This is a genomic window from Rhizobium sp. BK313, assembly GCF_014193655.1.
Lineage (GTDB): Bacteria > Pseudomonadota > Alphaproteobacteria > Rhizobiales > Rhizobiaceae > Rhizobium.
In genome coordinates, this window is the sequence record NZ_JACHZQ010000001.1 from 1,196,433 (window position 1) to 1,423,355 (window position 226,923).

The following is a 226,923-nucleotide window of genomic DNA, read 5'->3' on the forward strand; positions in this document are numbered from 1 at the left end:
GTCGCCGTCAGCGAGCGCGGCGCCAGCGAAGAGCGACATCGCGGCGAGCGACGCGGCAGCAAAAAGACGAGTAGAGATGCGCATTTTGATCCTCTCTGTTGGCGGCCGGCAGCTCTTTTTCTTCATTGGCGGCCGGCCAGAATGGAGCGGGTGAGTAGCCCGCCTCCGTCAGATAATCGTACTTTTTTCCCGTAAATTGCAACTGGAATTACGAAGCCGTTTTGCCTTGCACACAGGGCCCAAAGCGCTTGCACCATCCCGCAAAGCTGAATGGCAGCCTTCCAGCGCGTTCAGGTGGGGTTAATTCAGTGTGTCTAATTCTATTGGAGGATATCACCAATTGCCGCGATTCAGCCCCAAGGGCACCGAAAATCGGCCGGGATCATGCGGCATCAGCTCCACGGGCTGAGATCCGTAACTTGGCGGATAACGATAAGAAAAGGAGATCCCACATATGGGAAAGCGATCCAGACTATTTGCCAGCGCTGCATTTCCGCTGCTGTCCTTATCACTGGCATTTGAGCCCGCGGCCGCCACAGCGCTGCGCGAGCAGGCCATCGCACCGTTGAGCAGCGATGCCGCCAGATCGGTCGCCACCGACGGCAATGCGAGTTTCGAAGTTGCCCAGGAACAGGCTCCGGACGGGCAGTCCGAAGAGGAGTTGCGAAAGCGCAAGAAGCAGGGCGGCGCAGAGCAGGGCGAGCCGCAAGGCCAGAAGCACGAGGCCGCTCCCGCACAGCAGGGCGGAGCCGAACCGCAGCACAAGATGAAGGAAGCCCAGCCCCAAGGGCAGCCTGCGGCAGAGCCCGAACAGCAGAAGCCTCACCAGCAGCAACAGGAAGCCCAGCAGCCCAAGGCCGTCGAGCCACAGGCGACGCCGGAAACGCAACAGCAGGGTCAGCCCGAACAGAAGAAGCACAAGCAGAATGCTGAGCAACAGCCAGCGGCGCAGCCGGAGATAACACCGCAGACGAAGGCCGTTCAGCAACAGCTTGCCCCTGAAACGCAACAGCAGGGCCAACCCGAGCAGAAGAAGCACCAGAAGCCGCAAGGTCAATCGGCCGAACCGGCGCAGCAGCCGGCGGAACAGCAGGCCGCGCCAGCTCAACAACCGGCGCCCGCCGCGCAGCAGTCTCAGAGCCAGCAGGCTCAGCCGGAGACTCAAACCCAACCCGAGCAGAAGAAGCATCAGAAGAAGCAGGGGCAATCGGCAGCACCGGCCGAACAGCAGGCAGCCCCAGCTCAACAACCGGCGCCTACTACCCAGCAGGCCCAGCCGGAGATCCAGGTTCAGCCTGGAAATCAGGTCGAGCCCGGCAAACAGCAAGGACAGAAACCGGGTCATGGCAAGCTGCCGCAGAATGAGCAGCAGACCGGGCAACAGCCTGCGGCCAATCCCGAACAGCAGCCGGTTCAGAAGAGCCAGGGACAGCAGGCTCAGCCACAGAACCAGGCTGCTCCGCAGACCGGCAAACAACAACAGCCGAATGTCGAAACCGGTGCTCCCGCGCAGGGCAACGCCGTGCCGGCGCCTGCCAATGGTGCCGTGCAGCAGGGTGCCCAGACGGCCGCCCCCGCCAGTGGCGGGCAGGTCTCGCCACAAGAATTGGAGCGCCGAAAGAAGATCGCCGAAAATCCCGCGGCCAGCAACGAGACCGTCATTCTGCCGGTACAGAACGGCGCTGCAGTGCTGGACAGCGACAAGGATGCAGCTCGACGCGGCCATCGTCAGGGTGGCCAAGGGGCCGGCGGTCAGGGCGGCCAGACCGGGCAGGGGCAGAACGTTCAGGTGCAACAGCAGCCGGTCTATAGCAAGCCACCGACATCCGATGCCGATGCGCAGCGCGCAGCCGGCGGCCAGCAGCAACAGCCTGTGAGGATCGAAGCCATAACCAGCGAGCAGGGGCGACGGCTTGACCGCCGGCCGGATTTCGTGTCGCCGGAAGGCATCACGGTCCAGCCGAACGGCAACCAAGGCAATCGCGTCATCCTGAATGTCGACAACAACTTCGTCGTCCGTCATGACGATAGCGAGCGTTTCGTCCGCGACGGCGAGCGTCCAGTCTACGAGCAGCTTCCCCGCGACCGTTACCGTGAAACGATCGACCGGCCTGATGGCGATCGCATTATCACCGTGCGCAACCGCTACGGCGACGTCATCCAGCGCTCGCGCATCGATGCGCGCGGCCGTGAATATGTGCTGTTCTATTCGCCGGAATTGGAGGATCAGCCGGATCACGACGACTATTTCCGCGATCCCGGCGACGAGTTGCCGCCGATGCGCCTGCGCATTCCGCTGAACCAGTACATCATCGATACCGGCACGGATCGTCAGGCGGACTATTACGACTTCCTGCGCGAACCGCCGGTCGAGCCGGTGGAGCGGGTCTATTCGCTGAACGAGGTGCGTTATTCCGCCCGCATCCGCGACAAGGTGCGGCGTATCGATCTCGATACGATCACCTTTGCGACGGGTAGCGCGGAAATCCCGATGTCGCAGGCGAGCACGCTGCGCGGCGTTGCCGATGCCATGAGCCAGATCGTCAAAAAGGATCCGACCGAGACTTTCCTGATCGAAGGCCATACAGACGCGGTCGGCTCTCCGGAAAGCAACCTGGTCCTTTCCGATCAGCGAGCCGAATCCGTCGCCAACGTCCTCAGCGATGTCTATGGTATTCCGCCGGAAAACGTAGTGACCCAGGGCTACGGCGAGCAATATCTCAAGGTGAATACGCAGGGGCCCGAGCAGGAAAACCGTCGCGTTACCATCCGCCGTGTCACGGCATTGGTGCGCCCGGTCGCTTCGACACAGTAAGCTTTTCCTGTCTCAAACGCGTGAGGCCGTCGGGAAACCGGCGGCCTTTGTCATTTGGTTGGTTTGCCAAGTCCAACCGTTGTGGCGATGAAATCGGCGATCGCCAAGGTGTCATCGAGATCGAAGACAGTCAGCGCGCCGGAATCCTCCACCGGATGGTCCGTGGCAATGGCGACGATATGCGGGTCCTGCGGCGCCAAGGGCGCACGGTTGGCGGCCTCCAGGCGACGGGCTTCGATCTTGGGGATCGGCTCGCGCTTGTAGCCTTCGATCAGGATGAGATCACACGGGGCGAGCCGCGCCAGGATTTCCTCGAAGCTCGGTTCCGGCTCGCCGCGCAGCTCGTGCATGATGGCGTAGCGCGTGCCGGAGACGATGGTGACTTCATGCGCTCCGGCTTCGCGATGGCGAAAGCTGTCGGCGCCGACCTTGTCGATGTCGAAATCATGGTGAGCATGCTTGATGGTCGAAATCTTGTAGCCGCGGCGGGTGAATTCGGTGACGAGCCGCACCGCAAGCCCGGTCTTGCCGGAATTCTTCCAACCGGCGATGCCGAAGATTTTGGGTCGGTTCGTTGTCATTGTGGCTGCTCCAATGCCGCGAGCCATGTCTCTGCAGCGATCAGGTCGTCTGGCGTATTGATGTTGAAGAAGGGATCGAGGGGGCCGATCGGGGTTTGGATCATCGCAAAATCGACCGTTCGGACAGTATGGCGTGCGAGAAAATCCCTGACGCGCCGCTTATCATCCCTGAGAATCCAGGTCTCGAGATCGTCGGCGATGGAGACGGGCCAGAGGCCGAATACCGGATGATCGCGGCCCAGCGATGAGGCAATCGCCATTTCGTCTCGGCTTACGATCGCTTGAGCCAGCAGAGCCACGAGATTGCTGGGGAAAAATGGGCTATCGATCGGCACGGTAGCGATATGGGATGCATGCGGGTGCTTCACCAGCGCATCGTGCATGGCGGCGAGCACGCCGGCAAGCGGGCCGAGCTTGCCGGGGATGATGTCGGGAACCAGTGGCAACCCCGCCGTATCCGGCCAGTCGGCATCTGCATTCAGCGCGACCGGCATTCTCTGCTGCTGTCCGATGCGAGCTGCAATACGCGTCAGAAGTCTTTCGCCGCCGAGAAGGGCAAAGGCTTTGTTCGCGCCCATGCGGCTGGAACGGCCGCCGGCGAGCAGATAGGGCGGGACATCGTCGGGATCGGTGATGAAGCCGGGCATGCTGGCGACCTCAGGCGGGCACACGCGGCTCTGATTCCTGGGCGACACGCTCGGCCGCTTGCCGTTTGCTCTCCCGATAGAATGTATAGAGACCGGAGGCGATGACAATGGCGGAGCCGATCATGGTCCAGGCATCCGGCGTCTCCCCGAAGAACAGCAGGCCGAGCAAAGCGGACCAGATGAGGCTTAGATAGCGAAACGGTGCAACGAAGGAGATTTCGCCCGTGCGCATCGCCTGGATTACCGATTGATAGCCGACCAGCACCAGGATCGATGCGAGCAGGATGTGTGAGAACGAGGTGAAACTGATCGGCTGCCAGCCGCCGAGCGGGGCGATCGACAGGGCGCCAAAGATGGAAATCGAGATCGCGGTACATACCGTCACCATCAATGACGGCACATCCTTGCTGACGCAGCGCGTCGCCAGATCGCGGGCGGCGGTGGCGAACATGCTGGCGACGACGAGCAGGGCGGCTGTGGTGAAACCATCGGGACCAGGGCGGATGATGATGAGTACGCCGACGAAGCCGACGATGATCGCCGTCCAGCGCCGCCAGCCGACCGGCTCCTTCAAAAACAGGGCCGCCCCGAGCGTAACGGCAAGCGGCAATGCCTGAAGAATGGCAGAGGCGTTGGCGATCGGCATCATGCCGAGCGCGGTGATGTAAGTCGCTGCCGCGATCGCTTCGCAGATGACCCGCAGCGCGATCATCGGCTGCAGAATGACTTTCCAAGAGCGCAAGGCGCCCATGTTCCAGGCGAGCAGATAGACGAAGATGCTGGTAAAGAGCCCGCGGAGAAACATGATCTCGCCGGCGTTCATGGCGACGATTACCGATTTGGATAGTGCGTCGCTGCAGGAGAAACCGGCCATTGCTGCGGCCATGTAGAGCGCACCCTGCGTATTCTTCGTCCGCGGCATGAAGCGATTCCCTAGATATATCAGCTCGATCTACTGCGGTTTTCCACAAATTGGAATCGTTCGCGGTGTAATGGCGGTCAAATTCGATTGTGCGTTGCAACGAAAGTGTGAGCTGACGACGCGAATAATCGCGCTGAAATCGCAAAATGGGACTGGATTGCAGGTTTTTCGTCGATGGTACAACCTTTTACATCCACGATTAATCCTTATTCAATCTTATTTCCCGAGGCTCGCCTCAGTTTTGCATGAGGCAGAAGCATTTACCGCAGCGCAGCAGGAATGACGGTCCCGCCTTCGCCGGATACCAACCAATTTGATTGGGGCGTGGCATGTTCTTCATTGATCGTCTTCTGCAAAGTCGCCGGATCGTGACCAAGGTTCTTATCTTCGTCATACCGCTGGTGGTGCTGATCGCCGGTGTCGGTCTGGTCGGTTATCATACGGCGAATATCCTCAACGGCCATATGACGGTGACGCGGGCGACGATCGAAAACATCAGTGATTTCGAGAATTTGCAGGCTGCTTTGCAGGAGTTCACCACGTCGCCGTCCGATGACACGCGCAAAGCGCTGGCGGACAAGATCGATGCGCAGGCAGCCGGCGTCCAGCGGCTGAGCGGTCTGCTCAGTGACGATCAGCGCGCCAAGATCGCCGCCGTCAGCGATCTAGCCGGCAAGATGCGTGGCCAGACGACCACCCTCTGGAATATCAAGCAGAAGCAAGACAGCGATGTCGACGCGATCCAGAAGGCGGTATTGGGCATCGAAGCCGGCGGGAAGGCTGCGGGCAAGCAGATCGACATCATCCGCAAGGATTTCAGCGACAAGGAAACCTTCGCCAAGGAACTGCTCTACGACGCCGCCGCGTATAAGGGCCTGTCGGAGAAGATGAGCAACCTGCGCATCCAGGTGCAGATGGCCGCCGATTCCGATGAGGAAATCTCCGATGCGCGGACCTACACCGATGCCATTCTGAAGCAGGTCGCCACGTCGCAAGCCCTGGTCTCCAAGCGGGGCGCCGGGCTGGTCAACAGCGCGGCGGAGGCGGCCAACAAGCTCGACGCAGTCCTGAAGGGCAGCGGCACCTCCGACCAGAAGGTCGAGGCCATGGGGCCGATCCTGCAGAGCTTCGTGAAGATCGAAGGAGACATGACCCTGCAATCGGCCAAGAACAGCGATACTGCTGCCGACCGCTTCGTCAGCCTCGACAAGATCATCGACGGCCAGAAGGAGCTGCTGGATCACGTCGATGAAGCGCTTGGCATCATCGATCGCCTGACGCTGCATGCGGCACGTATGGAGAATGTCCGTGACGCCGCCTCGCGCGATGCCGTCATCACGGATTTGAAGGACCTGCAGGACGTCAGCGCAAAGATTTCGGCGCTCGGCAAGACCAATGCCACCATGCGCGACTTTGCCGCCCACACTCAGCCTCTGGTCGATGGCCTGACCAAGGGTTCGGCGGATCTGCTGCAGACTGCGGCCGATTGGAAAAAGACACGTGTCGATTCCAACGGCCTGCTGGCGGACGCCATGACGTCGCTGCGCAGCTTCGTTGCCCAGGCGCAGGAGATCGGCAAGGAAGACAGTGAGCGTTCCGCCAATGTCTCCGTCATTGCCATGATCCTCGGCACGCTGCTTGCCATCGTCGGCGGCCTGATGTTGGTGGAGACGCTGCGTGGCCCGCTGAAGCGGGTTACCGAGATCATGACGCGGCTTGCAAGCGGTGATCTGGAAGTGGCGATCGACGGCCGCAATCGCGGCGACGAGATCGGCGACATGGTGCGCTCCGTCACCGTCTTCCGTGATGCTGCTCTGGAGAACGTCCGGCTGGAGCGGGAGGCCGAGAGTGCGCGCGCACTGTCGGCCGAAGAGGCCGCGCGGCGTGCCGCCGACCGCGCCCGTATCGAAGCCGAGCAGAAACAGGCGCTGAATGCACTCGCCGACGTTCTCGCCAAGCTTGCCGACGGCAATCTGGAAGAGGGCATGCGCGAAGACCTTTCCGCGGATTTCGTCGAGATGGCATTCACCTACAATCACGCTGTCGAAGCCTTGCGCGAGACCCTGACGGATGTCCGCCACACGGCCGAGGAGATCAAGGGCGGTACCGGCAATCTCGCCACTTCTGCCGACGATCTCGCGCGCCGTACCGAACAGCAAGCCGCAGCTCTCGAGGAGAGCTCACGGGCTCTGCATCGCCTTAGCGATGTCGTGCGTTCCACCGCCGATCGCGCCAAGCAGACCGCCGCCTCGGTCAACGAGACCCAGTCCTATGCGACCCAATCCGGCGAAGTCGTGGCCAAGGCCGTCGGCGCCATGAGCGAGATCAACCGCTCGTCGGAAAAGATCGCCACCATCATCGGCGTGATCGACGAAATCGCCTTCCAGACCAACTTGCTGGCGTTGAATGCCGGCGTCGAAGCGGCCCGCGCCGGCGAGGCCGGTCGTGGTTTTGCCGTCGTTGCACAGGAGGTGCGCGAACTGGCGCAGCGCTGCGCCAATGCAGCGAAGGAGATCAAGGGTCTGATTTCGGCAAGTTCCGCGCAGGTACAGAACGGGGTCTATCTGGTCGAGCAGACAGGTGCTGCGCTGACCGAAATCATCGGGCACGTGACTGGCGTCCAGAAGCTTGTGGCCGATATCTCCGCCGCAACGGCCGAGCAATCGACCGGCATCGAAGAGGTGACGCGTGCGGTCGGCGAAGTCGAACTGATCACGCAAAGGAACGCTGCGATGGTCGAAGAAAACAATGCCGAGATTCATGGCCTACGCCAACGCGTCGACACGCTCTCCGACAAGATCGACCGTTTCCGCACGGGTGATGGTGATGAGACATACCAAGGCTACGACAACGGCATGGACCGATATCGCGCCGCCTAAAGTAATATTTTAAGTAAATGTTTTAAACGTTTAAAAATGCCGGACTTATTGTCCGGCATTTCTATTTTTTGACACCTCAAGTCAGCCGCTCCATATGGAGGGCGACTATGCGTCAGCCAGTCGGTTAGCGGTTATTTTATCGATTGTGGTCTGAAGCGGACCGTCGTCTTCGGTCGCCCGAAGTGGCAAATCTTCTCGCCTGTCGAGTTCAGATCAGTCTATCGATCAAAATAGAGCGTTTCCCCATCGGCGGGATCAGCAACCGGGAAGGATCGAGCCCCTCGGCTTCGGCGGCTTCCCGAAGGCCGTGCCTGCCAACAGTCGCGTGATCCAGCGCTTCCATGTGGGTTGCGACGATGACGGATTGCGGCGCGAGGCGGCTAACTGCAATCGTCTGCTCCGCATCCATAACGATAAGGTCGCCATCCCAACGGGCGCCGCAGGAATGCGTGACAATGATTTCGGGTGAGGTCTGTTGAATGGTCTTGGCAACCGGAGGATAGAGCACCGTATCGCCGGCCCAATACACGCGCGGTTCGCCGGCTGCCTCCAGCGTGAGGCCGATAACCGGGCCCATCTTCTCAACAACCGGCCCGACGCCGTGGCTACCCTGTCGCGGCGTTATGGTTATACCTTGCCAGACGGTCGTTGCGAGCAACGGCGCTACATTCGTGAAGCCGGCCTCGCGGATATTCTGTTCGTCGCCGGGTTGGCAGAGGATCGGCAGGGATTTCGGCAATTGCTGCTTGGCTACCGAATCGAAATGATCCGTATGCAGATGCGATACGATCACCAGTTCGACGCCTTCGATAATATCGTCGACGGAGCCGGGTAGTTCCACCATCGGGTTGAGCGAACGTCCGGTAAAGGACGGCAGGCTGTGGCGTGGCGCGAAATAGGGATCGATCAGCAATACGTGACCGCCATAGTTGATCTTCAGCGTCGCGTTGCGAATGAGCTTGATGTGCATCTGGATTTTTCCGACGTTATCAGCCGCCCGTCACGCTCATATGGCGGGCGACGGCCGGTCTGTTATGGGTGCGGTCGATAATGAAATCGTGACCCTTCGGCTTGCGGGTGATGGCCTCATCGATGGCGGCGTAGACAAGGGCGTCGTCTTCGGTCGCGCGCAGGGCCGTGCGAAGGTCGGCGGCGTCGTTTTGGCCGAGGCACATATAGAGCGTGCCGGTGCAGGTCAGACGCACGCGGTTACAGCTCTCGCAGAAATTATGGGTCAACGGCGTGATGAAGCCGAGACGGCCGCCGGTTTCGGCGACTTCGACGTAACGGGCCGGGCCGCCGGTCTTGTAAGGAATATCGGTCAGCGTGAATTGCCGTTCGAGATCGGCGCGCAATTTGGAGAGCGGCAGGTATCGATCGGTGCGGTCTTCCTCGATCTCGCCCATCGGCATCGTCTCGATGACGGTCAGGTCCATACCGCGGCCGTGGGCGAAGCGCAGCAGCTCGGGCATCTCCGTCTCGTTGAAGTCCTTGAGCGCCACGGCATTGAGCTTAATTTTCAGGCCGGCCTTCTGCGCAGCGTCGATACCCTCCATCACCTTGGCGAAATCGCCCCAGCGGGTGATGGCGTGGAATTTATCGGGATCGAGGGTGTCGAGCGAAACGTTGATGCGGCGCACGCCGCAATCATAGAGTTCTTCGGCATAGCGCGAGAGCTGCGAGCCATTGGTGGTCAGCGTGAGCTCGTCGAGGTCGCCGTTTTGAACCTGCCTGCCGAGCTCGCGCACCAGAAACATGATGTTCTTGCGCACCAGCGGCTCGCCGCCGGTCAGCCGAATCTTGCGGACGCCCTTGGCAATGAAGGCGGAACAGAGCCGGTTCAGCTCTTCCAGAGTCAGCAGATCCTTCTTCGGCAGGAAGGTCATGTGTTCCGCCATACAATAGGTGCAGCGGAAATCGCAGCGATCGGTCACCGAAACGCGCAGATAAGTGACCGCCCGCCCGAAAGGGTCGATCATGGGTGACGCATCTGCCACCAGCGGCGATCCGTTGCCTATCGTACCGACAATGCTGTTCACGAAAACCTCCGTTGTCATGTTAATGTGTGCATAGGCGATTGTTGCGTCAAGGGAAATGCATTTCGAATGCACTTGCACGTGAACGAGTGGCGGCCTACTTCTCCGGATACGCATTGAAACGCATGGGAAAACCGATGAGCGACGTCTGGCCAACCGAATTGAGAGTGTCGAAGGACCGCCATCATCTGGTGGTGAGCTTCAATGACGGGGCGAGCTTCGATTTGTCGGCGGAAATGTTGCGCGTGCTGTCGCCATCAGCCGAGGTACAGGGGCATGGACCGGGGCAGAAGATCACGGTGCCGGGCAAACGCAATGTCGGGATAATGTCGATGACGCCGACCGGCAACTACGCCGTGCGCATCGGTTTTGACGACATGCACGATACCGGCATTTTCACCTGGGCCTATCTGCGTGAACTCGGCGAGAAAGGTCCAGAACTTTTCGCGGCCTATGAGGCCGAACTGAAGGAAAAGGGCTTGAGCCGCGAGGTGGCAGGCAAGCCGCACTAGCGCTATTGCAGCAAGGGGGGCAGGCATGACAGGCGGAGATACTGGAAGCTGGCTGCGTGCCAAAGGCAGCAAAAACGAAAGCAAGGTCTCTTTCGTCGAACTGTTTTTCGATCTGGTCTTCGTCTTCTCGATCTCACAGCTTTCGCATGCGCTCGGCGATCATTTCACGCCCCTCGGTGCCATTGAAGCCGGCATGCTGATTTTTGCGGTATGGTGGGTATGGGTATTTACCGCCTGGGTAACGAACTGGCTCGATCCCGACCGGATGCCGGTGCGCATCATGCTCTTCGTGCTGATGCTTGCCGGATTGGTTCTTTCGGCATCCATTCCGGATGCGTTTGCTGAGAAAGGCATTTTCTTCGCCGGCGCCTATGTGTTCATGCAAGTTGGGCGATCGCTGTTCACGGTCTATGCCCTCAGGGATGTCAGCCCCGCCAATCATCGCAATTTCGTCCGCATCACCTGCTGGCTGATGTTGTCTGGCGCCTTTTGGATTGCCGGCGCCGTGATGGAAGGTGAGACGCGGGTGGCGCTTTGGCTTGCGGCGCTGGCAATCGAATATGCCGCACCCGCTTTCGGCTTTGCCGTGCCTGGCCTGGGCAAGTCGACCGCGGCTGATTGGGATGTTTCCGGTGCTCATCTTGCCGAGCGTTGCGCACTCTTCATCATCATCTGCCTCGGCGAAGCAATCCTGCAGGCAGGCAAGACATTTGCCGAACAGCCGCTTTCACCGCTGATCGTCACGGTGTTCATTACCGTCTTCGTCAGCACCGTCGCTATGTGGTGGATCTATTTCCAGTTCGGCCACGAACGCGCCGCCCATCGCATCGAGCAGGACGAAACGCCCGGCAGCCTGGCGCGGCAGGCTTTCACTTATGCGCATATCCCGATTCTCGCCGGCATCATTCTCAGCGTCGTCGGCAATGAGTTCCTATTCTCTCATCCGCACGACCAAGCCGATATGCATGCGGGAGCGGCGATTCTCGGCGGCCCTGCGGTGTTCCTTATCGGCAATCTCTGGTTCAAAGGGACGACAACCGGCCGGCCGCCGCTGTCGCATCTCGTCGGCCTTGCGGGGCTCGCACTGCTGCTTCTTGCGCTCGCCGAGGTCGATGTCTACCAGCTCGGCATTCTCGCCACTGCCGTACTTGTCGTCGTGGCGATCTGGGAGTTTGCCTCACTGACACGCGCCGTGCCGTTGGCCCGACCGCCGAGCAATCACTAATCGTCGACTGCTTCCAGAGGCTCACGCTCTTCTTGCAGCAACAGGCTGACGATACGCTCCATGTGCGCCGTCATGATGTCGCATTCATCGAGCGGTGCGTCCGAAAGCATACGGTCGATAAGGTCGGTCTGGATGGCCATAGCCTCCTCGGTCACTCGCCGACCTTCTCCGGTCAGATAAAGCCGCAACACGCGCTTATCGTGCTTGTCGCCGCGGCGTTCGATCAGGCCGCGCTTTTCCATTTGCGGCAACAGCATGCTCATGTTGGAACGGCCGACCAGCAGCTTGCGGGCCAACTCCTGCTGCGAAATGCCCTCGAAGCGGAAGAGATTGACGAGAATGTCGAGATGCGGCGGCTTGATGTCGAGATGGGCGAGTGCCCGGCCGAGCGATTGTTGCATTAGCTGGCAGGCGCGGGCGACAGCGATCCAGCTACGAAAACGCGGATGGTCCCAAGGTAGGGATTGATTTTTGTTCATCGTTGTACTTTATTGTTCATGATTGAACATTATTGGATTCTCACTATGTCATCCTTTGCGCTTAAGGTCACCCGGCTGGGTTTGTCCAGCCTTAGCAGGATTTCGCCGCGACTTGCCGGCAAGGCCGCCTTCAAGCTTTTCTGTCTGACACCTTCGCGCCGGCCTCGGGGCGCCAAGGCGGAGGCCGCGTATGCGGAGGGTAGGGCGCGTCTGAGCTCCGCCGAGGAGATCATGCTGCCCTTTCAAGGCGGACGGGCGATGGCCTATCGCTTCAACGGCGGCGCCAACGGCCGGCGTAAGCGCTTTCTTGTCGTCCATGGCTGGGGCTCCAGCAGTGAATATATGTCGGAACTAGCCGCGTTTCTTGCGAGCAGCGGTGCCGAGGTGATCTCACTCGATCTGCCCGGCCACGGCCGCTCACGGGGGCGCTTCCTCAATGTGCGCCTCGCCGTTTCGGCCATCGCTGCGGCGGCGGAGCGTTTTGGTGCGTTCGATGCGACCATCGGCCATTCTTTCGGTGGTGCTTCCATAGCGATTGCCGCGGCTGGTTTTCTGCCGGGTATCGAGCCGGTTCTGCCGGATCGCCTGGTGCTGATCGGCGCGCCGAGTGCGATGGGTTGGTTGTTCACGGATTTCGGCAGGATGGTGCGGCTTGGTCCTGTGACGCAGGCAGCACTTGAGGCGGAGGTCGGCCATGTCACCGGCAGGACGCTCGACGAATACGACGCCGGACGTGGCGTTCGCGACCTCGGTAGGTCGGTGCTGGTTATCCATGCCGAGGACGACAAGGAAGTCAGCGCCGAGCATGCTCGCGCCTATGCCACCGCGGGTGACCATGTTCGCCTCCTCTGGGCGAACGGCTTCGGCCATCGCCGCATCGTCAGCGCCGCTCCCGTGCTGGAGGCGATCGGTGAATTCCTAGGGGAAGCGCAGGCACCCGCCTGGCAAGAAAATGCACTCGAAACTGATGGTAAAACGGTTATATCGTTTGTTCGGACGCCAGTGCGGCGCGTGTCATAGCAACGTCACGCCTTGCGTCTAACCCGCCGGTATCTGGATCAAAAAGACGTGAGGCAACATGCGGATCATCACTTCCGTTGACGAATTGAATGAGCTTTATGGCGGCACCAGCGAGGCGTCGGTCGCCAAGGTGACGAATGCACTGACGCCGCTTTATCGCCAAATGATCGAGGCATCGCCCTTCATGGCGCTGGCGACGGTTGGCCCGGAGGGGTTGGATTGTTCGCCGCGCGGCGATTTGGGTGGTGTCGTGCGCGTGCAGGACGACAAGACGCTGCTGCTTCCCGACTGGCGCGGCAACAATCGCGTTGATTCGCTTGCCAACATCGTCAGGGATCCCCGCATTGCGCTGATGTTCCTGATCCCCGGCTCGAACACCACGATGCGCCTCAATGGCCGTGCGGTCGTCTCCATCGAGGAGAGCCTGCTGGCGAGCTTCGAGATGGAGGGCAAGCATCCGCGCAGCGTCGTAGTGATCACCATCGACGAGGTTTATTTTCAATGCGCGCGGGCGGTGATGCGTGCCGAACTCTGGAAGGCGGAGACGTTTGCCGATCCGGCAAGCCTGCCGACACCCGGCATGCTGCTGAAGGCGGCGAAGGGCGATTTCGATCAGGAGACCTATGATCGTGAATGGCCGGCGCGAGCCGCCAAGAGCATGTGGTAACAAAAACCCGCCGGCGCACCTAAGGAACTGGCGCCGACGGGTTGGTTTTTACGTCTCGTTTTTAGCTCTTGTAGATAAGCCAGCTCTTGGTGAAATCTTTCTGCATACCGTCCTGATAGGCATAGCTGCAGTTGCGGCCGGCATTCTTGGCGCAATATAGCGCGATGTCGGTCTTGCTATAGAGTTCACCGGGGTCTGTGGCTTCCGAGGCCATGCAGATGCCGAGAGAGATGGTGATCGGCCCATAATTGATCTTGGTGCGGGAATTCTTGAACGGCGTTGCTTCCAGCGCACGGCGGATGCGCTCGCAGATCGCCATGACCTCTTCCTGCGTATTGCCCTCAAGAATCAGTGCGAATTCCTCGCCGCCGGTGCGGGCGACGAAGGCCTCCCGCCGAACATTGGCGCGGATGATGGAGGCAACGGTGGCAAGGATCTTGTCGCCGACCGGGTGGCCGTAGCTGTCGTTGATCTTCTTGAAATGATCGATATCGGCCAGCACCAGCGCCGTCACAGGCCGCGCCATCTGGTTATCGAAGATCGCGGCCAGGCGATCATCGAAGGCACGGCGATTGGAGAGCCGCGTCAGCGCATCGGTATTGGCTATGCGCTTGTACTCGTCCAGTTCCTTGCGCACCTGGTCCATTTCCTGGCTGCGCTGGGCGACGTTCTCGACGGTCTTTTCGCCGTGCGCCATGGTGTCGCCGGTCGCTTCCGCCAGGATATCGATGGCGCCGCGCAGCAGGTCGACACTATTGTTGTTCTTGGACGTAATGCGTTCGCAGGTTTCGCCGAGCAGCCGGTTATAGCTTTCCAGCGAGGTCTGTTCTTGCCGCAGCGTGCGCAACACGCCGTCGAGTTCAGTGATCAGGCGGGCATGTGCGTCATCGAAGACGCGACCGGCATGGTGGGCGAAATGCTGGGCGCCGAGTGCGTCCAGTTCCTCTTGTGTAGCGCTGCTGCCGAGTGCAGCAAGCTCGCGGGTAAGGGCAGGGTTGGAACCAATATAGGCTTCGTAGAATAGTTCATAATTGCGCGGGATCGGGGCGACCCCCATGGATCGCATGGCGTAGGTAATCTGTCCTGCCACGTCGGGAACTTGCGCCTTGGGCGCAACCACCGTACTCATCGGCGAACTCCATAATATGATTTATTGAAAGCACTATTTTTACATAGCCTAAGATTCTTTGAAAAAGATTAAGGCAATTAATATAAAATATTATATGTAAGTTCGGATTGAGAATTAATTCTATTCTAAAATAGAAATATTTATACGAAAGGCGCCGAACCGGCGCCTTTCTTTTGTCTGTACGGCTGACGAAAGTCAGCCGAGATTTAGTTCCTGGAAGAAGTCGTTGCCCTTATCATCGATAACGATGAAAGCCGGAAAATCCTCAACTTCGATTTTCCAGACCGCTTCCATGCCGAGTTCCGGATATTCCAATACCTCGACCTTCTTGATGCAGTCCTGAGCGAGGCGGGCGGCCGGCCCGCCTATAGAGCCAAGATAGAAGCCGCCATGCGCCTTGCATGCCTCGCGCACGGCGCGCGAGCGATTGCCCTTGGCGAGCATCACCATCGAGCCGCCGAACGACTGGAACTGGTCGACATAGCTGTCCATGCGGCCGGCCGTCGTCGGGCCGAACGAACCGGAGGCGTAGCCGGCTGGCGTCTTGGCCGGGCCGGCGTAGTAGACGGGGTGGTTCTTCAGGTAGTCCGGCATCCCCTGACCTTTCTCCAGGCGCTCGCGAATTTTCGCATGCGCAAGATCGCGGGCGACGATGATCGTGCCCGTCAGCGACAGCCGGGTCTTGACCGGATGGCGAGACAGTTCCGCCAGGATATCGGCCATTGGCCGGTCGAGGTCGATGCGAACCATCGATTCGGAGAGCTTCGCCTCGTTGATTTCGGGCATGTATTTCGACGGATCGGTTTCGAGCTGCTCTATGAAAATGCCGTCGCGAGTAATCTTGCCCTTGGCTTGACGATCGGCGGAACAGGAAACGCCGAGGCCGATCGGCAGGGAAGCGCCGTGGCGGGGCAGGCGGATGACGCGAACGTCATGACAGAAATATTTGCCGCCGAACTGCGCGCCGACGCCAAGGCTCTGCGTCAGCTTATGAATTTCCTTTTCCATTTCGACATCCCGGAAGGCATGCCCGCTTTCGGAGCCCTCCGTGGGAAGACAGTCGAGATAGCGCGTCGAGGCAAGTTTGACGGTCTTGAGGTTCATCTCGGCCGAGGTGCCGCCGATGACGATCGCCAGATGGTAGGGAGGACAGGCTGCCGTGCCGAGGGTCAGGATCTTTTCCTTGAGGAAATCCAGCATGCGGTCGTGGGTGAGCAGCGATGGCGTGCCCTGATAGAGAAAGGTCTTGTTGGCCGAACCGCCGCCTTTGGCGACGAAGAGGAATTCGTAGGCGTCGATACCTTCCTCATAGATGTCGATCTGGGCTGGAAGGTTGTTCTTGGTGTTCTTTTCCTCGAACATCTTGATAGGCGCGAGTTGCGAATAACGCAGGTTCTTCCTTTCGTAGGCGTCGAGCACGCCTTTCGCCAGAGCCGCGCTGTCGCCGCCTTCGGTCCAGACGCGACGGCCTTTCTTGCCCATGATGATCGCGGTGCCGGTGTCCTGGCACATGGGCAGCACGCCGCCCGCGGCGATATTGGCGTTCTTCAGCAGATCATAGGCGACGAAGCGGTCGTTATCGGTCGCTTCCGGGTCTTCGAGGATGGAAGCGAGCTGCTGCAGGTGGCCGGGGCGCAGCAGGTGGTTGATGTCGGCAAAGGCCGCTTCGGCGAGCAGCCGGATGCCCTCGGGATCGACGGTCAGGATGTCCTGGCCCTTGAACGTATCGACGGAGACATAGTCGCCGGAAATCTTGCGATAGGGGGTGGCGTCGTCGCCGAGGGGGAAGAGATCGTCAGCCATGGGGGACCTTTCAATGCCTTGATGTGGCGGAAGAGACGTTTGCGAACGGTCTAAATCCGGCAAGGTCCAAATGCAATTGGCTGGATGCTGCGACTAAATTTCAAGAGGTGTGGTTGTCAATGCCGCGTAGACAATGGGTGCTCAAATCGCGCTCTTGAGAGAACGACCAGCAAGGAGCACATCTTACATCAACAGGCAGGGCGAGGTGCCCAAAGAGGTCTGGGACAAGGGTTGAGATCATGGATATCTCCCACAATCATCATCACCATATTTCTCCGCTGGCGGTTGCTGCCGTGGTCGTCGGCGTAAGCATGCTGGCGCTCGGTCATGACGGCTATTTGCAGCGCGCCTTTCACAAGGAGATCCTGGCGTCGATCAATCCGGCCGATGTTTTGACCGCCGCGGATATGATCCCGGAACAGTCGGGAAACAGCGCTCCGGTGCACTACAGGGCGATCACCGCGTCGGTACATTAATTACCGCAGAGGGCGAGCTTCCGGCAGATACCGGAAGCTCCATTTCACTTCGCAGAATTCACTTCGGCGCTATCATAGCCTCCGGCCGGACGATCGCATCGTAATCTTCTGCCGAAACCAGCCCGCTCGCCAAAGCCTCTTCCTTCAACGTCGTACCGTTCTTATGTGCGGCCTTGGCGATCTTAGCGGCATTGTCGTAGCCGATCTTCGGGGCCAGCGCCGTCACCAGCATCAAGGAGCGCTCCAGGCCGGCCTTGATATTGTCCTCGCGCGCTTCGATGCCGACGACGCAATTGTCGGTGAAGGAGACGGCTGCGTCGCCAAGCAAGTGGACCGACTGCAGGAAGTTATACGCCATCATCGGATTGTAGACGTTCAGTTCGAAATGACCCTGGCTGTCGGCGAATGTCAGCGCGGCATTGTTGCCGAAGATGTGGACGCAAACCTGCGTCAGGGCTTCGCATTGCGTGGGATTGACTTTTCCCGGCATGATCGAAGAACCCGGTTCGTTTTCCGGCAGCGCCAACTCGCCAAGGCCGGAGCGGGGCCCAGAGCCGAGCAGGCGGATATCATTGGCAATCTTGAAGAGAGCGGCGGCGGCCGCATTGATGGCGCCATGGCTGAAGACCATCGAGTCATGGGCGGCCAGCGCCTCGAACTTGTTCGGTGCAGTGACGAAGGGCAGGTCAGTGATCCCAGCGATTTCGTTCGCCACCATTTCCGCAAAGCCGATCGGTGCATTGAGGCCGGTTCCGACGGCCGTACCGCCCTGCGCGAGTTCATAAAGACCCGGCAGCGTCAATTCGATGCGCTTGATGGCCGAGGCGACCTGGGCGGCGTAGCCGGAAAACTCCTGGCCGAGGGTCAACGGGGTGGCATCCTGCGTGTGGGTGCGGCCGATCTTGATTATATGAGCGAAGGCGGCGACCTTCTTTTCCAGTGCCGTATGCAGATGTCTGAGGCTTGGCAGCAGGTGGTGAACGATCTGCTCGGCGCAGGCGATGTGCATCGCTGTCGGATAAGTGTCGTTCGATGATTGGCTCATATTGACGTGGTCGTTCGGGTGCACCGGCTTCTTTGAGCCCATGACGCCGCCCAGCATTTCGATCGCGCGGTTCGAGATCACTTCATTGGCATTCATATTCGACTGCGTGCCGGAGCCAGTCTGCCAGACGAGCAGCGGGAAATGCTCATTGAGCTTGCCGTCGATGACTTCCTGGGCCGCCTCGACGATCACTTTGCCGAGAGCAGGATCCAATTGACCCAGCTCCATATTGGCACGTGCGGCGGCCTGTTTGACAATACCCAGGGCGCGTACGATCGGCAGCGGCTGCTTTTCCCAGCCGATCTTGAAATTGCCGAGCGAGCGCTGAGCCTGTGCGCCCCAATAGCGGTCGCTTGGCACTTCGATCGGGCCAAAAGTGTCGGTTTCGGTGCGGGTGGCGGTCATTATCTCTGGTCCTGCTTTTCCGTTGAAAAAGGATAGCTGTCATATAGGTCCGAACAACGCTTAAGAAAACAGCGAAGGAGGGGCTTCATGACTGTCCATGTCATGTTTTGTGAGCGATAAGGAAGGCCGTGTTCTTTTTAACACGCTCGATAGATATTCTTCACGGCGCTCTTATTGCCACTCAAAAACCGCGCGAAAACTCAATAAAAAATTAACTAATAATTTCATAATTTTGTGTGAACTAAACCGCGAAGGACGCTTCCGCTTTCTCACACAAAGTTGAGGCATTGAACGAAAGGCGGGGTCTGGTCGTTTTCATTCTAATGGTTAAACGATGTTTGGAACATCGCGGCCGAGTTGATTTGAAAACAGCACCGTCTGTCTCGAAGCTACCGCATGATACGGGGACTGATTAGAGAATGAAACTTGTCACCAAAGCCGCAGTATCCGTCCTGGCTCTTTCCTGCTGCATGTCTGCCGCGGGCGCGACATCCGCAAACGCCATGACCCTCATGGACTTCATTCGCGGCGGGCAGGGGCGCCAGCAGAGCACACAGGTCTCCGCTCCGCTCACCGCTAATCCGGGTCAGGCGGGCCTTGGCGTCAACGCGCCAGCGCAGACAAAAGAACCGCTTCCCACGGTCAGCGCGCCTCAATATTATACCTACAAGCCCGAGGCCATGCGTCTTGTGGCATCCAACCGTTTTGCCGATCCGGTGGTGACCGGAGCTGTTGCGGATGCGTCGGCGACGCCGGTTGCCGTCGATACCAGCGCTTCGCAGCGTCGTTATCTGACCGAAGCTCGCGTGATGGCGACGAATGACGTCGCCAAGGCGCTCGAGGCCTATTACGCCGACCAGAGCAAGCCGCTCGTCTGGGTTGCCGACAATGTTATCAATGACAAGGCGAAGGCCGCTATGGCTGTTCTGGCCGATGCTGGCTCCGTCGGCCTCGATCCGGCCGACTATGCCGTTCAAGCGCCGAGCTTCGATCCGGCGAGTGTCGATCCGACGATGCGTGACCGCGCCTTGATGCAATTTGAGCTTGCACTTTCCGGCAAGGTGCTGATGTTCGTTCAGGATACGATCCGCGGCCGCCTCGACCCGAATAAGATCTCCGGTTATCACGATTTCAAACGTAAGGACGTCAATCTGACGCCGGTTCTCGGCCTGTTGCATGCAAGCCCGGATGTTACCGCCTATCTCAACAGCCGGAGTCCTTCGAACCAGGAGTTCATTGAGCTGAAGGCTGAGCTTGCGAAACTTCGCGGCGAAAGCAGCAGCGACAGCGCTCATATCACCATTTCGCTGAACGGCATCCTGAAGCCGGGCGGTAGTTCGCCCGAGATGGCCAACATCGTCAACGCCATCCAGCATCGTGGCTCGGATGCGCTGAAGGTCAAGAACGCCGTAACGCTTGCAGCCTATAAAGGCACGCCGGACTATACGCCGGAACTCGTCTCGCTGGTCGAAGACTTCCAGAAGGAAAAAGGCCTGACATCAGACGGCGTCATCGGCCAGTCTTCGGTTCGCGCCATGGTCGGCGAAAACAACGACACGAAGATCCAGAAGCTGGTCATCGCTATGGAGCAGTTGCGCTGGCTGCCGGACGAACTCGGTCCGCGCTACGTCTTCATCAACCAGCCGGCCTTCATGGTCTACTATCACAACAATAACCAGGAACAACTGTCGATGCGCGTCGTCGTCGGCGGTAAACAGCATCAGACGTTCTTCTTCGAGAACCAGATCCAGACCGTTGAGTTCAACCCGTTCTGGGGCGTTCCGCAGTCGATCATCATCAACGAAATGCTGCCGAAACTGCGTGCCGATCCGAATTATCTCGACCGCATGGGTTATCAGGTCGAAGTCGGCGGTCATGCTGTCGCTTCGTCCAGTGTCGACTGGTACGGCTCCACCAAGAATGTCTCAGTCCGCCAGCCGCCGAGCAGCGACAATGCGCTGGGCGAGCTGAAGATCCTCTTCCCGAATTCGCATGCGATCTACATGCACGATACGCCGGAAAAGAGTTTCTTCAAGAAGGACATGCGTGCGCTCAGCCACGGCTGCGTCCGTCTTGCCGATCCGCGCGCTATGGCCGCTGCCGTGTTGAACACGACGGTCGACGATGTCGCAAAGCAGATCGCCACCGGCCAGAACAAGGCCGTGGCCGTGCCGCAGAAGTTCCCGATCTACATCGCCTACTTCACCGCCTGGCCGAACAAGGATGGCGTCGTGCAGTATTTCAACGATGTCTACGATCGCGATTTAGCGACGCAGAAGGCGCTCGACGCAACGACCAAGGCGCGCACGGCTCAGATCTGAGCAACGACCGGCGTTTGAAAGTGACAAAGGCGGTCCCTGGGGCCGCCTTTTCCTTGTGTGATGGATGAATGCCAATGGCATTGGGGATAATTTGAGTGCGGCTTTCCGTCCCAGGCCATTCTCAATGGGTCACGAAAATTCAACGATAGCAACGGTTTGGTTGAGCCAAACCAGCTTCGTGATATAGCAACATGACATTAAAAGTGACCGCGTTTGCTAGGCAGCCAGCAATGTGCGCACGAGTTCGGGCGTCAGCTCATCATAATGGGCGATCACGCGGCTGGGCCCCAGCGTTTCGACGCCGACGTCGGAGTAACCGAAGGGAACGGCGATCGAGGGGATTCCGGCATTTTGCGCAACCAGAATGTCGTTAGCGCTATCGCCGACCATGACGGCGCAAGTGACCATTCCACCAGCGCGCTCGATCGTGCCGATCAGATGCTGCGCATCCGGCTTGCGCACCGCAAAAGTATCGCCGCCGGTGACGACATCGAAATAATGCGTCAGGTTCAACCGCTCGATCAGTGTCACGGCAAGCTTTTCCAGCTTATTGGTGCAAACTGCCAGGCCGAAGCCCGCCGCCTTCAAAGTATCCATGGCATTGACGATGCCGGGGAACGGCTTGCTGTCGCCAGGCATGGTCTCGGTATAGTGGGCAATAAAGCGCTGAAGAAGCGGCGGCAGGTCGCCAGACCCGAGCGCGTGGCCGCGCAGGCGGCAGGCCCGTTCGATCATCGCTTGCGCGCCATGCCCGACGAGATGTGTCAGGTTATCATAACCGACGGGAGCGAGATCGAGCGCGGCGATGGTGTGGTTCAGGCTCGAGATGAGATCTGGTGCGGTGTCGACCAATGTGCCGTCGAGATCGAATACGACAAGGGGAGATTTCACGAGGAATCGACCTTTAGGTAAGAAAAAGAAGCAGGTCCTCCCGAGTTAGAAGATCGGGCAGACAATTGCAACGGAAGGCTCCGCAAGCTTCTTCGAATATGGTCGCGGTTTTCTATTCTGTGCCGTTATTTTGGCTTTCGTTTGCCAGGAGAGCCGTGTAAACACCACTCCAACGTAACAATCGGGAGCAGGTGGCGTATGGACGCCCGCCAAATGAAGATCGAGGCTGCGAGGGCGGCTCTGGCCTATGTCGAGAGCGGCATGCGGCTTGGGATCGGCACGGGCAGCACGGCGGAAGAGTTCGTTCGGTTGCTCGCCGAGAAAGTGGCAGCAGGTCTTGTGATTGAGGGCGTTCCGACCTCCGAGCGCACGGCCAGGCTCTGTGTCGAACTCAGCGTGCCGCTGAAATCGCTCGATGAACTTCCCGAGCTTGATCTCACTATCGACGGTGCGGACGAGGTCGACGGCGCTCTGCGGCTGATCAAAGGCGGTGGCGGTGCATTGCTGCACGAAAAGATTGTCGCGGCTTCGTCGGCGCGGATGATCGTCATCGCCGACGAAAGCAAGATCGTCGAAACGCTTGGCGCGTTCCCACTGCCGATCGAGGTCAATCCGTTTGGTCTCGTTTCCACACGTATCCTGATCGAGAAGGCAGCATCTCGCCTTGGTCTTTCGGGCGCACTCAACCTGCGCCAGTCGGGTGATGGCAACTTCATGACCGACGGTGGGCATTTCATTATCGACGCATCTTTTGGCCGCATTCCTGATGCAGAGGCGCTGTCGATTGAGCTGCATTCGATTCCCGGTGTTGTCGAACACGGGCTCTTCATCAACATGGCGACACTTGCGATCATTGCCGGTCCCACCGGCGCACGCACGTTGCAGGCGAACAATACATAGGAGCACTGAACTCATGATCAAAATAGCGGGTCTTGGCCGTTTTGCCGCTGCAACCATCGTTCTTTCAGGCATCGCGCTCGGTTCCGCCAGCGCTCAGGAAGTCACGGAAGATCAGATCAAGGCTGCACGGGCTGCCATCAACGCACTCGGCATCACGAACCAGTTCGACAACATCCTGCCGAATCTCGCCGAACAGTTGAAGAGCACGATGATCCAGGCGAACCCGAACTTCGGTGACGCCATCAATTCGACCGTCGATGCCACGGCTCTCGCTCTCGCACCGCGCCGTGCCGATCTCGAACGGGAAGCCGCTGTAACCTATGCGAAGGCTTTCACCGCCGACGAGCTAAAGGCGATTGCCGACTTCTATAACTCGCCGACCGGCAAGAAGCTTCTCAAGGACGGCCCGATTGCAACGCGTGCGCTCTACAAGGCCGCCGATATATGGGGTCAGGGTATCTCCCGCGATCTCGCCAACCAGAGCAATGATGCGTTGCAGAAGGTTGTGAAGGTGCCTGTCAATCCTCCGGCGACCGACGGCGCCAACAACGCTCAGCCGGCACCGGCACCGGCAAAGAAATAAGCGCGATCCCTTGCCGTGATCCTATCCGCAAACGTGGCGTCCGTTTCGGGATCATGGATTGGACCCTAGAATTTCAAAGCCCGGGTATCGCTCCGGGCTTTTCTTTTTGCTGCTTGAAATCCTATATCAGTGCCGACCCTTATCTTTATTTTTGCAGGAGTATCCGATGCCTTCGTTTGATTTCGATCTTTTCGTCATTGGCGGCGGTTCGGGGGGGGTGCGAGGTGCGCGCGTTGCCGCGTCGCTCGGCAAGAAGGTCGGCATCGCGGAGGAGTACCGTTATGGCGGCACCTGCGTCATCCGCGGCTGCGTGCCGAAGAAGCTCTTCGTCTACGCCTCGCAATATAGCGAGCATTTTGAGGACGCGGCCGGCTTCGGATGGACGGTCGGCGAAAGCACATTCGACTGGAAGAAGCTGATCGAGGCGAAGGATAAAGAAATCGCCCGCCTGGAGGGACTCTACCGGAAAGGTCTCGACAACGCCAAGGCCGAGATCTTCGATACACGCGCCGAATTGGTCGATGCCCATACGATCCGCCTGCTCAAGACCGGCAGAACCGTCACCGCTGAAACGATCGTCGTCGCCACCGGCGGCACGCCGAACCTGCATCCGGCGCTGCCCGGCCACGAGTTCTGCATCTCTTCCAACGAGGCTTTCCACCTGGAAGAACTGCCGAAATCGATCTTGATTGCCGGCGGCGGCTACATTGCTGTGGAATTCGCCAACATCTTCCACGGGCTCGGCGTCGAGACGACATTGATCTATCGCGGCGCTGAGATCCTGTCGCGTTTCGACCAGGACCTGCGCAAGGGCCTGCATGAGGCAATGGAGGGCAAAGGCATACATGTCCTCTGCCATGACATCATCGAAAGCGTGACGAAGACGGAAGACGGCCTGAGCGTTCGGACAAAGAACGACAAGGTGCTGAAGGTAGACACCGTGATGCTGGCGCTCGGCCGCACGCCGAATACCAAGAATATCGGGCTCGAAGCTGCCGGTGTGGCGGTCAACGAGCTCGGCGCTATCGTCGTCGATGAGTATTCGCGTACCTCGGTTCCGAACATCTATGCGCTTGGCGATGTCACCGACCGGGTACAGTTGACGCCAGTGGCGATCCATGAGGCCATGTGTTTCATTGAAACCGTCTACAAGAACAATCCGACCCGTCCCGATCACGAACTGATCCCGACCGCCGTCTTCTCCCAGCCGGAGATCGGCACGGTGGGCCTGACCGAAGAGGACGCCGCCAAGCGTTATGCGGAACTCGAAGTCTATCGCGCCCAGTTCCGGCCGATGAAGGCGACACTGTCGGGCCGTAGCGAGAAGATGATGATGAAGTTGATCGTCAATGCTGCCGATCGCAAGGTGGTCGGCGCACACATTCTCGGCCATGACGCCGGCGAGATGGCGCAATTGCTTGGCATCCCTGTGAAGGCCGGCTGCACCAAGGAAGATTTCGACCGCACCATGGCCGTTCACCCGACAGCCTCCGAAGAGCTGGTGACGATGTATACGCCGAGCTATCGCATCCGCAACGGCGAGCGCGTATAAGGAATAGCGCAGTAATTCCACCGCGCATAAAAGACGATCTCCAATAGATGGTCCGCCTTTGCAAGCTGCGGGCAAAGGTTTATAAGCGCGCGTTATTTACGACGGCGGGGCACTTGGCGAAGACCGGGTGCGGAAACAGGTGAGTGAGATGGCAGAGAATTGGACACCGAGCAGTTGGCGGCAAAAACCGATCCAGCAGGTGCCGGAATATCCGGATCAGGCGGCGCTGGCAGCCACGGAAGCACAGCTTGCAAGCTATCCGCCGCTCGTTTTTGCCGGTGAAGCTCGTCGTCTGAAGGCGCATCTTGCCAATGTTGCCGAAGGCAACGGTTTCCTGCTGCAGGGTGGCGACTGTGCCGAAAGCTTCGCCGAGCATGGCGCGGATACGATCCGCGACTTCTTCCGCGCCTTCCTGCAGATGGCCGTCGTTTTGACCTTTGGTGCGCAACTGCCTGTCGTAAAGGTCGGTCGTATTGCCGGTCAGTTCGCCAAGCCGCGCTCTTCGGGCATCGAGACCCAGAATGGTGTGTCGCTGCCGAGCTACCGCGGCGACATCATCAACGGCATTGAATTCACCGAAGAAGCGCGTATCCCCAATCCGGAACGGCAACTGATGGCCTACCGCCAGTCGGCCGCGACGCTAAACCTGCTGCGCGCCTTTGCCATGGGTGGCTATGCCAATCTGGAGAATGTTCAGAAGTGGATGCTCGGCTTCGTCAAGGATAGCCCGCAGGGCGAGCGCTACCGCAAGCTTGCCGATCGTATCGGCGAGACCATGGATTTCATGAGAGCGATCGGCATCACCGCCGAGAGCAATGCAAGCCTGCGCGAGACCGATTTCTTCACCAGCCATGAGGCCCTGCTGCTCGGCTATGAGGAAGCGTTCACGCGCGTCGACTCCACTTCGGGCGACTGGTACGCCACCTCCGGCCACATGATCTGGATCGGCGACCGCACGCGTCAGGCCGACCATGCGCATGTCGAATATTTCCGCGGCATCAAGAATCCGCTTGGCCTGAAATGCGGTCCTTCACTGCAAGCTGACGATTTGCTCAACCTGATCGATATTCTGAACCCGGCCAACGAAGCCGGGCGCCTGACGCTGATCTGCCGCTTCGGCCATGACAAGGTCGCCGACAACCTGCCGCGCCTCATTCGAGCCGTGGAGCGCGAAGGCCGCAAGGTCGTCTGGTCTTGCGATCCGATGCATGGCAACACGATCACGCTCAACAACTACAAGACCCGGCCGTTCGAGCGCATCCTGTCGGAAGTCGAAAGCTTCTTCCAGATTCACCGCGCCGAAGGCACGCATCCGGGCGGCATCCACATCGAGATGACCGGCAAGGACGTGACCGAATGCACGGGCGGCGCCCGCGCCGTCACGGCCGACGATCTGCAGGATCGCTACCATACCCATTGCGACCCGCGCCTCAATGCCGATCAGGCCCTGGAACTTGCCTTCCTGCTCGCTGAACGCATGAAGGGCGGTCGCGACGAAAAGCGCCTGCGCGCGCACGGCTGATAGCGAGCCATCGAGACATCATTTGCAAACGGGCCGGCTCATACCGGCCCGTTTGCTTTTGTGCTTTCGCAATCAATCTCGCTGAAGCCTGCTTCATTTCTTTGCATTTGACGCAAGCGGCATTGTCGTCAAGGTTGTAAAGAAAAGAGAGGGTTCAGCATGAATGACGAACACACCGGCGCTTGCCTTTGCGGCAGCGTACGTTTCAAGACACATGGCGCGTTGCGAGAGGTTGTCGCTTGTCATTGTTCGCAGTGCCGCAAGCAGACCGGATTTTATTACGCTGCGACCAATGTTCCACTCGACAACATCACGATCGAAGGTGAAGACGCGATCACCTGGTACCGCGCCAGCTCCTTTGCCCGCCGCGGCTTCTGCCGAACCTGCGGTTCGGCGCTTTTCTGGGTGGCTGATGGCGCCGGGGAAATCTCGATCATGGCCGGGCTTTTCGATCAACCCAGCGACCTGAAACTGGCCTACCACATCTATTGCGCCGATAAGGGCGATTTTTACGAAATCGACGACGGGCTGCCACAATACAAGCAGGGGCGGCCGGGATTGCTGACGGCGGGGCCTTCCGACTAGGTTATTCCTGAAGTGCGGCGTGTGCGGCAAGAGCCCCACACGTGCAGCTAGGTCAGCAGCATCACTACTGCTCGGTGCTTCGACGGTTTAGACGATCGAGCTGCCGCTACTCTTGTCTTCGATCCTCCTGTTCAGCCGTGCGAATTCCTCGCGCAGCGCCGATAGCTCCGTCAGGACCTGCATGTCGATCTTCTGATGCAGCGAAAGCACCTCGAGTTCAGCCTTGAGGTTGACTTCATAATCCTTCGCCGCCTCGAAGCGGTCACGTTCGGTCTGGCGGTTCTGCGACATCATAATGATCGGGGCCTGGATCGCGGCGATCATGGAGAGGACGAGATTGAGGAAGATGAAGGGGTAGGGATCGAAGGCGCGAGTGAGAAGAACGATGGTGTTGACGACGCACCAGAATACCAGGAACAGCAGGAAGCAGACAATGAACGACCAGGAGCCGCCGACACGAGCAATGCTGTCCGCGAGGCGTTCGCCAAAAGAGGCTCTGGCGGAGAAGGCCGCATTGATATCGGTCGAAACGATTTTCCGCTCATGCGCCTTTTTCAATACGCGCTTTTCGATCTCGCCCAGCTCCTCGGCTGTCTTGTCGAAATGCTGGTGAACGAAATTGGGTAGATTATACATGGGAACACTCCGAAAACTTGATCGCTTTTGGCGCAAGTATTCGATTGCCCGATGGAAATGCAATGCGAAAAGGGTCGCAGCCTAACTGCCTTGGCTGACAAGCCAGGCATGCGATGGGAAGAAGCGATCGAGCCCGTATTCCCGTCCGAACATCGCGTCATGCTGTAGATAGCGATAATCGCGCATCAGCGGATCTAGGTTCTGCTCTTTGCGAGCCCAATCCGGAAAAGCCTGATTGTCGCGCGTCGCCAATTGGTAACGATCGATGATGGTGTATTTCTTCTGCACGCGGCCGAGAAAGCCGGTGTAGAAGGGGTGCTCATAGCCGGCGGTCTTGAGAATATGGTAGGGCAGTTGCGACGGGCTGATCGTGCCGACATCCCTGCGCACGCCCTTCTTGCTCGACCAGATGACCAGCGGCGTTTCATGCTCCAGCTTCATCACATCGAGCGGCGCTTTTCGGGCCGCCACTTGTTCGGGCATGTAGCCGGTATCAGGATAGACAGTGCCAAGCGGCGGCAGATGATCGCCCCAGAGAACAATGATGGTCTCGCGGTCGCGCTTTGAAGCCCAATCCATCAGCATTTTCAAGCTTTGGTCAGCTTCTCGAACGCCCTGCGTATAAGTTGCCAGCGTGTCGCGATCGGCGTCGCTCAGATCGCCTTTGATGTCGACCGTATTTTCGGCGTAGCGATGCGGTTCATAGGGGCCGTGGCCCTGCAGGGTGACGGCGAAGAAGAAGTACGGCCGGTCCATCGCGTCGCCTTCGCGCATGATCTCCTTCATCAGCGAGTCGTCAGAGGCAAAAAGGCCGCGCTTCTCCATTGGCGGCATGGTGTCCTCGGTGCGGAATTCCTCAAAACCGAAAGCCTTGTAGACTTCGTTGCGGTTCCAGAACCAGCCGCTGAACGGATGAATGGAACGGGCGGCATAGCCTTCGCCGCGGAAGAAGGTGGCAAGTGATGGTATCGGCCGGCGGACATATTGCTGGTAGGGAATGCTGCCGTACGGCAGGAAGGCGTTGGAGAAGCCGGTCAGCGCCTCGAATTCGACATTGGCGGTCATGCCGCCGAATTCGGGAGAGAAGACATAGCCCGACTGTGCGGCACGGATGTTCGGCATGGGATCGGGCGTGAAGGTCAGTTTGGAAAATTTGGTCGGGTCCCAGAAGGACTCGCTCATCAGCATGATGACGTCGGGCTTTTCGCGTGGGCCGGAAAGATAAGCGTAGTTGCGGGCGGGTATCGCGTCGATCGCATTTTGTCCATAGCCCACTGGCGCTTTGACATCGGCCATCGGCAGGTTCAGCGAGAAGGCGATGATGAATCCGTTGTAACCGTAGTTTTCCTTCTGGTCCCAAACGATCGGGATGATGCGCAGCTTTTCCCGGATGAACGAATTTTGCGTTGGATCCATCTGCGAGACGAACACAGCCATGAGGGGCAGGCAGATGGACAGCCGCGTGATCCTCGCATTGCGCGAAAGCGTTGCTGCATGTCGCCACGCATAGCGCCAGAGAAAGGCGAGGGCAGCGATCGAGGCGATAATGCCGATAGCAACGGCAACCGCGGTCCATGGCCGCTCGCGCACGATTACCGGCATGAGTTCCATGGTCTGACGGGCAAAAAGGAAATCCGACGGGTAGAGCGGATCAGAAAGATAATACTGCTTCTGATTGGAAATGAAGGCCGGAACCAGGACCACAGGCGCAACCACCAATATCGATTGATGCGCACGGCCGAAGCTGGCGTCGAGCAGCAGCATCAACAGTATGACGATGCCGACAGTGGTGAAGCCGGGATGGATGGGCGAAATGAAATAACCTGCAATATCCGACAGTTCGCCACGTGCAACCCATTCGACTGATATGACGGTCAGGAGCGCAAGCAGGAAAGTCAGGATAAGGCTGAGAAGCTGACGTAGAACCGTCGATTGTCGTCTCGCCGTGCCAAGCTTTTGCAGAATGGCGAGCCTGCCTGCCGACGCAGAACTGGGTACCAGGGCGACCACCGGTCTCTCCGAATGTTACAGAGCGTTCATATAATTGTCACACCTTTGTCATGAATGCCGGATGAACCGCAAGGCTTGCTTAGTATTTTTCGGTGGGAAAATACTGCCTATGCGAGCACCGCTGTCTTTGGCGAACGAAGATAGCGGGAGGCTGTTGCGGAACAGGGTTGCGCTCGCTAAATATATGGCATGACAGAACAAAGCCCCATCACCCAGACCATCCGCATCGCCGTCGCCCAGCTGAACCCGACGGTCGGCGATGTCGCCGGCAACCTAGCCAAGGCGCGGGAAGCGCGGGCCGAGGCAGCGCGCGAAGGCGCGCACCTCCTGTTGTTGACGGAGCTGTTCATTTCTGGCTATCCGCCGGAAGATCTGGTGCTGAAGCCGGCTTTTATCCGCGCCTGCTGGAAGGCTGTGGAAAGCCTGGCGGCAGATACCGCCGACGGTGGGCCGGGCGTTGTCGTCGGCGTTCCGCGCCAGGACGCCACCGGCCGCTATAATTCCGTGGCCGTGCTCGACGGTGGCAAAGTGATCTTCATCAGGGACAAGGTCGATTTGCCGAACTACGGCGAGTTCGACGAAAAGCGGGTCTTCGACGAAGGCACTATTGCGGGGCCGGTCAACTTTCGGGGTGTTCGGATCGGTATCCCCATTTGCGAGGAGATCTGGAACGATCTCGGCATCTGCGAAACGCTGGCCGAAAGCGGGGCGGAAATTCTTCTGGTTCCGAACGGCTCGCCTTACTATCGCGGCAAGGTCGATGTCCGTCATCAGGTTGCACTCCGCCAGGTGATCGAGTCTGGTTTGCCGCTCATCTTTGCCGCCCAGGTTGGCGGGCAGGACGAGCTCGTTTTCGATGGCGCAAGCTTCGGGTTCAACGCGGACAAGTCGCTGGCTTTCCAGATGAGTCAGTTCGAAACCGCGTTGGCTGTGACGACCTGGAAGAAGAACGGCAGCGGCTGGCACTGCACCGAAGGTCCGATGGCTCATATCCCGGAAGGCGAGGAGGCCGATTACCGTGCCTGCCTGCTGGGTTTCCGCGACTATGTGAATAAGAACGGCTTCAAATCGGTCGTGCTCGGCCTTTCCGGCGGCATCGACTCTGCCATTTGTGCGGCGATCGCGGTCGATGCCCTTGGCGAAGAGCGGGTGCGCACGGTCATGCTGCCGTACCGTTATACTTCCGAGGATTCCCTGAAAGATGCCGCCGATTGCGCCAAGGCGCTTGGCTGCCGCTACGACATCGTGCCCATCGAGGAACCGGTGACCGGCTTCACCTCAGCGCTTTCGGACCTGTTCGAAGGCACCGACAGCGGCATCACCGAGGAAAACTTGCAGAGCCGTGCCCGCGGCACCATCCTGATGGCGATCTCCAACAAGTTCGGCTCGATGGTGGTGACGACCGGTAACAAGTCGGAGATGTCGGTCGGCTATGCCACGCTCTATGGCGACATGAACGGCGGCTTCAATCCGATCAAGGACCTCTACAAGATGCAGGTCTATGCGCTGTCGCGTTGGCGCAACCTGCATGTGCCACCAGGCGCGCTTGGACCGTCAGGCGAGGTGATCCCGTACAACATCATCGACAAGGCGCCTTCGGCTGAGCTGCGGCCGAACCAGACGGACCAGGATTCGCTGCCGCCCTATCCGGTGCTTGACGATATCCTGGAGTGCCTGGTGGAAAAGGAGATGGCCGTCGAAGAGATCGTTGCGCGCGGCCACGATGTCGCGACCGTCCATCGCGTCGAACATCTGCTTTATCTCGCCGAATACAAGCGCCGCCAGTCTGCGCCGGGCGTGAAGATCACCAAGAAGAATTTTGGTCGCGATCGGCGCTATCCGATCACCAACCGGTTCCGCGATCGTTGATCGTAACGCCATCCGACGAGTGGAGAAGCAATGCGCAGTTCGGTCGAGATCTACAATATCCGCACCGGTGAAAACCGCGTCGTCTGGCGGACCGATCGGCTGGTCGAGGCGCCGAATTTTTCACCGGACGGGCGCTATCTGCTGCTGAATGGCGATGGATTGCTTTATCGGCTCCCGCTTGACGGGAAGGCCGAGGCGGTTCAGGTCGATACCGGCTTTGCGACGCGATGCAACAACGACCACGGCATATCGCCCGACGGTTCGCTGATTGCCATTTCCGACAAGACGGAACACGGCAAGTCCTGCATTTATGTTTTGCCGTCCGAGGGCGGAACGCCGCGGCAGGTTACGCGTAACCTGCCGTCCTATTGGCATGGCTGGTCGCCCGATGGGCGTCGGTTTTCCTATTGCGGTATCCGCGATAATATCTTCGACATCTACACGATTTCGATCGATGGCGGCGAAGAGACACGGCTGACGCATGGCGAGGGCCGCAATGACGGGCCTGACTATTCCGCCGACGGGCAATGGATCTATTTCAACTCCAGTCGCACCGGCCTGATGCAGATCTGGCGCATCCATCCCGACGGTACTGGTCTCCAGCAAGTGACAAGCGACAACTACGGCAACTGGTTCGCCCATCCGTCGCCGAAGAACGACAAGGTCGTGTTGATTTCCTACGACCCCGATGTCTTCGACCATCCGCGCGATCTCCATGTGCGGCTGCGGCTGATGGACATGGATGGTGGCAACCTCACGACGCTGTTCGAGCTATTCGGCGGACAAGGCACCATCAATGTGCCGAACTGGGCGCCTAATGGTGATGAATTCGCCTATGTCCGTTATGAGCCGGCCTGACGGCTCTGGACAGGTCAGATGCTCCGCTATAAATTCCGCATCGTTCGCAGGGCGCATCCGATCCGCGGGAAGGGCTAGGCCCACCTGATGCATAGAACGTAAGACTGCCACACCTCTTTTCAGTCTGTGGGCGCGGATACCGGACGTAAATGAAAGGAGGTCTTTCGTGACCACGCGCTCTTTGGCGGGCAACGCCACCATCGATTCCCTGAAAAAGCAGGCCAAGGCTTTTCTGAAAGCCATCCACTCCGGTGATGAGGCGGCACGTAGCCGTGTCGCGCCGTATTTTGCTAACGTCACGGATGTCGGGCTTCAGGACATCCAGCTCGTTCTTGCCCGTGAATATGGCTTCTCGAGCTGGACGAAACTCAAGGCACATCTGGTAAGCGCCAATCGCGGGGAAACCCCACGAGACCAGCTTGCCAATCAATTCCTGTCGCTGGTGACGGTTTCCTACTTTTCCCATATTCCGGCTGATCCGGAACGCTTCGATGAGGCGCTGCAATTGCAGGAGGCTAATCCTGACATTGCCGGGGAGAGTATCTACATTGCCGCGGCGCTTGGCGACGGCGCCGGCGTAACGCGCTGGCTCGATCGCCAGCCGCAGCTTCTTGATCGGAAAGGCGGGCCTTACGATTGGCCGCCCCTGCTTTACACCGCCTATGCCCGTTTGCCCGGCCGTTCCAGCCTGCCTGCGGCAAGGGTTTTGATCGAGCGCGGGGCCGATCCCAACGCCTTCTTCCTCGATGGTGGCCAATATCGCTTCACGGCGTTGACCGGTGTTTTCGGAGAGGGGGAAGCCGGCAAGGTCCGGCAGCCGCCGCATCCGGAGTGCGAGGCCTTCGCACGTTTGCTGCTCGACGCCGGAGCGGCAGCGAACGACAGCCAGGCACTCTATAACCGGATGTTCGAGCCTGATAATTCCTGCCTGGAACTGCTGCTGGAATACGGGCTTTCTGCTGCCGACAAAAATAATTGGCTGGTGCGCGAAGACGGCGGACTGGTGGCGAATTCGCAGACGGTCTTCGATTATCAACTGGCCTGGGCATGCGAGAAGCGCATGAGAGAACGGGTCAGGTTGCTGGTCGAGCACGGCGCGGACGTCAACAAAGCGGTCAATGGCCGAACGCCTTTCGAATGGGCGCAGATCGGTGGTGACAACGAGCTGGCGCTATACCTCGTGGGGAAGGGTGCCGCCGCCGTCCGTCTCAAGCAAGAAGATTGGCTCTACCTTCAGATCATGACCGGCGAAATACCGGTGGATCAAATAGGACGAATGGTGACTGACCTCGACATTCCCGAGGCGATGCGGCGCGCCCACCCCGCCATGCTGCACGAAGCTGCGGGTGAAAATGCTGTCGAGCCTGCCCGTCGCATGCTCGCCCTCGGCCTCGACGTCAACGCCATGACCAGTCGCACGCCGTTGCATGAGGCCGCGCTGCATGGCCATATCGATATGGTGAAGCTGCTGATCGAGTACGGCGCCGACACCACCATCCGCGATCCCTACCACTATTCATCGCCGATCGGCTGGGCGGAGTATAACGGCAAGCCGGAGATGGTTGAATTCCTCAAGACGCAACCGCTCGATATCTTTGCTGCCGCGGCCTTTGGCCAGATCGAGCAATTGGCTTCGCTTCTGGATAAATACCCCGAGCAGACAGACACCCGCTTCGGTGATTTCCGCCCGCGCGGGCAGGCGAGCCCGGAACGCGACTGGTTGACGCCACTAGGCTTTGCGATCCTCAATGGTCGCGTCGATGCGGTGCGTCTCCTGCTGGAGCGCGGCGCCGACCGTTCGGTGAGGGATGCATCCGGCCGCTCATACCGTGATCTGGCGCGGGAAACCGGCGACGAGTCTGTCGTCTCGCTGCTGAGAGCGCCTATTGTGCCGGCTGCGGTCCAGCGGCCTTCGGATGTTTGAGATCGAGGTTGCCCTGGTCGGTCGCGAGGAATTGCGGTCCGACCTGGCGCACCTTGTTTGCCGAGGGATCGTAGGGCCGGTCCTGTGGTACCTGTTTGGGCTGAACCTGAGTCATCGCCGGCGCCGAGGTCACCGGAAACTGCCGTTGCGGCAGCGTGGCGTCCGTCTGAGGCTTCCTCGTCTCGATTGTCGTGACCGAACTTTCCGGCTGCGCCAGCGACTGCTGTTCAGGCGCGTAAGCCTCCGGCTTCAATCTGGTATTGATAATGGTGTCCGGCTGGGCCGAAGCCGGAGCACTGCAGCCATTCCGTTGCATGGCAGCCAGCAATTGGCGGCGCTGTGCCCCCTCGGCGTCGACGCGGGTTAAACTCAGCTCACGCTCATCCATCAATGAACCAAGATCCTGCTGCATCCGGTCCAGCGACATCTGCATTTCGTCGCAGGCACCACTATCCCCGGAGCCGACGATCACCATGCTGCTGTCGAAAGAGCAACCCTGATTGCGCATATCGCTCTTCAGTTGCCGGATCATGAGGTTTTGTTTGACGATGGCGCGCGAAAGCTGCCGTGTTTCGGCGCTGGCACCGATGACTTCGGTGACATTGGCATAACGGCCACGCAACTCGTCGCAGATGGTATTCGTCTGCGCAAAAGCCGGCGCCGTCACCAACAGGGACAGCAAAAGACAGGAGGAGAAATTTCTGCCGCGGTTCACAATTTTGCTCTTCGAAAGCGGTTCGACCTCAGGGAACGATACAGCGTGGAGCTTAACAACGTACCTATCAGAAATGCGCTTCTTGCGGGAGTATTTTTGCGAATTGGCCAAGGCGGAGCGTAGTTCTTACCTTTGCGACCGCTAAGCGAGATTGCCAAGCAGGGCAATTGCCGATGCAACCGGAAACCAGCCGTCAACAGCTTCGCCGCGGCCGCCTCTCAGGACGGCCGCCGGACGCGTGTATTTGCTCAATTCGGCTGGGATGCCTCGACCACAGCCAGGGCTGCCATGTTGACGACGCCGCGCGACGTGACGGAGGGCGACAGGATGTGGGCAGGGAGAGCCGTGCCGAGCAGGATCGGACCAACATGCAGGCCGTCGGTCATGGTCTTGACGACGCCGAGGGTGATGTTGGCCGCATCGAGATTCGGGAAGACGAGCAGGTTCGCCTCGCCGGAAAGCGTGCTGTCCGGCATGACGTGACGGCGCAGGCTTTCGGAAATGGCGCTGTCGCCGTGCATTTCGCCGTCGACTTCCAGCTCCGGCGCCATCTCGCGAACAAGCGCCAGGGCATTGCGCATCTTGGTTGCACTTTCCGATTCCCGTGAGCCGAAGTTCGAATGCGAGACGAGGGCCACCCGAGGCGAGATGCCGAAGCGTTTGATCTCTTCGGCCGCCAGCACCGCCGATTCGGCGATCTCTTCTGCATTCGGATTAAAGGTGACATAGGTATCGGCATAGAACGTCGCGCCGCGCTGCGAGATCAAGAGGCTGAGTGCCGAGAAGTCCTGGACATCCGGGCGCTTGCCAATGATCTGACGGACAACACGCAAATGGCGCTCATAGCGGCCTTCGAGGCCGCAGATCAGTGCGTCCGCCTCGCCGCGCTTCAACGCCAGGGCGCCGATGACGGTGGTATTGGTGCGCACGATCGTTCGCGCCGCTTCCGGAATGACACCGCTGCGGCCGACCAGCGAGAAATAGAGTTCGACATATTCGCGGAAGCGCGGATCGTCTTCCGGATTGATGACGGCGAAATCGGTATGCGGCCGGATCTTCAGGCCGTAGCGCTTCAGACGTGTCTCGATGACGGAGGGACGGCCGATCAGGATCGGAACGGCGGTGCCCTCTTCAAGAAGAACCTGGGCGGCCCGCAGCACGCGCTCATCCTCACCTTCCGAGAAGACGACACGCTTGCGCTCTGCGATTTTCGCGGCGGCGAAGATCGGCTTCATGACGAAACCGGAGCGGAAGACGAAGCGGTTGAGCTCGTCCATGTAGGCGTCAAAGTCGGCGATCGGACGCAGCGCTACGCCGCTTTCTGCTGCAGCTCTCGCGACGGCGGGCGCAATGCGCAGGATCAGACGCGGATCGAAGGGCGAGGGGATCAGATAATCCGGTCCGAACACCGGCGTTTCACCGGTATAGGCGCGGGCGGCGACGTCAGACGGCTCTTCGCGGGCAAGCGAAGCGATGGCCCGCACGGCAGCCATCTTCATTTCCTCATTGATCGTCTTAGCGCCGCAATCGAGCGCACCGCGGAAGATATAGGGGAAACAGAGGACGTTGTTGACCTGGTTCGGAAAGTCCGAACGGCCGGTGCAGATCATTGCGTCCGGCCGAGCGGCGCGGGCAAGGTCCGGCATGATTTCGGGTGTCGGATTGGCAAGCGCCATGATCAGCGGCTTTTCCGCCATTTTCTCCAAGAGCTCGGGCTTCAAAACACCTGCGGCAGACAGCCCAAGGAAAACGTCGGCGCCGGGGATCGACTCGGCAAGCACACGCTTCTCGCTCTTCTGGGCATAAATGGACTTCCATTCGTCCATCAATTCGACGCGGCCCTCATAGACGAGGCCTTCGATATCATGAACCCAGATGTTTTCGCGTTTGGCGCCGAGGATGACCAGGAGGTTCAGGCAAGCGAGCGCAGCGGCGCCGGCGCCGGACGCGACGATCTTGACATCGTCGATCGTCTTGCCGGCCAGCTCCAGCCCATTGAGAATGGCTGCGGCAACGATGATGGCGGTGCCGTGCTGGTCATCATGGAAGACCGGGATTTCCATCTTTTCGCGGAGACGACGCTCGACCTCGAAGCATTCGGGCGCCTTGATGTCTTCGAGGTTGATGCCGCCGAATGTGGGCTCCAGCGCCGAAATCGTGCTGACCATCTCATCGACGGTTGGTGCGGCGACTTCGATGTCGAAGACATCGATACCAGCGAACTTCTTGAACAGGACGGCCTTGCCTTCCATGACCGGCTTGGAGGCAAGCGGACCGATATTGCCGAGACCGAGCACGGCCGAACCGTTGGATATGACCGCGACAAGATTGCCGCGCGAGGTGTAGTCGAAGGCCATTTCCGGATTGTCGCGGATGGCGAGGCAAGGGGCGGCAACGCCGGGAGAATAAGCCAGCGCCAAGTCGCGCTGGTTGCCGAGTGGCTTCGTCGCCTGGATTTCGAGCTTGCCGGGACGGGGATAGCGATGAAAGAAGAGAGCCTGCTCGTCGAGATTGCCACTCGCCATATTCTTGGCTGCCTTCGATGTGTCGTGCGTATCCATTACGCTCCTCCATTCCTGCTCGCGCGCTCGCGTCTGAGTCCACTGCATACATCAATCCCTCAGGGTGCACAGTATGCAATTGACGCAGAGGAAAGGTTTTTTGTGGCGGCGTTTTCACAATTGTTTTTCCTGTTTACTGCGACGCGCGTCCTGTGGACGCGCAAAGGACGCAGTAACACTTTAGATGGCGCATAAGCCTTTCCAAAAATCGTCCGCGATTTTCGGGGTTATGCGCTGGAAACTGTGACTTTTGGACCCAGTGGCAAGCGAAGGGCGAATGCGTCATACGACGTTCATGGCGCGGGCCTATGAGGGCGACAAACAGAGGACCCCCCATGACCCTCATCGCTTCCCATCGCGGTGGTACACATCTTTGGCCTGAAAACACTCGGCTTGCCTTTTCCGAAACTGCCAAACTCGACGTCGATCTCGTCGAATTTGACGTGCACCAGACCCGGGACAACAAGCTCGTCGTCCATCACGACGCGCTGATCGACCGCATGACGGACGGCAAGGGTGCGATCGCCGATTTCAGCTATGACGAATTGAGGCGCCACCTCGTCATCGGCAGCGGCGGTGAGACCATCCCGACACTTGCCGAAACCATCGACATCTTCGGGCCGTCTGCGGTCGACCTCCGGCTGGAGATCAAGACGAGGCTGGACGGCAAGCCCTATGAAGGCATGGAAAGCCGTATTGCGGACGAGTTATTGGCGACCGACATGCTGAAGCGGACGATGGTGACAAGTTTCGCGCTGTCACGCCTGGAAGCCTTCAGTACCGCACTCGACGAGCGCGGCCTCAATGTCGGCGAACTTCTCGGCTTCATTTTTCTCTGTTCGCCACTGACGGTCGCACAAATTGGCTGGAGAGGGGTCATTGCGGCGCTCGGCCAGTCCGGCATTCGCGAGATCGCCTTGCGTGCCGAGTCCATCGACGCCGAGGTGATGGATCTGTTTCAGAAAAACGGCGTGACGGTGCATGGGTGGGCGGCCCATACGAGCGAAGCGGCAAAGGCGATGTTCCGCTTCGGCGTCGCCAGTTTTACAACCGATCGGCCCGATCTCGCTATAGCTGCAAAGCGCGGCTGATCCTCTGCGACAAGCTCTCCGCACAGGATTTGTCATCATCCTGAAACACGAGTCTGATTTTGGAATAGCCAACGTAGGTAGGGCACGGACATAAAGTTCGTGAATGAAAACATGGATGTCAGGCAATTTCGAACGTTGTTCATTTCTGACGTGCACCTGGGCTCGAAAGCGGCCAAGGCGGACTATCTTATCGATTTTTTGCGCTACCATGAAGCGGACACTATTTTCCTTGTCGGCGACATTGTTGACGGCTGGCGGTTGAAGCGTAACTGGTACTGGCCGCAAGATTGCAACGACGTTGTGCAGAAACTGCTGCGTAAAGCGCGCAAGGGAACCCGCATCGTCTATATCCCCGGCAATCACGACGAATTCCTGCGCGATTTCCCCGGCATGCACTTCGGCGGCATCGAAGTGGCCGAGCGGGCGATCCATGAGACCGCTGACGGAAAGAGGTATCTCGTCCTGCACGGCGATGAATTCGACGTCGTCGTCCGCAACGCGCGTCTTCTCGCCTATCTCGGCGATTGGGCCTACGATATGGCAATCCTCATCAATATTGGCCTTGCCGCTGTTCGTCGCCGCTTGAACATGCCCTATTGGTCGTTCTCGGCTTGGGCGAAGCTTCAAGTGAAGCATGCGGTCAATTTCATCGGCGAGTTCCAGCGCGTCGTGGCTGAAGAGGCCAAGCGCAACGATGCCGATGGCGTCATCTGTGGCCACATCCATCACGCCGTCATCGAGGATCTCGATGGTATCCGTTATATCAACACCGGTGATTGGGTCGAAAGTTGCACGGCGATCGCCGAGCATGAAGACGGCACTTTCGAGCTGATCACCTGGCAGTCGATTGTCGAAGTACAGCCGGTAGGCGTAACTGTCGAGGATCTGCCGAAAGCGCTTGGAGCGCAGGCGGCGTAGTTTTGCGCCGCTTCACAGGTCCAATAACGATCCGTCACAATTCTTGATCGTTGCAACCTGACTACAGGCTCGTATTTTCTCCGAAACGTTTCGGTAAGACCATTTCTCGCCATAGTCGTATTCACGATAGGGTGATAGGGAAAAATCGGTTTCCCTTCAGGTCTGTCATGATTCCCGCGACAAAATCTCTGCAGGGCGAGGGCGCGCCTCCCCATTTTCGTTTGCGCACCGCCTTGTCCTATTGTGCTCCGTTGCTCGTCAACGGGATCGCTCTGCCGTTTTTCCCTGTCTGGCTGGCGGGGCTGAATTTTAACGACCGCGAGATTGGCCTCATCCTTGCCGTGCCGATGGTGGTGCGTGTTCTCGTCGCGCCTGTTGTCGCGATGTTCGCCGATCGCATGGAGGAGCGGGCCAATGTGCTGTTCTGGTCAGGCGCGCTATCGCTTCTGACGGCGATCGCGCTTTACTGGACGAGCGATTTCTGGTCGGTGCTGCTGGTTTATGGCATTCAGGGGGCGACATACGCACCTTATGTACCCGTCGTAGAATCGATCGCCATTTCCGGCGTACGGCGATGGGGTTTCGATTACGGTTCGATGCGTGTCTGGGGATCGATCGCTTTCATCTTCTCGACTCTTATCGGCGGTCAGATGATCGGCAGATGGGGCGGCACCATGGTTCTCCCCACCATGGTCGGGGGCTTCGTCCTGACAATGATGATGGCCTTCTTCTGTCCGCGCATCGGGCCGACACGCCGGCGCAATCAGCCGATCAACCTGCAGGCGCCCACCGGCAGCGGGCTGCGCTCACCGCAGTTGTTGATCACCATGATCGGTGTTTCGGTGCAGCAGTCGAGCCATGCCGTGATGTATACTTTCGCATCGATCTATTGGCGGAAGCTCGGTTTTTCCGGCACGGAGATCGCCGTACTCTGGAGCATTGGGGTAACGGCGGAGGTTATGGTTTTCTTCATGTCGAAAATGCTGAGCCGCCGTTTCAGTGCCTGGACGCTGATTTTCTTCGGCTCGACCATGTGTATCGTGCGCTGGATACTATTTCCGATCAACCTCGGCTTTCTCGGCTATTTCGTGCTGCAATGTTTTCATTCCTGCACCTATGCCTGCGTACATACCGGCATCCAGCGCCGCATCGTCGCTTCGGTGCAGGAAAGCCAGGAGGCTTCAGCCCAGGGTGCCTATTTCTTTTATAACGGCATGTTTCTCGGGCTGATGACCCTGGCGTCCGGCTATCTCTATACGTGGCTCGGTCTTTCCAGCTACTATATCATGGCCGGTATCGCAGCATTCGGCCTTGCTATGGTGATCTTCGCCCGCAATCTTCAGCCTAGCGGTTCGACGTTTGGCGAAAGAGCTAGCAAGGCCTCCTGAGGCGCGAAACGAATTCATTTGGATATCAAGATGCTATGGCATATTTTGACATCGGCGCGGCATAGAAATCGCCTATGCACTCGGATATTAACCATTGGCGTCGTGCTGGGATTCCCGAGTCGGCGACCGTGACGCGAGATCTGAAAGACGCATGAGTTTGAAAGTAGCCGAACAGAAACCCGATGCACCGAGGATCGATGACGAGCCCGATGGCAGCGGGCATCGTTATCGGCTGGAAGGCAATTGGCGCAGTGCTCATGTGCACGGCGTGCTGCGGCAGATCGATCAGCTTACGAAACGGCGCGGCGGCGGTCAGGTAGTGATCGATCTTTCCGATCTTTCCGACGTCGATACCGCCGGCGCGTTGCTGATCCGTCGCTTGCAGGAGAGCCAGGAAGCGCATGGCGCCAGCGTCAGGATCGAAGGCTCCAATCCCCATATCGATGAGCTGCTTACTGCTTTTGCCGAAGACCGGAACAACGAAGTTGCGGAGCCCAAGCCAAAGAAATCCTTGGCGGAACGGATTTTCGCGCCGATCGGCGAGAGCGTCTACGAGATCTGGGGCAACCTCGTCGCGGCCATGTATATTCTCGGTTCGGCGGTACGGGGCGCACAACTCAAGTTCGGGCGCGGCAGTGGCGTTTCGCCGGCTTCGATCGTCAATCAGATCGACCATATGGCCGTGCGTGCGGTGCCGATCATCTTGCTGATGTCTTTTCTGATTGGCGCGATTATCGCTCAGCAGGGCGCATTCCAGCTCCGCTATTTCGGCGCTGAAATCTTCGTCGTCGATCTCGTCGGTATCCTGCAATTGCGTGAAATCGGCGTGCTTCTGACCGCCATCATGATCGCCGGCCGCTCGGGCAGCGCCATTACTGCCGAAATCGGCTCGATGAAGATGCGCGAAGAGGTCGACGCTCTGAAGGTCATGGGTCTGAACCCGATCGGCGTTCTGATCTTCCCCCGACTGGTGGCATTGACCGTTGCGTTGCCGCTGCTGACGATCCTTGCCAATTTCGCCTCGCTCTTCGGCGCGGCGACGGTCGCTTGGGCCTATTCCGGCATCACCTTCGCCACCTTCATTTCACGCCTGCACGAAGCGGTTAGTCTCTCCACCGTCATCTCGGGCATGATCAAGGCGCCGTTCATGGCGCTGGTCATCGGCATCGTTGCGGCGGTCGAAGGGCTGAAAGTGGGCGGCAGCGCTGAATCGCTCGGCCAGCATGTGACCTCGTCCGTCGTGAAGTCGATTTTCGTGGTGATCCTGATGGACGGGCTGTTTGCCATGTTCTACGCAGCGATCGATTTCTGAGGGGCTGGCAAAGATGAGCGCGCTTCACTCGGAAATCCCGTTGGATAAGGATGAGCAAGGCAGGGATATCGTACTGTCGGCGCAGGATGTCACCGTCGCTTTCGGATCGAAAGTGGTGCTCGACAAATTAAACCTCAATATCTACCGCGGCGAAATCCTGGGTTTCGTCGGCGCTTCCGGCGCGGGTAAGTCGGTGCTGCTGCGCACGGTATTGCGGCTGCTGCCGCGCCGCTCGGGCAAGATCGAGATCCTTGGCGAAGATTATGACAAGCTCTCCGAGCCAGAGCGCAACGGGCTCGACATGCGCCTTGGCGTGCTTTTCCAGCAGGGTGCGCTGTTTTCCTCGCTGACGGTGAAGGAAAACATCCAGGTACCGATGCGGGAATATCTCGACCTGCCCAAGGAGTTGATGGACGAACTGGCGCATCTGAAAATCCGCATGGTCGGCCTTGCCGCCGATGCTGCCGACAAATACCCGTCCGAGCTTTCCGGCGGCATGATCAAGCGCGCCGCTCTTGCCAGGGCCCTGGCCCTCGACCCCGATCTCGTTTTCCTGGACGAGCCGACATCCGGCCTCGACCCGATCGGCGCGGCCGAATTCGACGAGCTGATCGCCAAGCTACGCGACACGCTCGGTTTGACCGTCTATATGGTGACTCACGACCTCGACAGCCTTTTTTCCGTCTGCGACCGTATTGCCGTTCTTGGACAGAAACGGGTATTGGTGGAAGGTACGGTTGAAGACATGCTCGCCTGCGACGACCCTTGGGTGCAGTCCTACTTTCGGGGCAAGCGTGCGCGATCGATCGTGCCGCGGCAGGACATCGGGGATCGCAACGACGACACTGGCGCCGGCGCCCACAGCCGCAAAAAGTAACTGGAACAATGGAAACCAAAGCCAACTATACGATTGTCGGGTTCTTTACACTGCTGGTCATCGCGGCCGCTTTCGGCTTCGTCTATTGGATGGCGGAGTATGGCCGCGGCGGTCCGATGGCCGAGCTTGTCGTACGCATTCCGGGCTCGGCAAACGGCCTGAGCGTTGGTTCGCCCGTTCGCTTCAACGGCATTCAGGTCGGCTCGGTGCAGGGGCTTTCGATCGATGCCGATGATCCGAACTATTCGCTCGCCTTCACCGAGGTGCGCGCGGATGCGCCAGTTTATACGTCCACCAAGGCCATTTTGGAGATCCAGGGCTTGACCGGTGCCGCCTATATCGAGCTTTCCGGCGGCCGCAACGGTGACGAGAACATCCTCAAACGGTCGATCGAAACCGGTAAGCGGGCGGTGCTTCTCGCCGACCAGTCGAGCGTGACGAACCTGCTCACCACCGCCGACAAGATCCTGAACCGTGCCAACGACACAATCGGCGATATCCAGGGCTTCATCTCGGATTCCCGCGGACCGCTGACCGATACGGTGCGTAACGCCCAGAAATTTTCAAAGGCGCTGTCGGACAATTCCGGCAATATCGACAAGTTCCTCGCCAGCGTCGGACAGCTTTCCGATACCGTCAAGAGCGTGTCGACCCGCGTCGACTCTACCCTTGATGCGATCGAGAAGCTGGTGCGCGCTGTCGATTCCAACAAGATCAACGATGTCGTCAACAATGCCGACAAGATCACCGCGAATGTGGCTGATGCGACGACCGATCTGAAGGCGACGATCGCCAGCTTCAAGCAGACTGCCGATACCTACAACGCCTTTGGCCAAAAGGCGCAGCAGACACTCGACCGCGTCGATGCGATCGTAGCGCAGATCGATCCCAACAAGGTGAAGGGTTCGATGGACGATATCGCAGAGGTGACCAAGGACGCCAGGACGGCCGTCATATCCATCCGCGATGTCGCCAATTCGGTTGCGGCCCACCAGCAGGATATCGATCAGACAATTGCCAATGCCAAGGATATTTCCAACAAGCTAAACTCCGCTTCCGGCAAGGTCGACGGCATTCTTACCAAGGTTGACTCGCTGCTCGGCTCCGGTGACACACAGTCGCTGTTTGCGGAAGCCAAAGATACGCTCGAATCCTTCAAGAAGATGGCGGACAATCTCAATGCCCGGATCGGCCCGATCGCCGACAATCTGCAGAAATTCTCGAATGGCGGCCTTCGCGATGTGCAGTCTCTCATTAACGACATGCGAGGCACGGTTGACAATCTCAACAACACAATCACTAACTTCGACCGCAATCCGCAGCGCCTGATTTTCGGCGGCGATACTGTCAAGCAATATGATGGCCGGGCGCGGCATTGATGAATAGCAATTTATTGGCTGCAGGGGATAGGCGGAATATGGTCGGTTGCGTTTCGCGTGAGCGTTATCAGGTGTATCGGAAGGCAGCGATTATTCTGCCACTGGTTGCAGCCTTGCTCAGCGGCTGCGGCTCAGCCCCCACTAACGACACATATGATCTTTCCGCTTCGGTCAAGGCGAGCGGTCCGTCGGTCAAGAGCCGGCAAATCTTGATCCCGCCGCCGACCGCGCTGCAGGCGCTCGACAGCAACCAGATCGTCATCCGCGTTTCGCCCTCAGAGATTCAGTATCTCAGCAAGTCGCAGTGGAGCGACAGGCTGACCCGGATGGTGCAATCGAAGCTGGTCGAAGCCTTCGAAAACACCGGAAAGCTTGGCGGTGTCGGCGTACCGGGGCAGGGCCTTGCGATCGACTACCAGATCGTCACCGACATCCGTTCCTTCGAGATCGATACGGTGGGAGGTCAGAGGTCGGCCACTGTCGAAATCTCAGTCAAAATCCTCAATGACCGCTCGGGCACGATCAAAGCACAGGGCGTCTTCCGTAAAGTTGTGCCGGTTAGCGGCGGTAGCAACGCCGATTTCGTCCGAGGGCTCGACGCGGCCTTTGCCGGCGTGACGGCACAGATCGTCGATTGGACGCTGCGCTCGCTTTAACGGTTGTCTATCGCTCCATCAGGGACTTCAGTGTGCTGAGATCCTTCAGCACATGCGCCGCGTCTGCGGCGAATTGCTCATCGGACATCCCAGGCAGCTTCAGCAGTGTGAACATGACCTCGCAGCCATCGCCGTTCGGCACGACCCGAAGCGCGTTATGGACCTTTAAGCCGGATTCGATCGTGACCGTATGATCGATGACTCCGAATTCGTTGCGGGGTGTGAAGCTGACGCGGACGGTGCCGAGAGTGCCTTTGGCAATCCAATCCTCGCCATCCTGCTCCAATCCGGACGCGAGACCGGAGGCCCAGAGCGGCATGTTTTCCGGACGACCGGCAAAGCCGTAGACTTCCTTCCAATGACGATCGATGGAGATATGAACGATCTTTGCGGTCATGGTCGACATGGATGCCTCCTCCTGTATATTCGTCTTTGATGAACTGCGGTTGGGTGCGGACCGGCCCAACTGAAAAGTTGAGCTCCTGAAGAATCCTGCGTCATTCTTGCATGGTCCTGCAATGGGGACGATTCGAAGCTGACAAAGGCTTGCCGTTTCCCGCTCGGAGTGCAACAACATCGGTCCAACGTGTAACCCGAAAATCGGAGTCGATTTTCGGGTTATGTGTCATTTCAAAGTGTTACTGCGTTTTTTGCCGTCCTGAAGCACGCACAGCGCAGTAAGCAGATCATTGGAGGATTGTCGTGGAAAAGGCAGAAATCGGACTGATCGGTCTCGCTGTCATGGGATCGAATCTGGCACTCAACATTGCCGAAAAAGGCAATAAAATCGCGGTGTTCAACCGCACGCCGCAGGTGACGGATGAGTTCTATGCGAACGCGGGTGCGCTAAAGGACAAGATCATTCCGTGCAAGACGATTGAGGAATTCGTCGAAGCGATCCGTCCGCCCCGGCCGATCATCATCATGATCAAGGCCGGCGATCCGGTCGACCAGCAGATGGCGGCGCTGCAGCCGCATCTCGACAAGGGCGACATCATGATCGACGCCGGCAATGCCAATTTCCGCGATACGATTTCGCGCTTCGACCGTCTGAAGGATACCGGCCTGACCTTCATCGGCATGGGCGTCTCCGGCGGTGAGGAAGGCGCGCGCCATGGCCCGTCGATCATGGTCGGCGGCACCGAAGAGTCCTACAAGCGCGTCGAGAAAGTGCTGACTTCGATTGCTGCCAAATACAAGGACGATCCGTGCGTCGCCTGGCTCGGCAACGACGGCGCCGGTCATTTCGTCAAGACCATCCATAACGGCATCGAATATGCCGACATGCAGATGATCGCCGAAATCTACGGCATCCTGCGCGACGGACTCGGCAAGAACGCGGCCGAGATCAGCAGCATCTTCGGCGAATGGAACAAGGGTCGGCTGAACTCCTACCTGATCGAGATCACCGAGAAGGTTCTGTCCGCCAAGGATCCGGCAACAGGCAGCGCCATGCCTGACGTCATCCTCGACAAGGCCGGCCAGAAGGGTACCGGCAAGTGGTCGGCGATCGAAGCGCAGAACATGGGCATCCCGGCAACCGCCATCGAAGCTGCCGTCGCTGCCCGCAGCCTGTCGGCCATCAAGGGCCAGCGCGAAGCCGCCGAGAAGATTTTCGGCACGCCGGACTACAAATTCCCGATCGGCTTCGGTCCCGACCTCTTGAAGGATCTGGAACTGGCGCTGTTCGCCGCCAAGATCGGTGCCTATGCACAGGGCTTTGCCGTCATGGCCGAAGCCTCGAAGGAGTTCAACTGGTCGCTGCCGATGCCGGTCATCGCCAAGATCTGGCGCGCAGGCTGCATCATCCGCTCGCAGTTCCTCGACGAGATCACCAGCGCCTTCACCAAGACACCGGATGCGGCCAACCTGATCGTGACCCCGGCTTTTGCCGAAATGGTCAAGGAATCGATTCCGTCGCTGCGCCGCATCGTTTCGGCCGCCACGGCCTCCGGCCTGCCGGTTCCGGCTCTGGCTTCGGCACTGACCTATTTCGATGCCTATCGCCAGGCCCGCGGCACCGCGAACCTCATTCAGGCGCAGCGCGACTTCTTCGGCGCCCACGGCTTCGACCGCGTCGATGGCAAGGACATCCATCACGGCCCTTGGGGCAGCGGCGCGAACGGCTGATCGCCGTCTTTTGGTGTGAACGTACGAGGGCCCGTCGGACATCCGGCGGGCCTTTTCTTTGCCGTCAGCCTTTCGGCCAGACAGGCAGGCTGATGCTCTGCAGCAGCTCCGGTTCGATACCGTCTATGCGGGCGATGACGGCCTTGGCCAGCTCCCGGCCGCCATGACGGACATCCTCGTAGATTGTTATGATTTCCGGGCGGATCCAGTTCAGTACGTCGGTCGATTGCTTGGCAACCATGTCGATGTCGCGGCCGAGGCGGAAGCCGGCGGCCTCGATGCCGGCATTGACAGCAATGGCGCTACCACCGCTTGAGCAGACGATGCCGTCGGGCGCGTGAGGCGAGCGCATCAGCGCTTCGATCACATCCCGGATATCGGTGAGCGCCGTGTCGGTCGTGACCCTCAAGGGGATCTCCTCAGCGCCGTATTCGTGCAAACCGGTCTGAAAGCCGATGCGCGTGTGCGAATAGTAGGTAAGCTTGCTGGAGGGCTGCAACAACGCGAGGCGGCGGCGTCCCTTGGTGACCAAAGCACGCACCGCCTCATGGGCGAAGGCCTCATTGTCAAAATCGTGAAACGGATGAACGATGCCCATATCCGTGCGCCCATGCGTGGCAAAAGGCAGGCCCCGCTCATGCATGAGCTGAACGCGCGGGTCGTCCGGCTCAGTGCGCGATATGATGACGCCGTCGGCCGAACCCGTGTCGAGGATATAGCGCACAGGTACCAAAGGGTCCTTGCTGTGCGAATGCGGTGTCACGACGAGGTGATATTGCGTGCCGGCCAACACCTCCGAAATGCCGAAAACCATCTGGCTGGTGAAGCCCATGATTTCCTCGTCGATGCTGAGTACCAGAGCGATGACGTTGGTCTTGCCAGTCCTCAGACGGACTCCGGCGCGATTCGGCTGGTAGCCCAATTGACGGGCGACCATGCGTACCCGTTCCTTGGTCTCGGCGCCGATATCCGGGGCATCCTTTAAGGCTCGTGAAACGGTGGTTATTCCGAGCCCGGTCATGAAGGCGATCGTCTTGAGCGTCGGTCGCTCATGCGCGGGTTGGGTGCCGCCGCCGGAAATCTTCTTGCTGTCCATGTCGTACAATGCTGCCTCCCGGCCGCCTCCCGCGACCAATCCGCTTATATTGCCTGCAGCAGTGCCGCAAGCATATCCGCAATCTGATCACTCCTCTCTCATCTCGAAAATCTGTAACGATACAGTAGAAAAGTCGAGCGTTTTTTCTGACGTTGCTGGAGGCGGAATACCCAGGAGTTGAATTCACAGGCTTCACCAAAAATATTTGCACATGCGAAATCGGAATGAGCAAACTTAAATCGATTAATCAAACTTAATTCAGTAATATCAATTAATTAGAGTGATATTGCAATTGCGAAAGAAAGTGATGAATCGTTGGGCGCGCTGCATCATTCAATGAAATAAATGTAATCTAAAGTCGTATATTTGTGCGATGAAGAAAATTTTGCGAGCAGCTAGTTGCGCGTCGAAAATGATTAGACTACGTTTTTCCGGCAACGTTTCAGTGAGGGAGGAAAACTCATGAATTTTCGTTTGATGGCCGCAGCTATGCTCGCATCCGTCGCGATTCCGGCTCTTTCGGCAAATGCGACAGATCTCGAAGTAACGCATTGGTGGACATCGGGTGGCGAAGCCGCCGCAGTCAAAGTTCTTGCTGATCAATACAACGCTTTGGGTGACAATCACTGGGTCGACGGCGCCATTGCCGGTGCGGGCACGACCGCCACCCCGCTGATCGTCAGCCGTATTCTCGGCGGCAATCCGATGGGCGCAACCCAGCTCAACACGGGCCGTGACGCGGAAGAACTCGTCAAAGCCGGCCTGATGACCGACCTGACCGATCTCGCCGAGAAGGAACACTGGAAGGACATCATCCGTCCCGCCAAGCTCCTCGACGCCTGCACGTATGACGGCCACATCTATTGCGTGCCGCTCAACATCCATTCCTGGCAGTGGATGTGGGTCAACCGCCATGTCTTCGAAGACAACGGCCTCAAGGTTCCGACCAATTGGGACGAGTTCGCAGCCGACGCTCCAAAGCTGAAGGAAAAGGGCATCGTTCCGCTCGCGACGGGCGCTCCTTGGCAAGTCGACGGTATTCGCAACGTCATGCAGGTCGGCATCGGCGGCAAGGATCTCTACCTCGCCATCAACGACAAGAAGAGCGAAGAGGCTGTCCGTAGCCCCGAGAACCGCAAGGTTTGGGAATCCTTCGCTCAGGCGCGTGACATGGTTGACGACAGCTATTCCGGCCGTGACTGGAACGTCGCCACCAACATGGTGATCACCGGCAAGGCTGCTGGCCAGGTCATGGGTGACTGGGCGCAGGGCGAATTCGGTGTCGCCAAGCAGGTTGCCGGCAAGGACTATGATTGCCTACCCGGGCTCGGTTTCCATGCGCTGCTCGATACCGGTGGCGATAGCTTCTATTTCCCGAAGAACAGCAATCCCGACATCACCAAGGCTCAGCTTGAACTCGCCAGCATGCTTCTTTCCAAGGAGACGCAGGTCAAGTTCAACCTCGCCAAGGGCTCGCTGCCGGTGCGCGGCGACGTCGACCTGACTGCTGCCAATGCCTGCATGAAGAAGGGTCTCGATATTCTTGCGACCCCCGACAATGTGCTGCCGTCGACCGAGCAGATGCTCGACTCCGACACGCAAGGTCAGCTCACCGACCTCGCGCTGCAGTTCTTCTCATCCAAGATGTCGGTCGATGATGCCATCAACAAGCAGGCCGACATCATCAAGCAGGCGCAGTAAAGCACACAACCATCTCATCAATTGAGACGGCTAAAGCAGGGCCGGCGGAATTCTTCGCCGGTCCGGGCTCCCGCCGCCAAGGGAGGTATCCGATGGCTCGTGCTGTCCGACCATTTGGTCTGTTCCGCAATCTCAGTGCGAAGATCGCCGCCATTCCGATGGTGCTGACTGTGATCGTCGTCTTCGTTGGTTGCACGCTCTGGACCGTGATCTATTCTTTTACCGACTCGAAATCGCTTCCAAGCACTCGTTTCGTCGGCCTTGCGCAATATCAACGTCTGTGGACGACGGATCGTTGGAACATCTCGATCGGCAATCTCGCCACTTACGGCATCCTCATGCTGATCTTCGCTTTCGTGGTCGGCTTCTTTCTTGCCGTGTTGATGGATCAGAAGATCCGGTTCGAAAATACGTTTCGTACCATCTTTCTCTATCCCTTCGCTCTGTCCTTCATCGTCACTGGACTTGTATGGCAATGGATCCTCGATCCCAGTCTCGGCTTGCCGAAACTGCTGCAGGATATGGGCTTTGCGGGCGCCAATTTCGCTCTGCTTGGCAACCAGGAAACGGTGATCTACGCGCTGGTGATCGCCGGCCTCTGGCAGGGCACCGGTCTCGTCATGGTGTTGATGCTTGCGGGTTTGCGGGGGATCGACGGCGAGATCTGGAAAGCTTCCCGCGTGGACGGCATTCCGGCGTGGCGGACCTATATCTTCGTCGTCATTCCGATGATGCGCGGCGTCTTCGTCACCACCCTCGTCATCATCGCTTCCGGCATCGTGCGCGTCTACGACCTCGTCGTGGCCACGACGAACGGCGGACCGGGCTTCGCCTCGGAGATGCCGGCGAAATACGTCTACGACTTCATGTTTCAGCGCGGCAATCTCGGTCAGGCGCTCTCCGCCTCGACCGTCATGTTGGTCACAGTGTTCATCTTCGTCGTGCCGTGGGCTCTGGTCGAGTTCCGCCAGAAGCGCAGATAAGGGAGACCCCAATGGCACTTGCCGCTACCATCGAACCCTCGGGCACAAAGCCCAAACGTCGCTTCGCTCCGCGGACCGTCATGCTCTACGGCATCCTCAGCCTGGCCGCGCTGTATTACCTGCTGCCGCTCTATGTGATGGTCGTCACCTCGCTGAAGGGCATGCCGGAAATCCGCATGGGCAACATCTTCGCCCCGCCTATGGAAATCACCTTCGAGCCCTGGGTGAAGGCCTGGTCGGAGGCCTGCACCGGGCTGTATTGCCACGGCATTCAGATCGGCTTCTGGAATTCGGTGAAGATCCTTGTTCCGAGCGTCATCGTTTCGATCGCTATCGCCTCGATCAACGGCTATGCACTCGCCAATTGGCGCTTCAAAGGATCTGAGGTCTTTTTTACCATCCTGTTGTTCGGCGCCTTCATTCCCTATCAGGTGATGCTCTATCCACTGGTCATCGTATTGCGCGAGCTTGGCCTGTTTTCGACACTGGGCGGCATTGTGCTGGTGCACACCATCTTTGGCATGCCGATCAATACGCTGCTGTTCCGCAATTATTTCGCTTCACTGCCGCCTGAATTGTTCAAGGCCGCGCGCGTCGATGGTGCAGGCTTCTGGCAAATCTTCCTGCGCATCATGCTGCCGATGTCGCTGCCGATCTTCGTCGTCGGCATGATCATCCAGATCACCGGCATTTGGAACGACTTCCTGTTCGGCGTCATCTTTGCCGGAACCCAAAACTATCCGATGACTGTGCAGCTCAACAACATCGTCAACGCCGTCCAGGGCGTGAAGGAATACAACGTCAACATGGCCGCCACGCTTCTGACCGGCGCGGTGCCGCTTATCGTCTATTTCGTCTCCGGACGGCTTTTCGTTCGGGGCATCGCCGCCGGCGCAGTGAAGGGGTGATCCATGACAAGCAGCGTTTCCATCAAAGACCTGTCGCTCGATTTCGGCTCGGTCACCGTTCTGAAGAACCTCAACCTCGAGATCAACGACGGCGAATTCCTCGTGCTGCTCGGCTCGTCCGGCTGCGGCAAGTCCACCCTTCTCAACTGCATCGCCGGTCTGCTGGACATCACTGAAGGGAAGATCTTCATCAAGGGCAAAAACGTCACTTGGGAAGAGCCCAAGGACCGCGGCATCGGTATGGTGTTCCAATCCTACGCCCTTTATCCGCAGATGACGGTTGAAAAGAATCTGTCGTTCGGCCTTCGCGTCGCCAAGGTGCCGCAGGCAGAGATCGACAAGCGCATTGCGCGTGCCGCCGAGATCCTGCAGATCCAGCCGCTTTTGAAGCGCAAGCCGGCCGAGCTTTCGGGCGGTCAGCGCCAACGTGTGGCGATCGGCCGTGCCCTTGTGCGTGACGTCGACGTGTTCCTTTTCGACGAGCCGCTGTCGAACCTCGATGCCAAGCTGCGCTCGGAACTGCGTGTGGAAATCAAGCGACTGCACCAGTCGCTGAAGAACACGATGATCTACGTCACCCACGATCAGATCGAAGCGCTGACGCTCGCCGACCGCATCGCCATCATGAAGAACGGCATCATCATGCAGCTCGATGATCCGACGACGATCTACAATGCACCGCGCAATCTCTTCGTGGCCGGTTTCATCGGCTCGCCGTCAATGAACTTCCTGCATGGCGAACTGGTGAACCGTGAGGGCAGGGTAGCGTTCGCCACCAACGATGTGATTTTCTCGCTCGATGGCTATAATGCCGGCGAGGCTTTGGGATCGGGCCGCAAGGTCATCCTCGGAGTCCGGCCTGAGCACATCAAGGTGAACGAGGATCTGGGGCCTGGTGCGGAAGTGCACAATGCGACTGTCGATATCGAGGAGCCGATGGGCGCCGACAACCTGCTCTGGCTCAAGCATGCCGGTCACACCATGTCGGTGCGCATTAACGGGGCGCGGCGTTTCAGCGCGGGTACGCCCGTGAAGCTCGGATTCGATATGTCGCTCGCTTCGCTCTTTGACGCACAGACAGAACTCAGAATATGATCATATGAATGGAGGTGACTCTGTCACTTCCATTCGCAGCGGTTCGGGAGGTCCGATGTCGTCTTCATTCAATGGCAATATTACAGTCGATCTGGCTGGTCAGTGGCGGCTTACGTCGCCAGACAGCGATCATTCTCTTTCCATGCCCGTGCCGGGCGATGTCCACACCGCGCTTCATGCTGCAGATGTCATTCCGGACCCCTATTTCGGCCGAAACGAGGAGGTCGTTCAGTGGGTAGCCAAGCAGGATTGGCAGGTCGAACGCAGCTTTACGCTCGATGACGCAGGAGGCGACTGGTATCTCGACATCGACTATCTGGACACGGTGGCGAGCGTCTATGTCAACGACACGCTGGTGCTCGAAGGCAACAATTGCTTCCAGCGCTACCGCCCTGATGTCTCCAAGGCACTGAAGACAGGCGAGAATACCGTCCGCATCGTGCTGCATTCCAGCATCAAGGCAGGCGCCGAACTGCAAGCGAAGCAGCCGTTCTACATTCCCTACAGCACCGCCAATTCGCCGATTCCGAACGGCAACATGTTGCGCAAGCCGCAGTGCCATTTCGGCTGGGACTGGAACATTGCTATCGCACCGCTCGGCCTCTATGGCACGATTGCGCTGAAGAAGCTCGAAACTGCCCGTATTGAGAGTGTCGTTACCCGTCAATTGCACAATGCCGACGGCTCGGTCGACCTCAAGGTGACCGTGGCGCTGTTTGCAAAGGGCGTCGGCGTCGCTCAGGTCTATTTCTCGCTCGACGACGAGCGGCTGCGGCTCGATGTCGGCGTCAACGCCGGCGAGACCTCGGTGACGCATGTTTTCCATATCGACAAGCCGAAGCTCTGGTGGCCGGCCGGCAGTGGCGAGCAGGCCCTTTATGGGCTCTCCGTCGAGACCAATTCGGAGACAGAGACGCGACAGATCGGTCTGCGCATCGTTGAACTGATCACCGACGAGGACGAAGCGGGCAGCCGTTTCGCACTCAAGGTCAACGGACGGGAGATATTCGCCCGCGGCGCCAACTGGATCCCGGCGGATGCGTTGTTTTCACGTTCAAACCCTGCCTTGACCGAGGACCTGCTGCAATCCGCTGCGGCGGCGAACATGAACATCATCCGCATCTGGGGCGGCGGTTTCTACGAGCAGGATTGGTTCTACGACATCTGCGACCGGTTGGGCCTGATGATCTGGCAGGACTTCATGTTCGCCTGCAATCTCTATCCTTCGACCGGCGATTTTCTCGAAAACGTCGAGGCCGAAGTCGGCTATCAGGTTAAGCGCTTGGCGACGCACCCCTCGATCGCGCTCTGGTGCGGCGACAACGAGCTGGTGGGGGCGCTGACCTGGTTCGAGGAATCCCGCAACGACCGCGACCGCTACCTGGTTTCCTATGATCGTTTGAACCGAACGATCGAACGGGCGATGAAGAACGCCGCGCCGGATGCGATCTGGTGGCCGTCGAGCCCGGCGTCCGGCTATCTCAACTTCGGTGACGCCTGGCATGCCGATGGCTCCGGCGATATGCATTACTGGTCGGTCTGGCACGAGAACAAGTCTTTCGACAACTACCGCTCGGTGCGTCCGCGCTTCTGCTCGGAATTCGGCTTCCAGTCCTATACGTCGTTGCCTGTCATCAAGACTTATGCCGATGCCAAGGACATGAATATCGCGTCGCCGGTGATGGAATTGCACCAGAAGAATGCCGGCGGCAACGAGCGCATTGCCGGTACGATGTTCCGTTATTTCCGCTTTCCAAAGGATTTTCCGAATTTCGTCTATCTGAGCCAGGTGCAACAGGGGCTCGCCATCAAGACGGCGGTGGAATATTGGCGCTCGCTCAAACCGCATTGCATGGGCACTGTCTATTGGCAGCTCAACGATACTTGGCCGGTGGCCTCCTGGTCGAGCCTCGATTACGGCGGGCGCTGGAAGGCGATGCACTATCTCGTGCGTCGCTTCTTCCAGCCGGTTTCGGTCGCTGCCATTCCCTCCGAAGACAACAACACCATCCGCTTCTCACTCGTCAACGACACCAATGCGGACGTCACCGTCGATATCGCCGTGTCGCTGCTTAAGCTCGACGGCGAGCGCGTGCCACTGACGACGGCGCATGCTGTCTGCACACCGGATGCAGCCATCACCGCGCTATCGATAGATGCCTCTCAGGTGCCGGCCGATTGTCTGTTGGCGTGGCATTTCACCGCATCGAACGGAATGGGCGGTGAAGGGCACTATGTTCACGGCACCTATAAGGCCTTGGAGCTTCAGCCCGGAGGTCTTACGGTGTTGCGGGAGGAGATCGAGGAGAACGGCACGGTGGAACTGACCGTGACCGCAAAGGGATTGGCGCTGTTCGTGATGATCGAGAGCGAGACGGAAGGGCGTTACTCCGACAACGCCTTCGATCTCGGCGCCGGCGAAAGCCGCCGCATTGTCTTCACGCCGGCCAAACCGCTTGCCGGTAGTGTCCCGGACTTCCGCTTCTACGACTTGCAGTCCAGCCAATCGGTGGCCAGCCAATCGGTGGACTGAGCATCCGGCCGCCATTCGGTGGCAATTGACGGGCCGCAGGCCCAAGACAGAAGGCCGCGAGGCCATTGGAGGAAATATCGATGACGAAACTTGGATTCCAGCTTTATAGCGCCCGTAATTTCCAGCCTTATTCGGATATCCTCGTAAAGCTCGGCAAGGCCGGCTATGCGGAAGTCGAAGGTTTTGGCGGCATCTATGCCGATTTGGACGAAGCTGGTCTAAAGAGCCTGCGCGCTGAGCTCGACAAGAACGGCCTGACCATGGCGAGCGGCCATTTCAGCCCCGACTTTCTCGATGGGCAGGTGCAGAAGTCGCTGACTATCGCCAAGATCCTCGGCATGGACTCGATCTACGCACCGCATCTGGCCGCCGATCAGCGCCCGAAGGACGCGGCCGGCTGGCGCGCGTTCGGCAAGCGCTTGCATGAGATGAGCAAGCCCTACAAGGACGCCGGCTTCGAATTCGGTTGGCACAATCACGACTTCGAATTCGTCAAGCTGGCTGATGGCTCTCTGCCGATCGAGGGCATCTTCGAAGGCGCTCCGGACATTTCCTGGGAAGCTGATATCGCCTGGGTCGTCCGCGGCGGCGCCGATCCCTTTGCCTGGATCGAAAAGCTCGGCTCGCGCATTTCCGCTGTCCACGTCAAGGACATCGCTCCTGCGGGCGAAAACAAGAATGAAGACGGCTGGGCCGATCTCGGTCACGGCACTGTTCCATGGCCGAAGCTCATGAAGGCTCTCGCCGGCACCAAGGCCAAGCACTACGTGCTCGAGCACGACAATCCGAGCGATGTCGATCGCCTGATCACCCGTTCCATCGCATCCTTCAAGACTTACTGAGGCATCCCACATGGCTAAGGAACTTGGCGTTGGCATCATCGGATGCGGCAATATCTCAACCACCTATTTCAAGCTTTCTCCGCTCTTCAAGGGCCTGAAAGTGCTGGCTTGCGCTGATATCAACATGGAGGCGGCGCGCCTGCGTGCCGAGGAGTATCAGGTCAAGGCTCAGACGATCGACGAACTGCTTGCCAATGACGAGCTCGACGTCATCGTCAACCTGACGATCCCGGACGCGCATTTCCCGGTTTCCAAGCGCATCCTGGAGGCCGGAAAGCATGTCTATTCCGAAAAGCCTCTGGTGCTGTCTCTGGAGCAGGGCGAGGAGCTGCGCCGCATCGCCAAGGAGAAGGGGCTCGCCGTCGGCTGCGCTCCCGACACTTTCCTTGGCGGCGCCCATCAGCTCGCCCGTAAGTTTGTCGACGACGGCGGTATTGGCCGCATCACCTCGGGCGCTTGCTATGTCATGAGCCCGGGCATGGAAATGTGGCATCCGAACCCGGACTTCTTCTTCCTGCCGGGTGGCGGCCCGATCCTCGATCTCGGCCCTTATTATATCGCCAACCTCATCAACCTCATCGGTCCGGTCAAGCGCGTCGGCGCCATGACCTCGATGGCGTCGGAAACCCGTACCATCACCAGCCAGCCGCGCAACGGCGAGGTCATTCCGGTGAAGACGCCGACGACGATCCAAGCGCTGCTGGAATTCGTCAGCGGCGCGACGGTGACGTTGACGGCAAGCTGGGATGTCTGGTCGCACCGCCATGCCAACATGGAGCTCTACGGCACCGAAGGTTCGCTCTACGTGCCCGATCCGAACTTCTTCGGCGGCACGGTCGAGGTCAGCGGCCGCAGCAAGGACATCAAGCCGCTCAACGAATGGGCGCATCCTTTCGGCATTTCCAATCAGGAAAGCCCGAATGGCCCGCGTGCCAACTATCGTACGGCTGGTCTCGCCGACATGGCTGCATCGCTGATCGATGGCCGGGACGCCCGTTGTTCGCTCGACCGGACGCTGCACGGTGTCGATGTCATGACCTCGATCCTGAAATCGGGTGTGGAAAATCGCTTTGTCGATCTGACCACGACCTGCACGCAGCCGGCGGCGCTCGGCATCGAAGAGGCACAGGCGCTCTTGAAGTAAGCGCAGGAAAAGCTAGTTTGCGCGCGGGCGACTAGCCCGCGCGTTTTTCATCTCGAAGGAATTGGAACTATGGCTTGGCAACCGGCATCCGACCGCTACGCGAACATGAAATACAATAGAACCGGCCGCTCCGGTCTGAAGCTGCCTGCGGTTTCGCTGGGGCTTTGGCACAATTTCGGCGGTGACACTCCGCATGATCGCAAGGTCGATATGTGCCGTACCGCTTTCGATCTCGGCATCACCCACTTCGATCTTGCTAATAATTACGGTCCGCCTCCCGGCAGCGCCGAAACCGCCTTCGGCGAAATCCTGCGCACCGATTTCGCCGGCCTGCGCGACGAGCTGATCATCTCCTCCAAGGCCGGCTATGACATGTGGCCGGGTCCGTACGGCGAATGGGGCAGCCGCAAGTATCTTATCGCGTCCTGCGATCAGAGCCTGAAGCGCATGGGTCTCGACTATGTCGACATCTTCTATTCGCACCGCTTCGATCCGGACACGCCGCTCGAAGAAACCTGCGGCGCGCTCGATCATATCGTTCGTTCGGGCAGGGCGCTCTATGTCGGCATCTCCTCTTACAATTCGCAGCGCACGCGCGAAGCGGCAGCCATTCTAAAGGACCTCGGCACGCCATGCCTGATCCATCAGCCCAGCTATTCCATGCTCAATCGCTGGGTCGAGGATGACGGTCTGGTCGATACGTTGGAAGACCTCGGCATCGGCTCGATCGTCTTTTCGCCGCTCGCCCAAGGCATGCTGACAACGAAATATCTGAGTGGCATCCCGGAGGACAGCCGCGCCGCTCAGAACCATTTCCTGAAGCGAGACTTCATCCGCCCGTCGATCATCGACAATATCCGCAAGCTCAATGAGATCGCCGAGAAGCGCGGCCAGACGTTGGCGCAGATGGCGATCGCGTGGGTTCTGCGCGGCAATCGCATCACCTCGGCGCTGATCGGCGCTAGCCGCTCGTCGCAGATCGTCGATTGCGTCAAGGCGCTGGACAATCTCGAATTCACACCGGAAGAACTCAAGGAGATCGATGTCTACGCCCGCGAGGCCGATATCAATCTCTGGGCGAAGTCGGCCGAGCGTGAATAATCATTCAGCGACGCCCGGAACTTGGTTCTGGGCGTTTTGCTTTGTCCTCGTCGTGACCGGCAGGCAGTCGCCGGTTACGTATCCATTGCCGCCCGAGCGGCGCATAGTGACGTGTTCTCTGGAGGAGATTGTCCCATGATCCGCAACCCGATTTTGCCGGGCTTCAACCCCGATCCGTCTATCTGCCGTGTCGGCGAGGACTACTACATAGCCACCTCGACTTTTGAATGGTATCCGGGCGTACAGATCCATCACTCGCGCGATCTGGTGAACTGGACGCTGGTGCGCCGGCCGTTGGAGCGGGCCTCGCAGCTCGATATGCGCGGTGAACCGGATAGCTGCGGCATCTGGGCGCCATGTCTCTCCTATGCCGACGGCCTGTTCTGGCTCGTCTACACCGACGTCAAGCGTTACGACGGCAATTTCAAGGATGCGCATAACTACATCGTGACATCGCCAACGATCGAAGGCGAATGGTCCGAGCCATCCTATGTCAATTCCTCGGGCTTCGATCCGTCGCTATTCCACGACGACGACGGCCGCAAATGGTTCGTCAATATGCAGTGGAATCACCGCACGGAGAGCTATGGCGGTTCGCCGAAAACGCCCGCCTTCGACGGTATTTTGCTGCAGGAATGGGATTCGGTGACGAAATCATTGAAGGGGCCGATCAGGAACATCTTCTCGGGCACTGAGCTTGGTTTGGTCGAGGGGCCGCATCTCTTCAAGCGCGACAGCTGGTACTATCTGACGACGGCCGAGGGTGGCACGGGCTATGATCATGCCGTCACCATGGCGCGCTCGCGCAACATCGATGGGCCTTACGAGCTGCATCCCAACAAATATCTAATCACGTCAAAGGATCATCCCGAAGCCGTGTTGCAGCGGGCGGGGCATGGCCAATATGTCGAAACGTCCGATGGACAGTTTTACCACACGCATCTCTCCGGCCGGCCGTTGCCGCCGCATCGCCGCTGTACGCTCGGCCGCGAGACCAGCCTGCAGAAATGCGTCTGGAAGGAAGATGGTTGGCTCTACCTCGAAAACGGCACGGTGGTTCCCGACGTCGAAGTGCAGGGCCTGCGCCACGCTCTGCCGATCGAGAAGCCGCGCCGCAGCGGCTACATTTTCGATGGCGGTAAGCTGCCGATGGATTTCCAGTGGTTGCGCACGCCGCAGCCGGAACGCATCTTCAGCCTGACGGAACGGCCCGGTCATCTGCGTCTATTTGCGCGGGAAAGTATCGGCTCCTGGTTCGAGCAAGCGCTTGTCGCCCGTCGGCAGGAGCATCACAGTTTCCGCGCCGAAACGGTTGTCGAGTTTCAGCCGGAGACCTACCAGCAGGTCGCCGGTCTGACGCACTACTATAACAGGTTCAAGCTGCATGCGATTGCCGTTACCCTGCATGAGAAGCTCGGTCGCTGCGTGACCATCATGACCTGCGCTGGCGATTATCCGAATGGTCGGCTGAGTTTCCCAATCGAAGGCGGCGTCTCCGTTCCGGATGGACGCATCCAGCTGGCCATGGAGGTTCGCGAAAACGACCTGCAGTTCTTCTGGCAGGCCGAGGGCATGGGAGCGTGGCAGGCCATCGGCCCGGTCCTCGACGCCGGCGTCATCTCCGACGAAGGCGGCCGCGGCGAACACGGCTCCTTCACCGGTGCCTTCGCCGGCATGTTTGCCTTCGACACATCGGGTCGGGCAAAGACCGCCGATTTCGACTGGTTCAACTACGACGAGCTCTGATTTGCCTCGATCATTGATCAATCATTCGCCCGCCTTTATGCAAAAGGCGGGCGAATCTCTTTTCGAGCTGCCAGTTGTCGTCAGCCTCACGCAACCATTCGATTAACAAATCCCCGCAAGCATGTAATTTCTATTACAAAATTGTAATATTATCTTCAGATTCGCTTCATGTCTTACGGGATAAATTTGCCCGCGTAGATAATAAATTGAGGAAACATTCCAATGAAAAAGTTCTTCTCCGTCCTGCTCGCTGCTTCGGTTTTGGCAACACCACTGGCGATGGCTGCTGAAGGCAGTACGGCACCGACGAATAAGCAGGCTGTCGTCGTTGAGAAGAATGTCGTCAAGAAGAAAGTCGTCGTTCGCAAAGGCGGTTGGGTTAAGGGCCGACGGCTATCCGCCACTGATCGCCGCCGCGCTGCTCATGTCGATTATCGCCGTTATCGTCTGCCGGCTCCGCCGCGGGGCTATCACTGGGTCCGCATCAACAACAGCTTCCTGCTTGTCGGTATTACCAGTGGCTTGATCTCCAAGGTGCAGATCGCTCGCTGAGTTGAACCGGATATTAGCGATGAGAGAGGGGCGGTCCTTGGGGCCGACTTTCTCCACATCTGAACTTCGCAAGTATTCCCTGCTCGAATCAAAATCCCCGGCGATCACCGGGGATTTTTTCGTTTCCAGTATTGCGCTGAATGCTCAGCTCAAACGGCCGGCCGCATGGGCGAGCATGGTGTAGACCTTGCCGGTATCGGAGGTCAGGTAGGATTGCGTGACGCTGCGGTCGCGGTCGGTGCGGGCAACGTCCGAAAGCAGCTTTTCGAAATCGGCGATATAGCGGTCGACGGCGGTGCGGAATTCCGGCTCGCGGTCGTACTTGCGCTTGATCTCATCGAAGGTCTGCTGGCCCTTCAGCGTGTACAGGCGGCGAGTGAAGACATCCCGTTCGCCGCGCTGATAACGCCGCCACAGATCGACCGAAGCATCGTGGTCGATCGCACGCGCGATATCGACCGAAAGCGAGTTCAGCGACTCAACCACATGCCGCGGATTACGCGCTACAGGCGCTGCTTCGGTCTGCGTACGTGGCGCGGTCTGGCGAGCCGGCGGCAGGTCGGCAAGTTCGTCGCGCGAGGCGCCGCGCAGGAGATCGCTGATCCAACCGCCGCCCGCCGGTTCCTGGCGCGCTGGAGCCGGCGTCTCGGCCGGACGCGGCTGCGGCGCAACCGGACGCTCGGCTATGGTACCACGAAGGCCCAAAGCTTCGATCGGCGGCTGCTGCGGCTGTGGAGCCGGCTGTTGCGGCGCAGGTTGCTGTGCTGCCGGTTGAACGGGCGGCTGCGGTGCGGGTTGCTGGGGCCGGGGAGCGGCCGGTGCAGGCGCTGCCGGACGGGGACGCTGAGCGGGCTGCACGTCGGCTAGCGCACGGGCAGCCGGTTCGGAGATTTCCAGCTGCTGCGTCGAGCGGCCGACGATCTGCGAAATATCCTGCAGTGCCTTGATCTGCTCGGCGACCGCGCGACGCATGGCGGCCGCGCTTTCCTTGGCCTCTTCCGGCAGGTCGAAGGCGCCGCGCTTCAGTTCGCTGCGGGTCAGGTCGAGTTCCCTGCGGATGTCACCCGCCGAGCGGCGAATTTCGTCGGTCGCACCCGAGAACCGGCCGACAGCGTCATCGACGGCGACGCGCAGCGTCTCGCGCAGCTGCTGGGCTGCACCGTCCGAGGTCTTGCCGGCTTCCGTCAGCATTTGCTCAATATCGGCGATCGAAGCGGAGAGGCCGCCGCGAAGGCGGTTCGTCAGTTCGCCCGAGCGACGCTCTGCATTGGCGAAGGTGCCGTCGATCGTCTGGTTGGCTTCTTCACCGGCCTTCTGAAGCGCACTGCGCATGCTTTCGGCTGCCTGTTCGGCCCGGGTCTCTGCGTCGGAAAGCACGCGGCCGATATCGGCGAAGGAGGACTGCACGCCCTGGCGCAGATTGCCGGTGACCTGGTTGGAACGTTGTTCGGCACGGTCGAAGGCGCTTTCCACCATGCTGCCGAGGGCGCGCATGGTGTTTTCGATCTCTTCCGAGCGCTGTACCAGGCCAACGGACAAGTTCTGCAGCGCAGTTTCGCGCTCTTCCAGGGTCGAAACGAGGTTCGATTGCGCAGCGCCCAGAAGCTGGGAGGCCTGCGACAGAACCTTGGAATGCTCATCGAAGCGGCCAATGATGCCGCCGACCTGCGACAGCGTCTTGCCGGAAATATCCGAGAGCTTGTCGACCTTGCCCTCGAGAAGTCGCGTCGAGGCGGCGACCATTTCTCCCGCCTTCGATGCAGAGTCGGCAAACCGGGCGGACGTCGCGCTCAGACGGCCGTCGATAGTGGTGAACTCCTCAGCGGCGCTGTTCAGCATGCCGGCGATCGCAGAGTTGTTCTCCGCCAAACGCTCAATGATGCCGTTGACGCTGGCAAGCAGGTTGTTCTCCAGCGCGCTGACCGCGTTGGCGGCATGCTCCGTGCGGGCCGAAATTGCCGCCAGCGTGTCATTGGTGCGCGATGCGATGGCGTTGATCAAAGCAGCGTTCTCAGCGCGCAGACGATCACTGCTTTCCTGAGCGGCGGCCGAAATCAGTGCTGCTGCTTCCTGGCCGGTTGCGGCGTAGCGGTCGACGATCGGACGGGCTTTTTCGTCGATCAGGCGCGAGAGCTCGCTGGAGCGGCCGGCGAGCATGGAATTGAGCTCGCGCGTGCGCTCGTCGAGCGAAGAGCGGATCGAAGTGCCACGGGCTTCCAGAGCTTTGTCGACATCGGCAAGTGTCGAGTTGATCTCGCGAGCGCGATCTTCGAGGCTGGTGCGGATCGCATTGCTGCGTTCGTCGAGCGCGCGCTCGACCTGCGACATTGTGGAGGCGATCTGTTCGCTACCGCCGGCGAGCGTGTTGCGGATGGAAGTCCCGCGGGCTTCCAGCGATTGCTCGGCGGATGATAGCGCCTGCGAGATGGCGTTGACCTGATTGCCGACAAGGCCCTCGGCCTCGGCAACTTTGTTGACGATCGCGTTGCCGGCTTCCGAGAAAGTCTGGGCGACGGCAGCGGCCTGGCTCGCCAGACGATTATGCGTTTCCGAGACACGCGTGACGATCTCTTCGGAACGTTCGTTCATGGCGCGGGTAAAGGCATCGCTGCGATTGCCGAGATCGTCGGCGAACTGCTGGCCGGTGCGGGCGAGCAGATCAGCCGTGCGGGTCGCTTCGCTGTCCATGCCTTGAGCAGCATCGGCGACGGCGGTGCGCAGCGTCGTGGCGAGATTGGTGGCCTTGCCTTCAATGGTGCGGTTGACGGCTTCGAGGCCGATATTCAGCGCGCGGTCCATGGTCGACAGGCGTTCTTCGATGTGGGCACTGCCGCTTTCAAGGACCTGGCTCAGATTGGCTGTGCGGCTGTCGATTGCCTCCGCCATGGTTGCCAGACGATTGTCGAGCGCAGCCGCGATGCGGGCCGCGGTATCGCCGCCGCTGCGGTCGATCTGGGCGACGCCGCTTGCCAGCGTATCGGACAACCGGTTACCGGCGGCATCGACCTGCGCGGCAACGCCGCCCACGCCGTCATGGATACGGTTTTCCAGGGCGGACAAGCTGGCCTCGACGCGCGAACCGGTCTCGGCAAAGCGGCTGGTCATGCCGTCGATCGACTGATTGAGGTTGGTCGAGAATGTCTCGGCCGAGCGCGTTATGTCGCCGGCTGCCTGCTGAATACGGCCGGCAATATCTCCGGCGCCGCCATGCAGTCGCTCTTCGAGAGTCCTTGCACTGGCGTCGATGGTCTGGCGCAGCGAAGCTTCGCGATCTTCGAGCGACATTTCCAGCATGCTCGCGCTGGTGGCGATCGAGGTACCGATCGCAGTCGCCTGTTCGGTCATCGTATTGTCGATCTGGGCATGAGCATCGCGGAGCGTCAGGCTGATGGCATTGCTGCGATCTTCCAAAGTGGTGCGCATGCGCTCATAGGCGGAGGCAAGGCTTTCATCCATCTGCGACAGGCCGACGCCCAGCGTATTTTCAAGCTGACGCGTCGTGGTGCTGAGCGCGTTTTCGATACGTTCGGCCGAACCGCCAATGACGGTTTCGATCCGGTTGCTGCTGCTGCCGAGCAGGCCGGAGAGCGCTTCGGTATGAGCGCCGAGCGAGCGGTCGAGGCGATCCTGATTTTCGGTATAGGCGGCGCGAATGGCGTCGGCCTTGTCACCAAAAGCGCCGGCAACGCGGGACTCCGCACCAACAACGCTGTCGAGCAGGGCGTTGGCGCGGGCTTCCAGGGCACCCTCAAAGCGGCTCTGATTTTCGGCAAGCGTGATGGCGAACGCCATGCTCTTGTCATCGAGCGTGTCGGTTAGTGTCGCATGGCCGCTGTTGACGGAATGGGCTATCGCCTCAGCGCTGTTTGCCAGAGTTTCCTCGATCCGGGCCTGGTTATCAGACAGCGCAATAGCTAGCGCCAGCGTCTTGTCGTCGAGGCTGCTGACGATCTTGTCGTGCGTGCCGGCGACCGTATCGGAAAGGGCATCCAGACGGCTGGAAAGCGCATCTTCGAGCCGCGATTGCGTGTCGGAGAGCGAAATAGCCAGGGCCATCGCCTTTTCGTCCAACGCGTCGGCAATGGCGTTGTGGCTGCCCGTAAAGGCGTTGGTGATTGCTTCGGCGCGATTGGAAAGCGTTTCCTCGAGGCGCGACTGGCCGTTGGTCAAGGCTTTGGCAAGCGCCTTGGTCTTGCCGTCAAACGTATCGGCAACACTTTCGGCATGGCCGGAGAGGGTATCTTCCAGACGCGCCTGGCTCTCCGAGAGAGCGGCGGCGAGCGCCATCGTCTTGTCGTCGAGCGTGTCGGCCAACTTGCTGTGGGTTTCGGCAATCGCACCGGTCAGGCCCTCAACGCGGCCGGAGAGGGTATCTTCCAGACGTGCCTGGCTCTCGGAGAGAGCGACGGCAAGCGCCATCGTCTTGTCGTCGAGCGTGTCGGCCAACTTGCTGTGGGTATCGGCTATTGCACTCGTCAGGCCTTCGACGCGGCCGGAGAGGGTATCTTCCAGACGTGCCTGGCTCTCGGAGAGAGCGACGGCAAGCGCCATCGTCTTGTCGTCGAGTGTGTCGGCCAACTTGCTGTGGGTATCGGCTATTGCACTCGTCAGGCCTTCGACGCGGCCGGAGAGTGTCTCTTCCAGACGGGACTGGCTGCTGGTGAGTGCCGCGGCCAGCGCCTTCGTCTTGTCGTCCAAGGTGCTCGCAAGTGCGTTGTGCGTATCGGCAATGGCGCCGGCCAAGCCCTCGACCCGGCCGGACAGGGTGTCTTCCAGGCGCGCCTGGCTGTCGGAGAGAGCGATGGCCAGAGCCATCGTCTTGTCGTCAAGCGTGTCGGCGAGCTTGTTGTGGGTGTCAGCTAGCGCGCTGGTCAGGCTCTCAGACCGGCCGGTCAAAGTATCTTCGATACGCGACTGGCCGTCAGATAGCGCGATGGCGAGCGCCATGACCTTGTCGTCCAAGGTGTCGGCCAGCTTGCTGTGGGTTTCGGCGACGTTGCTGGCAATCGCATCGGCGCGGCTCGCCAGCGTGTTCTCGAGGCGAAGCTGGTTTTCGGCAAGCGAAATCGCCAGCATCGCGGTGCGCTCGTCAAGGGCAGCGGTCAGATGCTCATGGCTGCCGCTGACGGCATTGATGATACCTTCCGAGCGCTCGGCCAGCGTTTGCTCGAAGCGCGCCTGATTGTCGGAAAGCGCACCGAACAGCGAGCTGCTGCGCTCGGCCATGACCGCGTCGATGCGCTCATGCGCCGAACCCAGCGCCTGGGTGATTTCGCCGGTGCGGGCAGAGAGCGTATTGTTGATCTCGCTGGCACGGCCGAGGAAAGTATTGGTCAGCTCGCTCGTGCCCTTGTTCAACGCAGAGGAGATGTCCGACGTAGCCGTCTGCAGAGCCTTGGTGAATTCACCGGAATGTGCAGCAAGCGTGTTGTTGAGCTCGTTGGAGCGGCCGGCAAAGGCGGAGGTGAGTTCTTCGGTGCCGCTCTGCAGGGCAGCGGAGACGTCGCGCGTCACGCCTTGCACGGCCGACGTGAAGGTGCCGGCATGCGACGTGAGGGCGGAGTTCAGTTCACTGGTGCCGGAGGTCAGGGCCGAGGCAATCCCGCTCGTCGCCCCCTGGAGAGCGGAGGCGATCTCGCCGGCCTTGGAGCCGATCGCGCTTTCCAGTACTTCCTGGCTGGTGGCGAGCGTCGTTGCCAAGGCAAAAGACTGGTCAGTCAGCGAAGAGCCGATGCGCTCGATGCTGGAATTCAGAATGCCGTCAATGGCATCCGAACCGCCGCTTAGCGTTTCGTTGATCCGTGTCAGGCTTTCCGACAGCTTGCTGTCCAGCGAGCCGGCGCGCTTGTCGAAGGCCGAGGTGAATTCCGAGACGCGTTCGTCGAAGGCGGTCGAAATCTGCGCTACGGTCGACTGCAGACGCTCCTCGAAGAAGCCGGAGCGCAGATCGATGTCCATAATAGTGTCGTCGGCGGTCGACTGCAGGCTCTGACGGAAGCTTGCGCCCTTTTCGTCGAGGGCGCTGTTGAGCTTGGAGAGCACATCATCGAGCGTGCCGGTGATCGACCGTTCGCTGCCGGTCAGGCTTTCGCTGATTTCTCGGGTGCGGGCAACCAGCGTCTCATTCAACTGGCGGGCGCGATCATTGAGCGCGGTGTTTAGTTTCTCGGTGTTGGCATCGAGCGTCGAGGCACGGGTTTCGAACTGGCCCAACAGTTCCTTGCCACGCTCCGCCAGCGTCGAAGATAGAGATTCAAGACGCGTGTCAAATTCCTGGCTGAGTGCAAAACCGGACGCATTGAGGTTCTGCAGCAGGCTGTCGGTCTTGGCGGAGAGCAGGGTGCCCAGCGCCTCCACGGCGGAATCGGACTTCTCCATCAGCGTCGCGGCGCGCGTATCGATCATCGAGGCGAAGGCTTCACCCGAGGTCGACAGGCGCACGGCGATTTCTTCGGTAGCCAGGGACAGATCTTCCTTGATCTGGTCGTGCACGCCGACGATCGACGAGCGGATGCGTTCGGCATGGTTGACGATCGCGTCACGCTCGGAGCCGAGTTCATGCACGAGACCGCGCACACGCAGCTCGTTGTCGGCATAGCTGCGTTCCAGCGCATTGACCTCGGTATGAACGAGCGTCTCGAGCTCGGTGGCGCGGGCGATCGTCCGCTCGATGCCTTCGTTCATGGCCGAGACTTCGCGGCGCACGGCCTGACCGACCGTCATGATGCGCTCGGAAGCGACGGTTTCCGGCTCGGCGAGACGCAGCGCGACTTCCGCCATGGAACGGGCGGCGTTGCGCATATCCTGGGCGCGCGAAATCATCACGCCGAAAGCATAGAACAGAAGGACGGGAACGATGATGCCGATGACGCAAGCGATGACGCCGGGAAGGGCGGCGAGATCGGCGACAGAGCGAATGCTCCAGATTTGCGGTCCGTAGAGCAGGAAGGCGAGGCCGAGGCCACCCACGATCCAGAACAGCGAGAAGATAGTTGCGTTACGAACGGCGTGGCTTTGAGAGCCGCTATCGAGGGATTTCAGGATGCTGGCTGGGCTGACACGGTTGGCGTCGTTGGCCGGAGCAAAGATGGGGCTCTTCGGTACTTCGTTCGGTCGAGCCGCTGCTGCGGCGGCGGTGGCGCTGCGCGCGGCTGCTGCCTTTCGTGCTGCATCATCCTGAGTCTGTCTTGCAGGCGGATTCGATGGCTCAGACACTCTTGCCTCCGGGGCGTCAGGCGTTGAACCGCTGCGATGCTCCAAGCTCTCGTCACTGAAATCGATCTGCAAAGCTTCGTCCAATGCCTGAAAGGCCTTGTCTTCGATCGACTCGATGTACTTTTTGTTCGCCATACGGTTACGCCTCGTTACAACTCGATCGGGCCTGCCGTGTCTTCTCCGAAAATCCGCCAACGTCCGGAAAAGACGAACCCTGCCTCCCATAAGGTTATCCGCTCCCGACTGAAGCCGAGATGGATTTCCCATTACATTTCAGAGTGGATAACCGCTTTTTCAAACGGATGGTATGAAAACATTACCACTATCCACCCCTTGGGCAAAGGCACGCGCCATAAACCCATTTTGTCAGTACCGTAGTGACACATTCCCCCAAGCGTGACAATTAATTCCACTGTCGGCGCCTTGCCACATTAAGCCATTGTTAACACTTTTCGTCCGTGCAACTTGCTGAAAACCTAATAATTTAGCCATGTTTAACGCGCGTTAACCATGTCGCGAGATTTACGCCCCGAATGTGCCAAAATTTAACTCGATCGCCATCCGGAGGCCGCAAGCATGCGGCAGATCCCTGAGACAGTTATAGATATAAGACGGGAGAGTTGGCACATGGCAGCATTGAATATCGCGTTCGAAGCCCCGGACAATTCGCGAGGCGCGGCGCCGTCGCGGGAGCGGGCGATCGACCTGGTTCACCTGGCGAAGCAGACGATGGGCGACAAGGCCCTGGAAGTGGAAGTGCTTCAGATGTTTGCCCGGCAGGCGCGGTCGTGCCTGCAGGAAATCGGCAGCGGCGATCGCAAGCGCATCGTTGCTGCATCGCACCGGTTGAAGGGCGCAGCAGGTGCCGTCGGTGCGTTCAAGGTGGCCGATGCCGCCAATGCGCTCGAAAGCGATGCCGGCGACGCCGCCCGCATGGCGGCGGTCACGGCCTGCGTCATCGAGGCGGAGAATTTCATTCTTAAGCTGTCGCGTTGAGCCGACACCGCCTGAGATCACCGATGTTTGCCATCGCGCCACCAAATGGTTTCAGCCGTTTCGGTGGCGCAATTGTTGACTGCCCTCGGGAATTGTTGGAAGAAAAATTCCGGATCTACCCTTAACTCACGAATACCGGAATTCATTCACATGACCAAACTGACCATCGTCGCTTTCGACGGCACCCGTTTTGACCTCAATGCCGACGATGGCTCGACCGTGATGGAAAATGCCGTGCGCAATTCCGTGCCCGGCATCGAGGCTGAATGCGGCGGCGCCTGTGCCTGTGCCACCTGCCATGTCTATGTTGATGAGGATTGGGTGGAGAAGGTCGGTGGCCCGGAAGCGATGGAAGAGGACATGCTGGATTTTGCCTTCGACGTCCGCCCGAATTCGCGCCTGTCCTGCCAGATCAAAGTGACGAAGGCGCTTGACGGCCTCGTGGTGCATGTTCCGGAGCGTCAGGCCTGAGGTCTGCAGGGCATTCACAATACGCGCATCGAAAATGCGACTCGGTATTGGATGCGTTGATAAAAAAGAAGCCTCGCTCAGCCTGTCGCAGCGAGCGAGGCAAGGCGGGCGCATCACCAACAGGTAAGGGAGGAAACACCTGTGGCTTCAGGACGCGCCAGGAGAACACTTCACACATGCGCTAAACGCACAACTTAACAGGGCGGTGGGACGAACGAACCTGCCAACGCCGAAACCCTGATCGGTTTTTGCGAAAACCCTCTCCGGTCTTCGAATTATAATCCGCCAAAACGGATCGAATCGATATTTGATAGGAAAAACCTATTTCAGATTCTCGTAAAGTTCAAAAAGAAAAGGTAGTGGCCGATTCACAGGTATAGTGACAGTTTTCACACAGATTCAGGTGATCGGCATGCAATTTTGGCAAAAAAAAGGCCTAAACGTGCAATTATTCACCAGTTTGCTGGCTGCGATAGGTCATGAGCCGCTGGATGCGGCTCTGAAAATTGATCGCCTCAATTTTGTCGAACCGGGCCTGATCCTCATCATGTAGCTGTGTTTCCTGCATGGTGACGTTGTTTGCCTTGTCTTGAAGCGTGTCGCAATCCCTCGCGGGCGGCAGGGCAAGGATTGCTTTTTCCATCTGCCGTGCATGTTCGCGCGCGATTTCCGCGTGCCGGTCCTCGTGGCGGCGGATGTCCGCCGAGAGAGTATCCCAAATCATCGACAATTGCCGGCTAGCATGCCGACGGTCGCGCCAGCGCGGCAGAATGATTTCGGTGTCGACCGTAATCTTGACGTCCGCGATATAGCAGCGGCCATTTCGCTCTGCGTATGTCGCATTGCCGCCGAAGCGAATTTTCGTTGCGCCGGGGTGGCGGCTGCTGGAACCCATCGTTACCGGTCCATGCGCATTCAATGCCGCGTCGAGCGCATCGGCGCTGTCGCCCTTGATATCGAAATAGGAGAAGGATTTGCGGGCAATCACCTCCGCGTCGGCGACACTGGAAATGCTGCAGAGAAGCAACAGGATAAGCGAGACACGGGTCTGTCGGAGCGCTAACGGCATTCGTGCTGCTACCAGGTTGAACTTCGATGAAGCTTGCGGCATAGCCACTGCAAGCGCAATATCCGGCGCGAGGTTTTTTTATTTTCAATGGGATGGACGGGTCGTGACAGAGCTTCGCAGCCATAGCTGGCACGTCGCGCATGGACGCAGCCTCGATGTCGGCGAGCAGAGCGTCATCATGGCGATCGTCAACGTGACACCGGATTCTTTTTCCGATGGCGGCTACTACGAAGCTGTCGATACGGCAGTCGCACATGCCCTTGCCTGCGTGGAGGAGGGCGCTGCCATAATCGATATCGGCGGGGAATCGACAAAGCCGGACGCCGAGGCAATCAGCGCCACGGAGGAGCAGGGCCGTGTGCTGCCTGTCATCGAGGCCCTGCGCGGCAAGACGGATGCGCTCATTTCCATCGATACCTACCGTGCCGATACGGCAAGGTTGGCGATCAGCGCCGGTGCACATATCGTCAACGATGTCTTCGGCCTGCAGCGCGAGCCGGAAATCGCGGCACTGGCGGCAAAAACGGGTGCGGGGCTCTGCATCATGCATACCGGCCGCGAACGGCCAAAGCTGCCTGATGTCATCGACGACCAGGTGTTGTTTCTGAGCCGATCGCTCGACATCGCTGCCGCGGCCGGTGTGAACAGCCAGAATATCGTACTCGATCCCGGCTTCGGCTTCGCCAAGGATATTGAAGAAAATCTCGAGCTGATGGCGCGCTTCACGGCACTGCTCCGCTTCGAACTGCCTTTGTTGGCGGGTACTTCGCGAAAGCGGTTCGTCGGTGCCGTGACCGGACGCGATGCGCCTGACCGAGATGTAGGAACGGCGGCGACAAGCGCTATATTGCGTTTACAGGGCGCGGCAATTTTCCGAGTACATAATGTCGCAATCAACAGGGATGCACTGGCGGTTGCGGATGCTATCCTCAGGACACGGGCGAAATTAGGCGGCAGGACGCCATGAGCGATATGATCTACACCATCACCCTTCAGAACTGCGCTTTCTTCGCCCGTCACGGCGTGCACGACGAGGAAGAATTCCTCGGCCAGCGCTTTTTCGTCGATGCCGAGCTCGATGTCGATGCCGGCGATGCGCTAGAGCGGGATTCGATCGACGACACCGTCAATTACGGCATCGCCTTCAGCGTCATCGAAGAAATCGTCACCGGACGCCGGCGCTATCTGATCGAGGCGCTGGCTCTCGACGTTGCGAAGGAGCTTTGCCGGCGTTTTCCAACTATTCGCAGGGCGAAGATCGCGGTGCGCAAACCCAATGCGCCCGTTCCGGGTGTTCTTGATTATGTGCAGGTGAGCGTTGAGCATTTTGCCTGAGACCAGCCCTGACTCTATATCGACACGCGCTACCCTCGGTCTCGGCGGCAACCTCGACAATCCCGTTCGAGCCATGGCGCTTGCCTTGCGGACACTTGACGCACGCGCGGACTGCCGCGTTGGCGCAGTTTCTCGCCTGTACCGCACGCCGCCTTGGGGCAAGACGGACCAATCCTTCTTCTACAATTCCTGCGCAGCCGTCGATACGACGTTGTCGCCGGAGGCGTTGCTCGACGTGTGCCTCGGTATCGAGCGAGATATGAAGCGGGTGCGTATCGAACGCTGGGGGCCGCGGACGATCGATATCGATATCCTGACCTATGGCGATATCGAACGGGCCGAGCCGCTATTGACGATCCCCCATCCACGCATGACCGAGCGTGGATTCGTGCTGATGCCGCTTGCAGATTTCGGGGCCGATCTCGTGATCAACGGGCGCAAGGTGACGGATTGGTTGAGCGAAACGGATGTGCAGGGAATAGAGGTCGCGGATGAAAATCGCGATTGGTGGCGGGTGGCGTGATGCCGATATCGCTCGAGATAGAGATGAGTAGCTAGCATCGGAAACATAAAACGCCTCCGGCCTGGTCACGAAGGCCGGAGGCGTTTTTTGCTATCAGCGCATAAGCTCTATTGGATTGATCCCACAGCCATCTGGTCGATATCGGCGCGCTGGAGCGTCACACCGATGACGGGCACCATCTGGTCATTGACCTTAACCGATATCGTTACATTCATCGTCTTGTTGTCTGTTACGCGGGCAATCATGGCGCCATTCAGCTTCTGGCGGTTTAGGCCGAGCACCACCGTGCCGTCGTTGACGGTGCCTGATGTTACATCCAGGCCCTTGCCGGCTGCACCATCAAGAAATTTCCCTGTATAGCTGCCGCCGTTCTGGGTGATTTCAGCGGTCATTGGCTGCTGGAAGACGCCAACGCGGCAGGTCCCGTCGAGCTTGACACCGGCATTGTTGCCGTTGAGCGCCTGACCCGTCAGGTTGCAGGTGAACTTCGTGCCCTTGTATTTGCCGGCGACGATCTCGCCCGGGCCGCGCCACGAGCCGGCGACGGACTGGAAGAAGGCTTTGTCACGGGATGCCGCATCGGCTGAATGCACCCAGGCACCTGCGGAGAGGGCCGCAGCGGCAAAGCCGCAAACAAGAAGAAATTGGCGCGAAAACATGGACATTCCCTAACGAAGAGGAACCGGAAACTGGTATCCACTTTTGCCTTAGAATGGTTAATGCTTGGTTTCTTATGGAAGTAGAAGCCGCCTTCGCGGGTGTTTACAGCACTCAGCGGCCGGTGATGTTTGGCGCCAGATCGCCGACGAAATCACCGATACCCGGCCGTTTCAACGCCTTGAACGACAGCGGCCGGCAGAGATCCATCGCAGCGATGCCGATGCGCGCCGTCATCATGCCGTTGACGACGCCTTCACCGAGTCGGGCCGAAAGTTTCGAGGCCAAACCATGGCCGATCAACTGCTGCACGATGCTGTCGCTGACGGCGATCGAGCCGGTAACGGCGAGATGCGCGAGCACATCGCGCATCAAGCGGATCATGCCGAGCGTGCCGGGTCTGCCGCCGTAGAGCTCCGCCATGGCGCGGACCAGCTTGGCCGATTCGTAGAGCACATAGAGAATGTCCACCAGCGCACGCGGGCTAACGGCGGTGACAACGGATACTCGTTTGGACGCGCCGAGAATCAGTGCGCGGGCGCGGCGGTCGAGCGGACCGAGCAGTTCGCGTTCGGCAAGGTCGATCAACTGCGGCGCGTCAATGATATCGTCCTCGGCCGCTTTCAGCGTGGCGCGGCCTTTTGCCGTTTCCGGATTGGTCTCCAAAAGCGTGGATAGGCGCTGGACAAGTGCTTTTGCGCGCGCCGGGCGCGTCTCGGCAATGGCCGCTTCCGCCTCTGCCTTGATCGTCTGCACGGCCGCAAGCCGCATCATGCCTGCCGTCTCGCGAATGACGATGGCGAGGACGGCGAGAATGCCGATGCCGAGCACAGCAAGGGCGGCATAACCCAACCAGTCGGCGCGATTGAAGAGATCGCGAATCAGTTGGTCGGTCCAGAGACCGAAGGCGAGCGATAGGAGAATGCCGAAGGCGCCGGCGGCAATCTTGCCGAAGGAAAAACCTCTGCGGCGCGGGGCGGCAACTGCGGCTTCACCATCTGACGCGGCGAGAGCGGGATTGACGAACGGATCTTCCTCATCCGGCGTCAGAACGATTTCCGTATCGAAACTCTGCGGTTTGCGGCGCGGCGCTTCCGCAGCCGTTTTTGCAGGCGCATCTTCCTTTGACGTCTCCGGCTCCAGCGAGAAGGCGGCGGGACGGCGGGAAAAGCCTCTGGGATCGTCTGCTGTCGGCTTCGTCATGCGAGGCGGTCTCCGAACAGGAACTGCATGGCGCGGTCGAGGCGGATATGCGGCACGGAGAGCTTGATGCCGCCGCCTGTTTCGTCCAGTTCCGGCGGGCGGAAGCGGACGACGCTGACCTCAGGCAGGTGGACATTGGCCGCGCCGGGTTCAAGCGCATCGAACAACCATTGCGGATTTTCCGGCAAATCCCCTGGGAAAACCGCCGTCTTGCGGTTGCCGTCGAAGCTCTCGCCGCCGATCGTCTCCCGATCCATCGGCGTGCCGACGATGACGGGAAGCGTATGGCCGTCGCGTTTTACCGTCGCCTCGCGTGTGGCGCGTACAGAGGCGATCGCCATGACCTCGATGCCGGCACCGGCCATGCCGATACGCTCTATGGCGCGTTCCACCAGCCGGCGTGTCAGCGCCTCCAACCGGTCGTGGCTTTCGTGATGAAGATGATCGGCCTTGGTCGCGGCAACCAGCACGCGGTCGATGCGACGGCCGAGCAGTGAGGAAAAGAAGGAATTGGCGCCCGGACGGAAGCAGGCAAGGACGTCTGTCAGCGCACGTTCCAGATCCTGTACCGCTTCCGGACCTCTGTTGATGGCCTGCAATGCGTCGACAAGGACGATCTGCCGATCAAGGCGAGCGAAATGTTCGCGGAAGAAGGGTTTCACCACGACGGACTTATAGGCTTCGTATCGGCGCTCCATCATTGCCCACAGCGAGCCTTTCTGCGCCTTGCCTTCGGCCGGAGGCACCAGAGGCGCGAAGGTCAGCGCCGGCGAACCGTCGAGATCTCCTGGTAGCAAGAAGCGGCCGGGCGGCAAGGTCGACAACGAACGTTCGTCGGATTTGCAGGCTCTAAGATAGTTAGCAAAGGCGGTGGCGAGCTCGCGTGCAGTCATCTCGTCTGCGGATGCGGCAGCATCGGTCGCTTGCGTCATCGCGAGCCACGCGCGCGACAGCTCCGCGCGAATGCCGGTCTTCGCCAGCGTCAGCGTCTCCTCACTGAAGGCCCGGAAGTCCTTGGCGAGCAATGGTAGATCAAGCAGCCATTCGCCGGGATAATCGACAATGTCGATGGAAAGGCGGCCTGGCGAAAATAGCCGGTTCCAACCGCTGGCGCTTTGGTAGTCCAGCGTGATGCGCAGTTCCGAGATGGCCCGCGTCGAATCCGGCCAGATGCGCTCCTTCACCAGCGCACGGATGTGGTCCTCATATTGGAAGCGCGGCACGGCATCGTCTGGCTGCGGCTCTAGACGAACGGCGGAGACGCGGCCGGATTGCACCGGCTCGAACAGCGGCAGGCGACCGCCGTTCAGCAGATTATGCACCAGAGAGGAAATGAAAACGGTCTTGCCGGACCGCGAAAGGCCGGTGACGCCGAGCCGGATCGTCGGATTGACAAGACCTGTCGTGCGGTCGACGAGATTATCGAAGGCGATCAGGGCGTCGTCTGTGAAGGAGGTCAGGCTTGGCGGCAAGGCGGGATCCCTGAATGACAGCGTGATGGTCAATATAGGAAGCAATGCGAAAGCCGAAAAGATGACCGGCCTCTACGGGGCAAACCCACTAAATCACCGCTCCGCCCGATATTTTGCTGCCGAACCTATTCCGTGACGAAATCCGAAAGGACCCACCCCGACGGCGTCGAGTCGATGACGGCAAGCCCGGCGGTCGGGAAGCCGTTGGGCAGCGCAGCGACGAACGCGTCATGGCCAATCAACGCTTCCAGCGTATGTTCAATGGTCGGGTTGTGGCCGACCAGCATAACCGAGTCCTCGGTCACCTGTGATGAGATGATTTCGAGATAGATGTCCGTCGTGGCGTTGTATAGCGGATCGACGTAACGAAACTCGGTAGAAGGGCTCATGACACGGCGTATGGCGTCGGCGGTTTGGCGGCAGCGCAGTGCCGTCGAGGAAATGACGAGATCTGGCTTGTAGTCCTTGTCGACGGCTTTTTCGGCGACGATTTCGGCTGCGGCATAGCCGTCATCGCTGAGAGCGCGGTCGAAATCCTTCTGGCCGGACGCGGCCCGCTGGGCCTTTGCATGACGCAACAGGTAGATCCGGGAAGGCGGTGGCGTGATGCTGGTCATGGCGGAATTCCCGTTCTCGATTTGCCCTTTGACGTACCGCCTCATCCCGTGTGCCGTCAACACCAGAGCCATCGGCGATGCGGGAGTTTGGCGGTCATTCACGCGAAGGTTATGGTTCTACCACATTTTTGGTATAGCGAATATATGATGAAAAAATAGACCTTTAGCCGAATTTTATGACAAATTTAAAAATCCGTTTACCACGTCTATTTGGCTTGAATCGATACTATCGGTTGGGATATACAGCGCGCCATATGAGATGTTCTTCAGGAGAATCGCGTTGAGTGAGAAGATCGATCTTAGCAATTATGTGCCCTCGGAAGACGAGGAGTTCATGAATGGAAACCAGCGTGCCTATTTTCGAGCAAAGTTAGTCGCCTGGAGAAATGATATCCTAAGAGAAGCGCGCGAAACCCTCGATCACTTGGCCGAAGAAAGCGCAAATCATCCGGATCTGGCTGACCGGGCTTCTTCTGAAACCGACAGAGCCATCGAGCTTCGGGCTCGTGACCGTCAGCGTAAGCTTATCTCAAAAATTGACGCTGCTCTGCAGCGGATCGAGGATGGCACCTACGGTTACTGCGAGGAAACCGGTGAGCCGATTGGTCTCAAGCGTCTGGACGCCCGCCCTATCGCCACCCTGTCGATCGAAGCGCAGGAACGTCACGAGCGCCGCGAAAAAGTCTACCGCGACGAATAAGCGTCTGATTATTCCGATTGGAATGCAAAAAATTAAGGCACGGCGGAAATTTCCGTCGTGCCTTTTTTAGTTCCCGCGCAAGACCGGCCAGCGTTCCAGTCTATTTGTCCCGGTTGACGCTCATTTCACCGAAGATACGCGCAACCTCCTTTTGGAGCGCGGCATCCGATCCGGTCATCGGTGCGAGTTCCGGATCTCGGCGTTGCGCTGGAGAGACTGCGGGCTGCTGCTGTATTTGCCGTTGCGGCGGCGCATTCGGAATGATCCGCTCCGCAGTCAGATTGTTTGACATTTCCGCTTCCAATATGCGCTGGAAATCGGTGCCGGGTTCACGCACCGGCGGCGGTGTAACCACCGGTGCTGCCGAAGCGACGACGGCGGGGGCCATAGGCTGGCGAACGGGCTGTGCGGCGGCAGCGACACGCGTCGGCTCTTGCGGCAATACGTGCTGACGAGCTGCATCGAGAATCTCAGCGACTTCCGCCTCGCCCAGCATAGCAGCCGACTGCGGTGCGCGCTGCTGCGGTGGCACGGCCGGTTGCGGACGCTCGACCGCCGGCGCGACACGATGCGGGGCCGGCTCAAAGGCAGCAACCGGTTCACGCTGCCTATAGGATTCGACTGCTGCTTCCTCAGGCATAGACGGTTGTGAAACTGCGGCCAGTTGATGATCGAGGCGTGGCGCCTCCTGCACCGTCTCCAACCGGCGGTCGTAGCCCACGGGCATTCCGACCGGTGCCGACGCCGGCACACCTGCCTTGGCCGCATCGGAAATCCCGGACTCAATGACGATATCGGTCGGGCCACCAATCATGATAAGGTGTTCGATGCCATCGCGCCGTACCAACACGAGACGGCGGCGAGCGTCGACGGCAGCGGCGTCAAGCACCTGCAGGCGCGGTTGGCGGTTTTTACCACCGCGCACGAAAGGCGAGGGCGCTCGGTTGCGAAAGATCCAAAGGATGCCGATCAATAGAAGAAGGGCAATTCCGACCCCACCGGCTGCGAGGAAGAAGCGGCTGCCATAGGCCCCGGCGATTTCGTCCCACATTTCGAGATACTCCGTAATTGTCCCCGATGTCGCGGCGTTGCCGTAACGAACCGACTGGCCCCGCGCCTTCACCTTTGTATTGATATGAGGCGATCATATGGACAGGTATACCCTGGAGACAAGATAGGATCATTCTTTGTCCAGCGCTCTTCCTTGTGAATACAGGCCTTTCTAGCCCTGCAAAGCTTTTTGCTGGTGCAGCAACTTGCTAAAGAAGATTCGAAAGGTCCGAATCCGGCGATCCGTCAAGTGCATGACGTGACAAGGAAGAGGGCGGAGACGAGGGGTTTATGACGAAGCAGCGTCAGTCCGACGAGTATAGCGTGCCGCTGGTGGATCGCGGGGTTCGTTCGGGCACCGTGCTGCGGATTATCCTGCTTGCCCTGGTGCTGGTGGCCGCCGCCGCGGCTTTTGTTGTCTTCAAGGACCAGCTCGACAATGAAACCGTGCTTGGCGGGCTCGGCATTCTTGCCATGGTCGGCATCTTCTTTCTGGTGTCCTCCATCATCGGCTTCGTCGAGGTCATGCCACAGACGCAGTCCGACAGCCTGGCGCGTTCGTTCCTGAACAGTCATCCGGACGGCACGCTGATCACGGACGAAAAGGGCCGTATCATTTACGCCAATGCCGCTTACGGTCGGTTGACGGGCGCAGCCAAGGCGACCGAGGTGCAATCGCTGGAAACGCTGCTGTCACGCAATCGCGAATCCAACGAAGCCCTTTACCGCCTCGCCAATGGTCTGCGTGACGGCAAGGAGGGTTCGGAGGAATTCCGGCTGCTGAAGCCGCTCGGCCCTGCGGAAGGCAGCGGCAACGGCGCACATTGGTATCGCCTGAAAGCGCGTGTATTGCCGCCGGAGCAGGGGAGCGGCAAAGCACTTCATATCTGGCAGATCACCGACATCACCTCGGAGCGGGACGACCAGGAGCGCTTCTTCAAGGAACTGCAGAACGCCATCGACTATCTCGATCATGCGCCGGCGGGTTTCTTTTCGGCCGGCCGCAAGGGTGAGATCTTCTATCTCAATGCGACGCTTGCCGAATGGCTGGGCTTCGATCTGACCAAATTCACGCCGGGCTCGATGACCGTCGGCGATCTCGTTGCCGGCGAGGGCCTGACGCTGATCCAGTCCGTCCAGGCCGAACCCGGCCTGAAAAAGACTGTGACGCTCGATCTCGACCTGCGCCGTGCCAACGGTCAGAGCCTGCCCGTGCAGATCGTCCACAGCGTCACGTCGATGCGCGATGGGGCGCCAGGTGAAAGCCGCACCATCGTCTTGACGCGACAGAACGGCGGCGACAACGATCAATCCGCTTCCGTTGCCGCGATGCGCTTCAGCCGATTCTTCAACAATACGCCGATGGCGATCGCCTCCGTCGACGGCTCGGGGCGCATTTTGCGCACCAATGCGCCCTTCCTAAAACTCTTCTCGGATCTCGTATCGCGTGACGATATCGAGCGTGGCGCCGCCCTTGAGACCGTTGTCTATGAAACTGATCGGCCGCGGCTCGAACAGGCACTTGCCGCCGCCAAGGACCGGCAGGGTGACATCCCGCCCATCGATTCCCGCAACCCGAAAGACGACACGCGGCATTTCCGCTTCTATATCAATGCCGTCATCGATCAGACCGACGAAGCGCCCGAGGAGGCGGCCATCGTCTATGCCGTCGAAGTGACCGAACAAAAGGCGCTGGAAACGCAGATGGCGCAGACGCAGAAGCTGAATGCGGTCGGTACGCTCGCGGGCGGCATCGCGCATGACTTCAACAACGTGCTGACGGCGATCCTGCTTTCTTCCGACCACCTGTTGCTGCAGGCACGGCCGTCGGATGCCAGCTTCGCTGATCTGATGGAGATCAAGCGCAACGCCAACCGCGCCGCCGTGCTGGTACGGCAGTTGCTGGCCTTCTCGCGCAAGCAGACGATGCGGCCGACGATCCTCAATCTAACTGATGTGATCGGCGACCTGCGCATGCTGGTGGACCGGCTGCTCTCGGGCACGCATGTCAAATTGGATGTCGATTACGGTCGCGATCTCTGGCCGGTGAAAACCGACCTTTCGCAGTTCGAGCAGGTGCTGATCAATCTCTGCGTCAACGCCCGCGACGCCATGCCAGGTGGCGGCACCTTGACGCTACGCACCCGCAATCTGTCGGCCGCAGATGTGCCCGCCTTCAATTATGCCTACCTGCCACATGAGGATATGGTGCTGGTCGAGGTGAGCGACACCGGCACGGGCATCGCGCCTGATATCATGGACAAAATCTTCGAGCCCTTCTTCACGACGAAGGAAGTGGGCAAAGGCACCGGGCTTGGGCTTGCCATGGTCTACGGCATCATCAAGCAGTCGGGCGGCTATATTCACCCGGAATCCGAAGTCGGCAAGGGCACGACCTTCCGCATCTTCTTGCCGCGCCATATCGTTGAGATCCCCACGGTGATCGAAGGTCAGGCTTCTGAGAACCGCGAGATCTCGGCAATGGACCAGAGCGTCGCCGCCATCGTCCCGCCGGAAGAGCCCGCGGATCTCACTGGCAAGTCGGCCGTCGTTCTGTTGGTGGAAGACGAAGAGGCCGTGCGCCGGGGCGGCAAGCGCATGCTCGAGACGCGCGGCTATACCGTCTACGAAGCGGGGTCCGGCGTAGAGGCGCTCGACATCATGGATGAGCTCGACGGGCAGGTGGACGTTGTCGTCTCCGACGTCGTCATGCCGGAGATGGACGGGCCGTCACTGCTGCGCGAACTGCGCAAGAAATATCCCGATATGAAATTCATCTTCGTGTCCGGCTATGCCGAAGATGCCTTTGCACGCAACTTGCCGGCCGACGCCAAGTTCGGTTTCCTCCCGAAACCTTTCTCGCTGAAGCAGCTTGCCGTCGTTGTCAGGGAAACTCTGGATCGATAGATGAAAATAGCTATATAAAGCGCTGTTTTTGATACGTTTTGCCGTTCTGCGGACGAGACGTGTAAGGTCTAGAGGCTGCTGAAATCACAGAAGCTGACATTTCCCGTTGTCATCGCTGTCCGATCCATGGCATCAAGCTGGCATGACCGACCTTGCAAATCCCAATCTCCGGATGTGGTGGCGCTCCTTCTAGGAGCGGCAGTCGTCATTTCTTGAAATCGACCCTTGCCGCCGTGATCCGGCAGACATGGTCATTTCTCGGCATTCTCCCCGATCGCGGCGGCTCCCTTACGGAGCAACCAAATGACTTTACCTATCGAAAAGCGTCCGATCATTCTTACTGGCGACCGCACCACAGGTCCCCTCCATCTCGGTCACTATGTCGGTTCTCTGAGGAACCGCGTTGCCCTTCAGCACACTCACCAACAATTCCTGCTTCTCGCGGATACGCAAGCGCTGACCGACAATGCGCACGATCCGGACAGGGTTCGCCGTAGCGTGCTGGAAGTTGCCTTCGACTATCTCGCCGTGGGGATCGACCCGGCCGAGACGACGATCTGCCTGCAATCCGCGTTGCCAGCGCTGGCCGAGCTAACAATGTTGTATCTGAACTTCGTGACCGTCGGACGGCTGGAGCGCAACCCGACGATCAAGACATAGATCCAGCTTCGCGGTTTTGAGCGCGATATTCCGGCGGGGTTTCTTTGCTATCCCGTCGCGCAGGCGGCTGACATCACCGCTTTCAAGGCGACTATCGTCCCCGTCGGTGAAGATCAGGCCCCATTGATCGAGCAAACCAACGAGATCGTACGTCGTCTCAACCGGCAGGTCTGCCGCGAAGTTCTTCCGGAGGCCGAGGCGATGATACCGAAAATCGGCCGTCTGCCGGGTGTCGACGGCAACGCTAAAATGAGCAAGTCGCAGGGCAATGCCATTCCGCTATCCGCTTCGTCGGACGATATTCGGCAAGCCGTGCGCCGAATGTACACCGATCCGGACCATCTGCGCGCTACCGATCCGGGAAAGGTCGAGGGCAATGTCGTCTTCACCTATCTCGATGCATTTGCCGAGGAAAGGGGTTTCGTCGAAGAGCTGAAGGCGCGCTATCAAAGGGGCGGCCTTGGTGACATGGCCGTGAAACGACACCTCGAAGATATTCTGCAGGCTCTGCTCGCCCCGATCCGCGAGCGCCGTGCGCGCTATGCCAGCGATCCCGGCTATGTTCTGGACGTGCTGCAGCGAGGCACGCTCAGGGCTAAAGAGCGGACAGAGGCAACCCTTGCAGAAGTGCGTGCCGCTTTGGGTCTATTCACGTTCACCTAAAGCGGCCGCACAGCACCGGGACCTAACCAATGCAGCTCCTTTCGCGTTATTCCGCCAGAGCGACCGCGATTTCGGCGGCAAGCCGTGCATTGTTTTCGACGAGCGCGATATTGGTCTTGAGGCTGCGGCCATCGGTGATGTCGAAGATGGTGCTGAGAAGATAGGGAGTGACCGCCTTGCCGGCGATCTCGTCGCGCTCGGCGCTGTCCAAGGCACGCTCGATGTAGATTTCCATCTCCTCGCGCGGGATTTCATCGGCTTCCGGCACCGGGTTGGCGATCAGCATACCGCCGTCGATGCCGAGCTGTTCGCGGGTTGTCTGGAAGTTGGCGATCGCGGCTGGACTATTCAGTGTCAGCGGGCTCGGCAGTCCGGAGGAACGCGACCAAAAGGCCGGGAATTCGGCGCTGTCGTAAGTGACGACGGGCACGCCGCGCGTTTCCAGCACTTCCAGCGTCTTCGGAATATCAAGGATCGCCTTGGCGCCGGCGCAGACGACAATGACACCGGTGCGGGCGAGTTCCTCCAGGTCGGCAGAGATATCGAAGCTTTCCTCAGCACCGCGATGCACGCCGCCGATGCCGCCAGTCGCAAAGACCTTGATGCCGGCCCGTGCAGCCGCGATCATCGTTGCGGCGACTGTGGTGGCGCCCGTGCGGCGCTCAGCAATCGCGAAGGCGAGGTCGGCGCGCGATACCTTCATCGCACCGCTGGTCTTGGCAAGGGCTTCCAGCTCTCCCGGCTCCAGGCCGATATGCAACACACCGTGAATAACGGCGATCGTTGCTGGTACTGCGCCTTCCTGCCGGATGATAGCCTCGACGCTGCGTGCCATCTCGATATTGCCGGGATAGGGCATGCCATGGGTGATGATGGTCGATTCCAGCGCCACCAGCGGTGCACCGCGCAGCTTGGCGGCCGCAACCTCCTTCGAATAGGAGATCGGCAGCAGGGGTGAAATGGGCTTAGTCATGGTCGAGTCCAATTGGCTGAGATGGGAAATGCGAAATTCGCGCGCTTCATGACAGAATAGCGGCTTCGGGAACAAGAGCCAGCATTGCCTTCAGAAGCTCGGGCGAAAGATCTTCCGATGTGGCGAAAGGCGACTGCACGGTGATCGCCGCCGCCGCCGCACCGTAGCGCACGGCTTCGCCGAGCTCGAGGCCGGCAAGCAGGGCGGCGAGTACGCCAGCAGCAAGCGAATCGCCAGCACCGGTAACATCTGCCACCTCATCGACAATGGGCGGCTGCAGGCTGATGGCATCGTTCCCGGAGAAGGCAATCAACTCGCGCCTTCCGCGGGTGATCACACCGCCCTTGAGGCCCAATGCTCGCAAGCTGGCGACCCAGTGGCGCGGGTCGTCCGGACGGCTTTCGGTCAATGCCGCGGCTTCCGCCTCGTTCAGAAACAGATGGTCGATACCGGCAAGGCAGGGCTTAAGGCGCACCACTTTGGCCGGCGAAATCGCGATCGCGGCCAGCGGCTTGCCGCGGGCGGCTGCGCGCGTTGCGATAGTAGCCAGCGTTTCGGTTGGCAGGTTGGCATCGCAAAGGATCAGGTCGGACGCCTCGAAGGCGTCGCGGATGGCGCGGATCGTCAGCCGGCGCGGCACAAACAGCCGGTAAAGCTCCATATCGGCGAGGGCGATCACGAGATTGCCGTCGCGCTCGAGGATTGCCGTATAGCTCGGCGTCTTGCGGTCGAGAAAAATGAAGGGCTTGTCGTCGACGCCAGCTTGGCGCGCCGCCTCCGCCACCATTTCGCCGGCCGCATCGCCTCCGCGCGGCGAGATCAGCCGCACGTCGAAACCGAGCCGAGCCAGATTGCGCGCCGCGTTGAAGCCGCCGCCGCCCGGCTCTTCGAACCAGGCGCCTGGATTGCTGGCACCCGGCGCCGTCTCACCGAAGATGCGGCCGCGACGATCGATATGAGCGCCGCCGAGAACGAGAACCTTCTTAGCCATATCGATCTCCTCAATGGTTCCAAAGGCGAATCGAGCCGGCTGATATTTCGCGCAGAATGCCAGGCGAGGGCGCGTAAGTGCTTGCGATGAAAGAAGAAAACAAATGTAGAACGGAATTCATTTTACCTTTTTCTTTCAATTGCTTGTTGTGCTCTTGCGATATGAGAACAAATAGAGTACACAAATCTCATCAGCGGCGACATTGCTTGAGCGGCTTCAATAACCTAAAGGTGGATCGAATGTCTCAGAATTCTTTGCGGCTTGTAGAGGACAAATCGGTGGATAAAAGCAAGGCACTTGAAGCGGCACTCTCTCAAATTGAGCGGTCGTTCGGCAAGGGCTCGATCATGAAGCTCGGCTCGAACGAGAATGTGGTCGAAATCGAAACAGTTTCCACTGGCTCCCTGAGCCTCGATATCGCCCTCGGCATTGGCGGCTTGCCGAAGGGGCGTATCGTCGAGATCTACGGGCCGGAAAGCTCCGGCAAGACGACGCTCGCGCTGCAGACGATCGCGGAAGCGCAGAAGAAGGGCGGCATCTGCGCCTTCGTCGATGCGGAACACGCGCTTGATCCGGTCTATGCCCGCAAGCTCGGCGTCGACCTGCAGAACCTTCTGATCTCACAGCCGGATACCGGCGAGCAGGCGCTTGAAATCACCGATACTCTGGTACGCTCCGGCGCTATCGACGTTCTCGTCGTCGACTCCGTCGCGGCGTTGACGCCACGCGCCGAAATCGAAGGTGAAATGGGCGATAGCCTGCCGGGCCTGCAGGCTCGTTTGATGAGCCAGGCGCTGCGCAAGCTCACCGCTTCGATCTCGAAGTCCAATACCATGGTGATCTTTATCAACCAGATCCGCATGAAGATCGGCGTCATGTTCGGTTCGCCCGAAACGACGACCGGCGGTAACGCGCTGAAGTTCTACGCCTCCGTCCGTCTCGACATTCGCCGCATTGGCGCCGTCAAGGAACGTGAAGAGGTGATTGGCAACCAGACCCGGGTCAAGGTCGTCAAGAACAAGATGGCACCGCCCTTCAAGCAGGTGGAATTCGACATCATGTATGGCGAAGGCGTTTCAAAGACCGGCGAATTGGTTGACCTCGGCGTCAAGGCGGGCATTGTCGAGAAGTCCGGCGCTTGGTTCTCCTATAACAGCCAGCGTTTGGGTCAGGGTCGCGAAAACGCTAAGCTCTTCTTGCGCGACAATCCGGATCTCGCCCGTGAGATCGAGCTGTCGCTGCGCCAGAATGCTGGTCTCATCGCCGATCGCTTCCTGCAGAATGGCGGACCTGATGCCGATGACGGCGATGCCGCCGCGGAAATGTAATTTCCGCAACTGAACCCAGGACTGATTTCAAGACTAAAATTCAAAACCGGCCGTATTGTCCCAGGGATGTACGGCCGGTTTTGTTTGTGCGGCTGGACAGGGCCGGGAGCGAACGATAAAAGCCACTGGATTTATTAAATTTTGCCAGCGCGTGATCCCAAAAAGAGCGAAGCGGTTTTTGGACAAGATCATGCTAAACGAAGGAACATGAGCGAGATGAAATCTCGCTCGAGGCAGGGACTGAAGGGCGCAATATGAGCGGTGTGAATGAAATCCGGTCGACCTTTCTCGACTATTTTAAGAAAAACGGCCACGAGATCGTGCCGTCGAGCCCGCTTGTGCCGCGTAATGACCCGACGCTGATGTTCACCAATGCCGGCATGGTGCAGTTCAAGAACGTCTTCACGGGCCTGGAGCAGCGCTCTTACAAGACTGCATCGACGGCACAGAAATGCGTGCGCGCCGGTGGCAAGCACAACGACCTCGACAATGTCGGTTACACTGCCCGTCACCACACCTTCTTCGAAATGCTCGGCAATTTCTCGTTCGGCGACTATTTCAAGGAGCGCGCCATCGAGCTTGCCTGGAACCTGATTACCAAGGAATTCGGCCTCGACGCCAAGCGCCTGCTGGTCACCGTCTACCATACCGACGATGCCGCCTATGATCTCTGGAAGAAGATTGCCGGCCTCTCGGACGACAAGATTATCCGCATCGCCACGAGCGACAATTTCTGGGCGATGGGCGATACCGGTCCCTGCGGCCCTTGCTCGGAAATCTTCTATGATCATGGCGACCACATCTGGGGCGGCCCTCCCGGCTCGCCGGAAGAGGATGGCGATCGCTTCATCGAGATCTGGAATCTTGTCTTCATGCAGTTCGAGCAGATCACCAGGGAAGAGCGGGTCGACCTGCCGCGTCCGTCGATCGACACGGGCATGGGCCTCGAACGTGTTGCCGCCGTGCTGCAGGGCAAGCATGACAACTATGATATCGATCTTTTCCGCGCGCTGATCGAGGCGTCGGAAGAGGCAACCGGCGTGAAGGCCGAGGGCGAACATCGCGCCAGCCATCGCGTCATCGCCGACCATCTGCGTTCCTCCGCCTTCCTGATCGCCGATGGCGTTCTCCCGTCGAACGAAGGCCGCGGCTATGTACTTCGCCGCATCATGCGCCGCGCCATGCGCCATGCGCAGTTGCTCGGCGCCAAGGAACCGCTGGTCTGGAAGCTCCTGCCGACGCTGGTGCAGCAGATGGGCCGTGCCTATCCAGAACTGGTACGCGCCGAGGCGCTGATATCAGAAACGCTGAAACTGGAAGAAAATCGCTTTCGCAAGACGTTGGAGCGCGGTCTGTCGCTGCTATCAGACGCAACATCGACGCTTCACAAGGGCGACAGCCTCGACGGCGAAACCGCGTTCAAGCTCTACGACACATATGGCTTCCCGCTCGATCTGACGCAGGACGCACTGCGCGCCCGCGGCATCGGCGTCGACATATCGAGCTTCACCGATGCGATGGAACGGCAGAAGGCCGAAGCTCGTTCGCATTGGGCCGGCTCCGGCGACAAGGCAACCGAGACCATCTGGTTCGAACTCAAGGAAAAATTCGGCGCCACCGAATTCCTCGGCTATGACACGGAAGCGGCTGAAGGCGTGATCCAGGCGATCGTCAAGGATGGCGTTGCGGTCGACAGTGCTTCGGCCGGCGACAAGGTGCAGATCGTCGTCAACCAGACGCCGTTCTACGGCGAATCCGGCGGTCAGATGGGCGATACCGGCGTGATCTCGGGCGACAGCGGTAAGATTTCGGTCAGCGATACCCAGAAGAAGGGCGAGGGCCTGTTCGTGCACATTGCCACCGTTTCGGAAGGCACGATCAAGGCCGGCGACGCGGTTGCCCTTACGGTCGATCACAACAGACGCTCGCGCCTGCGCGCCAACCACTCTGCTACCCATCTCTTGCATGAGGCTTTGCGTGAAGTTCTCGGCACGCACGTGGCACAGAAGGGGTCGCTGGTAGCACCCGAGCGCCTGCGCTTCGACGTTTCGCATCCGAAGCCGATGACGGCCGAAGAATTGAAGGTCGTCGAGGATATGGCGAACGAGATCGTGCTTCAGAACTCGCCGGTCACCACCCGCCTGATGAGCGTCGACGACGCCATTGCCGAAGGCGCGATGGCGTTGTTCGGCGAAAAGTATGGCGATGAGGTGCGCGTCGTGTCCATGGGGCAGGGCGTGCGCGGCGCCAAGACCGGCAAACCCTATTCTGTCGAGCTATGCGGCGGCACCCATGTCGCAGCCACGGGCCAAATCGGGCTTATCCGCGTGCTCGGCGAAAGCGCCGTCGGCGCGGGTGTCCGCCGCATCGAAGCGGTCACCGGCGAATCCGCGCGCGACTATCTAGCCGAGCAGGACGAGCGCGTGAAGACGCTGGCTTCGACGCTGAAGGTGCAGCCGGGCGATGTCGTGTCGCGCGTCGAGGCGCTGATGGATGAGCGTCGCAAGCTGGAACGCGAACTGGCCGATGCCAAGCGCAAGCTTGCGATGGGCGGCGGTCAGGGCGGTTCCGCCGATTCCGTGCGCGAAATCGATGGTGTCAAGTTCCTCGGCAAAGCTATTTCAGGCGTCGATCCGAAGGATCTGAAGGGCCTCGCCGATGATGGCAAGACCAGCCTCGGCTCCGGCATCGTGGCGCTGATTGGCGTCTCCGAAGATGGCAAGGCCAGCGCTGTCGTTGCCGTCACAGAAGACCTGACCGGCCGCTTCAGTGCCGTCGATCTCGTCCGCGTCGCATCTGCCGCTCTCGGCGGGAAGGGCGGCGGTGGTCGTCCGGATATGGCCCAGGCCGGCGGGCCGGACGGGGCTAAGGCCGACGAGGCGATTGAAGCGGTTGCTGCCGTACTCGCCGGTTAAGCGTCCGATTTTTACTACATTATCGAGAAGCGGCGGGAGCTGATGGCCTCCGCCGCTTTCATTTTGTGCGTCAAACTCCGCAGGATTTGTCAAATCGGGTTATGGTTCTCTTGGGCCGATCGATTTGCATGAGGTTTGACATGAACGGCGAAACGGCATGGGCGCTTTATGAAACCCGTCTGCGACGGGTCTCTGCCTATATCCACGAGCATCTGGATGAAGAACTCGACATGGAGAAGCTTGCCGATATCGCCTGCATGTCCAGCTATCACTGGCACAGGATCTATCGGGCGATCTATGGCGAGACGGCGGCTGCCACCGTCAAACGGTTGCGGCTTCATCGTGCCGCCGGCGATCTCTCCCGCACCGATTTTACCGTCAGCGACATTGCAAAGCGGTCGGGCTATCCCAACCTCCAGTCGTTCAACCGCATCTTCAAATCCGTCTACGGCATGCCGCCGGGGCGATATCGGAATGAGGGAAGCCACACGATCTTCGAACCCAACACCCTAGGAAGGATCACGGTCATGTTCGATGTTACGCTTCGCACCATTCCCTCGCTCCCGCTGATCGGAGTTGCCCATACCGGCTCCTATATGCAGATCGGCCAGGCTTTCGAAACCCTGTTCGGTACGCTCTACGCCCGTGGACTTGCCAGGCACGATATGCGGATGATCGGTGTCTACCTCGACGATCCCGATCTCGTTGCGACCGACAAGTTGCGCTCCTATGCCTGCGTCAATGCCGGCAAAGATATTGCCGCCGAGGCGCCGCTGGAGCGACGAACGATCGATGGCGGCGATTATGCTGTGCTACGGCACAAGGGACCCTATGCCGACATGTACAAGGCCTATCAATGGCTCTACGCCGAATGGTTGCCCGCGTCCGGCCGGCAATTACGCGATACTGTGATGTTCGAGGAATATCTCAACAATCCACGCGACGTCGCGCCGACCGAATTGCTGACGGAAATCTATATGCCTCTGCAATGAAGGCTAACGCTATTGTTGAGATGACATCCCATATCGATTGTCTTCTCAAGTATTGGTTTGGGGAGGCATTGCCGCATTGTCCAGTTCCGTGGCGCGGCGATAGGCGTCGCGGTCGCTGACACGGCTCCAATAGTCGACGAAAGCTTGACGTTTCTCGATCGTTCCAAAACCGAGGCCCCAGCCTATATGGGAGCCGACATAGACGTCGGCGGCCGTGAATCGGTCGCCGGCGATGTAGGGCGAGGCTGAAACGGCCGTCTCGAGGGTGCCCATGACATCGCCGAAACCGCCACATCCTGCCATACGCAAGCGTTCCGGTGGAATTTCGAAGCCGAGCGCCCGATTGGTGACGACAGTCTCCAGCGGTCCTGCCGCGAAAAACATCCAGCGGAAATAGTCGCCGCGTTCAGCAGCCGTCGGCGCGAGACCAGTCTCGGGAAAGGTTTCAGCCATGTAGGCGCAGATCGCGGCGCATTCGGTGACGATGGTATCACCATGCCGGATTGCAGGCACCTTGCCCATGGGATTGACCGAAAGATAGTCCAGAGCCTTCATCGTGGTGCCGAAATCGAGATATTCGGTACGGTAGGGGACACCGACCTCCTCGAGCATCCAGCGCGCGATGCGTCCGCGAGACATCGGATTGGTGTAGAAAACGAGCTCTTCAGTCATATCGGCCTCCTCATGAGTTCTTTCGGATGATGTTAATTCGAATTCCGCTGCGGTAAAATGACGAGATTTCCGCTCACAAAATCAAATATCTGTCAAAGTGCCTTTCGATACTGGATGAACCCGGAGCGTGTGGCGATGCGATCATAGAGCCGGCGTGCAGTAGCGTTGGTCTCGTGCGTGTTCCAATAAAGCCGCCCGGCGCCGTTCGCCCGAGCGAGGTCGGCCACAGCTTCGATCAATGCTGCACCCGTGCCGAGACCGCGCTGGCTGCCATCGACATAGAGATCCTGCAGATAGCAGGTCCATTGTGGCAGCCAGGTGGAACGGTGGAATACCGCATGCACGATGCCGACAAGCCGGCCGTCCGTTTCGAACGCGCCAAGCGCATGCATCGGCTCAGCCGGATCATGAAAACGCACCCAAGTGAGATCCGTGGTTTCCGGCGGGATCGCCACTTCATAAAAACGCTGATAGCCAGCCCATAGCGGCTCCCAGACGGCGCGGTCGGACTGAACCAGTGCGCGAACGGTGGTAGTCATCCGTGGAAATCTCCAACTTGAGCCGCAAATGAAAACGGCGGAACCATATGGTTCCGCCGTCCGATACATTTTGCAAGATAAGTTTGGCTTAGGCAACCATGGCCTTTTTCAGGTTTTCGTCGATCTTGTCGAGGAAGGCAGTGGTGGAGAGCCACGGCTGGTCGGGACCGATCAGCAGCGCCAAGTCCTTGGTCATGTAGCCGGCTTCGACGGTATCGACGCAGACGGTTTCGAGCGTCGAGGCGAACTTGGCAAGTTCGGCATTGTCGTCGAGTTTGGCGCGATGGGCGAGGCCGCGGGTCCAGGCGAAGATCGAGGCGATCGAGTTCGTCGAGGTTTCCTGGCCTTTCTGGTGCTGACGATAGTGACGGGTAACCGTGCCGTGAGCGGCTTCGGCTTCGACCGTCTTGCCGTCCGGCGTCAGCAGAACCGAGGTCATCAGGCCGAGCGAGCCGAAGCCCTGAGCAACCGTATCGGACTGGACGTCGCCGTCGTAGTTCTTGCAGGCCCAGACGTAGCCGCCGGACCACTTCAGTGCGGAAGCGACCATGTCGTCGATCAGGCGGTGCTCATAGGTGATACCAGCTTCATCGAACTGTGCCTTGAACTCGTTCTGATAGACTTCCTCGAAGATATCCTTGAAGCGGCCGTCATAGGCCTTGAGGATGGTGTTCTTGGTCGAGAGATAGACCGGCCACTTGCGCATCAGGCCGTACATCATCGAAGCGCGGGCGAATTCGCGGATCGATTCGTCAAGGTTGTACATGGCCATGGCAACGCCGGCGCCGGGAGCGTTGAAGACTTCCTTCTCGATGACCGTGCCGTCTTCGCCGACGAACTTGATGGTCAGCTTGCCCTTGCCCGGAAACTTGAAGTCGGTGGCGCGATACTGGTCGCCGAAGGCATGGCGGCCGACGACGATCGGCTGAGTCCAGCCCGGAACGAGACGCGGCACGTTCTTGCAGATGATCGGCTCACGGAAAATGACGCCGCCGAGGATGTTGCGGATCGTGCCGTTCGGGCTCTTCCACATTTCCTTGAGGTTGAATTCCTTCACGCGAGCTTCATCCGGCGTGATCGTGGCGCACTTGATGCCGACGCCGTACTTCTTGATGGCGTTGGCGGCGTCGACGGTGACCTGGTCGTTGGTCGCATCACGATTCTCGACTGAGAGGTCGTAATAATCGATATCGATATCGAGGTAGGGGAAGATCAGTTTTTCTTTGATAAGCTGCCAGATGATGCGAGTCATTTCGTCGCCATCGAGATCGGCAACGGGGTTAGCGACCTTGATCTTCTTCATGCTTCTGCCTCGTTTAAGCTGATGGGACCGGTGTCCCTGTGAGTGATATGAAGTTCCGAGGGCTATAGCACCGCAAGTCCCGAACGCAAAGCCGATAGAGGCGTCGAAACGGCGTTTTTGCTGATCACGTCCGCTTCATCGCGACGCATGCTTTTCAAGATCGGGCCATTGCCAAAGCGACGGATGCGACTAATGTCGCGCGGATGCTTCGCCGATCATCACGGATTTTTATCATGCAGAAAATTGCCGCTGCCGCGCTTCTCGCCGTTTTCCTTCCGCTCTCGCTCGGCGCCAACTCGGCCGCTGCAGCGGACGCGACGACGCCGGTCAAGGTGGTGATGGATGCCACTGTTTCCAATTGGGCGGGCGGTGACAGCGACTGGCAGGACATTTTCGACGACAACAAGCTGAAGGACCTCTACAGCAAGGACTTTGTTGCGAAATACCAGGCGGCTGCGCAGTTTCCGGCTGCCGACGAAGACGGCATTTCACCTTTCGACTACGATGTCATTGTCGGTGGTCAGGATGCGTGTCCGTTGCAGGAGGTGAACATTGCCCCGCAAGCGCCGAAAGGCGATACGACGGAGGTGATCGCCACGTTCAAGAAGGCGACCTGCATGGGCACGGACGCAGACTATCAGGCGACGACGACAGTGCGTTTCGAAGTCATCCAGGAATCCGGCAAGCCCGTCATCGACGACATCATCACGGTCGATGATGGCGGCCAGTCCAACTCGCTGAAATCGGTCATGCAGGACATCGTCAAGCAGCAGCAACAGCAACCATCGGATCAGACGCCGCAGCAGGACCAGCCGCAGCAGTGATCAGGCGATGATTGGGCAGGCGTTTTGCCTCGTATGACAGTGGGGGCATCGCCGGCCACCGCAGTAGCTTGTCAGATCGGTATTTGATAGCCGACTTCGCCCTTGCCGATTGAAGCCCGCGCCGCTATTCCGACCCTTATTTGCGCGGTATGCTTATCGCATGGGGATTTGAGTTCATGGCAGGCACCAACAGCGAGCGTCAACTTCTGGCCGAAGGGCCGGCCATCATCCTGGTCGAACCGCAGATGGGCGAGAATATCGGCATGGTGGCGCGCGCCATGGCGAATTTCGGCCTGGCGGAGCTGCGCCTCGTCAATCCGCGCGACGGCTGGCCGAATGAGAGGGCGCAGGCGACTGCCTCGAAGGCCGATCACATCATCGAGGCGACCAAAGTCTACGAGACGCTGGAGCAGGCGATCGCCGACCTCAATTTCGTCTATGCGACGACAGCGCGTGAGCGCGATGGCTACAAGCCGGTACGTTCGCCGGTCGCGGCCGCCGAAACGCTGCGGGCGAAATTTGCGGCCGGCGAGGGCACCGGCATCCTCTTCGGCCGCGAGCGTTGGGGACTGACTAATGAAGAAGTGGCGCTCGCCGACGAGATCGTAACCTTTCCGGTCAACCCCGCCTTCGCTTCACTAAACATCGCGCAGGCCGTGCTGCTGATGTCCTATGAGTGGATGAAATCCGGCATGGAGGATCTCGCCAGAGTGCCCTTCCAGGCGGTGGAGCAGAGGCCTTCCACCAAAGAGCAGCTCTTCGGTCTGTTCGACCAACTGGAGGAGGCATTGGATGCACGCAACTATTTCCATCCTGCCGGGAAAAAGCCGAAAATGGTCGACAATCTGCGCGCAGTCCTCTCGCGCCGGGCGTTCACGGAACAGGAAATCAGCGTCCTGCGCGGTGTGATCTCGTCTCTCGACCGCTTCTCGCGAAAATCTCCGCGCGGCAGCGGCTCGCATCCCAGATCCCCTGCCGTACCGAAGGAAACCACTCGCGATGACAGCAACGGCGAATGAGCTGAAACCCATTCTGGTCTTCGACTCGGGCATCGGCGGCCTGACCGTGCTGCGCGAGGCGCGGGTGTTGATGCCGGAGCGCGGTTTCATCTATGTCGCCGACGATGCCGGCTTTCCCTATGGCGGCTGGGAGGAGCAGGCTCTGCGAGAGCGTATCATCGGCCTCTTCGCCAAGCTGCTCATGGAACACGATCCCGAAGTCTGCATCATCGCCTGCAATACAGCGTTTACGCTCGCTGGCGCCGACCTGCGCGCCGCCTTTCCGCAGATGACGTTCGTCGGCACCGTGCCGGCGATCAAACCGGCAGCGGAGCGTACGCGCTCCGGTCTGGTTTCGGTATTGGCGACGCCAGGCACTGTCAAACGTGCGTATACACGCGATCTTATCCAATCCTTCGCGACGCAATGTCATGTCCGGCTCGTCGGCTCGGAAAATCTGGCGCGCATGGCGGAGGCCTATATTCGCGGCGATACTGTCTCGGACGATGCCGTACTCTCCGAAATCGATCAGTGTTTCGTCGAGAAGGAAGGACGCAAAACCGATATCGTCGTGCTCGCCTGCACGCATTATCCCTTCATGGCCAACATTTTCCGCCGGCTCGCCCCATGGCCGGTCGATTGGCTAGATCCTGCGGAAGCAATCGCTCGGCGCGCCCGCAGCTTGGTGTCGCAGGTCGCCGATGCCGTGCATCCAGATAATTTTGATTTCGCCGTATTCACCTCCGGCACGCCGGATTTTCCGACACGGCGGCTGATGCAAGGTTTTGGGCTCAAGGCTTGAAGATGACTGACAAAGTTTCGTTGCGTAAACTCGATCTCGCGGACATGCCAGCAGCAGCGGCCATCCATCGCGCTTCTTTCAACGAGCGGCTGCCAACGCTTGCCGGACTTCATACCCCCGAAGAGGATGTCGGCTTCTGGAGTGCGGTGGTTTATAGAGATTGTCAGATCTGGGGCGCGGAAGCGGGCGGTCGCCTGGTCGGCGTCATTGCTTTCCTCGAAGATTGGATCGACCAGCTCTATGTTCTGCCCGAGGCCCAGGGTCGCGGCATAGGCAGTCGATTGCTCGACGTCGCCAAATCGACCTATCCAGTTCTTTCCCTCTGGACATTTCAACGAAACGCGCCGGCGCGCCGCTTTTACGAGAAGCACGGTTTCTTCCTTGTTGACGAGTCGGATGGGGCAGGCAATGAGGAAAAGGAGCCGGACGTGCTCTACAAATGGGAAGCCCGGCTGCATCGGATGTAATATACGATTGCTGCACGCATCGATACGCGCTACATTTACTGACGATCATTTCATTCAGAAGCAAATATCACTGTGCTTTTCCACGACTGGAGTCTTCCCGTCTGGAAACAGCGTCGGGACCGGGATACGAAATGCAAACAATTTTCCTGTGACAAAAAATGTTCTACATTAGTATCTTAGCGGATCGTCTTAAATAAAACAGCGAAGTAAGCCATGCGTCTGAGTGACTGCCACAATTTCCACGACTTCAGGGCTCTCGCCAAACGTCGGCTGCCGGGGCCGATCTTCAACTATATCGATGGCGCGGCAGACGATGAGGTTACGCTTCGCCGGAACACGGCAAGCTTCGAGAGCTGCGATCTGATTCCCAACGTCCTGCGTGGCGTCAGCAGTGTGGACATGTCAGTCACAGTCATGGGGCAGAAGCTGGCAACGCCGTTTTATTGTTCGCCGACGGCCTTGCAGCGGCTATTTCATCACCAGGGCGAAAATGCCGTCGCGGCGGCGGCTTCCTCTCTAGGCACCATGTTCGGCGTATCTTCGCTGGGTACGGTCAGCCTCGAGGAAATCCGCAGGAAACATAGCGGACCGCAGGTCTATCAGTTTTACTTCCACAAGGATCGTGGCCTAAACCGGGTCATGATGCAGCGAGCGAAGGACGCTGGTGTGAACGTGATGATGCTGACGGTGGACAGCATCACCGGCGGCAATCGTGAACGCGACCTGCGCACCGGTTTTTCAATCCCGTTCAAGCTCAATCTGGCCGGTATGCTTCAATTCGGCCTCAAGCCGGCATGGGCTTTGAATTATCTCACCCACGAAGGCTTCAGGTTGCCGCAGTTGGAAGAACATGTGGACATGGGCGGCGGCGCCATGTCGATTGGCCGGTATTTCACCGAGATGCTCGACCCCTCGATGAATTGGGACGATGTGGCCGAAATGGTGCGTCATTGGGACGGGCAGTTCTGCCTCAAGGGTATAATGTCCGTGGAGGATGCCAAGCGGGCCGTCGAGATCGGATGCACGGGTATTGTGCTCTCGAACCACGGCGGTCGTCAGTTGGATGGTTCGCGGTCGGCGTTCGATCAACTGGCCGAAATCGTCGATGCCGTCGGAGATCGGATCGATGTGATGATGGATGGAGGCATTCAGCGGGGGACGCATGTCCTGAAAGCATTGTCCTTGGGCGCCAAGGCCGTCGGAGTTGGACGCTTCTATCTCTATCCATTGGCGGCTGCGGGCCAGCCAGGTGTAGAGCGTGCGCTTGGCTTGCTCCGCACGGAGATCGAACGCGGGATGAAGCTCATGGGCTGCACTTCGGTCGACCAGCTTTCGCGTGCCAATCTACGTTTCAGGTAGAATGGCCGTCGGCCGCATTCCCCTGTGGGTTTTCAAACTCCGTCCGCGAAAGCTGATGAAATCTTTGATAGACGGGAGCGCCCCGTTTCTGAAAGATGGGCGTCTCCACATCTGAGTCTTGTCAAAGAGGTATTGCATTGCAGGTCGGCATCGACATGGGAACAGCGTCCGGCGGGACCAGCGCCCAACTCGATATCGAGGAACTGCTGGCAACGCGTCTTCTTGTGCAGGGCAATTCCGGCTCAGGAAAATCGCATCTGTTGCGCCGCTTGCTGGAGCAGTCGGCGCAGTGGGTGCAGCAGGTCATCATCGATCCCGAGGGTGATTTTGTCACGCTGGCGGACAAATTTGGCCACGTCGTGGTGGATGGCGAGCGCACCGAGGCCGAACTTGCCGGTATCGCCAACCGTATCCGCCAGCATCGCGTCTCCTGCGTACTGACGCTAGAAGGGCTCGATATCGAGCAGCAAATGCGCGCCGCTGCCGCCTTCCTCAACGGCATGTTCGATGCCGATCGCGAATATTGGTATCCGGTGCTTGTCGTCGTTGATGAGGCGCAGATGTTTGCCCCGTCTGTCGGCGGCGATGTTTCTGAAGATGCCCGCAAGATGTCGCTCGGCGCCATGACCAACCTGATGTGCCGCGGACGCAAGCGCGGCCTTGCCGGAGTCATTGCAACGCAGCGCCTGGCCAAACTCGCGAAGAACGTTGCCGCCGAAGCCTCGAATTTCCTGATGGGCCGCACTTTTCTTGATATCGACATGGCCCGCGCCGCCGACCTTCTCGGCATGGATCGCAGGCAGGCAGAAATGTTCCGCGACCTGAAGCGGGGCAATTTCGTCGCGCTAGGTCCGGCTCTGTCGCGCCGGCCGCTGCCGATCACCATCGGCACGGTCGAAACGTCGGCGCGCTCCTCCAGCCCCAAGCTCATGCCGCTGCCGGATGCGCCGCAAGACGTCGAGGATCTGATCTTCACGCCAGACCCGGAGGAATTCTCACGGCCAGTCGTTCGCCGCGCCGCGCCTGCGCCGCGTCCGACGACGGATATTTTGGCCGAACTCTCCCGCTCCACGCCCGCTGCCAGTGCGACGCCGGCTGAACCGAAGGCCAATCAGCCGGAATTGTCGACCGAAGATCGCGAAGCGCGGGTGAGTGCCGTGCTCTCCGAGATCCTCGATGACCCGGCCTCGGCCTTCCGCACGGATTCGGTGCTCTATCAGGAATTCCTCGTGCGGCTGCGTATGCGTCGTGTGCCGGGTGCGCCGATGTCGCTGCCGGAATTCCGGCGTCGCGTGGCGATCGTGCGCTCCGGCGCAGATGAGGCGACGATGGCGACTGACGCCTGGGCAACGGCTCTGTCCCTGTCCTCCAGCGTTACTGACGATCTGCAAGGTGTTTTCCTGATGCTTGCCAAGGCGGCCGTCTGTGGCGAGCCATGCCCTTCCGACGCCCGCATCGCCCGCGCCTATGGCACCCATTCCGCCCGTCGCGCCCGCCGTCTGCTTAGCTATTTCGAGGAACAGGGCAGCGTCGTCGTCCACAGCGATTTTTCCGGCAAGCGCATCGTTGCGTTTCCGGATATGGGCTGCCAGACGGCGCCGGGCGATGCCAATGCGCTTGACGCCGATGGCGGGGAACAGACGGCGGCGGAATAATAGCCGCCCTATTCTGTTTTGAGAGCGCCCGGCACTGTTGACATTTTCATGACGACCCCTTACAGACCGCGCCAACGCCGGGCAGAAATGTCCGGTGTTTCATTTGACATGTCCCGTGGTTTCGTCCGTTCGCTAACGTGAGAGACCTGTCAGAACTCGAAAATGGAGTTCAGAGGAGGGCGTGTTTCCTTCGCGGCTTGGCAACAAGCCGCCATAACACTTTGAAAGGAAATGCGATGAGCAAGCGCGAATCGTCCAAGTACAAAATTGACCGCCGTATGGGCGAAAATATCTGGGGCCGTCCGAAGTCCCCGGTTAACCGCCGCGAATACGGCCCGGGCCAGCACGGCCAGCGCCGCAAGGGCAAGCTTTCCGACTTCGGCGTGCAGCTCCGCGCCAAGCAGAAGCTGAAGGGCTACTATGGCGACCTGCGTGAAAAGCAGTTCCGCGCCACCTTCGACGAAGCCAACCGCCGCAAGGGCGATACCTCGGAAAACCTGATCGGTCTGCTCGAATCGCGCCTCGACGCGATCGTCTACCGCGCCAAGTTCGTTCCGACCGTTTTCGCTGCCCGCCAGTTCGTCAACCATGGCCACGTCACGGTGAACGGCGTTCGCGTCAACATCGGTTCCTACCGTTGCAAGGCCGGCGATGTCGTCGAAGTTCGCGAAAAGTCGAAGCAGCTCGTAACCGTTCTGGAATCGATCAGCCTCGCTGAGCGCGACGTTCCGGACTACATCGAAGCTGATCACAACAAGATGGTTGCGACCTTCGCCCGCGTTCCTGCCCTTAGCGACGTACCGTACCCGGTCGTCATGGAACCGCACCTGGTCGTCGAATTCTATTCGCGTTAATTCAGCGGATATCTTTCTCACGAATGGAAAAGCCGCTCTTTTCGAGCGGCTTTTTTGTCTTTGGAGCGCCCGATGACCGATTTGCAGGCAATTCTCGACAGCATCCATGCGGAGCTTTCGCCGCGCCTCGGCGAAGGCAAGGTGGCCGACTATATTCCGGAGCTGGCCAAGGTCGATCCGAACCAATTCGGGATGGCGATCGCCACGGTGGACGGCAATGTCCGTAGCGTCGGCCATGCCGATATTCCCTTTTCCATCCAAAGCATTTCCAAGGTCTTCATGCTGACCTTAGCACTTGGCAAGGTGGGTGAAGGCCTATGGAAGCGGGTCGGGCGCGAACCTTCCGGAACGGCCTTCAACTCCATTGTCCAGCTGGAGCGCGAAGAGGGAATTCCGCGCAATCCCTTCATCAATGCAGGGGCGATCGCTGTCAGCGATGTCGTACTCTCCGGCCACGCGCCGCGGGAGGCGATTGGCGAGTTGTTGCGCTTCGTACGCTACGTCGCCGACGACGAATCGATCACCATTGACGACAAGGTGGCCCGCTCGGAGACGCAGACCGGGTTCCGCAACGTTGCACTCGCCAATTTCATGCGTGCATACGGCAATCTCGATCATCCCGTCGAGCACGTACTCGGCGTCTATTTCCACCAATGCGCTCTGTCGATGAGTTGCGAGCAACTGGCCAGGGCGGGGCTTTATCTCGCAGCTCGCGGCACCAACCCGATCACCGGCCACTCTGTCGTTTCGCCGAAGCGGGCGCGACGCATTAATGCGCTGATGCTGACATGTGGCCATTATGACGGTTCCGGCGATTTCGCCTATCATGTCGGCTTGCCCGGCAAGAGCGGCGTTGGCGGTGGCATTCTGGCTGTGGCGCCGGGCATTGGCTCGATCGCAGTCTGGTCGCCGGGGCTGAACAAGGTCGGTAATTCACAGCTCGGCGCGGTGGCGCTGGAAATGCTCACCGCGCGTACCGGATGGTCGGTCTTCGGCGATTGATATGGTGTCTTCCCGCCGCGCTTTCTGCTATCAGCGTGGCGAAGCCCGAGGGATGACAAGATGAATATCGCAACGACAGTAGCGGACGAATTCGATATCGAAGCCGAAGATGGCGGCGGTAGTGTTCATCCGTTGTTTGCCGATGCGCCGCGGTCGGTCTCTTTCAACAAGCTGCGCAAGCGCCTGCTGCGCCAGGTGCGTCAGGCGCTCGAAGATTTCCAAATGCTGAAGGGCCAGAAGCGCTGGCTGGTCGGCTTATCCGGCGGAAAAGACTCCTATGGCCTGCTATCGATCCTGCTCGACCTCAAATGGCGAGGTTTGCTGCCGGTCGAGCTGATCGCCTGCAATCTCGACCAGGGCCAGCCGAATTTTCCGAAGCATGTACTGCCGGACTATCTGACGAAGATCGGCGTCCAGCACCGCATCGAATATCGCGACACCTATTCCATCGTGAAAGAAAAAGTGCCGGAGGGAGCCACCTATTGCTCGCTCTGCTCACGCCTGCGTCGTGGCAATCTTTATCGCATCGCCCGTGAAGAGGGCTGCGATGCTTTGGTGCTCGGCCATCATCGCGAGGACATCCTCGAAACCTTCTTCATGAATCTCTTCCACGGCGGCCGGCTGGCTTCGATGCCGGCAAAACTTCTGAACGACGAAGGTGACCTGATGGTCTTGCGTCCGCTCGCCTATGCCGCCGAAGACGATCTTGCCAAATTTGCTGCCGCCATGCAGTTTCCGATCATTCCCTGCGATCTCTGTGGCTCACAGGACGGTCTGCAGCGCAATGCGATGAAAGACATGCTGGCCGATATCGAGCGGCGCATGCCCGGCCGCAAGGATACGATGCTGCGGGCGCTGGCGCATGTGAGCCCATCACACCTGCTTGACCCCAAGCTTTTCGATTTTACAGTGCTGATGACGCAAAGCTCTGAGCTCAGCTCGTCGGATTAAATCGGTTTTGCCACATCCACTTCATCGAATCGGGCATAAGAGGATCAATCCTTCCTTGCTGAGATCAACGATGACCCTCTCCGATCCAGACTTCGACTATCTGATGACGACCGTGACCGAGGCCGGGGCGCTTGAGATCCTGCCGCGCTTTCGCAATCTCGCCGCAGGCGACGTTGCCGAAAAGGCTTCAGCCATCGATCTGGTGACGGAGGCCGATCTATTGGCGGAGAGGCATATCACGGCTGCGCTGAAAGTGCGTTTTCCGGGCGCGCTCGTAGTAGGAGAGGAAGCTTACGAGGCCGACAGGTCCGTCGTGTCGGCGCTTGCGGACGCGGATCTAGCTTTTGTCATCGATCCTGTGGACGGCACCCTCAACTTCGCATCCGGCCTGCCGGTTTTCGGAACAATCCTTGCCGTCGTCGCCAAGGGCGAGACCATCGCTGGCATTATCCATGATCCTGTGCTCGGCGATACAGTGACCGCCATGCGCGGTGCCGGCACCTACCAGCGGCGACGGGAAGGGCAGGTGAGCCGTCTCGCGGTTGCTTCGGCGGTGCCATTGAGAGAGATGGTGGGCTCGATATCCTGGGGCCACATGGACGAACCGGATCGTTCACGCATCAGCGCCAACATGGCGAAGGTACGCATGGCCTTTTCATTGAACTGTTCGGCCTACGAATACTGGTTAGGCGCCTCGGGCAAGATCCACTTCACTGGTCACGCGAAGCTGATGCCCTGGGATCATCTTGCCGGCGTGCTCGTGCATCAGGAGGCCGGCGGCTTTGCGGCAAAATTTGACGGCACGCCTTATCGCCCCGGTGAAACGACGGGCGGCATCATTTCGGCATCAGATGAAGAGAGCTGGCGGATCATCCGCCGCGAGATCGTTGGTGCCTGACAGGAAAGGACTACATTATGACATCGTCCGTTGACGTTACGATCCTTGCTGACCTCTTGCGCCGTGCAGCGCAGACGCAGATCCTGCCGCGCTTCCGCCGGCTTGGTAGCGACGATGTTCGCGCCAAAAGTGAGGCGACCGATCTCGTGACCGAAGCAGATGAACAGGCCGAGCGGATGATCAAGGCGGAGGTCAAACAGCTTTGGCCCGACGCCGTTTTCATCGGGGAGGAATCGGTTGCGGCCGAACCTGCGCTGCTCGACAAGTTGCAGGGGGCGGAGCTCGCCGTCATCGTCGATCCCGTCGACGGCACCTTCAATTTCGCCTCCGGTGTTCCCGCATTCGGCGTCATGGCTTCCGTGGTCTCCAAGGGTGAGACGGTGGCCGGCATCATCTTCGATCCGATGGGCGACGATTGGGTGCTCGCGGAAAAGGGCGGCGGGGCCTGGCTCCGGCGGCCAGATGGCGAGGCGCAGCGCCTCTCCGTGGCAACGCCGGTTGCGCTGGAAGAAATGGTCGGCATGGCTTCTACCGGCTACTTGCCGAACGGGAAACGCGCCGAAATCATGGGAAATCTCGCCAAGGTGCGCTTTCTCACCAACTACCGCTGTGCCGCGCATGAATACCGCACCTTCGCCGGCGGGCATGTTCACTATCTCATGTACAACAAGCTGATGCCTTGGGATCACTTGGCCGGCGTTCTGATTTCAGAGGAGGCGGGCGCTTATGCGAGGCGCTTCGACGGCTCACACTACCTGCCACATCACATCGACGGCGGCCTTTTGATTACGCCGGACAAGGCATCATGGGAATTGCTTCGGCGCGAGGTTTTCACCGTTTGAGACAACGGCGAGGACCCAGGCAGGCGGACGTTGCGGCACGGTCCCTGCCTGTGTGCCCACTTGGAAAGTCGTGAGCGGAACGTTATCTTCACTCACGCGATCTGAACCGCCCTTTGGTAGGGCTTTCCGGCTGGGATAAGATAGATGTCCGAAACAAGCCGCAAGTTGACGACCATCTTCTCTGCCGATGTTCAAGACTATACGCGCTTGATGCGGAAAGACGAGGAAGGCACGCTCGCAACGCTGAAGCGATATCGCGACGCCATGGCGCGGCTGATCGAAGCACATGGCGGCCGGGTGATCAACACCTGGGGCGATGGGGTATTCGCCGAATTCCCAAGCGTTGTGGAGGCGTTGCGAGCGGCAATTGATGTTCAAAACGAACTCGCCGGCTACAATGCCAGCAGCGACCCCGACACGCAGATGCTTTTTCGCATCGGTCTCAATCTCGGCGACGTCATCGCCGAGGGCAACGATATCTATGGCGACGGCGTCAACATAGCAGCCCGCCTTCAAGCGTGTGCGGTCGCCGGCGGCATCGTGATTTCCAATACGGTCTATGATCAGGTCCGCAACAAGGTGGCCGTCGGCTTCGATTTTCTCGGTCAACTCGAGGTCAAGAACATCGACGGCGGCGTGCCGAGCTATGCAGTGAGAATCGGCGCTAGCGAGCCCGCCAGGTCTCCGGCAGATCCCCCCAGTATTCGCGAACAAGTACGCGGCCCGACTACGGCCAATCCGGAACCCGCTACGCTAGGTGAGCGGAGTTACGGCGTGCTTGCGGTGATCGCTGCAGGTTTGGTGGTGCTAAACATTCTCACATGGCACGGCGAGTTTTGGGCGGTGTGGCCTGTGCTCGGTATCGCCATGGCGGCGGGGCTTCGCTGGGCGCGAAGGAACACGCAGGTCGACCGCAGCCTCGCTACTCTCGCAGTGGTCGGCGCCGGCTTTATCGGGATCAATCTTCTGTCGTGGCACGGAACGCCCTGGGCGATATGGCCGCTGTTAGTTCTGGCGGTTCTTGCAGGCATCCGCTGGGTCACGCGCCAACGCGGCGACATCTAATCGCCGCGCTGAGAGGCGGCCAATCAGACATGACCCATGCCGGGCTCGAGCTGCGGGCTGTCGCCTGGATGGGTGAAGAGCTTGCCCTTTTCCGCCCACAGTGTCGCAGCGATCGTCAGGGCACCGAAAACGGTGAAGCCAGCAATCAGCGGCTGAACGGTTCCATCGAACATCTGGCCGACGATGCCACCGAGCAATACGCCGCCGGTGGTGGAGACGGAGCTGGTAATGGCGGCTGCCGTGCCTGCCAGGCGACCCATCGGTTCCAGGCTGATGGCCATGAAATTGGTGGTGATGACTGCAAACATCATCAGCATCACTGAGATCAGTACATAGGTGAACAAGAAGCTCGGCAGACCAGCCGTGCCGGCGACATAGCCGAAAGCACCGAGAACGGTAAAGATGATCATCGCGACATGCGAGATGCGCCGCATGCCGAAGCTGCGAACGAAATAGCCGTTGGCGAACTGCGCAACGGCGGTGCCCGCTGCCGTTGCTGCAAAGGCAATCGGGAACCATTCACCGAGGCCATAGACCTCGCCGAACACCTGCTGAACCGAAACGACATAGGCGCAAATGACGCCGGTAAAGAGCGTCAAGCCGAGCATGTAGCCGCAGGTGACACGGTTGGTCAGCACAGTCTTAAAACCGGATATTACCGAACTGACGGAGAGTGGCAGGCGCTCATCGTCAGGCAACGTTTCCTTCATGCGAAAGAACGCGATAAGAAAAAGAGCGGCACTTGCGATGCCCAATGCGACGAAGATCCATTGCCAGTTCGAGTGGGCGACGATCAATTGACCGACGGAAGGTGCGACCATCGGCATGATCATGAAAACGATCGTGACATAGGACATGACGCGCGCCATTTCACGGCCGCCGAAGCAATCGCGCACGATCGCCAAGGTGGTGATGCGAACGGCGGCAGCGCCGACGCCCTGGATGAAGCGCAACACGAGCAGCGCGGTGAGGCTGCCGCTCCAAGCGGCTGCGAACAGCGTCACCGTGTAGAAGACGAGGCCGCCGAGCAGGATATTCCGCCGACCGTAGGCGTCGGACAGGCTACCGAAAAATAGTTGGCAGATACCGAAGCCGAGGAAATAGACCCCGATGACCAATTGCGTGTCATTGGGATTGGCGACTGCCAACGACTGGCCGATGTTCGGCAGGGCCGGCAACATGCTATCGATGCCCATCGAGATGCTCGCCGTCATCAGTGCGATGATGACGATGAATTCGACGATGCCGAGGCCGATGCGGGCGGAGCCGGATTGCTCCGCGGGCTTTGTTTGGGGCGGGTTCATGCAAATATGCCTATCAGTGCAGGGCGAGAGACGGGTCGGATGGCGGAGGCGCATTCTGCGGGCGGAAGAGGCGACCCTTTTCGGCGATCAGCACGAAGACCACGCCAATCAGCGAAACAGTGAAGTAACCGACGACCATCGGCGTTGCCGTGCCGTCGTAAAACTGGCCTATGCCGGCGCCGATCGATGCGCCGCCGACCGTGCTCATGAAGCCGAGCACGGACGAAGCCGTACCGGCGATATGGCCGAGCGGCTCCATCGCGAGCGAATTGAAGTTGGAGCCGATCCAGCCGAACTGGAACATCGCCAGCGCGAAGAAGATCATAAACAGCGCGAAGGGCATGGGCGCCGGTCCGTAGAGCTGCACGATCAGCCAGAAGAAGGTGATGACGACGAAGCCGAGCAAGGCCGCGTGCGATAACCGCCGCATACCGAAACGGCCGACGAACTGCGAGTTGATGAAGGATGAAAAGGCCATGAACAGCGCCACACCGCCAAAGGCGAGGGGTGTGTAGACGCCAAGCCCGTAAATGCCGTTGTAGATTTGCTGCGCCGAATTGATGAAGCCGAACAGCGCTCCGAACAGGAAGGTGCTGGCGATGGTGTAACAGAGCGCGACACGGTTCGTCAGGAAAATGGCGAAGCCGGAGGCGACGGATTTCACCGTGAAGGGGCGGACGTTCTCAGGCTTCAGTGTCTCCGGCAGGCGGAAATACATCCAGATACCTACGAGGGTCGCCATGGTGGCGATGAAAACGAAGATCATGTGCCAGGTGCTGACGAGCATGATGACCTGACCGCTTCCCGGCGCGATGACCGGTACGATCATGAAGACCATCATAATCAGCGACATCACTTCCGCCATGGCGCGGCCGCCGAAGACGTCGCGGACGATGGAAATGGTGATGACGCGAGTCGCCGCCGAGCCCAGGCCCTGGATGAAGCGCAAGGCCAGCAAGCCAGTAAAGGAGGGTATCAATGCAATGCCGAAGGCCGAGATGACATAGACGGTAATGCCGATCAGCAAGGGTATGCGGCGGCCGAAGCGATCCGACAAGGGACCGTAGAAAAGCTGCGCCAAGCCGAAGCCGATCAGATAAGCGGTCACCACATATTGCCGATGGTTCTCGTTTTCGACGCCGAGACTGGAGCCGATCTGCTGAAGGGCGGGGAGCATGATGTCGATCGCCAGCGAGTTGATCGCCATCAGGAAGGCCGCGAGTGCGATGAACTCGCGTTTGCCCATGGGCAATTGCCCACTGGACATAGCCTGAGATGTAGTCGTCACGGTTTTATTCCCATAAACATGTCAAGGCGCTGCCCGACAGCAGCGCCTTTCAAATCAATTGGACTATGGAAACCGGACGAAAGAGCCCGGTGACCGGTCAGGCGGCGCCGCGAACGGCGATACCGTGTTCCTGGAAGTGCTGCTGCAACTCGCCCGCCTGGAACATTTCGCGCACGATGTCACAACCGCCGATGAACTCGCCCTTCACATAGAGCTGGGGGATGGTGGGCCAATTGGAATAGTCCTTGATGCCCTGGCGAATCTCCGAATCAGCCAGGACATTGATGCCCTTATAGTCGACGCCGATATAGTCGAGGATCTGGACCACCTGGCCCGAGAAACCACACTGCGGGAACTGCGGGGTGCCCTTCATGAAAAGAACGACTTCGTTGTTCTTCACTTCATTGTCGATGAATTCGTTAATGCCGCTCATATTTCGTCCTTTCACATGCGGGTTCAAGGTCCGCAGCTTCAAATCTCATCCTTAAATAGCAAGGTGATGGTTCGATTTCCAGCCGCAATCATGCACCCGATATGTTTTTCATCGCATGAATGGGCTTTCGCGCAACATTGGTTCCGAATGATGGCGCAACGTTGGAATTGGCGACTTTTTTTGAACAGTGCGTTTTGAAATCACTCCTTCAACACGGAAGCTGAACAACACACATAACGGAGAAGCAAGGGACGCTTAGTATCGTGCCGCCAGGGCTGTCTGGCCCGGTGGCGGGAAGTGTTTGGGGCATGCTGGCGAAAGCGGCGTGATAGGTACCGGTCCCTTTGTGAACATGCATTTTAAGGGAGTGGGCACCATGAGCCACCATCACTATTCCGACGGCCAAGTCGGCGAAGAGCGCGAATTTTACGGCGCTAGCGAGACGAGTGAAGGCGAACGGGAATATTACGAGCATGTCCGTACCCCCAGAGCATCAATACTGAACAGCGCCATCACGGTCAGCGTTATTGTTTTGATTCTCAGCATCGCCTTCGGTTATCGCGCATCGACCACGCCGGCGCCACAAGCTCAGTCTGCACCTGTTTATAAGATCACAAGTGATCCGCCGAGTGATTCCTGTGCCGAACTTTCACCCTATGCCGGCCGCGATTGTTGACGTCAGAGATTCCTTAACTCTATCGTGGGAGCCTCCCGCACATCTTTCACATTAGCCTGCCATGAAAAAGCCGACAGGTCATGATGTGGGCAGCGTCCTAGGTCCATGTGACGCCGCTAACCGGAAAAATAAGAACATTATGAATAACATAGAAAAGAGGGTGGTCCTTCACTTCCCCGGCTTTGAACCATTGGATGCCACTGCGCACAGGGCCCGTTACGAGCGATCAGCCAAACAAAGCGCTGCCGTATGGGATTTTTCGGTGGCTATTGATACGCTTCGAAATTTCGGTAGGGCACCCTATTTTGATGTAAATGCCAAGGGAACGGACTGGCAGACCCAGAGCCGAATTCACATCCTCGACCATAACGATATGGTCGCCAAGCTGAATGGGAGGCCTTTTTCCGTGCGGCTGGGACAAGGCTATCTCGCCGCCGCCAAGGTCGCGGTCTCCGGCGGCCTCACGGGTTATTTCCGACATGCCTGGCGATTCGGCCTGTTCTTCATCTTTCCGTTCCTGCTGATGCTGATCGGGCTGTTGCTCAGCCTGTCCATCGCCTTTTCGCCCTTTGTCTTCGGGCTTCCGTCGTGGAGCCATATTGGCAGCATTGCCTTGGCGGTGGCCTTCTTCATCTACGTCTTCCTCCCGCAGGCCGAGCGTTTGCACACGCTGCACCTCTTTGCCGACTGGGAGATGGCCATCGCAATGGCGGGATTGAACAAGATCGGCGCCGAGCAATGGGTCGAAGCCTGCGCCATCAGCGCTCGCCAAGCGCTCGACGAGCCAGCCGACGAATATGTCATCTCGTCGCACAGCATGGGTTCAAGCGTCGCCGCCCATGTGATTGGGCTGCTGCTCGAACGGGAGCCAGAGCTGTTCCAAGGCAAGCGCGTCGTGTTCACGACGCTCGGTAGCGCCATCCTACAATGCGCATTGATGCGGCCCGCCGATGTGCTGCGTGCACGTGTCGGCCTACTAGCCCGCTGCCAGGAGATTTTTTGGCTCGACGTCCACTGCCTGACCGATGCGATCCATTTCTATAAGACGAAGGTCGCCGCTGTCTGCGGACACGCGGGTACGCGGCAGCCGACGATCATATTCGTTCGCTTCAAGAAAATGCTGACGTCGCAACACTACGCCAAGATCAAGCGCGATTTTTTGCGCGTGCACCGACAATATGTGCTCGGACCGGATGTCCGAGCTCCCTTCGATTTCACGCTTTTGACGGCCAGCCCACTGCCGGCTTCCAGCTTCGCAACGTTCACGCAGGCCAACATGCCGGACCTGACTTTCGGCGCCGGTAATGACGACGAAAACGCCCGTCTTTCCTCAGTCGGGCGCTGAGGTCTGTAGCGCCAGGGCATGTAGCACGCCGCCCATATTCCCCTTCAGCGCGTCGTAGACCATTTGGTGTTGCTGTACGCGGCTCTTGCCGCGGAAGGCTTCGGCCACGACTTCGGCCGCATAGTGGTCGCCATCCCCGGCCAGGTCGCGAATCGTCACCTTGGCGCCGGGAATACCGGCCTTGATCATGTCTTCAATATCGCCGGGATTCATTGGCATCAGTGATTTACCTCACTTTATTCGGCAGCGACGAGTGCACTGCCATCCATGAAGGCAGGAAACCACGATTCATGCGCCTCGCGCAACTGTCGAACGGAAACGGACAGCAGTCCGTCGATGGCAAGCACATCGCCGCCGACTGTGCCGAGACGACGGAAGGGCACGCCGGCGCTCTCCGCATTGATGCAGACGAAATCGGCGACATCGGCCGGCACGGCAACGACATAACGCGCCTGATCCTCGCCGAAGAGGATGGCGTGGGGCAGGCCCCTGCATTCAGCGAGATCGATGCGCAGACCCTTGCCCGACGCCATCGCCATTTCAGCCAGTGCCAGCACTAGGCCGCCTGAGGAAATGTCATGGCAGGCGGTGACCTGGCCGTTACGGATGGCCGAACGGACGAAATCGCCGTTGCGACGTTCGGCAAAGAGGTCGACCTCCGGGGCCGGGCCGTCCGTCAGGCCAAGAATATCGCGCAGGTAGACGGAGGAGCCGAGATGGCTGCCGTCGACGCCGATCATAATCACATGATCGCCTTCCGAGGCCGAACCGATGCGCGCCATCGCCTTCCAGTCCGGCAGCAAGCCCACACCGGCAATCGTCGGCGTCGGCAGGATCGCGATGCCGTTGGTCTCGTTATAGAGCGAGACATTGCCTGAGACGATCGGGAAATCGAGCGCCCGGCACGCTTCGCCGATGCCTTTGATGGCGCCGACGAACTGGCCCATGATCTCAGGCTTTTCCGGATTGCCGAAATTCAGGTTGTCCGTCGCAGCCAGCGGCTCGGCGCCCGTGGCGGTGATATTGCGCCAGCATTCGGCGACGGCCTGCTTGCCGCCTTCGAAGGGATCGGCTTCGACATAGCGCGGCGTCACGTCGGATGAGAAAGCCAGCGCCTTGGTGGGATGACCCTCGACGCGGACGACACCGGCATCACCGCCTGGAAGCTGTAGGGAATTGCCCTGGATCAGCGTGTCATATTGTTCGTAAACCCAGCGGCGGCTGGATTGATTGGGCGAACCGACGAGTGCCAAGAGTGCCTGACCGTAGTCGTCGGGAGCAGCGACCAGATTGGCGGGCAGGTCGGCGCGCTTGTCGGATTCGCGCCACGGCCGGTCATATTCGGGCGCCTGATCGCCGAGATCCTTGATCGGCAGGTTGGCAACTTCCTCGCCTTGGTGGAGAACGCGGAAACGCAGATCGTCGGTCGTCTTGCCGACAATGGCGAAATCCAGGCCCCATTTGACGAAGATTGCCTTGGCGACCGCTTCCTTTTCCGGCTGCAGCACCATGAGCATGCGCTCCTGGCTTTCCGACAGCATCATTTCATAGGCCGTCATTTGCTCTTCGCGTACCGGCACCTTGTCGAGATCAAGCTCGATGCCGAGGTCACCCTTGGCGCCCATTTCGACGGCGGAGCAGGTCAGGCCCGCGGCACCCATGTCCTGGATAGCAATGACAGCGCCGGTCTGCATCAGCTCAAGGCAGGCCTCCAGCAGGCACTTTTCAGTGAAGGGATCGCCGACCTGAACGGTCGGACGTTTTTCTTCGATCGATTCATCGAATTCGGCCGATGCCATGGTCGCGCCGCCGACACCGTCGCGGCCGGTCTTGGCGCCGAGATAGACGACGGGCAGGCCTACGCCCTTGGCTTCCGACAGGAAGATGGCGTTGGATTTTGCAAGGCCGGCCGCAAAGGCATTGACCAGAATATTGCCGTTATAGCGCGCGTCGAATTCGACTTCGCCGCCGACCGTCGGCACGCCGAATGAATTGCCATAGCCGCCGACGCCGGCGACGACACCGGAAACGAGATGGCGGGTTTTCGGATGATCCGGCTCGCCGAAGCGCAGGGCGTTCATCGCTGCAATCGGGCGAGCGCCCATGGTGAAGACGTCGCGCAGGATGCCGCCGACGCCGGTCGCAGCCCCCTGATACGGCTCGATGTAGGAAGGATGGTTGTGGCTCTCCATCTTGAAGACGACGCAATCGCCGTCATCGATGTCGACCACGCCGGCATTCTCGCCCGGCCCCTGAATGACTCGCGGCCCCTTGGTCGGCAAGGTGCGGAGCCATTTCTTTGAGGATTTATACGAGCAGTGCTCGTTCCACATGGCCGAGAAAATGCCGAGTTCGGTAAAGGAAGGCTCGCGGCCGATCAGATCCAGAATGCGCTGATATTCGTCCGGCTTCAGGCCGTGGGCGGCAATGAGTTCCGGGGTGATCTGGATCGAATTCGAAAGGGTCATGGGCGCTCGATGGTCCTTGCCTGTAAAGGGTTTGAAGGCCGGTCAGGGGATCGAGGTCTCTTTAGCGCATGTGAACCTGTCGTGCGACAGGAAAATGACCGCCATTCACAATGGGTGAAGAGCGGCCCTGGCTATCTTCAATTGCGGCTCGACGATCAGAACTTGTAGCCGACCAGCAGCCCGGCGCGCGTCATGCCGCCATTCGGGCCATCGCAGAGATTGGCGTGCGAGGAATGCGCCACCTGCGCTATCAGGCTCCAATGATTGTCGAAATTGTAGCCGATCCCGGCATATTCGTGGAAAAGCAGGCGACAGCCGAGCATTGGGCCGTCTTTGGTCCAATCGTCGAGGTTGCCGGTATGCACCGTGCCACCAAAACCAGCTTCCGTGAAAATGCCGTTGCTGTGGGTGAGTGTCCAAGACAGGCCGGTAAAGACTTGCGTCGCTGCTGAATCAGAGGTGCCGATCGAGGTGCCCAAGTGAATGCGGGGGCGCAAAAGCTGATCTTTCCAACCGTCTGTCGGATTGTAGCCGAAAGGATTGAACAGCACCTCGACTTCTGGGAACACGCCGGCTTCATGGTCATGCCCCGTTTGGATGGAGCCGCTGGCGCCGAAACGCAGTTCATCGAATATTTTGGTATCCGCGGCAGCAGCGGATTCATCGGCGATGATAACTGACCCAATCGTTACAATAGCAGTGATCGCACATTTCCAAAAACGGCCATCAGAAATAGCGTCAACAGCCATGCACCAACCCCCAAAATGGCGAGCGATTCGCGATTCATTAATCAATTGGTAGCATCGCCGAGGTCGGGGTAAAGTGGGCGTAATTACGTGACTGTGCATTTCGCAAAAACTGGAGCGAAACTGCAACAGTGCCGTCACAAACGGCGGTCGTCAGCCTTCATATATGGCTGTCGTAACCGGTCGAACCGTTTTCCAGAAGGTGCCGTAACATCATGAACCCGCTCGCGACATCGTCGCGCCGTTGCGGTGAAGAAAAAGCAACGCGTACACGATGATAGGCCTTGTCCGTGCGGGCGGCTTTGAACTCGTCCTCATCGTCCACGAGTACGCCTTCGGCAATCGCGGCATTCTTGAACGTGCCGGAAAGCCAGGGCTCCGGCAATTTCAGCCACAGGAACGGCACGTGCGGATGCGAGGCGAATTCAAAGCCCGACAGCGCTTCCCGTGCCAACTGCTCCCGAGCGCGGATTTCCTCGACCGCCTGACGGCGCAACGCCAGCGCGTGACCGCCGAGCACCAGCCGAGCACAGGTTTCAGCCAGGATGAAGGGAAGGCCACCGGTCGTCATCTTGTGGGTGACCTTGATGCGCTGGGCGAAATGCTGCGGGCAGGCGACCCAGCCGCCGCGCACGCCCGCAGTCACCGATTTTGACAGGCCGCTGACGAGGAAGGTGCGTTCCGGCGCAATGCTCGCCATCAGCGGATTCTGATCTTCGGTCATCCCGCCATAGAGATCGTCTTCGATCAGCCAGACGCTGTGGCGGCGCGCTATGGCGGCGATGGCTCGGCGGCGAGCCTCCGGCATGGTCACCAGCGTCGGGTTGTGCGCCGTCGGCATCAGGAAAGCCAGGCGCGGATGCTGCTGCTGGCAGAGCCGTTCGAAATCGTCAGGGATAACGCCATGCTCATCGGAATCCACCAGGACGGAGCGGCGGCCGAGAAGACGGGTGGCGCGGCTGACCTGCGTATAGGTCAGGTTCTCGAAGACGATCTTGTCACCTGGGGAGGTGACGGCGGAAATGACGGCGATCGCGGCGGCGTGAGCGCCAAGCGTCGGCACGACGGTTTCGATCGCCGGCTGCCAGCCGTTGCGAGCAAGCCAAACCTGGCCGGCACGAAACCAGTTCGCCGGGAAGTTTCGTGAATAAGAGGAAATCTCCGTCCGATGATCGCGGCTGATATCGGCGAAAAGCTGGCCGATGACCTCGCCCTGGCCGATATCGGGTGCTGCCGTGGTATCGAAGCGTATCTTGTCGCCGGGGACCTCGAGACCGCGGGTGCCGGCAAGCGCCTGTGTGATCGGGTCCACCTGCTCGATCTGCTTGCCATTGCCACGCTCGAGCACATAGGTGCCGCGGCCGACTTCTCCGGCAACGAGGCCGCGCTCGTGCACGAGCGCATAGGCGCGGCTGACCGTTCCGATCGTCACCCCGATATCATAGGCGAGATTGCGCTGCGGCGGCAGCTTCGTGCCCGGCGGCAGTACGCCATGGGTAATCGCGTTCTCGATACTATCGGCGACGCGGATGTAAACCGGGCCGTTTCCGCTGGATATGTCAGGCAGCCAATTTGTCATAATGACAATTTCTTAGATTGCATCGCCAATGGAGTCAATATTATGAGTCAATTTGTGTCGTTTGGCTCGATACATTCCGATTGTCACGATCAAACGAGCAGATAAATGGATACAATAGATTCAATTCATCTCTGTAAAAGCGCAATGGCTGACGAGGGCGCGACACGTACCTTTGCGCCGATATCGCGCTTGGTGCGTCGTCTTCTCGAGGCTTTTGCAGTTTGGATGCGGAAGCGGGAAAGCCGTCGGACTTTGCGATATCTGACGGACGACGAGTTGCGCGACATCGGCCTGACCCGGCATGAAGCGGTAGCCGAGGTGAGCAAATCGTTTTTTTGGGATTGATGGAGGTGGCGATAGGCTATCGCCCCAAGATCAAGCTGAATGGCAGTCAGGCGCCGTCCAGTACCGACAGCACGAAGTCCGCACGCTCCTTGACAGGCACTTTCGGCAGGATGTGGATCTGATAGCCAAGCGAAGGGTAGACCGCGCTCAGCCTGTCATATTCCGCTATGGCTGCCGAAAGATCATGCCTTCGCTCGCGGTCCGCGACGTATATTTCCGGCCACGGCGGCGTCAGGAATACGTGCTTGTTGTAGCGATGTGACTGCTGCAGTGCAGCCAAAGTGGCTTCGCCGGTCAAGTGCTGCAATGCAGCCGCCGCGTCGATCAAGCCTCTGTCAAAGAATACCAGGCCGGGAATCGATGCTGCTGAGGAACGATCGGCGATGGACATTTCCATAGCCCGGCGAGCAAACGCGGTGGCGTCGACCCAAGGCAAGGCCGAACCGCCGCGATCCAATTCCTCGATGACGAGCCGCCGTCCTGGCTCCTGCACGACGTGGTGGCCACGCCGCCCAAGTTCCTCAAGCAGCGTCGACTTGCCTCCGCCCGAACATCCGGAAATGACAACAAATCGATCCAAAACAGGGATCCCCGAACTTGTGGGCCAGTCGTGCTACTTCAACAACGCCTCATTAACCACGCGATATTGGCAGTGCAGGTTCCGCCTCAGCACCCCTTCGTGCCGGCAGCCCAGCGATTGACGTCGCCCGTGATGCGGCCGCCGGAGGCGCCTGACATCATCGGGCCGAACGCCTGCAACTGCGCCGGATTGCCTTCTGCCTGAACCACGAGAGACGGCCGGCCGGTCGGATGTTTCTTGTCGACCACGAGGATGCGCGGACGGCCGGTGTAGGAATTGAGCTCCGGCGCGAGCTGGTAGCCCGCGAAGGCCGGATCGGCGGATTTGAACCAGCAGGCATTGGCGTTGAGCATGACGCGCTCCATCGTCGATAAAGCGCTATGCTCATCGGTCGTTACCGTCGGAGCGCGTGTCGCGCAGGACGTAACGAGCAGGCCAAATGCTGCGAGAGCGGCGGCAGAGTACAATCCGTTAGCGAGGCGAGGGCGCATCAATCTCTCTTCCAATAAATCGGTTATGGCAGCTCGTAGCCGACGATGATGTGGGGCGGAACCTTTCCGACGCCCCATTGGGGACAAAACGCCGGCCGGTATGGCAATTCCACTGTTGGTGCGGATAGGTCGCCTCAGGCGGCGATCACGTCGAGGGCGGAGGCGAAGAGGCCGCGACCGTCGGAGCCGCCGTGGGCCGCTTCGATCAGGTTCTCCGGATGCGGCATCATGCCAAGCACATTGCCCTTGGCGTTGATGATGGCAGCGATATCATTGATGGAACCATTCGGATTGGTGCCTTCGGCGTAGCGGAAGACCACCTGGCCCTTGCCTTCGACCGTCGCCAGCGTCTCCGCATCAGCAAAGTAGTTGCCATCATGATGAGCGACGGGGCAGCGGATCACCTGACCTTTGGCATAGGCGCGGGTGAAATCCGTTTCCGCATTGGCTACTTCCAGCTTGATCTCGCGGCAGACGAACTTCAGCGAGGCATTGCGCATCAGGGCGCCGGGCAACATGCCGGCTTCCAAGAGAATCTGGAAGCCGTTGCAGACGCCGAGAACCTTGACGCCCTTGTCGGCCTTCTCCTTGATCGCCTGCATGACCGGCATGCGGGCTGCAATCGCGCCGCAGCGCAGATAATCGCCGTAGGAAAAGCCACCGGGAATGACGATCAGGTCGACATCCGGAATCTCGGTTTCCGTCTGCCAGACCGTGATGGGTGCGTGGCCTGAAATCTTGGTCAGAGCCGCAATCATGTCGCGATCGCGATTGAGGCCGGGGAGCTGGACGACTGCTGATTTCATGATGCTGTTCCCGAGATAGGCGAAAGACACTGGCTAGGAATGGGATCGGCGAGCCATACCTCATTGTCCATGACAAAGAAAGAATGGCCCCCGGAAAACGGCAATCAGTCGATCGATATGCTGAAATTCTCGATCACCGTGTTGGCGAGCAGCTTTTCGCACATGGCTTTCAGGTCAGCTTCGGCCTTGACCTTGTCGGCGCCGTCAAGCTCCAGGTCGAAGACCTTGCCTTGGCGAACCTGATGAACGCCGTCAAAGCCGAGGGCGCCAAGCGCACCTTCGATTGCCTTGCCCTGCGGATCGAGAACGCCGTTCTTCAGCGTGACGGTTACACGAGCCTTGATCACGATTGTCCTTCCTGCGCTTACTTGACGAGAACCGGGCCCGTGCCGCGCACGGGTTCGTTTTCATTGATGATGCCGAGACGGCGGGCGACTTCGGAGTAGGCTTCCAGCAGGCCGCCCATGTCACGGCGGAAGCGATCCTTGTCCATCTTCTCGTGGGTTTCGATGTCCCAGAGGCGGCAGGAGTCCGGCGAGATCTCGTCGGCCAGGATGATACGCATCATGTCGCCTTCGAACAGGCGGCCGCATTCGATCTTGAAGTCGACGAGCTGGATGCCGACACCGAGGAAGAGGCCGGTCATGAAATCGTTGACACGGATGGCGAGTGCCATGATGTCATCGAGCTCGGCCGGATTGGCCCAGCCGAAAGCAGTGATGTGCTCTTCGGAGACCATGGGGTCTTCGAGCGCGTCGGACTTGTAGTAGAATTCGATGATCGAGCGCGGCAGCACGACGCCTTCCTCGATGCCGAGGCGCTTGGCGAGCGAACCGGCGGCAACGTTGCGCACGACGATCTCGAGCGGAATCATCTCCACTTCCTTGATCAACTGCTCGCGCATGTTGAGACGACGGATGAAGTGCGTGGGAATGCCGATCTTATTCAAATGGCTGAAAATGTATTCGCAGATACGATTGTTCAGAACGCCCTTGCCATCGATGACTTCGTGTTTCTTCTTGTTGAAGGCGGTGGCATCATCCTTGAAAAATTGGATCAGCGTGCCCGGCTCAGGCCCTTCGTAAAGGATCTTGGCCTTGCCCTCGTAAATACGGCGGCGACGGTTCATTGGTATTGTTCTCTGTCGTTAGCGCTCTGAGATAGCGCAAGTGGATCGATCTGTGGGCGTCCCCATAACGGATAAGAAGCGAATTCACAATCCGCCAGCGCCTCCTTCCTCGGAAATCCGGCTTTGGTTCTATACCAATGCGAGAATCGGGATCCTGTCCTCTCATGTTCTACAGGCTTTTATTTGACGATGGAATGAAGCCGCCCCGTACTTCACAGGCTGGTGGGCCGGCTTGTGCCATTGTATCACGCTCGGCCGCAATCATGGCTTGAGTTGACTGAGAAACTTGGCAAAGACCATCGTGCCTTCCGGCCAGGGACCATGGCCGGAATCGGCATTGATATGGCCGGCCTCGCCAGCGTCGATCAACAGCGAACCCCAGCTACCGGCTATGTCGTCGGCGTGCTCGTAGCTGCCGAAGGGATCGTTGCGGCTGGCGATAGTGATAGAGGGAAAAGGCAGAGGATCGCGCGGGTAGGGACCGAACGTCATCAGATGCTTCGGCCTGATCTTCGGATTGGCGACATCGGGCGGCGCAACGAAGAAGGCGCCGGCGACCTTATTGCGGAAATGCGGGATCGCGTGGATCACCGAGGGTACGCCAAGCGAATGCGCCACCAGCACCACCGGCCGGCCCGAAGCATTCACTTCTTCGGCAATGCGGGCAACCCAATCCTCGCGCACGGGCTTCGACCATTCGGCCTGCTCCACTCGCCGCGCCGTCGAGAGCTTCTGCTCCCAGCGCGTCTGCCAGTGGTCCGGGCCGGAATTCGTGTATCCGGGAATGATGAGGATATTTGCGTCAGAGGCTTTCATGATGGCGCCGATTTGGAAAGGGAAGACCGAGGTGTCAAGGGAAAAGGCGACAATTACGGCAAAATTTGCTAGCATCGCGGCTGCCGGTAGCGATTGATGATGTCGGCGCCTCTTCTGCCCGACGTTTTCGTGCTGCCAGCTAAACACATATAGGCTGATGTGGAGGAGGAATACTATGACGGCATTTCATGTCATGGCTGGCGCAAACAACACCTTTACGCGTCCGGCCATCCGCAAGATCGGCATTGCCGATCTCGTCGATGCCTTGAAACTCGGGCTGGACGATTTTAGCGAAAAACCATCGCATTATGTATTCCTGTGTCTCATGTATCCGATCGCGGGCATTGCGCTGGCGGTCTGGAGCTCTGGTGAAGATCTGCTGCCGTTGCTCTTTCCGCTGATGTCCGGTTTTGCGTTGCTTGGACCGTTGGCGGCGATCGGCCTCTATGAGATCAGCCGACGGCGGGAAAAGGGGCTCGACACATCGTGGCGGCATGCTTTCGACGTGCGCTTTTCGCCGGCGTTGCCGTCCATCATTGCGGTCGGCATCATGCTGTTTGGCTTCTTCATCGTTTGGCTGGTCGTGGCGCAAAATATCTATACCGCCTTTCTCGGCGACGCCGTTCCGGCAAGGCTGTCGTCCTTCGTGGCGAACGTGTTGACGACGCCTGAGGGCGTGGCGATGATGTTCTGGGGCAATCTCGTCGGCTTCGTCTTTGCGCTCATCGTACTGGCTACAACTGTCGTCACCTTCCCGCTGCTGCTTGACCGTGATGTCGGAGCCGTGGCGGCGATCGACGCCAGCATCCGCGCGACGCTGATCAATCCGGTGCCGGTGTTGGCTTGGGGCCTCATCGTGGCCGTGCTTCTTGTCATCGGTACAATCCCGATCTTTGCGGGGCTTGCCGTGGTCATGCCTATTCTCGGGCATGCCACCTGGCATCTCTATCGCAAGCTCGTGGCGCCGGCCGTTGTGAGCTAAATCAGCCGTGAAATTGTTCCAGCGGATAGCATGGAACCGCCAATGACTTTGCAACGTTGATCCGCATTACATCGCCGCATCTCCCGAATTCCAAGAAATTCGGGAGATGCGTGCGGATGTAGGCTTTGCTTCGACCTCTGCATGTCCGTTCCGGGCATGCGGCTCAACCGGAGATGCGGATCATGGCAAGGCTCAGGCATATTTTCACCCGTTTTGCCACCATCGTCTCGGAATGGGCAGGCAAACCTGTGGTCTTCATACTGGCTCTACTGTCGGTGGTCGTTTGGGGTATCACCGGACCGTTCTTCGCCTTTTCCGAGACCTGGCAGCTGGTCATCAATACCGGCACGACCATCGTCACCTTTCTGATGGTCTTCTTGCTGCAGAACGCGCAGACGCGCGATACCCGCGCCATTCAAGCCAAGCTCAACGAACTCATCTTGACCAGTGCCGCCGAAAACCGTTTCATCGGTATCGAGAACCTCGACGAAGAAGATTTGAAACATCTCGATCGATTGGTGGCGAAGGCAGCCAAACGCAGTGAGGACAGGCCAGCCGGCGACAAGGAAGAGGGCGAGGGGGCCAGGAAACCGCAGGCAAAACAGAAAAGGCGACGCGTTGTCAGCGCCGCCCAGTCAAATCTCGATCAGTAGGTCAGTTGACCCTAGCCAAACACACGCTTGAAGATCGTGTCGACGTGCTTGGTGTGGTAGCCCAAGTCGAACTTTTCGCGGATGTCCTCTTCCGACAGCGCAGCACGGACTTCCTGGTCGGCGAGCAGTTCCTCGAGGAAGTCCTTGCCCTGTTCCCAGACCTTCATTGCGTTACGCTGGACGAGGTGATAGGCATCCTCGCGGGAAACGCCGGCTTGGGTGAGTGCCAGCAGTACGCGCTGCGAATGAACAAGTCCGCGGAACTTGTTCAAATTCTTCATCATGTTGTCCGGGTAGACCAAGAGCTTGTCGACGACGCTGGTCAGCCGCGCGAGCGCGAAATCGAGCGTGACCGTCGCATCCGGGCCGATCATGCGCTCGACGGAAGAGTGGGAAATATCGCGCTCATGCCACAGCGCCACGTTCTCCATCGCCGGTATGGCGTAGGAGCGGACCATGCGGGCAAGGCCGGTCAGGTTTTCGGTCAGCACCGGATTGCGCTTGTGCGGCATGGCCGACGAACCCTTCTGGCCGGGGGAGAAATATTCCTCGGCCTCCAGCACTTCGGTGCGCTGCAGATGGCGGATCTCCACGGAAAGGCGTTCGATCGAAGAGGCGACGACGCCGAGCGTGGCAAAGAACATGGCGTGACGATCGCGCGGAATGACCTGGGTCGACACCGGCTCAGGCTTCAGGCCCAGGGCAGCCGCAACGTGTTCCTCGACGCGTGGGTCGATATTGGCGAAGGTCCCGACGGCGCCGGAGATGGCGCAGGTGGCGACTTCCTCGCGCGCAGCGATCAGGCGCTGCTTGCAGCGTTCGAATTCGGCATAGGCGAGCGCCAGCTTGACGCCGAAGGTGATCGGTTCGGCATGAATGCCGTGCGAACGGCCGATGGTAACGGTGTCCTTGTGCTCGAAGGCGCGGCGCTTCAGCGCTTCCAGGAGCTTGTCGACATCGGCCAGCAGGATATCGGTGGCACGGACGAGCTGAACGTTGAAGCACGTGTCCAACACGTCCGAGGAGGTCATGCCCTGGTGCACGAAGCGGGCGTCGGGACCGACAATCTCCGCAAGATGCGTCAGGAAGGCGATGACGTCGTGCTTGGTGACGGCCTCGATCTCATCGATGCGGGCAACGTCGAAAGTTGCCTTGCCGCCTTTTTCCCAGATGGTTTCGGCCGCCGACTTCGGGATGACGCCAAGTTCGGCCAGCGCATCGCAAGCATGAGCCTCGATCTCGAACCAGATGCGAAACTTGGTTTCGGGCGACCAGATGGCGACCATTTCCGGTCGGGAGTAGCGCGGGATCATGGGCTCAAAGCTTTCTTGGGTAGCGGGAAACAAATCCTCGGCGCCCCCATAACAAAGACGCGAGGCAATCTCAATGTTTCTTGGCTCAATCTTTCGTTCGGTTCAACGCATATGTCTGGCGAGATAAAGGCTTACTGCCGCCAGGAAGACGAAGCCGAATGGCAGAAACAGGCCAAGACCGAGGATGGCGAACTGGTAGACGGCGCTGGCGCTGGTAAAGACAAACTGAAATGCCCAGACGAGCGTGCCGAAGGGGGCATGCCAGCGTGCATAGAACCAGCGATAGTCCATGGCGAAGAGAAAAGCCGTCATGGCGACGGTGCCCAGCGACAGCGCCAGGAAGAAAGCCGCAAAACGCGCTTCGAGCGGCCGGCGGTGCGCAAGCAGCCGTGCCAGCGGCAGCATGAGCGGCCAAGCAAACGCGCCGCCGAGAAAATAGACCATTATGAGAGCGGGCAGGTGGCTCGTCAGAAGACCGTTGCGCAGATAGAGCACCGATAGCGCGGAACTTGCCATCGCCGCGCCCCAGGCGGGCGCTCCGAACAGGAGCTGTCGTGAGGACGGGACGGCTGCCCTCAGCCTCCCGGTCGTCGCGACAGCGCTGGCCGGATTAATTTGATCCAACGCGGCCTCGTTCTGCCGCAGTGCGCAGGTCGGAAATCGTCTGCCGATAGGCTTCGACGGATTCACCTTTGAAGATCGCGGAGCCGGCGACGAGGACGTTGGCGCCGGCGGCAGTGACGATCGGAGCCGTGTCGGCTGTGACGCCGCCATCCACCTCGAGCTCGATCGGGCGGTCCCCGATCAGCAACTTCGCATTCCGGATCTTGTCGGCCATGGCGGGGATGAATTTCTGGCCGCCGAAGCCGGGATTGACCGACATGATCAGGATCAGGTCGATATCATCCAGCACGTTTTCGAGAACGGACAGCGGCGTTGCGGGATTGAGAGTGACGCCGACTTTCTTGCCCAGATGGCGAATGGTCTGCAGCGAGCGATGCAAATGTAGGCCGGCTTCGGCATGAACGGTGATCCGATCGCAGCCCGCCTTGGCGAAGGCTTCGAGATAGGGATCGGCGGGCGAGATCATCAGATGGCAGTCGAAGGTCGCTTTGGTATAGGAGCGTAGCGACTTGATGACATCGGGACCGAACGAGATGTTCGGCACGAAATGTCCGTCCATGACGTCGAGATGAATCCAGTCCGCGCCAGCCTCGGTCACATCTCTGACTTCCTGCCCGAGGTTGGCGAAATCGGCCGCGAGGATGGAGGGAGCAATGCGGATCGGCAAGGTCATGAGATGGCTGAACTCCGTCTGATTTTTTCGCGCTTGGCTTATCACCGCTTCGGCAGGCAAACAACCTGGTCTGCTAGACTTGCACGAACCCGATCAGTTCGACGGCGATGTCAGCGGCACAAAAGCATTGCCGCGCCATTCCAGCAGCCGGTAGGGATTTTCCGTCAATTCGTGGTTCTGACCAAAGGTGATTGGGCCGATCGGCGTCTGAAAGACTGTGCCGATCAGTTTGTCGGCAACCGGCTTGTTTTCCGCCTTGGCACTTTCCGCCGCCTGGCTGGCAATCAGCGCGGCAGCCGCGGCCGGCAGAACATAGCCGTCCGGCTCAATGCCGTTGGTACGCATCGCCTGGACCGTCGCTTGGGCCACGGGCAGGCTGGCGTAATCGGGGAGGGCGACGGCCTGCACGCCGTCCAGCAGAGGCACCGGCTGATTGGCAGCGCGCATCGCGTCACCTCCCATCAGCATCAACGGGATATTCTCGTTGCGGGCGTCGCGCGCGATGACTGCTACATCGCTGCGGTCGCCGCCGACGAATACACGGGTGGCGCCGGCCTTCTTCAGCCGGCGGACAAGGGCGATCTGCTGTTCCTGGCCCGGGCGATAGGTGTCGGTGAAGACCGGTTTCAGGCCTTTCTCCTCCACCGCATTACGCACCGCCTCCACCAATTCGCGACCGTGGATCGTACCATCTTCGATGAAGGCCATCGGCTCGGCCGCCCAATTCTTCAGGATGGTATCGACAACCATTGCCGCTTCAGCGCTATCAACCGGAGCAAGGCGGAAAAATGGCCAGCCGTTCTTCAGGGCATCCTCCATCACGATATGGGAACGCACGGAAACGGTAATGACGGGAATGCCTGCCTCCTTCAGCCGCGGCAGTGCACCTTCCAGTGTCTCGCTGCAGAGAAAGCCGATGGCAACCTGCGCCTTGGCAGTGATCAACGCCTCGGCCACCGCCCGGCCGCCATCCTCCGTGCAGGGTTCGTCGAGGACGGTCGCGGAGTCCTTCAGGGCCTGCACCTGGAAATTGGCGCCTGAGGTAATCTCTGCGCCGAGAGATGCAAAGTTTCCATCCTGCGGCGCGACGATGCCGATATTGACGCCCGCAGCATGACTACTGCCGGCTGCCAGAAGCAGCGCGATCAGGAGCGATGTGCGACGCAGAACGTTCATAGACTAGGTATCCCGGATAATTCTTCTGCCCTTTTATCCGCCTGAAAGTCGCCGTCAAAGAAAAAGCAGCGAAATCACTCTGATTTCAATATTCCTATTGTAGAAAAGCTAACATCTGGCCGCCATATTGAACGAAAACGAGAAATGACGAAAACGAGGGAAGCAATCGTGCTAGACAGGCAGCGTATGGATCCGGCGCTCTATCGCGACGCCATGAGCCGTTATGCGGGGCATGTGCAGCTAGTGACCACGGCGCTTGGCAACGAACGGCGCGGAGTCACCATCACGGCTGCCTGCTCGGTCTCGGACAATCCCGCCATGCTCCTGATCTGCCTCAACAACAGCAACGCGAAGAACGAGATCTTCTTCAACAGCGGCATCTTCGCGCTGAATGCGCTCGGCGCCCATCACCAGGCGCTCGCCGACGCTTTTTCCGGCAAAACGAATATGACCAATGACGAGCGCTTCGCCACCGGCACATTCGATACGCTGGTTACCGGTGCGCCGGTGCTCGCCGATGCACTGGCCGCCTTCGATTGCCGTGTCACCGAAATCAAACGGGCTTCAACGCATAACATCATCTTCGGCGAAGTCGTGGCGGTGCATTTCAGTGAAACAAAGCCGGCGCTGCTCTATTTGAACCGGGACTATCACACGTTATAACCTCCCTAGTGCATGACCCCTTAGATCGGAATCGATCCAAGGAAAGGATTATGCACCAGTTTGAAGTGTTACTGCGTCCTTGCGCGTCCGATGGGCCGCGCGGCGCAGTAATGGGAGAGATTATGCCTGATCATCACGCACCTTCGTTGCCGGGCTCGATCGACGAAACGATTGCCCTGCTCGGCGCTCACGATTATCTCGCTGGGCGCGCGCTCGGCACGGTGTTGTTTCTGGCACTGAAAATGAAGCGGCCGCTGTTTCTCGAAGGCGAGGCAGGCGTCGGCAAGACCGAGATCGCCAAGGTGCTCTCGAAGGCGCTCGACCGGCCGCTGATCCGCCTGCAATGTTATGAGGGCCTCGACGTTTCCTCCGCCGTCTATGAATGGAATTATCCGGCGCAGATGCTGGAAATTCGCCTTGCCGAAGCGTCCGGGCTCACCGATCGCGACCGTATCGAGGCCGATATCTTTTCCGAGCGCTATCTCATCCGCCGGCCCGTTCTGCAGGCGCTGTCTAGCACGGGAGGCCGTGCGCCGGTATTCCTGATCGACGAACTGGACCGCACCGATGAGGCGTTCGAAGCCTTTCTGCTCGAAGTTCTCTCCGATTATCAGGTGACTGTCCCCGAACTCGGGACCATCCGCGCCTCCGAGCCGCCGATCGTTATCATCACCACCAACCGCACTCGCGAGGTGCATGACGCGCTGAAGCGGCGGTGCCTTTATCATTGGGTCGACTACCCCGAAGCGGCGCAGGAGCTTGAGATCATCCGCCGCAAGGTGCCCGGCTGTAACGAAGCGCTATCGCGCCAGATCGTCGCCTATGTGCAGAAGCTGCGCACGCTCGACCTCTTCAAGAATCCCGGCGTCGCCGAAACCATCGACTGGGCGACGGCACTGACCGAGCTCGACCGGCTGGCACTCGATCCAGAGACGATTTCCGATACGCTCGGCACCCTGCTGAAATACCAGGACGATATCGCCCGCATCCACGGCGGAGAGGGCAAGCGGGTGCTAGACGAGGTCAAAGCCGAACTGTTGGCGACGGGATAAGACCATGGAACCGGCAACGCGAGACGGCATCATAGTGCCGCCGTCACCGACCGGTGACGGGCGCCTGGCCGACAATATCGTCTTCTTCGCCCGCGCCTTACGCAAGGCCGGCTTGAAAATCGGGCCCGCAGCCATCGCCGACGCTATTGAAGCCGTCGAGACGATCGGTATCGGCTCGCGCGACGAGTTTCATGCGGCACTGTCTTCCATCTTCGTCAAACGGCATGAGGATCGCGCAGTTTTCAACGAAGCTTTCCGGCTGTTCTGGCGCTCACGCGATCTCGTGCAGAAGATGATCGCGATGATGTCGCCGGTCGCGCCCGAGAACCGTGAGAAGGAAAAGCCGAGACCGGGCGAATCCCGCGCCAGCGACGCTCTGCTTGGCGACCGCGAGGACCGGCGTCCGCAGCGCGAGGCGCCGGATATCGAGATCGACGCCCGCTTCACGACATCGGGTAACGAACTCCTGCGCCGAATGGATTTCGCCCAGATGTCGGCCGCGGAAATCGCCGCTGCCAAGAAAGAGCTGGCGAGGCTGGAATTGCCGCTCGACAGTGTCCGTACCCGTCGTTTCGTGGCGTCGCATGTGGCCGCCAAGGTCGACCCCCGTGCAACGATGCGGGTGGCGCTTCGCACAGGAGGCACGCTCATCCTGCCGCGCTACCGCGAGGCCAAGGAGATGCAGCCGCCACTGGTAGTGCTTGCGGATATTTCCGGCTCGATGAGCCAATATACCCGCATCTTTCTGCATTTCCTGCATGTGCTGACCGAGAAACGCAGGCGCGTACATACATTCCTGTTCGGCACGCGGCTGACCAACGTTAGCAGGCAGATGCGCCACAAGGACCCGGACGAGGCGCTCGACGAATGCGCCGCCGCTGTCCGCGACTGGTCTGGCGGTACGCGCATTGGCGAAACGCTAAAGGAATTCAACCGGCTCTGGGCGCGTCGTGTCCTTGGGCAGGGCGCGATTGTGCTCCTCATCACCGATGGATTGGAGCGGGAGGGCGTGGAACTTCTCGAAACCGAGATGGACAGGCTGCATCGCTCCTGCCGGCGGTTGATCTGGCTCAATCCGCTCTTGCGGTTCGACGGCTTCGAACCACGCGCCCGCGGCGTTCGTGCCATGCTGCCGCATGTTGACGAATTCCGTCCGGTTCACAATCTATTATCTCTGGCCGACCTCGTGTCGGCCCTCAGCGCCGGCCGTGCCGGCGCCTATGATCCACGCCGTTTTCTCGCCAAGCTGTGAGGCATTCATGACAAATACACCCGAAAGCCTGGATCCGCTTGTTATCGCGGAGGAATGGTCGTCCGCCGGCCGCAACGTGGCGCTCGCGACCGTCGTCGACACCTGGGGTTCTGCACCGCGCCCGACCGGCAGTCATCTTGTCATCGACAGCGAGGGCAATTTTCACGGCTCGGTCTCCGGTGGTTGTGTGGAAGGCGCCGTGATCACCGAGGCGCTTGACGTGATCGAAAGCGGCAAGGCCCGCATGCTGGAGTTCGGCGTCGCGGATGAAACCGCCTGGCGCGTGGGCCTCTCCTGTGGCGGCCGTATTCGCGTCTATGTCGAGAGGCTTAACTGATGGACCGTCAGATACTGACGAAACTGAATACGTTGCGGCGGGCGCGGCAAGCGGTGATTTTGGCCACCGACCTCTCCGGCGGACCGGACCGGCTGATCATCGAAGGCGATGCGGTTGACGGCCCGCTTGCCGATGCGATCGCTTCCGCCTTCCGCTCGGGAAAATCCTCGGCGGTGGAGATCGAGGGGCAGGGTCTCTTCCTCAACGTCCATCTGCCGCCGCCGCAAATCGTCGTCATCGGCGCCGTACATATTAGCCAGGTTTTGGCACAGATGGCTGGGCTTGCCGGCTTTGACATCCGCATCATCGATCCGCGCACCGCCTTTGCAACACCGGAGCGTTTCGATGGAGTCGATCTCATCGCCGATTGGCCGGTGGATGTCCTGAAGGAGCGGCCGCTCGACGCCTATACGGCACTGGTCGCAGTTACCCACGATCCGAAGATCGATGATTTCCCGATTGCCGAGGCGCTGAAGGTCGGGTGTTTCTATGTCGGAGCCCTCGGCAGTCGCAAGACGCATGCGAGCCGAGTGGAACGGTTGAAGCGCGAGGGCTTGAGGGACGCCGATCTCGCCAAAATTCACGCTCCTATCGGTCTTCCCATCGGCGCGTCGAGCCCAGCGGAAATCGCCGTCGCCATTCTGGCCGAGATCATCGCCGCGCTACGTGGCCGCGACGTCTCGTCACCGAAGGGTGACAAGCGATGATCTTCGGTGATTTTGTGACGGCCGAGGCGGAAGGCGCGGTGCTCGCGCATTCCATCCGATTGGCCGATGGCAACCTTCCCAAGGGGCATGTGCTTGGCCGCATCGATCTCGATCGTCTCGCTGCCGCCGATATCGGCCGCATCACCGCCGCCAGGATCGAACCTGGCGATCTCATGGAAAACCAAGCTGCGGAGCGACTGGCGCAGGCGATCGCGCCGGATCACCTGACCTTCTCCGAGGCGGCCACCGGGCGCGTCAATGTCCATAGCGCAGTCGACGGCCTGTTCGTCGCAAGCCGCGCCGCCGTCGATCGGCTGAACTGCGTCGATCCCGCAATCACGCTTGCCTGTCTTGCCGATCATGTGCCGGTGCGCCGCGGCGATATGGTGGCGACCTTCAAGATCATTCCGCTGGCAGTTTCCGGGGAAAAGGTTGCTGCAGGCGTCGATATCCTCAAGCAGACGACCGTCTTCGAGGTCAAACCGTTCCAGCCGCATGCGGTGTCGCTGGTCGCAACGGAACTGCCGTCGCTCAAGACCTCCGTGATGGACAAGACGGCGCGCATCCTTTCGCAACGGCTGCAGCTTGCCGGAAGCACCTTGGAGCGGGAAGAGCGGGTGGCGCATCGTGCGCCTGCGGTCGCGGAAGCCATTGATCATGCTCTGCGGGCAGCGGATCCATTGTCGAAGCTCGTTATTGTCTTTGGTGCGTCGGCTGTGATCGACACCGGCGACGTCATCCCCGCGGCAATTCGGCTAGCCGGCGGCGAAGTCATCCAGGTCGGCATGCCAGTCGATCCCGGCAATCTGCTGGTGCTCGGCAAGGTCGGCGATGTCTATGTCGTCGGGGCCCCCGGCTGCGCCCGTAGCCCCAAGGAAAATGGTTTCGACTGGGTGCTGGATCGTATCCTCGCCGGCGAGAAGCCGACGCAGCAGGAGATCAGCGGCATGGGCGTTGGGGGGCTTCTCATGGAAATACAGTCGCGGCCAAGACCGCGCGATATCGCCGTCAAGCCGGCGGCACAGATCTCCGTTGCTATCGTGCTTCTTGCTGCTGGCAAAGCTAGCCGCATGGGCGAAGGTGGGCCACACAAATTGCTGGCGGAGTTCGACGGTATACCTCTGGTGCGCCGGTCCGCCGCGACAGCCTTGGCAAGCGGAGCCGCCGCAGTAGTTACAGTCACCGGCCATCGCCGCCGGGAGATCGAGCAAGCACTTGCCGATCTGCCGGTCGAGCGGGTGCACAATCCGGACTATGCGTCCGGCATGGCAAGCTCGTTGGTTGCCGGCGTCGGCGCGCCGGCCACGCAACGCGCCGACGGCGTATTGGTGATGCTGGCCGACATGCCGGGTGTCACCAGCGACGATCTGAAGACGCTGATTGCCGCCTTCCGCAAGGCGAACGGTCAGGCGATCGTGCGTGCCGTGTCTCGCGGCAAACGCGGCAATCCCGTCATCCTGCCGCGGACTGTGTTCGACGCCGTGATGCGGCTCGAAGGAGATGTCGGCGCCCGGCATATCATCGAAACTGCGGGGCTTCCTGTCGTCGACGTCGATATCGGCGATGCGGCGCATCTCGATGTCGACACGCCGGAAGCCGTGCTGGCCGCCGGGGGCATTTTGAAGGGGTAGGGCATGGACAATATCGAGATTGAAGAGATGTTCCAGGCTCTTGGACCGGTGACGATCAAGCGCATGTTCGGCGGCAAGGGCGTCTATCACATGGGCCGTATCGTCGCCGTCGAGGTAAACAGTGAGATGCTGCTGAAGGCCGACGAGATCAGTGGCCCCGAATTCGAGGCGGCGGGTGCCCGGCGCTGGGCCTACGAAGGCAAGAAGGGTAAGGCCGTCAACATGCCCTACTGGTCGATCCCCGACGATGCTTTCGACGATCCGGATATCATGGCACGCTGGGTGAGATTGGCTTATGAGGCGGCGGTGCGGGCAGAGAGATAGAACTCAGGGAAAATCGTCTTCGCTCAGATGCGCGATCGCGGCTTGCGCAAAAGCAGAAAGCGGCTGCGGCAGTACGTTGCGGCCGAACCAGCCGAAATCGGAGAGTTTATCCGGCTCGACAAGACTTGCTTCGCCGGTGAAATCCCGGGTGACGTAGATCAGAGAAATCCAGTGCTGACGGTCGGCTTCGACGATAACTTCCGTCGTACAGAGAAGGTCGATATGACCGATGGAAAGGCCACTTTCTTCCTCCGCCTCGCGGATAGCTGCATCCGCGGCTGGCTCCATGTGGTCGACCTTGCCGCCGACGATGCTCCAGAATCCGGCTTCAGGCGCTTTCAGGCGCTTATAGAGCAACAGCTTCCCGTCCCGCAAAATTGCGAGACCGGTACCTAATCCAGGGAAGTCGATGCCGGGTTTCCCCACGCCGTTTGGCCCATCAGCCCTTGGCGTTGGCAACGATCAGCATGAAAGCGGGAATATCGTCGCCGAAGCCGACCGGGGTCGGACCGTCGTCCTGATCGCGGTAGCGATTGCGGCGCTCGCGATTGTCATCGTTGGCAGCAGGGAAAGGCCGGTGGTTATTACGAGAACCATTTTGGGACTTATTGCTGTTCTCAGACTTGCGCTCGTTTCTCACGCTTTCGGCCTTTGCTGGTGCTGCTTCGATCACGTCGACGCCATTATCCTCGACGTCGATATCAGATTTATGACTCGAGGCACTCCGGCCTCCGCGGCTGCGATCCCGATCGCGGCCTCTGCTTTTGGGCTCACGGCGACGGGACGAACGGTCGTCGTCCCGGCTTTCTTCGGCCGGCGGCAGCGACGACAAGTCGCCGTTCAGCCATTCGACATCTTCGCCGATCAGCTTTTCGATTGCATCGGCGTGCTTGACGTCGCGCTTCGTCACGATGGTGAAGGCAGCACCCGAGCGACCAGCACGGCCGGTGCGGCCAATGCGGTGGACATAATCTTCCGAATGGATCGGAACATCGAAATTGAAGACGTGGCCGACATCGGGAAGATCGAGGCCGCGCGCGGCCACATCCGAAGCCACGAGAAGCTGGATCTGGCCGTCACGGAAGCTCTGCAGCATCGTCGTGCGCGACCGCTGGTCCATATCGCCATGCAGCGCACCGACCGAGAAACCGTGGCGCTCCAGCGAACGGAAAAGGTCTGCGACATCCTTCTTACGATTGCAGAAGATGATGGCGTTCTTCAGATCCGTCTGGGCGCGGATGAGATCGCGCAGCGTGGCGCGCTTCTCGTAATCCTTGCCGTGCGAGGCGACGAAACGCTGGGTAACGGTCTTTGCCGTCGATGCCGGCGCTGAAACTTCGACACGTTCCGGATTCTGCAGGAAACGGTCGGCCAGCTTCTGAATTTCCCCTGGCATCGTGGCCGAGAAGAACAGCGTCTGACGGGTAAAGGGGATAAGCTTGGCGATGCGCTCGATATCCGGGATGAAGCCCATGTCGAGCATGCGGTCGGCTTCATCGATGACGAAGATCTCAACGGCGCTCATCAACAGCTTGCCGCGCTCGAAATGGTCGAGCAGGCGGCCCGGCGTGCAGATCAGCACATCGGCACCGCGTTCCAGCTTGCGGTCCTGGTCTTCGAAAGAGACGCCGCCGATCAGCAGAGCGATGTTCAGGCGATGGTTCTTGCCGTATTTCTCGAAATTCTCGGCGACCTGTGCCGCAAGTTCGCGCGTCGGTTCGAGGATCAGCGTGCGTGGCATACGTGCTCGGGCGCGACCCTTTTCGAGGAGCGTCAGCATCGGCAGGACGAAGGAGGCGGTCTTGCCGGTGCCCGTCTGGGCGATGCCGCAGATATCGCGACGCTGCAGCGCAAAAGGGATTGCGCCGGCCTGGATCGGAGTCGGTGTGGTGTAGCCCGCGTCTGTTACCGCGGATAGGACTTTTTGGCTCAAGCCAAGGTCAGCAAATGTTGTCAAAGGGAAAACTATTTCCGTTCCGGTTCGGTCGAACACTCATGAGTCGACACGCTCTAGCATGCCGCAATGCAGCGCGACATAGAACCAAATACCCGCGAAGTCAAGGAAAGCGGGCGCTTGAGAAAGCTTCAGAGCAATAGATAACGCAATTTTTAGATTAGCGCCACCTTTGTTGCTCGTTTGTCACAATTCTCGCGGTGAAATTGTACCTAGCCCGTTGATATAACTTGCGAGCTTCGTGCCCGCGTTGATGAAATACATCGGGTCTATCGGATGACCGTTCTCGCGCACTTCATAATGAAGATGTGTCCCGGTCGAACGTCCCGTGCTGCCGGCAAGGCCGATGGCGTCGCCGGTCTTGACCGTATCGCCGGCTTTGACCAGCACTTCCTCCATATGGCCGTAACGCGTGGAGATGCCATCGCCATGGTCTATCTCGACCATGTTGCCATAACCTCCTGCCCAGCCCGCGGAGACGACCTTGCCAGGCGCCGTGGCCTTCACCTTCTCTCCCGGACTGAAATGGAAATCGGTGCCGGTGTGCAGCGCCAGCTTGCCGAAGAAGGGATCCTTGCGATTGCCGAAGGGGCTGGTGATCAGCTTGCCCGGCGCGGGGTTGCGGAAGGGCAAGCTTTCGGCTGCACCGCGTACTGTCTCCAGGCGCGTCAACGCCGTGTCGAGATCGGCCATCGACTGATCGAATTGATCGACATTCTCCGGTGGGACATAAGGACCGCCAACGCCTCCATCGTCATTCACCGGATCGTCGTCCTTGCTTGCAGCGCTCGCCAGCACAGTCGGAACCTTGACGCCCACATTCTGCATGATCGACTGGATCTCGTCGGCGGTCTCGGAAGCGCCAGTGGTCAGATGCCGCACACGGGTCAGTTGATCCTGTTCGATGTGTTTCAGCGACAACGTCACCCTGGAGAACACCCGGTCGGCATGATCGGCGACGGTTTCAGGGGCTGGAACGTAGGCGAGGGTGGAGTTGTCAGGTGTAGCGTCGGCAGGCCTGCCGCTCGACAGAAGCTTCTCGATCGACTTAAGCCCTCCCGTCAGTTCCGCGTGATCGCCCTTGGCGGCCGCCGCATTTGCACCAGTAGCATCCTTGTTCATCAGGCCGGAATTCTCGGCGCGGTCAAGCAGTGCATCGAGCTTGCCGTGGCGTGAGGACAAAGCTTGCTGTTGCTCCATCAGCTTGTCGACCTTTTCTTCGACCACCTGCTGGTCGAGAAGCTGACGCGACGTGACGCGGTCGACCTGAGCGCGCAACGCGGCTATGCGGTCCTCGTAATCATATTGCATGCGCGCCTGCCGAGCCATGGTGGCGCCGATCAAGTCGTCGCGCAGCACGAGATAGGAGGTGGCAAGGAGGTAGCCGATCGAAAAGATGCCGACGAGGCAGACGGCAAGCGCCGCCATCCACGGGCGCACAGTCATGTGACGCACGGTATCACCGCTCGCCACGATAATGGTGTGCTGCCGTTTCTGTTTGCCGAAAACCCGGTTCTGAGGCTTGGCTGTCACCGAGAATCTCCCAATCGATACCTCTTGGCATCTACTGAGGAACTACACGGAATTATGGTTAACGATTGCTTTCCGCCTTACCCCTAAAAAACCAAAAAACTCTTATAGTTTAGTATGTTATGCATTGCTTGTGGACGTAAGCGACCGATAGAAGGAGGGCGTCAGACCGGCTTCGGCGCGGGCGATATCATTGAAGGGGGCTTTCAGCGAACCACGAAAATTGGCACGCACCAGTTCCTGGAACGTACGCGCGGGATCGCGTCGCTCGCGAGCACAGAGAAAGCGGAACCATTTGGCGCCAACGGCGACATGCCCCTTTTCATCATTGTAAATGACGTCAAGGACGGCAGCGCTCTCCATATCGCCCGTCTCGCGCATTTTCGCTTGCAACGCCGGCGTCACGTCGAGACCACGGGCTTCGAGAATCAGCGGCACGACAGCGAGGCGAGCGGTGAGATCGTTGCGGGTTGCGTGCGCGGCCTGCCAGAGGCCGTCATGGGCGGGAAGATCACCGTAGTCGGCGCCAAGATCGCGCAGACGCGTCCGCACCATGCGGAAATGCTTGGCCTCCTCGAAAGCGACCTGCATCCAGCCGTCGAAAAAGGAATTGGGCACCGGCTCGGTGGCGAAGCGCGCGACGATATCGAGCGCCAGATCAACTGCGTTGAGTTCGATATGAGCAATGGCATGCAGCAGCGCGATGCGTCCCTTGACCGTGTGCAGGGAACGCTTCTCCATATGCTTCGGCGGCACCAGCTCCGGCTTTTCCGGTCGGCCAGGGCGATCGGCCAGTGCCGGGTCGAGCGGCGAGCGCAGCGATAGGGTGCGCGCGAACCAGCGCGTCGCCGATTTCTGGGCAAGTGCCGTCTTGCGGTCGAGATCGAATGAGCGGATGGCGGCGATCGCGCCGCCGCGAAGCGAGGTGATGGTCTCGATTTCCACCGGCATAGTCACGGGCATCAAAGCTCCTTGACGGCAGCTAGGACCTCTTGCGCATGGCCGGCCACTTTGACCTTGTCCCAGATCCTCACGATCCTGCCATCGGCGCCGATCAGGAAGGTCGAGCGCACGACGCCCATGAAGGTCCTGCCATACATGCTCTTTTCCCGCCAGACGCGATAAGCTTGAGCCGCGGTCTTCTCTTCATCGGAGGCGAGGGGAACGGACAGGGCATGTTTCTTCACGAATTTGTCGTGGCTCCTTACCGAATCAGGAGACATCCCGAGGACAGCCGCGCCCGCCTTTTCGAAGTCCGCTGCAAGCGCGGTGAAGGAAACCGATTCGGCGGTGCAGGCGGTGGTATCATCCTTCGGATAAAAGAACAGCACCAATGGCTTGCCGGCAAAATCGGCAAGGCACACACGACCGCCACCGTCGCACGGAAGATCGAAATATGGGGCTTCGTCGCCGATGCCCAATTCAACCACAGGGATTGCGGTCACGGGAAAACCTTTCTTTTGCCGGGATTTTGGATGACACTAATAGTGAGCCACATATATACTGCAGGGGTATGCCGTCCACATCGGACGCAGCGTCACCAACAAAATTGCAAAAAACGAAAGGGACGCACGGGAGTGATCCGAGGCGAAAAGGTTACATTCCGCAAGAAGGATCTCGTCTCGCTCGACCACTTGCCTTCCGCTCAGGTCGACGATTCTCTGATCGTGCATGTCCCCGAGCCTGCCCGCCGCAAGCGCTCGCATGTTTGGCATGTCTGCCGCATGACCCTCGTCTTCATCGCTTTTCTCGTCCTGATTGTCGGCGCAGTCATTGCCACGATCGAGGGCGGCGTTTTCGACCAACCCTTGTCACAGAAGGCACAGCTAGCACTCGATCGGGCGATCGGCCCGCGCTACAAGGCAGAAGTCGGTTCGACCGTGGTCCGCTTCACACCCAGCCTGCGGCTTGAGCTCGAAGCCCGCAATGTCAATGTGGTGGATCAGGAAAGCGGCAAGCACCTGTCAACAATGTCGGCGGTCAGCATGGTGCTCGATCCCTTGGCTCTTGTCGAAGGCCGTGTCGAAGTGGCGAGCGTGGCGGCGGAGGGAATCGCGCTCGATACATCGCTGTTGCCGCAGGGCGATCCCGTCGACCTGACGGCGCTGCGCGTCGATGCGCTGCCGCAGGCACTGAATTCAGCCTTCGACAATCTTGATTTCCTGGAGCATTTCGTCGAGCGCGGCGGCACGAACTCGGTGCGCATCTCCGGTTTTGCCGTCAAACTGGCACGCCAGGAGGGCGAGCCGATTTCGCTCGTGGTCGACAGTCTCACTTTCGAGCGCAGCGGCCCGACATCGCTGCATCTTTATGGACAGGTGGCGGTCAACGGCTCCGTTGCGACACTGGATGTGGTCGCCGATCAGCAGGAGGCCGGCCGCAGCTCATCACTGACCGCCAAGCTCGCCAATCTCGACTTGAAGCCATTGACGATGGCCTATGATCAAAACGGCACGCCGCGCCAGGGGATCATGAGTTTCGCCGGCATGACGGTGACCGCCGTTCGCGGCGAAGAAGGCATCGATCCGAAGCTCAGCGCCTCCATCGATGTCCAGCCCGGCACGCTCTATATGGACCGCGACCAGCAAGAGCTGACACTGGCCAACGTAAACCTTGCCTATAATTTCGATCACCAAACGCTTGAGATCGCACCGTCAAAGGCCCAATTCGTCGGTACCGTTGTACCATTCTCGGGCGCATTGATCGACCTGGACCACATCGACGCCAATGCCGGCAAGGGTTTCGGCATCGACTTTCTGATTCGCGGCGGCACGGCGGCATCCTCCATTTCAGGCGAACAGCCGGTCAGCTTCGACGGGCAGGCTAAGGGGCGCTTTCTGGCGGCAACCAAGGAACTGCAGCTCGAGAATCTCGGCATATCGACGCCGCTCGGCGCGCTGTTCGGCTCCTTGCATATGAAACTTGGCGACAGTTCGCCGGAGATCAGCTTCGGCGGCCGCGCCGACAAGCTCGACACGACCGCGATCAAACAGCTCTGGCCGTTCTGGATGGCTTCGAAGCCCCGGGCCTGGGTGGAAAACAATCTCTTTGGCGGTACCGTTACCAATGCTGCCATTTCAGTCTTCATCCCCTCCGGCCGGCTGGCGCTGGCGGCGCAGACGGGCAAGCTGCAACTCGGAAAGAACGAGCTGCACATCGCCTTCGATATCGATGGAGCCCGTCTCGACGTGCCGGGCGAGATTCCGCCGATTCGGGATACGAAGGCGCATTTCGATCTGACCGGCCCGACGATGAGCGTCGACATCGCGAACGGCACTTCCTATTTCCCGACGGGCCGCTCGGTGACGCTTAACAACAGCGTTTTCTCGATCCCTTCCTCCTACGACAAGCCGTTGATGGCGGAGCTAAAGTTGGAAATATCAGGCAGCGGCGACTCCATCGGCGAGCTCTTGACCTATAAGCCCCTGGAAGTGTTGCAGCGAACCGAATTCAAGCCGGAAGATTTCAACGGCAAGATCGTCGCCAAGGTCGAGGCAACAATTGGCCTGATTAGCGACCAGAAGCCGCCACCGCCGGTCTGGAAGGCGAACTTGCAGCTCGACAATGTCGACCTGCTGAAACCGATGAACAATCGCAAGATTTCCAATCTTACCGGCGAGATCGACGCCGACCCTCAAGCCGTGCATCTGACTGCCCAGGCATTGATCGACGGCATTCCCGCGCAGATCGATATGGTGGAACCGACGGACGATAAATCGCCGGCCAAGCGCAGCCGCGTGATCACCGCCACGCTCACCGACGCTCAGCGCAATGCCGTCCTGCCGGGCCTCAACGATATTGTCGACGGCCCGGTCAAGATAGAACTCACGCGCCTCGACGACGATCGCCAGGGCGTCAAGGTCGACCTCGGAAAGGCGGCCCTGACAGTGCCATGGGTCGGCTGGTCGAAGGGCAGTGGCATTCCTGCCAGCGCCCAGTTCGAGGCCTCCGGGCCGGACAACCAGACGACGCTGAAAAATTTCATCCTCAAAGGCGATGGCTTCGGTGTCAGCGGCGATCTCGTCATCAGCAAGGGCGGTCTGTCGTCGGCAAGCTTCGATAGCGTCAAGCTCTCAGCGCTCGATGATTTCGCGCTGTCGATCAAGCACGGCAGAAACGGCGGCTACGATATTTCCGTTGCTGGCAATTCAGCCGATCTCCGGCCGGTCCTGGCGCGGCTGAAGACGTCGTCGAGCGGCAATGGCGGCGACAAGGACGATTCGTCCGGCGCAACGATCCACGCCAATCTCGACAAGGTCATCGGCTTCAACGATGAATCGATCGGCAATCTCAAGGGTGTTTATTCCGTGGTGGGCGGCCGGACCATAGCCGCGGATTTCTCCGGCACTACGCGCAGCGGCGAGGCTGTCGTCAGCCAGATGAGCAAGGGCGGAGAAAGCGGCACTATTCGCATTACAAGCGGCGATGCCGGCGCTGTGGCGCGTTTTGCCGACCTCTACAAGCATCTGAAAGGCGGCCTGCTCAATTTGTCGCTGCGCTCTACGGGGCCGGACGCATGGGACGGATCGCTCGATATCCGCAACTTTGCCATCATCGACGAAAAGAAGCTATCGACCATCGTCTCGACACCGAGCGGCAGGAATGGTCAGAGCCTGAATTCGGCGGTTAAACAAAATATCGACACACGATCGCAGAGTTTCGAGCGCGGCTTTGCGCGACTGGTGCTGCGCAAAGGGACGCTTGCGGTCGAAAACGGCGTGGTCCGCGGCGTGCAAGTGGGCGCAACCTTCCAGGGTACGGTGAAGGACGCAAACGGCAACATGGACCTGACCGGCACCTTCATGCCCGCCTACGGGCTCAACCGGCTGTTCGCCGAAGTGCCGATCGTCGGCTTCATCCTCGGCAACGGCAGCGACCGCGGCCTGATCGGCATCACGTTCAGGCTCACCGGTAGCTTCGACAAGCCGAACCTGCAGATCAACCCGCTATCCCTCATTGCACCGGGTGTGTTCCGCCAGATTTTCGAATTTTGAGTTGGATCATCTTTCGTTCGCCAACCGCTCGCGTATGCGTTCAGGCCCACCTGTCATGCGTCGGGCGAAAGGTCGATCAGGGTCTACGACGCGCCAAAACGGAGCCGTGCCGTCTTGACTGATTTGCACTAGGTGCTGCTGTACGGTCACGGGGCAGCAGGCATCTGCCCCGTATTTCCTAGCGAGCGATCGTCTCAACTCCGCAATATCCGACAACTCGCCTGCAGGGGCCGCCTGGAGCGCTCCAGCAACCATTTTCTCGCTGGGAATTAACATCCGCTGCGTAAGACTTTTGCCTTTACGCCTTGTCTTGATCACCGGCAGTTCGTCCATAGCTCGACCTCCAGAATTGATCTCCACGGAAGACGAACAAGAATGCCGCAATCCGACACGATCGGGCATGATTTTTTTGCAGTGTCGTGTTGCCGTCGATGTGGCTCGTTAAACGGTTACCTCGGCCTCAGCGGCGCTGAGATGGTTGAGATTGCCAAAAATGCGACAAATCCGGCGAAATGCGCCGGCTTTGCGTCTCAATGTTGGGCAGTCTCTCAAGCCGCAGGGCGGATCAGGATATGCTTTTTCTTGCCCAGCGACAGCTTGATGACGCCGTCGGCGGTGACTTCGCCGCTGCCGATCATCTTGCGCTCGTCGCTGATCGCCTGATCGTTGATGCGCACGGCGCCGCCCTGCACATGGCGGCGGGCCTCGCCGTTCGAGCCGGCTAGACCGGCGCGGACGATCAGCGACAGCAGGCCGATACCGGCGTCGAGTTCGGAAGCGGGAACGTCGACGGACGGCAGGTTTTCGGAAAGGCCGCCTTCCTCGAACGTCTTGCGCGCCGTCTCTGCGGCAAGCTCAGCGGCCTCGCGACCGTGGAGGATGGCAGTGACTTCCGTCGCCAGGATCTTCTTGACCTCGTTGATCTCCGAACCACCAAGCGCGGAAAGGCGGGCGATCTCATCCATCGGCAGCGTGGTGTAGAGCTTCAGAAAACGCGAGACGTCCGCATCCTCGGTGTTGCGCCAGTACTGCCAGAAGTCATAGGCCGAGAGCAGGTCGGCGTTCAGCCAGACTGCACCGGAGGCCGACTTGCCCATCTTGGCGCCGGAAGAGGTGGTCAGCAACGGCGAGGTCAAGGCGAAGAGCTGCGGCGTAGCCAGGCGGTGGCCGAGATCGATGCCGTTGACGATATTGCCCCATTGGTCCGAACCGCCCATCTGCAGACGGCAGTCGTAGCGCTTGGCCAGCTCAACGAAATCGTAGGCCTGCAGGATCATGTAGTTGAATTCGAGGAAGGACAGCGACTGCTCGCGGTCCAGGCGCGTCTTGACGCTGTCGAAGGACAGCATGCGGTTTACCGAGAAGTGCCGGCCGACGTCACGCAGGAATTCGAGGTAGTTCAGCGAGCGCAGCCACTCGGCGTTGTTGATCATCAACGCGTCCTTCGGGCCTTCACCATAGGTCAGGTAATTCGAAAAGACGCGCTTGATCGAGGCGATATTGCTTTCGATCGTATCGACCGTCATCAACTGGCGCGATTCCTCCTTGAAGGAGGGGTCGCCGACCATGCCGGTGCCGCCGCCCATCAGCGAGACGGCGCGGTGGCCGGTCGCCTGCAACCAGTGCAGCATCATGATCTGGATCAGCGAGCCGGCATGCAGGCTCGGCGCCGTCGGGTCGAAGCCGATATATGCGGTCACGGTTTCCTTGGCAAAGAGATCATCAAGGCCGGCTTCATCGGAAATCTGGTGGATGAAACCGCGCTCTTGCAGGGTGCGCAGGAAATCGGATTTGAACTCAGCCATGATCTTGGTCTCTCGGGACGCCGCAGGTGTGCCATGCGGCAAAATCGCTATTGTTGAACAGTCGCGGCGCGTTTAGCACTGATTTGACGGCTCGTCACCATTTGGTTGAATGGCACGCGTGAAGTTTGGGCAAGAATGAGAAGGCAATCAGGCCGATGAGCGAGACGATCATATTGGAGACCCCACGTCTTATTTTGACGATGTGGGGCAAGGGCGACGCCGAACTCATTCGGCAATTACATTCCACGATCGAGACGACGCGCTATCTTTCGGGTGCCGCCCCTTGGACCCTCGAAAAGGCCGAGGATCGCTTGAAAACCTGGTTCAGTGAGCAGGCGCGCGACGGCGTGACCAAATACAAGATGCTCAGACGCGACGACGGCCGCTTCATCGGCCGCGCTGGATTCTCTCGGTTTCAAGAGGAGCAGGGACGGGGGGAATTCGAGCTCGGCTATTCCATCCGTCAAGAGGCTTGGGGCAATGGCTATGCGACCGAGATTGCAAGTGCGCTTGCGGAATGGTTCTTCAAACGCGGTATCGCGGACCGGTTCATCGCTTTCACCCACCCGGAAAACGCCGCATCGCAGCGGGTTCTCCGCAAGATCGGCATGCAATATCGCGCACCGATCATGATAGAAGGCGTTTCAGGATTGACTTTTCAAATGTCGCGGTAAGAGGCTCCGGCCTCTCACCTGATCCGCTTGGCGGCCGGCTCCGGCACCAGTTCGCCGTTCAGGCGGCGGTCGAGATAGTCCTCGCATTCGCCGAGCAGCGTCTCGACCTGGCCGTTGAAGAAGTGGTTGGCGCCGGGGACGATCCTGTGGGTGATGAGGATGCCCTTTTGCGTCTTCAACTTTTCTACAAGGCCGTTGACGTCCTTCTCGGGGGCGACCTTGTCGGAATCACCGTTGATGATCAGGCCGGAGGACGGGCAGGGCGCCAGGAACGAGAAATCATAGATGTTCGGCTGCGGCGCGATCGACATGAAGCCTTCGATTTCCGGGCGGCGCATCAGAAGCTGCATGCCGATCCAGGCGCCGAAGGAATAGCCGGCAACCCAGCAGCTCTTGGAATCCGGATGCAGGCTCTGCACCCAGTCGAGCGCCGAGGCAGCATCGGAAAGCTCACCGGCGCCATGGTCGAATTCGCCCTGGCTGCGGCCGATACCGCGGAAATTGAAGCGAAGGGTCGTGAACCCGCGCTTCTGGAACATATAGAAGAGCTGATAGACGACCTGATTGTTCATCGTGCCGCCAAATTGCGGATGCGGATGCAGGATGATCGCGATCGGGGCGCTCTTTTCCTTGGAGGGCTGATAGCGGCCTTCAAGGCGGCCTGCGGGGCCGTTGAAAATAACTTCGGGCATCGATACTCCGGCTCTTCTTTTTCTGCGTTCAAAACATGCGGGACGCAGCAAGTTGACTTGACTAATGCGCTCATCTTTTCTAGAACGCAGTTTAGAACAATTCGAAACTTGGCACGATCTTCCACGCGTTGTTTGTTCAACGGTTTGTGGAACGTGTCATAAGGCATGCCCGGCTGAAATTTCAAGGAAAATGAGCCGAGCACAACAAGGCTTCGTCAGGCAGGAAGAAGATTATGGCGGCAACGCGCCTTTATCTCGACTGGAATGCCACCGCACCGCTTCATTCGGCGGCGCGTGACGCTATGTTGCACGCCTTGGACCTCTATGGAAACCCCAATTCCGTCCACGGCGAAGGTCGCGCCACTCGGGCGGCGATCGAGGGTGCACGCCGGCAGGTCGCAAGTCTGACCGGCGCCGAACCGGCCCACGTCATATTCACCAGCGGCGCGACGGAAGCCGCCAACATGGTACTGACGCCGGAATTCCGAATGGGCCGCACGCCGCTTGCGATCGGCCATCTCTTTATATCGGCGATCGAGCATCCCGCCCTGCGGGAAGGCGGTCGTTTTCGGAAGGAAGAGATCAGCGAAATTCCGGTGACGTCGAATGGCGTTGTCGATCTTGTTGCGCTGGAAACGATGCTTTCGGCGTATGACAAAGCGAGCGGGCTGCCGATGGTGGCAATCATGCTCGCCAACAACGAAACCGGCATTCTTCAGCCCGTGCACGAAGCCGCAAAGATCGTGCAGGCGTTCGGCGGAGTGTTCGTCGTCGACGCCGTACAGGCGGCGGGCCGGGTTCCGCTCGACATTAAAGCGATCGGCGCGGATTTCCTCATCGTCTCGTCGCACAAGATCGGCGGGCCGAAAGGGGCCGGCGCGCTAGTCTCCCGCGGCGAAGTGTTGATGCCGAAGCCGCTAATCCATGGGGGCGGGCAGGAAAAGGGGCATCGCTCCGGCACTGAGAACGCGCTGGCTGTCATCGGTTTTGGCGCGGCAGCTGCCGCTACCATCATCGAGTTCGATAGCCGCAATGCAACCGTTGAAAAACTTCGCGACCGGCTGGAGGAGGGCATGCGGCTTGCCGCGCCCGATGTCATCATTCATGGCAAAGGCAGCCCACGCGTGCCGAACACCAGTTTCTTCACCCTTCCGGGGCTCAAGTCCGAAACTGGACAGATCGCCTTCGATCTCGAAGGGGTCGCGATTTCGGCAGGCTCCGCCTGCTCCTCCGGCAAGGTGGGGGAAAGTCACGTGCTGGTGGCAATGGGCTGTGATCCAAAGCTCGGGGCGTTGCGTATTTCGCTTGGATTTACGACGACCGAAGAAGATGTCGAACGTGCGATTGCTGCGTTCGCCAGAATCGCTGGACGGCGCAAATCGGCAGGTGCTGCGGCCTAACGGTCACAATTTTGCGGAAAGAGAAATTTCCGCTTGCCAAGCGGGCTGAAAAGTCCCTTTTGGCCGACTACATAGAGGGTAGACGAAAGTCTGCTGAAACGTTGACAAGCTGCCGAACCTTGGATTCGGCGAGATTGGAGAACGACATGGCTGCCGTCCAAGAAACGATCGATCAGGTTCGTCTGATCGATGTGGACCAGTATAAGTATGGTTTCGAAACCACGATCGAAATGGACAAGGCTCCGAAGGGTCTGTCCGAGGATATCATCCGCTTCATCTCCGCCAAGAAGCGGGAGCCCGAATGGATGCTGGAATGGCGTCTGGAGGCTTACCGACGCTGGCTGACGCTGGAAGAGCCCACATGGGCTCGCGTCGACTATCCGAAGATCGACTTCAACGACATCTATTACTACGCCGCGCCGAAAAACACTCCCGGCCCGACGTCGCTGGAAGATGTCGATCCGGAATTGCTGAAGACCTATGAGAAACTGGGTATTCCGCTGCGCGAACAGGAAATCCTCGCCGGCGTCGAGCGGCCAAAGATCGCAGTCGATGCGGTGTTCGATTCGGTCTCGGTGGTCACCACCTTCAAGGAAGAGCTGAAGAAGGCCGGCGTGATCTTCATGTCGATCTCGGAAGCGATCCGCGAGCATCCTGAACTCGTGCGTAAGTATCTCGGCTCCGTCGTTCCAACGACCGACAATTTCTATGCGACGCTGAATTCGGCTGTCTTTACCGACGGCTCGTTCGTTTTCGTGCCGAAGGGCGTGCGGTGCCCGATGGAACTGTCTACTTACTTCCGCATCAACGAGAAGAACACCGGTCAGTTCGAACGCACGCTAATCATTGCCGAAGAGGGAGCCTATGTCTCCTATCTCGAAGGCTGCACGGCGCCGCAGCGCGACGAAAACCAACTGCATGCGGCCGTAGTGGAGCTGGTTGCCCTGGACGATGCCGAGATCAAGTATTCGACCGTTCAGAATTGGTATCCGGGCGACAAGAACGGCAAGGGCGGCATCTACAACTTTGTCACCAAGCGTGGCGATTGCCGCGGCGATCGTTCGAAGATTTCCTGGACGCAGGTCGAAACCGGTTCGGCGATCACCTGGAAATATCCGTCCTGCATCCTGCGTGGCGACGACAGCCACGGTGAGTTCTATTCGATCGCCGTGTCCAACGGTCATCAGCAGGTCGATAGCGGCACCAAGATGATCCACCTCGGCAAGAATACGTCGAGCCGCATCATCTCGAAGGGCATCGCCGCCGGCGTGTCGCAGAACACCTATCGCGGCCAGGTTTCGGCCCACCGCAAGGCATCGAATGCACGCAACTTCACCCAGTGCGACTCGCTGCTGATCGGCGACAAATGCGGCGCCCATACGGTGCCCTACATCGAGGCGAAGAACTCGACGGCGCAGTTCGAGCACGAAGCCACCACGTCGAAGATCTCCGAGGACCAACTGTTCTACTGCCTGCAGCGCGGCATTCCGCAAGAAGCGGCGATTGCCCTGATCGTCAATGGCTTCGTCAAGGAAGTGCTGCAGCACCTGCCGATGGAATTCGCCATCGAGGCGCAGAAGCTGATCAGCATCTCCCTGGAAGGCAGCGTCGGCTAACGCTGCCATCGAAAGACATATTCTGGCGCGCCGGACGCGCCGCACCTTCATTCCTTCGATAGGATCATAACATGCTTGAAATAAAGAACCTGCACGCCCGCATCGCCGAAGACGGCACCGAAATCATCCGCGGCTTGGACCTCACGGTAAAGGCCGGTGAAGTCGCTGCCATCATGGGTCCGAACGGCTCCGGCAAGTCGACACTCTCTTATGTCCTTTCCGGCCGCGACGATTACGAAGTGACCGAAGGCGATATCCTCTACAACGGCGAGAGCATTCTGGAGCTCGACGCCGCCGAGCGCGCCTCCAAAGGTATCTTCCTCGCCTTCCAGTACCCGGTCGAGATCCCCGGCGTTGCCACCATGCAATTCCTGAAGGTAGCGATGAACGAGCAGCGCAAGGCGCGCGGCGAGGCCGAACTGACGACGCCGGACTTTATGCGCCGCGTCAAGGACGCTGCCGGCAAGCTGCATATCGACACCGAGATGCTGAAACGCCCGTTGAACGTCGGCTTCTCCGGCGGGGAAAAGAAGCGAGCGGAAATCCTGCAGATGGCGCTGTTGGAGCCCAAGCTTTGCATTCTTGACGAGACGGACTCCGGCCTCGACATCGATGCGCTGAAGATCGTCGCCGATGGCGTCAACGCGCTGCGCTCGCCCGACCGCGCCGTGGTCGTCATCACCCACTACCAGCGCCTGCTCGACTACATCATTCCGGACACGGTCCACGTCCTCTACAAGGGCCAAGTGATCAAGTCCGGCGACAAGACGCTGGCGCATGAGCTCGAGGCCAACGGCTATGCCGATATCATCGGGGCTGCGGCCTGATCGGGGCGGAAAGGATACGTCGATGAACATTCAGACGACGAGCCGCCTGACCGCCGGGGAGACGGCGCTGATCGAGGCTTACAATAACCAGTTGGGTGATTTGCCGGGCAATGGCGACGTGTTCGCCGTCCGCGACCGCCTGCTGGATGATCTTAAGACAGCCGGCCTGCCGACGCGGCGTTTCGAAGCCTGGCACTATACCGATTTCAAGAGCCTGCTGCGTTCCGTTCCGACCGACGTCGGGGCCGGCATCGTCGAGCCCTTATCGCCGACCGTTCCCGGTTCGGCTGTGCTGCCGGTTCTGCAAGGCAGCGTGAGCGGCAAGACGTCGATCGATGACCTGGTCGTCAGCCGCTATGCCGATAGTTTGGCAGACGGTACAGCCGCCGCCAGCCTGACCGCGCTTGGCAGGGACGACGCCATCGGCCGGATCAACGGCAGCTTCGTGCGCGACGGCTATGTCATCGAGTTTCCCGATGGCACCGAGCTCGACGCGCCGCTGGAGATCCAGTTCATCCATGCCGGCGGCCAGATCCATAGCCGCCTACCGGTCTCGTTTGGCGCCGATGTCAAGGCGACCGTGATCGAGCGCCATCAGGCCGTGCCCGGTGCTGCGGCGCTGGTCTCCTCGATCAGCGACATCAAAATCGGCAAGGGTGCCGAAGTGACCTGGATCATCCTGCAGGAGCAGGGAATCGAGGACACACATCTCGGCCAGATCCGCGTCGACCTCGGCGCGGATGCCAAGCTGAAGCTGTTCGTTATCAATGCCGGCGGCAAGCTCGTGCGCCAGGAGTTGCATGTGAAGGTCACGGGCGAGGGCTCCGACCTCGTGCTGCGCGGCATCAACTTGCTCGGTGGCGACACGCATACCGATGTGACGCTGGTGCTTGGCCACGACGTGCCGCACACGAGCTCGACGGAGATCGTTCGCAATGTGGTGTTCGACCGCGCCCGCGGCGTCTTCCAGGGTATGATCCGTGTCGCTCCGGATGCGCAGAAGACCGATGCCCGTATGGCCTGCAACACGCTGCTGATGTCCGACGATGCCGAGTTTTCCGTCAAGCCGGAGCTCGAAATCTTCGCCGACGACGTGCAGTGCGGCCACGGTGCCACAGTTGCCGATATCGACGCCAACCATCTGTACTATATGATGGCGCGCGGCATTCCGAAGAACAAGGCCCGCGCCATGCTGGTCAATGCCTTCGTGGCCGAGATCGTCGAAGAGCTAGAAGACGAAGCCCTGGTCGAGGCGCTGGAAAGCGTTATTTCGGCCTGGCTCGATAAGCATGCCTGATTGGAGCAACGCTCGTGGACAAGATCGTACCAGCCACCGCCTATGACGTCGAAGCGATCCGCCGGGATTTTCCGATCCTGTCGACGACCGTCCACGGCAAACCGCTGGTCTATCTCGACAACGGTGCATCTGCACAGAAGCCGCAGGTCGTGATCGACGCGGTGTCGCATGCTTATTCGAGCGAGTATGCCAACGTGCACCGCGGGCTCCACTTCCTCTCCAATGCTGCCACCGAGGCCTATGAGGCTGCGCGCGAAAAAGTGCGCCGCTTCCTGAATGCGCCGTCAGTGGACGATATCGTCTTCACCAAGAACTCGACCGAAGCGATCAATACCGTCGCCTATGGCTGGGGCATGCCCAAGCTCGGCGAGGGCGACGAGATCGTGATTTCGATCATGGAACATCATTCGAACATCGTGCCCTGGCATTTCATCCGTGAACGGCAGGGCGCCAAACTGGTCTGGGTTCCGGTGGACGATGACGGCGCTTTCCATATCGAGGATTTCGAAAAGAGCCTGACGGAACGCACCAAGCTGGTCGCCATCACTCATATGTCGAATGCGCTCGGCACCGTCGTCCCGGTCAAGGAAGTCTGCCGCATTGCGCATGAGCGCGGCATTCCCGTGCTGATCGATGGATCGCAGGGTGCCGTGCACCTGCCTGTCGACGTGCAGGATATCGATTGCGACTGGTACGTCATGACCGGCCACAAGCTCTACGGCCCTTCGGGGATCGGCGTGCTCTACGGCAAGAAGGACAGGCTTCGCGAGATGCGGCCCTTCCAGGGCGGCGGCGAGATGATCTTCGACGTCACCGAGGATAACGTCACCTACAACGATCCGCCGCATCGTTTCGAAGCCGGCACGCCGCCCATTGTCCAGGCGATCGGGCTTGGCGTCGCGCTCGACTATATGGAGAGCGTCGGCCGCGAGGCGATCGCCCGACACGAGGCCGATCTCGCGGCTTATGCGGCGGAGCGGTTGCGGGAGATCAATTCGCTGCGCGTTTTCGGCACTGCGCCCGGCAAAGGTGGTATCTTCTCCTTCGAACTTGCGGGTATCCATTCCCACGACGTTTCGATGGTGATCGACCGTCAGGGCGTTGCCGTCCGCGCAGGCACACATTGCGCGCAGCCGCTCTTGAAACGCTTCGGCGTCACCTCCACATGCCGTGCATCGTTCGGCATGTATAATACCCGTGCCGAGGTGGATGCCCTGGCCGATGCGCTGGAATATGCGCGCAAATTCTTTGCCTAAGGAGGCAAGCGATGTCACTCGACGAAAGCGAACAGAAGATCGACGTGCGCGAGGGCATCGTGCATTCCAGCATTCCCGAGGCCGAGTTGGCACGCCTCAGCGACGACGTCATCGGTGCGCTGAAGACGGTCTATGACCCTGAAATTCCCGCCGATATCTTCGAACTCGGTCTGGTCTACAAGATCGATATCGAAGACGACCGTATGGTGAAGATCGTCATGACGCTGACCGCGCCGGGTTGCCCCGTCGCCGGCGAAATGCCGGGCTGGGTCGAAAATGCCGTCGGAGCAGTCGAAGGCGTCTCCGGCGTCGAAGTCGCCATGACCTTTGACCCACCATGGACGCCGGATCGCATGTCGGAAGAGGCACAGGTAGCGGTCGGCTGGTATTGAAGCTTTAAGCCGCTCGCTTTACATTATGACTCGAAGCACCGGATCTTGACCCCGGTTGTGGAAGGAGAATAGGCCCATGGGCTTTGCAGTGATGACCATGACGGATGACGCAGCAGCGCGCGTCAAGGCAATCGTCGACAATTCCGGGCCTGATGCCAAGGGTGTTCGCGTCGGCATCAAGAAGGGCGGTTGCGCGGGGATGGAATACACCATCGATCTCGTAACAGAGCCGAACGCCAAGGACGATCTGATCGAGCGCAACGGCGCCAAGGTTTGGGTCGAGCCGTCGGCAGTGCTTTATCTGCTTGGCACCGAGATGGGTTTTGAAACCACCACGCTGCGCTCCGGCTTCACTTTCACCAATCCCAACCAGACGTCGGCCTGCGGCTGCGGCGAATCCGTCGAACTGAAGCCGGCCGATCTCGCGGCTCTGGCTGCACAGCGCCAGGCCGCTCCGGCTGTCTGACAGATGCCGATCGCCGCTGATATCAGGCGGCGTCGGATTCGCGCTCGGCCACCGCCACCGGCGTCAGTTTCAGACCGAGTGCCTTGACCACTTTCAAGATAGTCGCGAACTCCGGATTGCCTTCGCCACTCAGCGCCCGATAAAGCGCCGAGCGGTTCATACCGACATCCTTGGCAAGCTTGCTCATATTGCGCGTTCGCGCCACCTCGCCAAGCGCCTTGGTAATCGAAGCCGGATCGTCGGTTTCGAAGGCTGCTGCGATATAGCCGTCGACGGCGTCCACGCTAAAGGGCGTTTCCTGCGCCATATTATAAGCCTTTCTGAATGAGCCAATCGCGGATGAGCCCGGCTTCGCTCTCGTGCAAGCCGTGGCCCGTCGGCAGCAGGTAGCTGCTGACGTCCGCGTGACAGTTCTCAAATTGTGTTTTTACCAGAACCGCGTCGTCGGGTTGCCGGCGTTCATCATCTTCGCCTGCGGTGATCAGGACAGGCAGGTTGCGCATCGACGGGAAAGCTTCTTCCGGCGCGGGCGACAAAGGGCGTAATAGGATCGCGCCTGATGCCAAGCCAGGCTGGGTGCGCAGAATTGATGCGGCCATGATCGCACCATTGGAAAAGCCGAGCAAAATCGGAGGCTGCCTCAATATTCGCTGTTCGATGGCCGCGCCTATGAGCCGACAGAGCAGAGCCGTCTGCTCGCGGAGATCATCATAGTCGAGGCTCCGATCGGGATTGCGACGGAAAAATGCAAAGCCATCTTCCCAACCCACGCCGCCGCGCAAGGCCATATAGGGCCGTTGTGGCGCAATTTCATCAGCAAGCGGAACGAGGTCCGCTTCGCTTCTCCCGCTGCCGTGCAACAGCACAAGCGGCCGAGAGGAGAAACGTTCCCGTCCCGCGACAAAGTAAAATCCTGATAATTCCGGCATGATGTATGAATTCCAGCGCCGTCTTTTGCCGCGCTACAAAAAGTGCCGCGCGTCCCACCAGACGCGCGGCGCAGTCATAGAGATTTTTCGCGATAGATTTATGTCGGGGGAGAGTGAAGCGGCTGAACCGCTTCACTTTTTTGGAAAAACACTTATTCCGCGGCTTCGGCGTAGGCTTCAACCGGCGGGCAGGTGCAGATGAGATTTCGGTCACCATAGACGTTGTCCACGCGGTTGACGGGCGACCAGTATTTATCGACCCGGAAAGCGCCCGGCGGGAAGCAGGCCTGTTCGCGGGAATAGGGCCGATTCCACTCGCCAACGAGGTCTTCGACCGTGTGCGGTGCGTTTTTCAGCGGGTTATCGGTCTTGTCCATGCGGCCTTCTTCGATGGCGCGGGCTTCCTCGCGGATCGCCAACATCGCCTCGCAGAAGCGGTCGAGCTCTGCCTTTGTTTCCGATTCGGTCGGCTCGATCATCAGCGTGCCGGCAACCGGCCAGCTCATGGTCGGCGCGTGGAAGCCGCAATCGATCAGGCGCTTGGCGACGTCATCGACGGTGACGCCGGCGCTGTCGACCAGCGGACGCGTGTCGATGATGCATTCATGCGCCACGCGGCCGCTCTTCGATTTGTAGAGCACGTCGTAAGCGCCCTTCAGCCGCGCCGCGATATAGTTGGCGTTGAGGATCGCGACCTTGGTCGCCTGCGTCAGCCCTTCGCCGCCCATCATCAGGCAGTAGCTCCAGGAAATCGGCAGGATCGAAGCCGAGCCGAAGGCTGCAGCCGACACCGCGCCGGCGCGTCCATCCGTTTCCGGATGACCAGGCAGGTGCGCCGTCAGATGCGCCTTGACGCCGATCGGGCCCATGCCGGGACCGCCGCCGCCATGCGGAATGCAGAAGGTCTTGTGCAGGTTCAGGTGGCTGACGTCGGAACCGATGTCGCCGGGGCGGGAGAGGCCTACCATGGCGTTCATATTGGCACCGTCGAGGTAGACTTGGCCGCCGTGCATATGCACAAGTTCGCAAATCTCCTTGACCGTCTCTTCGAAGACGCCGTGCGTCGACGGATAGGTGATCATGCAGCAGGAAAGATTGGCCGCATACTGATCCGCCTTGGCGCGGAAATCAGCCATGTCGATATCACCGTCATCGCTGACCTTGACCACGACAACTTTCATGCCGGCCATCTGCGCGGAGGCCGGGTTCGTACCGTGTGCCGAGGTCGGGATCAGGCAGATGTCGCGGTGACCCTGGCCGTTGGCGATGTGGTAGTTGCGGATGGTGAGCAGGCCGGCATATTCGCCCTGCGCGCCGGAATTCGGCTGCATGGAGAAGGCGTCATAGCCGGTCACCGCGCAAAGCTTTTCCGTCAGGTCATCGATCATCTCGCGATAACCAAGCGCCTGATCGGCCGGCACGAAGGGATGAATATCCGCAAATTCCGGCCAGCTTATCGGCAACATCTCAGCCGTTGCATTCAGCTTCATGGTGCAGGAACCGAGCGGGATCATCGAGCGGTCGAGCGCCAGGTCGCGGTCCGAGAGCCGCCGGATATAGCGGGTCATCTCGCTTTCGGCGCGGTTCATGTGGAAGATCGGATGCGTCAGATATTCGCTGGTGCGCAGCAGGTTCTTCGGAAGGCGATAGCCGGGTTCGAAGTCTGCGAGACGGAAATTGCCGCCGAAGGCGCGCCAGACGGCTTCCAGCGTTGCCGGGCGCGTGCGCTCGTCAAGGCTCATGCCGATCTTGGTTTCACCGACCTTGCGCAGATTGACGCCCTCGGCGACGGCCGCGCGCAGGATCAGGCCCTGCATATGGCCGACCTCGACGGTGATCGTGTCGAAGAAGGTCTCGGGCTCGATGGCGTACCCAAGCTTTTCGAGCCCCTTGGCCATCAGCACGGCCTTCTGGTGCACCTGCTGGGCAATCGCCTTGAGACCCTGGGGGCCATGGAAGACGGCATACATGGAAGCCATGACGGCGAGCAGAACCTGCGCGGTGCAAATGTTCGACGTCGCCTTTTCACGGCGGATATGCTGTTCGCGGGTCTGCAGCGACAGACGAAAGGCGCGATTGCCGCGGGCATCGACGGAGACGCCGACAAGACGACCGGGCATGGAACGCTTATAAGCATCCTTGACGGCCATATAGGCGGCATGCGGACCGCCATAGCCGACCGGCACACCGAAGCGCTGCGACGAGCCGACGGCAATGTCCGCGCCCATTTCGCCGGGCGACTTCAGCAGCGTCAGCGCCAGCGGATCTGCAGCAACAACTGCGATCGCGCCGGTCTGGTGTAGTCTTGAGATCAGACCGGTGAAGTCATTGATGTGGCCATGCGTACCCGGATACTGGAAGATGGCTCCGAAGACATCGACCGGATCGAGATCAGTGAAGGGGTTGCCGACGATGACGGTCCAGCCGAGCGGCTCCGCGCGGGTCTTGATCAATGCGATGGTCTGAGGATGACAATCGGCATCAACGAAGAAAGCCTTGGCCTTGGATTTCGCCACACGCTCGGCCATCGCCATGCCTTCGGCCGCAGCGGTTGCTTCATCGAGCAGTGAGGCATTGGCAACATCGAGACCCGTCAGGTCGCAGATCATCGTCTGGTAGTTCAGCAGCGCCTCGAGGCGACCTTGGCTGATTTCAGGCTGGTAAGGCGTATAGGCCGTGTACCAAGCCGGATTTTCCAGAATGTTGCGCTGAATGACCGGCGGCGTAATCGTGCCGTAGTAGCCCTGACCGATCAGCGAGACGAGAACCTTGTTCTTGTTGGCGGTCTCGCGCAGCTTGTCGAGCGCTTCGCGTTCCGTCATCGGTGCGCCCCAGGTGAGCGGCGCCTTCTGGCGGATGGATGGCGGCAGCGTCGCGTCGATCAGTCCGTCTAGACTGCCATAGCCGATGACCTTCAGCATGTCAGCCATTTCAGCCGGGGACGGGCCGATATGGCGGCGATTGGCGAAATCGTAGGGCTGGTAGTCGGTGAATGTGAATTCCGTAGGCGTATCCATTACGCGATGAGCTCCTTGTAGCCGGATTCATCCAGCAAACCATTGGCATCGGCGACATTCTTAAGCTTCAACTTGAAAAACCAGCCAGCGCCCATCGGGTCGGAATTGACGAGCGCCGGATCAGCCGTGATGGCTTCGTTGATCTCGGTGATCTCGCCATCGAGCGGACAATAGACCTCCGACGCCGCTTTGACGGATTCGACGGTCGCCGCATCGTCGCCTTTGGAGAAGTTGGCGCCGACTTCGGGCAGTTCCACGAAAACGAGGTCGCCGAGCTGTTCGGCGGCATGTGCCGTGATTCCGACGGTCGCAACGTCGCCTTCGATGTTCAGCCACTCATGTTCTTCGGTGTATTTCAGCATGGACGATCCTCTCTGGAATATGACGTTCAGCGTTTATAGGTCGGGGTGATGAAGGGCAGGGTAGAAACGGCGACAGGCAGGTATTTGCCGCGAACTTCGGCATAGACCGGTGTACCAGGCACGGCGGCGCTGACGGGCACGTAGCCCATGGCGACAGGACCTTCGACGCTCGGCCCAAAGCCGCCGGAGGTGACTTCGCCGATCTCGTTCTTGCCTTCGGCGTCTGCGTAGAGCTTGGCATGGCTGCGCACCGGCGCCTTGCCTTCCGGCTTCAGGCCGACGCGGCGGCGGGTTGCGCCACTATCCAGTTCGGAAAGGATGCGGGCGCTGCCCGGAAAACCACCAGCGCGAGCGCCGCCGGTCTTGCGGGCCTTCTGCATGCCCCATTCAAGCGCCGCTTCTACCGGCGTCGTCGTCTGGTCGATATCGTTGCCGTAGAGACAAAGCCCGGCTTCGAGACGCAGGGAATCGCGGGCGCCGAGACCGATTGGCTGAACATCGGGGTGTTCGAGCAGCCGCCCGGCAATATCTTCAGCCTTGTCGACCGGTACGGAAATCTCAAAGCCGTCTTCGCCGCTATAGCCAGAGCGGGAGACAAGACAGGAAACGTCATGCAGGCGACAATGGCGGACATCCATGAACTTCATATGGGCGAGATCCGCCCAGAGCTCGGCGAGGACGGAGACGGCACGGGGTCCCTGCAGCGCGATCAGCGCGCGATCAAGTAAAGTGATTTCGCAGGTATCACCGATATGATCTTGAAGATGCTTGAGATCGGCATCCTTACAGGCAGCGTTGACCACGACAAAAAGATAGTCGTCCATGTGGGCGATCATCAGATCGTCGAGGATGCCGCCATTGTCGTCGGTGAAGAATCCGTAGCGCTGACGATTTTCGGCGAGCCCGACAATATCGACCGGCACAAGGCTTTCCAGCGCCAACGCCGCATCCTCGTAGGAGCCTGAGCGAGCTCGAATTGTCACCTGGCCCATATGTGAAACATCGAAAAGACCAGCAGAAGCACGGGTCCAAAGATGCTCTTTCATGACGCCAGCAGGATATTGCACCGGCATATCGTAGCCGGCAAAGGGCACCATCTTGGCACCAAGCGACAGATGCAGGGCGTGGAGGGGTGTCTTCTTGAGGGCAGCGGTCTCGTCCAAATGACGCCTCCGGGGTTTGCGCTCAGCCAAAAGCGCAGGGCTCAAAATTTCGGCGCGGTTGCACCTACGATGAGCCCCCTCTGTCTATTTGCCTGAGATTGTTATCCCTTCGGCGAACGCTATCGCGCTTCTCTCCAGAGTTCCGTCTGCCCCTTGCTGGTCCTTTGGCCTGAGAGTTTCCGGGGCGGTTGCTCCTTCGGCACCGGCTTGCGCCGGATTCTCCCAACAAGGTCGGTTGCCATTATCTGGGAGCGGCCGAAGATGGCAAGGGGCAAATGTCGCCAGCGAACAAATTTTTGTCGTGTCAAATGCTTGAGGGTTTTCGGATGGGCGCGACCGATGGATGCAGGGACTTTGCAATTGTTCTGCGAGAGGTTATGCCATGAGCCCTATTGAGGAGCCGCGCAGGAGAAAATGATGAACCGCAAATACGCCGCCGCATTTCTAATTTCGGCGACCACGCTTTCGTTTTCCGCCGCCGCGGCCATGGCGCAGCAGAGCAACGACATGAACAGCATGTCGGGCATGCATATGGATGCAGGCAAGGCGCCCGCAGGCTCTGCCGCGGCGAAGCTGGGCGACCTCGACATCAGTGGCGGATATGTCCGCGCCATGCTGCCTGGCCAGCCGGTCGGTGGCGGCTACATCACCATCCACAATGGCGGCAGCAGCGACGACAGGTTGACCTCCGTCACATCCTCGGCGGCCGGCAAGGTCGAGCTGCACGAGATGAAGATGGACGGCGAGATCATGAAGATGCGGGAAGTCAAAGAGGGTATCGCCATTCCCGCCGGCGCCACCGTGACGCTTTCTCCGAATAGCCTCCACATGATGTTCAAGCAGGTGAAGACGCCGTTCAAGCAAGGCGGTACGGTGCCGGTGATGCTGATGTTCGACAAGGCGGGGATGGTCGATGTCACGCTGCCCGTCGTGGCGCCGAACGGAAACTGAGGTTTGGAAGGCCACTGAGACGCACCGTCTGTTACAAAATTCCAACCCATAGACAATTCCGGTTTCCACTTTTCGTCGAAATGCTCTAAAGCCACGTCAAAAGGCCGGGATGACCCAGCCCTGGGGCCAGATTGCTCCAGTCCTTTGATTTGGCATGATCTTGTCAGAAGGCTGTTTCGCACTTTTCGGGATCATGTCGCGGCGCTTGAAAGAAGAAGAATGGCCGGGATTGAGCATATAGAGGTCGAGCCTGATGAGGCCGGCATGCGCCTCGACCGTTGGTTCAAGGTGCATTTCCCGGGACTTGGCTTTGGACAATTGCAGAAGCTGATGCGGTCCGGTCAAGTGCGTGTCGACGGCGGGCGCGTGAAGACCGACGCACGCGTGCAGCCGGGGCAGATGGTGCGCGTACCGCCACTGGATGTCGACGCCAAGGGGCCAAAGAGCGGCCCGATCGCTGGCAAGGAATTGAAACACTCCGGCGACGCCGAGCTTCTGTCGCGCATGCTGCTGCATGAGGACGACAAGGTCTTCGTCCTGAACAAGCCAGCCGGCCTTGCGGTCCAGGGCGGCTCCGGGCTCAACCGCCATATCGATCAGATGCTGGAAGCCTGGACAAACCAGAAGGGCGAGAAACCACGGCTGGTGCATCGCCTTGATCGCGATACGTCGGGCGTACTCGTCGTCGCACGCACACGCGGCGCCGCACAGAAATTGACGGCCGCATTTCGCGAACGCGACACCAAGAAGACCTATTGGTCGCTGGTCAAGGGCGTGCCGCGCAAGCATGAAGACAAGATCTCGACCTGGCTGGTCAAGGAAGCAACCGCCGACGGCGACCGGATGCGTATCGCCAAGCATGGCGAGGAAGGCGCAGATCACGCTATCACCTACTATCGCGTGCTCGAAACCGCCGCGCAGAGCCTCGCCTGGCTGGAGATGGAACCCTATACCGGCCGGACGCATCAGCTACGTGTTCATGCGCTGCACATGGGGCACCCGATCATCGGCGATCCCAAATATTTCGATGACGATCCGAATTGGGATTTTCCGGGCGGCGTCCAGAAGCGGCTGCATCTGCATGCCCGCCACATTGACATTCCGCATCCAAGCGGCGGCCGGCTGCGGATCACCGCGCCACTGCCGCCACATATGGTACAGACCTGGAATCTCCTTGGCCTGGATATGGAGTCTGCAGGGGAGCCAGACGACGAATGAAGCTGGTTCTTTTTGATTGCGACGGGACGCTCGTTGATAGTGTGCGGCTGATCCACGAGGTCATGGCGCGCACCTTTGTCGATTTCGGTTACAAGCGCCCTGATGTCGCCTCCACCAAGTCGATCATTGGCCTGACGCTGGACATCGCGATTGCCCGTATGCAAGGCAAGCCGCATATCGATGACGAGGCCATCGCGATGACGGCGCACTATAAGTCGATCTTCCCCGGTGTGCGCGACGAGGGGGATATGCAGACGCCGCTTTTCGACGGCATCAAAGCGCTGATCGAGACGCTGGCCGCCCGCGATGAATTGCTGATCGGCGCAGTTACCGGGAAGTCCCGCCGCGGCTTGACGCATATTCTTGAAGTAAATGGCTTTGCGCCCTATTTCGTCGTCTCACGCACCGCTGACGATTGCCCCTCCAAGCCGCATCCCGCCATGGTGACGGAATGCTGCAGCGAGACCGGCACCGATCCGCATGATACGATCGTTATCGGCGATGCCGTCTACGATATGCAGATGGCGAAGGCGGCCGGGGCGACCGCGATCGGTGTTGCCTGGGGCTACGCTTCCGTGGAAGAACTGTTGGCCGCCGGAGCCGACACGATCGCCCATCACCCGAATGACCTGTTGAGCTATATCCTCTGAGGTGACGCCATGCGCGACCTGTTGAACGACCTTTCCGAAGGCTTGAGCCATCCCGATCCCATCCGCCGGGCGCAAATCCAGATGAAGAAGCCGCTGCCGAAGCGCTTCTACCAGGATGTGAGCATCCGCGAGAGCGAAGACGGCCATGTGATCGAGCTGGACGGCAAAGCGGTAAAGACGCCCGCGCGCCGATCGCTCGCCGTGCCGACCGAGGCGCTGGCGAAGCTGGTGGCAGCCGAGTGGGCGCGACAGGCCGAGGTCATCGACCCGGGTACCATGCCGGTGACGCGGTTGGTCAACACGGCGCTCGACGGCGTGGCGATTGATAGCCAGGCGGTATTCGAGGACATCCTGCGGTTTTCCTCCAGCGATCTGCTTTGCTATCGCGCCGAGGGGCCGGAGCGCCTGGTGGAGCGGCAATCGGACCAGTGGAACCCGCTGATCGACTGGGCCGCTCACGAACTCGGCGCTCGCTTCATCCTCGCCGAGGGCGTCATGCATCAGGAACAGCCGCGCGAAGCGATCGCTGCCTTTGCCGTGACCTTGCGCAAATACGACACGCCGCTGGAACTCGCCAGCCTGCACACAATCACGACCCTGACGGGTTCGGCAATCCTGGCGCTCGCCTTCGCCGAGGGCCGGCTGCCGCTCGACGAGGTCTGGTCGCTCGCCCATCTCGATGAGGATTGGACGATCGAACGTTGGGGCCGCGACGAGGAGGCCGAACAACGCCGCGCCCAACGCTTCGAAGAGTTTCGGGCCGCCACCGATGTTTTTTCGGCGCTTCGCAGTTGAATGTTGTTGATTTGCAGTCCGTTATGTCGAAGTCTGTATCTCAAGGGCTGGGAATTCGGGACGCGAATCATGATGTTGTTGAGGTCGGGTGCGGTATCGGCGCTCGCAGGATGTTTGGCGCTGGCTGCATGTTCGAGCTGGTCGCTCACGCCGCCGCCTTCACCTCCGGCCTATGACGTGCGCAGCGCCACTGTCGTCGCCGATCAGTCGGTGCCGCCTGTTTCGCCGGCGCTGCTTTCCGCCATCAACGAGCGCGTGAACGCCGCCATCGCCGTGACGACCCGCGATACACCTTTGCCGAAGGTCGCGCTCACCATCCGCCTGACCGACGTTCGCAAGGGCGGGAGTTTCAACCATGACCGCAATACGGCGAAGATCAATGTCGACGCCGCTTCGCTCGATACTGGCGCCGTGGTTGCCATTGCCTCCTTCGACACGGCAAACTTCACTCCGAATCCAACCGCGGCTGACGATTTGATGGCTGAGGATATTGCCGCACGCATCCGCTCCATCTTCGCGCTGAAGACACCGCCGCTGGTGAATTGAGCTGGCGGCTTCAAAGTGCTGCTGTGCCATGCTAAGCCGGATAAGCGGAGAAGAGGTCCCTCATGAAAGAGATCCTGCAGGAATTGGAACGTCGCCGGGAAATCGCGAGATCCGGAGGCGGCAAGGCGCGTATCGATGCGCAGCATGCACGCGGCAAGCTGACGGCGCGCGAGCGCATCGAAATCTTCCTCGACGAAGGCTCCTTCGAGGAGTTCGACATGTTTGTCGAGCATCGCTCGATTGATTTCGGCATGGACAAGAGCAAGATCGCGGGTGACGGCGTGGTCACCGGCTGGGGTACCGTCAATGGTCGTACGGTCTTCCTGTTCGCCAAGGATTTCACGGTTTTCGGCGGCTCGCTTTCGGAAGCGCATGCCGAGAAGATCATGAAGGTCCAGGATATGGCGCTGAAAAACCGCGCGCCGATCATCGGGATCTATGATGCCGGCGGTGCGCGCATTCAGGAGGGCGTGGCGGCGCTCGGCGGTTATGCCGAGGTGTTTCAGCGCAACGTGCTCTCCTCCGGCGTCATACCGCAGATCTCGATCATCATGGGCCCCTGCGCCGGCGGCGACGTCTATTCGCCGGCTATGACCGATTTCATTTTCATGGTGCGCGACACCTCCTATATGTTCGTCACCGGCCCGGACGTGGTGAAGACCGTCACCAACGAAACAGTGACATCAGAGCAGCTTGGCGGCGCCTCGGTGCATACAACGAAATCCTCGATCGCCGACGCCGCCTACGACAGCGACATCGACACGTTGCTGCAGGTTCGCCGGCTCATCGATTTTCTGCCGCAGTCGAATACCGCGGCGCTTCCGGAGATCGAATGCTATCAATCGGTCACCGATCCGGATAGCTCGCTCGACACGCTGATCCCGGCCAATGCCAACAAGCCCTATGACATCAAGGAGTTGATCTTGAAGGTGGCGGACGAGGGCGATTTCTTCGAAATCCAGGCAAGCTTCGCCAAGAACATCGTTTGTGGCTTCGGCCGCATCGAAGGCGCGACGGTCGGCTTCGTCGCCAATCAGCCGATGGTGTTGGCGGGCGTGCTCGACAGCGACGCCTCGCGCAAGGCGGCACGTTTCGTGCGCTTCTGCGATTGCTTCAGTATCCCGATCGTCACTTTTGTCGACGTACCCGGCTTTCTGCCGGGAACCGCGCAGGAATATGGTGGGCTGATCAAACACGGCGCCAAGCTGCTCTTCGCCTATGCTGAAGCCACGGTGCCGAAACTCACCGTCATTACCCGCAAGGCCTTCGGCGGCGCTTATGACGTCATGGCGTCGAAGCATCTGCGCGGTGACCTCAACTATGCCTGGCCGACGGCGCAGATCGCCGTCATGGGTGCCAAGGGCGCGGTCGAGATCATCTTCCGCAAGGATATCGCCGATCCCGACAAGATCGCGGCGCATACAAAGATGTATGAGGACCGCTTTCTGTCACCCTTCGTTGCCGCCGAGCGCGGCTATATCGACGAAGTGATCATGCCGCACTCCACCCGGCGGCGGCTGGCACAGGGGCTCAGAATGCTGCGCAACAAGGATCTGACCAATCCCTGGAAGAAACATGACAATATTCCGCTATAAGCATGTGACAACAAGTCACGGATTTTACACGGAAAATTGATTGGGTGTCAGAAGCCGTGTCTTCACCTTCGCACCCCCACAAACTAATGCTGACTCCAGGAACCTAAAACTGGAGTAGAAAATGGCACTTTCCGATCGCCTGAATCAATATCAGCCTTATGCCTTGACTGCGCTGCGCATCATGACCGGCCTGCAGTATATCGAGCATGGTACACAGAAGCTTTTCGGCTTCCCGGCCGGCGGTCACGCCGACGGCCCGCTGCCGACACTGTTTTTGATTCAAGGTATTCTGGAAGCCTTTGGCGGACTGGCAATTTTCCTCGGCCTGTTCACCCGCCCCGTCGCATTCATTCTGTGCGGCAACATGGCGGTCGCGTATTTCATGGCGCATCTGCCGAAGAACTTCTTCCCCGTCAACAATGGTGGCGACGCAGCCATCCTGTTCTGCTTCGTCTTCTTGTTCTTGGTCTTCGCGGGCCCGGGCCTTCTGGCCATCGACAACCGCAGGAAATAATATGCAATCTCGCCGGGCTTGGATTGATATCCGAGCCCGGCGAATAATTTCGCCTTTCGCGTGTTGACTCCGGTGTCAGCGGAAAGCGACCATATTCCCTCAGAGGTACTGGCCGCCTTCTCAGTTCAAACGGAGATTTTCATGCCGGCTTTCGAACAGCGTTTATCGGAATATCAACCTGCCGCCCTGACGGTACTCCGGATCGTCACGGCACTCCTGTTTATAGAACACGGTACGCAGAAGCTGTTCGGCTTCCCGCCCGTCTCCTACGAGATCACGACGCTGTTTTTCATTGCCGCGATCATCGAGCTTATCGGCGGAATTCTGGTCCTGCTTGGGCTGTTCACGCGACCGGCGGCGTTAATCCTCAGCGGCGAAATGGCGTTCGCCTATTTCCTGGTGCACGCACCGATCAGCTTCTTCCCAGCCAACAACGAGGGTGATGGAGCGATCTTGTTCTGCTTCATCTTCCTCTTCCTGGTCTTTGCCGGACCGGGCCGCTGGGCACTGGACAATCGCAAGCGCGGCTGACATTCAGGCAACTAGCTTGAGCCCGGCAATTCCTGCGACGATCAGGCCGATACAGAACAAGCGAACGAGGGTGGCGGGGTCGCCGAGTAGCCAGATGCCTAGGAAAACGGTGCCCACCGTGCCGATACCGGTCCAGACGGCATAAGCCGTGCCCATCGGCAAGGTCTTCACCGCCAAGCCGAGCAGCACGACACTGACCACCATAGAGATGACAGTGAGAACTGTGGGGATCGGTCGAGTAAAGCCATCGGTATATTTCAGGCCGACGGCCCAACCGATTTCAAATAGACCCGCGAGGAAAAGCAGGAACCAAGCCATTTTACGCTCCATCTTAAGAGCGAGGCCGTCCCCGCGGTGTCTTACGGTCGGCATTCAATACCGGCCGCCGCAGTCGTCTGCGCGGGAAAACATATGCCTCAGCTAAACTCTCTTTTCAAGCTGGGGACTGCATAGCTGCTATGCCGCCCGTTTCATGCCAGCCGTTCGGCATGCCACTTCAGGTGATCGTCCATGAAGCTGGAGATGAAATAATAGGAATGGTCGTACCGCTCATGCATGCGCAGCGTCAGGCCGATGCCGGTGCCCTCGATCGCCTCTTCGAACAACCACGGACGCAGACCGCTTTCGAGGAAACCATCGGCTTTGCCCTGGTCGATCAGAAACTCCGGAAATCGGGCGCCATCCTCGACAAGTGCGCAGGCATCGTATTTCCGCCAGGCGGCCTTGTCCGCCGCAAGATATTTCTCAAAGGCCGGCGCCGACCAGTCGGCCGTCGAGGGTTGCACGATCGGAGCGAAGGCGGAGCAGCTCTTGAAGCGATCCGGATTTTTCAGCGCAATCGTCATCGCGCCATGGCCGCCCATGGAATGACCGAAAATGCCTTGCCGGCTGATATCCATGCGGAACTGCCGGCTGACGAGGGAGGGCAGTTCCTCTGTGATGTAGGTGTACATCCGGTAGTTCTCAGCCCACGGCTCTTCGGTGGCGTCGAGATAGAAGCCAGCGCCTTTGCCCATTTGCCAATTGGTCAGTTCGTCAGGAACATCATTGCCGCGCGGGCTGGTGTCCGGGCAGACGACGATCAGGCCGAACTCGGCCGCCAAGCGGCGATATTCGCCTTTCTCCATCACGTTTGCATGCGTGCAAGTGAGGCCAGAGAGATACCAGACGACCGGGCAGGGCTCCTTGATCGCCTGCGGCGGCACGAAGACCGCGAAAGTCATCTCGCACCGGCAGGCTTCGGATTCATGCGAAAAGACGCCCTGCATGCCGCCGAAGGCGGTGTTCTGGGAAATGATGTTCAAGGCTGGCCTCCAGGCGGATTATGAGCTTTGGCACGCCGGCAAAGGCGATCGAAGGTTTCGAGAAAGGCGGAACGGTCGCGTGATGAGAAAGCGGCGTTGTAGCCTTTGCTCTCGCCGGTTTCGCGCAGATGCGCGCCGAGATCGCGCATGGCAGTAGCCATGCCGATATTGGCATTATCGAAAACACGGCCGGTTGGTCCGGTCACCAGCGCGCCAGCAGAGACGCAACGCCCGGCCAACGGCACATCGGCCGTAACGACGATATCGCCGGGACCGGCATGTTCGGCAATCCAGTTATCCGCGGCGTCGAAAGCATTGGAGACGATGACGTTCTTCACCATCGGATCGCGCGACGGGCGGAGGCCGGAATTGGCGACAAGCGTCACCTCGATGCCGTGGCGCTCGGCCACTTTCAAAATTTCCGGCTTGACCGGACAGGCATCGGCATCGACGTAGATCATGGGAACAGACGTTGCATCGTTGGAGCGCTGCGCATCCGGCCGAACGCGCAGTCGCGGTTTAGCGAAGTCCCCCCTCAGGGGCCAGACCTATTCCCTTAATGTGCCCTGCTTTTTCGCCACCCAGGTTGCGAGAGCATCCATAAGCGTCGGGTTCAGGCAATCGTAAGGCTCAAGGCGGAGCTCCTTCAGCCGGCTGCGAACGGACGTCATGGCGGAGGGCGGCGTTCCGGATTCGATGATCGACGACACGAATGCGGTGAAGGTGGGTTCAGGCCAGCCGCTTTCCTGAAAGCGCTCAGGATGGATGAAATCCAGGCCCTTGAAAGCATGGTCGCGCTCCACCGGCCCATACATATGCACGCCGCATTGCTTGCAGGCATGGCGGCGGATCAAGGCGTCCGGATCGACAATGGCGAGCTTGTCGCCGTTTTCGAGAACCTTCACGTTCTCATGAGCCGTCACGGCAACGATCGAGAACGTAGCACCCTGCGGTTTCCAGCATTTGGTGCAGCCGCAGGCGTGATTGTGGGCAATTCCGCCGCTGATGGCGACTTTGACGGGGCGATCGGTGCAGGCGCAGACCAGCGTCCCACCGCTGAAATTCGCCTGTCCCGCCTTCACTCCGCCGTCGAGCGCCGGGTGTATCGATACTTGACTTGGCATGTTCAGCTCCTCCTCCTTGGTTGCCCACGGCCCCAAATCAGGATCGATTTGCCAAAGGCCGTGTGCCATTCAAAGTCGTGCAGCGTTCACCCGTGCCGTCGCAGCCTGCGACCGTCTCAGTAAAGCACCACGCTGCGAATGCTTTCGCCGGAATGCATCAGCTCGAAGCCCTTGTTGATGTCTTCGAGCGGCATGGTGTGGGTGATCATCGGATCGATCTGGATTTTGCCTTCCATGTACCAGTCGACGATCTTCGGCACGTCGGTGCGGCCACGGGCGCCGCCGAAGGCCGTGCCCATCCAAGTGCGGCCGGTGACGAGCTGGAAGGGGCGGGTCGAAATCTCCTGGCCGGCGCCCGCAACGCCGATGACGACCGATTTGCCCCAGCCGCGATGCGAGGCCTCCAGTGCCTGGCGCATGACCTTGGTGTTGCCTGTGCAATCGAACGTGTAGTCGGCACCACCGATCTGGTCCGCTCCGCGCTTGGTCATGTTGACGAGATATGGAACGATATCGTCACCGACGTCCTTCGGATTGATAAAATGGGTCATTCCAAAGCGTTCGCCCCAGGCCTTCTTGTCATTGTTGAGGTCGACGCCGATGATCATGTCGGCACCGGCGAGCTTCAAGCCCTGGATGACGTTGAGGCCGATGCCGCCGAGACCGAAGACGACAGCGGTCGCCCCCATCTCCACCTTGGCGGTGTTGATGACGGCACCGATGCCGGTCGTTACACCGCAGCCGATGTAGCAGATCTTGTCGAAGGGCGCGTCGGGATTGACCTTGGCGACGGCGATCTCGGGCAGAACCGTATAATTGGCGAAGGTCGAGCAGCCCATATAGTGATGGATCTTATCCTTGCCGATCGAGAAGCGCGAAGTGCCGTCCGGCATCAGGCCCTGGCCCTGGGTAGAGCGAATCGCCGTGCAGAGATTGGTCTTGCGCGACAGGCAGGAGGGGCACTCGCGGCATTCCGGCGTATAAAGCGGAATGACGTGATCACCCTTCTTGACCGAGGTCACGCCTGGGCCGACGTCGACAACGATGCCGGCACCTTCGTGGCCGAGGATAGCGGGAAACAAGCCTTCCGGATCGGCCCCGGACAGCGTGAAATCGTCGGTGTGGCAGATGCCCGTCGCCTTGACCTCGATCAGCACTTCGCCGGCCTTAGGGCCATCGAGCTGTACAGTCATGACTTCGAGCGGTTTTCCAGCCTGAACGGCAACGGCGGCGCGCACATCCATTGTTTCATCCCTTCTAAATTAATGATTTGGTTAGCGCGACATTGACATGGCCGCGCCAGACGGCTCAAGCGAAAAATCAGAGGTTTAGTAGCGAATACGGATTAGGCGAATTCCATGATTACCGCATCGACGGCGAGGCTTTCGCCCGGCTTCGCATTGATCTTGCCAACAACAAGATCGCGCTCGGCACGCAGGACGTTTTCCATCTTCATCGCCTCGACGATCGCCAACGTCTCGCCGGCCTTGACCTCCTGGCCTTGCGCGACGGCAATGGCGACGACAAGGCCGGGCATGGGGCAGAGCAGCAGCTTCGACGTATCCGGCGGCAATTTGACCGGCATCAGCTTGTCGAGTTCCGCCTGACGCGGCGTAAAGATTTTGGCTCGGACCGAGAGGCCTTGCCAGTCGATGCGCAGGCCGTTGAGGAACGGACGAATTTGGGCTGTCACCTTCTGCCCACCAACCGTTCCAGCCCAAACGGCGTCACCCGGGCGCCAATCGGTCGCGACGGCCAGGGTCCCCCCATTGATCTGCATGTCCATTTCGAGTGGGATGGTCACGAGCCCGTCCAACAGCGTCACCGGAATATAGTCCGCACCCAGCTTGACCATCCACTGCTCGCGCAGCGGCCCCGTCGCCTGCCGTAGCCTGTCGGCGTAGCGCTCGCGCCGGTTGGCGTCTACAAGGCCGCAGGAGAGGGCAACGGCGGCAAGCACGGCGGATTCGCCGTTGTCCGGCACCATCGGCGCAAAACCGTCCGGATATTCCTCGGCGATGAAACCGGTGGAGAGGCGACCTTCACGCCAGCGCGGATGCTTCATCAGCGCCGACAGGAACGGCATATTGTGTTCGATGCCGTCGACGACGAAACCGTCCAGGGCCTCGCCCATGGCATCCACCGCTTCTAGGCGTGTCGGCGCCCAGGTGCAGAGCTTGGCGATCATCGGGTCATAATACATCGAAATCTCAGCACCCTCGAAGACGCCGGTGTCGTTGCGGACGATGCGATTGCCGCTCTTGCCCTCACGCGGTGGACGATAGCGCGTCAGCCGGCCGATCGAAGGCAGGAAATTGCGATAGGGGTCTTCGGCGTAAAGACGGCTTTCGATCGCCCAGCCGTTCAGCTTGATATCGTCCTGCGCGAAAGGCAGCACTTCTCCGGCGGCAACGCGGATCATCTGTTCGACGAGATCAATGCCGGTAACGAGTTCCGTAACGGGATGCTCGACCTGCAGGCGGGTGTTCATTTCAAGGAAATAGAAATTGCGGTCGCGGTCGACGATGAACTCGACCGTCCCGGCACTCTGATAATCGACCGCCTTGGCGAGCGCGACGGACTGTTCGCCCATGGCTCTGCGGGTGGCCTCGTCTAGGAAGGGCGAGGGCGCTTCTTCGGCGACCTTCTGATTCCGGCGCTGGATCGAGCATTCACGCTCGCCGAGATAGACGACGTTGCCGTGGCCATCCGCCATGACCTGGATTTCGATGTGCCTGGGATCAACCACGAACTTCTCGATGAAGACGCGATCGTCGCCGAAGGAACTCTTTGCCTCGGAGCGGGCGCGCTCGAAACCGTCACGCACTTCGTTGTCGCTCCAGGCGATGCGCATGCCTTTGCCGCCGCCGCCGGCCGATGCCTTGATCATGACGGGATAGCCGATCTCAGCCGCGATCTTTTCGGCATGGTCGGCATCGTCGATCACGCCTAGATAGCCGGGCACGGTGGAGACATTGGCGGCATTGGCGAATTTCTTCGATTCGATCTTGTCGCCCATCGCCCTGATCGCCTTCGGCTTTGGACCGATGAAGATGATACCTTCCTTCTCCAGCGCCTCGCAAAAGGAGGCACGCTCGGAGAGGAATCCGTAACCCGGATGCACCGCTTCGGCTCCGGTTTCCTTGCAGGCGGCGATGATCTTTTCAGCGACGAGATAGCTCTCTGCCGCAGGGGCTGCACCGATATGCACGGCTTCATTCGCCATTTCGACGTGCAGGGCGTCGCGATCGGCGTCGGAATAGACCGCCACAGTAAGGATCCCCATTCGGCGCGCAGTCTTGATCACGCGGCAGGCGATCTCGCCCCTGTTGGCGATCAGGATTTTCTTGAACATGGAAACTCCGCCCAATGCATAGCCCTATCAGCGTTTTAGCCACAAATTGCACCGGCGGTCCATGCGGAAGATCAGCGTATTCAAACCGATTTCATCGATCGCGACTGAACACGCTCACGCCAGATGATGAAGAGGCCCGATCCGACGATGATCAGGATGCCGATCCATTTGGAAACATTTGGAAAGTCGCCGAACAGTGCATAGCCCAGAATGGTTGCCGAGATGATCTCGAAATATTGAAAGGGGGCCAGCAGCGACAGCGGCGCCAGCCGAAAGGCGCGGACGACCAGCAAATGTGCATAGCCGGAGATCGAGCCGAGAATCAGCAGCAGCACCAGACCGAGCCAGGAGGCGGGCAGGGACGGCGCAAAATCGGCAACGCCAGCCGATGCCCCCACCCAGAGCGCACCCGCCATGAAGACCGTACCGCCAATGCCGGCCATCGTCTGCATGGTCAAGGGCGAATCCGCCTCGCCGACGGCGCGGTTCATGAAGAGATAAAGCGCATAAAGAAAGGCGCAGGCGACCGGCAGCAGGGCCTTCCAGCCGAAAATCTCGAAACTCGGCTGAATGACGATCATCGCGCCGCCGAAGCCAACAACGATCGCCAGCCAGCGCCGCCAGCCGACCTTGTCGCCGAGGAACAGCGCCGAGAGGGCTGCCAGCATGAAGGGTTCGACGAAGTAGATCGCGAAGACATCGGCAAGCGGCATATATTTGACCGCCACGAAGAACAGCAGGCTTGCCGCGCCGTGCAACGCGCCGCGCAAAAGGTTCACCCACGGTCGCTTGGCCGAAAGCGCTGCCCAGCCGAAGACGACGAAAAGCAGCGGCAGGGTGCAGACGAGCTGGAAAAAGAACCGGTAAAAGGTCACCTGGCCTGGTGACATCGCCTCGAAAGTCGCCATGTATTTGGCGATCGCATCCATCACCGGCAGCACGATCATGGCGCTGGCCATGATGGCCATGCCTTGCAGAGAATTCTGATGGGTGGGAGTGGCGGCGACATCGGACATGACGGGCCATCAAACACAGGAATCATGTCCGATCAAGGCGTGGTATCAGCGTACCGTTGCCAATTCATCACACCATTTAGCGCAAAACGCCGGACTTTGCCAATTTGGCCAGATCGCGATGGCGACATGACGCCCCTAGACCTATGTCTGCATGGAAAATCCGCTAAAAAATAAGCGCGCCGCTCTGAATTTCACTCTGAATTTCACGGGCGCGACCAAAATAAGGATCGCACCGATGTTGAAGACGGAACATGAGACGACCGTTTTTTCGGATGAAGGCGACGATACCCTGGGTGGACGCCTTTCCATGGCCCGCGACGCCGCCGGCATCAGCCTCGAATCGCTGGCAAGCCAATTGGGCGTGGGGCAGGAGACGATGATCGCCTGGGAATCGGACCGTTCGGAACCGCAACCATCCATTCTGGTCAAAATGGCCGCCATGTTCGGCGTTTCACCGGCTTGGCTGATGACCGGCTCGGGCGATGGGCCGGGTGAGGACAGTGACGAACGGGCGCTGGAAGCCGTTAGGATCGAACTTTCGCGCCTTCGCTCCGCCCACCAGGAAATCGGCCGTCTGATCGAGACGACAACGCGGCAGATCGAAAGGCTCGACCATCAGATCCGGCTGCGCAATGTCAGCAAGGACGTCGCGCACTAAACCTCGTTGGCGGTTTCGCCGAATACCTGCTCGAAAGCCTCGCGCAGGCGGATATCCACATCCGCCATCATCACCGGCAGGCCGAGATCGACAAGGCTGGTGACGCCATAGGCGGAAATTCCGCAGGGCACGATGCCCGAAAAATGGCCGAGATCGGGATCGACGTTCAGCGACAGGCCGTGAAACGTCACCCATTTGCGCACGCGGATGCCAAGGGCGGCGATCTTGTCTTCGGCCATGGTCCCATCCGGCAGCAACGGTCTTTCCGGACGGCGCACCCACACTCCTACGCGGTCTTCGCGCCGCTCGCCGCGGACATTCATCGAATCGAGGGTCCGGATGATGACTTCTTCCAACGCGGCCACGAAGGCGCGGATATCCTGACGCCGGCGCTTCAGATCCAGCATGACGTAGGCAACGCGCTGGCCGGGGCCGTGATAGGTATATTCACCACCGCGCCCGGTGGCGAAGACCGGGAAACGATCGGGTTCGATGAGATCGGCCGTATTGGCGCTCGTGCCTGCCGTATATAAGGGGGGATGCTCGACCAGCCAGACGAGCTCCGGCGCTTGACCTTCGGCGATCGCGGCCACCTCCGCCTCCATGGTCGCCACTGCCTCATCATAGGGCACGAGACCATCGGCAATGCGCCAACGCACAGGCGGCGAGCCGGCAAGCGGAAACATTTGGTGTTGGAGATCAGTGCGTAGCATCAGCCAGTCCTTTGCGCCTGCTCGGCAGACAGCTCTCTTAGAAATTTGGCGCGCCGACAGGTTATCAACATATGGAGCCATTTGGACAGGAATTCAAACATCTACGAGATCGATGCCGTGAATCCAAAGGCGCGTTCAAGGGAGCTGTGCGCGAATGTTAAAAAATCTGACATATCGCTCTTGTGCCCCCCGAATGCTTTTGCTACATGCAGCCGCGCCGGAGCAATCCGGCCCTACCACGATGCGGTCGTGGCGGAATTGGTAGACGCGCAGCGTTGAGGTCGCTGTGGGGCAACCCGTGGAAGTTCGAGTCTTCTCGACCGCACCAACAACCCGCTTCGGCGGGTTTTTTGTTTTCAAACAAAAACTTAAGTCTTCGCGTGCCCCACGTCAGAACCATCACTTCTGTTCAACGGCATGCATTATTCAGGAATGCTGGAGACGATCGTAACCGGCCGCCCACACCTTGGCGGACAATTACGGGTAATCGAAATCAAATGACACTAAACGTGGAGTGCTATGGCAACCATGCGCCAAGAGCTGTCATCGCCGGATCAATACGTCTCGTCGCCCTCATTCGACATCGTGCAGCAACGCTGGCAGACGGTTCGCTGCAGGTTAGCGTCCAAGGTCGCCCGCGGCGGCGATGATCTCCGCTGCAGTCGGGAAGATAGAGAGGCTGTTCGGTCCGTCCAGCGACTCAATTTGCGCCCAGCCGATGGTGCCGTTCGCATCGACCAGGAAGTGCCCGACGAGTTGGGTAGCGTGGTTCGCGAAGATAGCATTGTCGGCTTCATCAAGCTCGAAGCGGTCCTTGGCGTTGAGTATCGTGTTGGCTTCCATCGGGTGTAGCGGTTCCGGCAACTCGCCCGTGGGGTTGATGCGTGCCGCCTGGAACTGCGCCATCGTTGCGGTGTAGGGCCATTCGGGCTGCTCGCTGCTCCCATCGGGCAGGAACTCGGCATGCGGCACACCGTAGGCCCGATGCGTGTGGCAGTCCGGATCGCATAGTAGCGTTACTGGCGTCGGACGGTGGCGAAAATACAGGCGGGCGCGTTCCGCCGGCGTGTTGATAACGGCCACGGTCTCCACCCCGGCGGCGCGCAGAGTAGGCTGTACGCCGGCAAGCTGTTCTACCTGACGCCGGCAGAACGGGCAGTGCAGCCCGCGAAAAAAGCCGATCAAGAACGGGCGACCGCTCAAGTCGGCGAAAGAGACCGTTCCGTCGAAGTTGGCCGTGGCTAGTGCGAACGCGGGCGCGGTTTCTCCAGGTTGCAGCGGGCGCTTCTGGTCTCCCATGAAATAATTCCTTTCTCGTATCGTCTAAGGTGAAACGAGCGAAATTTAACTATATCACTTGTCGCAAGAAGGCCCACCGCTCGATGTTGAGATCGCCGAAAGTGGCTAGGCACGCTGCTCCCCGCTCCGACCGGTGTCAAAGCTGCCCCCGCATCTTGCCTCTCCGGCTGGTGGAGGCCCAAAAGCCCGCAAGGGGGAACGGATGGAAGGTCGTTCACTTCCGGAATGCGCCATTTGCAGTCATTGCGGCTGTCCTGAGATCGTTCCACGCGCGATGGACTAACGAGACCCTATTTCTGGATTGGTCCGAAGTGCTCGTCGGGGTAGTGGATCGTTTCTTCGCCTGGTCTGCGTGAGCCAACAGCCAGGAAGATGCCCGGCTGGTCGGAGCGGTTCTGGATGTGATGGCCATTGCGCTCGCCTGCGGGAAAAGCGGCGAACATGCCAGCGGTTAGCTCATGAGGACCATTATCATCGAGTAATGTCAGGGTGCCTTCGAGCATGTATATGAATTCGTCCTCAACCGTATGCCAGTGTCGGAGTGACGACCACGCTCCCGGTTCAAGCCGCACGTAGTTGACGCCGAACTGCGTCAGCGAGAGCGATTTGGCCAACCTCAACTCGACCATACCGGCGAAACGCTCCGGCTTGATCTGGCCTTCATAGCTGGTGCTGGGGGTGCGAGGTTGCGGATGCGGCTCTCAGACATGGCCCTGATCTCCGGCGGTGAAATCGTCGCCACTAGCTAGCATGTGCTTTAGATCTAACAAAGGTCCGCTTAGGGCCCACAGCGGTCATTGGTTGCACTGCTACAGAAGACCGGATAGTTCCAAGGTAAGAGTTCATCGACGTTGCTCTGCCTGTGGCCATTGGCGATGGCGGTGGATACTTGGGCGACGGGTGACCGGCCCGGCAGATCGAGGCGCTCATGGAACGCGTGAAGGTGTCGCAACCTTGGGGCTAAAACGCGGGAACACCGTCGTGGGTCACATTGCCCCCGGAAATCCAGCGCTTTCGCGAGTTTTGCTAGTCTTCTCGACCGCACCAACAACCCGCGTCGGCGGGTTTTTTGCTATCTGGTGATCGTAGCTACCATTTCCTTTCAAAGTTGTATCTCAGAGCAAAACGCTTCCTTTGATAGTTATTTCCGTACAGTTGCCGTTCATGTTCTTCCCCATATGGTGTCGTTGATCGCTCGCGACTCGTGCGTCAATTGACAATCGAAGGGGCGGGGATGATTAATAGTTTCGACATTCGTCATAGAGCGGAGGATTTGCCAATGACTAGTCGTGCCATCCTGTTGATGTCTTTTGCGTCTCTTGCAGTTGTGGGCTCGATGGCCCTCTCATCGCCGGCTTCTGCGCTCACCATGAAAGAGTGCAGCACAAAGTATCAGGCGGCCAAGACGGCCGGTACCCTGAACGGCCAGACGTGGAATGATTTCCGCGCTTCGCAGTGCGCTGCCGATGCGAGCGCTACCACCACCGCGCCGACGACGACTGCGCCGGCAAAGACCACTACCAAGACGACGGCGGCTGCCAAGGCCAATACCGATGAACCTGATGCCGCCAACCCGCCGGCCAAGGAACCGCCGAAGGCAACGACCGCCGCACCGGCCGGCGTGACCTTCCCGAAGGCCATCGATTCCAAATATTCGAGCGAAACGCCCGGCAAAGGCCGTTTCCACACTTGTGTCGACGCCTATAACGACAACAAGGCCAAGAACAGCCTCAACGGCCTGAAGTGGATCCAGAAGGGCGGCGGCTATTACAGCCTCTGCAACACCAAACTGAAGGGCTGATCCGCCGCTTCATGCAGACAAACAGACGGGCGCCCCAGAGGCGCCCGCATTTTTATGTGCGGACGCCAGATCAGGCCTTGGCCTTTTCCCATTTCTTCACCAGCCGGTCGCGCTTCAATTTAGATAGACGCTGCAGCCAGAACAAGCCGTCGAGCTGGTCGACCTCGTGCTGGATGCAGACGGCAAGAAAGCCTTCGGCCTCCGCCTCATGCACTTCACCCTCAATGTCTTGGTAGCGGAAGCGGATCGCTTTCGGCCTGACGATCTCGTCCGTGAAACCGGGCATGGAGACGCTCCCCTCCATATGCCGCATCGTTTCCTCGGACGACCAGATGATCTCCGGATTGACATAGGTGCGTACGCCGTCTTCACGGCTGAGTTCGATCACGGTCACGCGCTGAAGTACGCCGATATGGGCGGCAGTGATTCCGACACCGGGAGCGGCGCGCATGGTATCCAAGAGATCGATGGCAAGCCCTCGCAAGCCGTCGTCGAAGGCGGTTACGGGAGTGCATACTCTTTTCAACAGCGGCGCTGGGAAACGGATGATGGGGCGGACTGACACGGCTCTCTCTGCTACTGGGACAACATGTTCGCTGCCTAAGGATAGGGGCAAGACGAGGCTGACGCCACCGTCTTACAGACACGACATAAAATGTCAGCATTTCCGTCTATCCAATTGTTGACAATGATCTTTTTGCCGTCATTCTCCAAGTTGGACTCCCAAATTTCCATGAGCAGACGCAGGAAGCGAGGCGGCAAATGACGACGACCGACGAAGACGAGCGCGTTCGCAAGGCCTCCGCGGAGACCCATCCCGATATCTACGACGAGGACGGCGTCGTCCGCTCCGATTTCCTGACCGAAGTCAGCGACGCGATCGAACGGCGCGATATTCCATTCCTGCAGCAGAATGTCGTCCGGCTGCACGAATCCGAACTCGGCGACCTCCTGGAATCGCTGCCTCCAGATCAACGTTTGGCACTGGTGCAATTGCTCGGCGACGACTTCGACATGACGGCGCTGACGCAGGTGGACGAGGCGATCCGTATGGAGATCGTCGATCAGTTGCCGAATGACCAGATCGCTGCGGCCATTGGCGAGCTCGATTCGGACGACGCCGTCTACATTCTTGAAGACCTCGACCAGGAAGACCGCGACGAGATTCTGTCGCAACTGCCATTCACCGAGCGCGTGCGCCTGCGACGCGCCCTCGATTACCCGGAACGGTCAGCCGGCCGCCGCATGCAGACCGAATTCGTCGCCGTTCCGCCATTCTGGACGGTCGGCCAGACGATCGACTACATGCGCGAAGAAGAAGAGCTCCCGGAAGCCTTCACCCAGATCTTCGTCATCGACCCGACCTTCAAGCTGCTCGGCAGCGTCGACCTCGACCGCATCCTGCGCACCAAGCGGCAGACGAAGGTCGAGAGCATCATGCGCGAGACATCGCACCCGATCCCGGCCGTGATGGACCAGGAAGAGGCCGCACAGGTGTTCGAACAATACGACCTGCTGTCCGCCGCCGTCGTCGACGAAAACGAACGGCTCGTCGGCGTGCTCACCATCGATGACGTGGTCGACGTCATCCATGAAGAGGCGGACGAGGACATCAAGCGCCTCGGCGGCGTCGGCGACGAGGAGCTGTCCGACAATGTCACCTCGACAGTGCGCTCACGCTTTGTCTGGTTGGCGATCAATCTGATCACGGCCATCCTGGCCTCTAGCATTATCAACGTCTTCGACGGCGCGATTGAGAAAATGGTTGCGCTTGCCGTACTGATGCCGATCGTCGCTTCGATGGGCGGCAATGCTGGCACGCAGACAATGACGGTCACCGTACGCGCGCTCGCCACCGGAGACCTTGACATCTACAACGCCTTCCGCGTCATCCGCAGGGAAGCGAGCGTCGGCTTCCTCAATGGTATTCTCTTCGCCATCATCATGGGCGCGATCGCCACCGTCTGGTTCCACGATTTCCAGCTCGGCATCGTCATTGCCGCGGCGATGATCATCAATCTCGTCGCGGCCGCCCTTGGCGGCATTCTTCTACCGCTGGTGCTGCACCGATTCGGTGCTGACCCGGCCATCGCCTCGTCGGCGTTCGTCACCACGGTCACGGATTGTACGGGATATTTCTCGTTCCTGGGGCTGGCGACCTGGTGGTTCGCCATTCATTAGGGGTCGCCCGTTCATGTGAACGCACAAAAGCCGCTCTAGCCTTTTGAATTTAGTGCATTCTTGACCAAAATGCGGAAGCTTGTCGCCGCCCCGCAGAAATTGACTATTACGTAAAAGTCAATATGATAGGCGCTGCGAGATAAGGGCGGACTATTGTTGGACAGATATTATAGCATAACGGAGCTGACGCGGGAATTCGGGGTTTCCACACGGACACTGCGTTTCTACGAGGACGAAGGTCTTATCCAACCGGAACGCAGGGGCCGCACGCGTCTGTTCCGACCAGCCGACCGTCGCCTGATCCAGGAAATCCTGCGCGGCCGCCGCATCGGCTTTACCATCGCCGAAATCCGCGAGATCATCCAGGTCTACAAGGAACCGCCGGGCGAGATCGGCCAGTTGAAACTCCTGATGAAGCGCGTCGACGAAAAGCGCGAGGAACTCCGACAGAAGCGCAAGGATATCGAAGACACGCTGACCGAACTCGATAATGTCGAGGAAGCCTGCCTCGGCCGCCTGGCGGAAATCGGCGTGGGTACCTGAGTTTTACCACGAGGTATCGATTTCTTACCTTTCCAGCCATAATTACAGCGCGAATGCTTCGTAGGAGTCCACGCGTTTCGCGGAAATAGTCGGCGTGGCGGAGTTCGGTGGATGGCAGTCAAACTAGGCACAATGTCCGCAGCATTCCTTGCGGCCATCCTTATCAACGTCGGTGGCGCGCGGGCTGCGGATAGCGATAACATCGACGTTCCAGTGCAGTTCGCGCTTCTGATGGATGCCAAAGATCCCATCGTCGGGGACGTCACATGCCACGTGAAGGACTACGTTTGCACTCTTGTCGCCGATAAGGATCCGGAAATCGACGTATCGATGACTTTTTATTCCGACGCGAATGCCAGTTCGCACGATGAAGACATAATCACCATAAGCTGCAGGCACCTTCCATGCTCCTTCCGCAACGGCCTCCAAGCAGCACGTCTGGCGGACGGACATAGATCCGGTAGGGACTACGAATTCGATCTCGTCATCGACTACGGTGATGGAGCAAATTCCCTTGTCTTGCGGCAAGGAACACAAGTCGGCCGATTACTGCTGATCAGATAGTGTAGGCAGGTTCCCGCAAATATACATTTCTACGAGATTTTCAAATCCAGCGCCGCGTACGCCTGCAGTAAAACTCGAATTCGCAGCCGAAGCGGGAGAGCAGATGCATCTCCTCGCAGCGAATGACCAGCAGTGTGGTCAGCGCCGCCGCCACCGCCGCCATGGCGACGAACCAGACATTGCCGATCATCAAACCAAGACCCGCCATCAGCAGCGTATAGCCAAGGTACGTCGGATTGCGGGTAAAGCGGAATGGCCCTTTGGTGACCAGATGCGCCGTGCAACGCTGTGTCAGCACAGTCGTGCGGCTATCAAGCAATGTCTTCACCGCCCAGACGTTCAGCGTGACCGCAACAATGGTCAAAAGAGCGCCGATGGCCCAGGCAATGATGGCCCAAAGATGGGGCAAGTACACAGGATAGTCCTGTTTCAGGTAGAGCGCCGTTATAACTGCAAGACTATAAACTAAAGGCGGCCATGGGAAACTCAGCGACTTGGAACGATAGGCATTCATAGAATAACCCTGTCATTGCGCTTGCTCCGAGCATTGTAATGCGATTCGGTTTATTCGTTCATCGCTATCTGCTTTGATTGCCCCGGATTCGAGGGGTGAAAAGAGGTTTTGCGCCTGCAATTTATCAAGCGTGCACTGGCAGAAGCTCCGGCACATGGATTCGCTGCCGGACCGTATGCACGAGGCTTGGCACTGCCTCATGTAGCTGAGCGTCGGATCGGGTGGCGGTGCCGGCACGACCAGCGAAAGAAGATAGACGAGACCGAAGAGCAGCGGCTGGTGGACGAGGTAGAAGATCAGGCTATGACGGCCGGCGCGGGCAATCAGGTTCCGGCCGGAACCGAGCTTTGCCAATGGCCGAAGCCATCCGAAAGAGGTCGCCAGTTGCGCCATGCCGAGCCCGAACAGGAATGGCGTCAGCCAGGGAAAGACCGGCACGTAGTCGTTCGAACGCGGCAGGTTCTCGGACAAGCCGACCCACCAGAGCCAGGGCGCATCGAAGACGGCGGAATGCAGCGAAAACGGCGCGATGACATTATCGACAACAATGCCGGCCGCCAGCAGAACGGCTATCAGCAGGGTCGCGAAAGCAGGCAGGCGCAGGAAGAGCAGACCGATGATGCTGGCGGCGGCGATGCTGTGCAGGATGCCGAAGAAGATCCACTCGTCGCGCATGCCGATGAAGGTAACGATGGAGATCGCCGCAGCGGCGGCAACGATCATGCCGAGGCGTTTGAAATAGGATCGCCAGCGGATCTCGGGAGTGTTGGCAAGCACGAGGCTAAAGCCGGCGAGAAAAAGGAAGGTGCTGGCAATGGCGCGAGCATAGATTTTCAGCCAGCCCGTCTCGGCCGTACCTGAATCGAGATAGCCGAAGAACTCGAAATCCCAGGTGCAATGATAGCTCGCCATCGCCAGAAGCGCGATGCCGCGGGCCGTGTCCAGGATGCCGATGCGGGGCAATTTCTGCGGCGCATCGGTGCTCTCGGCGATAACGGCCATCGGCAGGTCCTTCCAGGCATGAATTCAGATCGTCTGCACAGGCTCACTGGAGTAGGGGCTCACTGGAGCAGGCGCCGCGATGTCATGGCACATCGATATCCATGATGGCCAGACGGGCATCGGAAAAAAACTGTCGGCGGACCAGAACGATGATGATGAACATCGTCGTGACCATGAATACGTAAGGGCTCAGGAACCAACCGAGATAGCCGATCGAGAGGAAGATGGCCCTTAACCCAGCGTTGAAATTGCGCGCGGCGATAACGTTCATGCGGATGACGCGCTCGGCGGCGCGTTCCGCTCGCAAGGGGTCGAGTTCTGCATCCTCCCGCATTGGCAATGAGCCGAAGAGGATGGTGCAATAGTTGAACAGCCGATAGGCCCAGCCGAATTTGAAGAAGGCGTAACCGAACAGGCAGGCAAGCCCCGCCACCTTGATCTCGAAGGCGGCGCGGCCGCCGTTGAGGATGAAGGGCAAGTCGGAGAAGAAGGCATTGACCTTGTCGGTGGCGCCGAGCAAGGCGAAGCAACTGCCAATGGCGAAGATTGACGTAGAGGCGAAGAAACCGGTGCCGTTCTGCAGACCCGAAAGAATCTGCGTGTCGATCATCTTCAGGTCGCGGCGGAGCGAGTTGTAGATCCATTCACGCCGGCGCTCGTTCATGGCCAGCGTCAGGCTGGTGCGGTTGAAGAATCGGGCGCTGCCGGTGATCCAGTTGAGCGCGACCCAGAGGAGAACGAAGAGGGCGAGGGCGACATAGTCGGCGGTCGTCATGAAGGCAGATTCTCCAAGTCCATCTGCCGCCGACTGTAGCGTACGCCCATTCGGGCGCAATGGCCTTATGTTTGCGCCGCTTCGTGCCTACATGTAATGTCGCAGGCATGAAATCCGATGTCGGTCGATCGCCGTGAAGGGTTGCCTTGATAGCGTAGCCTTGCCGTTGCACGATTTGCCGAGGAGGCACCAAAGGTCCATGTTTCTTTCAGTTTTCGATGTTTTCAAGATCGGCGTGGGGCCTTCCAGTTCACACACGATGGGTCCGATGTCGGCCGCCAATCGTTTCCTGGACCTCGTGCTTTCGAACGAGTGGCCACGGCCGTCATCGAACGTGCATGTCGCTTCGATCAAGGTCAGCCTGCACGGCTCCCTCGCCCATACCGGCATCGGCCACGGCACGGGCAGGGCGGTTGTTCTCGGCTTGATGGGCGAGCGCCCGGACCACGTCGATCCCGACCGGATGGATGCCGTCATCGACGAGGTCGAGCGCAGCGGCCGCATCACGCCGCCGGGCCATCCGGCCTATCAATTCCAGCCGAAGACCGACCTGATCTTCGACAAGAAGGTGCCGCTGCCGGGCCATGCCAACGGTATGAGCTTTTCCGCCTTCGACAAGGACGAACGCCTGCTCGTCAAGCGAATCTACTATTCCGTCGGCGGCGGCTTCGTCGTCACCGACACCGAGCTCGAACAGATGCGCTCCGACAAGAAGAAAGCCGCGTCGGGCGAGCGCATTCCGTTCCCCTTCGCGACCGCCAAGCAGATGCTGGAGATGGCCGAACGCTCCGGCCTCTCGATCGCGCAAATGAAGCGTGCCAATGAAGAGACGCGCATGGGCAGCGAAGAGCTCGACGCCGGGCTCGACCGCATCTGGGCGGCCATGAATAGCTGCATCGACCGCGGCTTGAAGGTCGAAGGCATCATGCCGGGCGGCCTGAAGGTGCGCCGCCGGGCGCGGGCGATCCATGACAAGCTGCAGGAGGAATGGCGCAGCAACCGCATCAATCCGCTGCTCGCCAATGATTGGCTGAGCGTCTACGCAATGGCCGTCAACGAAGAAAATGCCGCGGGTGGGCGCGTTGTCACCGCGCCGACCAATGGCGCTGCCGGTGTCATTCCGGCGACGATCCGTTACTACCAGCATTTCCACGAGGATTGGGACCAGGACGGCATCCGCAACTATCTGCTGACCGCGGCTGCGGTGGGCGGCATCATCAAGCACAATGCCTCGATCTCCGGCGCCGAAGTCGGCTGTCAGGGCGAGGTGGGCTCGGCGGCCGCGATGGCGGCTGCGGGGCTTGCCGCCGTAATGGGTGCGACGCCGGAGCAGATCGAAAACGCCGCCGAGATCGCGCTGGAACACCATCTCGGCATGACCTGCGACCCGGTCGCCGGCCTCGTGCAGGTGCCGTGTATCGAGCGCAATGCGCTCGGCGCCGTCAAGGCGGTGACGGCAGCGTCGCTCGCCATCAAAGGCGATGGTCAGCATTTCGTGCCCCTCGACGCCTGCATCGAAACCATGCGTCAGACCGGCTACGACATGAGCGAGAAATACAAGGAAACCTCTACCGGCGGCCTCGCAGTGAATGTGGTCGAGTGTTGAGTGTGGAAGCTTGATTCTAAAAGCTTGACGCTACCCGCCAAAAGGATTTCAACGGCGTCATGGCTTTGCATCTCATCAAATTGTGCGTGGGCGCTGACTCGCTTGAGGACCTGCGCGAATGGGTTTCCGAACGGGCGATGAGCGCCATCGCTGCCGGTTTGGAGCCGCACACCACCCATACCACCCGGATGGTGCCGAAGCGCATGGAGGAGCTGCTGGACGGCGGCTCGCTCTATTGGGTGATCAAAGGGCAGGTGCAGGCGCGGCAGAAACTGCTCGATATCGAGACCTTCACCGATGTCGACGGCATCCACCGTTGTCGGCTCATCCTCGACCCAAGCGTCGTCGAGACCGCCGGCCAACCGCGCCGGGCCTTCCAAGGCTGGCGATACTTACCGCAAGAGGATGTGCCGCGTGACCTCGACAGCCTTGGCGGCGTCGCCGAACTGCCCGCAGATTTGAGGCGGGAGCTTTCGGAACTCGGATTGTTGTAGGGCGGCCGCCGGGAGCGGTTCAGCTTTTCACGGCGTCTGAGAACCGCTCATCTTTTTGCTTTTTGCAATTCGGACGGAAAAGCGCTTCGCGCTTTCCCTGGCATGGCTTCAGCGCAGCCGCATCAGCACCGGCGCTTGGCCGCTTGGCGCAGTGATGTGCAGGTGGATGTGGGCTTCCGGCTGAGAATATCGCCAGGCGCGGGCACCGTGGCAGAGCAGGATGGCGATAAGGTCTTTCGTCTTGTTGCGCGAACGCGAACGGCTAAGACCGAGATCGGCCAACCGCATCGCTGCCTCATGCAGCGGATGAAGAGCAAAGCTCTTCGGTTTCATCTTTCCCCCGCCATCGAGCGAGAAACCTGGAAAGTTCTCGTTCATCGCCATTTTCACATCCCCGTAACACATTACAAACTCAGGGCCGGCCCCATAAACATCTGTGGCCGGAAAAACCGAATGTTGCCATGCAAAATCCGGTAAATCTCAAGAGGATGCGCCGCGGAAAACCGTGGCCACATCCTTATTCCAAGCTCGCCCAGCACTTCACGCCGGCCTTCTTGAGAGCCTTGCAGGCATTGACCGCCGCATTCTGATCCTCGAAGCCGCCGAAGCGGGCGCGATAGCCGCCGTCAAAGGCAAGCGTGTAAGCTTTGGCCGAGCGCAATGCCTTGCCGCCTTTGCCCTTGGCCGTGTCTAACAGATCGGTGGCGCCGTCCTTGCTGGAAGAAATGCCGATCTGGACGACCCAGCCGGTCGGGCCGCTCTCAACTTTGCTCGCCTTCGCAATCTTCTCAGGCTTTTCGACCTTCTCGGTCTTTTCTGCCTTCTCAATCTTCTGGGTCTTGATGACCTTGGTATCGGACTTGGAAGTCGAGGCCGTCGTGACGGTGTCGACCTCCTCCGTATCGCTATCATCCGCCGGCGCAGACGTCGGCTCGATGGAGGCGACTTCATCGGCTGCGACACGTTGCCTTTGCTTCGTCGAAAGCAGCGGATTGCTCGACTTCGGCGTTATCGCCGCGAAAGCCGCAGCGCTCGACGGCTGCTGGTCGTCGTCGGCCTCGGCGGTCTCGTCATTGCTCATCTTCGCGCTGCCGGCAGCTGCCATACGGGCGCTTGCCGCCTGGATATTGGGTGCTTCCGCCGCTGTCTGGGCGACCACGTTGGAGGCAATGTGCTTCGTGGACGCCTGCGGCAGGTAAGCGGCGATCAGCTTGCGCATCTGGTTGTCGCGGGCGGGCGTCGAGGCGCCGCCGAGCACGACACCGACGATCGACCGACCGTCGACCTTTACCGAAGTCGCGAGATTGTAACCGGCAGCGCGGGTATAACCTGTCTTGATGCCGTCAACACCCCGGACCGAGCCCAGCAGATGGTTGTGACCCGGGATCACCCTGTTGCCGAGACGAAAGCTCGTTTGGGAGAAGAAGCCATAATATTGCGGAAAGTGCTCACGCAGCGCAACGCCCAGACGGGCCTGGTCGCGCGCCGTCGTCATCTGCGCGGTATTCGGAAGGCCGTTCGGATTGCGATAGGTCGTGCGCGTCATGCCGAGAGCGCGCGCTTTGTTGTTCATCATGCGGGCGAAATCGTCTTCCGAGCCGCCGAGCATTTCGCCGAGCGCCATAGCCGCATCATTGGCGGATTTGGTGACGATGCCAAGGATTGCCTCCCGGACGGTAACCGACCGGCCCGTCCCGATGCCGAGCTTCGTCGGGGCCTGTGAGGCAGCGTTCCGCGAAAAGACGACGGGAGTATCGAGTGTGATCCGACCGGCCTCGAGCGCCTCGAACGTCAGATAGAGCGTCATCATCTTGGTAAGCGAAGCGGGATAGTGAAGCGTATCCGCATTTTCGCTGTAGAGAACATTGCCTGTGTTCGCGTCAATAACGATGCCCGCATATTTCGAGCCGCCGGCTGCATTCGATGCATCGACCGTAACCGTCACCGTCGCCGTCGCGATTGCAAAACCAAACAGCACCCTCGCCAGAAATTTACCGGAGTGTGGTGAGGATGCGGAGAAAATTGATCTGGACACTACTTCACTCTCTGCTTGCATTTACGTTCTCGATTATCCGGCCGCCGCCTCCATGAACGCCCGTTGGGTTTCTAGAGTAAGGGCTTAGCGTTACCAATCGGTTTATGATGAACAGTTGGTTTCAAGTTTCCGCGTCATTCTAGTCATCACTTACAGAGATGCTGCCGGCGTCGGGCGTATCGAGGAGGCGGGTCCTGACGAAACTCCGGACAGCAGCATCCATCGTCTGCCAGTCGCCAAGCTGATTACTGGAAAAGCGATAGAGCACACTGAGATCCTTGCCGACCCTGATATCCCTCTGGCAGTCGCCGCTGGTCGCCTGATCCGGCGAGGAGGGCAAAATGCAGCGCACGACATAATCCGGCTCGCCGACGCGCGGCGCGGTGAGAAGCACCTCGCCGCGATAGCCGGCGTCAGCCCGCAGACGATGTGCCGTCAGCCCATGCGGACCGGCGAAGGCTTCACCGTCCATCAGATGCGAATAGATCGGCTCCAGCCGTCCGGACATGTCGCGCGACATAGTGCTCTGGCTGAGTTGGAGGAAGATTAGTGAGGAGGACTGCGAAATATCGTCGAACCGTAAGCGGTCGGCATCGCTATAGCCCTGCATCTGCGGCCAGGTGAGATAGAGATCGACGCGTTCAGCGACGCCGTTTACCCGTTCGCTCGGGAAGCGGATGGTATTGGCGCCAAGACGCAACGTATCCTCGCCGATCGTCACAGTGATCGGCCTCACTTCGGCGGTGTGGCCAGCCAGCGAAATCTTTTCGCCGAGCCAGCGGCCGCCAATGGTGATAGCGACGGTGAGGGCCGCAAGCACGGCAACGCCTGCCGTGAGACGGTAAACGACGCCGCTCGAGATCAGCGGCTGTTCGTCGATCGTGGAGGCAGACGACAGAGGAGGGTTCATGCTCTTGCCTTCGGTTCCATTCCGCCTTGGAAACCATCGTCGATGAGGCATCCGCCGCGGCTCAAGACCCCTGTTGAGTCTCGTTTTGGAATGATTGCCGCCACGATGGTTAACGAGTCGTTAAGAATGCATCGGTGTGCATATTTATTGGCGCATATACCTTTCTGAAAATCGGGGCAGATTTCGGGTCAAGGCGGTTCAGCTTTTCACAGAATCGCATTCTCGCTCCATCTTCTTGTTTTTTTGGCAGTTCCGCACGAAAGCTGCTGCGCAGTTTTCCTGAAATTGCTCTAGGCGAAGTTTGGAAACGAAAAGAGCCGTTCCCGGGACAGCGGGAACGGCTCCGAGGCGCCGGTCAGGACAGAAATGCGGGGACAGACCGGGCCTTTGACCCAGACCGCCGGTGCTAGGTCACCGGCGATCGCGTGGTGGAGAGGTGACTTATTTCAAGCTGCCGACTGCAACAGCGCGGCCATCCTGTATCTTGACCCAGCGGGCCGGATCGTCAGCGGACTGACGCTTTAGGAAAGTGTATTCGGTATCCGACCAGAGCTTCACTTTGTTGCGCATGTTGTCGAGAATGAAGTCGCCGCGATCGGTGCGTACCGTCAACACGGCATGGCCTTCGCCGTTCGGCTGCAGCACGACGGTCATCAGCAGATCGGAGGGAGAAAAGCCGGCGTCGATCAGCTCCTTGCGCTTCAGCAGAGCAAAATCCTCACAGTCGCCAGCAGTGGTCGGGATCGCCCATTTCTCTTCGACACCATAAAGATCCATGTCGGTCATCGGCTTGATCGTCGTATTGACCGTATAGTTGATCTTCAGGATGGTCTTCCAGCGATCTTCGGAGAGAATGGCGGGACCAGCATCGCCACCGGCATAGGCGCATTCCTTGGGATTCTCCTTGCAGAACTCATAATGACCGATCGGCGGAGCCGCATCGCCGGTGAGCGTCATATTGGCCGGCGTCGCATGAGCGAAGCCAAGACAGCCGAAGGTGAAAAGAGCCATTGCGGCATAGCCGCGAATAAGAAATTGAAAGCCCATGTCCGTGTCCCTGTTTTATTGGGATCAGAATGACATGCAGGCTTTTATCCGACGCAAAATTACGCAGTCAAATTAAGGACTTAGTTGATTCAAATGCGGATTGAATTGTCATAAAATAAGAGCAAAACTTGAATCAAACTTTCGAGGAATTCGACTAAAATTTGAATGTTTTTCCACGCGAGTTGCCGCGTTTGACTTCCTCGTATCCCATTGTTTTCAATTGATTTTGTCTTCGACCGCAGAAATAGGTGAGGCACACCGTTTGCCGGTAGCAGCGCCGAAATGGTACGGTCGCTTCGTCTCAGCACGTCGTCGGAACCTCACGGACGCCGGAGATTCCCTCACGCTGTGCCATTTTGGGAAAAGGCGCGCTCAAAAAAAATTTGATTTTTTTTGCGGCCATCAGCCGATAGCGCGAAATTCGTCCGTTGCTTCGACAATGGCTGCCGCCATCTCCAATGTCGCGGGGGAGTGGGCGGAATTGGGAACCACGACCAATCGTGCGGCGGGCCATGCCCGTGACAGCTCCCACGCGGTGACAACAGGCGCCTCGAGATCGAGGCGGCCCTGGATCATGGTGCAGGGGATGCCGGCGAGCCGGCGGATATCGCGCAATATCTGTCCGTCCTCCAGCCAGCCGCGATGGCGGAAGTAATGCGTGATGATGCGCGCTCTTGCGGTGAGATACCGAGGATCGGACCAACGGCCGGGTAAAGTCGCACGTGGATCGACGAGGATCGATGCCGATTCCCATTCATGCCAGTCCCTGGCAGCCTTGAGATGGACGGCCGGATCAGGATTGCAGAGCAGGCGATGATATGCGGCAACCAGATCGCCGTCGCGCTCGCTCTCCGGAACGGCTGCACGGAAGCGCTCCCATTCCTCGGGAAAGAAACGGGCGAGCCCGTTGTAGAGCCAATCGATCTCGGATTGCCGCGTCATGGTGATGCCAACGACAACGAGGGCCGCAACACGGTTCGGATGCGTCTCAGCATAGACCAGTGCAAGAGTGCAGCCCCAGGAATTGCCGTAGACCAGCCAACGTTCGATGCCGAGAAAAAGCCGAAGCTGCTCGATGTCGCCAACCAGGTGCCATGTCGTGTTGGCAGAAAGATCGGCCTCCGGATCGGACGCATGCGGCAGGCTCTCACCGCAGCCGCGTTGGTCGAATTGAATAATGCGATAGTGTTCCGGATCGAAAAAACGGCGAGCGCTTGGGGAACTGCCTGACCCCGGACCGCCATGCAGGACGACGACCGGAACACCGTTCGGATTGCCCGACTGCATCCAACGAATGCTGTGAGCGTCACCAACGTGGAGCATGCCCTGATCATAGGGCTCGATTTCAGGATAAAGCGTCTTCATCGGCCATCACATAGATAGAGTGGCGAAACGCCGCTATTTCCAGAATCGACGTGACAGCAGGATGACAGGATTAGAGGAATTCGCGCAACGTCTCGCGGGATTGCACCGAGAGAAATTCGATCGCGACGCCTTCCATGAAGTGGCGCACGATGCGGCCGCGCATATTGCCGAGGCGCACCGGCGTACCGATCGGCGGGCGGGCTTCGACGTCGACGGCAGCGCCCGAGAGCGACAGATCCATGATGCGGCAGACATAGCGCGTGCCGTCTTCCAGCGTCAATTCACTGAGGGTGCTGCGCGGTGTCAAACGGTCGTGGCGACGATCTTCCGGCAGGCCGAGCTCATGCTTATTGGCGAGCCAGGTGAGCTGGGCAGCGAGCTTCTCGCGCTTGCGGTCGGTCGCATTGATCGACATGCTGAAACCACGGCCGTCGACGGCGACCACATGGCCCTCGACGCGGCCGAGATGATCGATATAGGCCACGACACGCTCATTGACGCGCGGACGGCCCTGGCAAGTAACATACATATCGCCCGGGGACATGTCCGTAACCAGGCATTCGAACTCTTCGTAGTTGGCCAACATCAAGCGGCCCTGCATATTGATCGGAACCCGCTGAAAGGTCCGCTGATCCTTGCGAGGCGCATTCCCTGCCAATTGGTTTGGCCGCGTGGTCTGGGCTGGCTGGAATGAATGCATGAAAGGGCTTCTTGAACCGATTATGTTTCGTGCAATCACTAGCCGAAACTTCTTAAGGTAAGGTTGTCTTTCCTGAGGGATAGCTCAGAGACGGCGGCTGAATCTGTCTCGCGATGGGTCAACCGATCCGGGATCGCGCTCGCCCAACTTCAAATTCAGCATGCGGCGCATCAATTCACCGAGCCCGAGGCCGTCATGATGGGAGATCAAATCGGCGGGTTCCGGATGCGGTGGCAATTCAACGGGCCGGGCCGGGCGCTCGTACAGCAGGCGACTGCGATCGAGCGCCAGGAACTCCAGACGCTCGCCACCGAGCCATGCCGTATGCGCAGTCGGTGTCAGGCAACCGAGCAGACGATCACAGACATCGCCGGATGAGCGCAATGGCATCAGTGCCATTTCGAAGGTCATGTGGCGACCGCTGAGGCTATAGCCGGTCGCATTGATCAGAGCAGGCACCACATGCGCCATCACGCCGGCGGCGATGCGCACGGGATCATCAGGTTGGCTGCCGGCCCACAACGCGGCAAAACTCTCGCCGCGAAGCTCGCGTCCCAGGAAACTGCAGATCGCTGTTCCGGCCAGCCGAAAGCGCGGCGCCTCGTCCGGTACGGCTTCAAGAATAAAGAGCTCAGGCAGAATATGGCGGACCGCTGAAGGCTGTATCAAATTGCGCAACGGCGCATCCGCATTGCCGCGGAGCTGTTCCCAATAGGTAAATATCTCGATGCTGGTTTTCTGCCGCATGACGCGTCCGTGTCCCATTTCAGTTCAAATGCAGGGGCATTCATTGCCCTCGCGTCATACCCTGCTAATTTCGTGCCAACGCCGAGCCGTTAAGGTTAACAGAGGGTTTCATTTGCCTTCCGCAGCCATGGGTGAGAGAAATAACCCATCACTTCACGAGGGTGACCTTCAGCACAGACTGTCTCGGGCGTGGGATATAACCATTGCGGCACATCCCAACGAGGAGCGCCCGAACAAGCCGTCCACCAGGGTTGGACGGCTTTTTTTTTGATTTTCACTGCTGTATGTCTCGATTCCCTTCTCAAGATTTCAGAGCAAGTCATGGATGATGCAGAGCCACCGCGCCAAGAGCCCGAGGAAAATCGGCCGCCGCAGCGCGTTCCGGCTTTCAATCTGCCGCCCGTCATCCTCGCAAGCCTCGGCCTGCTCATCGTCGTCTTCGCAATTCAGAACCTGCCCTGGTGGTCGGACGATACGCTGAACTGGCTATATTTCACCTTCAGCTTCATTCCTGCCCGCTATGCCTTCCCATTGTCGCAGCAGGGGCTGGAATGGCTCTGGACACCAGTTACCTATTCGCTCTTGCATGGCGGCATCGAACATATCGTCTTCAACGGGCTGTGGTTGATGGTCTTTGCCGCACCCGTAGCGCGTCGCATCGGCGCCGCACGCTATGTGATCTTCTGGGTTCTTTCGGCGGCTGCATCCGCATTCCTGCATGCTGCCATCTATTGGGGCGATCAAAGCTTGTTGATCGGCGCCTCAGGCGTCGTTTCAGGGCTGATGGGAGCAGCCTGCCGTTTTGCTTTTCCCGCCATGGACGGCCGCCGTGTCGGCATGCGGCAGGCGCATCTCAATCCACGGCTGTCGATCCCAGCTTCACTGCGCAGCCGCACGGTCGTTGCCTATATCGTGATGTGGATCGTCGGCAATGCGCTTGTTGCTTTCGGCATCACGATAGTCGGCGACAGCGCGCAGCCGGTCGCCTGGGATGCGCATATCGGCGGCTTCCTTTTCGGCTTCCTGTTGTTTTCGCTGTTCGACCGGCAACCTCGCATTGAAGTCGAAAACTCGACCTCATCAGCGGAATGAAGCTGTTGCTTTCTCGTCCTCACTGGCGCACCATTCACGCTTATCGGCCGTGAAGGGATGAGACCGGTATGGTCGATGACGGGAGCAGCGGTCCGAAACCTGGAGGCGGTTTCGGAACAAATCCGAGGCTCATCTGTTCACTGTGCTTTCGAGATGGGAGGATCGAATGTCAGTTTCCGTAAAAGCCATACTTGACGCCAAGGGTCGCAACGTCATTACTGCCGGGGCTAATACGACCCTCGCAGAAGCCGCAAAAATCCTGAGCGAGAAGCGCATCGGCGCCATCGTCGTCGTCGGGATGGCTGGCAAGATTTCCGGCATCTTCACCGAGCGTGATGTCGTCAACGCAGTTGCCAAGCACGGCCAGGACAGCCTCAACCAGCCGATTGCTTCGCTGATGACCTCGAAAGTGCATCGCTGCAAGGAAGACTCCACCACCGACGAACTGATGGAGCTGATGACGCACCGCCGGTTCCGCCATGTCCCGGTCGAAGAAAAAGGCAAGCTCACGGGCATCATCTCGATCGGCGACGTCGTCAAATGGCGCATCCGCGAAATCGAACTCGAAGCCGAACAGATCAAGGCCTATATTGCGGGGTGAGAAGCGGTTCGGCATAGCCGAAGCGATCGAGCCACTGGGTCGCTGCAGCGACGAACGCCCAGAGCCTAGAGCGAAGGGCCGGGTGGCGCAGCATGGCGGACCTATCGTGCTCGCCGGGGCCGAAATCGGCTCCGCATCTTGCCGCCTGTTTCCACACCCGAATGATTCACGCCCTATCGCGCAAAGGCTTCCTGCATGCGCCTGATTTCGGTAAGCCGGGCCGATGTCTCTTCATAGCCGCGCTCGATTGCTTCGCCGGCGCGATGAAATTCCGAGAGACCGACGTCACTGAGGCGCGGGTGCAGCGCAAGGTCCGGCGGATCGCCGGCGAGGCGGGCGCGGGAAATCCGATCCTGGATGATGTTGAAAGCCTGTACCATGACGCCGGTCATGCCGAGCTTGGTATACGGCGCTTCGTCACGGCGTTGCGGTTCACCATTCAGCGGGCCGGCAGTGTGTTTGACGACCGCCGAACGGCCGAAGAGATCGTAATGCAGGTTGACGGCGACCACGAGCGGCTGCTCGTAGGCACGGCAGACGGAAACAGGCACGGGATTGACCAGCGCACCGTCGACCAGCGTGCGGCTATTGGTGCGAACCGGCTCAAAAATGCCGGGCAGGGCGTAGGAAGCCCGCAACGCCGTGATCAGCGAACCGTTCGCGATCCAGACCTCATGGCCGGTATTCAACTCCGAAGCGACGGCGACGAAGGGGCGGTCGAGATCCTCGATGGCGAAGCCTTCAAGGTGTTCCTGCATGCGTTTGGTCAGCCGCATACCGCCAAAAAGGCCACTACCGCCGATCGTGAGGTCGAGGAGGCTGGCAATGCGACGCATGGTTAGCGAGCGGGCAAAAGCCTCCAGTTCGTCGAGTTTGCCGGCGAGATAGCAGCCGCCAACCAGGGCCCCGATGGAGGTGCCGGCGATCATTCCGACCTCGATGCCGGCCTCATTCAGGGCGCGCAGCACACCGATATGCGCCCAGCCGCGGGCAGCACCACCGCCAAGCGCCAGCGCGATCTTTACTTTCTTTGGGGGAGCGGGAGCAGCGGGAGGGCCAGGAATGTTGGGCGAGATGGTCGGACCTGAACTCACAGGAACCTGTGCGGCACTCTGACGATTCAACCCCCAATTCAACATGGCATGCCATCCTCCGAGGCCTATACTCGCCTCTTGCTAAAATACTGTCCCTTTTTCGTTTCCAAATCGTATACTTGGTTATTGCTTGCTCAGCCGGTCGGCGGGTAGTTAGTGCCCATAGATCTCGCCAGGATCGAAATGCAGGTGATCGTCAACGACGTTCAGCACCGGCTTTCCATCCTCCAGCTCGACGGTGCGATAGAAACAGGAACGTCGTCCAGTATGGCACGTTGCGTCGTGACCGGCGACCTCAACTTTCAGCCAGATAGCATCCTGGTCACAATCGGTACGCATCTCCTTCACGGTCTGCAGATTTCCGGAGGTTTCACCCTTTTTCCATATTTTCCCGCGCGAACGGCTGAAGTAGTGCGCCGTTTTTGTCTTTATGGTCAGTGCCAGGGCCTCGGCATTCATATGCGCGACCATCAGCAGTTCACCATCATTAGCGTCGGTAACGATCGCGGTGATCAGGCCGCGATCATCGAAACGGGGAGTGAAATCTCCCGCATCCTCAAGTTCGGATTTGTCTGAGGAAGGCTCGTTGAATACCAGGTTCATTTCCGGCTCTTTCTTTGAAGCCCAGTCAGCGGCTCCGGACCATCGTCATGAAGCGGACTTGCTCGGCCGGATCGGCCTTGAAGGCGCCGGTGAAAGTCGTCGTTAGCGTCGACGAGCCCTGCTTCTGCACACCGCGCATCGCCATGCACATATGCTCGGCTTCGAGCATGACGGCGACGCCGCGCGGGCGCAGCGTTTCGTCGATGGCGTTGGCGATCTGGGCGGTCATGGCCTCCTGCGTCTGCAGGCGGCGACCGAAAATTTCAACGACACGAGCAATCTTCGACAGGCCGAGAACGCGGCCACTCGGCAGATAGGCGACATGCGCCTTGCCAATGATCGGCACCATATGGTGTTCGCAATGCGAGAAAAACGGAATGTCGCGCACGAGGACCATGTCATCGTAACCGGAAACCTCTTCGAAGGTGCGGCCAAGCACATCCTCAGGGTTCATATCGTAGCCGGCGAAGAGCTCGCGGTACGCCTTGACGACGCGTGTCGGCGTATCGAGCAGGCCTTCACGCTGCGGATCGTCGCCTGCCCAACGAAGTAAAACGCGCACGGCGTCTTCGGCTTCCTTTTGCGACGGACGGTCCAATTCCGGATTGGATTCAAGTGCCTGCGGAAAGTTCTTTACAATGGCGTCCATTACCTGTGGTCTCCTGATCCGCACCGCGGACCTTATTTTGTCGGACTCGCCACTGGTATTCCCCGGAACATGGGGAGATGTGTACCTTTGGCGGGCTCCGGGGCGTTCTGGCTGACTGATAAGCCTGCCGTCCTGCACGGTTTCCCATCAAACTTACAGAAGACCATTGCAATTCCGTGGCCTTCGAACGACATACATATAGTATGGCATTGTCCCTGTGAAAGTGTCCTAACGCGACACGCTGTGTTTTTTGTTATGAAACGCAAAACGGGTACATCGGAGCAAAATCGATGATGGACGACATCTACAACAGCAAGATCCTGGAATTCGCCGGCAACATCGAACGCATCGGCAGCCTTTCCGACGCCGATGCAAGCGCTCAGGCCCATTCCAGACTATGCGGCTCCCGCGTCAAGATCTGGCTGAAAATGGACGGCGATGTCGTTACCGATTTTGCCCACGACGTCAAGGCCTGCGCGCTCGGACAGGCCTCTTCCTCCATCATGGCCCGCCATGTGGTCGGCGCCACCGCCGCTGAACTGCGCAAGGCACGCGAAGATATGCTTGCGATGCTGAAGGCGGACGGTGAGGGCCCGGACGGACGCTTCGAGGATATGCGCTATTTGAAGCCGGTTAAGGATTACAAGGCGCGCCATGCCTCCACGATGCTGACGTTCGATGCGGTCGTGGATGCGGTCGGACAGATCGAGATGGCGCGCGAGTCCCACGGGGCCATAACGGCCGAAGCCGTTTAATCGAGGCCGCCAGCGATGTGCCATCTCTGCGCCATGCAAGATGATGAAGATGAAGGGGGAGCGGCAGCGGGCTCCAAAAGGATAAGGCGCGACGAAATACCGCGCCATGGCAACAACAAATCACTCCATTCCCGCAATTATTCCGGCCCCTTCCGCAAGACGCCCGACCGGCTCGTCGGCATGGGCCTCATCCGCTTCTATCAACTGACCCTTTCCGGTTTCATCGGCAATTCCTGCCGCCATCTGCCGACCTGCTCGGAATATGGCTACGAATCGATCGCCCGTCATGGCCTGTGGGCCGGTGGCTGGATGGCGCTGTTCCGTGTGGCGCGATGCGGACCGGGCGGTACGAGCGGGCTCGACCCCGTGCCGGAAGTGCTGGAGAGCCGCTACTCTTGGTGGGCGCCGTGGCGCTATTTCGCCATCGGTCGGAAACCGGCCGGAGTGGCATGAAGACTTACGTCGCGCTCCTTCACAGCATCGTGCTTGGTCCTGGACGCAGGGTGAACATGAGCGATCTGAAGGCGATGACCAAAGAGTTCGGCTTCGCCAACGCCAGAACCCTCGTCGCAACTGGCAATCTGGTTTTCGAAGCAGAGGAACAGCCAATCAGGAAGATCGAAGCGCGCCTTGAGGCCGGATTTGCAAGCGCTTTCGGCAAGTCCGTCGACATTATCGGCCGCGATGCCGAGGCATGGCTGAAACTTGCCGCCGGCAATCCGTTCAAGGACGGGAAGGGTAGCGAGGTAGTCGTCCGCGTCATGCGCGAGCCGCTCGATCCCTCTGTCATCGCTACGCTCGACAAGAATCGCAGCAGCACCGAGCGCATGGCAGTGGTCGATGGCGACCTGTGGATCGATTTCGGCGGCAAGGCGAGCGAGACGCGTCTGCTCTCCGCACTCACCACCAAACGTCTCGGCGTTGGCACGTTGCGCAACTGGAACACGGTGCGCGGATTGGCCGAGATGATTGGGTGTTAAAGTCGCTTCTCCTTTACTAAATCGCCAAATATCGCTATCAGGCGACCGCGTTCAAAAACATTGATTGACCGCTTCTGTTGAAACCACCCGCATTCGTTGGCGGGACTGGACAAGGAGAATTTCGATGTCCCAATCCGTTTCCCTGACATTTCCCGATGGTTCCGTGCGCAGCTACGATGCTGGCGCAACCGGCCGAGATGTCGCTGAATCCATTTCCAAATCGCTTGCCAAGAAGGCCGTCGCCGTTGCAATCGACGGCACCGTGCGCGACCTTTCCGATCCGGTGACCGAAGGCAAGATAGAGATTATCACCCGCAATGACGACCGCGCGCTGGAACTGATCCGGCATGATGCGGCGCACGTCATGGCCGAAGCTGTGCAGGAACTGTGGCCCGGCACACAGGTGACCATCGGCCCGGTCATCGAAAACGGCTTCTATTACGACTTTGCCAAGAACGAGCCCTTCACGCCCGACGACCTGCCGGTCATCGAGAAGAAGATGCGCGAGATCATTCAGCGCAATGCGCCGTTCACCAAGCAGATCTGGTCACGTGAGAAGGCGAAAGAAGTCTTCGCGGCCAAGGGCGAGCGCTACAAGGTCGAACTCGTCGATGCCATTCCGGAAGGGCAGGATCTCAAGATCTATTATCAGGGCGATTGGTTCGACCTTTGCCGTGGGCCGCATATGGCGTCCACCGGCCAGATCGGCTCGGCCTTCAAGCTGATGAAGGTGGCCGGTGCCTATTGGCGCGGCGACAGCAACAATCCGATGCTGACCCGCATCTATGGCACGGCCTTTGCCGAGCAGGCCGATCTCGACAATTACCTGCACATCCTCGCCGAGGCCGAGAAGCGCGATCACCGCCGTCTCGGCCGCGAAATGGATCTCTTCCATTTCCAGGAAGAAGGCCCCGGCGTCGTATTCTGGCATGGCAAGGGCTGGCGGATGTTCCAGACGCTGGTTTCCTATATGCGCCGGCGTCTTGCTGACGATTATCAGGAAGTCAACGCGCCGCAGGTGCTCGACAAGTCGCTTTGGGAGACTTCCGGCCACTGGGGTTGGTATCGTGACAATATGTTCAAGGTCACCGTCGCCGGCGACGACACCGACGACGATCGTGTCTTCGCACTGAAGCCGATGAATTGCCCCGGCCACATTCAGATCTTCAAGCATGGCTTGAAGTCCTACCGCGAACTACCGATCCGTCTTGCTGAATTTGGTAATGTGCATCGTTACGAGCCCTCTGGCGCGTTGCATGGCCTCATGCGCGTGCGCGGCTTCACGCAGGACGATGCGCACATCTTCTGCACCGACGAGCAGATGGCGGCCGAGTGCCTTAAGATCAACGATCTCATCCTGTCGGTCTACAAGGACTTCGGATTCGACGAAATCACCATCAAGCTGTCCACTCGCCCGGACAAACGCGTCGGCTCGGACGAACTCTGGGATCGCGCCGAAAGCGTGATGATGAATGTGCTGGATACGATCAAGCAGCAGTCGAACAACATCAAGACCGGCATTCTGCCGGGCGAGGGCGCATTCTACGGGCCGAAGTTCGAATATACGCTGAAGGATGCCATCGGCCGTGAATGGCAGTGCGGCACGACGCAGGTCGACTTCAACCTGCCGGAACGCTTTGGCGCTTTCTATATCGACCAGCATTCCGAAAAGACGCAGCCGGTGATGATCCACCGCGCCATCTGCGGCTCGATGGAACGCTTCCTCGGTATCCTGATCGAGAATTTTGCCGGCCATATGCCCCTGTGGGTTTCGCCGCTGCAAGTGGTGGTCGCGACCATCACCTCGGAAGCCGACGAATACGGCAGCGAGGTTGCGGAAGCGCTGCGCGACGCCGGGCTCGACGTCGAGACCGATTTCCGCAATGAAAAGATCAACTATAAGATCCGCGAGCATTCGGTGACGAAGGTTCCGGTCATCATCGTCTGCGGCAAGAAGGAAGCCGAGGAGCGTTCCGTCAACATCCGCCGCCTCGGCAGCCAGGCGCAGACGGCAATGTCGCTCGATGAAGCCATTGCATCGCTTGCGCTCGAAGCTACGCCGCCAGACATTCTGCGTAAGCGCGAAGCCAAGCGGGCCAAGGCCGCTTAGTATCGGTGTCGTCTGACAGCGTCTTTAGGGTGCTGTCAGACAACTGACACAGAGCTTTAATATATGTGCTGAATCAAAGTGTTGCTTCGCCGTTGCACGTTTTGTCGGACATGCAACGCTATAAGGTTTAAGGAGCGGGGCAGCCCGTCGCGGATTTGGATTTCAAAGAATTATCCTACGCCAATGAACGGGATACGCGCATCAAGCGCTGGTTCATCCGCTCGATCGAAGGCCTGTCCGGCCGCGATCGTTATGCCCGACTCTACGACATCTGGCGCAGCGACATTGTCGGCAAGAGCGAGCGTATCTTCGGCAAGATGCTCGATCTCATCGATGTGCGCCTGGTTGCCAAGGGCGAATGGCCACCGCGCGAAATTCCGGATGCGCCGATCGTTATCGTCGCCAACCATCCCTTCGGTATCGGCGACGGCATCGCCGTCCTGGCGCTGGCCGAACAACTCGGCCGTCCGTTCAAGGTGCTAATCAACAACGAGCTGCTGAAAGTGCCTGAGATGAACGACTATTCGCTGCCGGTTTCCTTCGAGGAAACCAAGGAGGCGATGGCGATCAACATGAAAACACGCCACGAGGCCGTTCGTCTCCTCAAGGAAGGCACCACGATCATCGTTTTTCCGGCCGGCGGTGTCGCGACGGCCAAGAAGGGATTCGGCCGCGCCGAGGACCTGCCGTGGAAAATCTTTCCGGCAAAACTCATTCAATCGGCGCGGGCCAGCGTCATTCCGATCTATTTCGAAGGGCAGAACGGCCGGCTGTTCCACCTCGCCAGCCGCGTGTCGATGACGCTGCGCATTTCGCTGTTGATCCGCGAATTCCGGCGCCTTTCCGGCAGCACCATCACCGCGCACGTCGGCAGGCTGATGAGCTGGGAGGCGCTCAGCGAGGGGAACGACCGTAAGGATCTACTGTCGAAGCTCTACAGCGCGGTGTTTTCCATGGCGCCACCGAGGCGGGCATTGCGGAAAAAAGTCAGCTAAGCTTGGCGCTGAAAGCGATGAGTCGGCGCCCACGGCAGCCTCAATCCATGCTCTCGCCGTCATCCCCGCCGGCCGGTGCCAATTGCTCGTAAGTCGGCAATGGATGCTTTTGGCTTGAGGCGCCCGGCTGTGTCTGCGGGACCTGGTTTTGCTGCACTTGTGGCGGCGGGATGGGGATCTGCTGCGCCGGCTGCTGATCGTTGGCGTCCTGCGGCTGCTGTTCCTTCATCAGCACTTCGACATCGGTGTTCGTGCCGGCTGCAACGGTGAAGTCGCGTTGGTAAATCTTGTCCTTGTTGCGGGCGACGGCCGTATATTGGCCCTCGGCAAGCACCATAGTCGGGAAGGCACTGAGGCTTTCGCCGACGATATCGCCGGCAGACGTCAGGATCGACCAGGCGGTATCGGCGATCGCCTCGCCGCCGGCGTCCGACACCAGCTTGAAAGTGATCTTCGCCGCTTTGTGCTGGATCGTCGCTTCAGTCACCTTGCCGGCTTCCACCTGGATATCGGCACGGATGACGGCGTTGACGGCACCATATTCGGAGACAACGTGATAGGTGCCGGCGCTAAGGCCTACAAGCGTGTTCGGCTTGACGTCGGACATGACAAGGCCGCGCTCGCCGTCTTCCTTCGCATCGCTGGAATAGATCGAAAAGCTCAACTCGTCCGGCGGGATGCGCACGTCGGACCCGGAAACGGCATTCAGCACCATGCCGCCGGCATCGAGCACCATGGTCTGCTTCTGCAGCACTCCGCTTTCGGGGACAGTAAGCTTTTTGGTGACGCCGGCGCGGCCGAAGGAGACGTTGACGAAATAATCGCCGGGAAGAAGATGGAAGGAAGCCGAACCGCCTTTCGAGCTCGCGACCAGTGGCAGCTTGCCGTCGGCGCCGGCGAAAGGACTGAAGACATACCAGGAAAGGCCCTGCAACTGGGGGCCGCCGTCAGACGCCAGCTTGGCCTCAAGCGAGACGTCGCGCAGCGTTTGAGCAGGAGAACGTTCGCCGCCCGGCGCTATGAAGGCGTTGAGCTTCGGCATCTTGACGCTGCCGTCGAGCTGCTTGAATTCCTGAAAGGCATCTTCCGCCGAGGCAACGGTGCTCAGGCTCGCGAGCATCGCGAAAGCCGTGCCCAATCGGCGAGCGGATGAAATGCCTGACATGAGTTCCCAACCGATTGACTTCCGGTAAAACACAGGCCACTTCAAGACCAATGCGGTGGCAAATTCAAGACCCACTTCCTCCCGCGCATGAAAATGAGAGCAATCATTCCATGAAAACCGATATCAAGCTGGTTGACTATCTGGCGGTGCGCCGATCCATTCCTGCTTTTCAAATGATGGAACCCGGCCCGGACAAGGCCGAAATCGAAGATATCCTGCGGCTCGCTTCGCGCGTCCCGGATCACGGCAAGCTGGCCCCCTGGCGCTTCATCGTATACCGCGGCGAGGAGCGGGCGCGGATCGGCGAAGAGTTGTTGAAGCTGGCATTGGAAGTCAAGCCGGACTTGTCCGAAGAGATGATCCAGGTCGAGCGCACGCGTTTCACCCGCGCGCCGGTTGTCATTGGTGTCGTCAGCAAGGCGGGACCGCATTTCAAGATCCCCGAATGGGAACAGTTGATGTCAGTCGGTGCTCTTTGCCTCAACCTGCTGATCTCGGCAAATGCGCATGGCTGGGTGTCGAACTGGCTGACCGAATGGTTCGCCTATGACGAGCGTGCTTATCCGTTGCTGGGCGTTCAACCAGGCGAAAAGGTCGCCGGTTTCATCCATATCGGCTCTTCCGACTTCCCGTCGACAGAGCGCCCACGCCCGGAACTGACGGAGACCGTGACCTGGGTCGGCGGGAAGGACACGTGATGTTCTACACGACAGACACCAATCAGCATGGTTTGGCCCATGATCCCTTCAAGGCCATCGTCGCGCCACGTCCGATCGGCTGGATCGGCAGCAAGGGCCGCGACGGCTCGCTCAACCTGTCCCCCTATTCCTTCTTCAATGCAGTCAGCGACCGGCCGAAGCTGGTGATGTTCTCTTCTGCCGGCAGAAAGGACAGCGTCCGCAATGTCGAAGAAACCGGTGTCTTCACCGCCAATTTCGTCAGCCGCAATCTCATCGAGAAGATGAATCATTCATCGATCGCCGTGCCCTACGGCATCGACGAGTTCTCGCTGGCCGGACTGACCGCCGAACCCGGTAGACTGGTCGACGCGCCCTATGTAGCCGAAGCTTTTGCCGTACTCGAATGCCGGGTGACAGAGGTCATGCAGCCCAAGGGCCTCAACGGTGAGCCATCGGAAAATATCATGGTCTTCGGCCAGGTCGTCGGCATCCATATCGATGAAGCGATCATTCGGGATGGCCGGCTCGACATGGCGCTCGCGCGGCCCGTCGCGCGCATGGGCTACATGGACTACAGCGAAGGCAGCGACGTCTTCGAACTGCTGCGGCCGAAAGCGCCATGATATCGACGCCGTCTCGTTCGCGCATTAGTGGTTAATAAACAAGGTAAACGGCCCGTAAACCTTTCGTCGTTAACGTATCCGATGTGAGTTTGCGGGTCGGGAATCGTCCCGCCGATATCGGGGCGTTACGTGATCATAGAAGCATTTCTTCGTTGGGCCGAGACCGCCAAGGCAGAGAGCAGGGCGAGGGCGGCCAATGCCCTTGGCCGCGCCTATCTGCAATCGGAAATGCCGCGAGAAGAGCGTGCCGCCGCCGAGATGGCGATGACTTATATGCTTGACGACCCGTCGCCGCGCGTGCGCCTGGCGCTTGCCGAAGCCGTGGCGCGCTCTTCGAATACGCCGCGTAACGTCATACTGCCACTGGCGGAGGATCAGCCAGAGATTGCGGGGCAGGTTATTCTTTTTTCGCCTGTGTTCACCGACGCCGATCTTGTCGATCTTGTACTACGTGGCAGCGACGTGACGCGCGTCCTGATCGCATCGCGCGGACGAGTGTCCCGATCGGTTTCCGCGGCGCTTGCCGAAATCGGCGGTGAGACCGAAATCCTTTGCCTGCTGGAAAACGACGGCGCCTCGTTGTCGCGCACCTCGCTGAAACGGATTGCCGAGCGCCTCGGCGATCACGCTGATATCCGCGGTCTGCTTCTCAACCGCGATGCTTTGCCTTCGGATGTCCGGCACCTGTTGATGCGGCATGTCAGCGAAGCATTGGCAGGCTCAAGTCTGATCCAGGCCACGATTGGTACAGGCAGGTTGCAACACATAAGTCGCGAGGCCAGCGAGGCAGCCACGGTTTCCATAGCCGGGACAGTACAGCACGAGGACATTGCTGATCTAGTCGAGCACCTACGGCAATCCGGCTGGTTGACGCCGGCTTTTCTCATGCATGCGCTTTGTTCCGGCAAGGTGGACTTCTTCGCCGGTGCAATCACCAACCTGTCTGCCTGCGATGAGCGGCGCGTCCGCTCCATCCTTTCCACCGGCCGCGTCTATGCCGTCCGTGCACTGTACGAGTCCGCCGGCCTGTCGCGCGACATCAGCATCGTCTTTGTCGAGGCGACATTGATCTGGCGTGAGGCATCCCGCACCAATGGTGGCACCATGCTGGAAAATGTTTCGGCCCGGCTCATGCGCAAATTCCGTCTTGCCGAACAGTCGCCTGCCGCTGCAATACAATTGCTCGATATGGTGGAGAAGCTCGCCAACGCCGAGCGACGGCAGACGGCGCGGACATTCGCGGCACTGGCGGCTCTTGCGGCGGCGTGATATCGATCCGCTATTGTAGCTTTTTGGGATTTGCCTTGCCGCTGACGATTACCGTTGAATCACCGCGCCAGGATGGTGTTATCCGTCTCCTCGACATGTCGAGTGCCTATGCACAATCGCTTTATCCGCCGGAGAGCAACCACTTGCTCGATCTCAAGTCACTGGAGAGACCTGAAGTAACCTTCTGGGTCGCGCGGCTTGATGGCGATATTGTCGGCTGCTGCGCGCTGGTCGAGGCAGACGATGGCACCGCAGAGATCAAGCGCATGTTTGTCGACCCGCTTGCCAGGGGACGCAACGTCGCACGGATGCTGATGGAAGCACTGGAAAATAAGGCGACGGAAAGAAAGCTGACGGCGCTGCGGCTCGAAACCGGCATATACCAGCCAGAGGCAATCGGCCTCTATCGCAAGTTCGGTTATACCGAGATTGGACCGTTCGGCAGCTACGAGCCTGATCCGCTCAGCCTGTTCATGGAAAAGACGCTTTAGAAGCCGGGTCAGCCGTCCGAACCATCCCTGATACGCAGTTGCAGTTCCGGCTCTTGGGCGTGCTGTTCCTCGGTCAATTCCGCCTCGCGGATCCATTCACGCCAGATGGCGACGATGATGGCCATGAGCACCGGGCCGATGAACAGGCCGAGGAATCCCATGGTCTTGACGCCGCCGACGAGGCCGAAAAAGGTCGGCAGGAAGGGCAGCTTGATCGGGCCGCCAACGAGTTTCGGCCGCAGCGTCTTATCGACGATGAAGAGTTCGACCGTGCCCCAGACGAACAGCCCAACGCCGGCCCAATGCGAGCCGCTGGCGAGCAGATAGATGGAGACGAGCGACATGGAGAGCGGCGCACCGCCAGGCACCAGCGCCATGACCCCGGTCAGGACGCCGAGGGTGACTGCCGATGGCGCGCCCGCGATCCAATAGGCGACGCCAAGCACGACGCCTTCGCCGATGGCGATCAGCGTCATGCCCATGACCGTGGAGCTGATCGTCGCCGGGACTACGCGGGAAATGCGCTCCCAGCGGTTCGGCAGGATACGTTCACCCAAAAGATCGACCTGACGGACGAATTTGGCCCCATCACGGTATATGAAGAACAGGGCGATCAGCATGAACAGCAAGGTCAATACAACATGGAAGGCGCCACCGCCGGCGGCAAGCACCGCCCGGTAGATATTGCCGATGTGAGCGCCGCTGACCAGCTGTGCCAATTCGCCGATGGAACCGGGGCTGCCGACATATTGCGTCCACTGATCGCCAAGCCAGGAGCCGATTATCGGCAGCGCCAGAATCCACTGCGGCGGCGGGGCACCATCTCGGTTGACATGCACAGCCCAGGCAAACCATACGCGCACTTCGCCGACCATATAGATGGCCGAAAGCACGATTGGCAGCACCAGGAAGGTGACAATGAAGGCAATGGCGATGGTGGCCGCAAGCGTCGTATTCCCGTTGGTGCGGCGTACGAGATCGCTATAAAGCGGCCAGGTGGCAAAACCGATCACCGCCGCGGCCAGCACGGGAATGAGAAAACCGTAGAAGAAATAGATGCCGGCAGCGGCAATCAGGATCAGCAGCCAACGTGCCGCCGAAATCGACGGAATAAGAGCCATGCGCGGATGCGCGGTCGGCCCCAGCCACCGCGGCTCCCTCGGCTTATGACGTTCGAATACACCCACCGGACTTGCTTCACTCTTTTTATTAGATCAACCGGTTATGGGCTATGATCTGGGCTGTTTCAAGGGCCACCACCTGAAAGCCTATATAATCCGTTGCCGTGACAGCCAGACGACTACCGATGCGAGAGTAGACGCCCGGTTATTGCGGCCGATGGATCACCTTGAAGGCAAAGAACTGCGTCTTCTGCGTCGGGTTGAAATTGTTGTCGGCAACGAAGATCAGCACATCCGTGCCATCCTTCGCCTTGCCGAAGGAGACACCCTCGATATTGTCGGGTGCAAGGCCGAGCGCGCGCAGATCCATCACCTGGGTCTTGCGCACGGGCACGATGCGCTGGTCGGTCTTGGCCAAGGATGGAATGTTCGAAATATCGGTCGCGCCCTCGAGATCGAACATGTTGATGACGACGGAATTGCCGACATCCTGCGCATAGCCGCGTTCGATCGACAGCACGTGCCGGTCGTCCAGCGCCAGGATTTCCGACATGCCGAAATCACTCCAGCCGCCGGGTTTGGCGGCCGCCTGCGGGATCGGAGAGACCGGATAGACATATTGCGCTTTCTGCTCGCCCGTGGCCGCGTCGTAGCGGATCAGGCGGGCAAGCGCGCCATTGGTCAGCGTCGTCATCGGGCCGTCCTGATAGAGCGCGGATTCCATGCCGACGAGAAGGTCGCCACCCGAGAGGAAGGTCAAGTCCTCAAAAGCAAGGTTGTCGCGGATGCCCGTGCTCTTGTCCGCGGTCGGCGCAAAGCCAGCCGGCAGCGGCAGTTCGCGCACGAAGCTGCCGTCGCGATTGGCGACCCGCACGAAAGGCGGCAACAGCGCTTTGCCGTCGCCTTCGCTGCTCCAGTAGATGCCATCCTTGCCGATGCGGATCGACTCGGAATCAACCGTACGAATAGCGAAAGGCTGGCCGTTCTTATCCTTCAGCGTCACGTGATCGAGAACCGTCACGCCCTTGAGGCCGGCGGCGCTGACATCGATATCGAGATCGTAAAAGCGCGCCGGCGCTTTTTCGGAGCGGTCGTCGCTGATGGAGATGTAGTGGCCGGTCGAAGGATCGAAGTCGATGCCCGAGAGCCCGCCGACTTCAACGCCGTTTTCCATGAAGCCCGTCGGAATGTCGTATTCACCAAGATAGGAGAGGCTGACGCCAGCCTTGCAGTCGCCGAAGGGGCAGGGAACGTCGATCACGCTACCGATATCCGTGGCGCGGGCGGCGACGGAGCCGAGAAGGAAAACAGCGGCGGCGGTCATCAAAGAGGGCTTCAACATGGCGATATCGTCAGATCCGGATTCACGAGTTGGCGGGTGCGCAGAGATGCCGCATCTATGCATCCCCCCGTGACGCTTTCGTTACGGATATCAGCCAATTCAACAAAATTATCGCGATGTCGCTTTTTGCCGCAGCAAAGGACTACCGCTGTCATGAGAAAACTATCAACGTACTGGCCATCGTGCCTGTAACCCATTGATATCCAGGGTCGTAGATACGAAAACGCACCGAGATTTGGCCAATTAAGCCCCCAAAAATGGCCAACGAAATCGGGCAAAAGAAAAGCCGGGTCAAAATACCCGGCTCGAAATTCAGAGGAAGTTTTGGGCGGATAGCACTTAGCGGCGGTAGAAGGGCATTTCCGGAATTATGTGGCAAATGCCACCACACTGATCCATTGAAGGTGGGCCATCGCGGAAACCATCGACGGTTCGAGCTTGGGCAGCATCAGCTCCAAAGAGGAGTTGGATTGTGTTTCGGCAAAGACTTAGAAGCGTTGGTCGCAGTCGCCAGCAAATACCGCTCGAAAACGAGATGCCGGGACAGATATGGAAGAACGCCTTCCCGGCATCTCGTTTTAAACACATATGTCAGCGCCCTGAGTTCGGAGCACCTATTTTTTTTCACTAGCCGTGAACGCTGGCGGCAAGCCAGCGTCGTCGAGTCTCCTTTTCATTGTCCATTGACGAACGCGATGCTTCCCAGCAGCCGATTTCTCGACGATCTGCGGCTCGATTTCCCTCTGAGGGTGCCCTTGTGAGGAGCTTCCCCGAATGAAGGCCTCGATCCGCCCATCCTCAATGAGCGCGTGCGTTCCGCCCCCGGATACCCGCGACATCTGCACGAGTTCGTGAACTCCCACGCAGCCGCGATGTTCGCGCGAGCAGAGGCCGCATTTCGTTCGGATCGACTCGGAGTGCTGAAATGGAACTGACCCGAAAATCGGTTCCACATTTAGGTAAGTAGCTGGGCCACTGAGCGGCCTTTTCTTTTGGGGCGCCGCCAACCCGCGGACGATCAAACTCGCGAAGTTTGCCGGGGCGGCCCCAGACCTAAAGCGAACTCGGCGGGCGCCGCTCTAAAGCATGTCGTATTTACCGCCACTTCGGTCGATGTTCTACGTTGTATCTTAGTTCAGCGGCCGTCGCGAACGGCCCAAAGAGTTGAAGAAGGCGCACTTCGTTGTCGCTGCTTAGCTGGTTCCGCTCGCAGAAATCCTTGACGGCCCAAACACTGGCCGAGACGTCGCGAGTTACCTCTTGTGGCTGGATGCGCTGCATTCAATTCCTCCCGTTGAACGCGGCGAACATACACAAGGCTATTTTAGAAGCAATTAAAATAAGACATGTCGAATGGAAAATGTCCGGTAACGGACATTCTCATTACCTCGCGTGCGCCTAGGCCGCTAAGTCTCAGAGCCTCATCAATCTCATTGTCCAATTCATCTCAGGCATCCTCCTGCGCGAACATCGGTCTTCCGGACTAAAAGGAAAAGTCGATCCTTTCCATTGACCAAGGATGCTTGCTCTTCGATGGGCAACTGAAAGACGCTAACGAGATTGCCCGCGACTTCACGGCTTTGATCGACCAGGTCCCATTTCTTTTCCTCGTTCAAAGTATAGAGGCAATCGCGGTTTGCGTTTGCCACCATAGGGCCTCCTGGAAATTCCTTGGGCGGGTTCTCGCACGAACGAGACGACGTCCGCGTCCGCCCGCAAATTGTCGGTGCCGCGCAGCCACTGGGAATGACAAGTCCGTCTAAGTCGTTTGCACAGATGTCCTTTGCGACGGGGCGGTCACCAGCGGTCGGCCGGCATGACGCCGATTGCGCGTCATCGTCGAAGGCGAAGTGCTTCAACGACGAGCGAGAAGGCAGGTGATGGGTGCAGTCGGTTCGGATAGTAGAGATGATAGCCGCCAAACGGCGGTGGTCGGGAAAGGGCATCGCCAACGCGGATCCAAAGGCTTATGTCCGATATGATCAAATGCTGGCCCTCCCAGCGGCCCTCATCTCACATGTGCGTTACTTTACTCTGTTCTCGATGCTGCGGCGGGCTGCATATGCAACATCAACGGTTTTTCGGTCATACATCGGTTACCTGCTGGGAAAAGCGAACGAGATCCTCGCCGCTCACGGGATCGATGTCCACATCGAACGTCCGCGTGATTGCTGCGACAGTCGCTGCGAAGCCCTGAACACCGACGATCTCCACGAGCTCAGCCTCAGAGAAATGCCGCTTTGCTTCGGCGAGCGCAGCGTCGTTCGGGTAGGAACGGTCAATCAGACTGGCCACAAAGCGCACAAGCGCTTTTTGACGATCGGTGAAGACCTCGTCATCAAATCGACCGTCGCGAAGGGCGTCGCGATGCGCCTCTGAAACCCCGAGGATCTCGGATATCCCCTCATGCTGTGCCACGACATACGCGGCGTCGAGCATATAGCCCGCCTGGAGGATGACGAGCTCACGGTCCCGCGCATCCAGCGAGAGCACGCTCATCTGCGCGCCGGCGAGGCGAACGAACACTTGCGCCCAGTCAGGCGAGTGAAAAAGAACCCGAAGGAGATTGGCCGTTTGAGAAGATCCGAGACGCTTTTGATAGATGTTGTCAGAGACATAGCTGATAGAAGCCATTATAGGTATTCCTCGCTCGATTTTATTTTAAAGTGCTAATTGACTGATTCTGCTCGGGGGAAATGTCAGAGCGGTGTGAGATCTCTGACCAGATGTCGATGATTTCTCGGGCCAGAGCATTGATGTTGTCGGTCCGGATCGCAAAGCTTCCGCTTGGTACGATCGCTCGGTTGCTCTCTCGTTTCATCTGCGCTTGAAAAGGTTTCAAACGCAATTCGCGTTCGGAGGGTTGTGATTGATGGTCAGCCGCGTCCCCCCGAGCATCCGCTCCTATCGTCCTTGAGGTCATGGCCCGGAGGCCCGGACCCCTCCTGGGATCTTCGATAATGGCTATCAATGGTCGCATCCAACGAGAGGGCGAGGTCGTCCATCTCGTTGCCCAGCAGCTATTCGATCTTTCCGCAGATCTGTGCGGGCTTGCCGACCGCGACCAGTCCTTTGCGCTGCCCTTCAGCCGTGCCGACCACTTCACCCATGGAGGTGGCCCCGATCCGAGGGGAACCCAAAGCGCGCCATGAAGCCAAAGGACATCTATATTCCGGATCTTCACATCGACACGCTGAAGGTGAAGAGCCGGAATTTTCACTAAGTCATGGCCGCAGTTGGGCGAGAGGCGGTCGACTTCTGGTATAACACTTCTCAATTGCAAGGCGTCGAAATCAGCACAAACGAGGTCAAAGCCATGCACAAGTTCACACGCTGGAGCGAACTCAAAACTGGATAAAACTTGAGGCAAGGTCATGGCGCTTGCGTGCTGAATGGGAAGACGAGGGCGCATGTAGATGGTCAGTCGGCGATCTTGGTGCCGAGCTCCGTCTGCCAGGATCCGGTTGGGTGGATCCCTTATCTATTTGACAATTTCGCGGACTTAGATGGCAACTGCCACCAATGCTGGATTCCGATCGACGCCTGCCAGTTACCCTGGTATCATCTGCACCATGTTCAGGATCATCCGAATACGAACACGCTGAGCCTCCGATCGCCGATATCGGCGACGCCTTTCGCGTTGCGCATCTTCCGGGGAACCGAACATGTCTTCCGCCATTCCGTTGCAGTTGTCCGTCTTTTCCGCTCAGGAAGCAGTCCGGAGGTTGGAAATATCACAGCAGCCGGATCTTTTCTCTGTCCCCCTTCGGCTCCGCCACGCTTGAAGACCTCCGTAGCCTAGATGAAGAGACCGCCTACCGGGTCTTCTGTCTAATCCGCTGGCCCGACACCGAAGGACGTCCGATCTGCGTCCGCTGCACGCACACGAACTGCTGGGAAATCCGGCGCCGGTGCTTCAAGTGCCGGGCTTGCCGCCGGGAGTTCACAGTCACGACGGGAACGGTCTTTGCATTCCGCAAGTTGACATTCCAGGACATTCTGGTGGCAATGTGGTTCTCGGCGAATTCGGCCAAAGGCAAAAACGCACTTCAGCTTTCCCGCGAACTCGGCTGCCAATACAAGACGGCTTGGGCGCTGATGAAGAAGATGCCGTAGGATGAACCCTACAGGCGCCATGTAAACACGGAGGTCGCCGCAATGGACAAACGTGTCTTCAGGTATGTCCGGCTGGCCGGAGCTGTGTCGAAGGAGAGCTTCGCCGAAGACTTAGGTCGCATGCTGGCCGATTTCGCAGGTGGCAGTCTAGGCGTTCGGCAGGCGAGGGACGGTTTTGCCGCCGTCCTCCGACTCGCCCGCGAAGGCAGACCGCAGATCATAGGCAGCGCCGAAGATGGTGTGATTGTCATCTCCGTCAGGGATCTGGCTGAGTTGCTGGAGGTCGCGAGAGAACCGACGCTCGGCGAGACCCTCGTGAGCGCGGGATTCAAGCCATACCGTAGTCGTATCAATGTTGAGGAACGCCGAAACAACGAGCGATTGAAGCGTCGAGAGTAGGTAGTACGATCTGAGGAGGATCGATGTCGCTCGTGCAGATGCGCGTTTGAAGTCATGTTGGCACGGGCGTCCTGTTTTCCTATGGATCGTCTCGCCGGTCTTCTGGTTGCGCCGCTGGTCTACGGCTGCATGGCGGGAGACCGTCAGGTTGTCGTTGATGTAGGGGCGGCGTAACGACTCATCACGAAGTACCGATTGGCTGACAGATGGCACGCTTGGATCTCCTTATCTGCCGACTCTGTTGGCGAATACCGAGCTCACGTGATCAGAAATCTTCTCATGTCTCTGATCGGCCGCAGCGCAGGCGTCACAACAGTACCGAAACCGTCGAGGCGCACTTTCCTTGCTGAAGGCCCAGTTGAGGATCCTTATGCCAAGGCTCTGGCGCGAGGCCACCTTCGGCCCTTCGAAGTATTCCACGATCCCCTTCCGGAAGCAGGCCTTCGAATCGAGCAGCTTGGTCAGATCCTCGATCTGCGAGAACCGCTGCCTCAGCATGGAGCGCGCCGCGAATTCGTCTAGGCGGGAGCTATTGGCCGTCTTTTCTGCCATGAAGCGTAAGAGACCGACATCCCGTCCAGTGCCGCGCGCCCCCTCTGTGAACGCCACCGCGACCGATTGTTTCCCATCACGTCCGGCCCGGCCGAACTCCTGCAGGTAATCTTCGACAGAAGCGGGCTGCTGCCAGTGGACCACCAGACGGACATCGGGAACATCCAGTCCCATTCCGAAAGCATTCGTGCAGATGATGTGGTTCACGACCGGACGGCCTTCGGCGCGGCGACTGGGTGAAGATCAAATGCATCCAGAGCGACAGCTTTTTCATCGTCGGATACGAGCCGTCGACGGCAGCTCTGGGAGGCATAGGCCGGCTGCTGCTGGCTGCGCGCAAGGGCAACGACCTCGTCTATGTCGGCGGCGTAGGGACCGGGTTTAAGCTGCGCGAGACGATAAAGCTGCGCAAGGATCTCGACACCCTCAAGACGGCAAAATCTCCAGTCGCGGCCAAGCGCAAGGGCGCCAATTGGGTCCAGCCGACGCTTATTGCCGAGATCGAATATCGCGCATGGACCGATGACGGAAAGCTGCGGCATGCCTCTTACAAGGGTTTGCGTGAGGGACAGGACAACGCCGACGTCTATATGATTTCAGATCGATGAAGCGAACAGTCGGTCCTATTCCTGTACGCAGCCACCTAGTTAAATGTGGAACCGTCGAAGCTTGAAGATCTGTATCGTCGATGACTGCTTTCGGGCCATTGCGGTCATCAAGAAGGTGGCCAAGACCCGACTGGAACCAACCAGACTAACCTGTGCCATGGCAGAGAAGCAGGAATTTGGATCGTGAAGTCTCGCGACGGATCACGGACCAGTTTTAGCTTTCGCATAACACTTTGGGAGCGCAGATTGTCACCACTCGTGTATGAGACGATCTCGTATAGCCCAACATCATGGATTGCATGAGAAAGGGCTGCTTTGGCACTCTCGAACGCGTAGCCATTTCCCCACGCCCCTCGAAGAAAACGCCATCCTACTTCATAATGCGGACCCAGCGGATGTTCTGGGGCCATCCGTGGCATTACCCCAGAGTATCCTACGAAATTGCCATTCAGGTCTTCGACAGCCCATCGCGCTAAACCATGTTTGGTCTGTGCGGCTAGGTAGCGATCAAACTTGGCGTCGCTCTCAATATTATCAATCGGCCCGCCAAGGTCCGCCATGACTTCTGGGTCGACGTGCATCTGCGCAAACGGCGACCTGTGGCGGTCGGCCAAGTGGTGCAATATCAGGCGCGTAGTCTCAATCATTTCGGCTCTCTGGTTCGTCCATCGCACCTTCCTCAAGATCATCACACCGTTGCGACGGTGGCAATGACCACTCAGGGCGCGAAGCCGTTATTGCTTCGCCGGAGATAACCGCGGGATGTTCACGCCCATCACGAACTCCCGATGGCAAACAGTTGGAACTATGTGGAAACATTCATGGCTAACCGGCGCGGTATTCCATTGAAACAGTTATCTTTTTTGACGCCCTCCGGGCCTACCAATCCGTCCATAGACGTCCCATACTGTCAAGTTCGGCGACACGGTGGGCATCCCCAATGAACTAATGGGAAGCTGATCAGCTAGTGCTTAATCTCCGCGCGGTAACGGACGAACTCGCTGCGGCGCTTTCAATGTTATGCGACCGCCGTAAATTCACGGGAAGGGACCAAGGCCATTCTCGAACTGGCGCAGCCTGTAAGGGTTTGGCACGGCTGTTGGTCATCTGCTCTTGCCACGGTAGGCATTAAAACCCGTGGTTTACCTTTGCTGCATATAACTTGCGTAGCAGTGGATAATAAGCCGGAAGCTATATAGCGCGGGTGATGCAGACCTCATAGCTTGTGTCGGCATCCAAACATCTTTGATGTCCTAGGCACCGAAAGGCCGCGCACATGGAATACCGCGAAAACAAAGTTGAGTTTAAGTTTGGTGGCGGATACCGCTTGGTTAGCGGCGTTTTTGAAATAGAAGATTTTTCTATTTCAGAAGGCGAAGATCCTAAAAATAAAAATAAGATTGGCGGGCGTTTAGAATGCAATAGCGACGGGATATTCAATTTCTCCGTCGGTCGGCACGGATCTGCTAAGGTTGCGAAGTGGTTCAATGAAAAAGTTGCTGCAGGGAAGACAACGTTCAATCATACAGCCGGCGAGCTGAACTTTGCTTTTCTTGGCAAGCTCACATTGATAATCAAGAAAAACGAGACGGAGCTAACTTGCACATTTTACAACGTCGCTCTTGCCCAAGGCCACACCGGAACCGACAGGAATAATTGGTGGTTCGGTGGATTGCACTGCCTGAATATGGCAACGAACAAGGTGAGTTGCATTGGTATTCTCGCTGGCCACGAGCAAGACAATGTCGTTGATTTTACGTGTCACAGAGGAGGGAATGCGGTCAACGAGATAACAATTGAATCGGTGAAAACCTTTAGGGTAGCTGGCACCAACTGGATGAAGCACCTGAGAACGCCGGTTACGATCAATAATCTTGTCTTGCCGGGTAGCCACGACGCCGGCATGTCGGAGACGCATCACGCCAATCCAGCCGGATTGGGTGACACCTTGTCAAAGACCCAGGAACTGTCGATCGGTTTGCAGTTGGAATGTGGCTCTCGCTACTTCGACATCCGTGTGGATTACGATCACGATGAACTGGTAACATGCCACCGCACAAATGCGATGGGAGCAAACGGCCAGACGTTCAAAAGTGTCCTCGACCAGACAAAGAGCTTTCTAGAGGCATATCCCTCTGAGTTTGCCATTCTAAAGTTCTCGCATATTCGCCAGTATGGCGACCATCATGCGAGTGACACGGAAGCCAAAATCGACGCGATGCTCAATGACTATCAGAGCTTCCTCTTCACATCAGTGGACGCGGCAGTTGACCTTGGGTTTGTAGATATTGATCGCGTCAGGGGGAAGATGATCATTGTCTGCGATTATGACCTCTTCATCAATCCTTCCAAGGGACGGTTCCGTTATAGCGACAGTGGCGCTGGCGTACAAAGTCCGAACCTTACCGTTTTTGATAAATACTCGTCGACCAATAGTTATGAGACGATGAGAAACGACCAATTTGATAAATGGAATGATAATGCAGGGCTGGGCAGGCAGACGTTGTTTCTCCTTTCCTGGACGCTGACGCCGACGATATTAATCGACCCCAGCGTTTGGGAGGTTGCAAAGACTGCGAACGAGAAGCTTCCGTCGGCGCTGTACAATAGGATCATCGATCAGCGTAAGCCCAAACCGAACATCGTTTACATCGACTACATGAATGAAGATTTGGCACTCGAAATTATCAAGTATAACCAATTCAAGAGTGCGTAAGCGGTAAACAGATCAAGAATATTATTATCAGAGAAAGGGTCGCTTCGGCGACCCTTTTTTATGCCAAGGAAACCTCAACACGACCCAAGTTACCGAACCGCGGTGGCTCGCCCCCGCACGCAAATACATCGGCCTTGACGAGGTCGTGAGGTAGGGATCGAGCGCGCCTAGAAAGTATGGCACTCGTCTTTTCGAGGTGAGCGTCCGGCTAGCGGATTTTGCTGATCAGGCAAATCGGGCGATGTTCTGGCATTAGAACCAGCATTAGTGCTGACATCAATACCAGATCGAAGAGGTTGCATGGCTCGAATGGAGATCATTTCTGGCGTTGAGCGTAGGCGGCGCTGGTCGGACGAGGCGAAGCTGGGGATATTGTCGGAAGCCGAAAAAGATTACCCGGTAGACAGACTTGAAGACCTGCTGCCGTGGAATATGCCGCCAGCCGCCTCGATGCTGCAAGAGGCCGAATGGTGGCTCGTTCGATGCACATCTACACAATCAAAAACGTCGCTGTTATGATCGGCAAAAACCTCGAACTGCTCAGAATGCAACATCGACTACGGCGAAATGGTGTACGTCCACGATGAGACCGAGGACGGTACAACCGGCTTCACTGATCGGGGCATCGAATGTCACGCGCCTTACTAGGGATCCTCACATGGACAAGGCGACGACCATCATTGGAATAGACTGCAGCCCACGCGCGTCCAGTAACTCAGGGCGGATGCTCGGCGAGGTTCTTCGCTCGCTCGAGAGAGATCGGCGGGTGAAGGTCGTAGAACAGGTGCGTCTGGCCGATGAGCGTATCGACTGTCTCGGGTGCGAGCAGTGTTATCAAACGTTTGGATACCACGGCGACGGGATCGATCGTGTTCTGTCACTCATGAAAGAGTCGGACGTGATTCTGATGGCTACTCCCACCTGCTTCGGAATGCCGCCGGCCCTGGGCGTCGTCTTGCTCGACAGATCGGATCCCCTGTGGCGCGACGGACAACAGCTCAAAGGAAAACTCGGAGCGGTCATCGTCAACGGCGCCACCGATCCCGCGGACGATCCGAGTGTGCGCCAATGCGCGGACAACATGATCAACGTTTTCGAACAGCACGAGATGCCCTGCGTCCAGCCGGTCCATCTGGGGGGAACGCTCGCGTATCCCGAGCAACGGTTTCCGGACCCGCTCCCCGCTGGGACGACAGGCGTTCTCGAGCGATTGGCTGACGAGATCCGGCAGTGGGTCGGGAGCAGGTGATACCGGCACATCTCTTGCCTCCTCGCGTGGTGATGGTCTCCCCCTGAAAAGTGGTCCTCCCTGATGTATGGCTTTCGAGCCGATGGAGGACTTAAGAATACCGAGAAAGAGACACAACGCGGAAGAGATCGTCACGAAGCTTCGGCAGGTTGATGTGCTGAGTGGGCAGGGCAAATCGGTCGCCGAGGCGGTGCAGTCGATAGGTGTGACGGAAGTAACGTACTACCGTTGGCGGTCGGAATACGGCGGCCTGAAGGGCGACCAGGTCAAGCGGCTGAAGGAGCTCGAGACCGAGAACTCGCGTCTTCGGCGTGCCGTCTCCGACCTGACGCTGGACAAGATGATCCTGGCGGAAGCTGCGCGGGGAAACTTCTAAGCCCCGCACGCCGCCGCGCCTGCGTTGATCGTGTTGTGGCTGAACTTAGCGTTTCCGAACGACGGGCGTGCCGGGTTCTGGGTCAACATCGATCGACGTAGCGCAAGGTTCCGACGACACCGGACGATGAAGCAGCGTTGACCGCAGAAATCCGCGCGCTTGCCCTCCAATACGGCCGCTACGGCTATCGTCGAGGAGCTGCTGGCTGATTTCAGAACGTGGAGCGGAGGAATCCGAAAGTTTTTGGCCGATGAAATAAGCGACCCTGAAAGGATCGAGCGCATAATGGCAGATGAGCCGGAGCGTTAATCGCTAACTCCAACCCCACGCCTCGACCTTAGCTGAAAATGCGTTCACCGGACGCTCACAGTCGATCAATCTGTCGTCCACAATGGTGTCCGGCTGTTCTCCAAGGAAGAGGCGATCATCAACAGTGCAAAGAATAGCTGGGCCGCGACACCGACAGACATGATTGTCGTCATGGGCTCGATACGCGGTTCTGCATCGCTTCTTCGCGTCCTCCTTGCCGGAGCAAGAAGCACCATAGCTGGAAGGATAGCCGGTGCCTTACGCCATCTTGGAAGGAGCCGCGATGCCGATAACATCCTGTCATCGATGAGCGCAGCGGGATATGCCGTAGATGAAGAAGACCCATTCGATGACACCGGTCACACTCTACTTGATGAGCGAAGAGCAGCGGCACCTGCGGCCATGGATCGCCGGGGAGTCCGGATGCAAGGGATCGTGCGCGGCCGCCGCAGCCAAGGGACATCTTCGTTCCGGATATTCACGTCCATACCTTGAAGGTGAAGAGCCGCAACTTCCAATGATCTGGTCCGCAATCACCCTTTGCGGACAAGCGCGGAGAAAGCCTGTCTCTCAAATACGGTCGGGCTTGCTCCGCCTCAGCCGCGATCCCATCTCACTGGCTATCTCCGCGGCGGCCTCGTCGGGGATAGCAAAAACCGAACTGACGTTGATCTCGCAGAGCACGTAGGTATCGTTGCCGGAAGCGTCAGGTGGTCCGTAAAGGAAGTCGGCATCCCAGATGATCGGCAACGACCTCGCATCAATGCCAAGTGTCGACATCATTTCCGGCGTCCACTCCTCTTCCATCCTTGTTCTCAAGGTTTGGAACGGTTCCGCGGATGCGGGATGCATGATCCTCGGACCGGGCTCCGACAATTCTGTGCAACCTGCCGACGGCGTTACCAGCGCCTTGATCAACTGGTGGCCAAAGCCCACCACTCTTTCTCCGGACATGTAGCAGCGGATCATTCCATCAAGTAGACGGAATTGGTATGGCTGATCCACGATACAACCATTTTCCGCGAAATAGCTCTCGCAACGGGCGATGAAGTCAGCCAGGTCTAACATTTCAGGGACGCTGCCTCGGCGTGCTTCCAGCACCTGGACGAAGGTTGGACCGCCTGGCGGTGTTTCCGCGAGTTCGACCTTCCATATACCTTGGCCAGCGTTGCCCCGGTTCCGCTTCAACACGCGCGGCCCTTCGGCTCGAAGCCTCGGTAGGAACGCCTCGCGGAACTCTGCAGCAGTGCGATAGAGATGGGTGTCGACGCCCCAGCCGATATGCCTGGTCTCGTAGAGCACCTCCTTGACACCCATCTTGAGGATCACGTCCGGATGCGCGCTCACAAGACGGCCTGCTTTCGCCACCTTTCGCAGAAGGGGATCGAGAACCGCCCGCGTCTTTCCGTTATCCAGCGGATTCACCCAGACAAGCACGGCGTCGACGTCAAGGAGCTGATCGAGAACTTCGTCTGCGAACTCCTCGTCGAATACGGCTGGCTCCGGATTAAGCCCCGCCACCGCAAGTTCTTCGAAGATTCGGTGAAAGCGGTTGTTTTGCGGCGTCGCGGCACGCCGAGCCTCGCGGTCGCCGCGCCAGACGATCGCTATCCGTGGAGATGAGCTGATCATTGATAAACTCCAAAAGTCAGACCATACGCCATCCCGACAAGCGCGCTTGCTGCCAGCACAGTCAAAAGGCCAATTTTGAAACGGAAGACAGCAACGACCGCGCAGACCGTCAAAACGAGGGACGGGATGTTGACCGACGACAACACCGGCACGTCGAGCGTCATGCCGAAGCCGCTCACTTTCCGGACCTCGGAGAACAGGACGTGCAGGGCGAACCATACGGCGAGATTGAGGATGATGCCCACTACTGCGGCAGTGATCGCCGCGAGCGCCGCCGAAAGTGCCTTGTTGCGGCGCAGTGTCTCCATGAATGGTGCGCCAAGCAGGATCCACAGGAAGCAGGGGACGAAGGTGACCCAGGTCGTCAACAGTCCGCCCAGGGTACCGGCAAGCAATGGAGGCAGTCCGCCGGGTGCGCGGTAGGCACCCATGAATCCGACGAACTGCGTCACCATGATCAGAGGGCCGGGCGTCGTTTCCGCGAGGCCCAAGCCGTCTAACATCTCGCCGGGCTTCAACCATCGATAGTGCTTGACCGCCTCTTGAGCGACATACGACAACACTGCATACGCGCCGCCGAAGGTCACCATCGCCATCTTCGAGAAGAATATGGCGATGTCCGAGAAGACGTTGTGCTGCCCGAGGAAGGCGAACAGCAGAATGATCGGGCCGAACCAGGCGATCGCGCCGACGACCCCGACCTTTAGCAGCCAGGCCGCGTTCGGACGCGCGTGGGCGGGCACGCCCTCGCCGAGAAGGCTGTCGGCGTCGGCGACCTGCCTGCCGCCGATCTTCCCATGGCCACTCCCTGTCGAGAACGCCGCCCATTCCGCTTTGCCGCCGATAAAGCCGATCAGGCCCGCGACGACGACGACCAATGGGAACGGGGCCTGGAAGAACGCCAGGGCGATAAAGGCGGCCGCCGCCAGCGCGATCATGACGTTATTTTTCAGCGATCGGCTGCCGATCCGCAGGACTGCGCCGAGAACAATGGCGAGAACCGCTGACTTCAGGCCAAAGAACAATGCTTGGACTGCCCCGACATTGCCGAAGATCGCGTAGATCCAGCTCAGTACCATGATCGCGACGGCGCCCGGCAGCACGAACAGCGTTCCTGCGACAAGCCCACCCTTGGTCTTGTGCAGCAACCAGCCGATATAGATTGCGAGCTGCTGGGCTTCGGGACCGGGAAGCAGCGTACAATAGTTCAGAGCGTGCAGGAAACGTTCCTCGCCGATCCAACGCTTCTCCTCGACGACGATCCTGTGCATGACCGCGATCTGGCCGGCGGGTCCGCCGAAGCTCAGTGCTGCTACTCTGGCCCACACCTTGACCGCTTCGGAGAATGGCAACGCGTGATTGTCCGCTCCGGGGGACCCGGCATTTTCATCCACGATGGTTGCCATGTCATCTCCCCGCCTTGGCGTTGGGCCAGTTGTGCGTTTCGCCAAGTGCGTCGCGACACCACCGATAGAAGGCGTCATAGAGAAGCATGCCCGCCTCCAATTGTTCGAGATCGTCGTTGAACATGCGGGACAGACCGAGCGAGGCGGCGAGGAGGCCGGCGACTTCAGGCGCAAGGTTTGGCCGATCCGTATCCGCACCGCGAACGATCGTCGCCAACCGCATTATCGGCTCCGTTGCAAGACCAAACTCCTCTACCATGACATCGAAGGTGCAGAGTTCGCCGCGATGACTCCAGAATACCTCTTCGATGTCGAAAGGCGTTGCGCCGAACCTGTCCGCAACCATTGAGACGTCCGATGCCGGTACGAATAGAAACACCGCTGCAGGATCGACGAAACGGCGGATCAGCCAGGGACAGGCGATGCGGTCGATCTTCGGCCGAGATCGAGTTACCCAGACTGTGCGGCCTTGCTCGTCTCGTGGAGGCAGCTTGTCGACAGGCACGGCGACGCCTTGGGCGCGAATCCAGGCTTCAAATCCACCCTCCAGCACTTCCGCGCCAATGCCTTCATGCCGCAGAAAGGCTGCAACCCCGTGGCTGAGCTTGCGACCTTGCTGGCAGACAACGATTGCCGGTCCGGTGATGTCGCTGCTCCAGGCAGTGACGTCGGCATGGCGACGACGAATCGAGCCGGGAACGAGGCGAGGATCACGGCTAAAATCTTCGTCGGTGCGCACGTCAACGATGACAGGCGCACTCGGGGTTCCAAGAATTCGATTCAGCTTATCGGGGGAAATCTCAAGAAATGACGGCATAACGCGTCCCTCCGGTTGCTCGGGTTCAAAGGACGCGATTCTCCGGCCGTAGCCTCGTGGGGCGATCGCAACCCCATTCATCGGTTATGCAAATGAGCCCCGGTTCTGTCAACCGCTAACATCGCCATTGTCGATACTCGGGGTGTAGGCCTCGTGCAAACCTATGCCGAGCTTGCCATCAGGACTTATCGGAAATCTCGGGCTTTCGGGAATGTGTTCGGCATAGTGTCGGGCTCGGGATGAATACCGGATTTGCACGTCGACACCATGAAGATCAAGGCGAGGACCTTACACTAGGACCGAATTGGGACTTAGCGAAGAAGGCCATCAACGTCGAAGTCTTCCCAACCTCGAAGCGCAGGTGCTGGCTCGTCCGACTCCTCCTGCGCGGCCCCTTTCGCCTTTCGCGCTTCCTTCAACGACCGCGTAAGCTTTGCTTTATACGCCGCCTTTCGTCGGTTCTCCGCTTTGGCTTCTGCATCTTCTTCCCGCCATTGGTCGACGGTCCCACGGTCAAGTAGGTCCTCGACCACCTTGGGGTCGAAGACGTGAAACGTGATCCGTCGGGCGCGCCCGTTCAGCCTAACGGTCCGGGTTCCTGCGCTGGGCAGGCGGCCGTCCGCGAGCCAGCGGTGCCGTTCCCCGGCCTTGATAGTGAGAATGTCCTGAATTTCCCGCGGGATGACGGGGAGGTTTTCGACGTCCTCCATCGCCTTTGCGAGGACGACTGCCGCCGCATTGAACGCTGCCTTCTCCCTGACCGGCATAGCCAGGATGATGTCGCTACCATCGAGAACGAGCGACTTCTTCGAGGCCGCCGGAAGGCGACTTTGCAGTTCTTGAAGTATCCCTTTCGAACGCACTGCCGATCCCATGGTGGCCGCGGGAGGCAGCGTCCATGTCCGGAAGAGCTCTACGTCGTTCTTTTCGTGTTTCGGCATGACGCGTAGATGGGATGGGCAGCCTTCCACGTCAACGAGTTGATACGACCTCGAGAAGCCAGGAGACGAGGATAGCCTTCTGATCTCCTATTTCCTGAGCGCAAGATCGCGGCCGAGATCTCGATTGGCAAGCACGAGCCAATGTCCTGAGAAACGACTTGTCACCGCGCCGTTGATCAAAAAGCCGCTCCAGTTCGTCGATATCCGAATTCAAGAGAGGGCGGTTCTGCATGCTGTCGATTCCGATTTCTCACCAAGCTATCTGCCACTAGCAGGTGTGCGAAATCAACGGAGCTGAACCTTCGGGGGGACGAAATGGCTTGCGATTCACCAAAGACCGCGAAAGCTGTTGCCACCGGTCCAGTTGCCATTTTTGCGGAAGACGTCACCCAGTTCAAGTCGGCATTCATTGCCTTCCATCGGGCGGCGGGAACGTTGTCTTCTGAAGATCGGCACAGCGATCCGGGCGCTCGGGATCTCGACTGTGCAAATCCGGTCAGCCGAGTTCGCTTTGGCCGGCGCGCTCGCATTCGTAGGCGGCGTTAGAATGGTGGCCGAGGCTAGGACCTCGGCGCGGATATCGGTGTAGTTGACACCTGTACGAACGGGATAAGCCCTGTTTCTATTAGATAACCGGACCAAGCCACGCCGACGGGAGTGACCCCTTGTTGGAGTGGACCGCATCTCCGTAACCACTGTGCTGATCGCCTGGGCCGATAAGTCTCAGAGCCTTATCAATCTCATTGTCCAATTCATCTCAGGCATGCGGCCGCGCGACCATCGGTCTTCCGGACCAAAAGGAAAAGTCGGTCTTTTCCATTCACCAGAAGGGCGTGCTGTTCGGTTGGAAGCTCAAAAAGACCTACCAGGTTGCTCGCGACTTCACGGCTTTGATCGACCAGGTCCCATTTCTTTTCCTCGTTCAAGGTATAGAGGCCGTCACGGTTTGCGTTCGCGACCATAGGACCTCCTGGAAACTCCTTTGGCGGATTCCACACTTGCGATGGCAGGTAGACGTCCATCTCCTTGCCATGGAATTTGACCAGACGGTCGGCGTACATCATATCGCCATCGAACGTTTCGGAGGTATTGACCCCTTGTTGGGCGGGTGGGCGCGTCTTGTCCTTAGGCGGCCAAGGCACGATATAATTCTTCTCCTCCAAACGTCCCAGGAAGATGGTTCCATCCGCGGTCACACGGGCGGCCTCTATACCTCCTAATCCGGTATCGAAAGGCGCCAGAGTGCCGTCGTCCGACCTCGAGTAGATACGCCCTTCGTTTCCGGTGACCAGTAGCAGCGTCAGCGCGGGGAGGTCGAACACGCGTCCGGGCCGCTTTCCGCCGACCTGACTATCCCAATATAGCGGCTCCGCTCGCCCGGAGGAGTGGAACAGATAAAGTCCGGAGTTGTCCGAGATGACTGTGCCCCCCAGGCGCGCAACATAGACAGCCGAAAAGGGATGGACGAACGGCTTTCCGTCAGCGGCGTACAGGCGTTCGAACTGGGCGCTGCCGGGTCGAATCCGGAACACTCCAAGCTCCCAGCTCACGCCGATAACGTCTCCTGTCGATCTGTCGGAGGCGTACTCGTTCAGATACTGGTTGGGAAACTCGCCTCCGAACAGGACGAATGCGCCATCGGCGTCGATCGTCCAGATCCCGTGACGGTTCCATGGAAAAATAATCGGACGATCCAAGCCCGGTACGACGACGACCTTCGACGTCATCCGGAACGATTGGTTGAAATCGTCTTTCGTTGGCTCCCCGTTCTTGACCGGAACGGGACACAGTGGCGACGAGTCGCCGGATAAGATGCCTGAAGCCGTCGCGTGCTTCGACAGGAGAGCCATGAGGGCCGCGGCGATTAAGAGGGCCTGTCCCCTTCGGATCATCGCGTCATACTGCCTCTAGCTTTCGGTGCGGTGCCTCGGGAAGCTCGACATCGATCCTATCGCCAGGACGTATTTCGCCACCTTCAAGGACAACGGACATCACGCCGGCCTTCCTTACAAGATTGCCTTGGTCGTCGCGGTCCAGGACCGCGGACATCAGCCCCTTTTCGAACTTGTCGATCTGAATGCATGGATTGCGCAGACCTGTGATTTTTAGGCGCACTTGCTGCCCAATCCTGAGAACGGTGTCCGTCGGGAGATCAAGAAGCGCGACGCCGGAGGTCAGGATTGTTTTCTCCAAGATCTCCCGGCTTCACGAAGAAGCCCTTTGCCGTGAGTTCGTCGAACAGCTCGGAGTGAATGAGGTGGACCTGTCTCAAGTTCGGTTGGGACGGATCGCGGGCGACGCGGGAGCGATGTTTCACCGTGACGCCGGCATGGGCGTCTCCATCGACACCAAGCCCTTCGACGATGGAGATGCTGTCGACGACGGTCTTCGAAAACTCGTGGGACGATCGACGGGCGACGGAAACGACAGAGGGCATTCACTTCTCCAAGGGGGCGGTGGCGGGGCGAGGGCGTTCGACTTGTTTATAACACAATGGCTCCCTATATCACGGTCATCGGCATTGCTGGTGAGCGCTGGAATAAACTGTTGCTCGCAGTGCTGGCGTCGCTTCTTGCTTTTGACCACGGATGTACTGGCAGGGGTATAAAGCGACGGTGAGGAAGGTCGGTGCGAATTCGCCCCGGCCTTTTTTGTTTGTTTCCGAATGAATGGCCTCGGATTGGAACCGACGCCCAATCGTATTGCTCAGGCGCTCCGGGCTTGTTCCTGGTGCCGACCTTCGGCGAACTCCTCGGCGATCTTGGCGCAGAAGGCCGGAAGGTCCTTCGGGTTGCGGCTGGTCACGAGGCCCTTGTCGGTGACCACCTCCTTGTCGACCAGTTTCCGCCGGTGTTGCGGATGGCGGTTGAGACGGTCTCCGTCGGTTTGTGTCCGAACCAGTCGGACACAAACTCCTCCACGAGCCGGGATCGCCTTGCAATTTGTGATCGAGGTACATCAGTTGAACTTGACCAGGTCCTGGAAGATCAGTTGACCCCAGCTCTTGCCGCGCGCCTGCACCAGCAGTCCTCCTTCCGAGAGCCCGCCGAGCTTGACCGGCGCGAAGCCGAGCTTTTCCGCTAGAGCGCCGATCTGCTCCGCGGCGCCGTCATCGTCGCTCGCGAGGAACACGACTCTCCTCCCGCCATGGGCGGCGGGATGCTTGGCAAGAACCGGCGCGCCGAGATGGTTGAACCCCTTGACCAGTCTGGCACCAGTGAAAGCCTGCGCAACCGCCTTTGAGGAAGGCTGGTCTCCCAGTTCCTGCGGCGGCATGCCATACGCATTGGTCACGTCGACGATTGTCTTTCGATGCCAGTCGGGCAGCGCCTTCGCGACGTCCGGATGCGCTTCGAATCGAACGGCCAGGAAGATGACATCCGCCTTGACCGCGTCCGCCAGCGCCTTGGGAATGATCGTGGGTCCGATCGCGGCTGCATCCGATGCGAAGCTTTCCGGCTCGCGGGTCGTTGCGACGGATACCTCGATGCCGCTCCGGGCGAACGCCTTGGCCAAAGCCTGGCCGATATTGCCGAAGCCGATAATTGCATAGCTCATCGTAGTTCTCCTTAAGTTTGCCTGACGGCGCTCCGAATCGGGATGAAGCGCCTGGCCGGTAGGCCTCAGAGTTGGGCCAGGCCGCCGTCGACGGCGACTTCGCTGGCAGTCATGAAGCTGCTATCGTCCGACGCAAGAAAGGCGGCGACCGCTCCAATTTCCGCCGGATCGGCCATGCGCTCGAGCGGCGTCATCGAAGCGAAGACCTTCTGGCCTTCCTCGCCGAGCGCTTCCTTCGCGAGTTCGGTTGCCGTCGCCCCCGGCGACAGTACGTTCACCCGGATGCCGGTGCCCTTCAGGTCTTCCGCCCAGGTGCGAGCGAGATTGCGCACGGCCGCCTTGCTGGCGCTGTAGGCGGTCATCCCAGGAGCGCCGGTGGTTCCCGCGCTCGATCCGGTGAGGATGATCGAACCGCCCGGACCCATCAGCGGCAGCGCCTTCTGGACCGTGAAGATCGTACCCTTCACATTGGTGTCGAAGGTTTCGTCAATGTGCGAGGCGGTGATCTTGCCGAGCGCAAGCTGGCTTCCCGCACCGGCATTGGCGAAGACGACGTCGAGCGTTCCGCGCTCGGCCTTCACCGTTGCGTAGAGCCGGTCGAGGTCGGCCTCGTCGGAAACCGAGCCCTTCACCGCACGGGCATTGGGTCCAAGTTCGGTCACGGCGGCGTCGAGCGCGTCCTGCCGACGGCCGAAGATGAAGACGAAGGCGCCTTCATCGACAAAGCGCTTTGCCGCCGCACGGCCGATGCCGGTAGCGCCACCGGTGATCACGGCGGTCTTTCCATTCAGTCTGGTCATGTCATTCATCCTTCGTTGAGTTTCGGAGAGGCTCAAGATAGGTCGACTGATCCCAGCCGATGAGTGTGCAAGCACGCACATCGGTGGTGCATAATGAGTCCGGAAGCGCCACTGACGTGGGCAATGGCGATCGGTATGTTTGCCGTCGGAGGCTATGATGGCCGCTCGCTCTGCCGTATGATCGGTAGGACACGGGATTTGGAAGGCGCACCGGGCGGTGCCGGATTGCACCATGATCGACTGGGATGACATTCGCTACTTTCTTGCCGTGGCGCGCGAAGGATCAGTGCGGGCAGCCGCCGAGGGGCTTGGGGTTTACCATTCGACCGTCCTGCGACGCGTCGCACAGCTCGAGGAGCGGCTGGGCGCGCAGATGTTCGAAAAGCTGCCTTCGGGCTATCGCCTGACGTCCGCGGGCGAGGAGGTCCTTGAGCTTGCCAACCAGATGGAAGCGTCGTCGCATCAGTTGGAAACGCGCCTCCTCGGTCGCGACCAGAGCGTGCGCGGCCTTCTGCGGGTGACCTTGGCGCCGACCCTCGCGACGCACCTGCTGATGGCGGACTTCGCCGAATTCGCGCGGCTGCATCCCGATATCGAGATGGACGTTCTGTCGTCCGGCGAGCTAGTCAATCTGACCAACCGAGAGGCGGACGTCGCGATACGCGTGGTCTACGACCGCAAGACGCTGCCGCTCAATCTTCACGGTCGGAAAGGCCCCGAGGTGTTCGGAGGCGTCTACATTTCCCGAGACCGACTGTCTGCGCGGCGTGGAGGCGCACCTGATCCCGTCCGTTGGATCGTGATCAGCAGTCATGGAGTTCCGGACTGGGCAAGCGAGGGCGAGGTTCGCACCGCCGAGGTGCCGTTCCGAGTCACGGACGCCGAGGCTCAGATCGTCGCCGTCCGACAGGGACTGGGGATCACGACGCTACCTTGTTTCGTTGGAGATGCCGACCCGTTGCTGACGAGGGTGCCAGGCACTGACCTGCACATATACGGAACGCTCTTTCTTCTCACCCAGGGGGAGACGCGCAAGACGAAGCGGGTGCGTGTCTTCACGGAGTTCCTATCCCGCAGGCTCGCCGGCCATGCCCCGCTTCTCACGGGGCATGGCCAGGAAAGGTTCGGGGCCGAACCCACTGGCAGCAATGATGGCGACGTCACCGTTCTTGAAAGGTAGCCCTCCAGTGATCGAATGGCGGCGCCGGGTCAGTGACTAAAGGCGAGAGATCAAGTCAGAGTGTGTCGATCAGGCCTCCGTCCACTCGCATCGACGCTCCGGTCGTTGCGGACGCAAGAGGCGAGGCCAGATAGGTGACGAGATTGGCGATTTCCTCGACGCTGGCAGCCCGTTGAATAATCGAACTGCTGCGGTGCTTCTTGACGAAGTCCGCCGCGACCTCCTCGATAGGCTTCCCCGTCTTCGCGCGCTCGTCGGCGAGCATCGCTTCGACGCCTTCGGAGAGTGTCGGGCCGGGGAGGACCGAGTTCACGGTGACGCCAGTTCCAGCCATTCGCTTGGCAAGGCCGCGGGCAACCGCAATGTCGGCGGTCTTGCTGACGCCATAGTGGATCATCTCGACCGGAATGTTGAAGCCAGATTCCGACGCGATGAAGATGACGCGGCCCCATTTGACCTTCTGCATGCCCGGTAGGTAGGCGCGCGAAAGTCTGACGGCGGACATCACGTTTACCTGCCAGTGACGGTCCCATACTTCGTCGTCAGCGTCGAAGAAATCGAGCGGCTGAAAGATGCCTGCGTTGTTGATGAGGATGTCCACATGGGGAACTTTAGCGACAAGAGCGTCACATCCTTTAGCGGTCGCGAGATCGGCTGCAACGGCGGTTACGGTGCCCTTTGCACCTTCGCCTTTCAGGCGATCGGCCGCCTTCGCGGTCTTCTCATCGGATCGGCCGTTGACTACAACGTCCGCACCCGCCCTAGCGAGCTGGCGGACGATCGCGTAGCCGATGCCTTCCGTGGATCCGGTAACGAGTGCGGTCTTGCCTGTGAGGTCGATCTGCATTTTCTGCTCCTGTAGGGTTGGATTACAAAACGTATGAAAACTGGCAATCGGTCGCCGCAGCCCATCACCTCTGGCCGGCGGCCTGCTTCGACGCCTCGCGGAACACGAGTTCAATCAAGATCTGGCCGGGCGTCCTGACGAATAAGCGCCGCTCGCCTAGATCGGGCAGATCCATCGTCGAGTAAGGGGTTCCCTTTTTGTCGAGGCGAGCCCGGAATTCATCGTAACCGTCCAGCCGAAAGCCGATATGATCGATGACCTCGGCGCTGCGTCCGACGGGCGTACCACCGCCGGGGACGAGATGGACGATCGGTTGGTCACCTTCATAGAGCCAGTAGCCCGGAAAGCCGAATGAGGGACGGTACCCGACAGTCAGACCGAGCAGGTCTTGAAGGAACTGTCTGGTGCCTTCCAGGTCGGCGGTCCGCAACGTCACGTGATCGAGGTTCATGGCGTTCATCCGATCACGCCGCCGCCGTCGACCCGGACAGTCGAACCGGTGGCGAAGGGAGTGGTCATGAGGAATAGCACTGCATTGGCGATGTCCGAGGGCTGGCCAATAGTCTTGGCGGGCAAGCCGGCAGCAACGCGTTCAAACATGGCGCTTCGGCTAGTCTCTTCCATCTTTGCCCAGAGCGGCGTGTCGATCAGGCCAGGTGAAACTGCATTGACCCTGACGGGCGAGAGTTCGAGCGCCAGCCCGCGGCCCAGAGATTCAAGAGCGGCATTGATTGCGCCCTGAAGCACTGACGACCCGGACGGACGTTCGCTCAGGAAGCCGGAGATGAAGGTCAGCGAACCTCTTTCGGTAAAGCGGGCCGCCTTGGCGACCCGGTAGGCGCCCCAGAATTTGCTTTCCATCGCCCGCCTCGCATCGTCGAGAGAGAGCTTGCGAACCGGTCCGCTGGGCGTCTGTGCGGCAGAGATCACGACGTGATCCCAGGCATCCTTCCTTGCAAAGAAGGAATCAACGGCGCTTTCGTCGCCGGTGTCGAGGACCGCCGTTTCGACGTCGCCAAGAGACGATGCAGCTTCAGCCAGCTTCTGTTCAGAACGGGAGGCGATCGTTACCTTCGCACCGGCCTCAAGAGCCTGCCGGGCGACTTCATAACCTATCCCGGAACTTCCGCCAATGACGAGGACACGTTGATTGGTCAAGGATGTCATGTTGGTCTCCTGTTCGACGGCGAACCGTCTGTCAATTCGATTTTTTAGAACATAAGGCATGACAGCACTCGCAAGAATGGCTGTTGTCGGTGAGTGTCTCTTGCGATATCAGCAAGAATATGAGCGACAACTTTCTGGATATGCTTGTTTTCGTAAGGGTGGCGGACGCGGGAAGTCTTTCCAGTGCCGCACGCGAACTCAACCTCTCCCTGACTGTCGTCAGTCGCAAGCTGTCGCGGCTCGAAGAGCGGTTGGGCGTCCGTCTGATGAACCGCACGACGAGGTCACTGACCTTGACCGAAGAGGGCACGCGCTTCTACGAGCGCTGTGTCCGCATCCTTGCTGAAATCGAGGACGCCGAGACGGAGGTCACGAGCGGCCGGGATACCGCCAGCGGCACGCTGAAAGTGACGGCAACCTTCGCCTTCGGGATACGGTGGCTTGCGCCGCTGCTAGGCGAATTTCAGCGCGCTCATCCCGGTCTGCATGTGCGTCTCGATACGGACGACGGCGTCGCGAACATCATAGACGCCGGGTACGATCTGGCGATCCGGTTCGGTGCACTTGCCGACTCCAGTCTTATCGCGCGGCAGCTTGCACCCAACAGGCGGGTTATCTGCGCGGCGCCCGCCTACCTCGACGTTCGCGGCCGGCCCAGTTCGCTCGATGACCTTCTGCAGCACGACGTCGTATCTTTCGGCGACCCTCCGAACACGCATTGGGTGTTTGCGGATGGCCGCTCCGTCAACGTTCGGAGCAACCTCAGCACCAACAACGGCGAGCTTGGCCACTGCTGGGCGTTGCAGGGAGCGGGCCTCATTCTGAAGTCCATCTGGGATGTTCAGGACGACGTCGCCGCCGGGAGGCTGGAAGTCGTTCTGCCGGCGCACCGGCTGCCCGCTGCACCGATACACGCGGTCTTTCCTCATAGTCGGCTGGCGGCGGCAAAAGTTCGCCTTTGCGTAGACTTCCTCGCCGCACGGCTAAAGAACGCGTCGCCGGAACTGTGATGGGTACCTGGGAGGGGCCTGGTCGCATCCGCGATCTCGAAATTCATGCCGTCGATCGGCTCTTGGTGCGCGAGAGCCCGGAAACCAGACGGCCAATACTCACGGAGAGTAATGGCTGAACACGAAGTCCTTCGAGCGGTCGAGTTTTGTGTGGCACGCAAAACAGGACTTCAGAAGCGGCTCGCTCTGGTTGGCGATGCCGTTCTCGAACTGGCCATATCCCCACCCGCCAGTGTCGGCGTACTTCTTCGAATCCTTCACGCTGATCTGCACATTCGTCGGGTCGCCCGCCACGAAGGACTGCGGCGCCGGAAACACGGCGTCGTTTTCCGGAGACGACTTGTAGACATATGCCAGGCGAGCAATCACCGATCCATCGGGGAAGGGCCGCGTCCCCTCGCGGAATGCCTTCACAGCGATGTCGTTTCCGAGGATCGCTCGAATGTCGTTGTTCTTTCCGGCTTCGTGGGCGACCGTGATCACCCGCCAATCACGATATCCGTCTGGAAGACTGACGCCGTAAATCGGCGACGCATTGTCAGCAGCGGCGACAGCAACGACGAAAGGTAGACAGATCGCCGCGACACCTAACGGCCGCGTCCACTTGGCAATGTACTTTCGCATCTCAGTCTCCTTGTAGGAAAACCATGTCGACCATCGCCGCTCCACGTACGTCCGTGTCTGGGGTTCACCTGCCGCCCATGAAGTTGCAGTTTAACGTGCTGATCTTACCGCAGACGATAGATCGGTTCCCCTGCCATGCTCCGACTCCTTCTGCGTTAGCAAAGAGCAGGTTGAGAAACCAACAATAGCAGCAGGGCGGCTGACATCAATTGTGCTAAGGCGTGGTCGATTGGCTTCGATGTTTCCTGAAGCTGTTAACTGCGATCAATTCCGCATTGAAATGATCCGCTGGTCATTTCGGACGAAGAACCGAAGGCAATGAGATGACGCTCCCAGACGTTGACGCGACTATGGGCTTGGCAACAGCATCGATGTCCTCAACTCTTTGGCGCTTGGCGCAGAATTGGGTGGAGCAGATGGCAGCAGCGGTTCAGAGCGTAGTAAAAATCCGACATCATGGAGCCAGTGCGCACTTGCTCCATGATGTCGCGCGTTTGTTCGTCCGACAATTGTCACCGTTCGCGACATCCAGTTCGCATCTCGCGGGCGAGCTGCTATCCATTTGCGATGAGATTCGTCATCGCTCTGCTTCTGGTGTTCGCGAACACTCAATCGGTCCTTGCCACCCAACCAGTGGCGGCAAAGGTGTCTGTCTGCTTCACTTCATCCGAACAATGTGAAGATCAAATCGTGGCGGAAATTGATCGAGCCAGGGCGTCCATCCGAGTCCAAGCTTAC

210 protein-coding genes, 1 tRNA gene, 8 pseudogenes and 2 riboswitches (2 of these 221 running past the window's edge) are annotated in these 226,923 nt (G+C 59.3%); of the genes and pseudogenes, 116 read left to right on the top strand and 103 right to left on the bottom strand.

Annotated elements, in window-relative coordinates; translation table 11 throughout:
• Nucleotides 1–84: the beginning of an ABC transporter substrate-binding protein gene (locus FHT86_RS05680; protein WP_133705903.1), read on the bottom strand. It extends 699 nt beyond the left edge of the window; the window shows 84 of its 783 coding nt (coding positions 1–84); its start codon is at nt 82–84; the stop codon falls past the left edge of the window.
• 370 nt (nt 85–454) lie between these two features.
• Here FHT86_RS05680 and FHT86_RS05685 point away from each other — a divergent pair, with 370 nt between their 5' ends.
• A complete protein-coding gene (locus tag FHT86_RS05685; RefSeq protein ID WP_133705904.1) occupies nt 455–2,815 on the top strand; it encodes an OmpA family protein in 2,361 nt (786 codons plus the stop codon).
• A 50-nt stretch (nt 2,816–2,865) separates the two neighbouring features.
• Here FHT86_RS05685 and mobB read toward each other — a convergent pair whose 3' ends face one another.
• Genes mobB through FHT86_RS05700 form a run of 3 tightly spaced genes read right to left on the bottom strand, consistent with a single transcriptional unit; the run spans nt 2,866 to nt 4,965 of the window.
• Nucleotides 2,866–3,396, bottom strand: a complete 531-nt coding sequence (mobB, locus tag FHT86_RS05690) for a molybdopterin-guanine dinucleotide biosynthesis protein B (protein ID WP_133705905.1) — start codon at nt 3,394–3,396, stop codon at nt 2,866–2,868.
• Nucleotides 3,393–4,043, bottom strand: a complete 651-nt coding sequence (mobA, locus tag FHT86_RS05695; RefSeq protein WP_133707085.1) for a molybdenum cofactor guanylyltransferase MobA — start codon at nt 4,041–4,043, stop codon at nt 3,393–3,395. Before mobA ends, mobB begins: the two co-directional genes overlap by 4 nt.
• A 10-nt stretch (nt 4,044–4,053) precedes the next feature.
• Entirely contained in the window at nt 4,054–4,965 is a 912-nt protein-coding gene (locus FHT86_RS05700) for a DMT family transporter (protein WP_133705906.1), read from the bottom strand.
• A 329-nt stretch (nt 4,966–5,294) separates the two neighbouring features.
• Between FHT86_RS05700 and FHT86_RS05705 the strand changes: the two genes are divergently transcribed.
• Entirely contained in the window at nt 5,295–7,844 is a 2,550-nt protein-coding gene (locus tag FHT86_RS05705) for a methyl-accepting chemotaxis protein (protein WP_133705907.1), read from the top strand.
• A gap of 208 nt (nt 7,845–8,052) precedes the next feature.
• On the opposite strand, the gene FHT86_RS05710 is transcribed toward FHT86_RS05705, so the two are convergent.
• Together FHT86_RS05710 and moaA are read right to left on the bottom strand one after the other, a co-directional pair.
• Nucleotides 8,053–8,814, bottom strand: coding sequence for an MBL fold metallo-hydrolase (locus tag FHT86_RS05710; RefSeq protein WP_133705908.1), 762 nt, complete (start codon nt 8,812–8,814; stop codon nt 8,053–8,055).
• A gap of 19 nt (nt 8,815–8,833) precedes the next feature.
• Nucleotides 8,834–9,883: a GTP 3',8-cyclase MoaA gene (moaA, locus tag FHT86_RS05715; protein WP_133705909.1), complete on the bottom strand. Its 1,050-nt coding sequence runs from the start codon at nt 9,881–9,883 to the stop codon at nt 8,834–8,836.
• 134 nt (nt 9,884–10,017) lie between these two features.
• On the opposite strand from moaA, the gene FHT86_RS05720 reads away from it, so the two are divergent.
• Nucleotides 10,018–10,392 carry a gamma-butyrobetaine hydroxylase-like domain-containing protein gene (locus tag FHT86_RS05720; RefSeq protein WP_133705910.1) on the top strand — a complete coding sequence of 125 codons (375 nt, stop codon included), beginning with the start codon at nt 10,018–10,020 and terminating at the stop codon, nt 10,390–10,392.
• A gap of 25 nt (nt 10,393–10,417) precedes the next feature.
• Nucleotides 10,418–11,617, top strand: a complete 1,200-nt coding sequence (locus FHT86_RS05725) for a low temperature requirement protein A (protein WP_133705911.1) — start codon at nt 10,418–10,420, stop codon at nt 11,615–11,617.
• Here FHT86_RS05725 and FHT86_RS05730 read toward each other — a convergent pair.
• A complete protein-coding gene (locus tag FHT86_RS05730) occupies nt 11,614–12,096 on the bottom strand; it encodes a MarR family winged helix-turn-helix transcriptional regulator (protein ID WP_133705912.1) in 483 nt (160 codons plus the stop codon). The genes FHT86_RS05725 and FHT86_RS05730 overlap by 4 nt on opposite strands.
• Before the next feature lie 45 nt (nt 12,097–12,141).
• Here FHT86_RS05730 and FHT86_RS05735 point away from each other — a divergent pair, with 45 nt between their 5' ends.
• Together FHT86_RS05735 and FHT86_RS05740 are read left to right on the top strand one after the other, a co-directional pair.
• Nucleotides 12,142–13,116, top strand: a complete 975-nt coding sequence (locus tag FHT86_RS05735) for an alpha/beta hydrolase (protein WP_133705913.1) — start codon at nt 12,142–12,144, stop codon at nt 13,114–13,116.
• 58 nt (nt 13,117–13,174) lie between these two features.
• Entirely contained in the window at nt 13,175–13,783 is a 609-nt protein-coding gene (locus tag FHT86_RS05740) for a pyridoxamine 5'-phosphate oxidase family protein (protein WP_133705914.1), read from the top strand.
• Between the two features lie 61 nt (nt 13,784–13,844).
• On the opposite strand, the gene FHT86_RS05745 is transcribed toward FHT86_RS05740, so the two are convergent.
• Together FHT86_RS05745 and FHT86_RS05750 are read right to left on the bottom strand one after the other, a co-directional pair.
• Nucleotides 13,845–14,912 carry a GGDEF domain-containing protein gene (locus FHT86_RS05745; RefSeq protein ID WP_133705915.1) on the bottom strand — a complete coding sequence of 356 codons (1,068 nt, stop codon included), beginning with the start codon at nt 14,910–14,912 and terminating at the stop codon, nt 13,845–13,847.
• Between the two features lie 195 nt (nt 14,913–15,107).
• Nucleotides 15,108–16,715 carry a fumarate hydratase gene (locus FHT86_RS05750; RefSeq protein ID WP_133705916.1) on the bottom strand — a complete coding sequence of 536 codons (1,608 nt, stop codon included), beginning with the start codon at nt 16,713–16,715 and terminating at the stop codon, nt 15,108–15,110.
• Between the two features lie 239 nt (nt 16,716–16,954).
• Here FHT86_RS05750 and FHT86_RS05755 point away from each other — a divergent pair, with 239 nt between their 5' ends.
• The gene (locus FHT86_RS05755) at nt 16,955–17,191 is read left to right on the top strand and encodes a hypothetical protein (protein ID WP_133705917.1); all 237 of its coding nucleotides are present in this window, start codon (nt 16,955–16,957) and stop codon (nt 17,189–17,191) included.
• Nucleotides 17,192–17,249: 58 nt separating this feature from the next.
• On the opposite strand, the gene fumC is transcribed toward FHT86_RS05755, so the two are convergent.
• Nucleotides 17,250–18,641 carry a class II fumarate hydratase gene (fumC, locus tag FHT86_RS05760; protein WP_133705918.1) on the bottom strand — a complete coding sequence of 464 codons (1,392 nt, stop codon included), beginning with the start codon at nt 18,639–18,641 and terminating at the stop codon, nt 17,250–17,252.
• A gap of 419 nt (nt 18,642–19,060) precedes the next feature.
• Between fumC and FHT86_RS05765 the strand changes: the two genes are divergently transcribed.
• Nucleotides 19,061–20,962 carry a murein L,D-transpeptidase gene (locus FHT86_RS05765; protein WP_133705919.1) on the top strand — a complete coding sequence of 634 codons (1,902 nt, stop codon included), beginning with the start codon at nt 19,061–19,063 and terminating at the stop codon, nt 20,960–20,962.
• 216 nt (nt 20,963–21,178) lie between these two features.
• Here FHT86_RS05765 and FHT86_RS05770 read toward each other — a convergent pair whose 3' ends face one another.
• A complete protein-coding gene (locus FHT86_RS05770) occupies nt 21,179–21,853 on the bottom strand; it encodes an HAD family hydrolase (RefSeq protein ID WP_133705920.1) in 675 nt (224 codons plus the stop codon).
• A gap of 198 nt (nt 21,854–22,051) precedes the next feature.
• On the opposite strand from FHT86_RS05770, the gene rpiA reads away from it, so the two are divergent.
• The 5 genes from rpiA to FHT86_RS05795 all read left to right on the top strand — a co-directional run bounded on the left by rpiA (nt 22,052) and on the right by FHT86_RS05795 (nt 26,995).
• Nucleotides 22,052–22,753 carry a ribose-5-phosphate isomerase RpiA gene (gene rpiA, locus FHT86_RS05775; protein ID WP_133705921.1) on the top strand — a complete coding sequence of 234 codons (702 nt, stop codon included), beginning with the start codon at nt 22,052–22,054 and terminating at the stop codon, nt 22,751–22,753.
• Nucleotides 22,754–22,766: 13 nt separating this feature from the next.
• Complete coding sequence (locus FHT86_RS05780) at nt 22,767–23,336, top strand: DUF2059 domain-containing protein (protein WP_133705922.1); 570 nt, start codon at nt 22,767–22,769, stop codon at nt 23,334–23,336.
• 166 nt (nt 23,337–23,502) lie between these two features.
• Nucleotides 23,503–24,888 (top strand): glutathione-disulfide reductase, encoded by a 1,386-nt coding sequence (gene gor, locus FHT86_RS05785; RefSeq protein WP_133705923.1) that lies wholly within the window; start codon nt 23,503–23,505, stop codon nt 24,886–24,888.
• Nucleotides 24,889–25,036: 148 nt separating this feature from the next.
• A complete protein-coding gene (locus FHT86_RS05790) occupies nt 25,037–26,410 on the top strand; it encodes a class II 3-deoxy-7-phosphoheptulonate synthase (RefSeq protein ID WP_133705924.1) in 1,374 nt (457 codons plus the stop codon).
• A gap of 159 nt (nt 26,411–26,569) precedes the next feature.
• Complete coding sequence (locus FHT86_RS05795) at nt 26,570–26,995, top strand: GFA family protein (protein ID WP_133705925.1); 426 nt, start codon at nt 26,570–26,572, stop codon at nt 26,993–26,995.
• 87 nt (nt 26,996–27,082) lie between these two features.
• Here the strand turns inward: FHT86_RS05795 and FHT86_RS05800 are convergent, their stop codons facing one another.
• Together FHT86_RS05800 and FHT86_RS05805 are read right to left on the bottom strand one after the other, a co-directional pair.
• Entirely contained in the window at nt 27,083–27,631 is a 549-nt protein-coding gene (locus FHT86_RS05800; protein WP_133705926.1) for a DUF1003 domain-containing protein, read from the bottom strand.
• 81 nt (nt 27,632–27,712) lie between these two features.
• On the bottom strand, nt 27,713–29,641 hold the full coding sequence (locus FHT86_RS05805) for an LTA synthase family protein (RefSeq protein WP_133705927.1): 1,929 nt from the start codon (nt 29,639–29,641) through the stop codon (nt 27,713–27,715).
• Nucleotides 29,642–29,830: 189 nt separating this feature from the next.
• Between FHT86_RS05805 and FHT86_RS05810 the strand changes: the two genes are divergently transcribed.
• The 3 genes from FHT86_RS05810 (at nt 29,831) to FHT86_RS05820 (ending at nt 34,292) form a co-directional block, all read left to right on the top strand.
• The gene (locus FHT86_RS05810; protein ID WP_133705928.1) at nt 29,831–31,510 is read left to right on the top strand and encodes an NAD+ synthase; all 1,680 of its coding nucleotides are present in this window, start codon (nt 29,831–29,833) and stop codon (nt 31,508–31,510) included.
• Nucleotides 31,511–31,540: 30 nt separating this feature from the next.
• Complete coding sequence (locus FHT86_RS05815) at nt 31,541–32,368, top strand: TolB family protein (RefSeq protein ID WP_133705929.1); 828 nt, start codon at nt 31,541–31,543, stop codon at nt 32,366–32,368.
• A gap of 166 nt (nt 32,369–32,534) precedes the next feature.
• The gene (locus FHT86_RS05820) at nt 32,535–34,292 is read left to right on the top strand and encodes an ankyrin repeat domain-containing protein (RefSeq protein WP_133705930.1); all 1,758 of its coding nucleotides are present in this window, start codon (nt 32,535–32,537) and stop codon (nt 34,290–34,292) included.
• On the opposite strand, the gene FHT86_RS05825 is transcribed toward FHT86_RS05820, so the two are convergent.
• A complete protein-coding gene (locus FHT86_RS05825; protein WP_246779396.1) occupies nt 34,252–35,118 on the bottom strand; it encodes a hypothetical protein in 867 nt (288 codons plus the stop codon). The genes FHT86_RS05820 and FHT86_RS05825 overlap by 41 nt on opposite strands.
• A gap of 137 nt (nt 35,119–35,255) precedes the next feature.
• Complete coding sequence (locus FHT86_RS05830) at nt 35,256–37,568, bottom strand: NADP-dependent malic enzyme (RefSeq protein ID WP_133705931.1); 2,313 nt, start codon at nt 37,566–37,568, stop codon at nt 35,256–35,258.
• Between the two features lie 335 nt (nt 37,569–37,903).
• On the opposite strand from FHT86_RS05830, the gene FHT86_RS05835 reads away from it, so the two are divergent.
• The 7 genes from FHT86_RS05835 to FHT86_RS05865 all read left to right on the top strand — a co-directional run bounded on the left by FHT86_RS05835 (nt 37,904) and on the right by FHT86_RS05865 (nt 45,189).
• On the top strand, nt 37,904–38,659 hold the full coding sequence (locus tag FHT86_RS05835) for a glycerophosphodiester phosphodiesterase family protein (RefSeq protein ID WP_166656761.1): 756 nt from the start codon (nt 37,904–37,906) through the stop codon (nt 38,657–38,659).
• A 111-nt stretch (nt 38,660–38,770) separates the two neighbouring features.
• On the top strand, nt 38,771–39,577 hold the full coding sequence (locus FHT86_RS05840) for a UDP-2,3-diacylglucosamine diphosphatase (RefSeq protein WP_133707087.1): 807 nt from the start codon (nt 38,771–38,773) through the stop codon (nt 39,575–39,577).
• A 167-nt stretch (nt 39,578–39,744) separates the two neighbouring features.
• Complete coding sequence (locus FHT86_RS05845) at nt 39,745–40,965, top strand: MFS transporter (protein ID WP_133705933.1); 1,221 nt, start codon at nt 39,745–39,747, stop codon at nt 40,963–40,965.
• 151 nt (nt 40,966–41,116) lie between these two features.
• A complete protein-coding gene (locus tag FHT86_RS05850; RefSeq protein ID WP_133705934.1) occupies nt 41,117–42,277 on the top strand; it encodes an ABC transporter permease in 1,161 nt (386 codons plus the stop codon).
• A 13-nt stretch (nt 42,278–42,290) separates the two neighbouring features.
• Nucleotides 42,291–43,154 carry an ABC transporter ATP-binding protein gene (locus FHT86_RS05855; RefSeq protein WP_133705935.1) on the top strand — a complete coding sequence of 288 codons (864 nt, stop codon included), beginning with the start codon at nt 42,291–42,293 and terminating at the stop codon, nt 43,152–43,154.
• An 8-nt stretch (nt 43,155–43,162) separates the two neighbouring features.
• A complete protein-coding gene (locus FHT86_RS05860; protein WP_133705936.1) occupies nt 43,163–44,533 on the top strand; it encodes an MlaD family protein in 1,371 nt (456 codons plus the stop codon).
• Between the two features lie 38 nt (nt 44,534–44,571).
• Complete coding sequence (locus tag FHT86_RS05865; RefSeq protein ID WP_133705937.1) at nt 44,572–45,189, top strand: ABC-type transport auxiliary lipoprotein family protein; 618 nt, start codon at nt 44,572–44,574, stop codon at nt 45,187–45,189.
• 7 nt (nt 45,190–45,196) lie between these two features.
• Here the strand turns inward: FHT86_RS05865 and FHT86_RS05870 are convergent, their stop codons facing one another.
• Nucleotides 45,197–45,595, bottom strand: a complete 399-nt coding sequence (locus FHT86_RS05870) for an SRPBCC family protein (protein ID WP_133705938.1) — start codon at nt 45,593–45,595, stop codon at nt 45,197–45,199.
• A gap of 296 nt (nt 45,596–45,891) precedes the next feature.
• Here FHT86_RS05870 and gndA point away from each other — a divergent pair, with 296 nt between their 5' ends.
• The gene (gene gndA / locus FHT86_RS05875) at nt 45,892–47,319 is read left to right on the top strand and encodes an NADP-dependent phosphogluconate dehydrogenase (protein ID WP_133705939.1); all 1,428 of its coding nucleotides are present in this window, start codon (nt 45,892–45,894) and stop codon (nt 47,317–47,319) included.
• 64 nt (nt 47,320–47,383) lie between these two features.
• On the opposite strand, the gene FHT86_RS05880 is transcribed toward gndA, so the two are convergent.
• On the bottom strand, nt 47,384–48,415 hold the full coding sequence (locus FHT86_RS05880) for a LacI family transcriptional regulator (protein WP_133707088.1): 1,032 nt from the start codon (nt 48,413–48,415) through the stop codon (nt 47,384–47,386).
• A gap of 462 nt (nt 48,416–48,877) precedes the next feature.
• Here FHT86_RS05880 and FHT86_RS05885 point away from each other — a divergent pair, with 462 nt between their 5' ends.
• The 10 genes from FHT86_RS05885 to FHT86_RS05930 all read left to right on the top strand — a co-directional run bounded on the left by FHT86_RS05885 (nt 48,878) and on the right by FHT86_RS05930 (nt 61,020).
• Nucleotides 48,878–50,116: an ABC transporter substrate-binding protein gene (locus FHT86_RS05885; RefSeq protein ID WP_133705940.1), complete on the top strand. Its 1,239-nt coding sequence runs from the start codon at nt 48,878–48,880 to the stop codon at nt 50,114–50,116.
• 92 nt (nt 50,117–50,208) lie between these two features.
• Nucleotides 50,209–51,099, top strand: coding sequence for a carbohydrate ABC transporter permease (locus tag FHT86_RS05890; protein ID WP_133705941.1), 891 nt, complete (start codon nt 50,209–50,211; stop codon nt 51,097–51,099).
• 11 nt (nt 51,100–51,110) lie between these two features.
• Complete coding sequence (locus tag FHT86_RS05895; RefSeq protein ID WP_133705942.1) at nt 51,111–52,007, top strand: carbohydrate ABC transporter permease; 897 nt, start codon at nt 51,111–51,113, stop codon at nt 52,005–52,007.
• A gap of 3 nt (nt 52,008–52,010) precedes the next feature.
• Entirely contained in the window at nt 52,011–53,102 is a 1,092-nt protein-coding gene (locus FHT86_RS05900; protein WP_133705943.1) for an ABC transporter ATP-binding protein, read from the top strand.
• A 55-nt stretch (nt 53,103–53,157) separates the two neighbouring features.
• On the top strand, nt 53,158–55,635 hold the full coding sequence (locus FHT86_RS05905) for a beta-mannosidase (protein WP_133705944.1): 2,478 nt from the start codon (nt 53,158–53,160) through the stop codon (nt 55,633–55,635).
• An 80-nt stretch (nt 55,636–55,715) separates the two neighbouring features.
• Nucleotides 55,716–56,477, top strand: coding sequence for a sugar phosphate isomerase/epimerase (locus tag FHT86_RS05910; protein WP_133705945.1), 762 nt, complete (start codon nt 55,716–55,718; stop codon nt 56,475–56,477).
• 10 nt (nt 56,478–56,487) lie between these two features.
• The gene (locus FHT86_RS05915) at nt 56,488–57,621 is read left to right on the top strand and encodes a Gfo/Idh/MocA family protein (protein ID WP_133705946.1); all 1,134 of its coding nucleotides are present in this window, start codon (nt 56,488–56,490) and stop codon (nt 57,619–57,621) included.
• A gap of 69 nt (nt 57,622–57,690) precedes the next feature.
• Nucleotides 57,691–58,722 (top strand): L-glyceraldehyde 3-phosphate reductase, encoded by a 1,032-nt coding sequence (mgrA, locus tag FHT86_RS05920; RefSeq protein ID WP_133705947.1) that lies wholly within the window; start codon nt 57,691–57,693, stop codon nt 58,720–58,722.
• Nucleotides 58,723–58,857: 135 nt separating this feature from the next.
• Nucleotides 58,858–60,468 carry a glycoside hydrolase family 43 protein gene (locus FHT86_RS05925; protein WP_133705948.1) on the top strand — a complete coding sequence of 537 codons (1,611 nt, stop codon included), beginning with the start codon at nt 58,858–58,860 and terminating at the stop codon, nt 60,466–60,468.
• A 222-nt stretch (nt 60,469–60,690) separates the two neighbouring features.
• On the top strand, nt 60,691–61,020 hold the full coding sequence (locus FHT86_RS05930) for an RcnB family protein (protein WP_133705949.1): 330 nt from the start codon (nt 60,691–60,693) through the stop codon (nt 61,018–61,020).
• Nucleotides 61,021–61,164: 144 nt separating this feature from the next.
• On the opposite strand, the gene FHT86_RS05935 is transcribed toward FHT86_RS05930, so the two are convergent.
• Nucleotides 61,165–68,370 carry a hypothetical protein gene (locus tag FHT86_RS05935; RefSeq protein ID WP_133705950.1) on the bottom strand — a complete coding sequence of 2,402 codons (7,206 nt, stop codon included), beginning with the start codon at nt 68,368–68,370 and terminating at the stop codon, nt 61,165–61,167.
• 492 nt (nt 68,371–68,862) lie between these two features.
• Between FHT86_RS05935 and FHT86_RS05940 the strand changes: the two genes are divergently transcribed.
• Together FHT86_RS05940 and FHT86_RS05945 are read left to right on the top strand one after the other, a co-directional pair.
• Complete coding sequence (locus FHT86_RS05940) at nt 68,863–69,231, top strand: Hpt domain-containing protein (RefSeq protein WP_133705951.1); 369 nt, start codon at nt 68,863–68,865, stop codon at nt 69,229–69,231.
• A gap of 150 nt (nt 69,232–69,381) precedes the next feature.
• The gene (locus tag FHT86_RS05945) at nt 69,382–69,702 is read left to right on the top strand and encodes a 2Fe-2S iron-sulfur cluster-binding protein (RefSeq protein WP_133705952.1); all 321 of its coding nucleotides are present in this window, start codon (nt 69,382–69,384) and stop codon (nt 69,700–69,702) included.
• A gap of 448 nt (nt 69,703–70,150) precedes the next feature.
• Here FHT86_RS05945 and FHT86_RS05950 read toward each other — a convergent pair whose 3' ends face one another.
• On the bottom strand, nt 70,151–70,771 hold the full coding sequence (locus FHT86_RS05950) for a DUF922 domain-containing Zn-dependent protease (RefSeq protein ID WP_133705953.1): 621 nt from the start codon (nt 70,769–70,771) through the stop codon (nt 70,151–70,153).
• A gap of 178 nt (nt 70,772–70,949) precedes the next feature.
• Here FHT86_RS05950 and folP point away from each other — a divergent pair, with 178 nt between their 5' ends.
• Genes folP through folK form a run of 3 tightly spaced genes read left to right on the top strand, consistent with a single transcriptional unit; the run spans nt 70,950 to nt 72,629 of the window.
• Complete coding sequence (gene folP, locus FHT86_RS05955; RefSeq protein WP_210297639.1) at nt 70,950–71,738, top strand: dihydropteroate synthase; 789 nt, start codon at nt 70,950–70,952, stop codon at nt 71,736–71,738.
• A 5-nt stretch (nt 71,739–71,743) separates the two neighbouring features.
• A complete protein-coding gene (gene folB, locus FHT86_RS05960; RefSeq protein WP_133707089.1) occupies nt 71,744–72,106 on the top strand; it encodes a dihydroneopterin aldolase in 363 nt (120 codons plus the stop codon).
• Nucleotides 72,090–72,629 carry a 2-amino-4-hydroxy-6-hydroxymethyldihydropteridine diphosphokinase gene (gene folK, locus FHT86_RS05965; RefSeq protein ID WP_409527569.1) on the top strand — a complete coding sequence of 180 codons (540 nt, stop codon included), beginning with the start codon at nt 72,090–72,092 and terminating at the stop codon, nt 72,627–72,629. Before folB ends, folK begins: the two co-directional genes overlap by 17 nt.
• A 107-nt stretch (nt 72,630–72,736) precedes the next feature.
• Here the strand turns inward: folK and FHT86_RS05970 are convergent, their stop codons facing one another.
• From FHT86_RS05970 to FHT86_RS05985, 4 genes are all read right to left on the bottom strand, one after another.
• Nucleotides 72,737–73,288, bottom strand: coding sequence for a hypothetical protein (locus tag FHT86_RS05970; RefSeq protein WP_133705955.1), 552 nt, complete (start codon nt 73,286–73,288; stop codon nt 72,737–72,739).
• A 112-nt stretch (nt 73,289–73,400) separates the two neighbouring features.
• Nucleotides 73,401–74,489, bottom strand: a complete 1,089-nt coding sequence (locus FHT86_RS05975; RefSeq protein ID WP_133705956.1) for a YcjF family protein — start codon at nt 74,487–74,489, stop codon at nt 73,401–73,403.
• On the bottom strand, nt 74,486–75,961 hold the full coding sequence (locus FHT86_RS05980; protein ID WP_133705957.1) for a YcjX family protein: 1,476 nt from the start codon (nt 75,959–75,961) through the stop codon (nt 74,486–74,488). The genes FHT86_RS05975 and FHT86_RS05980 overlap by 4 nt, the downstream gene beginning before the upstream one ends.
• Before the next feature lie 125 nt (nt 75,962–76,086).
• Nucleotides 76,087–76,578, bottom strand: a complete 492-nt coding sequence (locus FHT86_RS05985) for a histidine phosphatase family protein (protein ID WP_133705958.1) — start codon at nt 76,576–76,578, stop codon at nt 76,087–76,089.
• Nucleotides 76,579–76,858: 280 nt separating this feature from the next.
• Between FHT86_RS05985 and dksA the strand changes: the two genes are divergently transcribed.
• Nucleotides 76,859–77,278, top strand: a complete 420-nt coding sequence (gene dksA / locus FHT86_RS05990) for an RNA polymerase-binding protein DksA (RefSeq protein ID WP_133705959.1) — start codon at nt 76,859–76,861, stop codon at nt 77,276–77,278.
• A gap of 100 nt (nt 77,279–77,378) precedes the next feature.
• On the opposite strand, the gene FHT86_RS05995 is transcribed toward dksA, so the two are convergent.
• Nucleotides 77,379–78,329 (bottom strand): flagellar biosynthetic protein FliO, encoded by a 951-nt coding sequence (locus FHT86_RS05995; RefSeq protein WP_133705960.1) that lies wholly within the window; start codon nt 78,327–78,329, stop codon nt 77,379–77,381.
• Between the two features lie 290 nt (nt 78,330–78,619).
• On the opposite strand from FHT86_RS05995, the gene cckA reads away from it, so the two are divergent.
• On the top strand, nt 78,620–81,235 hold the full coding sequence (gene cckA, locus FHT86_RS06000) for a cell cycle histidine kinase CckA (protein WP_133705961.1): 2,616 nt from the start codon (nt 78,620–78,622) through the stop codon (nt 81,233–81,235).
• Nucleotides 81,236–81,538: 303 nt separating this feature from the next.
• Nucleotides 81,539–82,558: pseudogene (gene trpS, locus FHT86_RS06005) on the top strand (tryptophan--tRNA ligase).
• Nucleotides 82,559–82,604: 46 nt separating this feature from the next.
• On the opposite strand, the gene FHT86_RS06010 reads toward trpS, so the two are convergent.
• Together FHT86_RS06010 and FHT86_RS06015 are read right to left on the bottom strand one after the other, a co-directional pair.
• Nucleotides 82,605–83,531, bottom strand: a complete 927-nt coding sequence (locus FHT86_RS06010) for a pseudouridine-5'-phosphate glycosidase (protein ID WP_133705962.1) — start codon at nt 83,529–83,531, stop codon at nt 82,605–82,607.
• Nucleotides 83,532–83,577: 46 nt separating this feature from the next.
• On the bottom strand, nt 83,578–84,522 hold the full coding sequence (locus FHT86_RS06015) for a carbohydrate kinase family protein (protein WP_133705963.1): 945 nt from the start codon (nt 84,520–84,522) through the stop codon (nt 83,578–83,580).
• A 239-nt stretch (nt 84,523–84,761) separates the two neighbouring features.
• Here FHT86_RS06015 and recA point away from each other — a divergent pair, with 239 nt between their 5' ends.
• From recA to FHT86_RS06030, 3 genes are all read left to right on the top strand, one after another.
• Entirely contained in the window at nt 84,762–85,850 is a 1,089-nt protein-coding gene (gene recA, locus FHT86_RS06020) for a recombinase RecA (RefSeq protein ID WP_133705964.1), read from the top strand.
• Nucleotides 85,851–86,104: 254 nt separating this feature from the next.
• The gene (gene alaS / locus FHT86_RS06025; protein ID WP_133705965.1) at nt 86,105–88,765 is read left to right on the top strand and encodes an alanine--tRNA ligase; all 2,661 of its coding nucleotides are present in this window, start codon (nt 86,105–86,107) and stop codon (nt 88,763–88,765) included.
• Between the two features lie 140 nt (nt 88,766–88,905).
• Nucleotides 88,906–89,757: a GyrI-like domain-containing protein gene (locus FHT86_RS06030; RefSeq protein WP_133705966.1), complete on the top strand. Its 852-nt coding sequence runs from the start codon at nt 88,906–88,908 to the stop codon at nt 89,755–89,757.
• 45 nt (nt 89,758–89,802) lie between these two features.
• Here the strand turns inward: FHT86_RS06030 and FHT86_RS06035 are convergent, their stop codons facing one another.
• From FHT86_RS06035 to FHT86_RS06045, 3 genes are all read right to left on the bottom strand, one after another.
• Nucleotides 89,803–90,429, bottom strand: a complete 627-nt coding sequence (locus FHT86_RS06035; protein WP_133705967.1) for a glutathione S-transferase family protein — start codon at nt 90,427–90,429, stop codon at nt 89,803–89,805.
• A 92-nt stretch (nt 90,430–90,521) separates the two neighbouring features.
• Nucleotides 90,522–90,968 (bottom strand): GNAT family N-acetyltransferase, encoded by a 447-nt coding sequence (locus FHT86_RS06040; protein WP_133705968.1) that lies wholly within the window; start codon nt 90,966–90,968, stop codon nt 90,522–90,524.
• 88 nt (nt 90,969–91,056) lie between these two features.
• The gene (locus tag FHT86_RS06045; protein WP_133705969.1) at nt 91,057–92,271 is read right to left on the bottom strand and encodes an NADP-dependent isocitrate dehydrogenase; all 1,215 of its coding nucleotides are present in this window, start codon (nt 92,269–92,271) and stop codon (nt 91,057–91,059) included.
• Nucleotides 92,272–92,504: 233 nt separating this feature from the next.
• On the opposite strand from FHT86_RS06045, the gene FHT86_RS06050 reads away from it, so the two are divergent.
• The 12 genes from FHT86_RS06050 to FHT86_RS06105 all read left to right on the top strand — a co-directional run bounded on the left by FHT86_RS06050 (nt 92,505) and on the right by FHT86_RS06105 (nt 103,988).
• Nucleotides 92,505–93,095, top strand: coding sequence for a hypothetical protein (locus tag FHT86_RS06050; RefSeq protein ID WP_133705970.1), 591 nt, complete (start codon nt 92,505–92,507; stop codon nt 93,093–93,095).
• A gap of 176 nt (nt 93,096–93,271) precedes the next feature.
• Nucleotides 93,272–94,114 carry an RNA methyltransferase gene (locus FHT86_RS06055; RefSeq protein ID WP_133705971.1) on the top strand — a complete coding sequence of 281 codons (843 nt, stop codon included), beginning with the start codon at nt 93,272–93,274 and terminating at the stop codon, nt 94,112–94,114.
• Nucleotides 94,095–94,895, top strand: a complete 801-nt coding sequence (gene murI / locus FHT86_RS06060) for a glutamate racemase (protein ID WP_133705972.1) — start codon at nt 94,095–94,097, stop codon at nt 94,893–94,895. The genes FHT86_RS06055 and murI overlap by 20 nt, the downstream gene beginning before the upstream one ends.
• Before the next feature lie 2 nt (nt 94,896–94,897).
• A complete protein-coding gene (locus tag FHT86_RS06065) occupies nt 94,898–95,362 on the top strand; it encodes a GNAT family N-acetyltransferase (protein WP_133705973.1) in 465 nt (154 codons plus the stop codon).
• Between the two features lie 213 nt (nt 95,363–95,575).
• Nucleotides 95,576–96,721, top strand: coding sequence for an alpha-hydroxy acid oxidase (locus FHT86_RS06070; RefSeq protein WP_133705974.1), 1,146 nt, complete (start codon nt 95,576–95,578; stop codon nt 96,719–96,721).
• Nucleotides 96,722–96,858: 137 nt separating this feature from the next.
• On the top strand, nt 96,859–98,376 hold the full coding sequence (locus FHT86_RS06075) for an ATP-binding protein (protein WP_133705975.1): 1,518 nt from the start codon (nt 96,859–96,861) through the stop codon (nt 98,374–98,376).
• Nucleotides 98,377–98,612: 236 nt separating this feature from the next.
• A complete protein-coding gene (gene rpsD, locus FHT86_RS06080; RefSeq protein ID WP_133705976.1) occupies nt 98,613–99,230 on the top strand; it encodes a 30S ribosomal protein S4 in 618 nt (205 codons plus the stop codon).
• Between the two features lie 72 nt (nt 99,231–99,302).
• The gene (locus FHT86_RS06085; RefSeq protein ID WP_133705977.1) at nt 99,303–100,232 is read left to right on the top strand and encodes a glutaminase; all 930 of its coding nucleotides are present in this window, start codon (nt 99,303–99,305) and stop codon (nt 100,230–100,232) included.
• Between the two features lie 60 nt (nt 100,233–100,292).
• Complete coding sequence (gene ttcA, locus FHT86_RS06090) at nt 100,293–101,183, top strand: tRNA 2-thiocytidine(32) synthetase TtcA (RefSeq protein ID WP_133705978.1); 891 nt, start codon at nt 100,293–100,295, stop codon at nt 101,181–101,183.
• A gap of 70 nt (nt 101,184–101,253) precedes the next feature.
• Nucleotides 101,254–102,081, top strand: coding sequence for an inositol monophosphatase family protein (locus FHT86_RS06095; protein WP_133705979.1), 828 nt, complete (start codon nt 101,254–101,256; stop codon nt 102,079–102,081).
• 17 nt (nt 102,082–102,098) lie between these two features.
• The gene (locus tag FHT86_RS06100; RefSeq protein ID WP_133705980.1) at nt 102,099–102,923 is read left to right on the top strand and encodes an inositol monophosphatase family protein; all 825 of its coding nucleotides are present in this window, start codon (nt 102,099–102,101) and stop codon (nt 102,921–102,923) included.
• A 144-nt stretch (nt 102,924–103,067) separates the two neighbouring features.
• The gene (locus FHT86_RS06105; RefSeq protein WP_133705981.1) at nt 103,068–103,988 is read left to right on the top strand and encodes an adenylate/guanylate cyclase domain-containing protein; all 921 of its coding nucleotides are present in this window, start codon (nt 103,068–103,070) and stop codon (nt 103,986–103,988) included.
• A 23-nt stretch (nt 103,989–104,011) separates the two neighbouring features.
• Here FHT86_RS06105 and FHT86_RS06110 read toward each other — a convergent pair whose 3' ends face one another.
• From FHT86_RS06110 to grxD, 3 genes are all read right to left on the bottom strand, one after another.
• Entirely contained in the window at nt 104,012–105,292 is a 1,281-nt protein-coding gene (locus FHT86_RS06110) for a multidrug effflux MFS transporter (protein ID WP_133705982.1), read from the bottom strand.
• A 13-nt stretch (nt 105,293–105,305) separates the two neighbouring features.
• Nucleotides 105,306–106,538, bottom strand: coding sequence for a multidrug effflux MFS transporter (locus tag FHT86_RS06115; RefSeq protein ID WP_133707091.1), 1,233 nt, complete (start codon nt 106,536–106,538; stop codon nt 105,306–105,308).
• A 139-nt stretch (nt 106,539–106,677) separates the two neighbouring features.
• On the bottom strand, nt 106,678–107,013 hold the full coding sequence (gene grxD / locus FHT86_RS06120; RefSeq protein WP_133705983.1) for a Grx4 family monothiol glutaredoxin: 336 nt from the start codon (nt 107,011–107,013) through the stop codon (nt 106,678–106,680).
• A 376-nt stretch (nt 107,014–107,389) separates the two neighbouring features.
• On the opposite strand from grxD, the gene FHT86_RS06125 reads away from it, so the two are divergent.
• Entirely contained in the window at nt 107,390–107,689 is a 300-nt protein-coding gene (locus FHT86_RS06125; protein WP_133705984.1) for a hypothetical protein, read from the top strand.
• A 139-nt stretch (nt 107,690–107,828) separates the two neighbouring features.
• Entirely contained in the window at nt 107,829–109,034 is a 1,206-nt protein-coding gene (locus FHT86_RS06130) for a hypothetical protein (RefSeq protein WP_133705985.1), read from the top strand.
• On the opposite strand, the gene FHT86_RS06135 is transcribed toward FHT86_RS06130, so the two are convergent.
• The 4 genes from FHT86_RS06135 to FHT86_RS06150 all read right to left on the bottom strand — a co-directional run bounded on the left by FHT86_RS06135 (nt 109,020) and on the right by FHT86_RS06150 (nt 113,827).
• Entirely contained in the window at nt 109,020–109,253 is a 234-nt protein-coding gene (locus tag FHT86_RS06135) for a BolA family protein (RefSeq protein ID WP_004108912.1), read from the bottom strand. The two genes, FHT86_RS06130 and FHT86_RS06135, sit on opposite strands and share 15 nt — an antisense overlap.
• 17 nt (nt 109,254–109,270) lie before the next feature.
• Nucleotides 109,271–111,502 carry a phosphoribosylformylglycinamidine synthase subunit PurL gene (gene purL, locus FHT86_RS06140; protein ID WP_133705986.1) on the bottom strand — a complete coding sequence of 744 codons (2,232 nt, stop codon included), beginning with the start codon at nt 111,500–111,502 and terminating at the stop codon, nt 109,271–109,273.
• Between the two features lie 155 nt (nt 111,503–111,657).
• Nucleotides 111,658–112,251 carry an acyloxyacyl hydrolase gene (locus FHT86_RS06145; protein WP_133707092.1) on the bottom strand — a complete coding sequence of 198 codons (594 nt, stop codon included), beginning with the start codon at nt 112,249–112,251 and terminating at the stop codon, nt 111,658–111,660.
• Between the two features lie 157 nt (nt 112,252–112,408).
• A complete protein-coding gene (locus FHT86_RS06150) occupies nt 112,409–113,827 on the bottom strand; it encodes a PLP-dependent aminotransferase family protein (protein WP_133705987.1) in 1,419 nt (472 codons plus the stop codon).
• A gap of 144 nt (nt 113,828–113,971) precedes the next feature.
• Between FHT86_RS06150 and FHT86_RS06155 the strand changes: the two genes are divergently transcribed.
• A complete protein-coding gene (locus tag FHT86_RS06155; protein ID WP_246779398.1) occupies nt 113,972–114,172 on the top strand; it encodes a DUF1127 domain-containing protein in 201 nt (66 codons plus the stop codon).
• Nucleotides 114,173–114,218: 46 nt separating this feature from the next.
• On the opposite strand, the gene FHT86_RS06160 is transcribed toward FHT86_RS06155, so the two are convergent.
• From FHT86_RS06160 to FHT86_RS06185, 6 genes are all read right to left on the bottom strand, one after another.
• Nucleotides 114,219–114,752 carry an AAA family ATPase gene (locus FHT86_RS06160; protein WP_133705989.1) on the bottom strand — a complete coding sequence of 178 codons (534 nt, stop codon included), beginning with the start codon at nt 114,750–114,752 and terminating at the stop codon, nt 114,219–114,221.
• 86 nt (nt 114,753–114,838) lie between these two features.
• Nucleotides 114,839–115,243 carry a hypothetical protein gene (locus FHT86_RS06165; RefSeq protein ID WP_133705990.1) on the bottom strand — a complete coding sequence of 135 codons (405 nt, stop codon included), beginning with the start codon at nt 115,241–115,243 and terminating at the stop codon, nt 114,839–114,841.
• A gap of 134 nt (nt 115,244–115,377) precedes the next feature.
• Complete coding sequence (gene purQ, locus FHT86_RS06170; RefSeq protein WP_133705991.1) at nt 115,378–116,049, bottom strand: phosphoribosylformylglycinamidine synthase subunit PurQ; 672 nt, start codon at nt 116,047–116,049, stop codon at nt 115,378–115,380.
• A gap of 104 nt (nt 116,050–116,153) precedes the next feature.
• On the bottom strand, nt 116,154–116,396 hold the full coding sequence (gene purS / locus FHT86_RS06175) for a phosphoribosylformylglycinamidine synthase subunit PurS (RefSeq protein WP_133705992.1): 243 nt from the start codon (nt 116,394–116,396) through the stop codon (nt 116,154–116,156).
• Nucleotides 116,397–116,413: 17 nt separating this feature from the next.
• Nucleotides 116,414–117,178 (bottom strand): phosphoribosylaminoimidazolesuccinocarboxamide synthase, encoded by a 765-nt coding sequence (gene purC, locus FHT86_RS06180; RefSeq protein WP_015340039.1) that lies wholly within the window; start codon nt 117,176–117,178, stop codon nt 116,414–116,416.
• Nucleotides 117,179–117,439: 261 nt separating this feature from the next.
• Nucleotides 117,440–117,994 (bottom strand): alpha/beta hydrolase, encoded by a 555-nt coding sequence (locus FHT86_RS06185; protein ID WP_133705993.1) that lies wholly within the window; start codon nt 117,992–117,994, stop codon nt 117,440–117,442.
• A 175-nt stretch (nt 117,995–118,169) separates the two neighbouring features.
• Between FHT86_RS06185 and FHT86_RS06190 the strand changes: the two genes are divergently transcribed.
• Together FHT86_RS06190 and FHT86_RS06195 are read left to right on the top strand one after the other, a co-directional pair.
• The gene (locus tag FHT86_RS06190; RefSeq protein ID WP_133705994.1) at nt 118,170–118,976 is read left to right on the top strand and encodes a DUF2189 domain-containing protein; all 807 of its coding nucleotides are present in this window, start codon (nt 118,170–118,172) and stop codon (nt 118,974–118,976) included.
• A gap of 182 nt (nt 118,977–119,158) precedes the next feature.
• The gene (locus tag FHT86_RS06195; protein WP_133705995.1) at nt 119,159–119,629 is read left to right on the top strand and encodes a low affinity iron permease family protein; all 471 of its coding nucleotides are present in this window, start codon (nt 119,159–119,161) and stop codon (nt 119,627–119,629) included.
• 11 nt (nt 119,630–119,640) lie between these two features.
• Here the strand turns inward: FHT86_RS06195 and purB are convergent, their stop codons facing one another.
• The 4 genes from purB to FHT86_RS06215 all read right to left on the bottom strand — a co-directional run bounded on the left by purB (nt 119,641) and on the right by FHT86_RS06215 (nt 123,415).
• Nucleotides 119,641–120,942, bottom strand: coding sequence for an adenylosuccinate lyase (gene purB, locus FHT86_RS06200; RefSeq protein ID WP_133705996.1), 1,302 nt, complete (start codon nt 120,940–120,942; stop codon nt 119,641–119,643).
• Between the two features lie 102 nt (nt 120,943–121,044).
• Entirely contained in the window at nt 121,045–121,566 is a 522-nt protein-coding gene (locus tag FHT86_RS06205; protein ID WP_133705997.1) for a hypothetical protein, read from the bottom strand.
• The gene (gene rpe, locus FHT86_RS06210) at nt 121,553–122,239 is read right to left on the bottom strand and encodes a ribulose-phosphate 3-epimerase (RefSeq protein ID WP_133705998.1); all 687 of its coding nucleotides are present in this window, start codon (nt 122,237–122,239) and stop codon (nt 121,553–121,555) included. Before rpe ends, FHT86_RS06205 begins: the two co-directional genes overlap by 14 nt.
• Nucleotides 122,240–122,332: 93 nt before the next feature.
• Nucleotides 122,333–123,415: a branched-chain amino acid ABC transporter substrate-binding protein gene (locus tag FHT86_RS06215; protein WP_133705999.1), complete on the bottom strand. Its 1,083-nt coding sequence runs from the start codon at nt 123,413–123,415 to the stop codon at nt 122,333–122,335.
• Nucleotides 123,416–123,559: 144 nt separating this feature from the next.
• On the opposite strand from FHT86_RS06215, the gene FHT86_RS06220 reads away from it, so the two are divergent.
• From FHT86_RS06220 to FHT86_RS06250, 7 genes are all read left to right on the top strand, one after another.
• Nucleotides 123,560–124,078: a flavin reductase gene (locus tag FHT86_RS06220; RefSeq protein WP_183868542.1), complete on the top strand. Its 519-nt coding sequence runs from the start codon at nt 123,560–123,562 to the stop codon at nt 124,076–124,078.
• A gap of 122 nt (nt 124,079–124,200) precedes the next feature.
• On the top strand, nt 124,201–125,130 hold the full coding sequence (locus FHT86_RS06225; protein ID WP_133706000.1) for a MoxR family ATPase: 930 nt from the start codon (nt 124,201–124,203) through the stop codon (nt 125,128–125,130).
• Nucleotides 125,131–125,134: 4 nt separating this feature from the next.
• Complete coding sequence (locus FHT86_RS06230; protein ID WP_133706001.1) at nt 125,135–126,382, top strand: vWA domain-containing protein; 1,248 nt, start codon at nt 125,135–125,137, stop codon at nt 126,380–126,382.
• A 7-nt stretch (nt 126,383–126,389) separates the two neighbouring features.
• Nucleotides 126,390–126,719, top strand: coding sequence for an XdhC family protein (locus FHT86_RS06235; RefSeq protein ID WP_133706002.1), 330 nt, complete (start codon nt 126,390–126,392; stop codon nt 126,717–126,719).
• A complete protein-coding gene (locus tag FHT86_RS06240; protein WP_133706003.1) occupies nt 126,719–127,426 on the top strand; it encodes an XdhC family protein in 708 nt (235 codons plus the stop codon). The genes FHT86_RS06235 and FHT86_RS06240 overlap by 1 nt, the downstream gene beginning before the upstream one ends.
• Nucleotides 127,423–129,057, top strand: a complete 1,635-nt coding sequence (locus tag FHT86_RS06245; RefSeq protein ID WP_133706004.1) for an NTP transferase domain-containing protein — start codon at nt 127,423–127,425, stop codon at nt 129,055–129,057. Before FHT86_RS06240 ends, FHT86_RS06245 begins: the two co-directional genes overlap by 4 nt.
• 3 nt (nt 129,058–129,060) lie before the next feature.
• Nucleotides 129,061–129,381 (top strand): TfoX/Sxy family protein, encoded by a 321-nt coding sequence (locus tag FHT86_RS06250; RefSeq protein ID WP_133706005.1) that lies wholly within the window; start codon nt 129,061–129,063, stop codon nt 129,379–129,381.
• Between the two features lie 3 nt (nt 129,382–129,384).
• Here FHT86_RS06250 and FHT86_RS06255 read toward each other — a convergent pair whose 3' ends face one another.
• The 5 genes from FHT86_RS06255 to FHT86_RS06275 form a co-directional block, all read right to left on the bottom strand.
• Entirely contained in the window at nt 129,385–129,807 is a 423-nt protein-coding gene (locus tag FHT86_RS06255; RefSeq protein ID WP_133706006.1) for an NUDIX domain-containing protein, read from the bottom strand.
• Nucleotides 129,808–129,820: 13 nt separating this feature from the next.
• Complete coding sequence (locus tag FHT86_RS06260; protein ID WP_133706007.1) at nt 129,821–131,338, bottom strand: DEAD/DEAH box helicase; 1,518 nt, start codon at nt 131,336–131,338, stop codon at nt 129,821–129,823.
• A gap of 183 nt (nt 131,339–131,521) precedes the next feature.
• The gene (locus tag FHT86_RS06265; protein ID WP_133706008.1) at nt 131,522–132,868 is read right to left on the bottom strand and encodes a peptidoglycan DD-metalloendopeptidase family protein; all 1,347 of its coding nucleotides are present in this window, start codon (nt 132,866–132,868) and stop codon (nt 131,522–131,524) included.
• Nucleotides 132,869–132,985: 117 nt separating this feature from the next.
• Nucleotides 132,986–133,828: a ferritin-like domain-containing protein gene (locus FHT86_RS06270; RefSeq protein ID WP_409527570.1), complete on the bottom strand. Its 843-nt coding sequence runs from the start codon at nt 133,826–133,828 to the stop codon at nt 132,986–132,988.
• Nucleotides 133,828–134,310 (bottom strand): peroxiredoxin, encoded by a 483-nt coding sequence (locus tag FHT86_RS06275; protein ID WP_133706009.1) that lies wholly within the window; start codon nt 134,308–134,310, stop codon nt 133,828–133,830. The genes FHT86_RS06270 and FHT86_RS06275 overlap by 1 nt, the downstream gene beginning before the upstream one ends.
• A gap of 132 nt (nt 134,311–134,442) precedes the next feature.
• Here FHT86_RS06275 and FHT86_RS06280 point away from each other — a divergent pair, with 132 nt between their 5' ends.
• Complete coding sequence (locus FHT86_RS06280; RefSeq protein WP_133706010.1) at nt 134,443–137,859, top strand: AsmA-like C-terminal domain-containing protein; 3,417 nt, start codon at nt 134,443–134,445, stop codon at nt 137,857–137,859.
• Nucleotides 137,860–137,865: 6 nt separating this feature from the next.
• Here the strand turns inward: FHT86_RS06280 and FHT86_RS37870 are convergent, their stop codons facing one another.
• Together FHT86_RS37870 and tyrS are read right to left on the bottom strand one after the other, a co-directional pair.
• Nucleotides 137,866–138,192 (bottom strand): hypothetical protein, encoded by a 327-nt coding sequence (locus FHT86_RS37870; RefSeq protein ID WP_133706011.1) that lies wholly within the window; start codon nt 138,190–138,192, stop codon nt 137,866–137,868.
• Nucleotides 138,193–138,407: 215 nt separating this feature from the next.
• A complete protein-coding gene (gene tyrS, locus FHT86_RS06285) occupies nt 138,408–139,664 on the bottom strand; it encodes a tyrosine--tRNA ligase (protein ID WP_133706012.1) in 1,257 nt (418 codons plus the stop codon).
• Nucleotides 139,665–139,819: 155 nt separating this feature from the next.
• On the opposite strand from tyrS, the gene FHT86_RS06290 reads away from it, so the two are divergent.
• On the top strand, nt 139,820–140,338 hold the full coding sequence (locus tag FHT86_RS06290) for a GNAT family N-acetyltransferase (protein WP_133706013.1): 519 nt from the start codon (nt 139,820–139,822) through the stop codon (nt 140,336–140,338).
• A gap of 14 nt (nt 140,339–140,352) precedes the next feature.
• Here FHT86_RS06290 and FHT86_RS06295 read toward each other — a convergent pair whose 3' ends face one another.
• Nucleotides 140,353–141,030: an alpha/beta hydrolase gene (locus FHT86_RS06295; protein WP_133706014.1), complete on the bottom strand. Its 678-nt coding sequence runs from the start codon at nt 141,028–141,030 to the stop codon at nt 140,353–140,355.
• Nucleotides 141,031–141,263: 233 nt separating this feature from the next.
• Between FHT86_RS06295 and FHT86_RS06300 the strand changes: the two genes are divergently transcribed.
• From FHT86_RS06300 to sufA, 7 genes are all read left to right on the top strand, one after another.
• Entirely contained in the window at nt 141,264–142,430 is a 1,167-nt protein-coding gene (locus FHT86_RS06300) for a cysteine desulfurase family protein (protein WP_133706015.1), read from the top strand.
• Nucleotides 142,431–142,576: 146 nt separating this feature from the next.
• Nucleotides 142,577–144,046, top strand: coding sequence for a Fe-S cluster assembly protein SufB (sufB, locus tag FHT86_RS06305; protein WP_133706016.1), 1,470 nt, complete (start codon nt 142,577–142,579; stop codon nt 144,044–144,046).
• Nucleotides 144,047–144,117: 71 nt separating this feature from the next.
• The gene (sufC, locus tag FHT86_RS06310; RefSeq protein ID WP_133706017.1) at nt 144,118–144,873 is read left to right on the top strand and encodes a Fe-S cluster assembly ATPase SufC; all 756 of its coding nucleotides are present in this window, start codon (nt 144,118–144,120) and stop codon (nt 144,871–144,873) included.
• A 22-nt stretch (nt 144,874–144,895) separates the two neighbouring features.
• Nucleotides 144,896–146,170 (top strand): Fe-S cluster assembly protein SufD, encoded by a 1,275-nt coding sequence (sufD, locus tag FHT86_RS06315; RefSeq protein ID WP_133706018.1) that lies wholly within the window; start codon nt 144,896–144,898, stop codon nt 146,168–146,170.
• A 14-nt stretch (nt 146,171–146,184) separates the two neighbouring features.
• Nucleotides 146,185–147,426, top strand: a complete 1,242-nt coding sequence (locus FHT86_RS06320; RefSeq protein WP_133706019.1) for a cysteine desulfurase — start codon at nt 146,185–146,187, stop codon at nt 147,424–147,426.
• Between the two features lie 11 nt (nt 147,427–147,437).
• Nucleotides 147,438–147,818, top strand: a complete 381-nt coding sequence (locus FHT86_RS06325; RefSeq protein ID WP_133706020.1) for an SUF system Fe-S cluster assembly protein — start codon at nt 147,438–147,440, stop codon at nt 147,816–147,818.
• 76 nt (nt 147,819–147,894) lie between these two features.
• Nucleotides 147,895–148,284, top strand: coding sequence for a Fe-S cluster assembly scaffold SufA (gene sufA, locus FHT86_RS06330; protein ID WP_133706021.1), 390 nt, complete (start codon nt 147,895–147,897; stop codon nt 148,282–148,284).
• 22 nt (nt 148,285–148,306) lie between these two features.
• Here sufA and FHT86_RS06335 read toward each other — a convergent pair whose 3' ends face one another.
• The 5 genes from FHT86_RS06335 to gcvT all read right to left on the bottom strand — a co-directional run bounded on the left by FHT86_RS06335 (nt 148,307) and on the right by gcvT (nt 153,755).
• Complete coding sequence (locus FHT86_RS06335; RefSeq protein WP_133706022.1) at nt 148,307–148,591, bottom strand: addiction module antidote protein; 285 nt, start codon at nt 148,589–148,591, stop codon at nt 148,307–148,309.
• 1 nt (nt 148,592) lies between these two features.
• On the bottom strand, nt 148,593–149,213 hold the full coding sequence (locus FHT86_RS06340; RefSeq protein WP_133706023.1) for an alpha/beta hydrolase: 621 nt from the start codon (nt 149,211–149,213) through the stop codon (nt 148,593–148,595).
• 152 nt (nt 149,214–149,365) lie between these two features.
• Complete coding sequence (gene gcvP / locus FHT86_RS06345; protein ID WP_133706024.1) at nt 149,366–152,230, bottom strand: aminomethyl-transferring glycine dehydrogenase; 2,865 nt, start codon at nt 152,228–152,230, stop codon at nt 149,366–149,368.
• Nucleotides 152,230–152,592, bottom strand: coding sequence for a glycine cleavage system protein GcvH (gcvH, locus tag FHT86_RS06350; RefSeq protein WP_133706025.1), 363 nt, complete (start codon nt 152,590–152,592; stop codon nt 152,230–152,232). Before gcvH ends, gcvP begins: the two co-directional genes overlap by 1 nt.
• A 26-nt stretch (nt 152,593–152,618) precedes the next feature.
• Entirely contained in the window at nt 152,619–153,755 is a 1,137-nt protein-coding gene (gene gcvT, locus FHT86_RS06355; RefSeq protein ID WP_133706026.1) for a glycine cleavage system aminomethyltransferase GcvT, read from the bottom strand.
• Nucleotides 153,756–153,825: 70 nt separating this feature from the next.
• Nucleotides 153,826–153,903: riboswitch (glycine riboswitch) on the bottom strand.
• A 3-nt stretch (nt 153,904–153,906) separates the two neighbouring features.
• Nucleotides 153,907–153,990: riboswitch (glycine riboswitch) on the bottom strand.
• Between the two features lie 182 nt (nt 153,991–154,172).
• Here gcvT and FHT86_RS06360 point away from each other — a divergent pair.
• The 8 genes from FHT86_RS06360 (at nt 154,173) to FHT86_RS06395 (ending at nt 160,555) form a co-directional block, all read left to right on the top strand.
• Nucleotides 154,173–154,706, top strand: coding sequence for a copper chaperone PCu(A)C (locus tag FHT86_RS06360; RefSeq protein WP_133706027.1), 534 nt, complete (start codon nt 154,173–154,175; stop codon nt 154,704–154,706).
• A gap of 219 nt (nt 154,707–154,925) precedes the next feature.
• A complete protein-coding gene (locus tag FHT86_RS06365; protein ID WP_133706028.1) occupies nt 154,926–155,924 on the top strand; it encodes an RluA family pseudouridine synthase in 999 nt (332 codons plus the stop codon).
• The gene (locus FHT86_RS06370) at nt 155,921–156,574 is read left to right on the top strand and encodes an HAD-IA family hydrolase (protein WP_133706029.1); all 654 of its coding nucleotides are present in this window, start codon (nt 155,921–155,923) and stop codon (nt 156,572–156,574) included. The genes FHT86_RS06365 and FHT86_RS06370 overlap by 4 nt, the downstream gene beginning before the upstream one ends.
• A 9-nt stretch (nt 156,575–156,583) precedes the next feature.
• The gene (locus FHT86_RS06375; RefSeq protein ID WP_133706030.1) at nt 156,584–157,369 is read left to right on the top strand and encodes an ATP12 family chaperone protein; all 786 of its coding nucleotides are present in this window, start codon (nt 156,584–156,586) and stop codon (nt 157,367–157,369) included.
• Nucleotides 157,370–157,438: 69 nt separating this feature from the next.
• Complete coding sequence (locus tag FHT86_RS06380; protein WP_133706031.1) at nt 157,439–157,915, top strand: hypothetical protein; 477 nt, start codon at nt 157,439–157,441, stop codon at nt 157,913–157,915.
• A gap of 62 nt (nt 157,916–157,977) precedes the next feature.
• Entirely contained in the window at nt 157,978–159,510 is a 1,533-nt protein-coding gene (locus tag FHT86_RS06385; protein WP_133706032.1) for an acyl-CoA carboxylase subunit beta, read from the top strand.
• A 121-nt stretch (nt 159,511–159,631) separates the two neighbouring features.
• Complete coding sequence (locus FHT86_RS06390) at nt 159,632–160,024, top strand: DoxX family protein (RefSeq protein WP_133706033.1); 393 nt, start codon at nt 159,632–159,634, stop codon at nt 160,022–160,024.
• A gap of 141 nt (nt 160,025–160,165) precedes the next feature.
• Complete coding sequence (locus FHT86_RS06395; RefSeq protein ID WP_133706034.1) at nt 160,166–160,555, top strand: DoxX family protein; 390 nt, start codon at nt 160,166–160,168, stop codon at nt 160,553–160,555.
• A gap of 3 nt (nt 160,556–160,558) precedes the next feature.
• Here the strand turns inward: FHT86_RS06395 and sugE are convergent, their stop codons facing one another.
• From sugE to FHT86_RS06430, 7 genes are all read right to left on the bottom strand, one after another.
• Nucleotides 160,559–160,873: a quaternary ammonium compound efflux SMR transporter SugE gene (gene sugE, locus FHT86_RS06400; RefSeq protein ID WP_133706035.1), complete on the bottom strand. Its 315-nt coding sequence runs from the start codon at nt 160,871–160,873 to the stop codon at nt 160,559–160,561.
• A 152-nt stretch (nt 160,874–161,025) separates the two neighbouring features.
• Nucleotides 161,026–161,859, bottom strand: coding sequence for an S-formylglutathione hydrolase (gene fghA, locus FHT86_RS06405; protein ID WP_133706036.1), 834 nt, complete (start codon nt 161,857–161,859; stop codon nt 161,026–161,028).
• A complete protein-coding gene (locus FHT86_RS06410; RefSeq protein ID WP_133706037.1) occupies nt 161,856–162,320 on the bottom strand; it encodes a YaiI/YqxD family protein in 465 nt (154 codons plus the stop codon). The genes fghA and FHT86_RS06410 overlap by 4 nt, the downstream gene beginning before the upstream one ends.
• A gap of 87 nt (nt 162,321–162,407) precedes the next feature.
• Complete coding sequence (gfa, locus tag FHT86_RS06415) at nt 162,408–162,983, bottom strand: S-(hydroxymethyl)glutathione synthase (protein WP_133706038.1); 576 nt, start codon at nt 162,981–162,983, stop codon at nt 162,408–162,410.
• A gap of 116 nt (nt 162,984–163,099) precedes the next feature.
• A complete protein-coding gene (locus FHT86_RS06420; protein WP_133706039.1) occupies nt 163,100–164,227 on the bottom strand; it encodes an S-(hydroxymethyl)glutathione dehydrogenase/class III alcohol dehydrogenase in 1,128 nt (375 codons plus the stop codon).
• A 101-nt stretch (nt 164,228–164,328) separates the two neighbouring features.
• The gene (locus tag FHT86_RS06425) at nt 164,329–166,338 is read right to left on the bottom strand and encodes an acetyl/propionyl/methylcrotonyl-CoA carboxylase subunit alpha (RefSeq protein WP_133706040.1); all 2,010 of its coding nucleotides are present in this window, start codon (nt 166,336–166,338) and stop codon (nt 164,329–164,331) included.
• A gap of 80 nt (nt 166,339–166,418) precedes the next feature.
• Nucleotides 166,419–167,354, bottom strand: coding sequence for a DMT family transporter (locus tag FHT86_RS06430; RefSeq protein WP_133706041.1), 936 nt, complete (start codon nt 167,352–167,354; stop codon nt 166,419–166,421).
• 235 nt (nt 167,355–167,589) lie between these two features.
• Here FHT86_RS06430 and FHT86_RS06435 point away from each other — a divergent pair, with 235 nt between their 5' ends.
• Nucleotides 167,590–168,012, top strand: a complete 423-nt coding sequence (locus FHT86_RS06435; RefSeq protein ID WP_133706042.1) for a helix-turn-helix domain-containing protein — start codon at nt 167,590–167,592, stop codon at nt 168,010–168,012.
• On the opposite strand, the gene lipB is transcribed toward FHT86_RS06435, so the two are convergent.
• On the bottom strand, nt 168,009–168,725 hold the full coding sequence (gene lipB, locus FHT86_RS06440) for a lipoyl(octanoyl) transferase LipB (RefSeq protein WP_133706043.1): 717 nt from the start codon (nt 168,723–168,725) through the stop codon (nt 168,009–168,011). The genes FHT86_RS06435 and lipB overlap by 4 nt on opposite strands.
• Before the next feature lie 243 nt (nt 168,726–168,968).
• Between lipB and FHT86_RS06445 the strand changes: the two genes are divergently transcribed.
• Nucleotides 168,969–169,053, top strand: a tRNA-Leu gene (locus FHT86_RS06445).
• A gap of 290 nt (nt 169,054–169,343) precedes the next feature.
• Here FHT86_RS06445 and FHT86_RS06450 read toward each other — a convergent pair.
• Nucleotides 169,344–170,024, bottom strand: a complete 681-nt coding sequence (locus FHT86_RS06450; protein WP_133706044.1) for a peroxiredoxin-like family protein — start codon at nt 170,022–170,024, stop codon at nt 169,344–169,346.
• A gap of 290 nt (nt 170,025–170,314) precedes the next feature.
• Nucleotides 170,315–170,653 carry a cupin domain-containing protein gene (locus tag FHT86_RS06455; RefSeq protein WP_133706045.1) on the bottom strand — a complete coding sequence of 113 codons (339 nt, stop codon included), beginning with the start codon at nt 170,651–170,653 and terminating at the stop codon, nt 170,315–170,317.
• A gap of 650 nt (nt 170,654–171,303) precedes the next feature.
• On the opposite strand from FHT86_RS06455, the gene FHT86_RS06460 reads away from it, so the two are divergent.
• Complete coding sequence (locus FHT86_RS06460) at nt 171,304–171,825, top strand: hypothetical protein (protein WP_133706046.1); 522 nt, start codon at nt 171,304–171,306, stop codon at nt 171,823–171,825.
• Between the two features lie 70 nt (nt 171,826–171,895).
• Here the strand turns inward: FHT86_RS06460 and FHT86_RS06465 are convergent, their stop codons facing one another.
• Complete coding sequence (locus FHT86_RS06465; RefSeq protein ID WP_133706047.1) at nt 171,896–172,390, bottom strand: peptide deformylase; 495 nt, start codon at nt 172,388–172,390, stop codon at nt 171,896–171,898.
• Between the two features lie 197 nt (nt 172,391–172,587).
• Here FHT86_RS06465 and mgtE point away from each other — a divergent pair, with 197 nt between their 5' ends.
• The 3 genes from mgtE (at nt 172,588) to FHT86_RS06480 (ending at nt 175,113) form a co-directional block, all read left to right on the top strand.
• On the top strand, nt 172,588–174,006 hold the full coding sequence (gene mgtE, locus FHT86_RS06470) for a magnesium transporter (protein WP_133706048.1): 1,419 nt from the start codon (nt 172,588–172,590) through the stop codon (nt 174,004–174,006).
• A gap of 156 nt (nt 174,007–174,162) precedes the next feature.
• Nucleotides 174,163–174,549: a MerR family DNA-binding transcriptional regulator gene (locus tag FHT86_RS06475; protein WP_133706049.1), complete on the top strand. Its 387-nt coding sequence runs from the start codon at nt 174,163–174,165 to the stop codon at nt 174,547–174,549.
• 111 nt (nt 174,550–174,660) lie between these two features.
• Nucleotides 174,661–175,113 (top strand): hypothetical protein, encoded by a 453-nt coding sequence (locus FHT86_RS06480; RefSeq protein WP_133706050.1) that lies wholly within the window; start codon nt 174,661–174,663, stop codon nt 175,111–175,113.
• A gap of 40 nt (nt 175,114–175,153) precedes the next feature.
• Here the strand turns inward: FHT86_RS06480 and FHT86_RS06485 are convergent, their stop codons facing one another.
• The 3 genes from FHT86_RS06485 to FHT86_RS06495 all read right to left on the bottom strand — a co-directional run bounded on the left by FHT86_RS06485 (nt 175,154) and on the right by FHT86_RS06495 (nt 177,404).
• Nucleotides 175,154–175,627 carry an isoprenylcysteine carboxylmethyltransferase family protein gene (locus FHT86_RS06485; RefSeq protein ID WP_133706051.1) on the bottom strand — a complete coding sequence of 158 codons (474 nt, stop codon included), beginning with the start codon at nt 175,625–175,627 and terminating at the stop codon, nt 175,154–175,156.
• A 12-nt stretch (nt 175,628–175,639) separates the two neighbouring features.
• Nucleotides 175,640–176,629: a heparan-alpha-glucosaminide N-acetyltransferase gene (locus FHT86_RS06490; RefSeq protein ID WP_133706052.1), complete on the bottom strand. Its 990-nt coding sequence runs from the start codon at nt 176,627–176,629 to the stop codon at nt 175,640–175,642.
• 82 nt (nt 176,630–176,711) lie between these two features.
• Nucleotides 176,712–177,404, bottom strand: a complete 693-nt coding sequence (locus tag FHT86_RS06495; protein WP_133706053.1) for a DUF599 domain-containing protein — start codon at nt 177,402–177,404, stop codon at nt 176,712–176,714.
• 199 nt (nt 177,405–177,603) lie between these two features.
• On the opposite strand from FHT86_RS06495, the gene FHT86_RS06500 reads away from it, so the two are divergent.
• Nucleotides 177,604–179,010 carry an L-serine ammonia-lyase gene (locus FHT86_RS06500; protein WP_133706054.1) on the top strand — a complete coding sequence of 469 codons (1,407 nt, stop codon included), beginning with the start codon at nt 177,604–177,606 and terminating at the stop codon, nt 179,008–179,010.
• A 59-nt stretch (nt 179,011–179,069) separates the two neighbouring features.
• Nucleotides 179,070–179,504: a DUF1489 family protein gene (locus FHT86_RS06505; protein WP_133706055.1), complete on the top strand. Its 435-nt coding sequence runs from the start codon at nt 179,070–179,072 to the stop codon at nt 179,502–179,504.
• A 108-nt stretch (nt 179,505–179,612) separates the two neighbouring features.
• Here the strand turns inward: FHT86_RS06505 and FHT86_RS06510 are convergent, their stop codons facing one another.
• From FHT86_RS06510 to FHT86_RS06540, 7 genes are all read right to left on the bottom strand, one after another.
• Nucleotides 179,613–179,888, bottom strand: a complete 276-nt coding sequence (locus FHT86_RS06510; RefSeq protein WP_133706056.1) for a hypothetical protein — start codon at nt 179,886–179,888, stop codon at nt 179,613–179,615.
• A 133-nt stretch (nt 179,889–180,021) separates the two neighbouring features.
• Complete coding sequence (locus tag FHT86_RS06515; RefSeq protein WP_133706057.1) at nt 180,022–181,560, bottom strand: serine hydrolase; 1,539 nt, start codon at nt 181,558–181,560, stop codon at nt 180,022–180,024.
• A gap of 118 nt (nt 181,561–181,678) precedes the next feature.
• Nucleotides 181,679–182,449 (bottom strand): hypothetical protein, encoded by a 771-nt coding sequence (locus FHT86_RS06520; RefSeq protein WP_133706058.1) that lies wholly within the window; start codon nt 182,447–182,449, stop codon nt 181,679–181,681.
• Between the two features lie 441 nt (nt 182,450–182,890).
• Nucleotides 182,891–183,496 carry a transglutaminase-like cysteine peptidase gene (locus FHT86_RS06525; RefSeq protein ID WP_133706059.1) on the bottom strand — a complete coding sequence of 202 codons (606 nt, stop codon included), beginning with the start codon at nt 183,494–183,496 and terminating at the stop codon, nt 182,891–182,893.
• Nucleotides 183,497–183,898: 402 nt separating this feature from the next.
• Nucleotides 183,899–184,861: a prolyl aminopeptidase gene (pip, locus tag FHT86_RS06530; RefSeq protein ID WP_133706060.1), complete on the bottom strand. Its 963-nt coding sequence runs from the start codon at nt 184,859–184,861 to the stop codon at nt 183,899–183,901.
• A 70-nt stretch (nt 184,862–184,931) separates the two neighbouring features.
• Nucleotides 184,932–185,561 carry a PilZ domain-containing protein gene (locus FHT86_RS06535; protein WP_133706061.1) on the bottom strand — a complete coding sequence of 210 codons (630 nt, stop codon included), beginning with the start codon at nt 185,559–185,561 and terminating at the stop codon, nt 184,932–184,934.
• A gap of 84 nt (nt 185,562–185,645) precedes the next feature.
• The gene (locus FHT86_RS06540) at nt 185,646–186,308 is read right to left on the bottom strand and encodes a PAS domain-containing protein (protein WP_246779399.1); all 663 of its coding nucleotides are present in this window, start codon (nt 186,306–186,308) and stop codon (nt 185,646–185,648) included.
• Between the two features lie 321 nt (nt 186,309–186,629).
• Here FHT86_RS06540 and FHT86_RS06545 point away from each other — a divergent pair, with 321 nt between their 5' ends.
• A complete protein-coding gene (locus tag FHT86_RS06545; protein WP_133706063.1) occupies nt 186,630–187,400 on the top strand; it encodes a rhomboid family intramembrane serine protease in 771 nt (256 codons plus the stop codon).
• Between the two features lie 166 nt (nt 187,401–187,566).
• A complete protein-coding gene (locus FHT86_RS06550) occupies nt 187,567–188,001 on the top strand; it encodes a CBS domain-containing protein (protein WP_133706064.1) in 435 nt (144 codons plus the stop codon).
• Nucleotides 188,002–188,174: 173 nt separating this feature from the next.
• On the opposite strand, the gene FHT86_RS06555 is transcribed toward FHT86_RS06550, so the two are convergent.
• From FHT86_RS06555 to folE, 3 genes are all read right to left on the bottom strand, one after another.
• Nucleotides 188,175–189,140: a patatin-like phospholipase family protein gene (locus FHT86_RS06555; RefSeq protein WP_133706065.1), complete on the bottom strand. Its 966-nt coding sequence runs from the start codon at nt 189,138–189,140 to the stop codon at nt 188,175–188,177.
• Between the two features lie 108 nt (nt 189,141–189,248).
• Nucleotides 189,249–189,698, bottom strand: a complete 450-nt coding sequence (gene hisI, locus FHT86_RS06560) for a phosphoribosyl-AMP cyclohydrolase (protein ID WP_133706066.1) — start codon at nt 189,696–189,698, stop codon at nt 189,249–189,251.
• Nucleotides 189,699–189,723: 25 nt separating this feature from the next.
• On the bottom strand, nt 189,724–190,347 hold the full coding sequence (folE, locus tag FHT86_RS06565) for a GTP cyclohydrolase I FolE (protein WP_120704233.1): 624 nt from the start codon (nt 190,345–190,347) through the stop codon (nt 189,724–189,726).
• Between the two features lie 290 nt (nt 190,348–190,637).
• Between folE and FHT86_RS06570 the strand changes: the two genes are divergently transcribed.
• The 5 genes from FHT86_RS06570 to FHT86_RS06590 all read left to right on the top strand — a co-directional run bounded on the left by FHT86_RS06570 (nt 190,638) and on the right by FHT86_RS06590 (nt 195,187).
• Entirely contained in the window at nt 190,638–191,102 is a 465-nt protein-coding gene (locus FHT86_RS06570; RefSeq protein WP_133706067.1) for an iron-sulfur cluster assembly scaffold protein, read from the top strand.
• A 15-nt stretch (nt 191,103–191,117) separates the two neighbouring features.
• A complete protein-coding gene (gene yidD, locus FHT86_RS06575; protein WP_133706068.1) occupies nt 191,118–191,555 on the top strand; it encodes a membrane protein insertion efficiency factor YidD in 438 nt (145 codons plus the stop codon).
• Nucleotides 191,552–192,082: a DUF1697 domain-containing protein gene (locus FHT86_RS06580; protein ID WP_133706069.1), complete on the top strand. Its 531-nt coding sequence runs from the start codon at nt 191,552–191,554 to the stop codon at nt 192,080–192,082. The genes yidD and FHT86_RS06580 overlap by 4 nt, the downstream gene beginning before the upstream one ends.
• Before the next feature lie 124 nt (nt 192,083–192,206).
• Nucleotides 192,207–194,192 (top strand): threonine--tRNA ligase, encoded by a 1,986-nt coding sequence (gene thrS / locus FHT86_RS06585; protein ID WP_133706070.1) that lies wholly within the window; start codon nt 192,207–192,209, stop codon nt 194,190–194,192.
• Between the two features lie 155 nt (nt 194,193–194,347).
• The gene (locus FHT86_RS06590; RefSeq protein ID WP_133706071.1) at nt 194,348–195,187 is read left to right on the top strand and encodes a lysophospholipid acyltransferase family protein; all 840 of its coding nucleotides are present in this window, start codon (nt 194,348–194,350) and stop codon (nt 195,185–195,187) included.
• Between the two features lie 40 nt (nt 195,188–195,227).
• On the opposite strand, the gene FHT86_RS06595 is transcribed toward FHT86_RS06590, so the two are convergent.
• On the bottom strand, nt 195,228–196,352 hold the full coding sequence (locus FHT86_RS06595; RefSeq protein ID WP_133706072.1) for a hypothetical protein: 1,125 nt from the start codon (nt 196,350–196,352) through the stop codon (nt 195,228–195,230).
• 110 nt (nt 196,353–196,462) lie between these two features.
• Between FHT86_RS06595 and FHT86_RS06600 the strand changes: the two genes are divergently transcribed.
• The 4 genes from FHT86_RS06600 to FHT86_RS06615 all read left to right on the top strand — a co-directional run bounded on the left by FHT86_RS06600 (nt 196,463) and on the right by FHT86_RS06615 (nt 199,415).
• Entirely contained in the window at nt 196,463–197,050 is a 588-nt protein-coding gene (locus FHT86_RS06600) for a nitroreductase (RefSeq protein ID WP_133706073.1), read from the top strand.
• Nucleotides 197,050–197,655: a flavin reductase family protein gene (locus FHT86_RS06605; RefSeq protein WP_133706074.1), complete on the top strand. Its 606-nt coding sequence runs from the start codon at nt 197,050–197,052 to the stop codon at nt 197,653–197,655. The genes FHT86_RS06600 and FHT86_RS06605 overlap by 1 nt, the downstream gene beginning before the upstream one ends.
• Before the next feature lie 114 nt (nt 197,656–197,769).
• A complete protein-coding gene (locus FHT86_RS06610) occupies nt 197,770–198,924 on the top strand; it encodes a DUF2336 domain-containing protein (protein WP_133706075.1) in 1,155 nt (384 codons plus the stop codon).
• Nucleotides 198,925–199,019: 95 nt separating this feature from the next.
• A complete protein-coding gene (locus FHT86_RS06615; protein ID WP_133707095.1) occupies nt 199,020–199,415 on the top strand; it encodes a GNAT family N-acetyltransferase in 396 nt (131 codons plus the stop codon).
• Between the two features lie 8 nt (nt 199,416–199,423).
• Here FHT86_RS06615 and FHT86_RS06620 read toward each other — a convergent pair whose 3' ends face one another.
• The 4 genes and pseudogenes from FHT86_RS06620 to FHT86_RS06635 all read right to left on the bottom strand — a co-directional run bounded on the left by FHT86_RS06620 (nt 199,424) and on the right by FHT86_RS06635 (nt 204,512).
• Entirely contained in the window at nt 199,424–200,602 is a 1,179-nt protein-coding gene (locus FHT86_RS06620) for an AI-2E family transporter (RefSeq protein ID WP_133706076.1), read from the bottom strand.
• 139 nt (nt 200,603–200,741) lie between these two features.
• Nucleotides 200,742–201,878, bottom strand: a complete 1,137-nt coding sequence (locus tag FHT86_RS06625; protein ID WP_133706077.1) for an esterase-like activity of phytase family protein — start codon at nt 201,876–201,878, stop codon at nt 200,742–200,744.
• 1,833 nt (nt 201,879–203,711) lie between these two features.
• Nucleotides 203,712–203,807 (bottom strand): annotated as a pseudogene (locus tag FHT86_RS06630) (LysR family transcriptional regulator); the annotation flags it as partial.
• 156 nt (nt 203,808–203,963) lie between these two features.
• The gene (locus FHT86_RS06635; protein ID WP_133706079.1) at nt 203,964–204,512 is read right to left on the bottom strand and encodes a carboxymuconolactone decarboxylase family protein; all 549 of its coding nucleotides are present in this window, start codon (nt 204,510–204,512) and stop codon (nt 203,964–203,966) included.
• A gap of 305 nt (nt 204,513–204,817) precedes the next feature.
• Here FHT86_RS06635 and FHT86_RS06640 point away from each other — a divergent pair.
• The 3 genes and pseudogenes from FHT86_RS06640 to FHT86_RS06650 all read left to right on the top strand — a co-directional run.
• A pseudogene (locus FHT86_RS06640) lies at nt 204,818–205,101 on the top strand (hypothetical protein); the annotation flags it as partial.
• A gap of 299 nt (nt 205,102–205,400) precedes the next feature.
• Nucleotides 205,401–205,805, top strand: a pseudogene (locus FHT86_RS38815) (hypothetical protein); the annotation flags it as partial.
• A 231-nt stretch (nt 205,806–206,036) separates the two neighbouring features.
• Nucleotides 206,037–206,393, top strand: coding sequence for a hypothetical protein (locus tag FHT86_RS06650; protein ID WP_133706081.1), 357 nt, complete (start codon nt 206,037–206,039; stop codon nt 206,391–206,393).
• Between the two features lie 225 nt (nt 206,394–206,618).
• Here the strand turns inward: FHT86_RS06650 and FHT86_RS06655 are convergent, their stop codons facing one another.
• Nucleotides 206,619–207,152 (bottom strand): helicase-related protein, encoded by a 534-nt coding sequence (locus FHT86_RS06655; RefSeq protein WP_312862263.1) that lies wholly within the window; start codon nt 207,150–207,152, stop codon nt 206,619–206,621.
• Nucleotides 207,153–207,166: 14 nt separating this feature from the next.
• Between FHT86_RS06655 and FHT86_RS06660 the strand changes: the two are divergent.
• Nucleotides 207,167–207,553, top strand: a pseudogene (locus tag FHT86_RS06660) (ATP-dependent DNA ligase); the annotation flags it as partial.
• A 107-nt stretch (nt 207,554–207,660) separates the two neighbouring features.
• Here the strand turns inward: FHT86_RS06660 and FHT86_RS38820 are convergent.
• Nucleotides 207,661–208,242: a GNAT family N-acetyltransferase gene (locus FHT86_RS38820; protein WP_133706083.1), complete on the bottom strand. Its 582-nt coding sequence runs from the start codon at nt 208,240–208,242 to the stop codon at nt 207,661–207,663.
• 587 nt (nt 208,243–208,829) lie between these two features.
• Between FHT86_RS38820 and FHT86_RS06670 the strand changes: the two genes are divergently transcribed.
• The 4 genes and pseudogenes from FHT86_RS06670 to FHT86_RS06685 all read left to right on the top strand — a co-directional run.
• Nucleotides 208,830–210,269, top strand: a complete 1,440-nt coding sequence (locus FHT86_RS06670) for a hypothetical protein (protein WP_133706084.1) — start codon at nt 208,830–208,832, stop codon at nt 210,267–210,269.
• A 309-nt stretch (nt 210,270–210,578) separates the two neighbouring features.
• A complete protein-coding gene (locus FHT86_RS06675; RefSeq protein WP_166656763.1) occupies nt 210,579–210,788 on the top strand; it encodes a hypothetical protein in 210 nt (69 codons plus the stop codon).
• Nucleotides 210,789–210,927: 139 nt separating this feature from the next.
• The gene (locus tag FHT86_RS06680; protein WP_133706085.1) at nt 210,928–211,518 is read left to right on the top strand and encodes a flavodoxin family protein; all 591 of its coding nucleotides are present in this window, start codon (nt 210,928–210,930) and stop codon (nt 211,516–211,518) included.
• A gap of 97 nt (nt 211,519–211,615) precedes the next feature.
• Nucleotides 211,616–212,088 (top strand): annotated as a pseudogene (locus FHT86_RS06685) (transposase); the annotation flags it as partial.
• 685 nt (nt 212,089–212,773) lie between these two features.
• Here the strand turns inward: FHT86_RS06685 and FHT86_RS06690 are convergent.
• The 9 genes and pseudogenes from FHT86_RS06690 to FHT86_RS06730 form a co-directional block, all read right to left on the bottom strand.
• Nucleotides 212,774–213,835, bottom strand: a complete 1,062-nt coding sequence (locus tag FHT86_RS06690) for a Cj0069 family protein (RefSeq protein ID WP_133706086.1) — start codon at nt 213,833–213,835, stop codon at nt 212,774–212,776.
• Nucleotides 213,832–215,241, bottom strand: a complete 1,410-nt coding sequence (gene chrA / locus FHT86_RS06695; RefSeq protein ID WP_133706087.1) for a chromate efflux transporter — start codon at nt 215,239–215,241, stop codon at nt 213,832–213,834. The genes FHT86_RS06690 and chrA overlap by 4 nt, the downstream gene beginning before the upstream one ends.
• A 1-nt stretch (nt 215,242) precedes the next feature.
• Nucleotides 215,243–216,058, bottom strand: a complete 816-nt coding sequence (locus FHT86_RS06700; RefSeq protein ID WP_133706088.1) for a sulfurtransferase/chromate resistance protein — start codon at nt 216,056–216,058, stop codon at nt 215,243–215,245.
• Nucleotides 216,059–216,369: 311 nt separating this feature from the next.
• Nucleotides 216,370–216,999 carry a hypothetical protein gene (locus FHT86_RS06705; protein WP_133706089.1) on the bottom strand — a complete coding sequence of 210 codons (630 nt, stop codon included), beginning with the start codon at nt 216,997–216,999 and terminating at the stop codon, nt 216,370–216,372.
• Between the two features lie 752 nt (nt 217,000–217,751).
• Nucleotides 217,752–218,849 carry a hypothetical protein gene (locus tag FHT86_RS06710; protein ID WP_133706091.1) on the bottom strand — a complete coding sequence of 366 codons (1,098 nt, stop codon included), beginning with the start codon at nt 218,847–218,849 and terminating at the stop codon, nt 217,752–217,754.
• A 46-nt stretch (nt 218,850–218,895) separates the two neighbouring features.
• A pseudogene (locus FHT86_RS06715) lies at nt 218,896–219,436 on the bottom strand (MOSC domain-containing protein).
• Between the two features lie 269 nt (nt 219,437–219,705).
• A pseudogene (locus FHT86_RS06720) lies at nt 219,706–219,860 on the bottom strand (DJ-1/PfpI family protein); the annotation flags it as partial.
• 97 nt (nt 219,861–219,957) lie between these two features.
• Nucleotides 219,958–220,557 (bottom strand): NADPH-dependent F420 reductase, encoded by a 600-nt coding sequence (locus tag FHT86_RS06725; RefSeq protein ID WP_133706092.1) that lies wholly within the window; start codon nt 220,555–220,557, stop codon nt 219,958–219,960.
• A 65-nt stretch (nt 220,558–220,622) separates the two neighbouring features.
• Nucleotides 220,623–221,357, bottom strand: coding sequence for an SDR family NAD(P)-dependent oxidoreductase (locus FHT86_RS06730; RefSeq protein WP_133706093.1), 735 nt, complete (start codon nt 221,355–221,357; stop codon nt 220,623–220,625).
• Between the two features lie 232 nt (nt 221,358–221,589).
• On the opposite strand from FHT86_RS06730, the gene FHT86_RS06735 reads away from it, so the two are divergent.
• Nucleotides 221,590–222,537 carry a LysR family transcriptional regulator gene (locus tag FHT86_RS06735; protein ID WP_133706094.1) on the top strand — a complete coding sequence of 316 codons (948 nt, stop codon included), beginning with the start codon at nt 221,590–221,592 and terminating at the stop codon, nt 222,535–222,537.
• A gap of 55 nt (nt 222,538–222,592) precedes the next feature.
• Here the strand turns inward: FHT86_RS06735 and FHT86_RS06740 are convergent, their stop codons facing one another.
• The 3 genes from FHT86_RS06740 to FHT86_RS06750 all read right to left on the bottom strand — a co-directional run bounded on the left by FHT86_RS06740 (nt 222,593) and on the right by FHT86_RS06750 (nt 224,551).
• Nucleotides 222,593–223,384 (bottom strand): SDR family NAD(P)-dependent oxidoreductase, encoded by a 792-nt coding sequence (locus FHT86_RS06740; RefSeq protein ID WP_133706095.1) that lies wholly within the window; start codon nt 223,382–223,384, stop codon nt 222,593–222,595.
• Nucleotides 223,385–223,448: 64 nt separating this feature from the next.
• Nucleotides 223,449–223,835, bottom strand: a complete 387-nt coding sequence (locus FHT86_RS06745; RefSeq protein ID WP_133706096.1) for a VOC family protein — start codon at nt 223,833–223,835, stop codon at nt 223,449–223,451.
• A gap of 5 nt (nt 223,836–223,840) precedes the next feature.
• Nucleotides 223,841–224,551 carry an SDR family oxidoreductase gene (locus tag FHT86_RS06750; RefSeq protein WP_133706097.1) on the bottom strand — a complete coding sequence of 237 codons (711 nt, stop codon included), beginning with the start codon at nt 224,549–224,551 and terminating at the stop codon, nt 223,841–223,843.
• 119 nt (nt 224,552–224,670) lie between these two features.
• On the opposite strand from FHT86_RS06750, the gene FHT86_RS06755 reads away from it, so the two are divergent.
• A complete protein-coding gene (locus FHT86_RS06755; RefSeq protein ID WP_133706098.1) occupies nt 224,671–225,561 on the top strand; it encodes a LysR family transcriptional regulator in 891 nt (296 codons plus the stop codon).
• A gap of 99 nt (nt 225,562–225,660) precedes the next feature.
• Here FHT86_RS06755 and FHT86_RS06760 read toward each other — a convergent pair whose 3' ends face one another.
• The gene (locus FHT86_RS06760; protein WP_246779401.1) at nt 225,661–226,185 is read right to left on the bottom strand and encodes a cytochrome P460 family protein; all 525 of its coding nucleotides are present in this window, start codon (nt 226,183–226,185) and stop codon (nt 225,661–225,663) included.
• A gap of 567 nt (nt 226,186–226,752) precedes the next feature.
• Between FHT86_RS06760 and FHT86_RS38825 the strand changes: the two genes are divergently transcribed.
• A protein-coding gene (locus FHT86_RS38825) for a phospholipase D-like domain-containing protein (RefSeq protein ID WP_409527571.1) crosses the window boundary here: on the top strand, nt 226,753–226,923 show its 5' end (the start). The gene runs 183 nt beyond the window's last position; 171 of the gene's 354 nt are visible here — the first part of the coding sequence; its start codon is at nt 226,753–226,755; its stop codon lies off the right edge, out of view.

Excerpts from the sequence above, each read along its gene's own strand:
- FHT86_RS05685 (WP_133705904.1), top strand. The coding sequence starts at position 455 with ATGGGAAAGCGATCCAGACTATTTGCCAGCGCTGCATTTCCGCTGCTG.
- mobB (WP_133705905.1), bottom strand. The coding sequence starts at position 3,396 with ATGACAACGAACCGACCCAAAATCTTCGGCATCGCCGGTTGGAAGAAT.
- mobA (WP_133707085.1), bottom strand. The coding sequence starts at position 4,043 with ATGCCCGGCTTCATCACCGATCCCGACGATGTCCCGCCCTATCTGCTC.
- FHT86_RS05700 (WP_133705906.1), bottom strand. The coding sequence starts at position 4,965 with ATGCCGCGGACGAAGAATACGCAGGGTGCGCTCTACATGGCCGCAGCA.
- FHT86_RS05705 (WP_133705907.1), top strand. The coding sequence starts at position 5,295 with ATGTTCTTCATTGATCGTCTTCTGCAAAGTCGCCGGATCGTGACCAAG.
- FHT86_RS05710 (WP_133705908.1), bottom strand. The coding sequence starts at position 8,814 with ATGCACATCAAGCTCATTCGCAACGCGACGCTGAAGATCAACTATGGC.
- FHT86_RS05720 (WP_133705910.1), top strand. The coding sequence starts at position 10,018 with ATGAGCGACGTCTGGCCAACCGAATTGAGAGTGTCGAAGGACCGCCAT.
- FHT86_RS05725 (WP_133705911.1), top strand. The coding sequence starts at position 10,418 with ATGACAGGCGGAGATACTGGAAGCTGGCTGCGTGCCAAAGGCAGCAAA.
- FHT86_RS05730 (WP_133705912.1), bottom strand. The coding sequence starts at position 12,096 with ATGAACAAAAATCAATCCCTACCTTGGGACCATCCGCGTTTTCGTAGC.
- FHT86_RS05735 (WP_133705913.1), top strand. The coding sequence starts at position 12,142 with ATGTCATCCTTTGCGCTTAAGGTCACCCGGCTGGGTTTGTCCAGCCTT.
- FHT86_RS05740 (WP_133705914.1), top strand. The coding sequence starts at position 13,175 with ATGCGGATCATCACTTCCGTTGACGAATTGAATGAGCTTTATGGCGGC.
- FHT86_RS05745 (WP_133705915.1), bottom strand. The coding sequence starts at position 14,912 with ATGAGTACGGTGGTTGCGCCCAAGGCGCAAGTTCCCGACGTGGCAGGA.
- FHT86_RS05750 (WP_133705916.1), bottom strand. The coding sequence starts at position 16,715 with ATGGCTGACGATCTCTTCCCCCTCGGCGACGACGCCACCCCCTATCGC.
- FHT86_RS05755 (WP_133705917.1), top strand. The coding sequence starts at position 16,955 with ATGGATATCTCCCACAATCATCATCACCATATTTCTCCGCTGGCGGTT.
- fumC (WP_133705918.1), bottom strand. The coding sequence starts at position 18,641 with ATGACCGCCACCCGCACCGAAACCGACACTTTTGGCCCGATCGAAGTG.
- FHT86_RS05765 (WP_133705919.1), top strand. The coding sequence starts at position 19,061 with ATGAAACTTGTCACCAAAGCCGCAGTATCCGTCCTGGCTCTTTCCTGC.
- rpiA (WP_133705921.1), top strand. The coding sequence starts at position 22,052 with ATGGACGCCCGCCAAATGAAGATCGAGGCTGCGAGGGCGGCTCTGGCC.
- FHT86_RS05780 (WP_133705922.1), top strand. The coding sequence starts at position 22,767 with ATGATCAAAATAGCGGGTCTTGGCCGTTTTGCCGCTGCAACCATCGTT.
- gor (WP_133705923.1), top strand. The coding sequence starts at position 23,503 with ATGCCTTCGTTTGATTTCGATCTTTTCGTCATTGGCGGCGGTTCGGGG.
- FHT86_RS05790 (WP_133705924.1), top strand. The coding sequence starts at position 25,037 with ATGGCAGAGAATTGGACACCGAGCAGTTGGCGGCAAAAACCGATCCAG.
- FHT86_RS05795 (WP_133705925.1), top strand. The coding sequence starts at position 26,570 with ATGAATGACGAACACACCGGCGCTTGCCTTTGCGGCAGCGTACGTTTC.
- FHT86_RS05800 (WP_133705926.1), bottom strand. The coding sequence starts at position 27,631 with ATGTATAATCTACCCAATTTCGTTCACCAGCATTTCGACAAGACAGCC.
- FHT86_RS05810 (WP_133705928.1), top strand. The coding sequence starts at position 29,831 with ATGACAGAACAAAGCCCCATCACCCAGACCATCCGCATCGCCGTCGCC.
- FHT86_RS05815 (WP_133705929.1), top strand. The coding sequence starts at position 31,541 with ATGCGCAGTTCGGTCGAGATCTACAATATCCGCACCGGTGAAAACCGC.
- FHT86_RS05830 (WP_133705931.1), bottom strand. The coding sequence starts at position 37,568 with ATGGATACGCACGACACATCGAAGGCAGCCAAGAATATGGCGAGTGGC.
- FHT86_RS05835 (WP_166656761.1), top strand. The coding sequence starts at position 37,904 with ATGACCCTCATCGCTTCCCATCGCGGTGGTACACATCTTTGGCCTGAA.
- FHT86_RS05840 (WP_133707087.1), top strand. The coding sequence starts at position 38,771 with ATGGATGTCAGGCAATTTCGAACGTTGTTCATTTCTGACGTGCACCTG.
- FHT86_RS05845 (WP_133705933.1), top strand. The coding sequence starts at position 39,745 with ATGATTCCCGCGACAAAATCTCTGCAGGGCGAGGGCGCGCCTCCCCAT.
- FHT86_RS05850 (WP_133705934.1), top strand. The coding sequence starts at position 41,117 with ATGAGTTTGAAAGTAGCCGAACAGAAACCCGATGCACCGAGGATCGAT.
- FHT86_RS05855 (WP_133705935.1), top strand. The coding sequence starts at position 42,291 with ATGAGCGCGCTTCACTCGGAAATCCCGTTGGATAAGGATGAGCAAGGC.
- FHT86_RS05860 (WP_133705936.1), top strand. The coding sequence starts at position 43,163 with ATGGAAACCAAAGCCAACTATACGATTGTCGGGTTCTTTACACTGCTG.
- FHT86_RS05865 (WP_133705937.1), top strand. The coding sequence starts at position 44,572 with ATGGTCGGTTGCGTTTCGCGTGAGCGTTATCAGGTGTATCGGAAGGCA.
- FHT86_RS05870 (WP_133705938.1), bottom strand. The coding sequence starts at position 45,595 with ATGTCGACCATGACCGCAAAGATCGTTCATATCTCCATCGATCGTCAT.
- FHT86_RS05880 (WP_133707088.1), bottom strand. The coding sequence starts at position 48,415 with ATGGACAGCAAGAAGATTTCCGGCGGCGGCACCCAACCCGCGCATGAG.
- FHT86_RS05885 (WP_133705940.1), top strand. The coding sequence starts at position 48,878 with ATGAATTTTCGTTTGATGGCCGCAGCTATGCTCGCATCCGTCGCGATT.
- FHT86_RS05890 (WP_133705941.1), top strand. The coding sequence starts at position 50,209 with ATGGCTCGTGCTGTCCGACCATTTGGTCTGTTCCGCAATCTCAGTGCG.
- FHT86_RS05895 (WP_133705942.1), top strand. The coding sequence starts at position 51,111 with ATGGCACTTGCCGCTACCATCGAACCCTCGGGCACAAAGCCCAAACGT.
- FHT86_RS05900 (WP_133705943.1), top strand. The coding sequence starts at position 52,011 with ATGACAAGCAGCGTTTCCATCAAAGACCTGTCGCTCGATTTCGGCTCG.
- FHT86_RS05905 (WP_133705944.1), top strand. The coding sequence starts at position 53,158 with ATGTCGTCTTCATTCAATGGCAATATTACAGTCGATCTGGCTGGTCAG.
- FHT86_RS05910 (WP_133705945.1), top strand. The coding sequence starts at position 55,716 with ATGACGAAACTTGGATTCCAGCTTTATAGCGCCCGTAATTTCCAGCCT.
- FHT86_RS05915 (WP_133705946.1), top strand. The coding sequence starts at position 56,488 with ATGGCTAAGGAACTTGGCGTTGGCATCATCGGATGCGGCAATATCTCA.
- mgrA (WP_133705947.1), top strand. The coding sequence starts at position 57,691 with ATGGCTTGGCAACCGGCATCCGACCGCTACGCGAACATGAAATACAAT.
- FHT86_RS05925 (WP_133705948.1), top strand. The coding sequence starts at position 58,858 with ATGATCCGCAACCCGATTTTGCCGGGCTTCAACCCCGATCCGTCTATC.
- FHT86_RS05930 (WP_133705949.1), top strand. The coding sequence starts at position 60,691 with ATGAAAAAGTTCTTCTCCGTCCTGCTCGCTGCTTCGGTTTTGGCAACA.
- FHT86_RS05935 (WP_133705950.1), bottom strand. The coding sequence starts at position 68,370 with ATGGCGAACAAAAAGTACATCGAGTCGATCGAAGACAAGGCCTTTCAG.
- FHT86_RS05940 (WP_133705951.1), top strand. The coding sequence starts at position 68,863 with ATGGCAGCATTGAATATCGCGTTCGAAGCCCCGGACAATTCGCGAGGC.
- FHT86_RS05945 (WP_133705952.1), top strand. The coding sequence starts at position 69,382 with ATGACCAAACTGACCATCGTCGCTTTCGACGGCACCCGTTTTGACCTC.
- FHT86_RS05950 (WP_133705953.1), bottom strand. The coding sequence starts at position 70,771 with ATGCCGTTAGCGCTCCGACAGACCCGTGTCTCGCTTATCCTGTTGCTT.
- folP (WP_210297639.1), top strand. The coding sequence starts at position 70,950 with ATGGCGATCGTCAACGTGACACCGGATTCTTTTTCCGATGGCGGCTAC.
- folB (WP_133707089.1), top strand. The coding sequence starts at position 71,744 with ATGATCTACACCATCACCCTTCAGAACTGCGCTTTCTTCGCCCGTCAC.
- FHT86_RS05970 (WP_133705955.1), bottom strand. The coding sequence starts at position 73,288 with ATGTTTTCGCGCCAATTTCTTCTTGTTTGCGGCTTTGCCGCTGCGGCC.
- FHT86_RS05975 (WP_133705956.1), bottom strand. The coding sequence starts at position 74,489 with ATGACGAAGCCGACAGCAGACGATCCCAGAGGCTTTTCCCGCCGTCCC.
- FHT86_RS05985 (WP_133705958.1), bottom strand. The coding sequence starts at position 76,578 with ATGACCAGCATCACGCCACCGCCTTCCCGGATCTACCTGTTGCGTCAT.
- FHT86_RS05995 (WP_133705960.1), bottom strand. The coding sequence starts at position 78,329 with ATGTGGGACGAAATCGCCGGGGCCTATGGCAGCCGCTTCTTCCTCGCA.
- cckA (WP_133705961.1), top strand. The coding sequence starts at position 78,620 with ATGACGAAGCAGCGTCAGTCCGACGAGTATAGCGTGCCGCTGGTGGAT.
- FHT86_RS06010 (WP_133705962.1), bottom strand. The coding sequence starts at position 83,531 with ATGACTAAGCCCATTTCACCCCTGCTGCCGATCTCCTATTCGAAGGAG.
- FHT86_RS06015 (WP_133705963.1), bottom strand. The coding sequence starts at position 84,522 with ATGGCTAAGAAGGTTCTCGTTCTCGGCGGCGCTCATATCGATCGTCGC.
- recA (WP_133705964.1), top strand. The coding sequence starts at position 84,762 with ATGTCTCAGAATTCTTTGCGGCTTGTAGAGGACAAATCGGTGGATAAA.
- alaS (WP_133705965.1), top strand. The coding sequence starts at position 86,105 with ATGAGCGGTGTGAATGAAATCCGGTCGACCTTTCTCGACTATTTTAAG.
- FHT86_RS06030 (WP_133705966.1), top strand. The coding sequence starts at position 88,906 with ATGAACGGCGAAACGGCATGGGCGCTTTATGAAACCCGTCTGCGACGG.
- FHT86_RS06035 (WP_133705967.1), bottom strand. The coding sequence starts at position 90,429 with ATGACTGAAGAGCTCGTTTTCTACACCAATCCGATGTCTCGCGGACGC.
- FHT86_RS06040 (WP_133705968.1), bottom strand. The coding sequence starts at position 90,968 with ATGACTACCACCGTTCGCGCACTGGTTCAGTCCGACCGCGCCGTCTGG.
- FHT86_RS06045 (WP_133705969.1), bottom strand. The coding sequence starts at position 92,271 with ATGAAGAAGATCAAGGTCGCTAACCCCGTTGCCGATCTCGATGGCGAC.
- FHT86_RS06050 (WP_133705970.1), top strand. The coding sequence starts at position 92,505 with ATGCAGAAAATTGCCGCTGCCGCGCTTCTCGCCGTTTTCCTTCCGCTC.
- FHT86_RS06055 (WP_133705971.1), top strand. The coding sequence starts at position 93,272 with ATGGCAGGCACCAACAGCGAGCGTCAACTTCTGGCCGAAGGGCCGGCC.
- murI (WP_133705972.1), top strand. The coding sequence starts at position 94,095 with ATGACAGCAACGGCGAATGAGCTGAAACCCATTCTGGTCTTCGACTCG.
- FHT86_RS06065 (WP_133705973.1), top strand. The coding sequence starts at position 94,898 with ATGACTGACAAAGTTTCGTTGCGTAAACTCGATCTCGCGGACATGCCA.
- FHT86_RS06070 (WP_133705974.1), top strand. The coding sequence starts at position 95,576 with ATGCGTCTGAGTGACTGCCACAATTTCCACGACTTCAGGGCTCTCGCC.
- rpsD (WP_133705976.1), top strand. The coding sequence starts at position 98,613 with ATGAGCAAGCGCGAATCGTCCAAGTACAAAATTGACCGCCGTATGGGC.
- FHT86_RS06085 (WP_133705977.1), top strand. The coding sequence starts at position 99,303 with ATGACCGATTTGCAGGCAATTCTCGACAGCATCCATGCGGAGCTTTCG.
- ttcA (WP_133705978.1), top strand. The coding sequence starts at position 100,293 with ATGAATATCGCAACGACAGTAGCGGACGAATTCGATATCGAAGCCGAA.
- FHT86_RS06095 (WP_133705979.1), top strand. The coding sequence starts at position 101,254 with ATGACCCTCTCCGATCCAGACTTCGACTATCTGATGACGACCGTGACC.
- FHT86_RS06100 (WP_133705980.1), top strand. The coding sequence starts at position 102,099 with ATGACATCGTCCGTTGACGTTACGATCCTTGCTGACCTCTTGCGCCGT.
- FHT86_RS06105 (WP_133705981.1), top strand. The coding sequence starts at position 103,068 with ATGTCCGAAACAAGCCGCAAGTTGACGACCATCTTCTCTGCCGATGTT.
- FHT86_RS06110 (WP_133705982.1), bottom strand. The coding sequence starts at position 105,292 with ATGAACCCGCCCCAAACAAAGCCCGCGGAGCAATCCGGCTCCGCCCGC.
- FHT86_RS06115 (WP_133707091.1), bottom strand. The coding sequence starts at position 106,538 with ATGGGCAAACGCGAGTTCATCGCACTCGCGGCCTTCCTGATGGCGATC.
- grxD (WP_133705983.1), bottom strand. The coding sequence starts at position 107,013 with ATGAGCGGCATTAACGAATTCATCGACAATGAAGTGAAGAACAACGAA.
- FHT86_RS06125 (WP_133705984.1), top strand. The coding sequence starts at position 107,390 with ATGAGCCACCATCACTATTCCGACGGCCAAGTCGGCGAAGAGCGCGAA.
- FHT86_RS06130 (WP_133705985.1), top strand. The coding sequence starts at position 107,829 with ATGAATAACATAGAAAAGAGGGTGGTCCTTCACTTCCCCGGCTTTGAA.
- FHT86_RS06135 (WP_004108912.1), bottom strand. The coding sequence starts at position 109,253 with ATGCCAATGAATCCCGGCGATATTGAAGACATGATCAAGGCCGGTATT.
- purL (WP_133705986.1), bottom strand. The coding sequence starts at position 111,502 with ATGACCCTTTCGAATTCGATCCAGATCACCCCGGAACTCATTGCCGCC.
- FHT86_RS06145 (WP_133707092.1), bottom strand. The coding sequence starts at position 112,251 with ATGGCTGTTGACGCTATTTCTGATGGCCGTTTTTGGAAATGTGCGATC.
- FHT86_RS06150 (WP_133705987.1), bottom strand. The coding sequence starts at position 113,827 with ATGACAAATTGGCTGCCTGACATATCCAGCGGAAACGGCCCGGTTTAC.
- FHT86_RS06155 (WP_246779398.1), top strand. The coding sequence starts at position 113,972 with ATGGCTGACGAGGGCGCGACACGTACCTTTGCGCCGATATCGCGCTTG.
- FHT86_RS06165 (WP_133705990.1), bottom strand. The coding sequence starts at position 115,243 with ATGCGCCCTCGCCTCGCTAACGGATTGTACTCTGCCGCCGCTCTCGCA.
- purQ (WP_133705991.1), bottom strand. The coding sequence starts at position 116,049 with ATGAAATCAGCAGTCGTCCAGCTCCCCGGCCTCAATCGCGATCGCGAC.
- purC (WP_015340039.1), bottom strand. The coding sequence starts at position 117,178 with ATGAACCGTCGCCGCCGTATTTACGAGGGCAAGGCCAAGATCCTTTAC.
- FHT86_RS06185 (WP_133705993.1), bottom strand. The coding sequence starts at position 117,994 with ATGAAAGCCTCTGACGCAAATATCCTCATCATTCCCGGATACACGAAT.
- FHT86_RS06190 (WP_133705994.1), top strand. The coding sequence starts at position 118,170 with ATGACGGCATTTCATGTCATGGCTGGCGCAAACAACACCTTTACGCGT.
- FHT86_RS06195 (WP_133705995.1), top strand. The coding sequence starts at position 119,159 with ATGGCAAGGCTCAGGCATATTTTCACCCGTTTTGCCACCATCGTCTCG.
- purB (WP_133705996.1), bottom strand. The coding sequence starts at position 120,942 with ATGATCCCGCGCTACTCCCGACCGGAAATGGTCGCCATCTGGTCGCCC.
- rpe (WP_133705998.1), bottom strand. The coding sequence starts at position 122,239 with ATGACCTTGCCGATCCGCATTGCTCCCTCCATCCTCGCGGCCGATTTC.
- FHT86_RS06215 (WP_133705999.1), bottom strand. The coding sequence starts at position 123,415 with ATGAACGTTCTGCGTCGCACATCGCTCCTGATCGCGCTGCTTCTGGCA.
- FHT86_RS06220 (WP_183868542.1), top strand. The coding sequence starts at position 123,560 with ATGACGAAAACGAGGGAAGCAATCGTGCTAGACAGGCAGCGTATGGAT.
- FHT86_RS06225 (WP_133706000.1), top strand. The coding sequence starts at position 124,201 with ATGCCTGATCATCACGCACCTTCGTTGCCGGGCTCGATCGACGAAACG.
- FHT86_RS06230 (WP_133706001.1), top strand. The coding sequence starts at position 125,135 with ATGGAACCGGCAACGCGAGACGGCATCATAGTGCCGCCGTCACCGACC.
- FHT86_RS06235 (WP_133706002.1), top strand. The coding sequence starts at position 126,390 with ATGACAAATACACCCGAAAGCCTGGATCCGCTTGTTATCGCGGAGGAA.
- FHT86_RS06240 (WP_133706003.1), top strand. The coding sequence starts at position 126,719 with ATGGACCGTCAGATACTGACGAAACTGAATACGTTGCGGCGGGCGCGG.
- FHT86_RS06245 (WP_133706004.1), top strand. The coding sequence starts at position 127,423 with ATGATCTTCGGTGATTTTGTGACGGCCGAGGCGGAAGGCGCGGTGCTC.
- FHT86_RS06250 (WP_133706005.1), top strand. The coding sequence starts at position 129,061 with ATGGACAATATCGAGATTGAAGAGATGTTCCAGGCTCTTGGACCGGTG.
- FHT86_RS06270 (WP_409527570.1), bottom strand. The coding sequence starts at position 133,828 with ATGCCCGTGACTATGCCGGTGGAAATCGAGACCATCACCTCGCTTCGC.
- FHT86_RS37870 (WP_133706011.1), bottom strand. The coding sequence starts at position 138,192 with ATGGACGAACTGCCGGTGATCAAGACAAGGCGTAAAGGCAAAAGTCTT.
- tyrS (WP_133706012.1), bottom strand. The coding sequence starts at position 139,664 with ATGGCTGAGTTCAAATCCGATTTCCTGCGCACCCTGCAAGAGCGCGGT.
- FHT86_RS06290 (WP_133706013.1), top strand. The coding sequence starts at position 139,820 with ATGAGCGAGACGATCATATTGGAGACCCCACGTCTTATTTTGACGATG.
- FHT86_RS06295 (WP_133706014.1), bottom strand. The coding sequence starts at position 141,030 with ATGCCCGAAGTTATTTTCAACGGCCCCGCAGGCCGCCTTGAAGGCCGC.
- FHT86_RS06300 (WP_133706015.1), top strand. The coding sequence starts at position 141,264 with ATGGCGGCAACGCGCCTTTATCTCGACTGGAATGCCACCGCACCGCTT.
- sufB (WP_133706016.1), top strand. The coding sequence starts at position 142,577 with ATGGCTGCCGTCCAAGAAACGATCGATCAGGTTCGTCTGATCGATGTG.
- sufC (WP_133706017.1), top strand. The coding sequence starts at position 144,118 with ATGCTTGAAATAAAGAACCTGCACGCCCGCATCGCCGAAGACGGCACC.
- sufD (WP_133706018.1), top strand. The coding sequence starts at position 144,896 with ATGAACATTCAGACGACGAGCCGCCTGACCGCCGGGGAGACGGCGCTG.
- FHT86_RS06325 (WP_133706020.1), top strand. The coding sequence starts at position 147,438 with ATGTCACTCGACGAAAGCGAACAGAAGATCGACGTGCGCGAGGGCATC.
- sufA (WP_133706021.1), top strand. The coding sequence starts at position 147,895 with ATGGGCTTTGCAGTGATGACCATGACGGATGACGCAGCAGCGCGCGTC.
- FHT86_RS06335 (WP_133706022.1), bottom strand. The coding sequence starts at position 148,591 with ATGGCGCAGGAAACGCCCTTTAGCGTGGACGCCGTCGACGGCTATATC.
- FHT86_RS06340 (WP_133706023.1), bottom strand. The coding sequence starts at position 149,213 with ATGCCGGAATTATCAGGATTTTACTTTGTCGCGGGACGGGAACGTTTC.
- gcvP (WP_133706024.1), bottom strand. The coding sequence starts at position 152,230 with ATGGATACGCCTACGGAATTCACATTCACCGACTACCAGCCCTACGAT.
- gcvH (WP_133706025.1), bottom strand. The coding sequence starts at position 152,592 with ATGCTGAAATACACCGAAGAACATGAGTGGCTGAACATCGAAGGCGAC.
- FHT86_RS06360 (WP_133706027.1), top strand. The coding sequence starts at position 154,173 with ATGAACCGCAAATACGCCGCCGCATTTCTAATTTCGGCGACCACGCTT.
- FHT86_RS06365 (WP_133706028.1), top strand. The coding sequence starts at position 154,926 with ATGGCCGGGATTGAGCATATAGAGGTCGAGCCTGATGAGGCCGGCATG.
- FHT86_RS06370 (WP_133706029.1), top strand. The coding sequence starts at position 155,921 with ATGAAGCTGGTTCTTTTTGATTGCGACGGGACGCTCGTTGATAGTGTG.
- FHT86_RS06375 (WP_133706030.1), top strand. The coding sequence starts at position 156,584 with ATGCGCGACCTGTTGAACGACCTTTCCGAAGGCTTGAGCCATCCCGAT.
- FHT86_RS06380 (WP_133706031.1), top strand. The coding sequence starts at position 157,439 with ATGATGTTGTTGAGGTCGGGTGCGGTATCGGCGCTCGCAGGATGTTTG.
- FHT86_RS06385 (WP_133706032.1), top strand. The coding sequence starts at position 157,978 with ATGAAAGAGATCCTGCAGGAATTGGAACGTCGCCGGGAAATCGCGAGA.
- FHT86_RS06390 (WP_133706033.1), top strand. The coding sequence starts at position 159,632 with ATGGCACTTTCCGATCGCCTGAATCAATATCAGCCTTATGCCTTGACT.
- FHT86_RS06395 (WP_133706034.1), top strand. The coding sequence starts at position 160,166 with ATGCCGGCTTTCGAACAGCGTTTATCGGAATATCAACCTGCCGCCCTG.
- sugE (WP_133706035.1), bottom strand. The coding sequence starts at position 160,873 with ATGGCTTGGTTCCTGCTTTTCCTCGCGGGTCTATTTGAAATCGGTTGG.
- FHT86_RS06410 (WP_133706037.1), bottom strand. The coding sequence starts at position 162,320 with ATGATCTACGTCGATGCCGATGCCTGTCCGGTCAAGCCGGAAATTTTG.
- gfa (WP_133706038.1), bottom strand. The coding sequence starts at position 162,983 with ATGCCAAGTCAAGTATCGATACACCCGGCGCTCGACGGCGGAGTGAAG.
- FHT86_RS06420 (WP_133706039.1), bottom strand. The coding sequence starts at position 164,227 with ATGGATGTGCGCGCCGCCGTTGCCGTTCAGGCTGGAAAACCGCTCGAA.
- FHT86_RS06425 (WP_133706040.1), bottom strand. The coding sequence starts at position 166,338 with ATGTTCAAGAAAATCCTGATCGCCAACAGGGGCGAGATCGCCTGCCGC.
- FHT86_RS06430 (WP_133706041.1), bottom strand. The coding sequence starts at position 167,354 with ATGTCCGATGTCGCCGCCACTCCCACCCATCAGAATTCTCTGCAAGGC.
- FHT86_RS06435 (WP_133706042.1), top strand. The coding sequence starts at position 167,590 with ATGTTGAAGACGGAACATGAGACGACCGTTTTTTCGGATGAAGGCGAC.
- lipB (WP_133706043.1), bottom strand. The coding sequence starts at position 168,725 with ATGCTACGCACTGATCTCCAACACCAAATGTTTCCGCTTGCCGGCTCG.
- FHT86_RS06450 (WP_133706044.1), bottom strand. The coding sequence starts at position 170,024 with ATGGGAGACCAGAAGCGCCCGCTGCAACCTGGAGAAACCGCGCCCGCG.
- FHT86_RS06455 (WP_133706045.1), bottom strand. The coding sequence starts at position 170,653 with ATGGTCGAGTTGAGGTTGGCCAAATCGCTCTCGCTGACGCAGTTCGGC.
- FHT86_RS06460 (WP_133706046.1), top strand. The coding sequence starts at position 171,304 with ATGACTAGTCGTGCCATCCTGTTGATGTCTTTTGCGTCTCTTGCAGTT.
- mgtE (WP_133706048.1), top strand. The coding sequence starts at position 172,588 with ATGACGACGACCGACGAAGACGAGCGCGTTCGCAAGGCCTCCGCGGAG.
- FHT86_RS06480 (WP_133706050.1), top strand. The coding sequence starts at position 174,661 with ATGGCAGTCAAACTAGGCACAATGTCCGCAGCATTCCTTGCGGCCATC.
- FHT86_RS06485 (WP_133706051.1), bottom strand. The coding sequence starts at position 175,627 with ATGAATGCCTATCGTTCCAAGTCGCTGAGTTTCCCATGGCCGCCTTTA.
- FHT86_RS06490 (WP_133706052.1), bottom strand. The coding sequence starts at position 176,629 with ATGGCCGTTATCGCCGAGAGCACCGATGCGCCGCAGAAATTGCCCCGC.
- FHT86_RS06495 (WP_133706053.1), bottom strand. The coding sequence starts at position 177,404 with ATGACGACCGCCGACTATGTCGCCCTCGCCCTCTTCGTTCTCCTCTGG.
- FHT86_RS06500 (WP_133706054.1), top strand. The coding sequence starts at position 177,604 with ATGTTTCTTTCAGTTTTCGATGTTTTCAAGATCGGCGTGGGGCCTTCC.
- FHT86_RS06505 (WP_133706055.1), top strand. The coding sequence starts at position 179,070 with ATGGCTTTGCATCTCATCAAATTGTGCGTGGGCGCTGACTCGCTTGAG.
- FHT86_RS06510 (WP_133706056.1), bottom strand. The coding sequence starts at position 179,888 with ATGGCGATGAACGAGAACTTTCCAGGTTTCTCGCTCGATGGCGGGGGA.
- FHT86_RS06515 (WP_133706057.1), bottom strand. The coding sequence starts at position 181,560 with ATGCAAGCAGAGAGTGAAGTAGTGTCCAGATCAATTTTCTCCGCATCC.
- FHT86_RS06520 (WP_133706058.1), bottom strand. The coding sequence starts at position 182,449 with ATGAACCCTCCTCTGTCGTCTGCCTCCACGATCGACGAACAGCCGCTG.
- FHT86_RS06525 (WP_133706059.1), bottom strand. The coding sequence starts at position 183,496 with ATGGGCTTTCAATTTCTTATTCGCGGCTATGCCGCAATGGCTCTTTTC.
- pip (WP_133706060.1), bottom strand. The coding sequence starts at position 184,861 with ATGAAGACGCTTTATCCTGAAATCGAGCCCTATGATCAGGGCATGCTC.
- FHT86_RS06535 (WP_133706061.1), bottom strand. The coding sequence starts at position 185,561 with ATGCATTCATTCCAGCCAGCCCAGACCACGCGGCCAAACCAATTGGCA.
- FHT86_RS06540 (WP_246779399.1), bottom strand. The coding sequence starts at position 186,308 with ATGCGGCAGAAAACCAGCATCGAGATATTTACCTATTGGGAACAGCTC.
- FHT86_RS06545 (WP_133706063.1), top strand. The coding sequence starts at position 186,630 with ATGGATGATGCAGAGCCACCGCGCCAAGAGCCCGAGGAAAATCGGCCG.
- FHT86_RS06550 (WP_133706064.1), top strand. The coding sequence starts at position 187,567 with ATGTCAGTTTCCGTAAAAGCCATACTTGACGCCAAGGGTCGCAACGTC.
- FHT86_RS06555 (WP_133706065.1), bottom strand. The coding sequence starts at position 189,140 with ATGTTGAATTGGGGGTTGAATCGTCAGAGTGCCGCACAGGTTCCTGTG.
- hisI (WP_133706066.1), bottom strand. The coding sequence starts at position 189,698 with ATGAACCTGGTATTCAACGAGCCTTCCTCAGACAAATCCGAACTTGAG.
- folE (WP_120704233.1), bottom strand. The coding sequence starts at position 190,347 with ATGGACGCCATTGTAAAGAACTTTCCGCAGGCACTTGAATCCAATCCG.
- FHT86_RS06570 (WP_133706067.1), top strand. The coding sequence starts at position 190,638 with ATGATGGACGACATCTACAACAGCAAGATCCTGGAATTCGCCGGCAAC.
- yidD (WP_133706068.1), top strand. The coding sequence starts at position 191,118 with ATGTGCCATCTCTGCGCCATGCAAGATGATGAAGATGAAGGGGGAGCG.
- FHT86_RS06580 (WP_133706069.1), top strand. The coding sequence starts at position 191,552 with ATGAAGACTTACGTCGCGCTCCTTCACAGCATCGTGCTTGGTCCTGGA.
- thrS (WP_133706070.1), top strand. The coding sequence starts at position 192,207 with ATGTCCCAATCCGTTTCCCTGACATTTCCCGATGGTTCCGTGCGCAGC.
- FHT86_RS06595 (WP_133706072.1), bottom strand. The coding sequence starts at position 196,352 with ATGTCAGGCATTTCATCCGCTCGCCGATTGGGCACGGCTTTCGCGATG.
- FHT86_RS06600 (WP_133706073.1), top strand. The coding sequence starts at position 196,463 with ATGAAAACCGATATCAAGCTGGTTGACTATCTGGCGGTGCGCCGATCC.
- FHT86_RS06605 (WP_133706074.1), top strand. The coding sequence starts at position 197,050 with ATGTTCTACACGACAGACACCAATCAGCATGGTTTGGCCCATGATCCC.
- FHT86_RS06615 (WP_133707095.1), top strand. The coding sequence starts at position 199,020 with ATGTCGAGTGCCTATGCACAATCGCTTTATCCGCCGGAGAGCAACCAC.
- FHT86_RS06625 (WP_133706077.1), bottom strand. The coding sequence starts at position 201,878 with ATGTTGAAGCCCTCTTTGATGACCGCCGCCGCTGTTTTCCTTCTCGGC.
- FHT86_RS06635 (WP_133706079.1), bottom strand. The coding sequence starts at position 204,512 with ATGGCTTCTATCAGCTATGTCTCTGACAACATCTATCAAAAGCGTCTC.
- FHT86_RS06650 (WP_133706081.1), top strand. The coding sequence starts at position 206,037 with ATGGACAAACGTGTCTTCAGGTATGTCCGGCTGGCCGGAGCTGTGTCG.
- FHT86_RS38820 (WP_133706083.1), bottom strand. The coding sequence starts at position 208,242 with ATGATCTTGAGGAAGGTGCGATGGACGAACCAGAGAGCCGAAATGATT.
- FHT86_RS06670 (WP_133706084.1), top strand. The coding sequence starts at position 208,830 with ATGGAATACCGCGAAAACAAAGTTGAGTTTAAGTTTGGTGGCGGATAC.
- FHT86_RS06675 (WP_166656763.1), top strand. The coding sequence starts at position 210,579 with ATGGAGATCATTTCTGGCGTTGAGCGTAGGCGGCGCTGGTCGGACGAG.
- FHT86_RS06680 (WP_133706085.1), top strand. The coding sequence starts at position 210,928 with ATGGACAAGGCGACGACCATCATTGGAATAGACTGCAGCCCACGCGCG.
- FHT86_RS06690 (WP_133706086.1), bottom strand. The coding sequence starts at position 213,835 with ATGATCAGCTCATCTCCACGGATAGCGATCGTCTGGCGCGGCGACCGC.
- chrA (WP_133706087.1), bottom strand. The coding sequence starts at position 215,241 with ATGGCAACCATCGTGGATGAAAATGCCGGGTCCCCCGGAGCGGACAAT.
- FHT86_RS06700 (WP_133706088.1), bottom strand. The coding sequence starts at position 216,058 with ATGCCGTCATTTCTTGAGATTTCCCCCGATAAGCTGAATCGAATTCTT.
- FHT86_RS06705 (WP_133706089.1), bottom strand. The coding sequence starts at position 216,999 with ATGCCGAAACACGAAAAGAACGACGTAGAGCTCTTCCGGACATGGACG.
- FHT86_RS06710 (WP_133706091.1), bottom strand. The coding sequence starts at position 218,849 with ATGGCTCTCCTGTCGAAGCACGCGACGGCTTCAGGCATCTTATCCGGC.
- FHT86_RS06725 (WP_133706092.1), bottom strand. The coding sequence starts at position 220,557 with ATGAGCTATGCAATTATCGGCTTCGGCAATATCGGCCAGGCTTTGGCC.
- FHT86_RS06730 (WP_133706093.1), bottom strand. The coding sequence starts at position 221,357 with ATGACCAGACTGAATGGAAAGACCGCCGTGATCACCGGTGGCGCTACC.
- FHT86_RS06735 (WP_133706094.1), top strand. The coding sequence starts at position 221,590 with ATGATCGACTGGGATGACATTCGCTACTTTCTTGCCGTGGCGCGCGAA.
- FHT86_RS06740 (WP_133706095.1), bottom strand. The coding sequence starts at position 223,384 with ATGCAGATCGACCTCACAGGCAAGACCGCACTCGTTACCGGATCCACG.
- FHT86_RS06745 (WP_133706096.1), bottom strand. The coding sequence starts at position 223,835 with ATGAACCTCGATCACGTGACGTTGCGGACCGCCGACCTGGAAGGCACC.
- FHT86_RS06750 (WP_133706097.1), bottom strand. The coding sequence starts at position 224,551 with ATGACATCCTTGACCAATCAACGTGTCCTCGTCATTGGCGGAAGTTCC.
- FHT86_RS06755 (WP_133706098.1), top strand. The coding sequence starts at position 224,671 with ATGAGCGACAACTTTCTGGATATGCTTGTTTTCGTAAGGGTGGCGGAC.
- FHT86_RS06760 (WP_246779401.1), bottom strand. The coding sequence starts at position 226,185 with ATGCGAAAGTACATTGCCAAGTGGACGCGGCCGTTAGGTGTCGCGGCG.